The organism is Enterobacter cloacae complex sp. 2022EL-00981 (genome assembly GCF_028737495.1).
In the GTDB taxonomy this organism is placed as follows: Bacteria; Pseudomonadota; Gammaproteobacteria; order Enterobacterales; family Enterobacteriaceae; genus Enterobacter; species Enterobacter cloacae.
The window spans coordinates 1-171,218 of record NZ_JAQZRK010000008.1 but is presented as its reverse complement, the minus strand read 5'-3'; the positions used below and the strand labels follow the sequence as shown (position 1 = coordinate 171,218).

Below are 171,218 nucleotides of genomic sequence, written 5' to 3'. Positions count from 1 at the left end.
CAATAAAGTGAAGTTCCTGTTCCATAGTGAAACCAACCTTGTGAATGCGGGTTACCGGGAAAACCGGTCCATGATACTGTCCGGTTTGTCACTTGTGGAGAAGGGGCAGTCCACTGCAGGGATCTACGATACAGGTTCGTGGCCTAAGGCCGGGTACGGCATGTGGACTGCCTGACAGAAAGAACTGGCCGGTTCTTTCTGTACGGGAGGATAATACAAGGCCGGGTAAGCGCAGCGCCACCCGGCATAGTTTAGAGCTGTGTTGCGCTGAAATAGTGCTCCGGCTGCGCAATACGATCCTGTGCCGCCACTACCTGCAGTTCGTATTCCTGCGTCTCTTTCGTCGCAATCATAATTTCGTACACCGCTGCAGTCACATGCTCAAGCGCTTCGCGCAGCGTCGCACCCTGTAGCAGTTTCACCAGCAACAATCCGCTGGTCACATCTCCCACGCCCACTGGCTGACGCAGGCCAAAATCCACCAGCGGACGGCTGATGTGCCAGGCTTCGTCTTTAGTCACCAGCAGCATCTCAAAGCGGTCTCTGCTCAGCCCTGCACGGGCGAGATGTTTCACCAGCACAACCTCAGGCCCCTGGGCTATCAGTTCACGAGACGCGCTTACCGCCTCTGCGACGCTGTTAACCGGATGCTCGCAAAGGATCTCCAGCTCAATCAGGTTGGGCGCGATGATATCGCTGGCAGGTAACGCATGGCGAACATGGAATTCAGCCACGCCAGGCGCCACAATGCAGCCTTTTTCCGGATGACCCATCACCGGATCGCAGAAGTATTTTGCTGCGGGATTAGCTGCTTTCACCTGGCGAACGATGCCGAGGATATGCTCCCCCTGCTCTGCGGAACCCAGGTAACCGCTCAGAACCGCGTCACAGCGTTTGAGCTGGTCGATATCGGCAATGCCCTGCACGATCTCCGTGAGATGCGAAGGCGGCATCACGCAGCCGGTCCATTTGCCGTATTGTGTGTGGTTTGAGAACTGTACGGTATTGAGGGGCCAGACGTTAACCCCGAGGCGGCGCATCGGGAATTCCGCCGCGCTATTGCCAGCATGTCCAAAAACAACGTGGGACTGAATGGCGAGGATGTTCTTCATTTTATGCTTACCAAACCCTGAAAAAACAAAAAGGGCGTGGTTTCCCACGCCCCTGGAGATTTTTATTTATTTCCAGCAGACCAGACAGTAATTTTTCTTGCCGCGACGCAGCAGCGTGTAGCGGCCATACAGGCGATCGCTGTCGGCGAAGGTGTATTCCGGGTCAGCCTGTTTTTCACCGTTGATGGTGATGGCGTTAGACGCAATGGTTTTACGCGCCTGCCCGCGAGACGGCTGCAGCTCAGAGTCCACCAGCGCCTGCATCAGGTCAGCCCCTTTCTCCATCTCAACCATCGGTACGCCATCCTGCGCCAGCTGCTCGAAGTCAGCTTCGCTCAAATCGCTCAGCGTACCGTTGAACAGGCTTGCGGTAATGCGTTTCGCCGCAGCCAGACCTTCTTCACCGTGAACCAGTTTGGTCACTTCATCCGCCAGCACATACTGCGCGCGTGGTGCTTTACCGCTGTTTTTATCTTCTTCTTCCAGGGCGTTGATGGTTTCAATGTCCATGAAGGTGAAGAACTTCAGGAAGCGGTAAACATCGGCATCCGCGGTGTTGATCCAGAATTGATAGAATTTGTACGGGCTGGTTTTCTTCGGATCGAGCCATACCGCACCGCCTTCGGTTTTACCGAATTTAGTCCCGTCGGCTTTGGTGATCAGCGGAACGGTCAGACCAAACACCTGGTTTTGATGCAGGCGACGGGTCAGATCGATACCGGAAGTAATGTTACCCCACTGGTCAGAACCGCCAATCTGCAGGCAGACGCCGTGCAGTTTGTTCAGACAGGCGAAGTCGTAGCCCTGCAGCAGGTTATAAGAGAATTCAGTAAAGGAGATACCCTGATCGTCACGGTTCAGGCGCTGTTTTACCGCTTCTTTGTTAATCATCTGGTTAACAGAGAAGTGTTTGCCGATGTCACGCAGGAAGGTCAGCACGTTCATGCTGCCAAACCAGTCGTAGTTATTGGCGGCAATCGCGGCGTTATCACCACAGTTGAAGTCGAGGAACGGTGCAACCTGTTTGCGGATCTTATCCACCCACTCCTGCACGGTGTCTTCGGTGTTCAGTTTACGCTCAGCGGCTTTAAAGCTTGGGTCGCCGATCAGACCGGTCGCGCCGCCCACCAGGGCCACAGGCTTATGGCCTGCCATCTGGAAGCGTTTCAGGCATAACAATGGAACAAGATGCCCCAAATGCAAGCTGTCAGCGGTGGGATCAAAGCCGCAATAGAGCGCGATCGGGCCTTGCGCCAGTCGCTCTGCTAACGCTTCCTCGTCCGTCACCTGGGCCACGAGGCCCCGCTCTTGCAATTGTTTAATCAAGTTACTGCTTGCCATCAAATTCTCCATGTATAAACGACTGCACCTTTGCCGGTACACGACTTTTCGCCTGATGCGAAAGGACCATAGAATAAAGCGCAAGCGCGGCGTGCGCTAGCGCTTAAATCAACAAATTTCGGGGATTACGGTGCAAGCCTGTCGATTTTCCAGCCGCCGTTGTCGCGCTGGTATAAAAAGCGGTCGTGCAGGCGATGTTCGCCCCCCTGCCAGAACTCAATCTGCTCGATCGGGATGCGGAAACCGCCCCAGAAGCTGGGCAGTGGAATTTCGCCCTGCTGGAATTTCTGCTTGAGTTCAAGGAATTTGCTTTCCAGCACGCCGCGGGCAGAAATTCGGCTGGACTGTTTTGAGACCCAGGCGCCAATCTGGCTGTCACGCGGGCGGCTGTGGAAGTACTTCACCACTTCCAGTGTGGAAAGGCGCTCCGCTTTGCCTGTGACCATGACCTGGCGTTCCAGCATATGCCACGGGAACAGGAGACTGATTCGGGGATTGTTCTCTAAATGGTGCGCTTTGCGGCTGCCCAGGTTGGTGTAAAACACCAGCCCTTTCTCGTCATAATGCTTAAGCAGCACGATACGTTGATACGGTTGACCATTTTCGTCCACCGTGGCAACCACCATGGCCGTTGGGTCGGCCAGTTTTGCTTCGCAGGCCTGTTTTAGCCAGCGTTCAAAAAGCACCAGAGGTTCAGCGGGAAGATCCTGGCGACGCAGGCCGCCTTTGGTGTATTCACGGCGCAGATGCGCAATTTGCTGCAGTTCGTCGTTATCAGACATGGCATTAGGTGACGTTGAGATTGGGTGGCGCTATTGTGCGCCGCCCCTGTGAAAATCTCAACGCTTCGGATTTTCGAGCTGGCAATTGTTCAGCACGATGCGGTCGCGTTTGTAGACGGTGGCGCTGTCACCTTTCGACCAGAAGACGTAAATACCGTCGCTATAGCGCGCGCCGGAGGCTGAGATCCCCTGCTTGAGCGTCAGCAATTTATTGTCATAGACAAAGCTGGCTTCCTGGCGTGGATTATTAAGCTTGACGGTCAGCGGCTTTTCATCACAGCGATATTCCAGCGTGTCGGTCTGCATGCGCTCAACGAGCTGGTTATAGACGCTGCAGCCTGACAGCAAGACAGGTACAGCAATAAGAAGAAGTTTTTTCATGAGCGTATTCCGAAGACTATCCTGGTCCTGGAGGGCTAACAGGCCCTCCTGTTCCTTTTTATTTTACCGGCGACGCGCTGCGCTGAATTTCAGTTAACTCTGATTATGACGGGGATTGGCCGGGAAAATGGCACCGAGAACGCTGGCTTCGCGTGCGCCGGTGACTGAGGGCAAATTCCCCGGCAGCCCGGCAACGGTACGCCAGGCAAGCCAGGCGAAGGCCAGTGCTTCCATGTCGTCTCCGCTGATGCCGGCTTCATCGGTGGTTGTCACTTCGGTGCCCGGCAACAACCCGGCAAGGCGCGCCATCACCAGCGGGTTGCGGCTTCCGCCCCCGCAGACCAGCAGACGTTCGCAGCCACCGCTCAAAAGTACCTGTTCTGATATGGAGACCGCCGTGAGCTCGGCCAGCGTCGCCTGAACATCCTGCGGTGCCAGCGCCGGGAACCGAGCCAACTGACGTTCAAGCCAGCCATAGTTAAAGTACTCGCGTCCCGTGCTTTTTGGTGCCGGCAGGGCAAACCAGGGATCGCTAAGCATGGACTGCAGCAGCGGGATAATGACTTTGCCTTCGCTCGCCCACTCCGCGTCTTTATCATACGGTTTACCGCACTGACGCCAGATCCAGGCATCCATCAGCATGTTACCCGGGCCAGTATCATATCCCCGTACTGGCTGGCCCGGGATCAGCATCGACAGGTTGGCAATACCGCCAATGTTAAGCACCATACGGCGCTCTGACGGGTGCCCCAGCAACGCCTGGTGGAAGGCCGGCACCAGCGGCGCACCCTGCCCGCCCAGCGCGATGTCGCGACGCCGGAAATCGCCCACGACGGTGACGCCCGTTTTTGCCACAATCTGATTATTATCGCCAATTTGCATGGTATGCGGCGCATCGCCAGTGGGTTCGTGCCAGACGGTCTGCCCGTGACAGCCAATCGCGACCACATCCTGCGGCCGGAGATTCTCTTTATGCATCAGCGCCAGCACCGCATCGGCAAACAGCGCCCCCAGCCTGACATCAAGCTGTCCAAGCTGCGAAAGCGTCAGCTGTTGCCCCTGGCAGATGCTCAGGATCTCCTCTTTCAGCGAAACAGGGATAGGCCAGGTCAGACTTGCCTGTTGTGCCACCATGTTTTCGTCTATGGCGGCCAGAACGACATCTACCCCATCCAGACTGGTGCCTGACATCACACCAATATAGCGACCCGATTTCATGCGCTTTCCTTACGTTGCGTGGGCTAAGGATAACCACTCAACCATAAACAGCCCCGCTTTGCCATCAGGCGATAATATTTTTTAACACTCTCAGTGAGGTAACGCGTCGAAATTTTGTTTATCTCTCGTTAAGTCAAATTCAAGTACAATTTTCCGATTGTTAGTGCAAAGATATGAACGATGGCCCTTTATGCCATATAATTTAGCCATAACGGATGCCCGGATTGGGCGTTTTTGGTGAACAGGAGATTCAAATGATTTTACGTGTACTGGGCGTTTCGCTGATTGGTTTAACTCTGGCTGGCTGTGTGAATGACAGTTCACTTTCTGGCGACGTCTATAGCGCTTCTGAAGCGAAACAGGTTCAGAACGTGACTTACGGTACGATTGTTAACGCACGTCCTGTTCAAATTCAGGGTGGTGACGAGAACAACGTCATGGGTGCCATCGGCGGTGCGGTTCTGGGTGGCTTCCTGGGTAACACCGTAGGCGGTGGTACAGGCCGTTCTCTGGCGACTGCGGCAGGTGCCGTTGCGGGTGGCGTAGCAGGCCAGGGCGTTCAGGGTGCGATGAATAAAACCCAGGGCGTAGAGCTGGAAATCCGTAAAGACGACGGCAGCACCATTATGGTTGTGCAGAAACAGGGCAGCACCCGCTTCTCTGCCGGTCAGCGCGTCGTGCTGGCAAGCAACGGTAGCCAGGTTACCGTTTCTCCGCGTTAATTCATAAAAAGGATGTGGCTGCCAGGCCGCATCCTTTTACAAAGAGCATCATTATAATAAATAGTTTTACAAAATTTATTGAGGCAATGAATAATTAACCACGCCGTATCTTGTTCCTGCGCAAAGTATTCCCCTCTCTTTTGCATTAGGCTAATCTCAATTAACTTTTTTATTTATTATTTTCGTTGAAACATACTTATGCTTGCGATCTCCCGGTACGTGAAAAAGCCCTATATTCCATTCTGTTTAGGGTGCATTGTCGTCATTGGAATATTACAAATTTTATTTTTAAAACTGGTCGAATGGGTTCCCTCTTTCTCACCGCTTTTATTCCCTACACTCACCATTTTTTTACTGGTATTCCATCTGTTTATTGCCTGCTTTATGGCCATGAAATACTGGTGTGACAGAAGACGGTTGTACCTGATTGCTATCGCTTTTGCCTTTGCCGGTTCGGCCATACTGATGGTGGGTACGCTTACCGGTTTCCCGGCCTGGCTTGATCTCTACCAGCTCAACGTCGTGGACTATAACGATACGATGATCTTCTTTATGTACCGCCATCTGTTAATGGCGGTACTGATGATTGCGTCGGCCCTGCTGTATATCGTCAGGGATAATCCGCTTTCACGTGCGGCGCATATCGCCATTGTTGCCGGTACATTTCTGTTTATGGTGGGCATGGTGCTATTGGCCTGGCTTAGCTCCAGCCACTCATCATTAATGTCGTTAGACCTGGTGGATAATGAAACCCATCAATTTATGGTTCTCTGGAGCCATGCAATAAATATCGTCTTGATTATTCTTTGGGTGGTGACATTAGCAACGCTAATGGTTATTACCCGCGTACGCAATATTTTTTGGGTGGGCGGTAATTTTTTATGTGTCTGTTATATCGTGACGCTCGCGATGCTATTAGCAGGCGGACACGCCGAGGATATTTCATGGTATCGAGCGCGCTTATTTGAAACTGTTGCGACGTTATTGATTATTTTTGTTCTGCTTTATGATGTCTTTAGACTCTATCGCGACTCGCATTTGAAATATCAACAGTCGTATCAAAACTCGATTCGCGATCCTCTGACCCGCCTCTACAATCGCAGCTATTTTTACGACTCGCTAAACCAGGCACTCGGTGCCTGTAAAGCCAGCCGTCCGGTTTCGGTTATTGTCAGCGATCTCGACCGCTTCAAGCGCATCAACGACTGCTACGGCCATCTGCAGGGCGACAAAGTATTGCAGTTTGTGGCGCATCTGCTGATGGATTCCGTACGGCCTCAGGATATTGCCGCACGTATTGGCGGTGAGGAATTTGTGTTGATGTTAACCAACACCCCTTCAGCAGCCGCGTACCAGGTGGCGGAACGCATCCGCCTGAAACTGAGCAGCTTTGATAAGACCAGCAGCGGGGGACAGCTCCCGGAGCCCATTACCATCAGCATGGGCGTCTTTACGGCAACGTCCGTGGAGACGACAGCTGAAGAGTGTGTGGAAAAGGCTGATAAAGCGATGTATAAGGCGAAAGATACGGGTCGCAACCGGGTGATCGTCTTCAGATGATAAAAGGCCTTGCGAATGCAAGGCCTGATAAAGTCAGGCGTCGCGTGCCTGCAGGTCGTGAATGTTCTGCTCAAGGCGTCCAATCAGACTGATGAGCATTTCAAGCTCCGCAGGGGAAACCCCGGACAGGATCTCACCGCGCGTTTTGGTAATCACCGCTTCCATTTCAGTGATAATGGGAGCCGCTTTCTCTGTGAGTTTAATCCGCTTGGCGCGACGGTCGCTGGCACAGGTTTGTCGGGAGATCAGCCCCTTCTCTTCCAGTTGGTCAAGCGTACGCACCAGCGACGGCTGCTCAATACCAATCGCCTTTGCCAGTTGAATTTGTGACTGGTCGGGCGGCAGCTGATGAATGTTGTGCAGCGTGACCCAATGCGTCTGTGTCAATTCCAGAGGTTTCAGGCGATGGTCAATCAGAGCACGCCAGACGCGTACCAACCTTGCCAGATCAGAACCTAATGGCGATTCCAATTTCATCTCCTTATAATTAGCTTGCTAAGTTATTATACTGATTTTAGAATAGTGTGCAGCATTTGTATTGCCAAAACAAATGCATTACGACATTCATCAAATTTAAAAGTATGACTTACACTGAAAAGTGATGTTCCATCTCATTAAGACAAGCCATCCCGGCATTCTGTTCACTGCAAAGGATCTCTGCTCGTGACGTTTTTTCATCGCTCAGAGGGGCTGCCCCTTCAGGACCTGATCTTCGGTGCATCAGTCTACTTTCCTCCCCTGTTTAAAGCCGTTCTGGTGGGCTTTGTGATCTGGCTTGTCGCGCATCGTCTGCTCCGCGACTGGATGTATTCTGGCGAGATCTGGCACCCCATGCTGATGGATCTCTCCCTGTTCGCTCTCTCCGTGTCTCTTGGCCTTGCTGTGCTGATTGTGTGGTGATTATGCCCCTGAAAACGCTGAAGTACTTTTCCACCCTCTTTGTCCTGGCTCTGGCCCTGGTTGCCGGCTGGTGGCTGTGGAATTTTTATATGCAGTCACCCTGGACACGCGACGGTAAAATTCGCGCTGAACAGGTGAGTATCACCCCGCAGGTATCTGGCAGTATCACGGCGCTTCTGGTTAAGGATAACCAGTTTGTTAAAAAGGGAGATGTTTTATTCCGCATTGACGACACCCCGTACCATATTGCGATCCTTAACGCCCAGGCGCAGCTGGCTAAGGCCCAGACTGAACTGGCGAAAGCGAACAACGAAGCCACGCGTCGTCGGCATTTATGACAAAACTATATCTCTGCCGAAGACCTGGATACCGCCAACATCAACGTCAAGGCGATGCAGGCCAACGTCAATGTGGCAGAGGCAACGCTCAAACAGGCGCAATGGGAACTGACACAAACCGTGGTACAGGCCCCTGTCGATGGCTGGGTGACGAACCTCTCTGCCCGCGTGGGTAATTATGCCACCACCGGCCAACCGATTTTCGCGCTGGTCGACAGCCACTCGTTTTACGTCGTGGGCTATTTTGAAGAGACCAAACTTCGCCATATTCGGGAAGGTGCCCCTGCCACGATAACGCTTTATAGCGGCTCGCAAAGGTTACAGGGTCACGTTTCCAGCATTGGCCGTGCCATTTACGATCAGAGCGTTGAAACTGATTCAGGCCTGGTTCCCGACATCAAACCTAATGTCCCCTGGGTGCGACTGGCCCAGCGCGTGCCGGTTCGGGTTGAATTTGACCGCTTACCGCAGGGGTTAACGCTGGTCTCCGGCACAACCTGTACTGTCTCGATCGGAACACCCTGATGAATGCCTTATCCTGGCGAAATCTGCCGTGGATGAAAGCAACGCGCCCTCAGTGGCGCTACGCCCTGCGCAACGGCATTGCCATGTGCCTTGCGCTGACCGTCGCCTACTATCTGAACCTTGACGAGCCTTACTGGGCCATGACCTCCGCGGCGGTCGTGAGCTTCCCGACCGTTGGCGGAGTGATCAGTAAAAGCCTTGGGCGCATCGCGGGCAGCCTGCTCGGTGCCACTGCGGCGCTGATCATTGCAGGCCATACCCTGAACGATCCGTGGCTTTTTTTACTGAGCATGGCGGCATGGCTCGGATGCTGCACCTGGGCCTGCGCCCACTTTACCAACAACGTCGCCTACGCCTTCCAGCTGGCGGGCTATACCGCGGCAATTATTGCCTTTCCGGTAGTTAACGTTCTCGATACCACCGAGTTATGGGATATCGCCCAGGCGCGCGTCTGTGAAGTTATTGTCGGTATTCTGAGCGGCGGGTTTATGATGATGATCCTGCCCAGCACCTCCGACGGCACCGCGCTTATCACGGCGCTGAAGACCATGCATGCCCGCTTGCTGGAACATGCGAGCCTGCTCTGGCAGCCGGATACAAACGATGAGATTCGCCTGGCGCATGAAAAGGTGATTGGTCAGATCCTGACCATGAATCTGTTACGCATTCAGGCCTTCTGGAGCCACTATCGTTTTCGCCGCCAGAATACCCTGCTGAACTACCTGCTTCACCAGCAGCTACGGATGACCAGTGCGATCTCCAGCCTGCGCCGGATGTTACTCAACTGGTCAACGCCACCGGAAAACACCCGCGCCATCATTGAAACGCTGCTCGCAGCCCTTGCCCGCCCGGATGCCGACATCTACACGGTGGCCCGCATTATCGCCCCGCTTGCGCCGAAAGATGAGTACGATTATCGCCACCGCGCCTTCTGGCAGCGTCTGAACTACTTTTGCCGCCTGTATCTGCGCAGCAGTCGCTGGATCAAGGCCGTTGAAAATGCCACGCCGATAACGGAATTCGCCGTTCCCAGTAGCCCGGCACTGGCGCGGCACACCGACTATCTGGAAGCGCTGTGGAGCGGTTTTCGAACCTTTTGCGCCCTGACGCTGGTGGGGGCATGGAGCATCACCACGCAGTGGGAATCTGGCTCCGCCGCGCTCACGCTGGCCGCCATCAGTTGCGTGCTCTACTCCGTCGCCGCCTCGCCGTTCAACTCGCTTACGCTGCTGCTGCGCACGCTGGTGTTGTTATCGCTGTTCAGCTTTGTGGTCAAGTTCGGTCTGATGGTGCAGATAAGCGACCTGTGGCAGTTCCTGCTGTTTCTGTTTCCGCTGTTAACCACGATGCAGCTTCTGAAGCTGCAAATGCCAAAACTGGCGGGGCTCTGGGGACAGTTGATTGTCTTTATGGGCTCGTTTATCTCGGTCACAAACCCGCCGGTTTATGATTACGCCGATTTTCTCAATGATAATCTGGCAAAAATCCTGGGGGTGGGTCTGGCGTGGCTGGCTTTTGCCGTATTACGCCCCGGCTCAGACGCGCGTAAAAGCCGACGCCATATCCGCGAGCTTCGTCGGGGGTTTGTCGATCAGCTCAGCCGTAAACCGCATCTGCGTGAAAGTGAGTATGAATCCCTGGTGTACCACCATGTCAGCCAGCTCAATAACAGCCAGGACTCGCTTTCCCGCCGCTGGCTGCTGCGCTGGGGAGTGGTCCTGTTGAACTGTTCCCACGTGGTCTGGCAACTTCGCGCATGGGAGACGCGGTCCGATCCGCTGTCGCAGGTGCGCGACGTGTGCATCTCTCTGCTACGCGATGTGATGAGTGAACGCGGCGTTCAGCAACGCCCGCTGGAAGCGACGCTGACTGAACTGCAGCGGATCTGCGACAGTCTTGCTCACCACCATCAGCCCGCCGCGCGTGATTTAGCGTCGATAATCTGGCGGCTGCACTGTTCCCTCTCGCAGCTGGAACAAGCGCCACCGCCGGGGACGATTGGGGATCAGATCACCCCGCAGGCATAGCGTGCCCCACCACCACCAAGCGGTTTCGGCTGATCGGACATATTGTCGCCGCCGACGTGGATCATTAGCGCCTTGCCTTTCACCTCATCCAGCTTTTTGAGGCGTGGCGCAACAACCGGATCCGTGGCTTTGCCGTCATTATTTACCACCAGCACGGGCAGATCGCCCAGATGGCCCATTCCGTTCGGGCCCTCATGCTTACCGGAATGTTGTGGGTCAAGGTGGCCGCCTGCCGCCTCTGCTGCCGAGGGTTTACCCTCTTTTAACGCGGGCTGACAACTCCCCTTAGCATGAACATGAAAACCATGTTCGCCGGGAGGCAGGGCCTTGAGATCGGGCGCAAATTCCAGTCCTTTGTCGGTTTCAGTGATTTTCACTGTGCCGATGGACTGACCTACGCCCTGCGAGGTGACGAGATTCATTTCTACTTCATCGCTGGCTGCCTGCGCCCCTGCGCAAACAACCAGCGTGACCAGTGCCAGAGCAAAACGCTTCATATGACCTCCGCTGGTTATTTTTTGCCTCTTAAGTGTATACCAGAGGCAAAGATTTCACCGGAAAGTCACATTTTTACCGGTTTACGGTACGTCGTAACCGAGCGCAGCTTTGCGGATGCGGAACCACTGCTGACGGCTCATCTGCAGCTCTTCAGCCGCCAGGGCAGAACGCACGCGTTCAATTTTACCGGAACCAATGATTGGTAGCGGTTTCGACGGCAGACGCAGGATCCACGCGTAAACCACCTGTTCGATGTTCTCAGCGTTCAGTTCACGGGCAATGGTTTCCAGCTCATTGCGCAGCGGCTGGAATTCATCGTCATTGAACAGACGACCGCCCCCAAGGCAAGACCACGCCATAGGACGGATGCGCAGCTGTTGCAGCTGATCGAGCGTACCATCCAGCAACAATGGCTGATGCACCGGGGAGATTTCCACCTGGTTGGTGGCCAGGGTAAAGGGCAGACGAGACTGCAGCAGCGCAAACTGCGCCGGGGTAAAGTTTGAGACGCCAAAATGACGCACTTTGCCGCTTTGATGCAGCGCCAGGAAGGCTTCGGCGACCTCATCGGCATCCATTAACGGGTCGGGACGGTGGATCAGCAGCAGGTCGATATGATCCGTCGCCAGGTTCACCAGCGACTGCTCGGCGCTTTTAATGATATGTGCGCTATCGGTAATGTAATGACCAAGGGTATGTTCAGGTTTTGCCGTCGTGGCAATACCGCATTTGGTGACAATTTCCATCCGCTCACGCAGCGCCGGAACCAGCTTGAGGGCTTCTCCGAACGCCGCTTCACACGCATAGCCGCCATAAATGTCAGCATGATCGACGGTGGTGATCCCTAAATCGAGGTGCTCCTCAATGAAGCTCGCCAGTTGCAGGGGGGACATATTCCAGTCCATCAGGCGCCAGTAACCCATCACAAAGCGGGAGAATTCTGGCCCCTGGGGGGCAAGGGTAATACGCTGAACCATAACATTTTCCTCAAGGAAGTGATGTCATGAGTATACGCAATAAGCGTGTTAAAACAGTGAAGGTTGCTGGGGTTCTTCGGTTTCACCGGGCTTGTTTGCACGTATTTTGCGCAGAAACCGCTGGCGGCAGAGGCGAAGCACCTCCTGCTTTTGCGTGTCGCTGAAATTTTGCCAGTTAAACCGCTCGTCGCGGGTACGCATACAACCACGGCAATAACCGCGTTCATCCACCTGACAAATCCCCCGGCACGGGCTCTGGATGGGGAAAAACTCCAGCTGCTCTGCCACGCTCACCTCCGAATACCGACACTCACCTACAGTGAAGACGTTAAACGCTCCACGTGCAAGGGCTTTACCACAGTTTTGTGGCATTAAGGTTTCACTAATCTTCCCTCTCTATACTCGCCTCATCAATATGATGACAGGTTTCTTTTCGATGTGGTTAACGAAGAAGTTACAGTGTAACGATATAAAATTCACTCTGGGTTGTGCGCTTTTCTTTACGCTGATAAACGCACTGTTTATTCAACGTAGCTGGGCCATTATTGCCCCGGCAAGGCTTCACGATATCCTTTTTGCCGCGTCCGTGCCGCTGGTGCTGTTCTGCGGCTGGGTGATTGTCTTCAGCCTGCTCAATATCCCTTTTATCCGTAAACCGCTGCTGATCGTCTTAACCGTCGGCTGTGCCGCGGCAACGTACTTTATGTATACCTATGGCGCGGTTATCGATCAGAACATGATTGTTAACGTGTTCGAAACCAACTCCCAGGAAGCCACAGCGCTGGTCACGCCGCAGATGATTCTGTGGATTGTCATAGCAGGACTGGTTCCTTCCGTGGTGTTGGCGATGACGCGTATTCAGACCGGAAAATGGTGGTATGCGCTGCTGATGCGCGTTGCCGCCATGCTTGGCGCCCTGCTGGTGATCATCCTCGTCGCCGCCGTGTTTTATAAAGATTATGCGTCGCTGTTTCGCAACAATAAGAGCATCGTCAAGATGGTCACCCCTGCTAACTACGTCAGCGCCATGATGAAATACAGCAAAATGCGCTGGTTCGAAGGTGACCAAACGCTGGTGCGTATAGGTGAAGATGCGCATAAAGGCTCGCTGATTGCAGGTCAGAACAAGAAAACGGTTCTGGTGCTGGTTGTCGGTGAGGCCTCACGTGCCGCGAACTACTCGCTGAATGGTTATGGCCGTGAAACGAACCCGGAACTGAAAAAGCAGGATGTCATCAACTTCCCGCAGGCCACGTCATGCGGTACCGAAACGGCCGTTTCCGTTCCCTGCATGTTCTCCGGGATGACGCGCAGCAAATACGATGCCGACCTGGCGCATCACCAGGAAGGGTTGCTCGATGTGCTCAAACACGCGGGAATCAACCTGCTGTGGCGCGACAATGACGGCGGCTGTAAAGGTGCCTGCGACCGCGTACCCCATACCGATATGACCCAGTGGAACCTGGATCAGTTCTGCAAAGACAAGTCCTGTATTGATGATGTGAACTTCTACCGTCTCGACAACGTGCTGGACGGCCTGAAACAGGACACCGTACTGGTTATCCACCTGATGGGCAGCCACGGCCCGGCTTACTATCACCGTTACCCGGACAATTTCCGCAAATTCACCCCAACCTGCGAAACCAATGAGATTCAGGATTGCGATCACCAGGCGCTGATGAATACCTATGACAACACCATTCTGTATACCGACAGCGTGGTCAGCAAAACCATCAATGCGCTGAAGGCACGTCAGGCGAATATGAACACCGCACTGATTTACCTTTCCGACCACGGCGAATCGCTGGGCGAAAGCGGAATTTATCTGCACGGCACGCCGTACATGCTGGCGCCAGAGCAACAAACGCACATTCCGTTTATGTTCTGGTTATCACCGGACTACGCGAAAAACTTTGGTATCAACGCGCAGTGCCTGCGCGACTACGCCGCAAAAAATGCGGTTTCGCAGGATAATCTGTTCTCTACCGTACTGGGTATGATGGATGTGAAATCAACGGTTTATCAGCAGCAACTGGATATTCTGAACGCATGTCGTCAGTAAACGCCCTTGCAATAGACCGAACGGTCTATTAGAGTTTGGCCATGAGCAGAAATACTGAACACGATACACGCGAACATTTACTGGCGACCGGCGAGCGGCTTTGCATGCATCGCGGGTTTACCGGTATGGGGTTAAGCGAGTTACTTAAAACCGCTGAAGTGCCAAAGGGGTCGTTTTATCACTACTTCCGATCCAAAGAGGCGTTTGGCGTGGCGATGCTGGAGAGGCACTATGCCAGCTACCATCAACGCCTGGCCACCCAGTTCGCCAGTGGTGAAGGAAACTATCGGGATCGTGTTCTCAACTACTATCAGGAAACGCTGAACCAGTTCTGTCAGCAGGGCATTATCAGCGGATGCCTGACGGTAAAACTCTCTGCAGAAGTGTGCGATCTCTCCGAAGATATGCGTGCGGCAATGGATAAAGGAGCCAGCGGCGTGATCGCCCTGCTGGCGCAGGCGCTTGAGAATGGCCGCCGTGAAAAAACGCTGGCCTTCGCCGGTGAGGCGTTAACCCAGGCGCAGGTTTTATATTCGCTCTGGTTAGGGGCGAACCTGCAGGCCAAAATTTCCCGCAGTGCCGTGCCGCTGGAAAGCGCACTGGCACATGTTAATAGCAGCATTACTGCGCCTGGCGTGTAGCAGGCGTTTTTATTTACTTAATTACTAGTCGACTGGTCTACTCAGGAGTCGTTATGTCAGCTGAAAAACTTTTCACCCCACTGAAAGTGGGCGCCGTCACCGCACCAAACCGCGTGTTTATGGCCCCACTCACCCGTCTGCGCAGCATTGAGCCGGGTGATATCCCAACCCCACTGATGGGTGAATACTATCGTCAGCGCGCCAGCTCTGGCCTCATCATCACTGAAGCCACGCAGATTTCCGCACAGGCGAAGGGATATGCCGGCGCACCAGGCCTGCACAGCCCGGAGCAGATTGCCGCCTGGAAGAAAATCACCGCTGGCGTTCACGCCGAAGAGGGTCGCATTGCGGTTCAGCTGTGGCACACCGGTCGTATCTCTCACAGCAGCATTCAGCCTGGCGGTCAGGCGCCGGTTTCCGCGTCGGCCCTGAATGCGAATACCCGCACTTCCCTGCGCGATGAAAACGGTAACGCGATCCGCGTCGATACCTCAACGCCACGCGCCCTTGAGCTGGATGAGATCCCGGGTATCGTGAACGATTTCCGTCAGGCCGTAGCTAACGCCCGCGAAGCCGGTTTTGATCTGGTTGAACTGCATTCCGCGCACGGTTACCTCCTGCACCAGTTCCTTTCACCGTCGTCCAACCACCGCACTGACCAGTACGGCGGCAGCGTCGAAAACCGCGCCCGTCTGGTGCTGGAAGTGGTTGATGCCGTTTGTCAGGAGTGGAGCCCGGACCGTATTGGTATTCGCGTCTCCCCAATCGGTACGTTCCAGAACGTCGACAACGGTCCGAACGAAGAAGCGGACGCGCTGTATCTGATTGAAGAACTGGCGAAACGCGGTATCGCGTATCTGCACATGTCCGAGCCGGACTGGGCCGGTGGTCAGCCTTACTCTGAGGCTTTCCGCCAGAAAGTGCGCGAGCGTTTCCACGGGGTGATCATCGGTGCGGGGGCCTATACGCCTGAGAAAGCCGAAGATCTGATTAATAAAGGGTTGATCGACGCCGTGGCCTTTGGTCGTGATTACATTGCCAACCCGGACCTGGTTGCCCGTCTGCAGCAGAAAGCAGCGCTGAACCCACAGCGCCCGGAAAGCTTCTACGGCGGCGGCGCGGAAGGCTATACCGACTACCCTACGCTGTAATCTCTCCGTTGTGCATTGATAGCGGCGGCCTTTCGCCGCTATACTAAAACATCGTTTCTGTTCAAAAAGATACACTACTCCATTGGTTAATGAGGAAATTATGCGCCTACTTCACACCATGCTGCGCGTTGGCGATCTGCAACGTTCCATCGATTTCTACACTAACGTACTGGGTATGAAGCTGCTGCGCACCAGCGAAAACCCGGAATACAAATACTCGCTGGCATTCGTGGGTTACGGCCCGGAAACGGATGAAGCGGTTATCGAGCTGACCTATAACTGGGGCGTCGACAGCTATGAGCTGGGCACGGCCTATGGCCACATCGCGCTGGAAGTGGACAACGCGGCAGAAGCCTGTGAACGCATTCGCAGCAACGGTGGCAACGTCACGCGTGAAGCGGGCCCGGTAAAAGGCGGCACCACCGTGATTGCGTTTGTTGAAGATCCAGACGGTTATAAAATCGAGCTGATTGAAGCCAAAGACGCCGGTCGCGGTCTGGGCAACTGATCCCTCAGGGCGCACTATGCGCCCGTTGTTTTACTGCATCCCACGCCAAAATTTGCCATAATGCGCTCTGCTTTTTTCCCCTTGTAAGAGACCCTGATGTCCGATAACGCTCAACTTACCGGTCTGTGCGACCGTTTTCGTGGTTTTTATCCTGTTGTCATTGATGTCGAAACAGCCGGATTTAACGCTAAAACCGATGCGCTGCTTGAAATTGCCGCCATCACGCTGAAGATGGATGAAGAGGGCTGGCTTACACCGGACACCACGCTGCATTTCCACGTTGAGCCCTTTGAAGGCGCAAACCTGCAGCCAGAGGCGCTGGCGTTTAATGGCATCGATCCGCATAACCCGCTGCGCGGTGCGGTGAGCGAATATGACGCGCTGCACGCCATTTTCAAAATGGTGCGTAAAGGCATGAAAGAGAGCAACTGCAGCCGCGCCATTATGGTGGCGCATAACGCCACGTTCGATCACAGCTTTACGATGGCCGCCGCCGAGCGAGCCTCTCTTAAGCGTAACCCCTTCCACCCGTTTGTGACCTTTGACACCGCCGCACTGAGTGGCCTGGCGCTGGGACAAACGGTCTTGTCAAAAGCCTGTATTACGGCCGGGATTGAGTTTGACGGCACGCAGGCGCACTCCGCGCTGTATGATACGGAGCGCACCGCAGAGCTGTTCTGTGAAATAGTCAACCGCTGGAAGCGTCTGGGCGGCTGGCCGCTGGCGATGGGCGACAGCGAAGAATAAAAAAAAGCGACCTCTTAAGGTCGCTTTTTTATTTGCGCAGAAAATTACTCTGCGTCCGGCTCTTCGGTTTTGTACTTCGCAGCCGTCTCTTTGATCAGCTGCTGCAGTTCGCCGCGCTGATACATTTCAATCAGGATATCGCAACCGCCAACCAGTTCACCGTCGACCCACAGCTGCGGGAACGTCGGCCAGTTCGCGTATTTTGGCAGCTCAGCGCGGATGTCCGGGTTTTGCAGGATATCAACGTAAGCAAAACGTTCACCACAGGCAGACAGCGCCTGAACCGCTTGCGCGGAGAAGCCACAGCTTGGCAGCTTCGGAGAACCTTTCATATACAGCAGAATCGGGTTTTCAGCGATCTGGCGCTGGATTTTTTCAATAGTGGTGCTCATGTCTTGCTTCCTTTAACTTCTGTTACGGCATTAGTCTGACATTGTAGCGGTTCAGACTGGCATCGGAAAATAACATTTTTGTCACGTATAGCTATTTTATCGCGAGTGGCGAAAAGTTGCATTGTAAATGGTGCTTAACCCTGCGGCAGGCAGGGTTTTGCTTAGGGCGTGAACAATTGTGCGACAAATCGATGAATTTTTTTGCACTTACTAACGAAACAGGTTTTTAGATTGAAAAATGCTATTAACTTCTCGGGTTTTTATGGATTAGAATCGACGGGCTTTGTAAATCACACGCGGGTATTATTGATGACCTGCATTTATCAGGGGACTGCCCAGTGGCGCGGATAAATAAAATCTCGATCACGCTCTGTGCTTTACTGTTTACATCACTCTCTTTCACGCCAGCGGCAAACGCCTCTCAACAGGCGCGGCACTCTGCTGTGCAAAAAACGCATCTGGCAAAAACCACAGAACGTAAAAAAAAGACTACCAGTAAGAACGAAAAGAAAAAAACAACCGCTCAAACGAAAAAGACCGCCTCCAGCAAATCGAAATCAACATCTTCCCGCACTGCCCTCGCATCGAAACGTAAAGCCTCAAAAACTGCTGCCAACCTCGTAACGGAAAAATGCACCACGCGCAAAGGGCATAAAGCCAAATGCACGAAAGTGACAAAAATTGCCGACGCGCATAAGGTTCGGGTACAGAAAGCGCAAAAAACGGCGATGAATAAGCTGATGGGGCAAATTGGCAAACCGTATCGCTGGGGTGGCACCTCTCCCCGCACCGGTTTTGACTGCAGCGGGCTGGTGTATTACGCCTATAAAGATCTGGTGAAATTCCGCATTCCGCGCACCGCCAATGAAATGTACCACCTGCGCGACGCCGCCCCTGTTAACCGTGGCGAGCTGCAAAATGGCGATCTGGTCTTCTTCCGCACCCAGGGTCGCGGTACGGCTGATCACGTCGGCGTGTATGTGGGTAACGGGAAGTTTATTCAGTCCCCACGAAGCGGTCAGGACATTCAGATCACCTCGCTTAGCGAAGACTACTGGGTGCGTCACTACGTCGGCGCACGCCGCGTCATGACGCCGAAAACCATCCGCTAAACCCTGCCCTGCCGTCACCACGGCAGGGTAAGTTCCTCTTTTGCATACCCTTTCAATTTGCTATCCTGTCCTTGTTGTCTGTGTGGTTATTGGCAACGCAAAATACAATAAGGAGAGAAGCAATGTCGTTCGAATTACCTGCACTACCGTATGCAAAAGACGCCCTGGCACCGCACATTTCTGCGGAAACCCTGGAATATCATTACGGCAAACATCACCAGACCTATGTCACCAACCTGAACAACCTGATCAAGGGCACCGATTTTGAAGGCAAAACGCTGGAAGAGATCGTCCGCAGTTCAGACGGTGGCGTATTCAACAACGCTGCTCAGGTGTGGAACCACACCTTCTACTGGCACTGCCTGGCACCAAATGCTGGCGGCGAGCCGACCGGCGAACTGGCTGCTGCGATTAACGCCGCCTTTGGCAGCTTTGCGGAGTTCAAAGCGAAATTTACCGATGCCGCAATCAAAAACTTCGGTTCTGGCTGGACATGGCTGGTAAAAGAGGCCGATGGCAAACTGGCTATCGTCTCCACGTCTAACGCGGGTACACCACTGACCACCAGCGCGACACCGCTGATGACCGTGGATGTCTGGGAACACGCATACTACATTGATTACCGTAACGCGCGTCCTAACTACCTGGAGCACTTCTGGGCACTGGTTAACTGGGACTTTGTGGCGAAGAACTTCGCCGCGTAAGAGAGACGCAGAAGGGTTTCCCCTTCTGCGTTTTTTTATTCGGCAGCACAGGCCGCTTCAGGCTGTTTACGACCCGACATCATCACTAACAGCAGGCCAAGCGCGGCAATAATGGCCCCCATCACCGGCACAAAGCTGTATCCCAGACCACCCGAAATCACAGCACCGCCCGCTGCGGCACCGAGCGCATTGCCCAGATTGAACGCGCCAATATTCACCGACGATGAGAGGCCCGGCGCCTCATGCGCGACGCGCATTACGCGCATCTGCAGCGGTGGAACCACGGCAAAGGTGGCCGCACCCCAGACGACCATCGCAATGGCCGCGCCATACTCATTACGCGCCAGCCAGGGAATGGCAATCATGATGACAATCAGCAGGGTCAGAAAACCCTTCAGCGTTCCGCTCACGGAGCGGTCAGCAAATTTCCCGCCCAGATAGTTACCAATCGAGAAGCCCACGCCAATCAGCACCAGCATCGCGGTGATAAAGATCGGCGTCGCGTGAGTGATGTCATGCAGCACCGGCGAAATATAGGTGTAAAGGGTAAACATCGCCCCGGCACCCAGCACGGTGGTGAGCAGCGCAGAAAGGACCTGCGGACGCATCAGTACCGACAGCTCTTTACGTACCTCAGGACGCTCACCAGCGCTGCCTTTCGGCAGGGAGAAGAACAAGGCCACCATCGCGACAACGCCCAGTACGGCGGTTGCGAGGAACGACATACGCCAGCCAATGACCTCACCCAGCCAGGTGGCCGCAGGAACGCCGCCAATGTTGGCGATGGTCAGGCCCATAAACATGGTTGCCACGGCACTCGCCTGCTTGTGTTTGGGCACCACGCTTGCCGCCACCACCGACCCCAGCCCAAAGAAAGCGCCGTGGTTAAGGCTTGTCAGAATGCGTGACAGCATCAGCGTGGTGTAATCCGGCGAAATGGCGGAGAGCACGTTGCCAAGGGTAAAGATAGCCATCAGGAAAATCAGCGCATTGCGGCGCGCTCGGTGGGAAAGCAACAGCGTCATCAGCGGTGCCCCTACCATCACACCAATGGCATAGGCGCTGATTAACATCCCGGCTGCAGGGATAGAGACGTCCACACCGCGGGCGATAACCGGTAAGAGTCCCATAGGGGAAAATTCAGTGGTGCCAATCCCAAAAGCGCCAATCGCCAGGGCCAGCAGGGGAAAATTGATTTTCATGCGTCAACTCCGGATGCCGTGTCATGTGGTGACACAGAACAAAGAAGCCGAAAGCATGACATCAATCACAAAAAATGAGAAGTTAACAAATTGGCAAAAGATTTTTGCCGGAGATGTAACAATCAGGACGAGCGGGAGAGAGCGAACGCCCCCTCCGCGTAAATCAGTGCAGTGCAGCCGTCAGACCTGCAGCAACAATCAGCGCCAGCACAATAACGGTGGTGAACAGCGAAAACTTCAGATCGGAACTCATCAATTTTTCTCCTTTTAATCCCCCCACGAAAAGTGAGCTTGCTCATTTTTACACAATTTACGTCAAAAATCTTCCAGGATTTAAACGGATAACCACTTTAGCTCTTCCCCTTTTCATCAAGATAGGACAAAATTCCACGCTAAATTTATTAGCGTACCGGCCATTGACCCCCTCCTGACGTCCCGTGTCGTTTTCCTGGCGTGCCGCAATTCAAAATTGCGTGATAAGGGTGAGAGAAGGCAAACGTTTACCTTCAAGGTTTTCAGGAGTTTAGGATATGGTCTGGAGTGACATTTAATGGCAACAATTAAAGACGTAGCAAAACGCGCAAACGTTTCCACTACAACCGTATCACATGTAATTAACAAAACCCGCTTCGTGGCGGAAGAGACGCGCAACGCCGTCTGGGCGGCAATCAAAGAGCTGCACTACTCGCCGAGTGCCGTTGCGCGTAGCCTTAAAGTTAATCACACCAAATCCATTGGTTTGCTGGCGACCAGCAGTGAAGCGGCCTATTTTGCCGAAATCATCGAAGCGGTTGAGAAAAACTGCTTCCAGAAAGGCTATACCCTTATCCTCGGCAACGCGTGGAACAATATTGAAAAACAGCGCGCCTATCTGTCGATGATGGCGCAAAAACGCGTGGATGGCCTTCTGGTGATGTGTTCCGAATACCCGGAATCTGTCCTTTCCATGCTGGAAGAGTATCGTCATATCCCAATGGTGGTGATGGACTGGGGCGAAGCGCGCGCCGACTTTACCGACTCCGTCATCGATAACGCCTTCGAAGGCGGTTATATGGCGGGTCGCTATCTGATTGAACGCGGTCACCGTGAAATAGGCGTGATCCCGGGGCCGCTTGAGCGCAACACCGGTGCTGGCCGTCTGGCCGGGTTTATGAAGGCGATGGAAGAAGCGCTGATCACCGTGCCGGAAAACTGGATCGTGCAGGGCGACTTTGAGCCGGAGTCTGGCTACCGCGCCATGCAGCAGATCGTTTCTCAGCCGCATCGTCCAACGGCGGTGTTCTGCGGCGGGGACATCATGGCGATGGGGGCCCTGTGTGCAGCCGATGAGCTGGGCCTGCGCGTGCCGCAGGATATTTCCGTGATCGGCTATGACAACGTGCGCAACGCGCGCTTCTTCACGCCTGCGCTGACCACCATCCACCAGCCGAAGGACTCCCTCGGTGAAACGGCCTTCAATATGCTGATGGACAGGATCGTCAACAAACGTGAAGAGTCGCAGTCCATTGAAGTTCACCCGCGCCTTATCGAGCGCCGTTCCGTTGCGGATGGTCCATTCCGCGACTACCGTCGTTAATCTCGTGTGGAGCCAGCTAAGCTGGCTCCCGTAGCCATTCCCGGTTAAGCGTTTCGCTGTCTCCCAGATAATCCAGTAGCCATGCCATGGCGGGCGACACATCATTTTGTTGCCACGTCAGGCAGCAGGCCGCATCCGGGAACGGATTCTCCAGCGTCAGCTCGACCCATTCACCGGTATCGATTCTCGGCTTAGCGAAATGGACGGGAACCATCGCGACGCACAGCCCGGCGCTGAGGCAGGTCGCGGAGGATTCCCAGTCCGGCGCCACCACCCGCCGCTGGTTATCAAGAAGCCAGGTGATACGTTTTGGCAACGAGCGCGAGGTATCCTCCAGCACCAGCGACGGCCAGTTGCGCAGCGTGTCGTCACTCAGCGGTCCCTCCAGGGCAGCCAGCGGATGATCGTGTGCCACGACGCATTTCCAGCTCAACATGCCCATATCGCGAAACGCATAGCGCCCCCCGACGGGGATCGCCTGGGTTGCGCCAATCGCCATCTCTGCCCTGCCGTCCGCCAGCGCGTCCCAGACCCCGTTGAATACCTCCTGCGAGACGCGAAGTTCAACGTCTGAAAAATGACGATAGAAATCCACAATCATCTGCCGGGTGCGCTCGGGTTTGACGATGTTATCCACGGCGATGGAAAGATGTCCGCGCCAGCCGTTGGCGATCTGCTGGCACTGTTCGCGGGTGATCTGCATTTTTTTGATAACAGAACGCCCTTCTTTCAAAAACCACGCGCCAGCAGGCGTTAATTCCACATCGCGATGCCGCCGTTCGAACAGCGGAACCGCCAGCCACTCTTCAAGCTGCCGCACCGTGTAGCTGATAGCCGAAGGGACGCGGTGCAACTCCTGTGCCGCACCGCTAAAGCTGCCGTTACGCGCGACAGCATCCACCACTTCAAGAGAATAATCTGACCACATTTTCTGCCTGCAAAAAATTTGAATGCAACCGCCAAATATTAGCGTTTCACAACCCGCTTTGCACTCCCTACACTCTGCGCCAGTGTCTACCTGCCTCCTCAAGGAGAATAAAACAATGCAACCCAGGAATGGATTTTTAGTCTGGCTCGGCGGTTTGAGCGTGCTGGGCTTTTTGGCCACCGATATGTACCTGCCCGCGTTTGCGGCGATGCAGGAAGATCTGCAAACGCCAGCCGCGGCCATCAGCGCCAGCCTGAGTTTGTTCCTCGCCGGATTTGCCATCGCACAGCTGCTCTGGGGCCCGCTCTCCGATCGCTTCGGGCGTAAACCGGTGTTGTTGCTGGGCCTGGCCATTTTTGCCGCAGGCTGTCTGGGAATGTTGTGGGTACGCGATGCGACCTGGCTGCTGGTGCTGCGCTTTGTGCAGGCCGTCGGCGTCTGTGCCGCGGCGGTAACCTGGCAGGCTCTCGTGACCGACTACTACCCGGCCAACCGTACCAACCGCATTTTCGCCACCATTATGCCGCTGGTTGGCCTGTCACCCGCCCTCGCTCCCCTGCTGGGCAGCTGGATCCTCGCGCACTTTGACTGGCAGGCCATTTTTGCCACGTTGTTTGCCATCACACTGATACTGATGCTGCCGGCGTTTGCCCTCAAGCCCGCGCATAAAAAAGAGGCGCATGCTGACGCCAAACCGATCACGTTCCTCTCCCTGCTGAGCGCCAAAGCGTATCGTGGTAACGTCCTGGTCTATGCCGCCTGCTCGGCGAGCTTCTTCGCCTGGCTCACCGGCTCGCCGTTTATTCTGCACGATATGGGGTACAGCCCGGCCGCCATTGGCCTGAGCTATGTCCCACAGACCATCGCCTTCCTGCTGGGCGGATATGGCTGCCGTGCGGCGCTGCAGAAATGGGAAGGCCAGCAGATGCTGCCCTGGCTGCTGGCGTTGTTTGCGTTGAGCGTGGGCGCCACCTGGGCCGTTGGGTTTATCCCAGGCGTCGGTCTGGCGGAGATTTTGATTCCGTTCTGCGTGATGGCGGTGGCTAACGGTGCCATTTACCCTATCGTGGTCGCACAGGCGTTACGTCCTTTCCCGCAGGCGACAGGACGCGCCGCGGCGCTGCAAAATACCCTGCAACTCGGCCTGTGCTTCCTGGCAAGCCTGGTGGTGTCAGCGCTGATTGCCACCCCGCTGTTGACCACCACCAGCGTGATGCTGGTCACCGTTGCGCTGGCAGGCTTAGGCTATCGCATGCAGTCATCAGCGCATCGTGAGCAGAATGAAGAGGTTCAGAGAGAAACATCACATGCCTGATTACGCGGGGAATTATGCTTAAAGCAATTAATTAGCCAGCTAACAATTTTCTGTTGAATCACCAAATTTTGAAGCCTATACTAAATTTGGTTCGATTAATTACGATAAATATTAAGTGTTAACGGGAGCCGGAGTGCTCCCGTTTTACCATGGAAGGCATTTCGGCAAGGGATATCTCCCTTCCTCTGTTCTACGTCGGATACTAGCCTCGCGGTATTTACCGTGAGATTTCTCACAAACCATAAAAAGCGTCTACGCTGTTTGAAGGTTCTGATCACAGTAAGGTGATGGAGAAGCTATGAGTTCATCGTGTATAGAAGAAGTCAGCGTTCCGGACGATAACTGGTCCCGGATCGTCAGTGAACTGTTAGGTCGTGCAGGCATCACTATCAACGGATCTTCACCCTCCGATCCGCAGGTCAAACATCCCGATTTTTTTAAACGCGTGCTGCGCGAGGGATCGTTAGGGCTGGGCGAAAGCTATATGGATGGCTGGTGGGATTGCGAGCGGCTGGATATTTTCTTTGCCAGCGTTTTACGCGCCGGTCTGGAGAACCAGCTTCCCCGCAATATAAAAGATACGTTGCGCGTCGCCTCCGCCCGTTTGTTCAATCTGCAAAGCAAAAAGCGGGCGTGGATCGTGGGCAAAGAGCACTACGACCTCGGTAACGATTTGTTCAGCCGCATGCTGGATCCCTTCATGCAATACTCCTGCGCCTACTGGAAAAAGGCGACAACCCTCGAAGAAGCCCAGCAGGATAAACTGCGTCTGATTAGCGAGAAACTGCAGCTGCAGCCCGGCATGCGTGTGCTGGATATCGGCTGTGGCTGGGGCGGTCTGGCGTATTTTATGGCGAAGCACTACGGCGTCAGCGTGGTCGGCGTAACCATTTCAGCCGAACAGCAAAAAATGGCCCGGGAGCGCTGTCAGGGTCTCGACGTTGATATCCGTCTGCAGGATTACCGCGACCTCAACGAGCAGTTTGATCGCATTGTTTCCGTGGGCATGTTTGAGCACGTGGGGCCGAAAAATTACGACACCTATTTTGAGGTGGTGGATCGTAATTTAAAACCCGACGGCATCTTCCTGCTGCACACCATAGGCTCTAAGCGCACGGACAATAACGTTGACCCGTGGATCAATAAATACATCTTCCCGAATGGCTGTTTGCCTTCCGTTCGCCAGATTGCCAACGCCAGCGAAAGCCACTTCATTATGGAAGACTGGCATAACTTTGGCGCGGATTACGACACCACGCTTATGGCGTGGCATGAACGTTTCCAGCAAGCGTGGCCTGAGATTGCAGACAACTATTCTGAACGATTTAAACGGATGTTCAGCTATTATCTGAATGCCTGCGCAGGTGCGTTCCGCGCGCGTGATATTCAGCTCTGGCAGGTGGTCTTCAGTCGCGGGATTGAACACGGCTTACGTGTGCCGCGCTAAAAAATAACCCCGGGTATCCGGGGTTATTTTTTTATTCTTCTTCGGTGGCCTTTATTATGGCTGCCTCTTTCGCCGCCAGCACACGCTCGACGGTATCCACCACCGCCTGGGTTTGCGGATCGATTTCGATATTCACACGCTGCCCCAGTTTTTTCGCCCCCAGCGTCGTACGCTGCAGCGTTTCCGGAATTAAATGCACGCAAAAACGCGTCGGCGTCACTTCTCCGACTGTCAGGCTAATCCCATCAATACCAATAAATCCTTTATACAGGATGTATTTCATTAATGACGGATCCTGCACTTTAAACCAGATTTGACGGTTATTTTCAGAGGTGACAATTTTCGCCACTTCGGCGGTGGTCATGATATGGCCCGACATCAGGTGGCCGCCAATTTCATCGCTAAACTTCGCCGCACGCTCTACGTTTACGGTATCGCCCACCACCAGTGCGCCCAGGTTGGTGATACGCAGCGTTTCTTTCATTAAATCAAAGCTAATCTGGTTGCCGTTAATTTCGGTCACCGTCAGGCAGCAGCCGTTATGCGCAACCGATGCACCGGTTTCGATGCCATCCAGCATATATTCTGGCAGCTCAACGACGTGAGTACGGAAATTAGGTTTTTCATCAATGGACACCACTTTAGCGGTGCCCTGCACAATACCAGTAAACATGCTTACAACTCCTGTATTTTCCGGACGGTGGTGACACCGTTTAATCCCACCACAATAACAGTTGGAAATACAGGTTGCCAGAGCAGCGCATTTTCTGGCGATTTTTTCACTAGATTAATAGCTAAAGCCCGCTACAATAGCTGGCACCCCCTCTGCTTTTTCTTCTTGCTGCCAGTTACGGCGGCTTTTTTAGTCTCTCATATAACTACAAAATAAAGGTGTTCACGTGCAGAAGTACATGAATGAAGCGCGGCAGTTATTGGCACTGGCTATCCCGGTGATCATCGCGCAGGTGGCCCAGACCGCAATGGGATTTGTGGATACGGTGATGGCCGGTGGCTACAGCGCCACCGATATGGCCGCCGTGGCAATCGGAACCTCTATCTGGCTTCCGGCCATTCTCTTCGGTCACGGCCTGCTGCTGGCACTCACGCCGGTTATCGCCCAGCTGAATGGTTCCGGCCGACGTGAACGTATCGCCCATCAGGTGCGCCAGGGCTTTTGGCTGGCTGGTTTTGTCTCCGTACTGATTATGATCGTGCTCTGGAACGCCGGGCATATCATTCGCGCCATGCATAATATCGACCCGGCTCTGGCAGACAAAGCCGTGGGGTATCTGCGCGCCCTGCTCTGGGGTGTACCGGGTTATCTCTTCTTCCAGGTGGCGCGTAACCAGTGCGAAGGCCTGGCAAAAACCAAGCCGGGGATGGTCATGGGCTTTATCGGTTTACTGGTCAACATTCCGGTGAACTATATCTTTATTTACGGCCATTTTGGTATGCCGGAGCTTGGCGGCGTAGGCTGCGGCGTGGCAACAGCGGCGGTGTACTGGGTGATGTTCTTTAGCATACTCACCTTTGTTAAACACGCCCGCTCCCTGCGTGATATCCGTAATGAGCGTTCATTCAGCACGCCGGACTGGCACATTATGATGCGTCTGGTCCAGCTGGGGCTGCCCATTGCGCTGGCACTGTTCTTCGAAGTGACTCTGTTTGCCGTGGTCGCCCTGCTGGTCTCGCCGCTGGGCATTGTGAACGTGGCCGGACACCAGATTGCGCTGAACTTCAGCTCGCTGATGTTCGTCCTGCCGATGTCGCTGGCGGCCGCGGTCACCATCCGCGTCGGCTTTCGTCTGGGGCAAGGTTCAACCCTTGATGCACAAACGGCTGCACGCACCGGGCTCGGCGTGGGTGTCTGTATGGCGGTCTGCACCGCGCTTTTCACCGTCGCACTGCGGGAGCAAATTGCCCTGCTCTACAATGACAACCCGGAAGTGGTGATGCTGGCATCGCATCTGATGCTGCTGGCAGCGGTATACCAGATCTCTGACTCCATCCAGGTGATCGGCAGCGGCGTACTGCGTGGTTATAAAGATACCCGCTCCATCTTCTTTATTACCTTCATCGCCTACTGGGTGTTGGGTCTGCCGAGCGGTTACATTCTCGCGCTCACCGATCTGGTGGTGGATCGTATGGGGCCCGCGGGGTTCTGGATCGGCTTTATCATCGGTCTGACCTCTGCGGCTATCATGATGATGCTGCGTATGCGCTTCCTGCAGCGTCAGCCATCCACGGTAATTTTGCAACGCGCCGCACGTTAAATACACAGTAGCCGCCTGCTGGCGGCTACTTTCTCTTCACTTTGCGCGGTAATGAAGCAATCGCGTGAAATCAGAGAGAAAAATGCATTTTGCCTCTTGCCACTGCGGTGCTGTGCCGCTAATATTCGTCCCCGTTGTCACCGACAACACGTTGCGTTCATAGCTCAGTTGGTTAGAGCACCACCTTGACATGGTGGGGGTCGTTGGTTCGAGTCCAATTGAACGCACCATTCTGCGTCCGTAGCTCAGTTGGTTAGAGCACCACCTTGACATGGTGGGGGTCGGTGGTTCGAGTCCACTCGGACGCACCATTTCAGTCCTGAAATGGTGCAAATCCTCTTCTTGTAGTCTGAATAATCCCAATCGTCTGATTTTTTACGCTTTCTCCTGCTACGCTTTTCATATGACAAAAAAAAGCAGGAACAGTGTCGATGAAAAAAATCGCCATTATCGGCTCCGGCCCCACAGGGATTTACACCTTTTACGCGCTCCTGAAGCATAAAACGCCACTGGCCGTTTCCATTTTCGAAAAAGCCGAGGAAGCGGGCGTGGGCATGCCCTATCGAATTGATGAAAACTCGCGTCTGATGCTGGCGAATATTGCCAGCATTGAAATCCCGCCCGTTTTTATGACCTACCTCGACTGGTTAAAAGAGCAGAGTGCAGCCCATCTCGCCCGCTATCACGTCGATAAAGCTTCCCTGCATGATCGGCAGTTTCTGCCCCGTATTCTGCTGGGGGAGTATTTTCGCGACAGTTTTCTCACGGTGGTTAAAGAGGCCCGCAGGCTGGGATTTCAGGTCGATATCCATGAATCCGCCGAGGTGACGGATATCGCCACCGACAAAGACGGCGTTACGCTTTCGGTAAATGACAACCGCTTACCTGAACGCTTCAACCTTGCCGTCATCGCCACCGGCCACGTCTGGCCTGATGAGGATGAGGCCACGCGCACCTTCTTCCCAAGCCCCTGGTCCGGGTTGATGGACGCTGACATTCCAGCCTGTCGGGTGGGGATTATGGGGACCTCATTAAGCGGACTGGACGCCGCCATGGCGGTTGTTATGCAGCATGGCGCCTTTGTTGATGACAAATTCGTTCTGGATAAGGGCAGCGAGGCGTTAAAAATAGTCCTCATGTCCCGGACAGGCATTCTCCCTGAGGCCGATTTTTACTGCCCTATTCCTTACGAGCCGCTGTCGGTATTAACTGAATTTGTCATTGAGAATGAAATCGCCAAAGGGTCTGACGGCCTGCTGGATCGTATTTTTGCCCTGATGGTGAAAGAGCTGGAACTCGCCGACCCGGCATGGTGTGAGAAAATCGGGCTGCGCGCCCTGGATGCGGACACCCTTCGCGATGCCTGGTTTGAGGACCGCAAACAGCACGGTCCGTTTAGCTGGGCAGAAGCCAATCTGAATGAGGTCGAACGCAACAAACGTGAGCGGCGAACGGTGCCCTGGCGCTACACCGTGCTTCGGTTGCACGAGGTGGTTCAGGAGATCGTGCCGCATCTTAATGGGCAGGACCAGGAACGCTTCAAACAGGGACTGGCGCGGGTGTTTATCGACAACTACGCCGCCATTCCACCGCAGTCTATCCGTCGGCTGCTTGCGCTGCGCGAGGCCGGGATCATCAGCGTTGTCGCATTAGGTGATGATTACACGCTGGATGTCGGTCGCGCCCAAACGGCGATCGCGACTGAAGACAACACCTATCTCTTTGACGTGTTTATTGATGCCCGCGGGCAAAAACCGCTGAAAACAGAGGATCTGCCTTTCCCGACACTGCGCAAACAGCTGCAGGCGACAGGCGACGAGATCCCTGATATTGGCGAGGATTACACGCTTAAAGCACCAGAAACGGTGCGCGGGAGAATCGCGTTTGGCGCGATACCGTGGCTGATGCACGATCATCCCTTCGTTCAGGGACTGGCCGAGTGTGCGGAGATTGCCGGGTCGATGGCGAAAGCGGCGGAAAAACCCGCTTCTGGGTTACGCAGGAGATTGTCGTATTTCGATAGCTGACAGGGCTTCCATGCCCTGATCGTCATTATTCGAAGAACACTTCCGGGTTCTCAGACAGAGAAACGAAGGTTTTCGTCGCTTTATCCAGCGCACGAATTTCACCGCTCTCAATGTCATACACCCAGCCGTGCAGGCGAAGGGCGTTATTGCGCAGACCCACAGCAACGGATGGATGGGTCTTGATGTTGCTCAGCTGCGCAAACACGTTCTCCTGCACCATCGCATTCACTTTGTCGATCGGCTGATCCCAGCTTTTCTTCTCCACCACCGCTTTAGCGGCATCAGAATAACGCAACCAGTGAGAGACGGCAGGCATCGGCTCCAGATTGGCGTTATCCGCAATCGCCTTCATCGCCCCGCAGTTGGAGTGACCGCAAATCACAATATCCGTCACGCCCAGCGCCACAACGGCATATTCGATGGTTGCGGAGACACCGCCCGGCTCTGGCCCGAACGGCGGCACAATGTTGCCAGCATTTCGAATGACAAAGAGCTGTCCTGGCTCTTGCTGAGTGACCAGTTCTGGTACCAGACGGCTGTCGGAGCATGAGATGAACAGCGCTTTGGGATTCTGGCTGGACGCTAAACTGCGGAAGAGCTCTTTACGTTGCGGGAAAATCTCTTTTTGAAAGTTGAGGAAACCTTCAATGATATGTTGCATAGCAATTTCTCTTTTATCTGTTGTCGTTTAGGTATGATCGGGATCACACTCGTGAAGTTTACCCATCGTGCTTTACCTGAGACAAGCAATATATTTCTGGCCCGACCGCTGCACAATCTCGTCAGCTTTTGCCAGGATGTTTTGTCCCTCAAAGGCACCGTACAGGCGGGCAAATTTTTTGCCTTCCAGAAGACCGGTAATCCGCTCAACGGTGCGGGCAGGCAGCGGCAGCATATTCGGGTAGCTCCACATAAACGAAACGGCGTCTTTTCCGGGCGTGACCTGAAGAATATCCCCCGCCAGCAATACGCCTTCGCCCTCCTGCCAGTGCAGCACCGTGCCGCCTGCAAAATGTCCCCCCAGACGCAGCAAGGTGACCGACGGGAATAGTTCCAGCGCATCCCCTTCCCAGAACTGAATGGCAGGACTGCCGCGCATGACCCACTCTCTGTCGCTGGCGTGCAGGTACACCGGTGCATCAAATGCCGCAGCCCATGTCTGCATGGTGGTGTAATAGTGTGGGTGCGAAATCGCAATCGCGCTGATGCCGCCGAGCGCAGTAATGAGCGTTTTGGTTGCCGGGTCGAGGTTGGCAATACAGTCCCAGAGAATATTGCCGTGCGGGGTACGCAAAAGCAGCGCGCGCTGGTTAATCGCAAAGGCAGGCACCGTTTTGATACTGAACAGCTGTGGCTCCAGTTGCTGCCATTTGTTGCTGTGGGTGGAAGTCACGGTAGCAAAGTCAATCCACGCCTGGCCGCTGTGCGGAACATACTGGCGTTCATCCTCGCAAATCGGGCATGTTTCCGGCGTGGTGTCATACGCAGTACCGCAGGTTTTGCAGAGTGTCATCATATGCATTCCTCAGCCATAAAGCAGAGAGTATGGCAGGGATTGTCCATATGTGCTGCGAGGTACATTGCTGGCCTTTTTTGCCCTATACTGTGCCAGTATCAAAAACTGAATAAAGCAGGTGCCACATGGAAATTGATCTCGAAAACCTGGTCTTTAACGGGCTGGATGAAGCAGAAGAGCGTAATGCGGAACGTCTGGACGACGCAGATAAAAAAGCCCAGGCGATTGTTGCAGATGACGACTGCGGCGATGCCTGCAAGATCTGATGAAAAAGCACCGGTTAACCCGGTGCTTTTTTTTATGTTACTTTTTCAGCCCGTCAATGGCCGCCTGCGCGCAGGCTTCATCAAGATGACCACCCGGCGCACCGCCGATGCCAATCGCCCCGATCACCTCATCGCCCTCTTTCACCGGCAGGCCGCCCGCCAGCAGCAGGAAGCCCGGAATATCACGCATGTTTTGCGCGCCAGCGTTGCTCTGCGCCGCTTCCATCACTTTGCCTGAGGCATTCTTTGCGCTGAGCGCCGTCCAGGCTTTCATTTCGCTGGCTTTAACCGTATGAGGACCGGCATTGTCCGTACGCTGCACGGCTTTCACCACGCCCGCACGGTCAACCACGGTGACCGTCACCTGATAATTCTTTGCCGTACACGCCTGAATGGCGGACGTGGCCAGCGCATTCGCCTGCGCCAGCGAGAGACTCTTTTGGTTTAACGTATCGGCTTGTGCCGACAGACTTACGCTACCTGCGGCCAGTGCCGCAACCATCATTAATTTTTTCATCGCACTTCCTCGCGTGTTGGGATACGTAGCAGAGCGTACCCCGCCGGGCGATGAAACATAATTCGGTTGAATACGCACTCAACCTGGTAGTTATACGGATTGCAATTTATCGTATTCGCGTATTGCCTGAACCAGACTGCCGACCCCAAGCTTGGTAAACGCCGCCGCGCGGTGTGCTTCCACCGTCCGTGGCGAGAGATTCAGCCGGGCGGCCACCTCTTTGTTGCTGAGCCCTTTCATCAACTCCCCCAGCACCTCATGCTCCCGCGCGGTTAATTGTGCGAAGCGCGCTTTCACCCGGGAGGTTTCCTGCCAGCCGGCAAACCGGCGCTGACTCTCCTCAAAGGCTAACCCTACCGTTTCAATAAGCTTATCGGCATCCAGCGGTTTGGTGAAAAACTCAAACACGCCGTTACGAAATGCCCGACGACAGGCATCTACGGTCCCGTGCCCGGTCATGATAATTACCGGCAGCAGGGGCCAGGGCCATTTCCCCTCCTCAAGCCAGGTGAGCCCGCCTTTGCCCGGCATCCGCATATCCAGCAGCATGCAGCCTACCAGCTCTGTGTCCCGTGCATGGGCTGCGGTAAAGGCATCAACGCTTTCAAACGTCCTGACCGGCCACCCCATGCCCGAAAGCAAAAACGTCATCGATTCTCTGATGGATTCATCATCATCAATCAGCCAGATTGTGTTATCCAACCGTAGCCCCCTTTCCGTTTGCCAGTTGTAGCCGGATCTCTGCCCCGCCCTGCGGTGCATTGCCCAGCGTAATCGATCCATTCATACGCGTCATTAATGATTCCGTTAAGGTCATTCCCAGTCCAATGCCCTCTTCCCGGCCGCTGTAAAACGGCATAAAGGCATTTTGTAACGCCTCCTGGCTAAAGCCGGGCCCGCCGTCCGTCACGGTAATCTGAATGCCGCTCTCGGTTTTGTGGCTTTCAATCTTTACCCAGCCAGCAGGACTCGCCTGTTGGGCCTGAATCGCATTGCTGAGCAGATTATGCAGCACCTGCTCCAGCCAGAGCGGGTCGGCCAGCACGGTGGTGGCCCCGGGGGCAAACGCATGACTGACCGAGATATGTTCAGCCCTGCGCTCATGCTCAAGTAAGTTCACCACCTGTAGCCAGCATGCTGCCAGATCGGTTTCCCGCAGGGTGACTTTCTCCTTCACAACGTGCTCACGAAAACGGGTTAATAATGCGCTAATACGCTGCGTTTGCGTCAGCGCAGCCGACAGCGCCTGCGACACGGCCTGGCCGTTTTCCTGCTGTAACTGACGCTGCGCGCCCTGGATCCACGTCTGGACGGCGGTCAGCGGCTGGTTTATCTCATGCACAATACCGGCGGTGATCTCCCCCAGGGTATTGAGCCTGGCGTGCTGGTAATAGCGCGCCCTTTGCTCGGCGTCTTTACGTGCTTTACGCTGCCAGAGCACCACGCTTGCCAGCGCAATCACTATCCCCCAGCCGATAAACAGTAAAGGGTAAACAGACCAGGAGACGCCAAACCAGTCCGGCCGGGAATCCGCTTCAAGCGTAAAAGGTTGCGTATGTTGCGGGAAGGTGCGTTGCCAGTGCCAGAATGCGTCAGAGGGCCGTTCTTCTCCGGTCGGTATGAAGCGGATCCCCAGATGGGTAAACGGATGATGCGCATTCAGAATCGGGCCGAGATCCACCCGCACGCGGATCTGACGCCAGGGGTTATAAAGCCAGTACTGCATCTCGTGGGCAGGCTCCACCCGCGCCGCATCCAGTGGGCGTCCCGTCGTTTTTTCCAGGGCGAGCAGATGGGGGAATTTTTTGCGCAAGGCGGCAATGTCTTCATCGCCATTCAGAAGCGGTAAGACCGATTCATTTTGCGTCAGGACCGCGCTTAATTCGGAAAATAACGCCGAGAACTCACGGTCTCGTTCCCAGAACTGACGGCGAATTTGTTCGGCGTAGAGCAGTATGCCGCTGAGTGTGCACGCTATCGCCCAAAGAACGATAGCGCGTTTCATCATGCTGTTGGTGGTCATTGCGTTAACAGGGGCAGTGGCGAATGCCGAGACCTTACCAGCTAACCCTGTTAAGAACAAAAAAACGTGGGGTCAGACCTCCGGCGTATGTTTAAAGCCAGTCAGCATGAGCATTAACCCGTCTGGTGATGAGGCTGGTTCAAACTGATAATGATTCCCCTGGCGATCGCCACCGATATACCACGAGATCTCGGTTTTCCCTTCCGCCAGCGCCTTACGCACGGCTTTATCCACGTCGACCATCCGGTATTCACGAACATGGTTCAGATAAAGCACGGCATCGGAACGGTAATTACAGGCCGGACGCGACGACCACTTCACGGTCGCAGGATCCCAGTCATTACTGGCCGGATAAAAGAAAATCTGATCGTCCCCATTGTTTTCTACCTTCCCACCGAAAATACGGACGCGGTATTTAAACAAGGACGGATCCTGCCCGGCGGGCAGCGGTGGGATATGGAATTTTACCAGGCTCAGCGTCTCGCTGTTTTTTGTGCGTCCACCGTTCTGCCAGTTATCTTCTACCAGTAACACCTGCGGTGAAGGTTGAGTGATGTTCGGTTCAAGACTGCTGAGCCAGACATTGGCCTTCGCCATAGAATAACCATAGGGCACGGTTGAACCACAATCCATACCGCGGTTCATGCAGCGTTCGGTCATAAAGCGGGCGGCATCGTCCGTCCAGCCGTTCATGAAATCGGCATGCGCCGTGTAGAGGCTACCCCAGCGTTCTTCACGTTCAGCCCCCTGCATCACCGGATCGAGCGACAGTTGCGCCTGACGGGTGTCCAGGCGGGTAATACCATGCAGCACGTAAGCCACATTCATATTAACCGTTGGAATTTTTACCGGGAACGCGCTCGGGCACTGGCCGTTAACGTCATACGCCGCATTGGCCAGACCGTGGTCGGGCTTCAGATTCACACCGTCCCAGCAGTTCGGAAATTGAATGCCAATATTAAACTGGGCGGCATCGTTAGCTTTACGCAGCCCGCACACCTCCCCGATTTTGCTGCTATAGCCATTCCCGTTCGCGCATAAAAAGCTGATATGGGGGTTGGGCGTGCTGCCGTGATGATCCCCGGCGAGCAGCGACAGCCCGGCCGGGAACGGGTGCAAGGGATAGGCATCAACCTTCGAGGCCTGATAATAGGTTTTTTGATAGGCCGGTTTGACCACCGTTCCGTCGGGTAATCTCAGAGAAGGCGCCCAGTAGGCAGAGCCGTCGGCCTTGTTATCACAGGTCGTCTCTTCGTGCTGGCGCAAGGTTTCCCGGGTTGAAAAGGCATCGGTATGGGTATTGCCAAAGAAATCGTGCCACATGGCCTGGTTGGGCATACCAAACATCATGATGGCGTCATCGCCGAGGGTGTGGGAGTAACTGCAGACCACATGCGCCTGTGGCCCGCCATGGGCCGCCTGCATGGCAATCAGTGACGCGGTGGCTAAAAGGGCGGGCGTGAATACAGTCCGTTTCATCTTCATCTCCATCTGTGAAAGGAGATATTGGTAACAAAACGGTCTGCGTTAACCGAGGATTTCCCAGCGTATTTTTCCGCTCATCCACGCTTTACAGCGTCGAGGCACAGCTCATTCCAGTACATTTCGCGCGTGCGGCGCAGTTCAGCGTGGCGTTTTATCATGGAACCACTCCGGGTCAATGTTGGCCACGTCCACGCCATACAGACTGGCGACAGGCAGTATCGACTCAAGAACACGTTGCGCGCTGTTCTCCGCATTCGCGGGACGGGTCGCAAAAAACCGCCGTAACGTGCTTATCCACTTTTTCATCGTCTGTACCCCTCTCGCTTTACCTGCCTACAGTTAAACACCCAAATTCCACGCCGGTGAAATACCAATATCCACTGTTGATATGCAGATTCTGCAAATGCCATCACATTGCGTCACCTGCATGTAACACCCTGTGCACTAATGTTTTTTTGTTTAAAGCAAAGAACAATTTCTTATTTGGCGATAGCTTTCGCTTATGGGAGCGTAACGGAACAAAACAAACACGACGGGATGACGTATGACGATGGCAGCAAATAAAAAAGGGTTCATTGCGCTGGGTTTACTGGCAACAGGTAGCCTGCTTTCTACACAAGTTCAGGCCGATCGGCTGGCGGATATTAAAGCCGCAGGTGTGGTAAAAGTGGCGACCTTTGATGCCAACCCGCCGTTTGGTTCAGTTGATGCCAACACGCATGAGATTGTGGGCTACGACGTGGATTTTGCCAGAGCGCTGGCAAAATCGCTGGGCGTGAAGCTGGAGCTGGTCGCCACCAACCCGGCGAATCGCATTCCCCTGCTCCAGTCCGGGAAAGCGGATTTAATTGTAGCGGATATCACCATCACCCCGGAGCGGGCGCAGGTGATTGATTTCTCGACGCCGTATTTTGTCACTGGTCAGCAATTCCTGGTGCCGGCAAAATCCGCCGATAAGCTGGACGCTTACAGCCACGCACGCATTGGCGCGGTAAAAGGTACCACCGGCGAACAGGCGCTGCACCAGCGGTTCCCGCAAACCCGCGTGCTCTCCTACGACGATATTCCGCTGGCGCTGACGGCGCTTCGCAACGGTAACGTGCAAGCGATCACCCAGGACAGCACCATTTTGGCCGGTCTGCTGGCGCAGGCCCCGGATAAAGCGAACTTCAAAATTCTGCCCGACCTGCTCAGCAAAGAAGAGATTGGTGTGGGTGTCAAAAAGGGGGAACCGGCACTACTGAAAGCCGTCAATGATGAGCTGGTGAACCTGGAGAAAAACGGCCAGGCAGCAAAAATCTACGATCTCTGGTTTGGTCCAAACACCCCGTCTCCACAGCCACGCGCCTTTACCATAGAAGCGAAGTAAGATGCTCTCAGGTTTATTTTCCCACTCCGCGGCCGGTGCCGCGGATTTTTCACGTCTGAAACAGGCCAGCGTCGAGTTCCACAATGTCGGCAAACGTTACGGTGATCATCAGGTTTTAAACGGCATTAATCTCACCATTACGCCTGGCGAAGTGGTCGCCATCCTGGGACCTTCGGGTTCAGGTAAATCCACCCTGATCCGTCTAATCAACCAGCTTGAGACGCTAAGCGGCGGCGAGATCCTGATTGACAACAAACCCACCGGGCGACTTTCGCGCCTTGCGCTGCGCCAGTTACGCAGTCGCGTCGGATTTGTGTTCCAGCAGTTCAATCTCTACACCCATCTCACCGCCAGCCAAAACATCACCCTGGCGCTGGAGCATGTTCACGGCTGGAAGCCCCTGCCAGCTCAGGCGCGTGCGCTGACGCTGCTGGAGAACGTGGGCATGCTGGAGAAGGCAGACCATTTCCCAGCGGAACTCTCCGGTGGCCAACAGCAGCGAGTGGCGATTGCACGCGCGCTGGCCTCCTCGCCGCAAATTATTCTCTTCGACGAACCGACGTCTGCGCTCGACCCCGAAATGATTGGCGAAGTGTTACTGGTCATGAAAGCGCTGGCTCACAGCGGAATCACTATGATTGTGGTTACGCATGAGATGCAGTTTGCCCGGGAAATTGCCGACCGGATTGTTTTTATCGACGGCGGACAGATCCTGGAAACCGCCCCGCCGGAGCAATTTTTCCGCCACCCGTCGCACCCGCGCGCGCGGCGTTTTCTGCAAAAGGTTTTGAACCCGCTGCATCAGGAGCCGTTGTAATGCCCGCGCTCGACTGGCAGGGGGTGCTCACCGGACAGCCCCTGCAATGGATTGTATCCGGTTTTCTCACCACCCTATGGGTGACGCTCGCCGGGGCGATACTGGCAAGCCTGCTTGCGCTGCTTTTTCTGCTCCTGCGCCTCTCAGGCGGGCGCCTCGGCAACATGGTGGTCAGTTGCTGGGTGTCGCTGTTTCGCAATACCCCGCTGCTGGTACAGCTGCTGTTCTGGTATTTTGCCGCCTGGAACGGCCTGCCGCAGGCATTTCGCGATGCGGTGAATGCGGATCACCGCTGGTCGATTCTCCCCGGCGACGTCTGGTGGTTCACCCCCGAGTTTTTGTGCTCGGCCTGGGGGCTGGGCGTGTTTATCTCGGCTTTTCTCATTGAAGAAGTGGCGTCCGGGTTGCGCGCCGTTCCGGGCGGGCAACGGGAGGCGGCGCTCTCCCAGGGCTTCTCCGCGTGGCATCTGTTTCGTTACATCCTGCTGCCGCAGGGGCTGGCGAACGCCTGGCAGCCCATTGTGGGGCAGTACCTTAACCTGATGAAACTCTCCTCGCTTGCCAGCGGTATTGGCTTTGCCGAACTGACCTGTCAGGTCCGGCAGATTGAGAGCTTTAACGCTCACGCGCTGGAGGCGTTTACCGTCGGCACTCTGCTCTATCTGTTCACCGGCGTGATGATGGGCATGGCGCTGGTGCGCCTCGGACCCGCTCCAAAACGTCAACGCCAGAAGACGACACTCACAGGGAGTGAAAAACATGATTGCCGGACTTAACGTGATTATCGATAACCTGGACTATCTGCTGTGGGGACGCGCGGCTACGGGTGAACCCGGCGGAGTCTTGCTCTCATTACTGATGGCCGCAGGCGCGGCGCTCCTTGCGCTGCCGGGCGGCGTAGTCCTTGCCTGTCTGGCCTGGCGCTATTCCGGGAGGATACGTAAGACACTGTTTCTGTGGGCGGAGCTTATCCGGGGTATCCCGTTAATCTTTGTGATCTTCTGGATGTGGTATCTGCTGCCGCTTATTATCGGCGGCGATCTGCCAGGAGCGCTGACCGTGACGCTGGCGCTGGCGTGGTTTACGGCGGCATCGGTGATGCACTCAGTATTCGCGGGCATTCACGCGCTGCCGTCGGGTCAGTACGAGGCGGCCTTAACGCAAGGATTCAGCACACAACAAATCCTGTGGCGCATCCTGCTGCCGCAGGCGATGCGTAATATCCTGCCCTCTCTGGTGGGGATTTTTATCAGCCTGCTTAAAGACACGTCGCTGGCGTTCATTGTGAACGTGCCTGAACTGACCACGGTGGCGGGGCAAGTGAACAACCGGGTGCAAATTTACCCGGCGGCCATCTTTATTTTCACGGGTGTCGTTTATTACCTTCTCTGCTGTTCCCTGGAACAGCTTGCAAAGCGCTGGCGCATCAACCGGCCAGCGCTTTAACCACTGTTTCCATCGCCTGGGTGGTTAACTCGCTCCGTTTTACGCGCTGGTTCGCCAGCGCCGTACGCAGTACCCCGGCAATCACGATATGCTTGGGCTCCTGCCCTAAGTCACGCATCTCCAGAACGACTTTCCCTACCACCCGACACATCTCCTGGTACAGCTCTTCGTCTTTGGTCACATTGCCCATGGCGATCCACTCCGTTGCCCTAAACCGTCAGCTTAAATGATCCCTCGCCCGGATACAAAAAAGAAGCCCGGCGAGAAACTCACCGGGCTTCCTAAGCTAAATCAATTAATTAGTTATTTACCGGGATCACCGCGCCTTTGTACTTGGTGCGGATCCAGTCCTGAATCTCTTTGGAGTGCAGCACGTTCACCAGCGCAACGATATCTTTCTTCTTCTCGTCACCGCGATGTACGGTAATGATATTGGCATACGGGTTGTTTTCACCGCTCTCAACCGCAATCGGGTCGTGAACCGGATCCAGACCGGCGTCAATCGCGTAGTTGGCGTTGATCACGACCGCCGCACCTTCATCGTTGTTGTACATCTGCGGCAGCAGAGACGCTTCCACGTTAGGGGTGAACTGCAGCTTTTTCGGGTTCTCCACGATGTCGCTGATGCGCGCGGTCACTTTGTCGATGCCAGGCTTCAGCTTGATCACCCCCTCTTTTTCGAAGATAGAGAGAATACGCCCCTCTTCAGAAACGGCATCACGCATGATGATTTTGCCGCCTTCCGGCAGGTCTTTCAGCGACTTGTATTTTTTGGAGTAGATGCCGATGGGCTCGATGTGGATCGCGCCTGCGCTGACAAAATCATAATCCTTATCGCCTTCGTGATCTTTCAGCACGCTGTTCAGATAAGGGATGTGCTGGAAGTAGTTCGCGTCAATGTCGTGGCCCGCCAGGGCAGTGTTGGGCAGAATGTAGTCCTGGAACGGTTTGATCTCCAGGTCGATACCCTGCTTCGCCAGAATCGGCTTCGCCTGCTCAAGAATTTCAGCATGTGGCGTATTTGACGCGCCCACGGTGAGGGTGTCAGCCCAGGAGGCAAAGCTCAGGGCGCTGAGGGTTGCTGCGGCGATCAGTGTCAGTGTCTTTTTCATGATGATGGTTCCTGTGTGTATTTATTAGCGTTTATCTAACAGTGAGGTAATGATGTCGCCGCAGAACTGGATAACGAAAACGATGATCAAAATGGTCACCGTTGCCACCAGCGTGACGTCACCATGGTTGCGCTGGAATCCTTCCAGATAAGCCAGATTTCCCAACCCACCGGCGCCGATCACTCCGGCCATTGCGCTGTAGCTCACCAGCGCAATCAGCGTCACCGTAATACCTGAAACCAGTGCGGGTGATGATTCCGGCAGTAAAACCCGAAACACTAAGGTGCTCAGTCGTGCCCCCATTGAGCGCGTTGCTTCTATGACGCCTTTATCCACTTCACGCAGGGCGATCTCCACCAGGCGGGCGTAGAACGGTGCGGCACCCACAATCAGGGCAGGCAGTGCCGCGTTAGCCCCCAGGATGGTGCCAACAACGGTCTTGGTGAACGGGATCAGCAAAACAATCAGAATGATGAACGGGATAGAGCGGAACACGTTCACCACAATTGAAATGACGCTATAGACCGTGCGGTTGTAGAACAATCCGCCGCGGGCGGTTAAAAACAGCGCCAGACCCAGTACGATCCCCAGCACAAAGGTCGCCACACCGGAGAGCGCGGTCATGTACAGCGTCTCAAGCGTTGCCGCCCAGAGCTGATCCCACTTCAGATGCGGAAAGAGATTCTCAGCCATGTTTAATCACCTCGCCTTCAATATCGCTGTGCTTCAGGTCGGCGAGGATATTGTTCAGTTGTTCATCGGATGCCACCACGTGTACCCACAGTTGGCCAAACACGCCGTGCGCCGTCTGGGTCATTTTTCCGTGCAGAATGTTAAACGGCAGGCCGTAGCGCAGCGTCAATTCACCCACAATCGGTTTATGTGTGCTGTGCCCGGTGAAGGTCAGACGGATGACCGTCCCTTCCAGATCGTTTGCCAGCTCGGTATTAAAGGTCTCTTCCTCGGCGTACTGACTCACCTGGCGGACAAACTGCTGCGTAATCGGCTGCTGCGGATGGGTAAAAACGCTCAGCACGTCGCCCTCTTCCACCACTTTACCGTTCTCCATCACCGCCACCCGGTCACAGATTTTGCGCACCACGTGCATCTCGTGGGTAATGAGGACGATGGTCAGCCTGAACCGACGGTTTATGTCCAGCAGCAGATCGAGGATCTGATCGGTGGTCTGTGGGTCGAGCGCAGAGGTGGCTTCGTCACAGAGCAGCACGTCCGGGTTGTTCGCCAGCGCACGCGCAATGCCCACGCGCTGCTTTTGCCCGCCGCTCAGCTGCGACGGATACGCATTTTCGCGGCCTTTCAGCCCGACCAGTTCCACCAGCTCGGCCACGCGGGCCTGAATCCTGGCTTTTGGCACCCCGGCGATTTGCATCGAAAAGGCAATGTTTTCCGCTACCGTTCGCGACCACAGCAGGTTGAAGTGCTGGAACACCATGCTGATCTTCAGACGCGCCTGTCGCAGCGCTTCCCCCTTTGCGGCAGAAATGTCCTGACCGTTAATGGTCACGCTGCCGCTGCTCGGTTTTTCCAGGCCATTTAACAGGCGGATAAGCGTACTTTTCCCCGCGCCGCTGTAGCCAATAATGCCGTATATCTGCCCCTGCTCAATCGTCAGATTGACGTTATCAACGGCCGTGAGCGCCACCTTGCCGTTGTCAAAGACCTTCGAAATATTGCTGAGAACAATCATTCTTATTCGTTATCCGTCCGCCCTGGCGGTTTAGAAGTATGGATGTCCAAACGATAGTAATCAGCCGTTACTTGCTTTTAAATGAACAAATAAGCATGTGTTATAACCAGCGGGAATAAACACTACCTGTCGCGGGCGGAACCCGTTTAGACCAATTTCAGCAATGTTTATCTGCACGATGCATATGTCAGAGACGACCCACGCCAAAAACGCGTATTTTTTCAACATATTCTGCTGATATAGCCATCCTCACATCCGGAGCACTTTACGTCTTGCTATCCTGACATCCAAAAACACCATTTATATTCTTTTCTGTTCTAAAAAGCAGAGATTCGTTCTTTCTTGCGAAATTTTCACCGCCCTATCATCCCGTCATGACCTCCTGAAAGGAAAAAACCATGACGATTTACCACTCCGTCACTGAACTGATTGGCCATACACCGGTTATCCAGCTGCATAAACTGGACACCGGCCTCTGTTCGCTGTTTCTGAAACTGGAGAACCAGAACCCGGGTGGCTCTATAAAGGACCGCGTGGCGCTGTCGATGATTAATGAAGCGGAGCGCACCGGCCAGCTGCAGCCGGGCGGCACGATTATTGAGGCCACGGCGGGGAATACCGGCCTGGGGCTGGCCCTGATCGCCGCCCAGAAAGGCTATTCGCTGATCCTGGTGGTACCGGACAAAATGAGCCGCGAGAAAATCTTCCACCTTCGCGCGCTGGGTGCCCAGGTGGTACTGACGCGTTCGGACGTCAATAAGGGCCATCCCGCCTATTACCAGGATTATGCCCGGCGTCTGGCGAGTGAACTGCCCGGCGCGTTTTACATCGACCAGTTCAATAACGAAGCCAATCCGCTGGCGCACCGTACCACCACCGCGCCGGAGCTGTTTGAACAGCTTAACGGCAGGATCGACGCCATCGTGGTGGGCGTGGGGTCAGGCGGCACGCTGGGTGGCCTGCAGGCGTGGTTCGCCGAACACTCTCCGCACACGGAGTTTGTCCTCGCAGACCCGGCAGGATCGGTTCTGGCCGACCAGGTGGAAACCGGACGCTACCGCGATGCGGGCTCCTGGCTGGTTGAGGGAATTGGCGAAGACTTTATTCCGCCACTGGCCCACATTGACGGGGTGAATCGCGCCTGGCGCATCACCGACCGCGACGCGTTCGCCACCGCGCGCGAGCTGCTGAAAACGGAAGGCATTCTGGCTGGCTCCTCCAGCGGAACCCTGCTGGCAGCCGCGCTGAAGTATTGCCAGGCACAGACCACGCCGAAACGCGTGGTGACCTTCGCCTGCGACAGCGGCAACAAATACCTCTCAAAGATGTTCAACGATGACTGGATGCGCCAGCAGGGGCTGATGTCTCGCCCGCAGGCAGGCGATCTCTCTGACTACATTGCGCTGCGCCACGACGAGGGCGCCACCGTCACCGCCGCCCCGGACGACACGCTTTCCACCGTACAGGCACGCATGCGCCTGTATGACATCTCGCAGCTGCCAGTGCTGGAGAACGGCAAGGTGGTGGGTATTATCGATGAGTGGGATCTGCTGCGCCACATTGGCGGCGACGGGGCTCGCTTTGCCCTCCCCGTCACGGCGGCCATGACGCAACAGGTGGAGTTTCTCGATAAACATGCGCCGGAAAGTGCCCTGCACGCCATCTTCGACCGCGGTCTGGTGGCGGTGATTAATGACAATGATCGTTTTCTGGGTCTGATCACCCGCAGCGATCTCCTCACCGCCTGGCGCAACCGTCTACAGCAATAAGGAAACAAGAATGAAAAATCTCGCCACGCTCAGCGTACACAGCGGCCAGGTTAACGATCAACACGGCGCGGTCATGCCGCCCATTTACGCCACCTCGACGTTTGCGCAACCGTCGCCGGGGGAGCATACCGGCTACGAATATTCCCGTAGCGGCAATCCTACCCGCCATGCGCTGGAAACCGCCATCGCCGAGCTGGAAGGCGGTACGCGCGGCTATGCTTTTGCCTCCGGTCTGGCCGCCATTTCCACCGTACTGGAGCTGCTGGATAAAAACAGCCATATCGTCGCCATTGATGACGTGTATGGCGGCACCTACCGTCTGATTGAAAACGTGCGCAAGCGCAGCACCGGGCTGCGGGTCAGTTGGGTAAAGCCCGACGATCTGGCCGCGCTGGAAGCCGCCATTGGCCCCCAAACGCGCATGATCTGGGTGGAGACGCCGACTAACCCGCTGCTGAAACTGGCCGACCTGGCAGCCATCGGGGCCATTGCCCGCCGCCATAACGTGATAAGCGTGGCGGATAACACCTTCGCCTCCCCGGTCATTCACCGTCCGCTGGAGCTGGGTTTTGATATCGTGGTGCACTCCGCCACTAAATACCTGAACGGCCATTCCGACGTGGTAGCCGGGCTGGCGGTGGTGGGCGATAACCCGGCGCTGGCGGAACGGTTGGGGTATCTGCAAAACGCCATCGGCGGCGTGCTCGATCCCTTCAGCAGTTTTCTGACGCTGCGCGGAATGCGTACCCTGGCTCTGCGGATGGAAAAGCACAGCAGCAACGCGCTGGCGATTGCGCAATGGCTTGCGCAGCAGCCGCAGGTCGAAAAGGTGTTCTATCCGGGGCTGGATTCGCACCCGCACTATCAGCTCGCCCGCAGGCAAATGGCGCTGCCGGGCGGGATGATTTCCGTCGTGGTGAAAGGCGATGCGCAACGTGCGACGGAGGTGATCCGCAAGCTGAAGCTGTTCACCCTCGCAGAAAGTCTCGGCGGTGTGGAAAGCCTGGTGAGTCAGCCCTACAGCATGACCCACGCCTCTATTCCGCGCGAGCAGCGTCTGGCTAACGGCATTGTGCCGCAGCTAATCCGCCTGTCCGTGGGGATCGAAGAGGCAGACGATCTGATTGCCGATCTGAGTCAGGCGCTGGAAAAATAAGCAAAAGGCGGCAGGCCCCTCGCCTGTCGCCATAAGATGTCATTATGCCTTAACGCATTGATAACAATATTATGTGAAACTGCACAGATTATTTCTGAAACACCGTTTCCATTTTCCTTTTATCTTAAAATCAGCGTATAATGCGCGCCAAATCCCTGGTGAATGGTTTCAGCGCTTGGAATACAAAAAACAACGTACAACTTCTCCTCTCCTTCGTTGGGCTGTCACTCAGGCACACTTTCTTCTGCACGCTCATTTGATGTCTCCTATCCTTAGTGCGTGTCATATACTCTTTTGCAACACAGGTTTGACTCCGCGGCGGTGCGCCCCCGGAGCGAGATTTCCATATCCTTCCCAACTTAAAGACTAAGACTGTCATGAAAAAGACGAAAATTGTTTGTACCATCGGCCCGAAAACCGAATCTGAAGAGATGCTGACCAAAATGCTGGACGCCGGCATGAACGTTATGCGTCTGAACTTCTCTCACGGTGACTACGCTGAACATGGTCAGCGTATCCAGAACTTGCGCAACGTCATGAGCAAGACCGGTAAAAAAGCCGCCATCCTGCTGGATACCAAAGGTCCTGAAATCCGCACCATCAAACTGGAAGGCGGTAACGACGTCTCCCTGAAAGCGGGCCAGACCTTCACCTTCACCACTGACAAGTCTGTGGTCGGTAACAGCGAAATCGTTGCGGTAACCTATGAAGGCTTCACCAGCGATCTGTCTGTGGGTAACACCGTGCTGGTAGACGATGGTCTGATCGGAATGGAAGTCACCGCCATCGAAGGCAACAAAGTCATCTGTAAAGTGCTGAACAACGGCGACCTGGGCGAAAACAAAGGCGTTAACCTGCCAGGCGTTTCCATCGCGCTGCCAGCACTGGCTGAAAAAGACAAGCAAGACCTGATCTTCGGCTGCGAGCAAGGCGTTGATTTCGTTGCTGCCTCCTTCATCCGTAAACGTTCCGACGTGGTTGAAATCCGTGAGCACCTGAAAGCGCACGGCGGCGAGAAGATCCAGATCATCTCCAAAATCGAAAACCAGGAAGGCCTGAACAACTTCGACGAAATCCTCGAAGCGTCTGACGGTATCATGGTTGCGCGTGGCGACCTGGGTGTTGAAATCCCGGTAGAAGAGGTGATCTTCGCGCAGAAGATGATGATCGAGAAATGTGTCCGCGCACGTAAAGTGGTTATCACTGCCACCCAGATGCTGGACTCCATGATCAAAAACCCACGTCCAACCCGCGCTGAAGCAGGCGACGTGGCGAACGCCATCCTCGACGGTACTGATGCCGTCATGCTGTCTGGCGAATCCGCGAAAGGTAAATATCCGCTGGAAGCGGTGTCCATTATGGCCACCATCTGCGAGCGTACTGACCGCGTGATGACCAGCCGTCTGGACTTCAACAACGACAGCCGCAAACTGCGCATCACTGAAGCGGTCTGCCGCGGTGCGGTAGAAACGGCTGAGAAGCTGGAAGCGCCACTGATCGTGGTTGCAACCCAGGGCGGTAAATCTGCGCGTGCCGTACGTAAATACTTCCCGGATGCTACCATCCTGGCGCTGACCACCAATGAAACCACTGCGCGTCAGCTGGTGCTGAGCAAAGGTGTTGTTGCGCACCTGGTGAAAGAGATCGCCTCTACCGACGATTTCTACATTCAGGGTAAAGAACTGGCGCTGGAAAGCGGCCTGGCACAGAAAGGCGACGTGGTGGTAATGGTATCGGGTGCACTGGTACCGAGTGGTACAACCAATACCGCATCTGTTCACGTGCTGTAATAATGTTCAAACGAATTAGTTTTTGATAAAAAGCGTCCTTCGGGGCGCTTTTTTTATTCGTGGTATTAGCCAACTCTATTCAAAAAGCAAATCGGGTTTTTCTATTTAATCGCGATTTATGTAAGATGAATCCGATGAAAAATGCCTTTTTTAACATAGCTTTTTCGACAAAAATGCCGAATTCGTTGCTTCTTTGAGCGAACGATCAAAAATAGGCGTATTCCCATCAAAAAAATATTCTCAACCCAAAAAAGTTTGTGTAATACTTGTAACGCTACATGGAGATTAACTCAATCTAGAGGGTATTAATAATGAATCGTACTAAACTGGTACTGGGCGCGGTAATCCTGGGTTCTACTCTGCTGGCAGGTTGCTCCAGCAACGCTAAAATCGATCAGCTGTCTTCTGACGTTCAGACTCTGAACGCTAAAGTTGACCAGCTGAGCAACGACGTGAACGCAATGCGTTCCGACGTTCAGGCTGCTAAAGACGACGCAGCTCGCGCTAACCAGCGTCTGGACAACCAGGCTACTAAATACCGTAAGTAATAGTACCTGTTAATAAAATGGCGCACATTGTGCGCCATTTTTTTTGCCTGCGTCAAACTTCCTACTGCGTCACCTTCTCGCCATCCTCTTCCGTTACCGCAGCAGAGACACGGCTGTTCTGCACGGACTGCACGTTGTTGCTGGCCGACGGGCCGTTAGCCGCCGATACGGCGACCGGGATCCCCGCCCGGCGCGACAAGGCTTTATCAATAAGCGCTTTGTCACTTCCTGCCTGAGAAACAAACGAGGCAAAGTCAGCGGAATGGGTAATAGGTGTAATCTGCGGGTTTTCTCCCTCCACCTGCGCCAGCGGACGATGTACTTCAATATAGCGTTTGCCATCCGGCTCGACGGAGAACTTCACCGGCTCATTAATAATCTGCACCCGTGTGCCGACCCGCACCTGTTCGAACAGGGCTTTAATGTCCGGGGCATTCATGCGCATACAACCTGAACTCACCCGCAGACCAACGCTGTCCGGCGCACTGGTACCGTGGATGAGATATTCCCCATTGCCCACGCCTAAACGCAGTGCAAAGCGTCCCAGCGGGTTATTTGGCCCGGCGGGTACGACCGGCGGCAATTTAATGCCCTGCTCCAGAGAGCGCGCTCTGATGCCCGGCGTCGGAGTCCAGGTTGGATTAGGGATCTTCTGACTCACGCGGGTCGTCGTGACCGGCGTCTCCAGCCCCAGCTGTCCAATCCCCAGCGGGAAGACCTGAACAATATTTCCCCCCGGCGGATAGTAGTAAAGCCGTAACTCGGCCAGGTTCACCACAATACCTTCGCGTGGCGTGTCCGGAAGCAGCATCTGGGATGGAATGGTAATCACCGTTCCCGGCGCAGGGTTTACCGGCGCAATGGTATTATTGGTTTCAAGGATGAGCTGTGCCGCAGTATTAAACCGACGTGCGATGGTCTGAAGTTTGGTATCCCCTTCCTGTATTGTGTAGGTTTGATTTTGCCCAATCAGACGGCTGCCTGCGGGCGGTAACGGATAATCCATCGCACTGGCCGAATTAAGAGCGCCGAGCGAACCAAGGAGTAAGAGTGTTATTAGAGACGCGCGCTTCATGCTGAGATTCCTTATTCACTGACAGAACGCCAGAAAGCTGAAAAACCAGCGAGGCGGGAACCACCTCGCGAAACAGAATGAATGCTGTCCTGTAAGTCTAGCTAATGATTGCAGCTTTGGCGCGGATGGCGCGAATCATCGCTTCCAGCCCCTGGGAGCGGGACGGGGTGAGGTGTTGGGTCAGGGCCATTTTTTCAAACCACGGGCGCACATCAAAGGCGACAATATCCTGCGCGGACATCTGGTGGTAGAGAATAAAGACCACGGCGATAAGCCCTTTCACAATCGCGGCATCGCTGTCGCCGTGCAATTCAATCGTACCGTCGCCCTTTTGCTCCATCACAATCCACACCTGGCTCTGGCAGCCCTGAATAATATTATCCGGGTTATGCGCCGCTTCACTGAGCGGCGGCAAACGCTGCCCCAGCTCAATAATATAGAGATACTTTTCTTCCCAGTTTGCGCAACGTCCGAAGTTACGCAGTAATTTATCTTTGTCCGGCAACTCTGCCATTGTTCGCTTCTCCGTTAGCCCAGCAACTGGTGAATGCGTTTTAGCCCCGCCACCAGCCTGTCGACCTCTTCCGTTGTGTTGTACATTACCAGCGACGCGCGGCACATTGCCGGGACCTGATAAAATGCCATCAGCGGCATGGCACAGTGGTGCCCGGTACGAACGGCCACGCCATAGTTATCGAGGAAACTGCCCACATCATAGGCATGGTGTTTTCCCAGATTGAACGCAATCACGCCCTGCCGGTTGGCCGGGCCATACAGGGTCAACTCGGGCACGCTGGCAAGCTCCTGCAGCGCGTAGTGCATCAGCATCTGCTCATACTCCTGGATGGCCTCAAGGCCAATGGAGGAGACATAAGAGAGAGCAGCCCCAAGCCCGATAATCCCGCCGGTATTGGGCGTACCAGCCTCAAAACGCCACGGCGCGCGCGCGTAGGTGGTCCCTTCCGACAGGCTGACGGTGGCGATCATCGAGCCGCCCCCTTCCCACGGCGGCATGGCCTGCAAAATATCGTCTTTCACATACAACACGCCGATCCCGGTTGGGCCATAAAGCTTATGCCCGGAGAAGACGTAAAAATCGCAGTCCAGCGCCTGAACATCCACCGCGTGATGCATCACCGCCTGAGCGCCATCAATCAGGACCTTCGCGCCCGCCCGGTGGGCTTTTTCGACGATCTCTGCCACCGGGTTTTCGGTGCCCAGCACGTTAGAGACCTGGGTTATCGCCACCAGCCGCGTGCGGTCGTCCAGCAGGGCATCAAGGTGCTCAAGCTGAAGCGTGCCGTCCTGATTCAACGGGATCACCCGTAGCGCAGCACCCACACGCTCACAGAGCATCTGCCACGGCACGATATTGGCGTGGTGTTCCATCTCGGTGATGATGATGTTATCGCCCGCGTGGACCTGCGCACTGCCCCAGCTGTTGGCGACAAGGTTGATCCCTTCCGTCGTGCCGCGCACAAACACCAGTTCTTCCGGCGAGCGCGCATTCAGAAAAGCGGCCACCTGGGTGCGGACGTTCTCCATACGCTGGGTCGCCTCTGCGCTCAGCGTATGAATACCGCGATGCACGGCGGCGTAACCGTGGCGGTAGAATTCGGCTTCTGCATCCACCACCTGATTCGGTTTTTGCGCGCTGGCAGCGCTGTCGAGATAGGCCAGCGGCAGTCCATTCACTTCACGGGTCAGAACCGGGAAATCGGCCCGTACTTTCTCTACGGGAAAACTCATGCTTCGCCTCCAGGCAGACGCTGACCAATACGGGCCAGCACCTGCTGTTTTAACAGGCCATCGTCCAGCGCCTCCGTCAGCTCTGCGGCAAAGGCGTAGATAATCATTTTCTGCGCCGCCTGCTGGTCAATACCGCGCGAACGCAGATAAAACATCTGTTCATCGTCAATGCGCCCGACCGTGGCGCCGTGGCTGCATTTGACGTCGTCGGCATAGATCTCCAGCTGCGGCTTGGTGTCCACTTCTGCCAGGCGCCCCAGCAGCAGGTTGTTGTTGGTCATCTGCCCGTCGGTCTTAATGGCGTGTTGCGCCACATTGATCAGACCGTTAAACACCGCACGGCCTTTGTCGCTGACAATGGTTTTGTGCAGCTGGCGGCTGTTGCAGTAGCCTTTGTTGTGCTCAAGCCAGGTCCGCGTATCGCACACTTCCGATTTGACCGGCATCGCCAGGCTGTTGATGCGCAGGGTGGTGTTCTCGCCGTTAAGCTGCGTACTGGTATTGTGACGCAGTACCGCGCCCCCCAGCAGGAAGCTGTGGCTGTATGCCGCTGCATCTTGTCCAAGCAGGATATCGTTATGCGCAAAGTGGTGACTCTGCGGGTTCTCGAATGCCAGCTTGATATGGTGCAGCTGAGCGTTGGCGGCGACATTCATCGTCAGGCGCGCCCCGGTAAAGTGGCGGGTATCGTTGAGGCTGACGTAATGTTCAATAATCGTGGCCTCCGCCCCCTCCGCCAGCTCCAGATGGTGGCGATAGTGCGCAGTATTGATTTCATCGCCGTCCAGGCCCTGGGTGATGTGCATCAGCAGCAGCGGTTTCGCCGGGCGCTGGTTTCGCTTCACGTGAATCTGCGTCACACTCTGCGCCAGGCTCTCGGTAAGGTGCAGAAAGACCTCCGGCTGCACGGGTGCCGTCAGGCTCTGGCGCTCATCATTAATGGCGATTGTATAACCGCTCTCGTCGGTGCTGTCGCTCAGATCAGGACGGAACTGGCCGTCGACAAACACCAGGCGCAGGGCATCCACATTCAGCGCCAGTGCATCGCGCTGCGTCGGTGTGATATCCGCCCGTTGCGAGACAAATTCAGCGTTCAGCAGGCCCTCAAGCGGCGTGTACTTCCAGTTCTCATGTTTACGCGTGGGTAAACCGAGGCGCAGCATCTGTTGCAGGTGCTGTTGTGCCTGCTCAGAACGCCTTCCGCCCTGCGCTTCAAACAGGCGGTGCCACTGCTGGAGCGCATTACTGCTGTTCGGTAAGCCAGCCATAACCCTGCTCCTCGAGTTGTTTGACCAGCGTGAAATCACCGGATTTCACAATGCGCCCCTGGTAAAGCACGTGGACGTAATCCGGTTTGATGTAGTCAAGAATACGCTGATAGTGGGTAACGATAATGAATGACCGTTTGCCGTCGCGCAGAGAATTCACCCCGTCGGCGACAATCTTGAGGGCATCGATATCCAGACCGGAATCGGTCTCATCCAGAATGCACAGTTCAGGTTCAAGCACCGCCATCTGCAGAATGTCGTTGCGCTTCTTCTCGCCGCCGGAGAAGCCGACGTTCACCGAGCGGGTCAGCAGATCTTCCGGCATTTTCAGCAGCTTGATCTTCTCTTCCATCAGGTCCTGAAAATCAAAACGATCCAGCGCCTCCAGGCCACGGTATTTACGTACCGCGTTGAGCGCCGTTTGCAGGAAGAACTGATTACTGACGCCCGGAATTTCGACCGGATACTGGAAAGCCATAAAGATGCCCTCCCCCGCGCGCTCTTCCGGCGACATCTCCAGCAAATCTTTGCCGTTAAACTCCACCGAGCCGTTGGTCACTTCGTAATCTTCGCGTCCCGCCAGCGTCGCTGAAAGCGTACTTTTCCCGGAGCCATTCGGCCCCATAATGGCGTGGACTTCACCCGGCTTGACGTCAAAATTGAGGCCACGCAGGATGGCTTTGTCTTCCACGCTAACCTGTAAATCTTTAATACTTAACATGTGCTTTCCTTAACCGACGCTGTGTTCAAGACTAATGGCGAGGAGTTTCTGGGCTTCAACGGCAAATTCCAGCGGCAGTTCAGAGAACACGTCCTTACAGAAGCCGTTGACAATCATCGAGATGGCATCTTCTTCACTGATCCCGCGCTGCAGGCAGTAGAAAAGCTGATCTTCCCCGATACGCGACGTTGTCGCCTCATGCTCAAGCTGGGCGCTGTTGTTGCGACACTCCACGTACGGGAAGGTATGCGCGCCGCAGTCTGCGCCAATCAGCATGGAGTCACACTGGGTAAAGTTTCGCGCGTTGGTGGCCGTTGGCATGATTTTCACCAGCCCGCGATAGCTGTTCTGGCTGTGCCCGGCGGAGATACCTTTTGAGATGATGGTCGATTTGGTGTTTTTACCAATGTGGATCATCTTGGTGCCGGTATCCGCCTGCTGATGACCGCTGGTCAGCGCAACTGAATAAAACTCGCCGATGGAGTTATCCCCGCGCAAAATACAGCTCGGGTACTTCCAGGTAATGGCCGAGCCGGTTTCAGACTGGGTCCAGGACATCTTACTGTTTTCGCCTTCGCACAGCGCACGCTTGGTGACGAAGTTGAGGATACCGCCGGTATTACCGTCGCCCGGGAACCAGTTCTGCACCGTGGAGTATTTCACTTCAGCGTCTTTGTGGATGATGACTTCAACCACCGCGGCGTGGAGCTGGTAGCTGTCGCGCACCGGCGCGGAACACCCTTCGATGTAGCTGACGTAGCTGCCTTCGTCCGCCACCAGAATGGTGCGCTCGAACTGGCCGGTCTTTTCCGCGTTGATGCGGAAATAGGTCGACAGCTCCATTGGACAACGCACCCCTTTCGGCACGTAGATGAAGGTGCCGTCTGAGGCGACCGCTGCGTTAAGCGCCGCGAAGAAGTTGTCGTTAGACGGTACCACGGTGCCAATGTACTTTTTCACCAGTTCCGGGTGATCATGGATCGCTTCGCCGAAAGAGCAGAAAATGATCCCCTGTTCCGCCAGCTTCTCACGGTAGGTGGTTGCCACCGAGACAGAGTCAAAAATGGCGTCCACCGCCACCTCTTTCCCTTCGCGAACCGGCACGCCAAGCTGGTTAAACGCCTCTTCCACCTCTTTACTCAGGAAGCTGTTATCCGCCCCGGTTTGCTGTACCGCGCCGGGCTGCGAGGCGCAGGTGTCGTCACAGCTGCCGCAGGAAGGTGCAGAGTAGTAGCTGTAATCCTGATAATTCAGCTTATCGTAGTGGGCTTTCAGCCAGTGCGGCTCTTCCATCTCCAGCCAGGCCCGGTAAGCGCTCAGGCGGAATTCGAGCATCCACTCCGGCTCGTTACGTTTGGCTGAAATTGCGCGCACGACATCTTCGTTGATGCCCTTCGCCAGTTCATCAGTTTGCAGCTGGGTGAAGAACCCCTCTTTATAGTTGAGGTGTCCGCCGCTCCAGGTATTTACTTCACTCGTTGCTTCAGTATTACGAGACATAGTACCGCCTATACCCCAAAGCTTTCGCCGCAGCCACATTCGTTCTGGGCTTTCGGGTTATGAAATTTGAATAACTGGTTTAAACCTTCACGCACGTAGTCCACTTCGGTGCCGTCGATAAACGGCATCGCCTGAAGCGCGACATACAGTTTTGCGCCATCCGTTTCAAACACCAGATCATCTTTTTCGGGTTCGGTGACGGTGTCGAGCACATAACCAAACCCCGCGCAGCCGGTCTGCTTGACCCCTAAACGCACGCCGAGGATCTCTGGCTTTTTCGCCACCAGCTCATGAATATGTGCCGCCGCCGCTGGCGTGAGCGTTAAACCGCGCCAGGCGAAATCGGCAGGGTTAAAGGTTTCTGAATGCAGTTCCATAGGTCCACCTCATCTGATAAGCCATCAGGGCATAACACCATGTTAGTGATAACGATTATCACTTCAACCCTCTGACAGCAGGGGCATTAGGCTTAATCGCCCTTTTTGCCTGGTTTTATTAAGCATAGACCCTGTGAGAGGATGCTGGCGGGATGGATTTAATTGTTCAATGCATTGATTAATAATGCATTTCGCTGCGTCGTTCGTCTGATTAAAAGGAAAAGCAAAATATGCATCGGAAATGCCTATTTTTGAGATAGCTTTTGCGCAGGACAGGACAGAAAGAAAAAAAGGCCCTCAAGGCCTCTGATGATTAATGATGAAAGGCGACGGAAAAACCCTGTTCACGCCAGTGATCGAGCTGTTCCTGCTGACGGGGCGTGGGCGATTTTCCCGTCCAGACAAAGAGTTTCTGCCCGGGGAAGAGTTCGGGACGCGGTGAATCAATCGGCTCTGCCAGCACGTCGATATGCCAGCCCTTATTGGCTAAGCGCGCGGCTTCAAGCCACAGATGAGTGCGGTCGTCGCACTCCCAACCGATGAGCAACGCATCTTTACCGGCTTTTTTACGCGATTCTGCCAGGCTTGCCACGGCGAATTCGATCAGCACACCATCAAACAGGCTCGCCATGTGGCGCACCGTATTTTGATCCTGATTCATGCGCTGCCTTACAGGGGTAATAATGTTGTCGATCAGCGCATCCATGGTGTGATCGCGGCGAAACTCGCCAATTTTTGCGCGCAGTTTTGCCGGGCTGGCATAGCGCAAAACGGTCATCATCTCTTCCTGGAAAGCGGCCCAGTTACCCTGGGTCATCACTTCCTTGTTTTCCAGCAAGGCTTTTACTTTCCCCACCGAAACGCCTGATTTCATCAGACGTTTGATCTCTTCAATACGCAGGATATCCTCGTCGTCGAACTGACGATGACCCCCTTCGCTGCGCTGCGGCTTCAACAAACCATAACGGCGCTGCCAGGCACGCAGCGTAACGGGGTTGATACCGCATCGTTCGGCGACTTCGCCGATACTGTAATAGGCCATTAACTCCCTCACGCTCAATACTTCCATACCCAACCACAGCAACCTTATCAGATTGTACAAGCTATTTGTATAACTAAGACCTCAGTTTAAAACAGGTGAATGATGAGGCCACCATCCACGCCGTTAACTCTATTGTTGTCTAAATTCCGCCTTACGTACAGTTAACTCTGCCAAAGGTTGTACAGCTTTATCACAATCCAGACTTTTTCTCGGGCCACGAAATTGCCGGAATGCCGCCATGTCGGGGGCTGGCAAACAGATGCCCCTGGAACTGGGAAATTCCCGCAGATTCCAGCCACATCCACTCCTCAGCCTTCTCCACGCCAACGGCGCAGAACTGAATTTCCAGCGAGGAACAGCACTTGATAATCGCCTGAATGATGGCCTGACGCGGACCGCTTTTATGCACATCCAGCACCAGATCGCGATTAATCTTAATTCTGTCCGGCTGGAACTGGGCCAGCAACTGCAGCCCGGCAAAACCGGCCCCGAAGTGATCGATCGTCACGCTGATACCGGCACTTTTTAACTGCCGGACCGAATGGGTAAACTCATCGAAGCGCGAGATGGCTTCACTTTCGGTGAATTCCACCACAATTTGCTCCGGCACAAAGCCGTTCGCGTCGATAGCGGTGAGCAGGAAATCGACGGCATGCGGGACATTGACCAGCGTCATGGGCAACAGGTTAATCGACAGCGTCTGATTCTGTAGCCCCAGCGCACTGGCCATGGAGAGCGCAACCTGTTTGCTGTGCAAATCTGCTGCGTAGACCTCTTCGCGCGGAAGCGCCGCAAAATAGGCCCGTGGCGAGTCGCCGGATGGCGTGCGCAGCAGTGCCTCCCAGGAGACCACCTCCTGCATAAAGGGATCCACAATCGGCTGAAATGCAAAGCTGCAGTCCGCCCCTTTTGCTACCACCGGCGGTTGTGCGGATAACGGCGTCTCCTCGGGGATAAAATCCCAGGCATCGGCGGGCGGCAATTCAAAATAGTTGGCCTTCTCGGTTGCCTCAACGAACGTGCGGAAGAACTGCAGCGGACGATCGTTATAGGTCAGCTGATAGCGGGTCGTGCCCTTATTAAGCACCTGCTGAAGAACATCTTCCCGGTCGAAGTGACGCAAATCAAAGAGCTCCATCCCAACATTGCCAAAACGCCGGGTAGGTCCGTGATCGCGCATCAGTTCCACCACATTGTGGTGACGCGGATCGCGGCAGATCTGCTCATAAATGGCGGTCACGTTTTCGACTGGCCCTTCGAGCAACTGAAAAAAGTGCGTGCCGTTAAACAACAGGATCCCCGTGACGTCGGATTGTCGGTTTTTACTATCTGCAGCAGCGACCATGGTTTCCAGCGCTTTCACCGGAACGTCATCGCAGATATGGCTGCGGTATATGATGGTTGTCAGCATGCTTTTCCTGGAGGGGTTAGGGGTTTGGCCACGAAAACGCGTGGATAGAGTTCTGTTATAGCATATTAATTGTCAGGCAAATAATTTACGTCTCAATGATTTAGGACGTTTATGACCCGAGTTTTCGATGTTGTACAACTTAACCACGACGCTTCAAGTTGTACAATATATTCTGTTACGATACCGTTACAAACCCTATCAATAACCCCCTGAAATGTAAAAAGTTTATAAAATATATCATAAAATATTTAAAAACCTGTACATTTTTAATGTACAGATTTGGGATTTGTGTATACCTTAAATGTAACGTTAGTGATTACTAAATTTTACAGGAGCGAAACATGCAACAGAACGGTTACGTCGCAGATTCTGCCGCCGCTATTGCGCAGTACTTCGAAAAAGCCGCGCTTCCAACGCAACAGGAAACGCTGGGTGAAGTCGTGGTTGAAATTCTTAGCGACGGGCGAAACCTCAACCGCAAGTCGCTCTGCACCAAACTCTTAAGTCGCCTCGAAAAGGCCGAAGGGCCGGAAGAGGAACAGCATTACCACATGCTGCTTGGTTTGCTCTTCGAACGGTAACGTTATGAATCGCAGTGACGCTGAAAGACTCACAGACCAGCTTATCGGTGAAGCCGTGCTTTCCCTCCTGAAAGAACGGGGGCCACTGACGACCGATTCTCTGGTACAGCGTCTGCGTAAAATGCAAATACATGAAAAGGATCCCCGGCGGCGGGAGACACTGGCGAGGGTGATAGCCGACATCGGCTCAAAAAACAGCGCCTTTATACGTCGCAGAACCGCGCAAGGACGACCAGGCAGAGAGGGATCTCTCAAGGATAACAGAGACAATGTAGTGCCGTTATTTGGTGATGGAAAACCGTCCAATCCCAGGAAAATACATTGACTGCAATTTAACAGCTACGGTGAGAACAAATGAGACAGAATATTCAGCCACAACCCGAATACCATTCGGCTTTTCTGGACAGCGCTTTGTCGGAATATTTCCGCCACGCTGGCGATCGTTTTGCTGAAGAATCCGCGATTTTTTCTACTGCAGTACGTTGTGTCCTGGCCACGGAAGGTCACCTTACCAACAAAGCGATCATTCTCTGGCTGATCCAGACGCTGGAAGCGACGGATGACGTGGTTCAGGCCGACGTCATTCGTAAAACGCTGGAAATTGTTGTGGGTTACACAATGGACGACCTTTAAAATCAGCTAACGTGTCATCGTCATAACTGTCGACCAGCCTGACGATGACACCCCTCCCCCCTCATAACACCCTGTGAAACACGTATCGTAAAGATGGCACACTTCCTGCTTAATCCTCTTTACGGGATCGGGCTCTCCGGTCATCTTGCTTCATTTCTTAACAGGTCTGTTATTGATGAAAAAAATCGCCAGCGTCTGCCCTTACTGTGGTGCAGGCTGTAAATTAAACCTCGTTGTTGAAAATAATCGTATTATCCGTGCCGAAGCCGCAGACGGCGTAACCAATCAGGGCACCTTGTGCCTGAAAGGCTTTTACGGCTGGGACTTCCTTAACGATACCCGCTTGCTCACCCCTCGCCTGACGCAACCGATGATCCGCTACCACAAAGGCGAACCCTTTACCCCGGTCACCTGGGACGAGGCCATTCGTTATACCGCCAACAAGCTTAAAAACATTAAAGCACAGTTCGGGCCGCGGTCCATCATGACCACCGGCTCTTCCCGGGGGACGGGTAATGAAACCAACTATGTGATGCAGAAATTCGCCCGTGCGGTACTCCATACCAACAACGTGGACTGCTGCGCACGCGTCTGCCACGGGCCTTCCGTGGCGGGTTTGCAGGAAACGCTGGGCAACGGCGCGATGAGTAATTCCATTAACGACATTGAACACTCAAAATGCCTGCTGGTTTTCGGATACAACTGCGCCGATTCCCATCCAATTGTCGCCCGCCGCGTGCTGAAAGCCCGTGAGAACGGTGCGAAAATTATCGTCTGCGATCCGCGTCGGATTGAAACAGCCCGCATTGCCGACCAACATCTGCAACTGCAAAACGGCAGCAATATGGCACTGGTTAACGCCTTTGGCTATGTGCTGCTGGAAGAGGAGTTGTACGACAAAAACTACGTCGCACGCTTCACGGAGGGGCTTGAGGCCTACCGGCAGACGGTGAAAGAGTACGCGCCAGAGAAGGTCGAACATCTGACCGGCATACCCGCCCACGATGTCCGCCAGGCGATGCGCACTTTCGCAGCGGCCCCTTCAGCGACCGTGATGTGGGGAATGGGCGTCACACAGTTTGGTCAGGCCGTCGATGTGGTAAAAGGCCTTTCGAGTCTGGCGCTGTTAACCGGTAACCTTGGTCGCCCTGCCGTCGGCGTCGGTCCCGTTCGCGGACAAAATAACGTGCAGGGAGCCTGTGACATGGGCGTTTTGCCCAATATGTTCCCCGGCTATCAGGACGTGACGGACCCGGCTGTCAGGCAGAAGTTCGCCGATGCCTGGGGAATTGACGTTACGGTAATGGACGATCGCGTCGGCACGCGTATTACCGAGGTGCCGCATCTCGCCCTGGAAGGTAAAGTCAAAGCCTATTACATCATGGGGGAAGACCCGCTGCAGACCGAGGCCGACCTGGGCCTGGTACGCAGCGGCTTTGAGGCGCTCGACTTTGTGGTGGTTCAGGACATCTTCATGACCAAAACGGCGGAAGTGGCGGATGTTCTGTTACCCGCTACCTCCTGGGGCGAACACGGGGGCGTCTTTACCTGTGCCGATCGTGGCTTCCAGCGTTTCGGCAAGGCCATTGAGGCCAGCGGCAACGTAAAACGCGACTGGGAGATCATCAGCCTGCTGGCGACAGAAATGGGCTATCCGATGCACTACACCTCAAACCAGCAGATCTGGGATGAGATGCGCGCGCTGTGTCCGCTGTTCTACGGCGTAACATACGAAAAAATGGGCGAAATGGGCCATGTCCAGTGGCCATGCCCAACGCTCGATCACCCCGGCACACCGTACCTGTACAAAGATAATCACTTCGACACGCCAACCGGCAAAGGGCAACTGTTTGCCGCGCCCTGGCGAGCGCCCGCTGAAACACCTGACGAAGACTATCCTCTGGTGCTCTGCACGGTGCGCGAAGTGGGACATTACTCCTGTCGTTCCATGACCGGAAACTGCGCTGCGCTGCAAAGCCTGGCCGACGAACCGGGTCGGGTACAACTGAACCCGGCGGATGCGGAAAAACGCGGTATTACTGACGGGCAACTGGTCTGGGTGCGTTCGCGCCGCGGTAAAGTGATTACCCGCGCCAGCCTCAGCGAACGCATCAACCCCGGGGCTGTATATATGACCTATCAGTGGTGGATTGGTGCCTGCAACGAACTGACGCAGGATAACCTCGATCCCATCTCCAAAACGCCGGAAACGAAGTATTGTGCGGTTGAGCTGGACGCCATTGAGGATCAACGCTGGGCTGAGGACTTTGCGGCATCGGCGTACCAGTCCATGAAGTCTCGGCTGATCAGTGCGGTGAATGTCTGAGAAAATGCCGGGTGGCGCTGCGCTTACCCGGCCTACGTCACGGGCGTTTATCCAATCAACAGCAGGCAGGATAAATCATCGCCGCCATTGATTTTATCAATCGCAGCGTCCATGCGGGCATCAATGGTGGTATTGTGCATGGTCTTTTCGGAGAGGCTGGCGATGGTTTTCATTACCACCTGTTGGTCGAGTTCGCCCTGCATCGATCCCACGCTGAGGATGAATTTGATATAGAAAAAGTCCAGCACGATACGATAAAACTGACGCATCATCGTCGCCATGTTTTTGCCGGGGAAATAGCTGCTGTAGAGTTTGTACAGCAGATAATTGCGTAACACGTAATGTTCTGACAAACAGGAATCCTCACATAATTTGTGCCACTGCTGATTAATCGCGTCGAATTTCGTCTCCAGTTCCGCCGCGTCGCTAATACCGGCAACATCCAGGTATGCGGCAATTTGCTGATGCCCTTCAAGAATAAAACCATCCCGGGCTGAATCTTTTGCAACATGCGTTCCCATGACGGACAACGCCAGATATTTCATTGCGTTTGACTTCGCCAGATGACCGGAATCCATCAGCGATTTTCCGCTTTGCAACTCATTGAGAAGCGCTTCGTAGAAATTTTCCACTTCAGCAAATTTATTATGTAGATCGACGTTAACGTGCTGGAGACAAAGAATAAACTGCGCCAGCGCCATCAAATTTTCTTCTATATTACGGGATGGCGACTGGATTAAATTCCAGGCGAAAAGATGGATCACCTGTTGAGTCTGCGAGACAGACTGGCGCTGCCCAATCAAATTGGTTTTATAGCCCGCCACCAGCTCATCCTGCTCCTGAAGCAGCATCGCATCCGGGTCAAACAGCACCCGCCGCACCACTTCCGGGCAGGAAAGCGTCATCGTGTGCCGTGTCTCATCCTGGTAGCGAGTTGAACTCCGGGGGTAAGTGCTGCAGGTATGCGAAAGCGCCTCTTCCCCCAGATCGCGATGAACCATACAGAGCTTGTTTTCATCGATAAAAGGACAGTCCCCTTTTTCGTTTAACTTCACTCTGGAGTAGCTGTTCTTACCCTTTCTCTGAAGGATAAGGTTCTTTTTGGCAATGGCGGCAATCTCTGTGTGCGAGGAGAGAACGTATTTCTGATGAGTTTTCTTGTCGATAGCGATTGCCCAGCCACGACAACATGACATTAAGCATTCTGGCCCAACACACTTAAATTTACAGACAAAAATCGGCTTGATGGTTTTATGAATTTGCATAGCGAAGGCGTCATTATATAAAGCATAAAAAGTACCATGACGCGCGCGCTATGCTAAAGGCGCATAACGGCGCACAAATTCAGGTAATTTACAGTATCAAAGAGAATGCGAGATAGTCACCGAGCCGGTTAGGATAACTGTTCCTCTGCACCATTCGGCGAATAAGGGCAATCAGTTCAAAATCGGTTCGCAGATTAAACTTTTGCATCATTACATACTTTTGCGTGAAAACGGTTTTATCGCTGATCTTCAGCGCATGCGCGATCTGCACTACCGATAATCCCCGGTAAAAATTGGCCATAATGCGTTTTTGCTGGGGTGATAATATTTTATGCTGACACTCTGCGCAGCTTTTTTGCTTCCAGCTGTTCCCCGCCAACTCTGCGCGGTACCAGGCAATGAACAGCACCTGGCTTATCCGATCAAGCGAAGCACGACGCGAAATAAAAATAATATCGTTAAAGCAGGAGGGTAAGGCAGAAAAATGATATTCATCTTCTACCAATCCGATCACAATCCCTTTCTGGCGCGCCTGTAATTCGGGAAAACAGACCAGCGCCTCCCCCATACAAAATGAGAGAACGATAATATCGGCGGCACTGACGTTATCACGGCTAAGCTCCGCCTCGAAATGAATCTGCTGCTTAAAATTACGCAAAAAGAATTCCACAAAGAAACACTGCAGCCCATGGTGAAAAAATTGGTCTGTCTCTTGAATCAGAATATTCAACATAGCAAATACCGATGTGGGTCAGTCAATAAGCGTTATTAACGCGCGGGATTGTTAATTGTATTGCATGGTCATCACAACAACTGCGCTGACACTGCCCGGCGTCGCGCCACCGGTTACAGATTTTACCGAAGCCTGCATGGCCATGGTCGCCGTTCTGTCCGGCGCAATATTTTGCGTTATGCTGGACCCGGTCCCCTTCAGCGTACCCGTTGCGGCCTCACGCATGGCTATCGCCACGTTTGTCGCCGAGCCGCTGTTCATGTAGTAGTCCGTACCGGCCGCCGGATCGGGGGTGCCGGTGAACGAGACCGTGACGCTTCGGGTCCCCGCCGGGCACTGGGTAAATTGCAAATTAAACGGCACCGGATCGGATGTCGATCCCGGCGTCGCCATATTAGTCGCCTGTATATTTCCAAGATTAATATCCAGGTTTGCGCTCCCGCCATTAAATACGCAGGGCGAGGCGATGATATTTCCCGTCACGCCCAGATTAACGCTATCAGCTGCAATGACGTTCCAGCTGAATGCAAGGAGGAGCATCCCTCTCCTGAAGGGTAATTTCATCATTTTACCTGTTACTGGTAGGTCAAATTAAGGGTGGCGGAGGCATTTGCCGAGCCGGACTCAACGGATGTTAATGTCTGGAAATAGCGTGCCGTTAACGGGAGCGTCTCCTGCCCGCCTGCAGACTGTTTTAATAAAAGACGGCTGTTTAACGTCAGCGGAGAGCCGTTATAGAGAAGCTGCACGCCAACGCCTTTTGCGGTGCCGCTGTTTCCCTGCCCTGTTAATGCCATTACGCTGGTATTCGCACTGTCCGGGTTCTGTATTCCGCTCAGGGAAACCGAAATATTGGTGCCGGCGCTGCAGTTCAACCCGAGGTTTTGCGTATTCTGCGCAACCGCAGGCGTGGTCCCCACCACTGAGCCAAATGCTGCGGCTGAAATATCACCAATCGGGAACGTCAGCTGCGGCGTGGTGATGGTGCAGGCCAGCGCGTTGATTGTGCCGCCGGTCAGCTGCACGGTTAACCCGTCGCGGTAGATACCGTCGCTGCCCTGCAGCGTCACCGCCCCTATGGGGCCAGGCGTTAAGGCGCCGGACGATACCGGGCCGGTCACCACCAGCTCGACCCAGCCCCCGTACCAGACCACATACGAGGTCTGCGCACTATACGAGAACGTATTGCTCGGGTTCTCAAAATAGGCATTTGATGAAAGCCGAATGCCAATCCCGCTAACGTTGGTGTTGTACACATGATTGCCGTAGCTGCTCAGCGCGGCATTGTTGTATCGCATGCTAAAACCCAGCATAAGCGGATTGGTACACCCGCTAAGGTAGGTGCCGGTATTGCTCGCCGCGCCGGAAAAAATCACCGTGCCGACAGGCGCATCGCGCTGAACATTGATTGTGCCCACCGACAGCGTAGAGAGCTGAGGCGTAATGGTGGTGCAGGTCCCTGCCCGGGCGATATGCCATGCGCAAAGACAGCACAGCAGTAATAACATGTTGATCCGTTTCATCTTAATGCTCCCGGCGACACGAGACGCTGATGTCCGTGATGCCGCCGTATTGCGCTCCATTCGGCAAGCTAAAATCTGCCCGACACTGCTGGTGAGGTTGATGTCCCCATGTTGCCAGGACCGTGCCCTGGTCGCGCAGGCCGGTTAAATAGAACTGGCCGCGATCGCCCACGATAAAGCTGCTCTTGTCATCATCCGCCAGGGTAACAACCGCGCCAAACGGCACGTATTGATCAGGCGTCGTCAACGTCATCAGCACCCGACGTCCGACTTTGGACAAATAATCGGCTTTTACCACCGCGCCGCGCGTAGGCGTGACCGTGCGGGTGTTGATCTCCAGCTCCACATCGTCAGGCATATTTTCCGGATCGAGAGTGAGATCGTTTTTGCGGTATACGGAGAGGTTATTCACCACCGTATAGCCCCGGAAATCCGTTCGCACGCCTGACTGATTGCGAATATTCACGCCGTGCGCGCCCGGGGCTTTGATTAACGCGTTGGTTTCCCCCAGCGGCTGAGACAGCGTCACGCCATCAGCATGCGCGAGGATCCCTCCCTGCAAACCATAGCTAAGGCGCTCGCTATGTTTGTCGTACCCATAACCCGCCGTAACTTCCCCGTACGTGCCTTTATAGTCACCGTTGAGCGTACCGGTATAGCCCACGCCGTCAGTACCGTAACCCTGCTGGATATTCCAGCTCAGGGCGCTATTGTCGAGGGCCACCCCGTTCATGCCGATACTGTGCGTCGTGCCACTGTTCTTGCTGGCGTTCAGGCCATAGTTAGCCCACGTCTGCGGCAGAAATTTATCCAGCGGTACGCTAACGGTCAGCGCCAGAAGCTGGTCGTTAGCGTAGGTCTTTGTACTTCCACTGCCAGACGACGGGCTGCCATTTTTGCTGTATGTCCAGCTCACGCCATAGCTGATGTTGTGCCAGTCATTGTTGTAGCCGACACTCCACGACGCCATGGGTCTGTCAGCGTTCCAGTAATCTTCCCGCGCGGTGCTGAGCGTCAGCGCCCCCCGGTCACCGCCCAGCGTCTGGCTCATGGTGAGCTCCAGGCGGTTACGCCGTCTGTCCTGAAGTGCGCCGCTGTTCCCCCAGGAGTCCAGCACGTCCTGGAGTCCGTAATAGCCGCGCGTTGAATAACGGTACCCCGCAATCGAAAAGTTGGTGCCGGTATTAATGACGTTCTTGCTGTAACGCGCTCGCCAGGACTGCCCCTGCGTTTTTGCAGTATTGGCCGGCGTTGACCATGCCTGGGTGACATCGACGGAAAGCGCGCCAAAGTCCCCCATGTTTTTACCGGCGCCGACCGCAAATGACTGGTATTTGCTGGCACCCTGCACTCCGCCATAGATCGTGATGCCCTTCTGAAGCCCATAAATCGCGGCGATCTGCCCGAACGGGGTTTTCTCCACGCTGCTGTTGTAGGCGCGATACTGTCCACCGGTGAGGGCATATTTCAGTCGCCCTTCGCGCTGCAATACCGGTACCGAGGCATACGGCAGCGTGAAATGCTGCTCGCTGCCATCGGCCTCTTTGATGGTCACGTCTAAATCGCCCGCGCCGCCGGTGGGATACATATCGGTAATTTCAAACGCGCCCGGCGCCACGTAGCTTTGGTAGATCTGATAGCCATTCTGGCGAATCACCACCTGAGCATTGGTGCGCGCGATCCCGCGGACCACTGGGGCATAGCCTTTCAGGGAGTCCGGTAACATGTCATCATCCGAGGCCAGCTGAACCCCGCGAAAAGGCACGCTGTCAAAGACATCCGCCGGGGCGGAACTGTCCCCAAGGGTAAGCTGCGCTTTCAGGGGAATAACGGCACGTTGCAGATAGCTGTAGACCGTGTCCCATCGATCTTTCCCCGCGCCATCCCGTGACCAGGTGGTGTAGTTGCGTAGACGCCACGGGCCAATATTTATCCCCGGACGCAGGTTCGCATACTGGCTGTTGCTGCTGGCCCCCTCACCCGCTTTCGCCCGGCTGTTCGCGCCGCTGAGGCTGTAATTGAGCATGGCTGCCGTTATCCCCTCATCCCACATCTCCGGCGGCACATAGCCTCTTGCCGGCAGATCGATTGCGGCCTGCGGAATACTCAACACCAGACGCTGGGCACCAAACTGGAAATCGGCACTGGCCTGGTGAATCGCCTGAAGATTGACGCATTCACCGTGTCCTGCACTGAGCGCAGGAAATAATGCCGTTTTCACCCCCCAGCGTTTTAATTGTGCAAGACTCAGACAAGGCTGCAATGACGCATCGCCGTTGTCGGCTTTGCTCGCGGTAAACTGAATATCCCCCGTCTCCAGAAACGCGTCGTCGACAATAATATCGACATGGTAGATCCCCGGTGCCTGCGAGCCTGATTCAAAGGCCGACAAATCGGCTTTATCCATGCCTGGATTATCCAGCTCAATTAATTCGGTGTTAAAGGCAACACTGGCGTAGAGCGAGGTTGAGGATCCGCCAAACGCTAAGGCGATAAACATCGCCAGGCGTGCGGGTTTCATCGTGTTATTTACCGTCATTGCGAATTACCGGGTTAATGCAGGCGTTGCCGTTTGTGAAAGGATCACAAACTGGCTTTATGTAATACGCCGGGACTGCCATAGTCGTTAATAATTTTAAACGTGAGTGAATTTCCCCTTGCCTCATTGGGTAATACAAACCGGGCTGAGGCGCCGGGTAACACGTAGGTCACATCGTCCAGCTTTTTCCCCCCCAGCGTAATTTCATTAAAATTGACGACATATTGCGTGGGGTTGTTGACCTGAATTTCATTCCCGGCTCGTTGCCAGGTTAATTTATTAGCCTGTTCTTCTGGCGTAGACGCCCGCAAACTTTCTGGCCGGTAGATCAGTTTGATGCGCGTTTTCACTGCTATTTGCAGGGCGTTCGTCTGTTTTGATGCCGAAGGGATCGCTTTAATATTCAGCCAAAATAAACTTTCCTGCTGCTGAGGCAGTGCCCCCGCCATCACAATTCGCTCGACGTTTTTTTGCCCGCCATCCAGTCGGTATAACGGTGGGGTAATAATAAAAGGCGCTTTACCTGAATTACCTTCCGGCACATCTATCCATGACTGAATTAAATAAGGCGTCGCGTCAGGATTATTAATGCTTATTGACGCCTCTTTTTTTGTCCCATCGAAAATGATACGGGTGCCGCCAATAATCACTCCGGCCTGCGCTGTGCTCAGCGTCAGTGCTGACAGCGCTACGGCCAGTCCGGTTGTGTTGATAAAACGCATTGTAAACCTCATACCACAAAGGGGCCGGGCTGGCCCCCTGCACATTGCTGCAAACGATTAGTTGTAAACCACGGAGAAGTTAGCGACAGAATTCGCCGGACCGGCGGTGACAGTCGCTGCGGTGGAAATATACTGAGCGTAGAAACTCAGGGTATTATCCGCGGTGCTGCTCAGCACATAGCTATAGCTGTTGCTGCCGTGAAGCGGCAGATCCGCCTTATCCGCACTCATCAGGTTGATTGCCACTCCGGTCGCCGCTCCCGCCGCGGACGAATCAATCGCCAGCAGGCTGGAATTGGTGGCATCTGGCGTACCATCAAAGCGAACCTTCGCGTTAGTCACCGTCACCGGGCAATTTTTCAACACGATATTAAATTGCGTGGCTGCGGTTCTGGCCCCGGTGGTTGGAAACTCGGTCTTATAATAATCACCTAATACCACCACCTGGTTCTGCGAAGCCACATCAACGTCACAGGCGGAATCCAGAATATTTCCGTTAAAATTAACGGTACCTGCTGCGGCGAAAGCGTGGGTTGCTGTCAGGGCGGAACCCACTGCCAGCAGGGTTATCATCATTTTATTTTTCATCATCAAATCCTGTATCACTTTATTTATTACTGAAATCCAGATTACATAATTCGGGCTTCATCAGCCGATGACCGAAATTTATACAACTCTTTTTCGGCACACAATCTATTTTGAGGTCTAGCTGTAGACTTCTCTTTAACAAAATAAATACATTTCAGTTTTGAAATTTCTTAAGCCTTTCTATTTTCAGTCTACTTTTAGACCCCTAATTTACGTCCTTAGAATTCATATAATTAGGCTCGTCATTTACTGTGGTCTATTTTTAGACCCGTCTTAAATATTCCACGACTCGCTGTTTTTTAAGATAATTCTCTATATCGATCAAATAATGATCGCGTCCGTGAGTGAGGTATCTGATGAACACCCGAATGGCTCCCAGTCTCGATAATGAAAAAGCCACCGTGCTTACGGCTAAACCCTATAAGCACATCGAGAAATTAATTGATCATCTTCTTCCGTTGGCAGAGAGGCGCATACTGTCCCGGGGGGAAGTGCTCCACTATTATGCAAACGACGTGCGTCAGTGTTTTTTATTGCTCCAGGGCAGCGTGGCGTTGCACCGTCGGGGAGATGGCATCGTCTTAAATTCTGAATCCGCGCCGTTTATTCTTGGCGTGAGTAGCCAGTTCTCCTCAGAGCACCTGTATGTCAGGGCGCTGGAGACCTCCGAACTCGCCGGGGTTTCGCTGGAGCGTTTTAACGGCGTGATTGCGCAACACAATTTGTGGGAGCCGTTTTCGCATCTGCTGATCTATACCGCCTCCCGGGTCTATGAGCACTGCTCGCGGATCTCGCAGATGTCGGCCTATGACATCATCCGTTTCCAGCTGGTTGAATTGATGCAGGAGCCCGAAGCAATACGGCTGAACACCACGGCGGCCGCCTATATACAAAGTCGCACCTGGCTTTCGCGTAGCGGGATAATGCGGATCCTGGCCGAACTGCGCACCGGGAAGTACATTACGATGGAGCGCGGCGTGCTGCTTGATGTCCACCATCTGCCGCGGAAATACTGATTCAGGTGATGTCGGTAATAAGGAGTAACGCTATAATCAGAAAGACGATTCTTTCAGGTTCAGGTTATGTCCTCCACAGAAAAACCCCATCGTGGTTCTCCCTATGCGCAAGCGCTGATTACGCACTTACAACCTTACTCTACTGTCCGTCATCTCGATCGCGGGGAGCAGCTGGATCTGGTGGTTAATGGCCGGGGAATGAGTTATTTGATTCTGGAAGGGACCGTTGCCATTTACCGACGCAGCGACAATCTGATGCTGTCGACCGCGAAAAGCCCGGCGTTATTTGGAGTGGCCAATATTAATGACATCTTTTTTGACGACTGCCTGAAAACGGTGACCCCCTGCAAGATTGGAATGCTGACCGCAGAGCAGCTCAACGTCATTATTCAGGAGAAGGCGCTGTGGGGGCTGATATCAAACCACCTGATGTTTATGTATAACCGGCTTTATAACACCGTCATGCCAAAGGGTGCTCCGACGGCCTATGAGATGATCCGCCAGCAGCTGATGTTATTAATGAATGAAGATGAATCTTATCGCCGGGAGATAACCGCAGAACGCTACATTCGCGATAAAACCCAGCTTTCCCGTAGCGGCGTGATGCGTATCCTGGCCGATCTCAAAACGGGGGGCTTTATTGAAATGGAAGATGGCAGGCTGATTAAAATCAATAAACTTCCCGCCCGGTACTGAATTGCAGACACAAAAAAGGCCGCGCTCGCGGCCTTTTCATTCTCTCAATGGACGTGAACGCCCAAGCGCCAGGCAAAATAGATCTCTTCTTTCAGTTCATTCGAAGAGAGCGCCAGCAAATCTGTAAACTCCAGTTCAAGCTGTTTCAGCTTTTTCAGGTACTGCGCCGGAGACAGGTTGCTGTTATCGCGACGTAAATATTCAATTGCCAGTTGCGTTGGGGTTATTTCAGTATCCATGATGTCCTCACTTGTGTACAAATCCTGACCAGTATATCACAACACCCTGGCGAGATTTTGACCAAATGCAAAAACATCAGGAAATTTACACCACCGCCGTCGTCAGCCTGGATGAGCAGCACAGCCGATCCTGCTCATCGAGAATATCAATCTGCCACACCTGATGACGGCTACCGGCGTGCAGCGCGCGGCAAATACCGCGCACGCGCCCGCTGCGCACCGAGCGAATATGGTTGGCGTTCACCTCAAGCCCGACGACCTTCTGCTCCCCTTCGGTGCAGAGATACCCCGCCACCGAGCCCAGGGTTTCGGCCAGCACCACGGACGCACCGCCGTGCAGTAAACCAAACGGCTGGTGCGTACGATGATCGACAGGCATGGTGGCCTCCAGATCGTCTTCGCCAATGCGGATAAACTGGATATCCAGCAACCCGACCATATTCCCCTCGCCCATGGCGTTTAACGCCTGTAGCGTGACGGCACGTTTCCAGATCATCCGATAATCTCCAGTAAAGCCTGTAACGGATGGCGTACCCCGTTACCTTCAACACGTTTCACCTGGCTACGACAGGAGTAGCCCGTTGCCAGGCAGCGGTTTCGCGGCAAGCGCTGCATCGCCTGATGCCATGACAGCTCGTAGATACCGAGCGAGTTGGCGTGATTCTTCACTTCATGCCCGTAAGTGCCTGCCATGCCGCAGCAACCGACGCTGACGCTCTCCAGCTTCGCGCCAAAGCGGGCAAAAATAGAGGCCCATTGCGCAGGTGCGCCCGGCAGCGCGGTGACTTCGGTACAGTGGCCAAACAGGTACCACGGCTCACCGCTGACCTCCATGGCGCTGGTCTGCTCGAGAGCCGCCGGCAGCCATTCGTGCACCAGCATAACGTGGAACGCCCCGCGTTTATCGCCCAGCGTCTGCTTATATTCATCGCGATAGCAGAGCACCAGCGCCGGATCGACACCCACCATCGGCATGCCCAGCCCGGCGACCCGGTTAAGGAAATCAGACGTTTTTTGCGCCGTTTTCGCGAAGCGGTTGAGGAAGCCTTTAATGTGTTGCGCCTTACCGTTAGGTGAGAACGGCAGAACCACCGGCTGATACCCCAGTTTTTCCGCCAGACGGACAAAATCGGCCACCACCTGCGCGTCGTAATAGCTGGTAAACGGATCCTGCACCACCAGCACCACCTTCGCTTTTTGCTCAGGGCTTAACGCCTCAAGCTGCTCCAGGGTCATGTTTGCCGAGCGGTGCCCCACCAGCTGACGCTGCAGCGACGGCACCGAAAGCAGCGGCAGATCCACCATCCCGATATGCTTTTCGGAAAGCTTGCGCACCAGCGGCTGATTGATAAAGAAGTTGAACGTCTTTGGCGCCCGGGCCATCAGCGGGGCATAGCTCTCCACCGTTGCCACCAGATGGTCGCGCATCGGGCGCAGATAGCGCGTGTGGTAGAGCTGCAGGAAGCGCGAGCGGAACTCCGGTACGTCGATCTTAATCGGGCACTGGGTCGAACAGGCTTTACAGGCCAGGCAGCCGGACATGGCCTCTTTCACCTCATGGGAGAAATCATACTCGCCCTTATTCGCATGCCAGCTGTTGCGGGTGCGCTCAATCAGGGAACGCAGGCTGGCCCGTTTTTCCGGCAACTCCTGCTCCAGCTTGAGCGGGTCGATACCGCGATCGGCCAGCAAACGCAGCCATTCGCGTACCAGCGTCGCCCGCCCTTTTGGCGAATGAATGCGGTTGCTGGTGATTTTCATCGACGGGCACATCGGGCTTTTCACGTCGAAGTTAAAGCACAGGCCGTTGCCGTTACACTCCAGCGCTCCGCGCCAGGACGCGCGCACGGCAATCGGGATTTGTCTGTCGTACGTGCCGCGCTTGACGGCATCCACCTGCAGCATGGGCGCGTCCACCCCCTCCGGCGGACAAATTTTCCCCGGATTGAGACGGTTATTGGGATCGAACGCCGCTTTGACCTTGCGCAGCTCGCCGAAGAGCTGTTCACCGAAGAACGCCGGGCTGTACTCGGCGCGGAACCCTTTTCCGTGTTCCCCCCACAGCAGGCCGCCATATTTCGCGGTTAAGGCCACCACCTCATCGGAGATCTGTTTCATCAGGATCTCCTGCTGCGGATCGCACATGTCCAGGGCCGGACGCACATGCAGCACCCCGGCATCAACGTGGCCGAACATGCCATAGCTCAGGCCGTGGCTGTCCAGCAGCGCACGGAATTCAACGATATAATCCGCCAGATGCTCAGGAGGAACGCAGGTATCTTCGGCAAACGGAATCGGCTTCGCGGCGCCTTTGGCATTGCCGAGCAGCCCCACCGCTTTTTTACGCATCGCGTAGATACGCTCAATGCCGGCCAGGTCGTTACAGAGCTGCCAGCCAATGACCCCACCTTCGCCGTGGGCGATCAGTTCATCAAGCCGCTGACAGAGCGTGGTCACCTGGCTATCGATAAGTTCTGCATCGTCTCCGGCAAATTCAACGATGTTAAGCCCAAGCATCTCTTTGTCCGGCACATCGGTAATCAGCTCCCGCACCGAGTGCCAGACGATATCTTCCCGCGCCAGATTAAGCACCTTCGAGTCAACGGTTTCCACCGACAGCGCCTGCGCCTCCACCATAAACGGGGCATTACGCAGCGCGGAATCAAAGGAGTCATATTTGACGTTCACCAGGCGGCGCACTTTGGGCAGCCGGGTGATATCCAGCCGTGCCTCGGTAATAAACGCCAGCGTTCCTTCGGAGCCGGTCAGCACGCGGGTCAAATCAAACTGGGTCAGTTCGTCGTTAAAGACATGACGCAGGTCGTAACCGGTCAGGAAACGGTTCAGTTTGGGGAATTTGTCGAGGATCAACTGGCGGTTATCGCGACAGCGCTCCAGCACGGTGCGATAGATGCGCCCGCTTGCGGTGTTCTCTTTACCCAGCGTTTCAGCCAGCTCAACCGGCACAGGCTGGGTATCCAGGATATCGCCGCCCAGCAGCACCGCCCGTACGCCCAGAACATGATCGGAGGTTTTTCCGTAGACCAGCGAACCCTGCCCGGAGGCATCGGTGTTGATCATCCCGCCGATGGTTGCCCGGTTGCTGGTAGAAAGCTCCGGCGCAAAAAAGTAGCCGTAGGGCTTCAGATACTGGTTGAGCTGATCCTTAATCACGCCCGCTTCTACGCGAACCCATCCCTCTTCAGGATTGATCTCGATGATGCGGTTCATATAGCGCGACATATCAATGATGATGCCCTGGTTCAGGGCCTGGCCATTTGTTCCGGTGCCGCCGCCGCGCGGGGTGAACACCAGAGCGCTAAAACGCTCTTGTGTCGCCAGCCGGGCAATCAGCGCCACATCGGCCGTTGAACGTGGAAAGACGACTGCATCGGGAAGAAGCTGGTAAATACTGTTATCGGTCGCCATCGTCAGCCTGTCGGCATAGTTCGTGGCGGTATCACCTGTAAAACCCTGTTGCTCCAGTGCCTGCAAAAAATTAAGCACCAGCTGAACGACGCCAGGTGCTTGAGAAATCTGTGGGATCATGACTGTCGACCCTAATTAGAGTAGTGTGAAATCGTTTGCGTTGTGTCTGGAAAGTTTTATCACATTTTTTTCTTATGTGCTTCGCTGAATTACGGGCAAAATCCGCCTGTCAAAAATCGCTGATATCATTAATGATTAGAGTGACGCAGTTATCCGTTCCCGCCAGCCTCGCTGGTGTTTATTAAGGAAAGTTTCATTTATGGTCAATCTTCGCCAGCCCAGGGATGTTGCGCAAATTTTGCTGTCGGTGCTGTTTCTGGCCCTCATGATTATTGCGTGTCTGTGGATTGTTCAACCTTTCATACTTGGCTTCGCCTGGGCCGCAACGGTGGTCGTGGCGACCTGGCCGGTGCTGTTACGTTTGCAGAAACTGCTGTTTGGCCGCCGCGGTCTGGCGGTACTGGTCATGACGCTGCTGCTGTTCCTGCTGTTTATTATTCCGATTGCGCTGCTGGTGAACAGCCTTGTCGATTCCAGTGGCCCGGTTATTCGCGCCGTCACCAGCGGTGATTTGACGCTGCCGGATCTCGCCTGGCTGAACAGCATTCCGGTGGTAGGCGCCAAACTTTACAGCGGCTGGCACAGCCTGCTGGAGATGGGCGGCAGCGCGTTGATGGCGAAAGTGCGTCCGTATATTGGCACCACCACCACCTGGTTTGTGGGTCAGGCGGCACATATTGGCCGCTTTATGATGCACTGTGCGCTGATGCTGGTCTTCAGCGCCCTGCTCTACTGGCGCGGTGAGCAGGTAGCGTTGGGCGTACGCCATTTCGCTACCCGACTGGCCGGTAAACGCGGCGATGCCGCAGTTCTGCTGGCGGCGCAGGCCGTGCGGGCGGTTGCGCTTGGGGTGGTCGTCACGGCCCTGGTGCAGGCGGTGCTGGGCGGTATCGGCCTGGCCATTTCTGGCGTGCCGTACGCTACCGTCTTTACGGTGGTGATGCTGATGACCTGTCTTGCACAACTGGGGCCGTTGCTGGTGCTGGTCCCCAGCATCATCTGGCTTTACTGGACGGGGGATACCACGTGGGGAACCGTTCTGCTGGTCTGGAGCTGCGTGGTTGGCACCATGGATAACGTGATTCGTCCCATCCTCATCCGCATGGGCGCGGACCTGCCGCTGATCCTGATCCTCTCCGGCGTCATTGGCGGGTTAATCGCCTTTGGGATGATCGGTCTGTTTATTGGACCGGTGCTGCTTGCCGTCACCTGGCGTCTCTTCTCCGCCTGGGTACACGAAGTGCCGCCGCCGGGCACCGACCCGGATGTGATTTTGAGCGAACTCGAAGAGCTGGAAGAGAAGAATACGCAGTAAAAGGGGTTGCCGGGTGGCGTGGACGCTTACCCGGCCTACATTCTCCCCGGCAATACTTAAACATTGCTAAACTATTTATTCGTTGCGCACTGGTCCGACCCGCCTTTTTTGCTCTAAGTCCGCTATTCACCTCAAGAAATCTTTACTTCTCTTTAACTATTGAGACGAATCTGATCGACGCTCAAGGTTGGCATGCCTACTATTAGCTCACGGTTATAAATCAACACCTTGATTTATAAGCATGGAAATCCCCTGAGTGAAACAACGAATTGCTGTGTGTAGTCTTTGCCCATCTCCCACGATGGGCTTTTTTTTATCCTGGCTACGCGTGCTGAACCTGACAGGTGCTTAGCATGCGCCATTCAGCAGGCAGCACCCGCGTCTCTCCCGTCACATTGACCGTCACCACGTCGCGAATATCCGCCGACGATGCTCCCACCTGTAGCTCAAACTCGCCCGGCTCGACAATGCGTTTGCCGTCCCGACGGGTAAAGTTGAACATCTCCACGGGCAGCGTAAAGGTGAGCGTGGCCGTTTCGCCCGGCGCGAGCGCCACGCGCTGGAACGCTTTCAGCTCCTGAAGCGGCCGCACCTGCGTGGCAACCTTATCCCGGACATACACCTGCACCACCTCGCTGCCGCTGCGTTCACCGCGGTTGGTGACGTCAATACTCAACACAACTTCGCCGTCCACCGGTACGCTGTTTTGCGCGAGGCGTGCTGCGCCCCAGTTAAATTGCGTCCAGCCAAGGCCGAAACCAAAGGGATAGCGGGAGCCAAAGTGGAACGCGAATGGCGTGCCGCCGCTTTTCAGCTTGTGGTTGTAGTAGTACGGCATGGCGCCCGCACTTTTCGGCACGCTCACCACCAGACGTCCCTGCGGCTCCGCGCGGCCGGTTAACACATCGGCAATTGCCCAGCCCCCTTCCTGCCCAGGTGCCCAGGCCATCATCAGCGCCGCGACCTTATCTTCCAGCCCCTGAAGATTGTACGGCCGCCCACCGGTCATCACGACAATCACCGGTTTGCCCGTGGCGACCAGGGCTTCCAGCAGTTGTTGCTGAACGCCAGGCAGATGCAGGGAATCGGTATCGGATCCTTCCCCTACCGTGCCGCTCTGGAACAAACCGGCGAGGTCGCCGACACAGGCCACCACCACGTCGCTCTCCTGCGCGGCGTTCACGGCTTCGGGGATCAGCGCGGTACTTTGCGACACCGGCGACTGCTGCATCGGTTTGCCCCCGCTGTCACCCGGGAAGACCGGCGCGCCCGCCATTCGTTTTTCGATGATGTGACACCCTTTGGCATAACGCACGTTCGACGCGCCCAGATAGTGCTCCAGCGCCGCGCGCGGAGTCGTCACCTGTGACGTTTCGTCAACCATATCGCTGATAATCAAATGCACCGGGAAGCTGTAGCCGCTGAGCAACGCCAGCGGATCGTCCGCCGTGGGGCCCACCACCGCCACGCGGGGTTTGCCGCCGAGAGGCAAAATGCCGTTATTCTCCAGCAGCGTCAGCGAACGGGTCGCCACCTCACGTGCAACCTGCCGGGTGGTCTCATTTTGCAAATCAATGCCGCTTTCATCGGCATACGGGTTTTCAAACAGGCCGAGACGGAATTTTTCGGTCAGCACGCGTCCTACAATCTCGTCCACTTTCGCCATGGAGATCAGACCACGCTCAACGGCCTCGGCCAGATGGCGGGCGCAGTCATCTTTCGGCAGCTCAACATCAAGCCCGGCGTTAAAGGCCAGCGCGGCGGATTCGGTCGCATCATGCGAGACCCCGTGATGCTGATGCAGCAGGCTGACGCCGCCATAGTCCGCCACAACGATCCCGTCAAAGCCCCACTGTTCGCGCAGGACGGTGGTCAGCAGGAAGTGGTCACTGTGCCCCGGCTGATTGTCGATATCGTGGTAGGCAGGCATCACCGACCCGGCATTGGCCAGCTTCACCGCCATTTCAAACGGCAGCAGGAAGGTATCATTCAGTTCGCTAAAGCCCAGATGAACCGGGGCATGGTTGCGCGCCCCCTCGCTGAAAGAGTGGCCCACATAGTGCTTAAGTGTGGCCAGCAGATCGCGTTTATCGCCCTGCAGCCCTTTAACGTAGGCCGTGGCCATCACACCCACCAGCCAGGGATCTTCGCCAAAGGTCTCTTCCGTGCGCCCCCAGCGCACATCGCGGGAGACATCCAGCACCGGGGCCAGCCCCTGCTGGCAGCCCACGGACCGCGCCTCTTTGCCTATCTGCTCGGCTGCCCGCTGCACCAGCGCCGGCTCCCAGGTTGAACCGTAGTTGAGCGATGACGGGAACAGCGTGGCCGCTTTGCACAACAACCCCACCAGACACTCCTCATGGAACAGCGCCGGAATGCCGAGCCGCGTCTCTTCCATCATCATTCGCTGCAGACGGTTGGCGGCGCGCACGCCGGTTTGCGCATCAACGATATGGGTACCCAGCGGACGGGTAATCTGCCCGACGCCCAGCTTAAGCCGTTCGCTGAGCGAGGCCTGTTCACTCACCCCCGCGAATTCGTCACTCAAGTCGCTGCGTTCACGGTGGTTGCCGTTTTCATCGAGGATCAACCAGTACGCGTGCATCTGGGCGAACTTCTCTTCCGGGGTCATGCGTGCCAGCAAGTCGGCGACGCGCTCGTGCACGGGACGTCCCGCGTCCTTATAGATTGCAGTCATGTTTTACTCCTGTAGGGCGGAAGGGGCAGCCGGGCTGAGTTGCCCTGCTTCTGGCCGCACGTCGCGCTTGCTGGCCAGTTCGCGGGCGATGGAATCCACCAGCCGACTGTTGAGTTTGTAGATGGCAAGCAGCGCGACCATGCAGAGGAACAGCACGCACGGAATGAGGGTAAACAGTGCGTTAATGGTCGTGAGTACGTGCGGCGTCTGGGTTGCCTGGCCTGGCGCGTAATCCACCATCCCGAGCACCCAACCCACCACTGCCCCACCCAACGCCAGACCAAATTTGATGGCGAACAGCGCGGTGGAGAAGACCAGACCATCGAGCCGGCGACCGCTGCGGTGCTCTTCATAGTCGACCACATCGGAGAACATGGTCCACTGCAGCGGCGTGGTCAGGTTCTGGATGAAGCTAAAGACAATATTGAGGCCGAAAATCAGCCAGACCTGTGAAGGCGGAAGGAAGAAGATCAGCGCCCCAAAAATCACGAAGGAAATAATGGTCCACTGATAAGCACGTACGCGGTCAAATTTCCCCAGCAGCCGTTCGGATAATAATGCGCCACTTAAGGAGGCCACCATCCCGGAGACGATAAAGGCAAACACCAGTTCCGGACGCAACAGCACATAATTCACGTAATACATCGTGGCAGAGCCGCGCGTCACGACCGCCGTTAACAGCAAAATATTAAACAGGAACACAATTCGCCACTGGCTGTTCCCGGCCAGCAGTTTTAAATCGGTGAGCATGGAGCCAGAAGTATCATTCCGCGGAGAATAGCGCTCGCGGGTCATCAGGAAGCAGCAGAAGAATAAAATAATCCCCAGTAATCCCATCAGGCTCATGGCATAGAAATAGCCTTTCTGTACGTTGCCCTGTCCAAGATGCGAAACCAACGGCAAAGCGATAACCGTCACAATCAACCCGCCGATAAACGACAGGCCAAAGCGCCACGACTGCAGCGAATGGCGCTCGCGCGGATCCAGCGTCAGCGCGCCCGGCATGGCGCAGTAGGGGACGTTAATGGCGGAATAGATGAGGCTTAAAATCCCGTAGGTCACACAGGCATAGACAATTTTCGCCGTGGGCCCGACGTCGGGAACGTAGAACGTAATGAGGCAGCTCACACCAAACGGAATGGCAAACCACAGCAGCCATGGACGGAAACGACCGTGACGCGTTTGGGTGCGATCCACCAGCGCGCCGATACAGGGATCAATAAAGGCATCGACCACGCGTACCACTAAAAACATGGTGCCCATAATGGCCGCGGGTAAACCGAAAACGTCTGTATAGAAATAAGCAAGAAATAACGTCGCTGTTTGCCAGACCAGCGCACTGGCCATATCACCTAAGCCATAACCTATTTTATCTTTGGTACGCAGTACAGAGGAGATTGTCATTTGTTATTTGCCTTTTTATCAGGTTAAAACGTATTTCAACCAGTTGCGCAAAATCGTGTTGATTTGCGCGGTAAGGCTCAAGTATTAGCAACCCTTTGTGTGCTAACAATTGTCTAAATTAACAGACAAATTATGATATTTGGTTTTTTACTTTATTTGTGATGGGGAGCAAATATAAGCGGAAATAAAAAAGGCGAGGATTATTTCCCTCGCCTTTTCAGATACGGAAGACGTTACTTGTTCAGTTCAGCCAGGCTCAGCCAGGTTTGCACCACGGTGTCCGGGTTGAGGGAAAGACTGTCGATCCCCTCTTCCATCAGCCAGGCCGCGAAGTCTTCATGGTCAGAAGGGCCCTGGCCACAAATCCCGACGTATTTACCCTGTTTCTTCGCCGCACGGATGGACATCGACAGCAGGGCTTTCACCGCCTCGTTGCGTTCGTCGAACAGCTCAGAGACCACGCCGGAGTCACGGTCCAGACCCAGCGTCAGCTGCGTCATGTCGTTCGAACCGATAGAGAAGCCGTCGAAGTGCTCCAGGAACTGCTCTGCCAGCAGGGCGTTGGACGGGATCTCACACATCATGATGATCTTCAGCCCATTTTCGCCGCGCTTCAGCCCCTGACGCGCCAGCTCGTCCACCACCGCTTTCGCCTGGTCCACGGTACGTACGAACGGGATCATGATCTCAACGTTAGTCAGCCCCATGTCGTTGCGCACGCGTTTTACCGCTTCACATTCCAGCGCGAAGCAGTCGCGGAAGCTGTCGGAGACATAACGTCCGGCCCCACGGAAGCCCAGCATCGGGTTCTCTTCTTCCGGCTCGTAACGCTCGCCGCCCACCAGGTTGGCGTATTCGTTAGACTTAAAGTCCGACAGACGCACGATCACGCGCTTCGGATAAAACGCCGCCCCGAGCGTCGCGATCCCTTCGGTCAGACGGCCAACATAAAACTCTTTCGGCGAGTCGTAGCCTTTCATCATCTCGCGGATTTCGTTCTGCAGCTTTGCGTCCTGGTCGTCAAACTCCAGCAGCGCGCGCGGGTGAACGCCAATCATACGGTTGATGATGAATTCCAGACGCGCCAGGCCCACGCCTTCGTTCGGCAGGCAGGCGAAGTCAAACGCGCGGTCCGGGTTACCGACGTTCATCATGATCTTCAGCGGCAGGTCCGGCATGGTATCGACGCTGGAGCTTTTCACGCTGAAGTCGAGGATGTCGGCATACACGTAGCCGGTATCCCCTTCGGCACAGGAGACGGTCACGTTCTGTCCGTCCTTCATGCGTTCGGTTGCGTCACCGCAGCCGACAACCGCCGGGATCCCCAGCTCGCGGGCGATGATCGCCGCGTGACAGGTACGCCCGCCACGGTTGGTGACGATAGCCGCGGCTTTCTTCATGATCGGTTCCCAGTCCGGGTCGGTCATGTCGGTTACCAGCACGTCGCCCGGTTCAATGCGGTTCATCTCGCTGATATCGTGGATCACTTTCACCGGACCGGCACCAATGCGGTGACCAATCGCGCGACCTTCCGCCACGATTTTGCCCTGCGCGTGGAGGGTATAACGCTCCATCACCTGGCCGCGGGAGCGAACCGTTTCCGGGCGCGCCTGGACGATGAACAGCTTGCCGGTGTGACCATCTTTGGCCCATTCGATGTCCATCGGACGGCCGTAGTGTTTTTCAATCTGCACCGCCTGCTTCGCCAGCTCCTGCACTTCGGCGTCGGTCAGGGAGAAGCGGTCGCGCAGCTCCTGCGGTACATCTTCAATCTTCACCTGCTTGCCATGCTCCTGGGTCGGGGCATAGATCATGCGGATTTTTTTCGAGCCCATGGTGCGACGAACCACCGCCGGACGGTTGGCGGCAAGCGTCGGTTTGTGGACGTAGAATTCGTCAGGGTTCACGGCCCCCTGCACCACCATCTCACCCAGGCCCCACGCGGAGGTGATGAATACCACCTGGTCGAAGCCGGACTCGGTATCAATGGAGAACATCACGCCGGAAGAGCCCACGTCGGAACGCACCATACGCTGTACGCCCGCAGAGAGCGCGACGCCGCGATGGTCATAGCCCTGATGCACGCGATAGGAGATAGCGCGATCGTTAAACAGGGAGGCGAACACGTGTTTCACCGCCACCAGTACCGCGTCATACCCCTGAACGTTCAGGAAGGTTTCCTGTTGCCCGGCGAACGAGGCATCCGGCATGTCTTCTGCGGTTGCAGAGGAGCGCACGGCGAAAGAGGCCTGCGCATCATCAGCGGAGAGCTGGTTGTACGCATCGTGAATGGCTTTTTCCAGTTCCGGCTGGAAAGGTGTGTCGATAATCCACTGGCGGATCTGCGCCCCGGCTTTAGCAAGCGCGGTAACGTCATCAATATCCGTTTTATCCAGCAGGTCGTAAATGCGCTGGTTTACACCGCTCTGGTCTAAAAACAGGTTAAACGCATCGGCGGTCGTGGCAAACCCGTTTGGTACGGAGACACCCATACCGGACAGATTTGTAATCATTTCACCCAGGGAGGCATTTTTGCCCCCAACTCTGTCTACATCATTCATGCCGAGTTGGTTATACCAAAGCACCAGCGGTGACGAGCCATTGTTGGACATCGAAACAATCCTTTTGTGATATTTGATCGGAGTAAGAAACACCTGACTACGTATTTATACTGGCATATTTATTTACGCTAAAAAAACGGTGAATCGTGTAAGCAATTTAAATTTTCAACTTTTCGGATACTTTCCCTCCACCGGATAAGCCGATGATTCCTATATATTCAGCCAAAAACCACAAAAATGACGTCGCTATTTGAAAAATGAAATCCACTTTTCAGGAAAATCAAAAACACCATTTCATTTTAAATTCAGATAACTTCTTTGCTGTGCAATTAACTTTTTTAATTTATGCTTTCAGACAATTAGGTCCGATATTCAGGGTGGATAAAATGGATAATGCTGTCGATCGCCACGTTTTTTATATTTCTGATGGTACGGCGATTACCGCCGAGGTGCTGGGGCATGCGGTGATGTCACAGTTCCCCGTTTCGATTAACAGCATCACGCTGCCGTTTGTGGAAAATGAGAGCCGCGCGCGGGCGGTCAAGGATCAGATTGATGCCATTTACCAGCAGACGGGCGTACGGCCGCTGGTGTTCTACTCCATCGTGATCCCGGAAATTCGCAACATCATTCTGCAAAGCGAAGGCTTTTGTCAGGATATCGTGCAGGCGCTGGTGGCCCCGCTGCAGAGCGAGCTGAAGCTCGACCCGACCCCCATCGCACACCGAACCCACGGGCTGAACCCCGGCAACCTGACCAAATACGATGCGCGTATCGCCGCCATTGACTACACCCTGGCGCATGACGACGGCATCTCGCTGCGAAACCTCGACCAGGCGCAGGTCATTTTGCTGGGCGTCTCGCGCTGCGGCAAAACCCCTACCAGCCTCTACCTGGCGATGCAGTTTGGTATTCGTGCCGCCAACTACCCGTTCATTGCCGATGATATGGACAATCTGGTGCTGCCTGCCGCCCTGAAGCCACTGCAGCACAAGCTGTTCGGGCTGACCATTAATCCGGAGCGCCTTGCCGCCATCCGCGAAGAGCGCCGCGAGAACAGCCGCTACGCCTCCATGCGCCAGTGTCGAATGGAGGTCTCCGAAGTGGAAGCGCTGTACCGCAAAAACCAGATCCCGTGGCTGAACAGCACCAACTATTCGGTCGAAGAGATCGCCACCAAAATTCTCGACATCATGGGTCTTAATCGTCGTATGTACTAATATGCTAGTACATTAGCTCAGATTCAGGTATCATCCACCACATCCTCGGGGCGGAGCCGCCCCGAACTTGAAATCAGCAGGGATTGGTTTAAGGTGATGCCCATCACTTCCCGGTAGTCTGCCGATGAAGCAAAAAATTTCTGAGACATTCCATGAATAAAACCGACGAACTCCGCACAGCGCGCATTGACAGCCTGGTTACACCGGCTGAACTGGCACAGCGGCATCCACTTTCCGCAGGCGTTGCGGAGCATGTTACGGCCTCGCGCCGACGCATTGAAAAAATTCTTAATGGTGAAGACAAACGTCTTCTGGTGGTAATTGGCCCCTGCTCGATCCATGACCTGGACGCGGCGATGGATTATGCAAAACGGCTACAGGGACTGCGGGAAAAACACCAGCATCGCCTTGAGATCGTGATGCGGACCTACTTTGAAAAACCCCGTACCGTGGTGGGCTGGAAAGGATTAATTTCAGACCCCGACCTCAACGGCAGCTATCGCGTTAACCATGGGATTGAGCTGGCACGTAAGCTGCTTTTGCAGGTGAACGAGCTGGGCGTTCCCACGGCCACCGAGTTTCTCGATATGGTGACCGGCCAGTTTATCGCCGATCTGATCAGCTGGGGCGCGATTGGCGCGCGGACCACCGAGAGCCAGATCCATCGTGAAATGGCCTCTGCCCTCTCCTGCCCGGTCGGGTTTAAAAACGGAACCGATGGCAACACCCGGATTGCGGTCGATGCGATCCGCGCTGCGCGTGCCAGCCACATGTTCCTCTCGCCGGATAAGAGCGGCCAGATGACCATCTACCAGACCAGCGGTAACCCGTACGGGCATATCATTATGCGCGGCGGCAAGAAACCGAACTATCACGCCGGGGATATCGCCGCGGCCTGTGAAACGCTGGCCGAGTTCGATCTGCCGGAACATCTGGTGGTGGACTTCAGCCACGGTAACTGTCAGAAACAGCACCGTCGCCAGCTGGATGTCTGCGATGAGATCTGCCAGCAGATCCGCAGCGGTTCAAGCGCCATTGCGGGTATTATGGCCGAAAGCTTTATCCGCGAAGGCACGCAGAAAATCGTGTCGGGTCAGCCGCTGGTTTACGGCCAGTCGATCACCGACCCATGCCTGAGCTGGGAAGACAGCGAACTGCTGCTGGAGAAGCTGGCGTCGGCGGTAGATTCGCGCTTCTGATCTTATTGTCGGGTGGCGCTGCGCTTACCCGACCTGCGATACGTGCCCTTCTCCCTCTCCCTGTGGGAGAGGGCCGGGGTGAGGGCATCAGACCGCACCTCCCCCAAATTTGATCCTCTCACCCTTTTTTCACAAAAACGCTTGCCGCGAATTTGCAGTTTATTGATAATGATTATCATTGTTACATTGATTGTTATTTATAAACATTATGTCACGTACGGATAACACTGCGGCAACGCCGCCAAAAACAGACACAGCATCCGCCCCCGCCGAGCGTCGCATTGACAGCAAAACCCTGCTGGGCGATGAGGGACGGGTCATTATCGAGCATGACGGTCAACGCTACCTGCTGCGCCAGACCCATGCCGGAAAATTGATCCTCACAAAATAAACAACACAAAAACTCCGCCAGCCACCCAGGTGAACCCCAGGCAGCCAGCGCTTTCAATTCTTAATGGAGAGTTGCTATGCCACACCTGCCTTCCGCGCCTTTACGTCCGTCACTTCTGGCGCTGGCGATTGTCAGCACCCTGCCGGGCGTCGCGTTTGCTACCACAGATGAAATGACCGTGACCGCCACGGGTAACGCCCGTAGCGCTTTCGAAGCCCCCATGATGGTAAGCGTGATTGACGCCAGCACACCGGATAAACAGACTGCCAGCTCGGCAGCCGACCTGCTGCGTAACGTCCCCGGCCTGACGCTCGATGGCACCGGACGCACCAACGGCCAGGACGTTAACCTGCGCGGTTATGACCGTCGCGGCGTGTTGGTACTGGTTGACGGCGTGCGCCAGGGAACCGACACCGGCCACCTGAACAGCACGTTCCTCGATCCGGCGCTGATTAAACGTATCGAAGTGGTGCGCGGTCCGTCGGCCCTGCTGTACGGCAGCGGTGCGCTGGGCGGTGTGATTGCCTATGACACCGTCGATGCCAAAGATCTGCTGGAGCCGGGTAAAAACAGCGGCTACCGGGTGTTCGCTACCGGTGCGACGGGCGATCACAGCATCGGCATGGGGGCCAGCGCCTATGGCCGCACCGATACCCTGGACGGGCTGGTCTCCTGGTCTAGCCGGGATCGTGGCGATCTGCGCCAGAGTGACGGCACCACCGCCCCGAACGACGAATCCATTCAGAACATGCTGGCGAAGGGCAGCTGGAAAATCGACGCGGCCCAGAGCCTGAGCGGCTCCCTGCGCTATTACAATAACGCTGCACAGGAGCCGAAAAACCCGCAAACCAGTACAGCAGACAGCAGCAGTAACCCGCTGACCGACCGCTCCACCATCCAGCGTGACGCGCAGCTCGGCTATCACCTTGCTCCACAGGGTAACGACTGGCTGAACGCCGACGCGAAAATTTACTGGTCCGAAGCACGTATCAACGCCCAGAACATCGACGGCAGCGGTGAGTTTCGCAAACAGACCACCAAAGGCGGCAAAGTGGAGAACCGCACCCGCCTGTTCAGCGATTCTTTTGCGTCGCACCTGCTGACCTACGGCGGTGAGTATTATCGTCAGGAGCAACGCCCGGGCGGGGCAACAACGGGCTTCCCGCAGGCACAAATCGATTTCAGCTCCGGCTGGCTGCAGGATGAAATTACCCTGCGCGACCTCCCCGTGACCCTTCTTGGCGGCACGCGCTACGACAATTACCGCGGCAGCAGCGACGGCTACAAGGATGTGGATGCCGATAAGTGGTCCTCCCGCGCCGGGTTAACCGTCAGCCCGACCGACTGGCTGATGCTGTTCGGCTCTTACGCGCAGGCGTTCCGCGCGCCAACCATGGGCGAAATGTATAACGACGCCAAACACTTCTCCATTGGCCGCTTCTATACCAACTACTGGGTGCCCAACCCCAATCTGCGCCCGGAAACCAACGAAACGCAGGAGTATGGTTTTGGTCTGCGCTTTGATGATCTGATGCTGGCCAACGATGCGCTGGAGTTTAAAGCCAGCTATTTCGATACCAACGCCAAAGACTACATCTCCACCACCGTCGATTTTGCGGCGGCGACCACCATGTCATATAACGTCCCGAACGCCAAAATCTGGGGCTGGGACGTGATGGCGAAATACTCCGCCGACCTGTTCAACCTCGACCTCGCCTATAACCGCACGCGCGGAAAAGATACCGACACGGGCGAGTATATTTCCAGCATCAACCCGGATACCGTCACCAGCAAGCTGGATATTCCGCTGGCACAAAGCGGCTTCTCCGTCGGCTGGATCGGCACCTTTGTCGATCGCTCAACGCACATCAGCAGCAGCTACAGCGAGCAACCCGGCTACGCGGTTAACGATTTCTACGTGAGCTACACCGGCCAGGCGCAGCTTAAAGGCGTCACCACGACGCTGGTGCTGGGCAACGCCTTCGACAAACAATACTGGTCGCCACAGGGCATTCCGCAGGATGGCCGAAACGGGAAGATTTTCGTCAGTTATCAATGGTAATCCCCGCCCCGGCTGGCCGGGGCAATGCTTTGAGAGGAAAAGACAATGAATCACTACACACGCTGGCTTGAGCTAAAAGACAAAAATCCGGGTAAGTACGCGCGCGACATTGCAGGTTTAATGAACATCAGCGAAGCCGAGCTGACCTTCGCCCGTGTGGGCCATGACGCCTGGCGCCTGCGCGGTGATGCCCGCGAGATCCTGGCCGCGCTGGAAGCGGTGGGCGAAACCAAATGCATCTGCCGCAACGACTACGCCGTTCACGAGCAGGTCGGCGCCTTTACCCATCAACACCTGAGCGGCCACGCCGGGCTGATCCTCAACCCGCGCGCGCTGGATCTGCGCCTGTTCCTTAACCAGTGGGCGAGCGTATTTCATATCAGCGAGGCCACCGCCCACGGCGAGCGGCAGAGCATTCAGTTCTTCGACCACCAGGGAGACGCCCTGCTGAAGGTTTACGCCACGGATAACACCGACCTCACCGCCTGGGGCGATCTGCTCACCCGCTTTATCTTTGCCGGGAATCCGCCGCTGGCGTTGAAAACGGCCGATGTCCCGGCTCACGCTGAAAACCCGGACGCCTCGCGCGTGGACACAGAGTGGCGTGCCATGACCGACGTGCATCAGTTCTTCAGCCTGCTCAAGCGTCACAACCTCAGCCGCCAGCAGGCGTTTCGCCTGGTGGGCGACGATCTGGCCTGCAGGGTCGACAACACCGCGCTGGCCCAGTTGCTGGAAACGGCGCGCCAGGACGGGAACGAAATCATGATTTTCGTCGGCAACCGCGGCTGCGTGCAGATCTTCACCGGCGTGGTGGAAAAACTGATGCCGATGAAGGGCTGGCTGAACATCTTCAACCCGGCCTTTACCCTGCATCTGCTGGAAGGCGCCATCGCCGAATCCTGGGTCACGCGCAAACCGACGGCTGACGGACATGTCACCAGCCTGGAGCTGTTTGCCGCCGACGGCACGCAGATTGCCCAGCTGTACGGCCAGCGGAGCGAAGGCGAACCCGAGCAGAGCCAGTGGCGCAGCCAGATCGACGCCTTAACGGCAAAAGGGCTGGCCGCATGAAAAAATGGCTTGCCCTGATCAGCGCCCTGCCGCTGCTGGCATTTGCTGCGCCGCAGGAGAAAATCGTCGCGCTCGGCGGCGACGTCACCGAGATTGTCTATGCGCTCAACGCGGCATCTTCGCTGGTGGCACGCGACAGCACCAGCCAGTGGCCACAGGCGGCGAACACGCTGCCGGACGTGGGCTATCTGCGCCAGCTAAATGCCGAAGGCATTTTGTCCATGCGCCCCACGCTGGTGCTGGCCAGTGCACAGGCACAGCCGTCTCTGGCGTTAAAACAGGTAGAGCAGAGTCACGTCAGGGTGATCACCGTTCCGGCAGGCAATGACCTCAGTGTTATCGATGAAAAGGTTCGGGTTATCGCTGAGGCGACACACCGCGAGGCAGAAGGGAAAACCCTGCGCAACTCGCTGCGTCAGGCGCTGTCGGCGCTTCCCGTGTCACCGCTCAATAAACGGGTGCTGTTTATTCTCAACCACGGCGGGATGACCGCGATGGCCGCCGGGCAACAAACCGCAGCGGATGCTGCCATTCGTGCGGCAGGGCTGCAGAACGCGATGCAGGGCTTCACTCGCTATCAGCCGCTGTCTCAGGAAGGCGTTATCGCCAGTCAGCCCGACCTGGTGGTGATCTCGCAGGATGGCGTGAACGCTCTGGGTGGGGCGGATGCGGTGTGGCAACTGCCCGGTCTGGCGCAAACTCCAGCGGGACGTCACCGGCAGATGCTGGCCATCGACGATATGGCGCTGTTGGGCTTTAGCGTGCGAACGCCACAGGCCATCCAGCAGTTACGCCGTAAAGCGGAGCAATTGCCCTGATGTCCCGACGCGCCGTACTGGCATTGTGGTTGCTGGCCGCGCTGCTGGCCGTCATGACGCTGGCGGCCAGCGGTGTGGGCGCGTTGCGCCTGCCGGTCAGCCTGCTGTGGAGCGGCAGCGACAACGCACTGCGTCAGATCTGGCTGACAATCCGCCTGCCCCGCGTGCTGCTGGCGCTGGCGATCGGCGGTTCGCTGGCGCTGGCGGGCTGCGTGATGCAGGGACTGTTTCGTAACCCGCTGGCCGATCCGGGCCTGCTGGGGATCAGCAGCGGCGCAGCACTCGCCGTCGCGCTGTGGGTGGTTCTTCCGCTCTCGCTGCCCGCGCTGGTGATGCTGTACGCCCCGATGCTGGCGGCGTTTCTCGGGGCGCTGGCCGCGACATTCGTGATTTTCCTGCTCAGCCGGCAGCGTGACAGTTCCCTGTCGCGACTGCTGCTGGTGGGGATTGCCATCAATGCCCTGTGCGGGGCGGCCGTCGGCGTGCTGTCATGGCTCAGTAATGATGCCCAGCTTCGCCAGCTCTCACTCTGGGGCATGGGCAGCCTCGGTCAGGCCCAGTGGTCAACGCTGCTGGCCGTCTGCTCGCTGATGGTTCCCACCGTGCTGGTTATCTGGCGCCTGGCTGGCGCGCTTAATTTGCTGCAGCTTGGCGAAGAAGAGGCGCACTACCTCGGGGTGGAGGTAGCCGTTGTGCAGCGGCTCTTGCTGCTGTGCAGCGCCCTGCTGGTGGCCGCCGCGGTGGCCGTCAGCGGTGTCATCGGCTTTGTTGGCCTTGTGGTGCCACACCTGGTGCGCATGTGGCTGGGGGCCGACCACCGGGCGGTGATCCCCGGCTCGGTGCTGGCCGGTGCGTTACTGCTGCTGGCTGCCGATACGCTGGCGCGTACCCTGGTCGCCCCGGCGGAAATGCCGGTCGGTTTATTGACCAGTCTTCTCGGTGCGCCGTGGTTCCTGTGGCTTATCTTTCGTCGCGGAGGTGCGCATGGCTGAACGCTACTGTGCGGAAAATATTGTCTTTCACGCCGGACAACGGACGCTGATCGACGACGTGTCGCTGACCCTCTCTCAGGGCGAACTGGTGGCGTTGATTGGCCCCAACGGTGCCGGGAAATCGACCTTGTTACGCCTGCTTACCGGCTATCTCAAACCCGCGAGCGGACGGTGCAGTCTTGCAGGAACGCCGCTTGCGGCCTGGCCGCCGGACAGACTCTCCCGCTACCGGGCGGTCATGCGCCAGAATACCCAGCTCGGATTCGACTGGCCGGTAGAAGCGGTGATCGGGATGGGGCGTGCGCCATGGACGCGCCGCCCTGAGGCGTCGGTGATTGAGGAGGTGATGGCCATCTCCGGCTGTTTACCGCTGGCGGGCAGGCAGTTTGCGGCGCTCTCCGGCGGGGAGCAGCAACGCGTTCAACTCGCCCGCGCGCTGGCACAGCTCTGGTGCGACGGTGCGCCGCGCGGCTGGCTGTTTCTGGATGAACCCACGTCCGCGCTGGATCTTTACCACCAGCAGCATCTGCTGCGCCTGCTCTCTTCCCTGACCCGTCGGGGGCATTTGCATGTCTGTGTTGTGCTGCACGATCTCAATCTGGCGGCGCTGTGGGCGGATCGGATCCTGCTGTTACATAACGGCAAAATGGTCGCTCAGGGGGCCCCGGAGGCGGTTCTGCAGGCCGATACGCTGACGCGCTGGTACGGCGCGCAGGTGCAGGTTGGCCGACACCCGGCTCATGCTGCACCTCAGGTATTTCTCGCCCCCTGATCGGGCTGATAAAAATCTTTCAGGGTTTCCAGCAAGGCATGCGCCGCTTTTGAGAGCTGCGTGTGCCCTGGATGGATCACCCCGATACATTTTTCTATCGGCGGGCTGTCCAGCGGAATACAGACCGCACCCAGCGATGTCATCTGCGCCTCGCACAGCGCCGGTACGGCACTGCCGCCCAGCCCGCTGGCGACCATCCTTCCTACCGTCACCAGCTGATGGCTCTCCAGCGCCACCTCCAGCTTGCGGCCGCTACGGGCCAGCTCCTCTTCCATCATCAGGCGCACCGCCGAGGGGCGCTGCAGGGTAATGAAATCCAGCGTCAGCAGTTCATTCCAGGAGAGGCGTTTTTTCATCGCAAGGGGGGACGCTTTCGGCACAATGGCGACAAACCGGTCGAGGCCCAGCGGCGTAAACAGCAGGTTATGCGTCGGCGCCGGTTCAAAGGCGATCCCCATCTCGACCCGCCCTTCCCGCACCATCTCAATCACCTGTTCGTTGATGACATCATGCACGGTGACGTTGATCCCGGCATGGCGATCGCGAAACGCTTTCAGCACCTCCGGCAGGACGTTAGCCGCAAACGACGGCATGGCCGCGACCGAGATTTTGCCGCGCTGCAGCGTAAAGCACTGGTGCATTGCCTCTTCCACGTTATCCCAGTCAGCCAGCAGCTGCCGCGCCATCGGTAAAAAGGTTTCGCCCTCCTGCGTCAGGGTGACCTTACGCGTGCTTCGCTGCAGCAGCGGGCCTCCCAGCGCATCCTCCAGCCCTTTAATCGTCAGGCTGAGGGCAGGCTGAGAAAGATTTAACCGTTCGCTGGCGTGCGCAAAATTGAGAGTGTGAGCTACCGCTAAAAACGCGCGTAACTGTTTTACTCTCATTCTCATTTTTCATCCTGTTAACTAATTGAAAAAATTTAGTTAACAGGAAATTAATAAAAAAACCAAATGAGTGGGTCACAAATTCAAAATTAACAAAAGAGTCGTCGCCCCCAATGATACCGCCACGGACAACAGGAGGGATGGCTATGGCAGGACTGGATAAACGCGTCGGCAGCTATGCGCAGGCGCTGGAGGGGCTGACGGACGGGATGACATTGCTGGCGGGCGGCTTTGGCCTGTGCGGTATTCCTGAAAATCTGATTGCGGAAGTCAAACGCCGTCAGGTGCAGGGCCTGACGGTGGTATCGAACAACTGCGGCGTGGATGGTTTCGGGCTCGGGCTGCTGCTGGAGACGCGCCAGGTGCGGAAGGTGGTGGCGTCTTACGTCGGCGAGAACGCGCTGTTCGAACAGCAGGTGCTGAGCGGCGAGCTGGAGGTTGAGCTGACGCCCCAGGGCACGCTGGCCGAAAAGGTGCGCGCGGGCGGGGCCGGTATTCCGGCATTTTACACGGCCACCGGCTATGGCACGCCCGTGGCCGCCGGGAAAGAGGTACGTCAGTTTGCCGGTAAGCATTACATCCTTGAAGAGGCCATTACCGGCGATTTTGCGCTGATCAAAGGCTGGAAAGCGGACTGGTACGGCAACGTCATCTACCGCCACACCGCGCAAAATTTCAACCCGCTAATGGCCACCGCAGGACGGATAACCGTGGTGGAGGTGGAAGAGATTGTCCCGCCGGGTGAGCTGCCGCCGTCCGCCATTCACACCCCGGGAATTTACGTCGACAGGCTGATTGTCGGCCAGTTTGAGAAACGCATTGAACAGCGCACGCTGCGCGCAGAGGGAGTCTGACCATGTTAACCCGCGAACAGATGGCCATGCGCGTCGCCCGTGAGCTGCGCGACGGTTACTACGTCAACCTGGGGATCGGCATCCCGACGCTGGTGGCGAACTACATCCCCGCCGGCATGGACGTGATGCTCCAGTCAGAAAACGGACTGCTGGGGATGGGGGAATTTCCCGATGCGCAGAGCCTTGATGCCGACATGATTAACGCCGGTAAGCAGACCGTTACCGCGCGAACCGGTGCCGCCATTTTCGACTCGGCCCAGTCCTTCGCCATGATCCGGGGGGGTCACGTCGACCTCACGGTGCTCGGGGCGTTTGAGGTGGACGTGGAAGGCAACATCGCCTCGTGGATGATCCCCGGAAAGATGGTGAAAGGCATGGGCGGCGCCATGGATCTTGTCGCCGGGGCGCAGAACATCATTGTCGTGATGACCCACGCGTCGAAGAGCGGTGAGTCCAAACTGCTGTCGCGCTGCACGCTACCGCTCACCGGCGTGGGCTGCATCCGCCGGGTGTTAACCGACCTGGCCCTGCTGGAAATTAAAGACGGTGCGTTCATTCTGCGTGAATACGCCCCCGGCGTCGGCATTGACGAGATCGTCAGCAAAACTGCCGGAAAAATCATCGTGGCGGACGACGTTCGCGAAATGCGCTTTAGCTGAGAACTCAACATGAAAAACGTCATGATAGTCGGGGCAACGCGAACGCCGATTGGCAGTTTTCGCGGTTCGCTCTCTCCCCTTTCCGCCGTTGAACTTGGTGCTGTCGCGGTGCGCCGCCTGCTTGAGGAGAGCTCGCTTTCGGCAGGTGACACAGACGAACTGATTTTTGGGCAGGTGCTGACGGCAGGCTGCGGACAAAACCCGGCACGTCAGACGGCTATCGCCGCCGGGCTGCCCGTCAGTACCCCTGCCACCACGGTCAATCTGGTCTGCGGCGCGGGGCTGAAGGCGGTACAGCTTGCGGCACAGGCTATCCGCTGTGGAGACGCAGAGGTGGTGATCGCGGGCGGTCAGGAGAGCATGAGCAATGCCCCTTACCTGCTGGATGGCGCCCGTTCCGGGCTGCGTTTTGGCCACACAGGCCTGCAGGACAGCATGATCGTCGACGGCCTGTGGGATGCGTTTAACGATTACCACATGGGGATCACCGCGGAAAACGTCGCCCGGCAGCACGGCATTTCACGCGAGCAGCAGGATGCCTTCGCCGCCGGGTCACAGCAAAAGGCGGCGTCTGCCATCGAATCTGCTCGCTTTGAGGCCGAGATTACCCCGGTAACGGTGAAACAGGGCAAGAAGCCGCCATTGGTGATTCGTCATGACGAACAACCCCGACCAGGAACCACCGCAGAGCAGCTTGCGCAACTGCGCCCCGCGTTTCGCCAGGAGGACGGTACGGTCACGGCGGGGAATGCCTCCACCCTGAACGATGGCGCCGCCGCGGTGTTGCTGATGAGCGAAGAAAAAGCGCGGGCGAGCGGACTACCGGTGCTGGGCCGGATCGTGAGCTACGCCGTTACCGGGGTCGACCCGTCCGTAATGGGCATCGGCCCCGTCAGCGCCTGCCAGACCGCGCTGGCGCGGGCAGGCTGGACGCTGGATGAGGTGGATCTCATCGAAGCCAACGAAGCTTTTGCCGCGCAGGCGCTGGCGGTTGGTAACCTGCTCGGCTGGGATGCGCGCAAGGTGAACGTTAACGGTGGCGCTATCGCGCTGGGCCATCCGATTGGTGCATCCGGCTGTCGGATCCTTGTGACGCTGCTGCATGAGATGCAGCGCCGTGACGCCAAAAAAGGGCTGGTCACTCTGTGCATAGGCGGCGGGCAAGGCATTGCGCTGACCGTCGAGCGTTAAACCTCTCGTGAGTACCCGAATATAACAACAGTAAGGAGTCGCAATGAGTGTGTTAATTGCCCTGGCGGCGCTGGCGCTGCTGATGCTGGCGGCCTATCGCGGATATAGCGTTATTCTTTTTGCGCCCATTGCGGCGCTGGGTGCCGTGCTGTTAACCGACCCGGGCGCTGTCGGCCCGACGTTTACCGGCCTGTTTATGGAAAAGATGGTGGGCTTCGTCAAGCTCTACTTCCCGGTGTTCCTGCTGGGCGCCGTGTTTGGCAAGCTGATTGAACTCTCCGGCTTCTCACGCTCCATTGTTGCCGCAGCGATTCAAATCCTTGGCCGCCGCCACGCCATTCCGGTGATTGTGCTGGTCTGCGCACTGTTAACCTACGGCGGCGTGTCGCTCTTTGTGGTGGCGTTTGCCGTTTATCCTTTCGCCGCCGAACTGTTTCGCCAGAGCGGGATCCCCAAACGGCTGATCCCGGCGACCGTGGCGCTGGGGGCGTTCTCGTTCACCATGGACGCCCTGCCCGGCACGCCGCAGATCCAGAATATTATCCCCACCAGCTTCTTCGGCACTAATGCCTGGGCTGCCCCCTGGCTGGGGCTGATTGGCTCGCTTTTTATTATCTGCTTTGGCCTGCTCTGGCTGGAGCGCCAGCGGCGGAAAGCGCTCAATAACAATGAAGGTTACGGCACGGATCTGAAAAACGAACCGGAAACGCCGGAAAACATTAACCTTCCCCATCCGCTGATTGCGATTTCCCCCCTGCTGGTGGTGGGGATCCTCAACCTGCTGTTTACCCGCTGGATCCCCGGCTGGTATGGCACCAGCCACGAGCTGACCCTGCCCGGGCTGGCAAAGCCGATTGTGACCGAGGTCAGCAAGATCACCGCCATCTGGGCCGTGGAAGCCGCGCTGATTTCCGGTATCATGCTGGTGCTGATCTTTGGTTTTCGCAACATCCGGGGACGTCTGGCGGAAGGCAGCCGGACGGCAGTGAGCGGCGCGATCCTGGCGGCGATGAATACCGCCTCGGAATATGGTTTCGGTGCAGTTATCGCCGCCCTGCCCGGCTTTCTGGTCTTATCCCACGCGCTGGCGGCTATTCCGAACCCGTTACTGAATGAAGCGATCAGCGTAACCGTTCTCGCCGGGATCACCGGTTCGGCTTCAGGCGGGATGAGCATTGCGCTGGCGGCCATGGCAGATAGCTTTGTCGCCGCCGCCCATGCCGCGAATATTCCGCTGGAGGTCCTGCACCGGGTGGCTTCTATGGCCAGCGGTGGCATGGATACACTGCCCCATAACGGCGCGGTGATTACGCTGCTTGCCATCACCGGTCTTAGCCATCGTCAGGCCTATGGCGGTATTTTCGCCATCACGATCATCAAAAGTCTGGCGGTGCTTTTTGTCATTGCCGTGTTCTATCTCACCGGCATTGTGTAAGGAGAATAAAATGAATCTGAACGGTAAAACGGCGCTGGTGACCGGCTCGACCAGCGGGATTGGTCTGGGCATCGCCCGCGTACTGGCAAAGGCCGGAGCACAGCTGATCCTCAACGGTTTTGGCGACAGTGACGCAGCAAGAGAAGAGATCGCCCGGCTGGGGAAAAAACCGGGTTATCACGATGCAGATCTGCGTGACGCCCTGCAAATCGATGCGATGATGCGCTACGCCGACACGCAGTTCGGCGGGGTGGATATTCTTATCAATAATGCCGGGATACAGCATGTCGCCCCGGTTGAGGCGTTCCCGGTGGAGAAATGGAACGACATTATTGCCATTAACCTGTCGTCGGTGTTTCACACCAGCCGACTGGCGCTGCCTGCAATGCGCGAGAAAAACTGGGGACGCATCATTAATATCGCCTCCGTGCATGGGCTGGTGGCGTCAAAAGAGAAGTCAGCCTATGTCGCCGCCAAGCACGGGGTGGTCGGTTTTACAAAATCCCTGGCGCTGGAGACTGCCCGCACCGGTATTACTGCTAACGCCATCTGCCCGGGATGGGTGCTTACGCCGCTGGTTCAGCAGCAGATCGACAAACGTATCGCAGAAGGTGTGCCTGCGGATCGGGCTCGCGAGCAGTTGCTTGCGGAGAAACAGCCATCAGGAGAGTTTGTTACGCCAGAACAGCTGGGTGAACTGGCGCTGTTTTTATGTAGTGACAGCGCCGTGCACGTGCGGGGCGCGGCGTGGAATATGGACGGCGGGTGGGTCGCCCAGTGACGTATCGGCCGGGCAAGCCTGTGCTTCCCGGCCATAACATTAGCTTGAGCAGCTGACCTCCAGCCGCTTGCCCCAGTCAGGCGGGCGGCTGACATAATCGTCGTCCCGGTCGGCAAACGGCGTGCGCAACGCTACGTGCAGCCGGTGTAATTCCGCATACTCACCTTGCTCCGCCTGCTCAATCGCCCGCTGCGCCAGCCAGTTGCGCAAGACCATCGCCGGGTTCGCCGCGTTCATCTGCGCCTGCCGGGTCGCGTCATCCACCTGTTCTTGTTGCAGGCGCGCGCGGTAAGTGGCAAACCAGTCGTCAAACGCCTGTCGGTCGATAAACTCATCGCGCAGCGGTGAGGCGGGGCTATGCTGCTCTGTCTGGCCGAGCATACGGAAGGTACGGGTATAGTCGCTGCCCTCACGCGCCATGAGCGCAAACAAGCCATTCAGAATAGCGTTATCGCCCTTCTCCTGCGTCAGCAGCCCCAGCTTGTTGCGCATCAGCGTGCCGTATTCGCGCAGCAATGTCTCCTGATAGCCGTCGAGCGCATCATTCAGGGCATCAACGTCGATAAACGGCGACAGGGATTGCGCCAGACGCTGCAGATTCCACAGCCCTACCGCCGGCTGATTGTCAAAGCTATAGCGCCCCTGATAGTCCGAGTGGTTGCAGATATACCCCGGCTGGTAGTCATCGAGAAAACCAAACGGACCGTAATCAAAGGTCAGCCCCAGAATTGACATGTTGTCGGTGTTCATCACGCCATGAGCAAAGCCTACGGACTGCCAGCGGGCAATCATGATTGCCGTGCGGGCAACCACATCCTGGAACCAGAGGTGGTATTTGTCGGCCTCGTCCTGTAACTGCGGCCAGTGCCGTCGGATGGCGTAATCGGCAAGCTGGCGTACTTTTTCCGGCTCGCGGCGATAATAAAAGTGTTCAAAATGGCCGAAACGCAGATGGCTTTGCGCAATGCGCATCAGCATCGCGCCTTTTTCTACCGTTTCGCGGACCACCGGGGTGTCACTGGTCACTATCGTCAGCGCGCGCGTGGTGGGAATACCCAGCGCATGCATCGCTTCCGACGCCAGACTTTCACGGATGGTTGAGCGCAGTACCGCGCGCCCGTCGCCCATGCGTGAATAGGGTGTGAGACCCGCCCCTTTCAGGTGCCAGTCGACCGTCTCTCCGCCGGGGAGCTGTTGTTCGCCGAGCAGGATCCCACGGCCGTCCCCCAGCTGTCCCGCCCAGACGCCAAACTGGTGTCCGCTATAGACCTGAGCGAGGGGCTGCATGCCATCGAGCAGCGTTTCCCCTCCCCAGACGCCCGTGCCGTCTGAAGGCTGGAACATTTCCGGTGGGATAGCCAGGTCGTTCGCCAGCGAATCGTTATGCCAGACAAGACGGGAATGATGTAATGGTGTTGGTTTGAGTGCGGTATAAAAACCCGGCAACTCGTCATGCCAGTGCGCAGTAAAAGACAGGGTCATAAGTCCTCCTGCTTTTAGTGTAGAGGGTTTACCCGGACTTAAACACGGGCGAAAGAAAGGGTTATCACTGAACCAGCGTGGTGACGCGCTCTGCAGTTACGGCAGGCCACAGCGCCCCCTGCATGGCACCAAAGTTGAAGGATAAAACGCGCTGCAACAGGGCATGATCGTCAATACCGGCGACGAGCACAGACTGACAATGTGACGTTATTTGCCACAGAATAGCGCGCATAAAGGGCTCAAAAGAAAGCGCTGCCGCGTGCTGCTGGATAAACCCTTTGTCCAGAATGACACGTTTAAACAAACCATCATAAACGGCTTTAAGCGAGGCTTCACCGGCACCAAAGTTTGCCAGCACCAGCGGAAAATGAATCGCCATTCTCGCCAGTTCGGGATCGTCTTTTCCGTTATTTAAACCTGGATAATTCTCATTAACAGTAAACTCAAGAAACGGATAACGCTCAAGTATTGAAACAGCGTTCCCATTACTTAATAAAAACTCAACTATTACAGGTGTAATATTGATCCATGCAATTAACTGATGCTGAATAAAAAACAGTTTGCAGGTATCAAGCAATTGCAGTTTTTCTTGAAACAGCGCTAACTCTTCTGCCGGTGTCAGACGCGGGATAACGAGTTCAGTGGGGATCCGTACATCGCTGCCGACGCCAGTAAAGTTAACCGTCACCTCTAATCCTTTAAGCTCACCGGCATTATTGCGGGCAGGCTGGAGCAACAGCTCAGACTGGTAGGCATTATCTAACGTAATAATCATTGCACTCGCCCCGCATTAAAGATGAGAGAGGACATCCTGGAGCAATTGCTGACACAATTCCACTGTCTTGATTTTAATAAGTTTAATTTCATTAGATCCGTATTAATTTTCAGATTTATCCCTGAATCTAAAATAATCTTATCCTGGTTGCTGCGTAATAGCCAGTTTTAGATAAAACAGACACATAAGGACATAAGTAATTTGTTGTAAATTTAACTTTAATCATCTTATTTGCAAAAAAACGGCATGGTTTAATTGTGCCATGCCGTCAGAAATGCGTGGTCGGTGGCGGACTAAATACGTCGTGCCTGCCAGAAATTTTTACGCCAGTAAACATTATCGAGGGAAGAACGCATCACCCCACGACTGGTCGAGGCATGAATAAACTGGTTATCCGTATCATAAATGCCAACATGCAGACCACTTTCACCCGAGCCGGTTTTGAAAAAAACCAGGTCGCCGGGTAACAACTCATCTTTATCAATTTCGGTACCGATTTCAGCCTGTTTGCGCGTTTCGCGCGGAAGCTGCAAATCAAACTTATCCCGGAACGTCATCAGCACAAAGCCGGAGCAATCCACCCCACCGCGACTCATGCCACCGTAGCGATACGGTGTCCCGCGCCAGTTGCTCAGCTGATCGTTCAGGCTGGCAATCACGGTGATTGAATCTGAAAGTCGTGGGTTAGGCGGCGGTGCGCGATGGCTACTGCATCCCGCAAGAAATAACGCTGCCACCATGAGAAACCAGAATCGCATGTCCAGACGAATCCTCTGCTTTTTTTATTCTTTTCGTAATTTAGCGTGCAATGGCGCTAACAGGCAAGAAACGGTTACTCGTGTGCGGTAGAAATCAGCATCTTATGCCCTTCGATATCCAGCCTGCGGAACGGCATATGGTAAGCACGAGCGAGATTTGGCGGCGTAAGGACGCTATCGCGCGTGCCGCTGGCAATCATCTTCCCGCGCGCCAGAAGCCAGACGCTGTGCGCATGGCGCAGCGTATGGTTCAGGTCATGGCTGCTCATCACCACGGCAATGCCTTGTCGACACAGCGCGCTGAGGAGCGTGTCCAGCGCCGCCTGTTGCGCCACGTCCAGACCGCTCATCGGCTCGTCCAGCAACAACAGTCGCCCGTGAGGGTTGCCCGCCGGATGGATCTGAAGGATCACCGCCGCCAGACGGACGCGCTGCCACTCGCCACCGGAAAGCTGGCTGGCATGCCGGGAAAGTTTGTCCTCTAACCCCAACGCTGCCGCCACTTTGGTGAGCAGCGCGGTCTGCTGTTTATCGTGCAGATGCAGCATCAGATAGTGCCAGACCGGCATCGCAAACGGCGGGACCTGCTGCTGAACAAGGTAGCTCCGCCGGTGCGCCAGCGCGACCGCCGACCAGTCACCAAGGGGGCTATCGAGCAAGGTGATCGAGCCTGGCCCGACGGTCAGCCCCGCCATGCGCGCCAGCAGCGTACTCTTCCCTGCCCCGTTCGGCCCCACCAGATGCAGGATTTCACCTGCACGGATGGCAGCCATCACCGGCTCCAGACGCCCCGTCTCGGCAACGTCCGTGAGCTGCATCAGCTGCGTCATTATTTCGCCAGCGCCAGCTTGATTGACTCCATGACGATAGGATCTTCAGGCGTCATATCCGGAGAAAAACGCTGAACGACCTGGCCGTCACGACCAATCAGGAATTTTTCGAAATTCCACAGGATGTCGTCCGGATAGAGCGGTGCTCGCCCTTTGCTGGCCATACGCTCGTAAAAGCCACTGCCTTCCGGTGCCACGGCGGTCGGCGCGGCGGCCACCAGTTTGGCATACAGCGGGTGACGAGTTTCGCCATTCACATCAATTTTGCTGAACATCGGGAACGTCACGCCATAGGTGGTGCTGCAAAACGTTTTGATCTCCTCTTCGCTGCCCGGCTCCTGACCCAGGAACTGATTGCACGGGAAGCCCAGTACGGTAAAGCCGTCTTTCTCCCAGGCTTTCTGAATGTTCTCCAGCTGCTCGTACTGCGGCGTCAGACCACATTTGGAGGCCACGTTCACAATGAGCAACACGTTGCCTTTGTAGCGTTCCAGGGTGGTTTTGTCCCCGTCGATGGTGGTCACTTCGGTATTCAGAATATCAGACTGCATAGCATTTCCTCAGGTTATCGATTTAACGTCCAGCTTTTAATAGTAGCCAGATAAACACCGGCGCGCCCAGCGTGGCGGTGACCACACCGATGGGCAACTCAGCGGCGTTCAGGGCGAGCCTGGCGATGATATCCGCCACCAGCAGCGTTGCCGCACCGGCCACTGCCGAGGCGGGAAGTAAGATTCGATGGTCGGTGATGCCACACAGACGCAGCATGTGCGGGATAACCAGCCCGATAAAGCCAATCGCCCCCGCCAGCGCCACGCTCACTCCCACCAGCCAGCCGATTGCAATCACCAGCGCATTGCGCCAGACGCCAATCGGCATCCCGAGCTGGCGGGCTGAGGTTTCACCAAGAGCGAGAATATTCAGCGGCTGCGACTGCACGCCCGCCCACAGTATGACCGGGACCAGCAGCACCATCAGCCAGCCCTGCCGCCAGTCTACGCCGCCAAACCCGCCCATCATCCAGTACATCAGCTGACGCAGATCGAACGAGGTGGAGAAGTAGACCGCCCAGGTCATCAACGCGCTGCAGATGATCCCCAACGCAACCCCGGCAAGCAGCAGCCGACTGGTTGATAAATGGCGTCGTGCGAAGCGCAGGAGAATAAGAGTGATCAGCAATGCCCCGAGAATGGCGCTGAGGCTAACGCCCCAGGGGGAAAGCGCCCCACCGCCGAGCATCACCGCGGCAATCAGCCCTACACCGGCGCCATTTGAGACACCGAGCAGCCCCGGCTCTGCCAGAGGGTTTTCAAACAACGCCTGCATAATGGTGCCTGAGAGCGCCAGCGCGGCACCGACCAGGATCACCGCCAGCGTGCGCGGCAGACGAATTTGCCAGACGAAAAGCTGCCCTTCAGGACCAAACCAGCGTGCCGGGCTTAGCCACTGGTCGCCGGCACACAGGCTAAAACTGGCGGCAACAAAAAGCAGCAGTACCAGCAAAAGCAGGTGGCGTCGATCGGAACGCTGTTGGCGATGGGCAAAATCAAGCATGTGTACGGTTTTATTAGCGTGAGATGTAATTGATTTTACGGCGGGTTTGCCAGCGAGAGCAAAGAAAAAAGGCCGCGAGAGCGGCCTTTTTAGTTAGTTCATATTACTCTGTTTTGGGCGTTGCGTTTTCGACACGGCTTTTTAACTTCTGTCCGGGTCTGAAGGTCACCACGCGGCGGGCTGTAATGGGAATATCTTCCCCCGTCTTCGGGTTACGGCCCGGACGTTGGTTTTTGTCTCGCAAATCAAAATTGCCAAAGCCGGAGAGTTTTACCTGCTCACCATTTTCCAGAGCACGACGGATCTCTTCGAAAAACAGCTCTACCAGCTCTTTGGCATCCCGTTTGCTAAGCCCAAGCTTATCAAACAGATATTCTGACATTTCAGCTTTTGTAAGCGCCATAGGTTCAATCCCTCAATGATGCCTGGAATCGCTCTTTTAATGCCTCTACACATTTGGCGACGGTAGCGGCAATCTCCTCTTCTTCGAGTGTACGGCTGGTATCCTGAAGGATAAGGCTGATAGCGAGGCTCTTGAAACCTTCTGCTACGCCCTTGCCGCGGTACACGTCAAATAAGTTTACGCCAACTACCTGATTTACGCCAACTTTCTTACACTCGGCCAAAATATCTGCTGCAGGCACGTTTTCAGCGACCACAACCGCGATATCACGGCGGTTTGCCGGGAAGCGAGAGACGTCCTGCGCCTGTGGAATCACGCGGTCTGCAACCGGACTCCATTCCAGCTCAAACACGATGGTACGGCCGTTCAGGTCCAGTTTACGTTCCAGCTCAGGATGAACAACACCAATAAAACCAATGCGTTTGCCCGCTAAATAGATAGCCGCACTTTGGCCCGGATGGAGTGCCGGAATGGCTTCTGCACGGAATTCAATTTCAGATAATTTACCGGTCAGATCGAGAATTGCTTCCAGATCGCCCTTCATATCGTAGAAATCAACCGTGCCTTTTGCCAGGTCCCAGTGCTCTTCATAGCGATTACCGCTGATGGCGCCAGCCAGCATGAGATCCTGACGGATGCCTAAATTTGCCTGATTATCCGGCACAAAGCGCAAACCGCTTTCAAAAATTCGCACACGGTTTTGCTGACGATTCTGGTTGTAGACAATCGTGCCCAGCAGGCCGGTCCACAGAGACAGGCGCATTGCCGACATCTCGCTGGAGATCGGGCTTGGCAGGATCAGCGCTTCCTGGCCTGGATGGATCAGCTGCTGCAGCTTAGGATCGACAAAGCTGTAGGTGATCACTTCCTGATAACCTTTGTCGTTCAGCATGGTTTTCACACGCTTCAGGGAGAGATCGGCTTCACGGTGGGAGCCCATCACCAGACCGGCCTGTACCGGCTCGTCAGGGATGTTGTTGTAGCCGTAGACGCGGGCCACTTCTTCCACCAGATCTTCTTCAATCTCCATGTCGAAACGCCATGACGGCGCAACGGCTTTCCACTCGTCCTGCCCTTCCGTCACGTCGCAACCCAGACGCTTCAGAATATCGGTGACCTGTGCATCGGCAACGTGGTGGCCAATCAGGCGATCCAATTTGCTGCGACGCAGGGTAATGGTCGCGCGCTTCGGCAGGGTGTTTTCGTTGGTCACATCAATAACCGGGCCCGCTTCGCCGCCGCAGATGTCGATCAGCAGACGGGTCGCACGTTCCATCGCTTTGTACTGCAGCGCCGGGTCAACGCCGCGCTCGTAGCGGTGAGAGGCATCGGTGTGCAGACCATGACGACGTGCGCGACCGGTAATAGAGAGCGGGCTGAAGAAGGCACATTCCAGCAGAACGTTTTGCGTTTCATCGTTCACGCCAGAGTGTTCGCCACCGAAGATCCCGCCCATCGCCAGCGCCTTACCGTGATCGGCAATCACCAGCGTGTCGGCATTCAGTTTTGCTTCGCTGCCGTCCAGCAGAACCAGGGTTTCACCCTCTTTCGCCATACGCACGATAATCCCGCCGTCGATACGATCTTTATCGAATGCGTGCATTGGCTGGCCCAGTTCCAGCAGAACATAGTTGGTCACGTCAACAACCGCATCAATAGAACGGATACCGCAGCGACGCAGTTTTTCTTTCATCCACAGCGGGGTCGGCGCTTTGACGTTGATACCTTTCACCACACGACCGAGGTAGCGTGGGCAGGCTTCAGGCGCGTCTACCTGAATAGGCAGGACGTCGCTGATGGTAGCAGCAACCGGGACAATCTCCGGCGCGTTCAGTTCGGTCTGGTTCAGCACCGCAACATCGCGAGCCACGCCGATAATCCCTAAGCAGTCCGCACGGTTTGGCGTCACGCTGATTTCGATGGTGTTGTCATCGAGCTTCAGGTATTCGCGGATATCGGTGCCGATTGGCGCATCCAGCGGCAGTTCAATAATGCCGTTGTGATCGTCGGAAATACCCAGCTCGGAGAACGAGCACAGCATGCCTTCAGACGGCTCGCCGCGCAGTTTGGCCGCTTTAATTTTGAAATCGCCCGGCAGCACCGCGCCGACAGTCGCCACGGCCACTTTCAGACCCTGACGGCAGTTTGGCGCGCCGCAGACGATATCCAGCAGACGATCGCCACCCACATTAACTTTGGTGACGCGCAATTTGTCAGCGTTAGGATGCTGACCGCATTCAACCACTTCGCCCACGACCACGCCGGTGAAGGCGCCAGAAACCGGCTCTACACCGTCAACTTCCAGACCCGCCATGGTGATCTGGTTGGAAAGCGCTTCGCTGTCCAGCGTGGTGTTCACCCATTCGCGTAACCACAGTTCACTGAATTTCATTGTTCTGTCCTGCCCTTATTTAAACTGTTTGAGGAAACGCAGATCGTTTTCGAAGAATGCACGCAAATCGGTCACGCCATAACGCAGCATGGTCAGACGCTCCATGCCCATCCCAAACGCAAAGCCGGAGTAAACTTCCGGGTCGATACCCACGTTGCGCAGTACGTTAGGATGCACCATGCCGCAGCCCAGCACTTCCAGCCATTTGCCGTTTTTGCCCATCACGTCCACTTCCGCAGACGGTTCGGTGAACGGGAAATAGGACGGACGGAAACGAACCTGCAGATCTTCCTCAAAGAAGTTGTTCAGGAAGTCGTGCAGCGTGCCTTTCAGGTTGGTGAAGCTGATGTTTTTATCAACGATCAGCCCTTCCATCTGGTGGAACATTGGGGTGTGGGTCTGATCGTAATCGTTACGGTAGACGCGGCCCGGTGCAATGATACGGATCGGGGGTTCCTGCTCCTTCATGGTACGGATCTGTACGCCGGAGGTCTGAGTACGCAGCAGACGGGTGGCGTCGAACCAGAAAGTGTCGTGGTCAGCACGTGCCGGATGATGGCCTGGAATGTTCAGAGCGTCGAAGTTATGGTAATCATCTTCGATTTCCGGGCCAGTCGCCACGGTAAAGCCGAGCTCACCGAAGAAACTTTCAATACGATCGATGGTGCGGGTCACCGGATGCAGGCCACCGTTTTCGATACGGCGCCCAGGCAGAGAAACATCGATCGTCTCTGCCGCCAGACGCGCATTCAGCACGGCACTTTCCAGCGCCGCTTTACGCGCATTCAGAGCCTGTTGCACCTGCTCTTTGGCTTCGTTTATCACCGCACCGGCTGCCGGGCGCTCTTCCGGCGGCAACTCACGCAGGGTAGTCATTTGAAGGGTCAGATGCCCTTTCTTACCCAGATATTCGACGCGGACATTGTCTAACGCGGCAACATCTGAGGCCTGATTAATGGCGGCTGTTGCACTGGCAACCAGCTCTGCGAGATGTGACATGATTTTCCTCATTATGTCGGTACAGACACCGATTTGGTGGACGTATTCTCTCAAATTCAGGCACAAAAAAAGCCTCCATCGGGAGGCTTATCTGGCGCTGTTTTTCGTTTCATCTTTCACGCGCTAGCCTCCTGAAGTCAGGTGCTAAAGTAAAAGAAGAAGCGGAAAATAGCAGCATTCATGCTTGCGTTACCTTGTGTGGTAAAAACCGTTAAGACCTTATTGAAAAGCCTGCACGGATAAAAGTCAATCTTCTGATAAGGTTATACCCTAAATAATTCGGAACGAACGCAGCCAACGCAGGTACAGCTTGAAGTATGACGGGTATATGAAAAGAGGGAGCCAGGCCCCCTCTCTCAACTGGCTTATGCCAGTGCTGCTTTCGCTTTTTCGACCAGCGCGGTGAACGCGACTTTGTCGAATACTGCGATGTCAGCCAGGATCTTACGGTCGATTTCAACAGAGGCTTTTTTCAGGCCGTTGATGAATTTGCTGTAAGAAATACCGTTCTGACGTGCTGCTGCGTTGATACGCGCAATCCACAGTTGACGGAACTGACGCTTACGCTGACGACGGTCACGGTAAGCGTACTGACCTGCTTTGATAACAGCCTGGAAGGCAACGCGGTATACGCGTGAACGCGCACCGTAGTAGCCTTTAGCTTGTTTCAAAATTTTCTTGTGACGTGCACGTGCAATTACACCACGTTTTACGCGAGCCATGTGTGCTCTCCTGTATCTATTCTAAGTTAAAAAAGTTAAACGTTAACGACTTATGCGTACGGCAGGCACGCGATAACCAGGCCCAGATCGCCTTTAGAAACCATGGCTTTTGGACGCAGGTGACGTTTACGCTTGGTAGCTTTCTTAGTCAGAATGTGACGCAGGTTAGCGTGCTTGTGCTTAAAACCACCTTTACCGGTTTTTTTGAAGCGCTTAGCAGCACCGCGTACGGTCTTAATTTTTGGCATTTTAATAACTTCCACTTCGCATTGTTAAATAAACGAAACATAGGCGAGCAAAACCTATGAGGCCCGAAGGCTCCACAGATTTTGCTGCTTGAAGGCCTTACTGTTTCTTCTTAGGAGCGAGCACCATGATCATCTGGCGGCCTTCGATCTTCGTAGGGAAGGATTCGACTACTGCCAGTTCACTCAGATCGTCACGGACGCGGTTAAGCACTTCCATACCAATCTGTTGGTGGGCCATTTCACGACCGCGGAAACGCAGTGTGATCTTGGCCTTATCGCCATCTTCCAGAAAGCGAATCAGGCTGCGGAGTTTTACCTGATAATCGCCATCGTCGGTACCAGGACGGAATTTAATTTCCTTAACCTGGATAACTTTTTGCTTCTTCTTCTGTTCCTTAGAAGACTTACTTTTTTCATAAAGGAACTTGCCGTAGTCCATGATACGACAAACTGGCGGTTCGGCGTTAGGGCTGATTTCAACTAAATCTACTCCAGCTTCTTCAGCTTTTTCGATTGCTTCTCTCAGACTCACAATCCCCAGCTGCTCACCTTCCAGACCTGTTAAGCGAACTTCCTGGGCGCGAATCTCGCCATTGATACGATTCGGACGTGCCGTTTGAACTCGTTTTCCGCCTTTAATACCTTATTCCTCCAGTTGTTGAAGACTGCGGCTGCGAATCTCTTGTTGCAGCTTCTCAATCACTTCACTTACGTCCAGGCTGCCCAGGTCTTTACCACGGCGGGTGCGAACGGCAACTTTGCCTGCTTCCACCTCTTTATCACCACAGACCAACATATACGGGACACGACGTAAAGTGTGCTCGCGGATTTTAAAGCCAATCTTCTCATTTCTCAAGTCTGCTTTTACGCGAATGCCCGCATTTTGTAGTTTCTGCGTCAATTCTTTAACGTAATCCGCCTGAGAATCGGTAATGTTCATGACCACTACCTGCACCGGCGCAAGCCAGGTTGGGAAGAAGCCCGCGAACTCTTCGGTCAGGATGCCAATGAAGCGCTCCAGAGAACCGAGAATAGCACGGTGAATCATTACAGGGACCTGACGCTCGTTGTCTTCGCCAACATAAGAGGCGCTTAAACGCTGAGGCAGGGAGAAGTCCAGCTGTACTGTGCCGCACTGCCAAGCTCTGTCGAGACAGTCATACAGGGTAAATTCAATTTTCGGACCGTAGAAGGCGCCCTCACCCAGCTGGTATTCAAACGGAATTCCGTTCTCTTCCAGCGCCACGGCGAGATCCGCTTCTGCGCGGTCCCAGGTCTCATCGCTACCGATACGTTTTTCCGGACGCGTTGAGAGTTTGACCACGATCTTCTCGAAGCCAAAGGTACTGTACATATCGTAGACCATACGAATACAGGCGTTAACTTCATCACGTACCTGATCTTCAGTACAGAAGATATGCGCATCATCCTGCGTAAAGCCACGAACACGCATCAGACCGTGCAGCGCACCTGATGGCTCGTTACGGTGGCAGCTACCGAACTCTGCCATACGCAGCGGCAGATCGCGGTAAGATTTCAGACCCTGGTTAAAGATCTGAACGTGGCCCGGGCAGTTCATTGGCTTGATGCAGTATTCACGGTTCTCAGAAGAGGTGGTGAACATCGCATCTTTGTAGTTGTCCCAGTGGCCGGTTTTTTCCCACAGCACACGGTCCATCATGAACGGACCTTTCACTTCCTGATACTGGTACTCTTTCAGCTTGGAACGCACGAAGGTTTCCAGTTCACGGAAAATAGTCCAGCCGTCGTTATGCCAGAAGACCATACCCGGTGCTTCTTCCTGCATATGGTACAGGTCAAGCTGTTTACCGATTTTACGGTGGTCACGCTTCGCCGCCTCTTCCAGGCGCTGCAGGTAGGCGTTCAGGGCTTTTTTATCTGCCCACGCGGTACCATAAATACGCTGCAACATCTTGTTGTTGCTATCGCCACGCCAGTAGGCGCCAGCAATTTTCATCAGTTTGAAGTGATGGCAGAAGCGCATGTTCGGCACGTGCGGCCCGCGGCACATGTCGATGTATTCCTGGTGATGATACAAGCCAGGCTTGTCATCATGAGCAATGTTCTCATCAAGAATAGAGACTTTATAGCTCTCGCCACGCTTCACGAAGGTTTCACGCGCTTCGTGCCAGCTGACTTTCTTCTTAATGACGTCATAGTTGGTTTCGGCGAGCTCGTGCATACGTTTCTCGAGCGCGTCGATATCTTCCTGGGTCAGGGTGTGGTCAAGGTCAACATCGTAGTAGAAGCCGTTGTCGATAACCGGGCCGATCGCCATTTTGGTGTTTGGCCACAGCTGTTTGATGGCATGACCTAACAGATGCGCACAGGAGTGACGAATGATCTCCAGACCTTCTTCATCTTTTGCGGTGATGATAGAGAGTTGCGCGTCGTTTTCGATCAGATCGGATGCATCAACCAGCTCACCGTTCACACGGCCCGCGATGGTCGCTTTCGCGAGTCCAGGACCGATGTCCAGGGCAACATCCATTGGGCTAACGGCGTGGTCGAAATGGCGTTGGCTGCCATCAGGAAGAGTAATTACAGGCATTTTATATCCTTATTTGCAGTGATGCCCCACACATAAGAGCATATACAAAGAAAATAATCATAGTTTAACAAGAGATTACGACACCATCTGACCAACAATCGTCAAATTGGCTCGTCATCCTGCACCTGCCAAAATCAGAATAATGCCGGTTTACGGCAGGCTTTCTAATGGTAACACTAATGACAGGGCGTATGCACCCTCTGCGACCAGTTTGAACGTATGAGGGCACGATCGCCTGCCAGAGCTCGCAATACCCGATTGTTGAGCTATTCTTGAACAGGTCCTGACACAGCCATGAGGCATCACATGAATGTATCCAGTAGAACCGTAGTGATATTGAATATACTTTCTGCTGCCGGTTTAGCGTTGATCCTTGCCGAGAGATTTCATTGGTTCTAGCCCAACCGGTGATGTGGCATAACCTTCTGTCCCCGACAGCGCGTATTTTGATAGACTGAAGGCATCAACAGACAAGGATTAGGTTATGCCAACAAAACGATTTGCCGTCAAACACTGGAAAATGGTGCTGGTCTTAATTGCCATCTGCGGTGCAATGCTGCTATTGCGTTGGGCGGCGATGATTTGGGGCTAAGCGGGAATTTGACGCAACGGCGTACAGAATAAAAAACGTTATCGATATTCCACCTGTTTTTCGTCAAGGCGAAATACAGGTGGAATAATGGCGTACACAATTACCTGTCAGGACCATTCACCTGCTACCAGTTTATGTACATCAAACGCGTCATTCATTGATTGACCGGTAGACGGCGCGCCCGGCGCGATGTTTGACCCGGCTTCAACGTCAGAAGCGCGAGTCATTCCAACCTGACTGGCATCATCTGCAGCGAATACACCAAACGAAAGTGCAGAAAGCACCATGGCTGCAGCAGTATTTTTGATTTTTTTCATACTATTATTCTCTTTCTGAAGACATGCAATACTTCTCAAGGCAAATAAATGCCTGTGTATTGAGTATAACGCTGGTTCATCCTTTTGCCTCGCCTGGTTATTATCAATTTGTGTCAAATAAACAGAATACGGTCTGGCCAGGATGAATTATGAAGAAAATAAGAAGATTTTTGAGGACCAATTATTTTAAAACGGCGTTTAATATAAAACAGCACAGTTTCAGAAAATAAAAAAACGGGCCGAAATAATCGGCCCGTCTGCATTACATCTTATAGCCCAGTGAAACGGTGGTTCTGCGGTCGGTATGATCCGGCGCAGTCTCTGGAGGCGAAGAGTTCCAGGTCACGTTATAGGCCACTTTCAGGCCAAAGTGTTCGTTGATGTCCACATTCAGCGCTGTCTCAGAATTCAGCGTTGTGTCCTCGGCGCCAAACACAGAAACACCCTGGGTGAACTTCGTGTTGTCGGTCATCTGCCAGGCGTAGGTGCCAGACGCATAGCCGAGCGGTTGCGTTTTGGTATCGCCGTCGGTGAACTCGTCATAACGGACACCCGGACCGAATTCGAAGCGGAAGCTATGAACCGGACCGTTCAGGAACTGCCGACCATAACCTGCGGTGAACACATCGCGTTGACGATAGCCGTTGTAGCGGTCAGTCAGCCAGCTTGCCTGGCCAAACAGGTAGTCATAGTCAGTCATGTTGTAACGGCTACGTCCACCTACCGCGTATTTCTCGGAGGAGCGTTCATCGTTAGCGGAGGTGTTGCTGGCGTTTCCCCACAGAGACCAGGCGGTGGTGTTACCGTACCAGGTCAACGTGCTATCCGCCGTCAGAGAGGAGCTTTTCGTGTTACCGGATTGCGCCAGGTACCCGGCGTTCAAATTACCTTCAAAAGGTTTTTTCGCCGCGGTGGGATCGTCCATGACAGTAAAAACGGAATCATCAGCGGTTGCGCTCATAGCCGCAAACACGCCACCCGCCAGCATCAGTGCAGCGGGCACTGTCTTCAAAAGCTTCATTTTATTAAGGAGTCCGTACAACAAAAAAAGAGACCACACGGTCCCGGAAACTTTCTTGAGGATCAATGACAAGGCGTCCAGAGAAAGGTAACAAATTATAAAAAGCCGCAAATAACATAGCAATGTTTTCTTATTTCATTTTTTGAATAAGAACGATCCCAAAATGCGTTTTATTTTATATATCGCTTAGCCTTCGCTTTGTCATTATTCATATTGAAAATCATACTGTTATTTACATTGCCTTCCTGCCAAATGGTGCCAGACTAAAAGGAACCCACGCTAAAAGGAGGTAATGATGGTTTCTATCTACACTCTGACGCTCTCCCCTTCCCTCGATTCCGCCACCCTTACGCCGCAGATTTACCCGGAAGGTAAACTTCGCTGCAGTGCCCCGGTGTTTGAGCCCGGCGGCGGGGGGATCAACGTGGCACGCGCCATCACCCATCTCGGTGGGAAAGCCACGGCGATATTCCCCGCAGGCGGAGCCACCGGCGAACATCTCGTCTCTCTGCTGGCTGATGAACAGGTCGCCGTGGAGACGGTCGAGGCCAAAGACTGGACACGTCAAAATCTGCACGTGCACGTGGAGTCCAGCGGAGAGCAATATCGCTTTGTGATGCCAGGCGCCAGACTGAGCGACGACGAGTTCCGTCAGCTTGAAGAGAAAGTGCTGACGATTGAAAGCGGTTCACTGCTGGTCATCAGCGGCAGTCTGCCACCCGGTGTCAGTACGGAAAAGCTGACGGCGCTCATTCGGGCCGCACAGCAGCGCGGCATCCGCTGTATTGTAGACAGCAGCGGCGAGGCGTTGCAGGCAGCGTTAGAGCCGGGCAATCTTGAGCTGGTAAAACCAAACCAGAAAGAGCTGAGCGCGCTGGTTAACCGCGAACTCACTCAGCCGGATGATGTGCGCAGCGCGGCCCAGGAGCTGGTGCGCACGGGTAAAGCGCGGCGCGTGGTGGTCTCTCTTGGCCCGCAGGGGGCGCTGGCCGTGGATGAAACGGGGTCAGTGCAGGTTGTCCCGCCTCCGATGAAAAGCCAGAGCACCGTAGGCGCAGGCGACAGCATGGTTGGGGCAATGACGCTAAAACTGGCGCAGGGCGCGACGCTGCTGGAGATGACACGCTACGGCGTGGCGGCAGGTAGCGCGGCAACCATCAACCAGGGAACGCGGCTGTGTTCGCTGGCCGATACGCAAAAAATTGTCGATTACCTGTCCCGAAATTAACCCGCTTTCCCCTTCGCGCTGAAGGGGAAATGCAGTGCAAAGTCGCCAAACACACACTATCGACTATGCTAAGAAAACTTTCATGATAACAATGAGGTGAATTATGAGCAGTGGTGACATCACCCGCTACGTCGTTACCGTCAACATTCATGAAGCGTCGCTGACCGAGCTGAATGAGCTTAACAACGCCTTTACCCGGGCCAATTTCCTGCTCACGCTGACGGATGAAGAAGGCAATATTCATGATTTAGGCACGCTGGCATTCGGCCTGATAAGCGCCCTCAGCGAAGAGGAGGTTCGCGCGCTGGCGGAAAGCCTGGCTGAGAGCGTGACCGATAAACCTGCCGAAATTGATGTGGATACCTGGGAAACCTGGCAGAAAAAAGAACAATAAGTGCCCTGCATGAAGGTAAACCGCTCAGGTGTGCGTTAGTTCGTATTTTTTTACCGCAGTTATGCGCTAACTTTATGATCTGGCAGACAACATGGGAGAGAGATCATGTGGCAGGCTATCAGTCATCTTTTACGTGAACAACTGGGCGAAGGTGAAATTGAACTGCGTAACGAACTGCCAGGCGGAGAGATCCACGCCGCATGGCATATACGCTACTCAGGGCGCGATCTCTTCGTAAAATGCGACGAGCGAGAGTTGCTCCCGATTTTCACCGCCGAAGCCGATCAGCTGGAACTGTTGTCGCGCAGCAAAACGGTCACCGTCCCGGAGGTGCTGGCCGTGGGCAGCGACCGCGACTACAGCTTTCTGGTGATGGAATATCTCCCTGCCCGTCCGCTGGATGCCCACAATGCGTTTATTCTGGGACAGCAGATAGCGCGCCTGCATCAATGGAGCGACCAGCCGCAGTTTGGTCTCGACTTTGATAACGATCTCTCCACCACACCACAACCGAATGCCTGGCAACGTCGCTGGTCGACCTTTTTTGCCGAGCAGCGTATCGGCTGGCAGCTTGAGCTCGCCGCCGAGAAAGGCCTCGAATTTGGCAACATTGATGCCATCGTCGAGCATATACAGCAGCGCCTGGCCTCTCATCAGCCTCAGCCTTCTTTGCTGCATGGCGATTTGTGGTCCGATAACTGCGCGCTGGGCCCCAATGGGCCGTATATATACGATCCGGCCTGCTACTGGGGCGACAGAGAGTGCGATCTCGCCATGCTGCCCCTGCACCCCGAGCAGCCGCCACAAATTTATGACGGCTATCAGTCAATCTCCCCCTTACCGCAGGGCTTCCTCGACCGTCAGCCGGTGTATCAGCTTTATACCCTGATGAACCGCGCAATCCTGTTCGGGGGTGAGCATCTGGTGAACGCACAGCGGGCGCTTGAGCGCGTACTGGCCGCGTGAAGGCAGGACGGGTGGCCTCAGGCCACCCTGTGATTATAAAAAGCCGAGCAGTGAGAAAAAGAAGTAGCCCGCCACAATAATGATCACCGGCAGGACATAGAGCGGAAAGATTTGCAGGAAGATAGAGTGACGTGGCACCACGATGCGGGACTCGATCTGTTCACGCGTCATCCCTTCCGGGCCTTTGGCCTGTTCCAGAATCATCTGGTCTTCCACCCCTTCACGTAAAAAACGGGTCTGACGGCTCATGCGTGCCCCTGACGCCTGTAACGCCATGGCGATAAAGATCAGCGCATAAATCACCCAAAACCCGATATTCAGCTGCTGGTGAAAGTCCGGCGTGGGCGAGTTGAACCAGAAGATATTCAAAAATGGCGTGTTAAAACGCATCATCTCAATCATGACATGCGCAAAATCAAGCATGACCGCATTGATACCCGGCTGTTTTTCGCTGTGATCGTACATAAACTTGAGCACAGAAATCAGCGTAGAAATAACGGCAGGAATAAAAATCACCCAGCCAGCAACCCGTTTTAAGACAGCAATGCGTCCAGCTTGTTGATACGTCATCAGTTCCTCTTCATAAAGACGCGTTATTTGTGGCTAAGTCTACCTCCTGACCGTCATTTTCGCCCGATCTTTAAAGGCAATATGCTAAATTGCAGATTGTACTTAGCACGTATCGTCTGTCGTACACCCTTAATAAGGAGACGTTGTGATGTCGACACCGCGCCAAATTCTTGCCGCTATTTTTGACATGGATGGATTACTGATCGATTCCGAACCGCTCTGGGATCGTGCTGAACTGGACGTCATGGCCAGCCTCGGCGTCGATATCAGCCGCCGCCATGAACTTCCGGATACGCTGGGATTGCGTATCGATATGGTGGTTGACCTGTGGTATTCCCATCAGCCATGGGTGGGCCCGGATCGCAATGAGGTCACCGCCCGCATTATCAGCCGCGCCATTGCGCTGGTGGAAGAGTCCAGGCCGCTGCTGCCGGGCGTCCGTGAAGCTGTCGCCCTGTGCAAAGCGCAGGGGCTGAAAGTGGGACTGGCCTCCGCCTCCCCGCTGCACATGCTGGAAAAAGTGCTCACCATGTTCGAGCTGCGTGACAGTTTCGATGCGCTGGCCTCTGCGGAAAAGCTCCCCTACAGTAAGCCCCATCCCCAGGTGTATATGGATTGTGCCGCTAAGCTCGGTCTTGATCCGCTAACCTGCGTGGCGCTGGAAGATTCCGTTAACGGCATGGTGGCCTCTAAAGCTGCGCGGATGCGTTCCATTGTCGTTCCTGCTGAAGAGGGCCGACACGATCCCCGTTTTGCGCTTGCCGACGTGAAGCTAAACTCCCTGGCTGACCTGACGGTGCAACACCTGCGAGGCGAATAAACGCTCTGTTTCAGGCAGCCTCGTGCTGCCTGAAAATAAAATAAAACACCGTTCCATTTCTGTTGCATTTCTCACGCCCGACTCCTATTCTAAGTTTCAGAACGACAATCACCTGCTTCTGAGGCGCGAATGATACTGGATACCTTTACTCTTTCAGGAAAAGTGGCCATCGTCACCGGATGCGATACCGGTCTGGGGCAAGGCATGGCCATCGCGCTGGCACAGGCGGGCTGCGATATCGTGGGCGTAAACCGTAAAGCGCCTGAGCAAACAGCGGCCATCGTGACGGCGCTCGGCAGACGGTTTACGGCCATTCGGGCCGACCTCGGCCAGCAGGCGAGTCTTCAGGGCGTTGTGGAGCGTGCCGTCGCTGAGATGGGGCGCGTCGATATTCTGGTGAATAACGCCGGGACGATTCGCCGGGAAGATGCGCTGGCGTTCACGGAAAAGGACTGGGATGAGGTGATCGACCTCAATCTGAAATCCGTCTTTTTCCTCTCACAGGCCGTGGCAAAGCAGTTTATCGCCCAGGGTCAGGGTGGGAAAATCATCAACATCGCCTCAATGCTCTCCTTCCAGGGCGGCATCCGCGTGCCCTCTTATACCGCCTCAAAAAGTGGCGTGCTGGGGATCACCCGTCTGCTGGCGAACGAGTGGGCGGCGCATGGCATTAACGTCAACGCTATCGCACCGGGTTACATGGCGACCAATAATACGCAGCAGCTGCGTGATGACGAGCAGCGTAGCCAGGAAATCCTTGACCGCATTCCTGCAGGGCGTTGGGGCATACCGGAAGATCTGCAGGGCCCGGTGGTGTTTTTGGCCTCCGCCGCCTCAGACTACGTGAACGGCCATACCCTGGCCGTCGACGGGGGCTGGCTGGCACGTTGACCCGCTTTGTGACAAAGAGTTACACCGTCACCTCTTTCGCCTACTGTATAAAAACCCTATACTGTATGAATTGACAGTTTCCTGGGTTTTATCATGACGGCGGAAGGCCACCTGCTTTTTTCCATTGCGTGCGCAGTATTTGCCAAAAACGCTGAGCTTACCCCCGTGCTTGCACAGGGGGACTGGTGGCATATTGTTCCTTCTGCCGTGCTGACCTGCCTGTTACCCGACATCGACCATCCTAAATCTTTTCTTGGGCAACGCCTGAAGTGGATCTCAAAACCAATCGCCCGTGCGTTTGGCCATCGCGGGTTTACGCACAGCCTGCTGGCCGTGTTTGCCCTGCTGACGCTGTTCTATTTAAAAGTACCTGAAAGCTGGATAGTGCCCGCCGATGCCATTCAGGGCATGGTGCTGGGCTATTTGAGTCATATTCTCGCCGATATGCTGACGCCTGCTGGCGTGCCGCTGCTGTGGCCCTGCCGCTGGCGTTTCCGCCTGCCTGTTCTCGTTCCCCAGAAAGGGAATCAGCTTGAGCGCGTGTTGTGCATGGCTCTGTTCGCCTATGCCGTCTGGATGCCGCAGACATTGCCCGAAAACAGTGCAGTGCGCTGGTCTTCTCAGATGATCAATTCGCTGCAATTTCAGTTCAATCGCTTTATTCATCACCAGATTGAACAGTAAACCAGCAAAATTATCGCATTTGTCATAACCCATTCCATTTGGATATAAGCGCGACATCACACTTCTGCTAACCTTGCGCCAACAGGACCGGTAAAAACCGGCCACATAATAAATCAGGAGAACGGGGATGAATTTTCCACTCATCGCGAATATTGTCGTGTTCGTTATATTGCTATTGCTTCTCGCCCAGGCGCGTCACAAACAGTGGAGCCTGGCGAAGAAAGTGCTGGTGGGTCTGGTCATGGGTGTCGTGTTTGGCCTGGCCTTACATGCCGTCTACGGCTCCGATAGCCCGATACTGAAAGACTCCATTCAGTGGTTCAATATTGTCGGTAACGGTTATGTCCAGTTGCTGCAGATGATCGTCATGCCGCTGGTATTTGCCTCTATTCTGAGCGCTGTTGCTCGTCTGCATAACGCTACGCAGTTGGGTAAAATCAGTTTCCTGACCATCGGTACGCTGCTGTTTACCACGCTGATTGCTGCGCTGGTGGGGGTGCTGGTGACCAACCTGTTCGGCCTGACCGCCGAGGGTCTGGTTCAGGGTACCGCTGAAACCGCGCGTCTGACCGCAATTCAGACCAACTACGTGGGTAAAGTCGCTGACCTGACGGTGCCGCAGATGGTGCTCTCCTTCATTCCGAAGAACCCGTTTGCTGACCTGACAGGCGCCAGCCCAACTTCCATTATCAGCGTGGTGATTTTCGCCGCCTTCCTGGGCGTGGCGGCACTGAAACTGCTGAAAGACGATGCGCCGAAAGGCGAGCGCGTGCTGACCGCTATCGATACCCTGCAAAGCTGGGTGATGAAGCTGGTTCGTCTGGTGATGCAGCTGACCCCTTACGGTGTTCTGGCGCTGATGACCAAAGTGGTTGCTGGCTCTAACCTGCAGGACATCATTAAGCTGGGCAGCTTCGTCGTCGCCTCTTATCTGGGTCTGGGCATTATGTTTGTCGTACACGGCATCCTGCTGGGTGTGAACGGCGTAAGCCCGCTGAAATACTTCCGTAAAGTCTGGCCGGTGCTGACCTTTGCCTTCACCAGCCGTTCCAGCGCCGCATCTATTCCGCTGAACGTCGAAGCGCAGACTCGTCGCCTGGGTGTACCTGAGTCTATTGCCAGCTTCTCGGCCTCCTTTGGTGCCACGATTGGTCAGAACGGGTGTGCGGGTCTCTACCCGGCGATGCTGGCCGTGATGGTTGCGCCAACGGTTGGGATCAATCCGCTGGATCCGGTCTGGATTGCTACGCTGGTCGGTATTGTCACCATTAGCTCCGCAGGCGTTGCGGGCGTGGGCGGCGGTGCTACCTTCGCCGCGCTGATTGTTCTGCCTGCGCTGGGCCTGCCGGTAACGCTGGTGGCCCTGCTGATCTCCGTTGAACCGCTGATCGACATGGGGCGTACCGCACTGAACGTGAGCGGCTCAATGACGGCCGGTACGCTGACCAGCCAGTGGCTGAAGCAGACCGACAAAGCCATTCTGGATAGTGAAGACGACGCCGAGCTGGCGCACCGTTAATCACGTTCCTGTGAGAATAAAAAAAGCCCATCCGCGACGTGATGGGCTTTTTTATGTCCGCTATTTTTACCAGGTGTATTTCACCCCGAGACCGCCCTCCACGTTACGGTACTCGCTGGCGCCCTGCTGGGTACCGATGTTGCCCCACAGGCTCCACTGATTACTCAGTTTCGCTTCTACCCCAGCTTTTACCTCATAGCGATGCTTCGGCGTATCGGATTCCAGACGCGTGCTGTCCATTTTCACGGCGTCGGTATAGCCGTTATAGAGCCAGTTCGCCTCGATAAACGGCTGCCACTGACGTCCCTTCTTGTCTGCGGAATAGCCGTAGATCCTTACGCCCAGACGGTTGCTGAAACCACCGTCGTTCATCTTCACTTTTGTACCGTTGTCCTCTTTCACATCGTCCGCATCGTAATGCGTGTAGATAACCTGCTCCTGAGGCTGCACGAAGAAGCTCATCAGCGAGGTGTTATAGACGTTGAAGGCCCAGCCCCCCTCCACCGAAACGGCCTGGGTCGTGCTGTCGTATTTCTGTTCCGGCAGATCGTCCCCGTGCACCTTGTTGTTGTACCAGCCATACTGCGTCCAGGTATCAATGTACGGTCCCGTCCCTTCCGGGCGCCCATCCGCAAACCAGGTCCCATACAGGCCGACGCTGTAGCCATCCACTTTGCTGCGGGCGACGGTGCTCTGGCCGTCGCTCTGGTTACGGGTCCGCGCGGAGCCGTAGCCCGCCATGACACCCATCTGCCAGCGGTTCTGGACCTGCAGGTTACTGGCAAGATCGAAACCAAGCTGCAGGCCATTACTCCAGGTATCCTGCCCAATCTGTCCCGCGCTTCGGCTGTCGGTACGGCTGCCGAAGGTGCGGATCCAGGCGGACGGTGCGTTCAGCTGCTGACCGTTGCCGGTGACAAACAGGCTTTCCCCCAGACGGTCGTGCAGGCTGTGGGTGAACATGTCCATCGCCGCGCTCTGGTTACCCAGATAGGCCCCCGCTTCCGGGCGAATCGGCACGACCGGTTGCTCAACGGGAACCCGCAGATACCAGTCGCCGTCATTGCTGGTTGGCGTGCCTTTTAACAGCTGATAATCATAAGCACCGGCGACCACGCGGTTCGCAAGGGTAAAGTCCCCGTTTGACGCCCCATCCACCTCAATGACGCGAATACCATTGACGGTCTGCGCGCCGGTTCCGCCTTTGTTATTGACATAAACGTCGGTATGACCGCTGGTATCGCCTTGTACCACCAGCTTATCGGTTTTCGAATTATCCCCGCCCAGCACCGTATTGAGCACCAGCGTACTGTGGGCGGTATAGTTCCCGGTGACGGTGAGCGTGTTGCCCACGCTATTCCCCGCCAGGTTAACGGTATTGTAGTTATCGAGATCCCCCTGGATGGTCAGATTCCCTGCACCACCGGTCAGCGAGGTAATGGCATCACCGGCGGAAACCGTCCCTCTGCTGGTGACATTCCCGACGATCTTACCGTAGCCGCCGAGCGTGGCCCCCTCATCCACCGTGACGGCCCCACCGCCGGAGAGAGCCGCCGCGCGGTTATCCAGCGCCAGCGTACCTGATTCAACGTGCGTGCCCCCCGTATGGGCATAGTCACTGGCGAGCGTAACCCTCCCGGCGCCCGCTTTGGTCAACAGGCCGCTGCCGCTCATCGTGTTGGCAAACGCCCAGTTGTCGCTGGCGTTCAGCACCAGTTCGCCGTTATTGATGAGAGTGGACGTACCGAGGCTGGCAGGCTGCTGCGCCGTCAGGCGATTCGCAGTACTAATGTTGATGTCGCCGCTAAAGTCCGCGTTATTGCCGGTGAGGATCACGTCGCTGCTGTTGACCAGGTTCATGGCCCCTGCCCCCTGGACGGCATTAGCCAGGGATCCTTTTACGGTATCCAGCACCAGCGTGCCGTCCAGCGTGACCGCGCCGCTGCCCAGCCCGGCCGCGTTTTTGAGGCGCGCCGTTGCCCCGCTGTCGATATCCACGGTCGCAGTCAGCGCATCGTTAGCGTTTGTAACGATCAACTCGCCACCGGTCAGGTTGAGGTTACCGCTCCCGGTTAATGCCCCGTCGCTCTGCCCGCCATTGGTTACGGTCAGCGCGCCGCCGTTCAGCGCGAGCGTACTCCCCGCCGCGCCGTTGAGCGCGCCAATACTCTGGCTGAATCCGTTGAGGTTGGTCGTCGCACCGTCAGCTATGTTCAGGGCGCGGGTCTGGCCGAGGGTGTTATTCCCACCGAGCAGCAAGGTGCCGCTGGTTACCTGCGTATTCCCCTGATAATCATTCGCGGTATTCGCCAGCGTGAGGGTGCCGTCGTTGGCGCGGAATTCGAAATCCCCAACGCCGGTCAACTGTGCACCCAGCGTACTGTCGGTGGCTCCGGTGGTATCGATCACCGCCGTTGACTGGCTGTTCAGCACCTTAAGCATATACCCCGCGTACAACCCCGGACCGCCAGGGGCATTCGCACCCGCGGTCATGACGGCGGTATAGCCGTAGGTGGCCAGCACGTCGTCATGACCAAAGCCGTCAGAGACCTCATCCGTCTCGTCAGCCGGGGCTGCGCCATCCAGCAGCAGGGTCAGATGCGTTCCTTCCGAACTGACGGTTGTCGCTTTCATCAACTGAATACCGTTATCCACCTCGTTATCCTGATCGAGGAAGTTGCCGTCTGGTTTAGTCCCCGGTGGCAGGGAGGTAGTCTGCAGATTAACGACGCCCACGTCTGGCGGCGTAACGGCAGAATCGACGTTCAGGTTATTCACCGTCAGGATATTTGCCGAGGAAGGCGTGCTCATCGCCACGTCCAGCAGCCCGCCGTTGAACGTCAGGTTTCCGATAGTCTGGTCGCTGTTGAGCGTGGCGATTGCACCGATCCCCAGCGACAGCGTGGCGTTGGCTAACGCGCTGGTGTTATCACCTTCCAGCGCCATCGTACCGCGACGCAGTGCCACAATGCCGTTAAACGCGTTCCCCGCCGTGGCCGCAAAGTTAAAGGCATCGCTGATACTTCCCATTGTCGCGGCCAGCAGGCCGCTGCCGGTCAGCGCGTTGATAAACGTAAAGCCGCCGCTGGCCGGGCTGACGTTGAGAATGCCGTTCAACTGCACCGGTGAGCCGCCGAGGTTTTCCTGAGCGGTAACGGTCGCCCCACCGCTGCCGGTAATATCCCAGCTGCCGTTAAAGCCGCTGTTATCCCCTGCTATTGTGGTTTGCAGGGCGCTGATGCGGTTGGTTCCCGTACCGGTGATGTCGGTGGTGAGGGTGTTTCCGGCACCGCTGATGTTCAGCACGCCGTTATTGTCCACCGCGTTGCCAAAGGTGCCGTTCGCGAACGAGAGCGCCAGCGTTGCGCCGCTGTTAACCGTCGCGGCGCTGCTTCCCAGGGCGGCAACGTTCGCCGCGTTTAACGTTCCTGCGCTTACGGTAGTGGCGCCGCTGTAGGTATTGGCTGCGGTCAGTGTCGTCTGACTGCCGCTGACCTGTTCCACCGTCCCCGCCCCGCTAATCACGCCGCCGTAGCGCCAGTCGCTGCGGTTGAACTGCAGGGCGCTGTTGTTGACGATATTTCCGGCCACGCTGCCGTCCGTGGTGCCATCGCCGATGCTCACGGTTCCGCTATTGATGACCACCGGCCCGGTCACTCCGACGCTGCTGTTGATAAACAACGTACCGGCGCCGTCCTGGTGCAGTTCACCGCTACCGGACACCGCCCCCGTCAGGGCCACGTTATCGCTGCGATTAAAGCTCAGGGTGCCATTATCCGCGATCGGCCCGGCAACGCTTCCGGTTGTCCCGCCCGCGCCAACCTGCATGACAGCGCCGCTGTTAATCGTGGTGAGGCCGGTAAAGGTATTTGCCCCCGTCAGGGTCAGCGTGCCGCCGGTAAGCGTCAGATTACCGAGCGCGCCGCTGGTCACTCCGCCAAACGTTCCTCCGTTGCTGATGGTCAGGTTACCGCCGTTAATCGCCAGACCGCCATCGCCCGCCAGCGCGCCAATGGTCTGGGTCATGCCGTTAATATTGGCGTTTGCGCCGGTGTTGATGGTAAGCAGGCTGGTGTTACCGAGCGCCTGATTGCTGCCCAGACGCAGCGTTCCGCCGGATACGCTGGTGGTCCCGGTGTAGTTGTTGCTGCTGTTATTGAGGGTAACGGTCTGGCCGCCAGCCGCACTGGCATCAACGTCAAGATTACCGATGCCGGTCACCTGCGCCGACAGCGTTGCCGCGGCCCCAGTTGCTCCGGCATCCGACGTCAGGTGTAACGTCTGCGCACTCAGCAGATCGAGCGTGGTTAAACCGTACTGGATATACAGGCCGTCGTTACTGGTGCCGGTACTGAGGGCATAGTTGTAGGTGGCATTGGCTACCGCCGTTCCGCCTTCCGTTATCGCAAACTGCTGCGGATCGCTGATGGCGTTGCCATCATGGTCAGTCAGGGTCAGGTTATTCGCCGTACCGGTCACCGTGCCGGAAGCGGAGACCAGCCGGGACAGGATCGCCCGATCGTCCTCTTCCATCAGGTTCTGCCCCGTTGGCGCCGGGTTAGGAATACCGGCGGTCGGCGCTTCGGTGCGAATTTCACCGCTGTTTAGCGTCAGGTCGCCCACCGCCACCGCGCCATCCGGCTGTCCGGGCGGAACCTCGCCGTTAAAGACCAGTGCCCCGCCGTTCATCGTCAGGTTGCCGATGGTTTGCGTTCCCGCGCCTACCGTGGTTTCGCTGTTGTTATCCAGCTGCAAGGTCGCGTTGGTCAGCGCCGCGGTATTGTCACCCGCCAGGTTGAAAAGGCTCTGCCCCAGGCGGAGCGTGCCGGTATAGGCGCTGCCGACGGTATTATCAAAGGCAAAGCTACTGCCGCTGGCAAGCGCGGCGGTCATCAGCCCTGAGCCGGTCAGGATATTGGTGAAGGTATAATTCCCGCTGGCCGGGGCAATGTTCAGGGTACCGTCCAGATTAACGGCGGCGTCCCCGAGGTTTTGTCCGCCCGCCACGTTCGCCTCACCGCCGCTGATAATGTTCCAGTTGCCGGTAAAGAGGGTGTTATCCCCGCCAAGCGTGGTATTGAGCGCACTGATGCGGTTCTCGCCCGTCCCGGTGAAGGTGCTGTTGAGCGTATTCCCCGCGCCTGTAACGTTCAGTAATCCGCCATTGGCAACAGCATTGGCAAACGTACCGTTACTGAAAGAGAGCAGCAGGCTGGCACCGCTGTCAACGGTTGCCGCCCCGCTACCCAGAGCGCTGCTGTTCGCGGCGTTTAACGTTCCTGCCGCCACCGTGGTCCCGCCGGTATAGGCACTGGTGCCGCTCATCACGGTCGTTCCGCTGCCGACCTGCGTGACCCGACCATCGCCGGTAATCGCGTTGGCGACCGTCATGGCGTTGCTGCGGTTAAAGGTCAGCGCCGCCCCGCTGTCGAGCGTAATCGCGCTGGTGCCGGCAAGCGAGCCGGTGGTCCCGCCGTTGCCCAACTGCAGGGTGCCCTGCTGCACGGTGGTCGCCCCGGTGTAGCTATTCGTTCCGGTTAACGTCGTCGTCCCGGTCGCAGAACTGTTCTGGGTCAGTGTCCCTGAACCGCTTATTGCCCCCGCCAGGGTGACATCATCTGAACGGTTAATAACCAGTCCTGCATTGTTCACCACGTTGCCGACAATCGACCCGCTGGTGCCGCCCGCGCCCAGCTGTAATACCCCACCGCCCAGCGTCGTACCGCCGGTCCAGGCGTTATTCCCGGTGAGGATCCACGTCCCGGTGCCTGCGGTGGTGACCGAGCCGGTGCCGCCGATCGCGCCCCCGTAGGTGACGCTGCCGGTGGTGTTCTCCGTCAGGGTGCTGGCACCCAGCGTGACGTTGCCCGTGCCGGTCAGATTATTCACGCTCTGATTGAAGCCGTTCAGATCGAAAGTGGTGCCGTTGTTCAGCGTGACCTGACTGCTGTCATCAATCACATTAAGCGCGCCTGCGCGCAGCGTACCGCCCGTTACCGTGGTGGTACCGGTATAGGTGTTACCGGCATTGGTGAGGGTGAGCGCGTTGGTCGCGTCGATCGCCAGATTGCCACTGCCGCTGATTAACGCCTTCATGTCCGACGCGCCGGCTGGGGTGGCGGTGTCACCAGAAAGCGTAAGCGTCTGGCCGGACTGCAGATCGAGCTGGTTAAGGGTGTAACCGACGCCCAGCCCATTGGTATTGTTCAGGCTGTAGCCGTAGGTGCCGATGGCGACCGTCGCGCCGTTCTGGTCAATATTAACCAGCGAATTGCTCAGCGCGGCCCCGGAGAGATCTGTCAGGGTCAGGTTCGATGCGGCACCGCTGGTGCTGGTGGCGGTAATCAACTGCAGCCCGGAACCATCATCCTCGGTTAACAGCGAGCCCCCGCTGCTGGCGACCTGAGTGGGATCGATTTGCACCGTCCCGGACGACAGCCCCAGTTGGCCAGTAGCGATCACCCCGGAGGCGAGATTCGCAAAGCGCAGGGTTCCGCCGTTCAGCGTCAGGTTGCCGGGTGTTTGCGTGCCGCTCCCCACCGTTGTGGTGTTGCCGCCATCAAGCTGAAGAGTGGCGTTGGTCAGAGTGGTGGTGTTTACGCCCGAGAGAGCAAACGTGCCTTGCCCGAGCTGCAGCGTACCGGTAAAGGCGCTGCCGACGGTGCCATCAAAGGCAAAGGCGTTGCCGCCTGTCACGGTGGCGGTCATCAGGCCCCCGCCGGTCAGGGTGTTGGTAAAGGTATCTCCCCCGCTAGCCGGGGCAATATTCAGCGTGCCGTCCAGATTAACGGCGGCATCCCCCAGGTTTTGCCCGCCGGTCACGTTTGCCGAAGCGCCGTTAGTGATATTCCAGTTGCCGGTAAAGAGGGTGTTATCGCCGCTCAGCGTGGTGTTCAGGGCGCTGATGCGGTTCTCACCCGCCCCGGTGATGCTGCCGCTAAGCGTCGCATTCGCGCCGGTGACCGCCAGCAGACCTTCGTTGGCGATGTTGTTCGTCAGTGTTCCACCGGTGAAGGAGAGATCCAGCGTCGCACCGCTGCTGACCGTCGCGTCGCCTGTGCCCAGCGCTGTCGCACTGGCGGCATTCAGGGTGCCTGCGCTGACCGTTGTTCCGCCGCTGTAGCTGTTTGCCCCGCTCAGCGTGGTCTCTCCCGTTCCGCTTTGGGTTAGCGTCCCCGTCCCGTCAATGGCTCCGCCCAGCGTCAGGGCACTGGAACGGTTGACCACCAGCGCACCGTTGTTGGTGATATCGCCGGTAATCCCCCCCGTGGTACCGCCGCTCCCCAGCTGTAATACGCCAGAATCAATGGTTGTGCCACCGGTCCAGTTATTATCCCCCGTCAGGATCCAGGTTCCTGTTCCGGCGGCCGTCACTGCCCCGGTGCCGCTGATTACGCCGCCATAGGTCACGGTGCCTGCGGTATTCTCCGTCAGGGTATTTGCCCCCAGGGTCACGTTTCCGGCACCGCTGAGGTTATTAACGCTCTGATCGAAACCGTTCAGATCGAACGCAGTTCCGCTGTTTAAGGTGACCTGGCTGCTGTCGTCAATCACGTTTAACGCACCCGCGCGCAGGGTGCCACCGGTCACGGTCGTGGTGCCGGTATAGGTATTGCCCGCGTTTGTCAGGGTAATGGCGTCGGTCGCATTGACCGCCAGATTACCGCTGCCGCTCAGCAACGCTTTCATATCTGCCGCGCCGGAAGGGGTGGCCGCGTCGCCAGAGAGGGTTAAGGTTTGCCCTGCCTGGATATCCAGCTGGCTTAAGGTGTACCCGACGGCCAGCCCACCGCTCTCGGTCAGGCCGAAATCACTATAGGTCGCCACCGCCACGGTATTGCCCCCCTGCGTGACGTTCGCCTGAGAGGTGGTTAAGGTATTTCCGGTTAAATCCTGAAGCGACAGCGCTGACGCCGCACCGGTGTTGCTGGTTGAGGTAACCAGCTGCACGCCCGCGCCATCGTCTGCCTTCAACAAATTGCTGGTATCGACAATGGCGTCAGGATCAACCCTGATGGTGCCGGAAAGCATGTTCAGCTGTCCGGTATTGATTGTGCCCGCTGGCAGGTCCGGGAAGCGTAAAATGCCGCCGTTTAGCGTCAGGTTACCTACATTTTGCTGGGCTGCCCCCACGGTGGTGGTCCCGCCCAAATCAAGCTGCAGCGTGGCGTTGGTTAGCGCCAGGGTGTTATCGCCATCAAGGCTGAAGGTGCCGGAGCCCATTTCCAGCGTGCCTGTAAAAAGGTTTCCCACGCTGCTGGCAAAATTAAAGGCGTTGCCGCTCGTCAATTCGACTTTGAGTATCCCGGCTCCGGTAAGGGCATTGCTAAAAAGAAAACCACCTGTCACCGGGACCACGTTCAATATCCCGGCCAGTTGAACCGCACCCTCACCCAGATTTTGCGTCGTTTTGGCAAACATCGAGCCACTGCTGAGGATATTCCAGAGACCGGAGAAGCCGCTGTTATCGCCATTGAAGGTCGTATTAAGTGCGCTGACGCGGTTCTCCCCCGTCCCGGAGATGTTTCCGTCGAGTGAGTTATCCGCGGCAATCACATCCAGCACACCGTTATTGGTGATGGTGTTGGTGAAAACATCACCGGTGAAAGAAAGGTCCAGCGTTCCTGCATTATTGATGGTGACATTTCCGGTTCCGAGAGCGTCGACATCAGATGCGTTCAGGGTTCCCGCATCTACAACGGTGCCGCCGGTGTAGGTATTGGCGCTGGTCAGCGTGGTCTGGCCGCTTCCGGCCTGGTTGACGCGCCCGCTGCCGCTGATGAGCCAGGTAAAGCTAATGTCATCGGTACGGGAGAAGCGTAGCGTGCCGTTATCAACAATATTCCCCGTTACGCTACCGCTGGCGGAATTATTACCAAGCTGGAGGACCGCATCGCCGTTGATGGTGGTTCCCCCGCCGGTACCACCGTTGTCCAGTGCGCCATTAAGGATCAGAGTGCCGCTTTGCACATACAGCGCCTGGTTCGTGATTCCCGTCGTAGTCGAGGAGCCGCTAAGGATCCAGCTTTGGCCGACATCTGCCGCGACAGTAATGCTTTGTACACCCGTGACGTTACTGCTAAGCGTTCCCTGTCCGTTCAACGTCAGGGTATTACCGGTTCCGGTTGCCGTGATATTGCCGGTGATATTACTCCCTGTGTCGAGGGTGACGGCATTATTATTCCCCGTCAGCGAAATAGCGGTTCCCCCGGAACCGATAATAATGCCACTGTTTGTCAGAGTATGCCCGCTGGTCCCTAACAGGATCCCGGTATTACCAGTAATAGAACCTTCGTTGGAAATAGTCACCGTTCCTGATGCGCTTATATCAATCCCATAATTACTGGTGCTGGTTGAATTAATTATGCCACCCGCCTGGTTATCGACAGAGCCAGAGGAACTACCCCGGAACCAAACGCCATTATGCAGTAAGTCAATTTTACCGGCGTTGCTAATTGTTGAGGTGCCCGAGTCGACAATAATACCGTACCCGCCGCCAATGGACGAAGTACTGTCCCCCACATAGCTACCAGTACCATTACTGAAATAGACTGACGTTCCGCCATCGGCACCGCTCACTACACCACTGTTATTAACCGTACCGCCCGATGTCAAAAATATCCCGTCGCTGTTGCTGTCGATAGAACCGGTAGACAAAATATTCAGCGTACCGCCATTATTCAACTTAACCCCGGCGGCATTCCCGCCGGAACCACCGCCGGTTGTGGTGACATCACCACTGAGATTCAGCACCGTACCTTGCGATGCGGACCCCAGATTCAGGCCATATGAGCCACCGTTGACCGTCGCCCCATCATCAATGGTTACCAGCCAGTTTTGTGAATTATCGCCGCTGATTGCGCTACCCGAGCTAACAGTAATATCGTTAGGGGCAGGCATTACAAACGGACCTGGGCCAGACAATATATAGGGCGAGGTTTGACTATCAATAATGGTATCGGCGTAAACCGGCATTGAAGCCAGGACTAAAACAGGGATTGCATTTCGAATGGCGATAGCCAGACGAGAAAAGTGAAAACCATCACTTTGCAACGCACAGGATTTATTCATTTTTCTGACCCATAGGTGTTTAACAGACGCAACACTTAAAGGATAGAATTAATGAATTAAAATATTACATTATTTTTTCAGCATCAAATCATAGCGTTAAGATGTGTCAAAAAATATTAGTGACCCGGATCATAAAAAACAGATAATCCTGAAGTGTTATTTTTTCAAAATATACATTCCAGACAGGAATGCACATTTATTTTCCGATGAATAATAGCCATATATTCATCGGAGCAATATATCCCGTTTTACAAACGGGAGGTTCTGTATAAAAAAACTATTCCTGAATTTCTTCATCCTGACGGACCTGCATGGCCCACCGCTGGGCCGCTTCCGGCACAGTAAACACCGGAGAACGACGGAAATGCTCGCCAATCAGCACAAAGGCCACATATTTGCCACGTAACTGCCAGACATCGCGATAGCCATCCACCTTCAGCGCATGTTCAGGGGGAGCGGGTTCGACACGGGGCACGTAGCTAATAACCTGGCGATTTTGTTGACGAAGAGGTTTCATAAGCGACTGGTTCATTAAAGCACATTCTGAAAGCAGGAAATTTCTATGATAGCCGATCCTGCCCCCACGCGTCGCGCCTTGCGTGTGGTGGACCGCCTCTTTTACTAAGGCGGTGTCTGAAAAAGCTGAGTTCGCCTGCCCTTTCCGTACATTGTTCTATAGTTAACAGGGTTTTTTAGGAATGAATAAAGGAGAAGCGTGCAATGTCGAACAAAGATAACACACATCAATCACCCATTCATGGCACTGAAGAATCACAGCCGGGTATGGACTCCCTTGCACCTGAAGATGGATCTCATCGCCCTTCACCGGGTCCCTCAGCCCCTGGCGAGCAGCCGACCGCGCCCGGTAGTATGAAATCGCCGGACACCGGCAATGAGAAGCTAAAATCACTCGAGCCACACCGCAAAGGCGGAGAAGGCTATGCGTTGACCACCAATCAGGGGGTGCGCATCGCTGACGATCAGAATTCCCTGCGCGCGGGATCCCGCGGACCGACTCTGCTGGAAGACTTCATCCTGCGGGAAAAAATCACCCACTTTGACCATGAGCGTATCCCGGAGCGTATCGTGCACGCCCGCGGTTCCGCCGCTCACGGCTATTTCCAGCCTTACAAGAGCCTGAAGGAAATCACCAAAGCAGACTTCCTTTCAGACCCGGATAAGATCACCCCCGTATTTGTGCGCTTTTCCACCGTGCAGGGTGGCGCAGGTTCGGCTGATACCGTGCGAGATATTCGCGGCTTTGCCACCAAGTTTTATACCGAAGAGGGTATTTTCGACCTGGTCGGCAATAACACCCCGGTCTTTTTCATTCAGGATGCGCATAAATTTCCTGACTTTGTCCATGCGGTAAAACCGGAGCCCCACTGGGCGATACCGCAGGGACAAAGTGCGCATGACACCTTCTGGGACTATGTCTCCCTGCAACCCGAGACGTTACACAACGTGATGTGGGCGATGTCTGACCGCGGGATCCCGCGCAGCTATCGCACCATGGAAGGGTTTGGCATTCATACCTTCCGGATGATCAACGCCGAGGGCAAAGCGACGTTTGTCCGTTTCCACTGGAAACCGGTCGCCGGGAAAGCCTCGCTGGTGTGGGATGAAGCCCAAAAGCTGACCGGGCGCGATCCGGACTTCCATCGCCGCGAGCTGTGGGAATCCATTGAAGCGGGCGACTTCCCGGAATATGAGTTGGGGTTACAGCTGATCCCGGAAGAGGACGAATTCAAATTCGATTTTGACCTGCTGGATCCGACCAAACTGATCCCCGAGGAGCTGGTACCGGTTCAGCTGGTGGGCAAAATGGTGCTTAACCGCAACCCGGATAACTTCTTTGCCGAGAACGAACAGGCGGCTTTCCACCCCGGTCATATCGTCCCGGGCCTGGATTTCACCAACGATCCGCTGCTGCAGGGGCGACTGTTCTCCTACACCGATACGCAGATCAGCCGACTCGGCGGGCCGAACTTCCATGAAATTCCGATTAACCGCCCCACCTGTCCGTACCACAATTTCCAGCGAGACGGGATGCATCGTCAGGATATCGATACCAACCCGGCCAACTATGAGCCCAACTCCATCAACGATAACTGGCCGCGTGAAACGCCTCCTGGCCCGAAACGGGGTGGATTTGAGTCGTATCAGGAACGTGTGGACGGCAACAAAATCCGCGAGCGCAGCCCGTCATTTGGAGAGTATTACGCCCACCCTCGCCTGTTCTGGAACAGCCAGACACCGATTGAGCAGCAGCATATTATCGGCGGCTTCAGCTTCGAACTGAGCAAGGTTGTGCGGACCTACATCCGCGAGCGCGTTGTCGATCAGCTGGCGCACATTGATATTCAACTCGCCCAGAGCGTGGCCGATAACCTCGGCATTACGCTGACGGATGAGCAACGCAATCTTGCCCCGCCGAAAGAGGTCAATGGGGTGAAAAAAGATCCGTCGCTCAGCCTGTACGCGGTGCCGGGAGGCTCGATTAAAGGCCGGGTGGTGGCGATCCTGCTTAACGACAAAACCCGCGCCAGCGACGTGCTGGGGATCATGCAGGCGCTGAAAACCAAAGGCGTACACGCCAAACTGCTCTACTCCCGAATGGGTGAAGTAACTGCCGATGACGGGTCAGTGCTGCCGGTTGCCGCCACCTTTGCCGGTGCGCCATCCCTGACGGTGGACGCGGTGATTGTGCCATGCGGCGATATTGCCAGCCTGCTGAGCAACGGTGACGCGGTCTATTATCTGCTTGAAGCCTATAAGCATCTGAAACCGATCGCCCTTTCCGGTGATGCGCGACAGTTTAAAGCGCGCCTGAACGTGGCCGATCAGGGTGAAGACGGGATTGTGGAAGGCGATAACGTCGACGACGCGTTTATGACCAGGTTGTTTGACCTGCTAGCCGCGCACCGCGTCTGGTCGCGTAGCAGCAAGATTGACCAGATACCGGCGTAAAAAAAGCCGGGTGGCGCTTGCGCTTACCCGGCCTACATTTCGACTGGTTTTGTAGGCCCGGTAAGGCGAAGCCGCCACCGGGCTTTGTCTTAAAGATCCCCGAAAGTCCCCAACCGATACCCGCGCTCGGCAATCGCGTATTTCAGCGACGGTGACGTCAGCACCTCCAGCTCCGCCAGGCGCGGCCAGCAGTAGGCGCTCTTACGGACGGTGTTATCGACAAACGCGGGATGCGCCATCACCTCCAGCGACCGTTCCCCCCGGGCTGCGGAATCATCCAGCACCTTCAGGAACAGCGCTTCGTCGATCTCCTCACCGTAAAACGCGCTGCTGAACCCCTCCGTTGTTGTCACGGCAAAGTCCGGCAACCCGCGCACGTCACGATCCACACGCATCGCCACGCCTTTACGCTGAGCAAAATCCGCAACGAGCGGAAAAATCGCCGGGATCATATGCACATGATGATGGCTGTCGATATGGGTTGGTTCGCGACCAAAGAGGTCAACAAAACGGTTGTACTGACAGTCCAGCTCGCGGGCAATCTCTTCGAGCGGCAGCGCGTCCTGCTCCGCCAGTTCCCAAATCCATTTCCCGAGTTGCCCGTCACGCGTCAGCCCCGGCATCGCTGAAAGCGGCCTCCCCAGCGTCAACACAAAGTGCATGCCCACGCCCAGCTCAGGCGCTTCACGGCTCAACTGCGCCGCGTGCTCTATCGCCTCTCCATTCACCAGCGCGGTGGTCGAGGTCACCACACCCCGTCGGCAGGCTTCAACAATGCCGTAGTTCTGCCCTTTTGACAGGCCAAAATCATCAGCATTGACGATCAGCAGGTTTTCCATCGCACATCCTCTTAACGGTGTTGGAATTTGAGCTTCTCAATCGTGGCAGCAAAATTTGGCAGCCATTTTTCATGCGCCAGTATCATCTCACTGGCCAGCACTTCCGCATCGCGGTCGGAATGGACCAGCGGGCTGAGGTTCAACGCCAGCAGCACGTCATTCAACTCACCGCTCAGCGCGGCGTTGCTGGCCGCCACTTCAAACCCTTTGATGGTGTGAATAAGTCCCATCACGTTGTCATCAAAGTGGGTAATACGCGGATGCGGTTTTGCCCCCTCACGGCCCAGGATACAGGTCATCTCTACGGCCCAGTCGGCCGGGATATTGTCGATATGGCCGTGGTGCGGCACATTGACGTAGTGCTCAGCCTGCTTGTCATTGTAAATGGCGTTAATCACTTCGCACGCCGCGTCGGAATAGTACGCCCCACCGCGCTGTTCAAGCTCTTTCGGCTTCACGTTCAGATTCGGATCTTTATACAAATCAAACAGCTGCTTCTCAACTTTCTGCACTATCTGTGCACGTGCGCCGCCTTTATAGTACTCACCCATTTCGATAGCCAGCATCTCTTTCTGCTTGAAGTAGTAGAGCAGATAGGAGCATGGCAGCAGGTTCAGGGAACGGATGAGCCCTTCGCTGAACGGCAGGTCGAAGATATTTTTCACCGATGCAGCGGTCAGGCGACCGGAGGCCACGCCGTCCAGTAGTTCAGCAAAGCGAGACTGGCCGTTGACTATCACATCTTTGATGAACACCATGTGGTTGAGACCGAACAGATCGATAGAGAGATCGTCGTTGTCGGTCAGCTCCAGCACGTCGCGGATGAACATCTTCATGCCAATCGGAATATTGCAGACGCCGATAAAACGCTTGAAGCTGGTATGGCGATAGACCGCCTCGGTGACCATCCCGGCCGGGTTGGTAAAGTTAATCACCCATGCGTTCGGGCAGATCTCCTGCACATCTTTGATGATGTCGAAAATGACCGGGATGGTGCGCAGACCTTTAAAGAGGCCGCCCGCGCCGTTGGTTTCCTGTCCCAGATAGCCGTGGCTCAGCGGAATGCGTTCGTCCAGTTCACGCGCTTTGAGCTGGCCCACGCGCAGCTGAGTGGTAACGAAGTCAGCGTCCTGCAACGCCAGGCGACGATCGAGGGTTTTATGCACGGTTAAGGGCACACCGGCTTTTTCAACCATTCGTTTGCACAGGTCGAAAATAATATTCAGCTTTTCCTGACCTTCCTCAACATCCACCAGCCATAATTCGCTGACCGGTAATTCATGATAACGTTTCAGGAAACCTTCCAGTAATTCCGGGGTATAGCTGCTGCCGCCGCCAATGGTCACGACTTTTAATTTCTTTTGCATAACATCTCCCTTAGCGTATCAGGTTAATCGCCTGCAAGGTATAGCGGACTCTTCCCGCTATTTGGGCAAGCAATCAAGTCAATATTCGTGGCGAATACACTCGCCAGGCACTAATTAATTACCGTCAAATTCTTCCGGTAACTGTTTGGTGTGAATGAGGTAAATTTCTTAAAGGTTTTAATAAACAGGCTGGGGCTACTGTAACCGGACTCATAAGCAATATCGGTGACAGAGTAGTTGGTAATTTCCAGCTGTTTTTTGGCAAAATTAATGCGGATTTCATTAATAATTTGCACGGGCGTTTTACGATAATAACGCTGTGTCGCCCGGGTCAGGTATTCCTGGGATTTTCCGGACAGTGACACCATATTTTCCAGAGCATTCTCGCTGAACTGCCCTTTGTCGTGCATCAACTCGACGGTACTGCGAAGCCATTGCGGGACATCATCGGTCACCTGCTGCTCTTCACGGTGGTGGCGAAGACGGTTCATCACATAGAACGTCACGGTTTCAATAAATTCATCGAACTCATTGTCGCGGAAGTTGAGCGAGGCGATCACCGTTTCGATCCAGGTCATAAATTCGTTTTTTACGCGATAGACCTGGGACGCCACAAAGCAGAACGGCACCAGCGGCAGATAGTGTTTCTCAAAGAAACGTCTGCTGACGCCAACATTCAGAATACGGGTGGCACCAAATTCGTAAAAGCTCTGGTGATAAGATCCCATCGGCAGGAAAACAAAGTCACCGCGCTCCAGCAGGACACGCTTGCCGTTAATCTCCTGATAGTAGCGGCCGGTCAGAACAATCGTGAACTCGTAGTAGTCATGCTGGTGCAGACCACTGACGCTCTCCGTCTTGTTGTAAATAACCACGTGAAAATTCTTGCCATTAAACAGCTGCTGTTCAAGTGCGGTTTTAATTTCCATCGTGCTGACCTCCTGCTACTCAGTCTGACTTACTGCAGCTTCTCGTGAAGCTCAATTAACTCTGCCACCAGCTCGCGTGCCAGCATCGAGGTCATCAGGTGATCCTGTGCATGCACCAGCACCAGGCTGACTTTCATCTTCCCTTCCCCCTGGTCGCCTTCGATAAGCTTAGTCTGCACCAGGTGCGCTTCATTCAGCGCGATACGGGATTGATCCATCATGGTCTTAGCGGCGGCAAAATCGCCCTGCTTGGCCTGCTTCAGGGCGGCATACGCCAGGCTACGTGCTTGCCCGGAGTTGATGATAAGCCCCATCACCACTTCTTCCAGATCGTTCTCTACGGCGTCTTCGGCTACGATACTATCCAAATCTAACATCTTTAAGCTCCTTTTCGCTGGCGCGGGTTACCCCGCGCCGGGCAATATTTAGAATTTCAGTGCGAGGGCGATATCCTCTTCGCTCTCTTCTTCATCAATCACGGTCGCGGCTTTGTTGGCTATCGCCACGAATGGCATATAGAGCAGTGTTGCAATCCCGAGGTTGAATATCGCCAGCAGGAAGGCCGCGACGCTACCGTTGGTGTTGAAGAACGCCCCCAGCCCCGCCGGCATGGTCCACGGCGCAATGTTGGTAACAGGCGGGATAATGCCCAGGTAATAGGCCGTCAGGGTGATCCCCGCCAGCAGCGGCTGAATCAGGACGAATGGAATGAACATCACCGGGTTCATGATGATAGGCAGACCAAACAGAATCGGCTCGTTAATCTGGAAGATACCTGACGGCAGCGCCAGCTTCGCAACCTGACGATGGTCAGCGCGACGAGAGACAATAAAGACCGCGATGATCAGACCCAGCGTCGCCCCGGTACCCCCCAGGAAGATATAAGAGTCCAGCATCGGCTTCGCCCACACATGGAAGGTTTTACCGGCTGCCAGCGCCGCATCAACGGAGCCGTACTGCTGATAAAGTGCAACGTTTTCCAGTGCCCATGGGGTCATGATACCGCTGTCCAGCGCGGCCAGTGCCAGTGAACCATGTACGCCGAAGAACCACAGCAGGGAGGTGAAAATCACGTACGCCCAACCGACCACGCCCCCCATCGACGCCAGCGGCGTTGAGATAGAGTCCATGATGATCTGGTGGAAGTTTGTGCCCCAGTGAGAGAGCGCCCAGGCAATAATCCCCATGATGGAGAGAATAATGAAGCCTGGAATCAACGCGGAAAATGAACGGGAAACGGAGGCCGGTACGCTATCCGGCAGGCGAATTACCCAGTTGCGACGGATAATAAAGGTGAACATCTCGGCAACCACCAGACCGATAACGATACCGGAAATAATGTTTGCCCCACCCAGCCAGTTGGCACCCACAGCATAAGCTTCACCCACGCTGTATGGGGTGACGGTCATAAAGGCGGCAACGGACAATAACCCCGCGGCCAGCGGATCCACCTTACGTTCTTCGGCTAATGCCATCCCAATAAAGAAAGGCGCCATCAGCGACATAATACCCAACGTACCGTTATATACGTTGCCGCCGATGGCTTTAAAACCGTTAAGGGTTTCAATGGTTGAAGCGTCTAACCGAATTCCTAATGAATAAAAAAAGGAACCTTCACCAAAGCTCAGAAAAACGTTGTTAATTAAAACGAACATTGCCCCGGCCAGCGTCAACGGCATTAATTTAATAAAGCCGTTTTTGATGGCGTTAACATGAGGCTGCTTTCCTATTTTAACAGCAAAAGGAAGGAGTACCTTTTCAAGTGAAGCGATGACTTTACTCATAGGAAAATACCCTTAAATGCCGCAACGTATGTCGCGGCATATTGTGTGTGAAATAACTCTTTGACGGGAAAAAATAAAAATTAATTAGCAGATTTTTTAATTGCTGCCACAGCAGCTTTCAGTACACCTAAACCATCAATCTTACCGTACAGCCCTGAATCGATTACCTCGACCGGTTTATTCGGTAACAGACGTTGAATTTCTGGCAACATGTAAGCGATCTGCGGCCCCAGTAAAATAACATCTGCGGTCTGGCCTTTTTCACCCGCCAGCGTTTCCGGGAACGCTTCGATCACCACCGGCACTTCATACTTTTCGGCCTGTGCACGCATCTTCGACACCAGCAGTGACGTTGACATGCCTGCAGAGCAGAACAGGTAGATATGTTTCTTTTCCATCATGATTTCCCTCTTTTATGACTACCTGCCGTCTCGCTATCACTCGACTCGCTCTCCTGGCTGACAGGTAATGTGCTGACTGTTGTTTATCGTTGGAGTGAGTATACGTAATGGTACAGAGGGGGGATAATTCTGCACAGGCCTAAATTGTCTCTCATTGACCTGGCTTGTTGACTACCTTCACATTTCAGGCAAATAATTCGCGCAAAGAAATAAGATTTACGTATGCATAAAAAAACCGGCCCAAAGGCCGGCTTGTTAACATCCTCAGGCAAGCAGGGTTACTGCGCCTTAGGTGCCTGCGGATCGGTATCGTATTCAGCACAGGTCTGGTAACCGGAATTGATGACGTGACCGGTGTCATCCAGAGCAACAAAGTAGGTTTCTGCCTTACCATCACGTTGACCCAGGATATAGGTCTGGCAGGTACCACGCGCGTGGATCATGGTCACTTCTGACGAAGGCTTACCGGCAATCGCAGCCACCTGCGAACGGGTCATGCCTTTTTTGACATCTTTCACTACCGGCTGTGTAAACTGATCTTTGGTGCGATCGTAAGCCGTACACCCTGCCAGCATAGTCAGTACCGCCGCTGCGCTAAGAATTCCTGCTACGTTCTTGTTCATATTCCGTCCTCTTGTTTATCAGCGTGTTATCTAAGCATGGGATAAAAAGTACTATTGTTCAACTTTGCGAGTTACGCCAGACGAATTTCGGAAAATTCCAATAAAACAACGATAAGCTGCTAAAACGCCGCAAAATAGCGCACTCGAAACTGTGATCCTTGTCGTTTTACGCCTGAAGGGTTAGTTTTAACAGTTAACACATTCTGTTTATGGTCTGCATATGGAGGGCGTGATGGCTCTGCAACACGAGATTATTCAGGCGCTGGGCGCGAAGCCTGCGGTAGATGCAAATGAAGAGATCCGCCGAAGCGTTGATTTTTTAAAATCCTATTTAAAAACGAACTCGTTTCTGAAAACGCTGGTACTGGGCATCAGCGGCGGACAGGACTCGACGCTGACCGGCAAACTCTGCCAGATGGCCATTTCAGAGCTGCGCGAAGAGACGGGAGATGAAGCGCTGCAGTTTATCGCCGTGCGTCTTCCGTATGGCGTGCAGGCAGACGAACAGGATTGTCAGGATGCCATCGCCTTTATCCAGCCAGACCGCGTACTGACGGTCAATATCAAAGGATCGGTGCTGGCGAGTGAACAGGCGCTGCGCGAAGCGGGCATTGAGCTGAGCGATTTTGTGCGCGGCAATGAAAAAGCGCGCGAACGTATGAAAGCGCAGTACAGCATTGCAGGCATGACCAAAGGCGTGGTTGTCGGGACCGATCACGCGGCAGAAGCCATCACCGGTTTCTTCACCAAATATGGCGACGGGGGCACCGACATTAACCCTATCTTCCGTTTGAACAAGCGTCAGGGTAAACAACTGCTGGCTGCGCTGGGCTGCCCGGAGCATTTATACAAGAAAGCGCCAACGGCGGATCTGGAAGACGATCGCCCTTCCCTGCCGGATGAAGCGGCGCTCGGTGTGACCTATGACAACATCGATGATTATCTGGAAGGCAAGAAACTGGACGAGAGTATCGCGAAGATTATCGAAGGCTGGTATCTGAAAACCGAGCACAAACGCCGCCCACCCATTACCGTGTTTGACGATTTCTGGAAGAAATAAAAGCAAAACGGTAACCCAGGTTACCGTTTTTAGTGTTTGCGCCCTCTCCCGTGGGAGAGGGTTGGGGTGAGGGCATCAGGGCGCACGTCCTGGCCGGGGTGAGGGCATCAGGCCACCCGGCTCTTTTTTAACCACCCCACACCTGCTACACTGTATACCTGAACAGTATATGGAGTGGTATGTGAGCAGGCGTCAATCTGCCCCGCGTCTTGAGTTTGAAGCGGCGGCTATCTATGAATATCCCGAACATCTCCGCCCCTGGCTTGAGGAATTGCCTAAACAGCCAGGCGTGTACATCTTTCATGGCGAAAGCGACACCCTGCCCCTCTATATCGGCAAGAGCGTGAATATTCGCAGCCGGGTGCTGTCCCATCTGCGCACGCCGGAGGAAGCCGCCATGCTCCGTCAGTCGCGACGCATCAGCTGGTATCCGACCGCGGGAGAGATGGGGGCGCTCTTACTGGAAGCCCGGTTAATTAAAGAGCAACAGCCGCTGTTTAATAAGCGTCTGCGCCGCAATCGTCAGCTCTGCTCGCTGCAGATAACCGCGGGCAAACCGCAGGTTGTCTATGCGCGCGACGTCGATTTTTCCCATGCACCGAATCTGTACGGCCTGTTCGCCAACAAACGTGCTGCGCTACAGGCGCTGCAAACGCTGGCGGACGAGCAACAGCTTTGCTATAGCCTGCTGGGGCTGGAGGCCACCACCCGTGGACGCGCCTGTTTCCGCTCTGCGCTCAAACGCTGTGCGGGTGCCTGCTGCGGCAAAGAGAGCGTCGAGGATCATCACGCCCGGCTTCTTGGCGGGCTGGCGGCCATCAGCGTGAAGTGCTGGCCGTGGGAAGGGGCCGTTGCGCTAAAAGAGGTGGGAGAGACGATGACGCAGTACCACATCGTTCATAACTGGTTCTGGCTGGGGGCGGTCGATAATCTGCAGGAGGCCGCCACCCTGTTACGCACACCCGCCGGCTTCGACCATGATGGCTACAAAATTCTCTGTAAGCCCGTGCTGACCGGCGAGTTTGACGTTATTGTGCTTAATGACCAGGCAGCCAGTTGATTTCGCTGAATAATAACCTGCCGTGCGATTCCAGCAAACGCAGGGTGTGGGTTCCCTCCTCCCAGCTCGCGCCCTGATCGGCTGTCAGCAATTTATCCCCCAACTGCCACGCACCGCTTAAGACGAAGACTACACCCCCGCGTGAGCCAAAGGTAGTGAAGGTGCGGTCTGCCACCCGCACTTTCGCCTGGCAGCAATCCCGCCGGGTCATGATGTTGAAGTCCATCGACATCTGCCCGTCGCTTAACAGCGCTTTTACCGGCTGGTCGCCGGAAAAACAAAAGGGCTGATGGTGCTTCAGGGTATGGCAAAACGCCTGACCGGCATCCAGCGTCACTTCCCCCCCTTCCAGCAGGGTGATAACCCGGTCAACACCGGGAAAGGAGGAGAATTCGCCATTGCTGGCGATGGTCGCAATGCTGGCACGCCAGAAAAAATCGCGCGTCGCGGGAGGAAAACAACAAATTTCGCGCGTCTCACCAGCACCATTGCGCCAGAGACTGACCGGCATTTTACGGATATCAAAGAACTCCATCACCACTCCTGAATGGCGCAACGAGCGCCAGGGCAAGGATATCGCTATCGTTGCTGTCTTGTTTGTTATGATTGAATAGTTACAGACGTAGTATCGGCAGCAGAGCGGGCAAGCCTTAGCGGGACGCTGATAAAAAATCTAACGTCATGAATTCTCTGAAGCGATGACAGGAGAATACCGCGCCTGTTGCGGCAGACAAGAGGGTAAGAAAGAAAAAACCGCCGGTCCTGTCCACAGCATTTGCGCTTTTGTAGACAGGATCCCGGCGGTCTTAAGAAGTGAACCGTTTATTCGGTTGGTGCTGGCATTTTACCTTCCATTGCCGGACGTTCTGTCAGACGCTTCTCAAAATTGGCATTAAATTGTTTTTTCTGTTCCGGCGTCAGAATGTTGTAGATCTTGTTCTGGGTTTCCATATGAGCCAGCATGCGGGCTTTATGCTGCTCAGCCATTTTGTCGATCTGCGCTTCGGCTTTTGCCTTATCGAAGCTGTCGCTGGCGATAATGTCATGCATCGCGCGGCGCTCTTCCAGCGGAGGACGTTTCATCTGATCACGCTGGCTTTTCATGATGTCGCGGATCTGCTGTTTCTGCGCATCCGTCAGGTTCAGATCTTTGAACATCATCATCTCGTGCATACCCGGCTTGCCTTTGTGATGCATCATCATTTTGCCTTCAGCAGGCGCGGCAGTGGTGGTTGCGGTATCTGCGGCGAACGCCATGCTGGTAGCGCCCAGAGCCAGGGTAGAAGCAACAAACAGTGCAGTAAACTTACGCATAATTTATTTCCTTACTTTCAGTTATTCTTCGGCGCTATGCCGTGTTGACGAGATTAACTTTACGGGGTTTAACGTCAATTAGTCAGAGCAACGGTAAAACAATGAAAGTGTAAAAAACAAATTTTCGCCAAATATGGAGGAAATAAGGATAAAGCGTGGAGAGTTGCAACTAAAATATGCAATAAGCTGATTATTAAGAGATTGTGCAGAAGTATAACCAACTGCCGTTTAATAATAAAGCAATTATCCAGGAATATTCTGCAAAGAAAATGCGATCGCCTTAATCGCTAAGAATATAGTTTTAATATTCCCCTCCCGCAGACAGGAGGGGAAACGATCAGGACACTTTTTCCAGCATCAACCCGGCCCGCAGACCAAAGTCCACAGACGGGTTGGGGAACAGCACATATTCGGTTGTTTTCTGCACCTCATAGCGCTCGTCGCCGTCCTCCGCCAGTAATGCCCCCTTGCGAAACGGCGTAAAATTGAGCGTGTGGGCCGCCATATGTAGCTGGAAAGCCTCGCTACGGCGGGTGATCTGCTGCACAACCCGATAACGCTCGACGGGCTGGCTGGTATGCTCCGGCTCCGTCCCCCCCAGCAGCGCCCGCAGCGCAAAATGCGTCGGGGCAAAGCGCGTAAGATCGTTTTGCCCAAACGGCAGCGCTTTTCCCAGCTCCAGCGTGCAGGCCAGCGCGCCGAAGCGTTCGCAGGTAAAGTGCGTGAAGGTCCCCCCCGGCGACTGATGGAAGACCAGCGCTTCCAGTCCCGCATCCCCCAGCCAGCGCAGAAAATCTTCCTCCCAGGGCTGATTACGCTGCGGCAGTACGCCAAAACGCACGTGATACGAGGCGCGGATCGCCGTATGCAGATCGAGATGCCAGCGCGATGGCCCCGCGTCGGTGAAAAAGGAGGTGACGATCTGCTCCAGCCACTGCGCCCGTGCCGTTTCATCACTTTGTGGGAATTGCGACCAGCGGCCACCGAACATGCGGTTGATGTCGCTCACCAGATAGCGTTTATTTTGCGCCAGCGCAGGCGGGTTTCCCAGAACCACCAGCAGACGGCAGTGCAGCGCGATCTCACCGCAATACAACGCGCGCAGCAGCAGGTCGACAATCTCGACGGGCGCCGTTTCATTGCCGTGAATGCCGGTTGAGAGCAGAAGCGACAGTTCACTCCTGGCGGTCGGTGTCAGTTCAAGCACGCCGCGCCCCAGCCACCGCCAGTGGAATGAGGGCCCCTCTCCCTCACGTTGTGAGGGCGTTTCGTCGGCCAGCGTCAGCGCCAGTAAATTTTCCATAGCGCCTCCTTTAGCGCTGGAACGGGTAAACCGAACCCAGTTGCAGGATTGAGGTTAACGCGTCCAGCGCCTCGCGGCCTTCGCGCAGCAGCTGCGGGTCAACCAGATCGGCCTGCGTTAACCGGTCGCGATAGTAGCGGTCCACCCAGTCGTTCAGGGTGTTAAACAGCGTCTCATTCATCATCACTGCCGGGTTAACGGCCTGCATTTCGGCAGGCGTCAGCACCACGCGCAGGCGTAAACAGGCCGGACCGCCCCCGTTTGCCATGCTCTCGCGCAGATCAAAGACGCGCAGTTCCGCAATCGGGTTATCGGCTTTCACCAGTTCAGTCAGATAACGCCACACGCCCGGGTGATCGCTGGACTCCTGCGGCAGCACCAGCATCATGCTGCCATCGTCCCGGCTCAACAGCTGGCTGTTGAAGAGGTAGGTCTCAACCGCATCCTGCACGCTCACCGCCTGCGTCGGCACCTGAATCGGCGTAAACCCGGGCACGCGTTCATGCAGCGTGGTGAGGAGTTTCTCCTGATGGGCAAACGCCTGCTCGTGGCAGAACAGAACCTGGCGGTTAGAGACGGCAATCACGTCGTTATGGAACACGCCCTGGTCGATCACATGCGGGTTCTGCTGGGCAAAAATCACCTGCGACGGATTGACCTGATTCAGACGCGCCACGGCCTGGCTTGCCGCCAGCGTCTGGCGGGCCGGGTAGCGGGTTGGCGCAGAGTGGCCACCCTCTTCCCGCCCGTAAATAAACAGCTGTAACCCCGGTTCGCCGTAATCGCCGCCCAGACGGTTATGGTTGGCAGCGCCTTCATCACCAAACATCGCCACCTGCGGCAGAGCCGGATGGACAGCAAAATGGGCGTCATTATGGAAAATGGCGCGCAGCACGCGCTCCGTGGTCTCCGCTTCGGTGGCGCGGTGGAATTTGTTGTTCAGGTTCGCCACCGTCAAATGGACCTTGCCATCCAGCGTATCGGCAGAGGGCGCAACGGTCGCCGCATTGGCCACCCACATTGAGGAGGCAGAACTCGCCGCCGAGAGCAGGTGTGGCGTCTGCGTTCCCGCTTTCTCCACCACCTGTTCATCAGTACCGCTAAAACCAAGCTGACGTAACACCGCCACGTTTGGACGCTCCTGCGGCGGGATCACCGCCTGCGGAAAACCCGCGTCCGATAGCGCCTTCATTTTCAGCAGCCCCTGCTTTGCCGCCAGTTTCGGGTTGGAGACCTGAAAACGGTGTTTCGTCGAGGCTTCATTACCAAAGGAGAGCCCGGCATAGTGGTGCGTCAGCCCCACCAGGCCGTCAAAATTGACTTCACGCGCTTTCATGGCGATCTCCCTGACTAAAATCCAGCCCCGGACTCAGCGTTTCCGGCAGCGTCAGCGCAGGTGTTTCCAGGCTCGCCATCGGCCACGCGCAGTAATCTGCGGCATACCACGCGCTGGCGCGATGGTTCCCTGAAGCTCCTACGCCGCCAAACGGGGCGGTACTCGCGGCACCGGTCAGCGGTTTGTTCCAGTTAACAATCCCGGCGCGCGCTTCGAGCAGCAGCTGATCAAACTTCTCGCGCTGCGGTGAAATCAGACCGCTCGACAGGCCGTAGCGGGTGTTGTTGGCCATCGCAATGGCACTGTCAAAATCGTCATAGCGCCAGACGCACAGCAGTGGTCCAAAGACCTCTTCATCCGGCACGTTGCTTGCGCCGCTCATCTCAACAATACCCGGCGTCAGCAGCGACGTGCCCGGCTGAACCTGCTTCGGCTCCAGCAAGGTTTTCGCGCCGCGTGAGACATGGTCCTGCCAGGCTTTCAGAACGTTCAGCGCCGCCTGTTCGGAGATGAGCCCGCCGATAAACGGCTGCGGGTCGGCATCCCACGTCGCAGGCACCAGACGCGCGCTCACCTCAACCAGACGCCTGAGGAACGCATCGCCCTGCGCCCCGCGCTTCACCAGCAGACGACGCGCACAGGTGCAGCGCTGGCCGGCAGTAATAAAGGCCGACTGGATGGTCAGGTGGACTGCTGCGTCAATATCATCAGGATCTTCCACAATGAGCGGGTTGTTCCCCCCCATCTCCAGCGCCAGAATTTTTTCCGGCTGCCCGGCCAGCTGGCGATGCAGCTGATAGCCCGTCCCGGCGCTGCCGGTAAACAGCAGGCCATCAATATCACTTAACGCGCTCAGCGCCTGGCCGGTTTCACGCCCGCCCTGCACCAGGTTCAGCACGCCCGGCGGCAAACCCGCCTGCTCCCAGAGCTTCACCACCACCTCACCGGTCAGCGGCGTTAATTCACTCGGTTTGAAAATGACGCTATTTCCCGCCAGCAGTGCGGGCACAATATGCCCGTTTGGCAGATGCCCCGGGAAGTTGTAGGGGCCAAACACCGCCAGTACGCCGTGGGGGCGATGGCGCAGCGTGGCCGCGCCGTCAGCCATTTCGGTATGCTGCTCGCCGGTGCGGGTATGGTACGCCTTTACCGAGATGGCGATTTTGTTGATCATCGCCGTCACTTCAGTCGCCGCTTCCCAGCGTGGCTTGCTGGTCTCCAGGGCGATCGTGCGGGTCAGCTCGGTTTTATTCGCTTCCAGCAGAGAGGCAAACTTTTCGACAATCCCCTGGCGCACAGTGAACGGCTGTTTCGCCCACGCCGGAAACGCGCGGCGCGCGGCGTGGCAGGCCTGTTCAACCTGCCCGGCGCTGGCATCATTACCTTTCCAGAGCACCTCGTTGCCGACCGGATTGGTCTTCACTCGCTGTTCGCCTTCGCCCGTTACCCAGTCTCCGTTGATCCATAAAGTCATGCTGTTTTCTCCTCAGGGCAGAGTCGCACCAGGCGAACCGTATCGCCGGCATTACATTTCAGGGCATCCAGTTCTGCAGCCGTCAGCACCAGACGTTCACATTTCGGGTTGGTACGCACCAGCATGGCGCGGAAGTTGGTGTAATTTTCGTTCGCCACCAGGCACGCCGGCCAGTCACCCGGCGCGGGCTGACCTTCAGAGACGTTAACCAGTCGGCTTTTACGGATCGCGCGCACGCGGTCGATGTCGCACTCCAGCGTTGGCCCGCCGTCAAAGATGTCGACATAGTTACGGTAGCGGAAACCTTCTTTCTCCAGCACCGCGCGGGCAGGCGCAGTTTGCGGATGGACTTCGCCAATCACCGCCTGCGCTTCCGGGGTTAAGAAATGGGTATAGATAGGGTGTTTCGGCATCAGCTCAGCGATAAACGCTTTCTGCCCGGTGCCGCACAGATAGTCTGCCCGGCTGAACTCCATCGAGAAGAAACGCTCGCCCAGGCTCTCCCAGAATGGCGAATAGCCTTTGTCATCGATCACACCGCGCATTTCGGCCACCACCTTTTCGTTAAAACGATCGCGGAAAGCGGCCATAAACATAAAGCGCGATTTGGAGAGCAGATACCCGTTGCCCTCTTTACGCCACGCCGGGTCAAGGAACAGCGTGCAAAGCTCGCTGGCACCGGTGTGGTCATTACAGAGAAACAGCGTCGGCAGCGCGTTGTAGACGTTCAGCTCTTTCGAGGCATGCACCATAGTGCCCACGCGGTAGTTGTACCACGGGTCGTTAAGGCCGACGGCCACTTCGATGGCGCAGATCCCGGCCACGGTCCCCGTGTCGGTATCTTCCAGCACGAACACATAGCCCTGTTCGCTTTTTGGCAACGTCCCCTGCCAGGTTTGCAGGGCGCGCTCAATGCGCGCCGACAGCGTTTTTTCATCGGCAGGAAGCGAGGTCAGCCCGCCCCCCGTCTTACCGGCAAGCTGCATGAGCCCGGCGAGATCACCGCGCTCAACGGGACGGATGACCATCATGATGACACCCCGGATTTCACACGTTCACAGGCCAGCGCAAAACGGTCTAAACCGGTGCTCACCTCTTCCTCGCTGACAATCAGCGCAGGGGCAAAACGCACCACGTTGGCACCGGCAATCAGCACCATCACGCCCTGTTTCGCCGCTTCCTGTGAAATAAGTTTAGCTTTTCCGGCAAACTCCGGCGTCAGTTCGCAGCCAATTAACAGCCCCAGGCCGCGAATCTCTTTAAACAGACCGGTCTTGCTGTTAATGGCGTTCAGACGCTCCACAAACCAGTCGTGACGCTGTTTAACCCCCTTCAACACTTCCGGGGTATTGATGATATCCAGAACCTGTCCGGCCACGGCCGTTGCCAGCGGGTTACCGCCATAGGTGGTGCCATGCGTGCCCACGACCATTACGCTGGCGAATTTATCGGTGGTCAGCATCGCGCCAATCGGGAAGCCGCCGCCCAGCGCTTTCGCCGTTGAGAGAACGTCCGGCGTTACGCCGTAGTGCATATACGCATACAGCTCACCGGTACGGCCTACGCCGGTCTGCACTTCATCGAAAATCAGTACCGCGTTGTGACGGTCGCACAGTTCGCGCAACCCCTGCAGGAACGCTTTTTGTGCGGGCAGCACACCGCCTTCTCCCTGCATTGGCTCAACGATCACCGCGCAGGTGGTGTCGTCGATCAGCTCGCGGGCTGACTGCAGATCGTTATACACCCCGTGGCGGATATCCGGCGGCAGCGGCGCAAAGTCCTGCGAGTAGGACGGCTGCCCCCCTGCGCTGACGGTAAAGAGCGTGCGGCCATGGAACGCGTTCTTAAAGGCCACAATCCCGCTCTTGTGCACACCGAATTTATCGTGCGCATATTTGCGTGCCAGCTTCAGCGCCGCTTCGTTCGCCTCCGCGCCCGAATTGCAGAAAAAGACTTTCTCCGCAAACGTCGCGTCGATCAGTTTTTTCGCCAGACGCAGCGCCGGTTCGTTGGTATAGCCGTTCCCGGTATGCCAGAACTTCGCCGCCTGGTCGTTTAACGCCTGGCGCAGCGCCGGGTGTGCATGGCCCAGCGCGTTAACCGCAATCCCGCCCGCAAAGTCGATATACTCTTTACCCTGCTGATCCCACAGGCGCGAGCCTTCCCCACGAACCGGAATAAAAGCCGCCGGAGCGTAAACCGGCATCATCCATTCATCGAAATTTTCACGCGTAATTGACAGAGACATAGCGACCTCATCCGGTAAATAAAAGGTTATTTGAATGTTAAATAATTGAGTGTTTGCACTGTGAATGTAGATTGCAGCCTTCGTGCCAGCCAGCGATAAAAATGCATAAACGGGTGGAGGTAACAGAATATCAATAAGTTACAATATGGAGTTATTCACTGTTAGTGCATAAAAAGTGAATATTTTTACGACAAGCGGCGCTTTGCCGCATGAAAATCAGAAAGAGTATGCAGAGGCCAAATATAATTCTGGAATTGTGATCGCTCGCGAAATTTATCGGCCATTTACGCCCCTTTTAAGGGCGAAGCGCGTCAGAATGGTGCAAATATTGCACCGTTGGCATTATCTGTCGCAGTTATTGGTCAATCCCCGTAACAGACGACGCAAATTCTGCTACCATCCATGCACTATTCACCTTGCACTGGCAGCGACTATGAAATTTGTCTCTTTTAATATCAACGGCCTGCGTGCCCGCCCTCACCAGCTTGAAGCGATTGTTGAACAACATCAGCCTGATGTGATCGGCCTGCAGGAGACAAAAGTTCACGACGATATGTTTCCCCTCGAAGAGGTGGTGAAACTGGGTTACAACGTCTTTTATCACGGGCAGAAAGGGCATTACGGCGTTGCCCTGCTGACCAAAGAGACGCCGGTTTCCGTCCGCCGCGGCTTCCCGGGTGATGGCGAAGAAGCGCAGCGCCGGATCATCATGGCGGAAATTCCTTCAGCGCTCGGCAATATCACCGTGATCAACGGCTATTTCCCGCAGGGTGAGAGCCGTGACCATGAGACCAAATTCCCGGCGAAAGCGAAGTTTTATCAGGATCTGCAGGATTACCTGACCACCGAACTGAAAAAAGAGAATCCGGTGCTGATCATGGGCGACATGAATATTAGCCCGACCGATCTGGATATCGGCATTGGTGAAGAGAACCGCAAACGCTGGTTGCGCACCGGCAAGTGTTCATTCCTGCCGGAAGAGCGCGAGTGGATGGATCGCCTGCTGAGCTGGGGTCTGGTGGATACCTTCCGCACGGCTAACCCGGACACCCAGGATCGCTTCTCATGGTTCGATTACCGCTCAAAAGGCTTTGATGACAACCGCGGGCTGCGCATAGACCTGCTGCTGGCAAGCTCCCCGCTGGCGGAACGCTGCATTGAAACCGGGATCGACTACGATATCCGCAGCATGGAAAAACCGTCGGACCACGCGCCGGTGTGGGCGAAATTCAAGCTGTAACCCCGTGTGAACATTCGAAAAATTGTCGTACTGTGCGCCCTGCTGGGCGCCTTTATGCTGACGTGGCTCACTCTTCCTCCGGGCACGCTCTCTCTTGAAACCGTCAAAACGCATCAGCAGACCTTGCTCGCCTGCGTCGAACACGCCCCGCAGCAAAGTGCGCTGATCTTTTTTGCGCTCTATGTGGTGGTTTCCGCCCTCTCTATCCCCGGTGCCGCGATACTGACCCTGCTGGGCGGCGCGCTATTTACGCTGTGGAAGGGGACGCTGCTGGTGTCGTTTGCCTCCACGCTCGGCGCCACGCTCGCGATGCTTGCCAGCCGTTATCTGCTGCGCGACTGGGTTCAGCGACGGTTTGCCCAACAGATGAAAACGGTGAATGCCGGGATGGCGCGTGACGGCGCAGGGTATCTTTTCGCCCTGCGCATGATGCCGTTGTTCCCGTTTTTTCTGGTCAATCTGCTGATGGGGCTGACCCGCATTGGGGTGCGTCGGTACTGGTGGGTCAGCCAGCTCGCCATGCTGCCCGCAACGGTTATCTTCCTCAACGCCGGCCGCGAGCTGGGAAAAATCACCTCGCTGCGCGATATTCTGTCGCCGGGCATGCTGTTAGCCTTTACACTACTGGGGTTATTACCGCTGATGAGCCGATGGCTGTTTTCCCGACTCCCCTCTTCGTTTAAAAAGTGAGGCATTATGCGCCGTGTGCGTTTTTGCGCGTTTCTGACCGGTCTGCTGCTGACCGCCCCTCTGTGTGCCGCCGACAGCTGGCACGTTATCCAACAACAGGCCAAAGGCCAGACCGTCTGGTTTAACGCCTGGGGAGGCGATCAGGCGGTGAACCGCTACCTCGACTGGGTCAGCGGCGAGATGAAAACGCACTACGCGATCAACCTCAACATTGTCCACCTGGCCGATGCGGCGGATGCGGTAAAACGGATCCAGACAGAAGCTGCCGCCGGGCGTAAGACCCATGGCTCGGTGGATCTTTTGTGGGTTAACGGTGAGAATTTCCGCACGCTGAAAGAGGCTAACCTGCTGCAAACCGGATGGGCACAGACGCTGCCTAACTGGCGTTATGTCGACACGGGCAAACCGGTCACGGAAGATTTCGCCCTGCCAACCGAGGGTGCAGAATCTCCGTGGGGTGGCGCGCAGTTTACCTTTATCGCCCGCAAAGCGAGCATGCCGACTCCACCGTCAGACCCGCAGGGATTACTGGCCTGGGCCCAGCAGCATCCGGGTAAAATCAGCTATCCTCGTCCGCCTGATTTTACCGGCACCGCGTTTCTGGAACAGTTACTTCTCACGCTCACCTCCCGACCCGATGCGCTGAAACGCGCGCCCGATGACACCTTTGCACAGGTTACCGCGCCGCTCTGGGACTACCTCGACAAACTCCACCCGCTGCTGTGGCGAGAAGGAAAAGATTTCCCGCCTTCACCTGCGCGGATGGATACCCTGCTCGCCCGCGGCAGTCTGAGCCTGTCGCTGACCTTTAACCCGGCACATGCGCTGCAAAAAGTGGCCAGCGGTGAACTGCCTGCCGACAGCTACAGCTTTGGTTTTCACAACGGGATGATCGGTAACGTTCATTTTGTTGCCATCCCGGCGAACGCCAGCGCCAGTGCGGGGGCCAGGGTGGTTGCCAATTTCCTGCTCTCACCTCAGGCGCAGATCCGCAAAGCCGACCCGGCTATCTGGGGCGATCCGAGCGTACTGCAGGCGAACACGCTGCCAGCAGATGAAGCAAAACAGCTTCAGGCCCACACGCCACAAGGGCTTCCGCGGATGCTTGCGGAGCCACACGCAGCCTGGGTTAACGCGCTGGAGCAGGAATGGCTGCGTCGTTACGGCACCCGCTGAGCGCACTCATCTGGCTGGCGATGGCGGCAGTGTATCTGCCGCTTGTTCCCGCCGCCGCCATGCTGTTGACTCCGGCGCTGTCGGCAGAAAACTGGCAACGCCTGTTTGACGACCCGCAGATCCCGCAGGCGCTCGCCGCCACCCTGGTATCCACGCTGATTGCCACTCTCGGCGCCCTGTTTATCGCCCTGATTTTCGTCACCACGCTCTGGCCCGGTGAGCGCTGGCGTCGTCTGTGTACCCGTTTGCCGTGGCTGCTGGCCGTTCCCCACGTTGCTTTCGCCACCAGCGTGTTGCTGACTTTTGCCGAAGGCGGTCTGTTTTATCAGCTCTGTACACGCTGCTCCCCGATGTTGGATCGCTACGGGATTGGGCTGGGGCTGACTCTCGCCGTCAAGGAGAGCGCCTTCGTGCTGTGGGCGATATATGCGGTGTTACCTGAAACCAGACTGGCCCGCCAGAATGTCGTGTTGCAGACCCTGGGATACGGGCGGCTCCAGCGGCTGTGCTGGCTGGTGATCCCGGAGATCGCCCCGGCGCTGGGTGCCACAATGCTGGCGGTGCTCGCCTGGTCCCTCTCTGTTGTGGATGTCGCCATCATCCTGGGGCCGGGGAATCCGCCTACCCTGGCGGTACTGGCCTGGCAGTGGCTGACCCAGGGCGACGTGCAGCAGCAAACGAAAGGAATGCTGCTCTGCCTGCTGATGCTCGCGCTGCTGGCCGTGCTTTCGGCGCTGGGGTTCGGTATCTGGAAGGCGTGGCGTCGCACGTTGCCTGCGCTGACAGGGGTGCGACGCACGTTCCCCCTCGCGCCGCCCGCCCGTATGCTCAGCGGAATCCTCCCCGCATGCGGCATGCTTTGCGCCGGAGTGCTGCTGATGTTGGCCCAGTGGGATGATGTTAGCGCCGTGCGTGCCAGTTTATCGTTCGGCCTGCTTGCCAGCCTGATAGGCCTGATCATAATACTGCTTTGGCTGGAATGGGGGCCGCGGCGTGGTGCGCTGTGGGTCTGGCTCCCTCTCGCTCTTCCTGCGCTGCCGTTGGTTTCCGGGCAATACAGGGTGGCGTTATGGCTGGGTATTGACGGGCAGTACGCGGCCGTGCTCTGGAGCCATCTGCTGTGGGTGTTGCCGTGGATGCTGCTGATAATGCAACCCGCCTGGCGGCGCATCGATCCGCGGCTTCTCCTCACGGCCAGAACGCTTGGCTGGCGGCGGACAAAAGTCTTCTGCCTGATCAAATGTCCCCTGCTGTTGCGCCCCGCGCTGCTGGCGTTTGCAACCGGATTTTCGGTCAGTATGGCGCAATACATGCCAACACTCTGGCTCGGCGCGGGGCGTTTCAGCACCCTTACCACCGAAACCGTGGCGCTCAGCAGCGGCGGCAGCATCCCGATTCTGGCTAACCGGGCGCTGTGGCTTCTGCTGGTGACAGGGGCCGTCTTCGGCGTTGCCGCACTGTTATCCCGGCTCGCAGGCCATTATCGACGAGGATTACGTTAATGCTGAAGGTCAACAATCTCACCATTGCGCCGCTGTTCCGTGAAGTTAACTTTTATGTCCCTCGCGGTGAAATTGTCACCCTGATGGGGCCGTCCGGCAGCGGGAAATCGACCCTGTTCTCATGGATGGTTGGGGCACTGTCTGACGACTTTCAGGCGCAGGGCGAGCTGTGGCTTGACGATCGCCGCTGTGACGGGCTGCCTGTCGAGCAACGCGGGATCGGTATTCTCTTTCAGGACGCACTGCTGTTTGACCAGTACAGCGTCGGGCAAAATCTGCTGCTGGCGTTACCGGCGCGAATAACCGGACGCGCACGCCGGGAAAAGGTGCAACAGGCTCTGGATTCAGCCGGGCTAAATCGCCACTATGCCAGCGATCCGGCCACGCTGTCCGGCGGGGAGCGTGCCAGGGTGAGCCTGCTAAGGGCTCTGCTTGCCGAGCCGCAGGCGTTGTTGCTGGACGAACCGTTTAGCCGCCTTGATAAATCACTGCGGTCCTCCTTTCGGACATGGGTGTTTGATGCCCTGCGCGCACGCAATATCCCGGTGGTGCTGGTCACGCATGACGATGAAGATATTCCGCCGGGTGGCGAGGTGATTGAGATTTCTCGCTGGCAATAATGTGCTAACGCAATGTTTTACCTTTCAGGAGAGACGACAATGCCCCCCTCTTTTACTGACGTCAGGTTATTCGATGAAACGTGTTTCTCAACTGACCGCGCTGGCCCTGCTTTGCGGCCTCGCCTCACTCTCTTGCATGGCCGCTGATATGCCCCATTCGCTCACACTGGCTCAGCTTCAGGAACAGCACGGCGCGGCGATCGATACCCGTGCCAGTGCGTTTTATAACGGCTGGCCGCAAACGCTGAGCGCCCCCTCCGGGCACGAGCCCGCTGCGCTTAACCTCTCTGCCACCTGGCTGAGCGCGATGAGCGACGACCAGATTGGCCGCTGGGCAAAACAGCATCAGCTTACCCCAACAACGACTATTGCCCTCTATGGCAGTGACGCTGACAACCAGGCGGTGAGCGCCCGCCTGAAGAAAGCCGGTTATCCCTGGGTTTCCGTTCTCAGTGATGCCCTGCAGTCCCCTGAGCGTCTGCAGCGCCTGCCGCACTTTGAACAGCTCGTTTACCCGCAGTGGATTTATCAGCTTTCTCAGGGCAAACCGGTGGCAGCCGCCCCGGCCGGTGACTGGAAAGTGATTGAAGCCGCCTGGGGTGCGCCGAAGTTCTATCTGCTGAACCACATTCCCGGCGCGGATTATATTGATACCAACGAAGTGGAAAGCGAGCCGCTGTGGAATAAGGTTTCTGACGACAAACTGAAAGCGATGCTGGCAAAACACGGGATCCGTCACGATACCACCGTCATTCTGTATGGTCGCGATGTCTATGCCGCCGCCCGCGTGGCGCAAATTATGCTCTACGCGGGCGTGAAGGACGTGCGTATTCTTGATGGTGGCTGGAAAGCGTGGTCAGAGGCCAACCTGCCGGTGGAAAGAGGGATGCCTGCTGATGTCAAACCCGCTCCCGATTTCGGCGCGCCGATCCCCGGTCAGCCACAGCTGATGATCGATATGGCGCAGGCGCGCGGGATGCTGCATCGCCAGGATGCTTCGCTGGTCAGCATTCGCTCGTGGCCGGAGTTTACTGGCGAAACCAGCGGCTACAGCTACATCAAACCCAAAGGTGAAATTGCCGGTGCCCGCTGGGGTCATGCCGGAAGCGATGCCACCCATATGGAAGATTTCCATAACCCGGACGGCACCATGCGCAGCGCCGATGACATCGCCGCCATATGGAAAAGCTGGAACATCCTGCCGGAACAGCACGTGGCCTTTTATTGCGGTACCGGCTGGCGAGCCTCTGAGGGCTTTATGTATGCCCGGGCGATGGGCTGGAAAAACATCTCCGTCTATGACGGTGGCTGGTACGAATGGAGCAGCCACCCGCAAAACCCGGTGTCGTCTGGCGAGCGCGGACCCGACAGTTCGCGCTAGGGCGTGAGTGAACGCAGTGTCAGATACCCGCTCCAGATGCGCGTTGTGGTGGTCAGCCAGCACAACGCGCCAAATACCCACGCGAGAAGCGTGAAGTGCGCCGGAAACAGGCAGCACAACACAAACAGCACGATGGTTTCCGTCCCTTCCGTTAATCCGCCGATATAGTAAAACGACTTGTGCGCATAGCCGGGGTTATCGATATTGTGTTTCGCCGCCAGAGCGGCAAAGGCCAGAAAGCTGCTGCCGGTTCCGATAAAGGCGAACAGTAGCCAGGCCGCGGCCAGCGCATTCTCAGCGGGAGCCGCGAGGGCAAAACCAAACGGCACCAGCGCGTAGAACAGAAAATCGAGCGCGATATCCAGAAACCCGCCCGCATCCGTCAGCCCTCTGCGGCGTGCCAGCGCGCCGTCCAGGCCATCCAGCAGGCGATTAACCACAATGGCGACCAGGGCCGCCGGATACCAGCCAAGCGCCAGAAACGGTAGCGTCAGCACGCCTGCGGCAAATCCGGTCAACGTTAAGCCATCGGGCGTGATGCCGGGTTTATCCAGCCAGGAGGCCAGCCGGTTAAGGGCGGGCTTTACCCGGGGGTGAAGATGTCGATCAAGCATGCGGCTTTCCTTTAAACGTGTCGCACAATCCCTGCGCCGGGATATCAAGGGCGGCATTAAAGCGGGCCGAAAGGTTTTGAAACGCAATCAGCGCCGTCATTTCACTCATCGTCTCATCGTTAAAAAGGCGTTTGAGCTCGCGTTTGAGCGCCTCATCCACCTGCGGCGGCGTGGCGGTGACGGCCTCCGCGTAGGCCAGCGCCGCGCGCTCCTGCTCATTGAAAAGCGCGGCGTCACGCCACTGGCTTACGGCCTGCACTTTATCCAGCGCGCCCGCGCGTTCGGCAAGACGCAGGCTATTGGCATCAATGCAAAATGCACAGTGACAGAGCTGGGATACCCGCGTCATCAGCAGCGAGCGCAGCACCGGCGTCAGACGAGCGTTGCGTCGCTCCAGAAACCCGACAAACAGCGCCACCAGCCAGAACAGGCGCGGCATACGTCCCCACCAGCGCGTGGGGTTAAGCACTGCGCCAAAGTGTTTTTTCTGCAGGGCGGCAATGGGTTTGAGGCTGGCGGGAAGGGATTCAACCGGGGCAACCCAGGTGGATGTCTCTTTCACGTGATTCTCCTGATGACTGGACTCCTGGAAAGGGCACGATAATATGGTGTTTTTCGCTATCAAGTATTGACGACCATGCTGAAAACACTCGATGTCGTTGCGGCAATCATCGAAAAAGACAATAAAATTTTACTGGCGCAGCGCCCCATGCATGCCGATCAGCCGGGCCTGTGGGAGTTTGCCGGTGGAAAGGTGGAAGCCGGAGAAACGCAGCCCGAGGCGCTGATCCGCGAGTTGCAGGAGGAGTTGGGGATCCACGCGCAACCGTCGCACTACGTGGCAAGCCACCAGCGGGAAGTGTCGCAGCGGCTTATCAATTTGCACGCCTGGCACGTTCCCCACTTCAGCGGTGAGCTAACGGCGCACTACCACAGCGCCCTGGTGTGGTGTACGCCTGAAGAGGCGTTTGACTACCCCTTAGCCCCGGCGGATATTCCGCTGCTGGAAGCCTTTATTCTTTTACGCGACGCCAGACCAGCGGGTTCGTGCTGATGGTGCGTTCATCGCGCTGGCACTGCAGCAGGATGCCGTCCGCTTTCACTACCGCCCCTTCTGAGTAGTTCTGATCCTGATAGATGCAGCACTGGTTACAGGGCTGCGCTCTCTGGCCGCTGGAGCTAAAGACCTCCGGCGGGACGTTCACTTCCACATCCGGACGCATGCGGTCAGCCTGCGCGCCTGCGCTCAGCATCAAACATAACGCGGTCATCACGTAACGGTTCATAGACTTCTCTTCCTGTTGTGTCCTGATAATGACTATAACGGTTAATCATCGCGGAACCTTTAATTTATCTCGTCATCGCTTTTGGTTATGACGCCGCACAGGTCATTAATTTCCCTTTCGACATGAATTTCTGCTTGCTTCGCAAAGCGGTACGGGTGGTATAGTCAAAAAAACAACACAAATCGTATAAGACACATACGGAAATTATCATAAGAGGTTCTTATATCTATGGATCAGACACGCACTCTGGAAAGTTTTCTCACCCATGTTCAGCAGCGCGACCCGCATCAGAGCGAGTTTGCGCAGGCCGTACGTGAAGTAATGACCACCCTGTGGCCCTTCCTGGAACAAAACCCACGTTATCGTCAGATGTCTTTGCTTGAGCGCCTCGTCGAACCTGAGCGCGTGATCCAGTTCCGCGTGGCGTGGGTGGACGACCGCAATCAGGTGCAGGTCAACCGCGCGTGGCGCGTGCAGTTTAACTCGGCTATCGGGCCGTTTAAGGGCGGGATGCGCTTCCACCCTTCAGTGAACCTGTCGATTTTGAAATTCCTTGGCTTTGAGCAGACCTTTAAAAACGCGCTCACTACCCTGCCGATGGGCGGCGGTAAAGGCGGCAGTGATTTTGACCCGAAAGGCAAAAGCGAAGGCGAAGTGATGCGTTTCTGCCAGGCGCTGATCACCGAGCTTTATCGCCACCTTGGCCCGGACACCGACGTCCCTGCCGGTGATATCGGCGTGGGCGGGCGTGAAGTGGGCTTTATGGCCGGAATGATGAAAAAGCTCTCAAACAACAGCGCCTGCGTCTTTACCGGCAAAGGACTCTCCTTTGGCGGCAGCCTGATCCGCCCGGAAGCGACCGGCTACGGTCTGGTCTATTTCACCGAAGCGATGCTGAAACGCCACGGCTTAGGCTTTGAAGGCATGCGCGTGGCGGTCTCCGGCTCCGGCAACGTGGCGCAATATGCCATCGAAAAAGCAATGCAGTTTGGTGCCCGCGTGGTCACCGCGTCTGATTCCAGCGGTACCGTCGTGGATGAAGCCGGCTTCACGGCTGAGAAACTGGCGCGTCTGTGTGAAATTAAAGCCAGCCGCGATGGCCGCGTGGCCGATTATGCCCGCGAGTTTGGTCTGACCTATCTTGAGGGTAAACAACCGTGGGGCGTGCCGGTGGATATCGCCCTGCCGTGTGCAACCCAGAACGAACTGGACGTTGAAGCCGCCCGCACCTTAATCAGCAATGGCGTAAAAGCGGTAGCCGAAGGGGCGAATATGCCAACCACCATCGAGGCGACCGATCTGTTCCTGGAAGCGGGCGTACTGTTTGCACCGGGCAAAGCCGCCAACGCCGGCGGCGTGGCAACGTCCGGTCTGGAGATGGCGCAAAACGCCGCGCGTCTGGGCTGGAAAGCGGAGAAAGTGGATGCCCGTCTGCACCACATCATGCTGGATATTCACCACGCCTGCGTAGAGTACGGAGGTGAGGCCTCGCAAACCAACTACGTGCGTGGTGCGAATATCGCCGGGTTCGTGAAGGTGGCGGACGCGATGATTGGGCAGGGTGTGATTTAAAGTTTATCGTGCGGCCGGGTGCCCTCTCCCACAGGGAGAGGGAGAAAAACGAGGGTATCAGGCCGCGCTCTTTTTCTTTTTAAACGGTTTCTTCGCACCACCACCCGGTGCCACCATTCCTCTGAACCGCTTCACCGGCGTGCTGCGCGCCTGATCGATCAGCTGGTACAGCGTCCCCACCAGCGGCTGCATAAAGTCCTGATAACGGCACTGTTTCTCGCTGATTTGCGTCAGCACCGATTCCCAGTGCGCCGTCATATCCGGCCGGGCGGCCAGCTCCGGCAGGGAGTGGATTAATGCCCTGCCCGGCTCGGTGGAGTGAATATAGCGCCCTTTTTTCTCCAGGAAGCCGCGTTTGAACAGTAGCTCGATGATCCCCGCGCGGGTCGCTTCGGTTCCCAGCCCGTCAGTGGCGCGCAGGATCTTTTTCAGCTCTTTGTCCTGCACAAAACGGGCAATCCCGGTCATGGCGGAGAGCAGCGTCGCATCGGTGAAATGGCGTGGTGGCTGCGTCTGGCGCTCTACCACTTCCCCTTTCTCACACAGCAGCTCGTCGTCTTTAGCCACTACCGGCAGCGGAGTGCCGTCGTTCTCTTCGTCACGCTCTTTGTTGCCAAGCAGCGTACGCCAGCCCGCTTCCGCCAGAAAACGCGCTTTGGCAATAAATTTGCCTTTGGCGATCTCCAGCTCAATGACGCACTTGCGGAACACCGCGTCCGGGCAGAACTGCATCAGATACTGACGCGCGATCAGGTTATAGACCTTCGCTTCGTTCTCCGTCAGGTTGACGTTGCTGGCCCGCGCCGTCGGGATGATCGCATGGTGGGCATCGACTTTTTTATCGTCCCAGCAGCGGTTATGGGTATCCGGGTTGACGACCGGCTGCGGCAGCAGATCCGGCGCATGCACGCCGATGGCGTTCATCACCGCGTGGCGTCCGGCAAAGTGCTCTTCAGGCAGGTAGCGGCTGTCTGAACGCGGATAGGTGATGAGCTTGTGGGTTTCGTAGAGCTTCTGGCAGATATCCAGCACGTTCTGCGCGCTCAGGCCAAAGCGCTTCGCGGCCTCAATCTGCAGGGCAGAAAGTGAAAACGGCAGCGGTGCGGGTTCGGATTCCCGTTTATCGTTATAGCTGGTGACGATGGCAGGTTGACCGGTGATCCGGTTGACCACGTGCTCCGCCAGCGGACGGTGCAGCAGACGGCCCTCTTCATCCTGATACGATTCGCAGGCATCGCTCGGCTGCCAGACGGCGGTAAAACGCTCCTCTTTCGGGGTGACGATGTGCGCTTTCACTTCGAAGAAATCTTTGGCGACGAAGTTTTCAATTTCTTCATCACGGCGCACCACCAGCCCCAGCACCGGCGTTTGCACGCGGCCAACGGAGAGTACCCCCTGATAGCCGGCATTCCGCCCAAGGATCGTGTAGGCGCGGGTCATGTTGATCCCGTACAGCCAGTCTGCGCGCGCACGGGCCAGCGCGGACACGCACAGCGGGATAAACTCGCTGTTGGCGCGCAGGCGCGAAATCGCCCGCTCCACCGCCTGCGGGTTGAGGTCGTTAATCAGGCAGCGCTGCACCTGCTGGCGTTTTTCCGGCGCCAGCTCCAGATAGTCCAGCACTTCATCCACCAGCAGTTGTCCTTCCCTGTCCGGGTCACCGGCGTGGACAACTTCAGACGCTTCATGCAGAAAGCGCTTAATGACGTTGAGCTGTTTGGTGACGGAGGGGCGCGGTTGCAGGCGCCATTTTTCCGGCACGATAGGCAGATCGTTGAGGTTCCAGCGGGCATAGCGGCTGTCGTAGACGTCTGGCTGTGCCTGCTCAAGCAGGTGACCAATGCACCAGGTGACCACCTGCCCGTTACCGCATTCAATAAAGCCGTCGCCTTTGCGGTGCGGCTTCGGCAGCACATCGGCGATGGCACGAGCCAGACTCGGCTTTTCGGCAATAAACAACCGCATCGAATTAACGGATCTCAATCATCGGTCGGCCACCGCGCGCGGTCACCAGCTCGCCGATCGCCGTCAGGGTAATACCAAACTCGGCGGCCGTTGCCTGCACCTCGGCTTCTGACTCCGGCGTGACTGCCAGCAGCAGACCACCCGAGGTTTGCGGATCGCACAGCAGGTTACGCCACTCTTCAGGCATTTCGCCCATCAGATGACCATAGCTGGCAAAGTTACGCTGAGTACCGCCCGGCACGGCGCCCTGGGCGATATACGCTTCCACGCCTGGCAGCTTCGGCACGTCCTGATACCAGACCTGCGCCTGCACACCCGCGCCCTGACACACTTCAGAGAGATGCCCCAACAGGCCAAAACCGGTGACGTCTGTCATCGCCTTCACGCCGTCGATATTGGCGAAAGCGGCACCGGCCAGGTTCATCTGGCACATCACTTCCGTTGCCAGACCTTTGTGTTCCGGTTTCAGCAGGGATTTTTTCTCGGCAGTGGTCAGTACGCCAATGCCCAGCGGCTTGGTGAGGAACAGCTTGCAACCCGCCTGCGCGGTGCTGTTGCGTTTGACGCGCTCGGTAGGCACCACGCCCGTGACCGCCAGACCGAAGATCGGCTCCGGCGCATCAATAGAGTGACCACCGGCCAGGGCAATCCCCGCCTGCTGGCAGGCAAAGCGTCCGCCCTCAATCACCTGGCGGGCTATTTCTGGCGCAAGGGTGTTGATCGGCCAGCCCAGAATCGCAATCGCCATAATCGGTTTACCGCCCATCGCGAAGATATCGCTGATGGCGTTGGTCGCCGCGATGCGCCCGAAATCGAACGGGTTATCGACAATCGGCATAAAGAAGTCAGTGGTACTGATAATGCTGGTGCCGTTACCCAAGTCATAAACCGCTGCATCGTCACGCGTTTCGTTGCCAACAAGCAGGTTCGGGTCGACAAACTTCGCCTGTTCGCTGTGCAGGATGGTTTCCAGCACTTTGGGGGAAATTTTACAACCGCAACCGGCTCCGTGGCTGTATTGCGTTAAACGAATGGTTTGCTCGCTCATGGACATCTCCTGTCAATGCAATCGCGCTATGGTAGCGCTCATTCCTTAAAGAGGTAAGTATGACTGTCTGAATTCTGCGGCAGATGCTCAGAATCCAGACAGTTTAGCGCGCGTTATCAGAAACGGCTGACGAAAGGCGTAGTGTCCGGCACGCTAATGGTGCTGGAGGCTTTAAGCTGAGGGGTGCCGAGATAGAGGAAACCGACGATTTTGTCATGCTCGCCGCAGTTGAGTCCGTCGCGCACCGCCGGGCTTTCAGTCAGTGGCCCGGTACGCCAGATACCGTTGAAGCCTTGTGCAACAGCGGCCATCTGCATCGCCATCACCGCGCATCCCGCCGACATCTCCTGCTCCCAGACAGGCACTTTATGCTCCGCCTGACACTTCGCCACAACGGCGATAATCATCGGTGCACGGAACGGCGCGTTACGGGCTTTATCGATCCCTTTCTCATCCTGAGCGGCGGCAACCGCCCCCTGCTCCAGCAGCTGGCTGAAGCGCTCGCGGCCTTCACCTTCAATAATAAAGAAGTGCCACGGCTGAAGTGTGCCGTGATCCGGCGCACGCATACCGGCACGCAGAATGTTCTCCAGCTGCTCACCCGCTGGCGCAGGTTCCGCCAGACGTGACGCGCTACGGCGGTTAACAAGCAGTTCAAGTGCGTCCATTGGTTAACTCCTTTCTTGAAATTTACTCACAAAATTAACACGACGGCAGATTTTGTTACAGCCTGGCAGGCGATTCCTGCTGACAAGTGGCGGTTGGGTCATTACGATAACCCAACATTACCGTCCAGTGGCGACGGAAACAGTCATTTTCTGGTTAGGGAGAATACATGCGAACCCTTTGGCGAATCTTTGCCGGTTTCTTTAAATGGACGTGGCGACTGCTCAATTTCGTCCGCAACCTGGTGATGAACCTCGTTTTCATCCTCCTGGTGCTGGTTTGCGCGGGCATCTGGATGCACATCAGTAACGCAAACCAGTCACAGCATTCGACGCGCGGCGCGCTGCTGCTCGACATCACCGGCGTGATTGTCGATAAGCCTTCCACCAGCAATCGTCTGGGAGTGATTGGTCGTCAGCTGTTCGGCGCTACCTCGGACCGTCTGCAGGAAAACTCCCTGTTCGATATTGTCGATACCATTCGTCAGGCAAAAGATGATCGCAACATTACGGGTATCGTGCTGGATCTGAAAGATTTTGCCGGGGCCGACCAGCCTTCCATGCAGTACATCGGCAAAGCCCTGCGGGAATTCCGTGACAGCGGTAAACCGGTGATCGCAATAGGCGACAGCTACAGCCAAGGGCAATATTATCTGGCGAGCTTTGCCAATAAAATCTGGCTTTCACCTCAGGGTACGGTCGACCTGCACGGCTTTGCCACGAACGGGCTTTACTACAAATCTCTGCTCGACAAGCTGAAGGTCACCACCCACGTGTTCCGCGTCGGTACGTATAAATCTGCCGTTGAGCCATTCATCCGTGATGACATGTCCCCTGCCGCCCGTGAAGCGGACAGCCGCTGGATTGGTGAGCTGTGGCAGAACTATCTGACCACGGTTGCCAGTAACCGCCAGATTACCCCTGCACAGGTCTTCCCTGGTGCTCAGGGCGTGCTGGACGGCTTGCGCAAGGTTGACGGCGATACCGCGAAATATGCGCTTGATAACAAGCTGGTCGATGCCCTGGGAACCAGCGCGGAGATCGAAAAGTCCCTGAGCAAACAGTTCGGCTGGAGCAAAGAGGATAAAAATTACAGCGCGATCAGCATGTACGATTACGCGGCGAAAAAACCGGATGAGAGCGGTGACAGCGTTGCGGTTGTCTTCGCCAATGGCGCAATCATGGACGGTCAGGAGACTCCGGGGAACGTCGGGGGTGATACCACCGCGTCGCAGATCCGTGACGCGCGTCTTGACCCGAAAGTGAAAGCGATTGTGCTGCGTGTGAACAGCCCGGGGGGCAGCGTCAGCGCCTCTGAAGTGATCCGCGCCGAGCTGGCCGCAGCGCGTGCAGCAGGTAAACCGGTGGTGGTTTCCATGGGCGGCATGGCGGCTTCCGGCGGTTACTGGATCTCAACCCCGGCTAACTACATCGTCGCTAACCCAAGCACCCTGACCGGATCAATTGGCATCTTCGGGGTGATCAACACGGTAGAGAACAGCCTGGATTACCTGGGTGTGCATACGGATGGTGTGGCCACATCACCGCTGGCGGATGTGTCGGTAACCAAATCCCTGCCACCTGAAGTGTCCGAGATGATGCAGCTCAGCATTGAGAATGGCTACAAGCGCTTTATCACGCTGGTCGCTGACTCGCGTAAAAAGACGCCGCAGCAGATCGACGAAATTGCTCAGGGCCACGTCTGGACAGGACAGGATGCGAAGAGCAACGGCCTGGTCGACAGCCTGGGTGACTTTGATGACGCGGTGAAGAAAGCCGCCGAACTGGCGAAGCTCAAACAGTGGCATGTTGAATACTATCAGGATGAGCCGTCGTTCTTCGATATGGTGATGGACAGCATGTCCGTCTCCGTGCGCGCCATGTTGCCGGAAGCGCTGCAGGCTTATCTGCCAGCGCCTGTCGCCACGGCCGCTAAAGCGATGAAAGCGGAAAGCGATAAGCTCGCGGCGTTTAATGATCCACAAAGTCGTTACGCGTTTTGCCTGACCTGCGCAAACGTACGTTAAACCCCGTCCCCTCTTCCGGTGAAGAGGGGATTTTTTTCTTTTGAAGAACAAGAAATCACTACCATGCAGAAGAAATCGATTTATGTAGCCTACACTGGCGGTACCATCGGGATGCAGCGCTCTGAAAACGGCTATATTCCTGTGTCCGGTCATCTTCAACGTCAGCTTGCCCTGATGCCGGAATTCCACCGCCCGGAAATGCCTGACTTTACCATCCACGAGTACGAGCCGCTGATGGACTCCTCCGACATGACGCCGGAAGACTGGCAGCATATCGCGGATGACATCAAAGCCCATTACGACCAGTACGACGGCTTTGTGATCCTGCATGGTACCGACACCATGGCCTTTACCGCCTCGGCGCTCTCCTTCATGCTGGAAAACCTGAGCAAACCGGTGATTGTCACCGGCTCGCAAATTCCGCTGGCGGAACTGCGCTCGGATGGACAGATTAACCTGCTTAACTCCCTCTATGTGGCGGCGAACTACCCGATTAACGAGGTCTCGCTGTTCTTCAACAACCGTCTGTATCGTGGCAACCGTACCACCAAAGCGCACGCCGATGGGTTTGACGCCTTCGCCTCTCCAAACCTGCAACCGCTGCTGGAAGCGGGTATTCATATTCGTCGTCTGGGCACGCCGCCTGCGCCGACCACCTCAGGCGAGCTGATCGTTCACCCGATCACCCCGCAGCCGATCGGTGTGGTAACCATTTATCCGGGCATCTCTGCTGATGTGGTGCGTAACTTCCTGCGCCAGCCGGTAAAAGCGCTGATTTTGCGCTCCTACGGTGTGGGTAACGCGCCGCAGAACAGTGAATTCCTGAAAGAGCTGCAGGAAGCGAGCGAGCGCGGGATTGTGGTGGTTAACCTGACGCAATGTATGTCCGGCAAGGTCAATATGGGCGGCTATGCCACCGGTAACGCTCTGGCGCATGCGGGGGTGATCAGCGGATTCGATATGACCGTCGAGGCCACACTGACTAAACTTCATTATTTACTGAGTCAGGATCTGGACATCCAGTCCATTCGCAGCGCCATGATGCAAAACCTGCGCGGCGAACTGACCCCGGACGAATAAGGAGGCCTCATGAAGCAACGCGCCCTGTTACTGGTCGATTTGCAAAATGATTTCTGCGCAGGCGGCGCACTGGCCGTCGCAGAAGGTGACAGCACGGTCGACGTGGCCAATACCCTGATTGACTGGTGTAAATTGCGCGGTGAAGCCGTTGTCGCAAGCCAGGACTGGCATCCGGCCAACCATGGCAGTTTTGCCAGCCAGCACGGCGTTGAACCCTTCAGCCAGGGTGAGCTCGACGGTCTGGCGCAAACCTTCTGGCCCGATCACTGCGTGCAGCAAACGGAAGGCGCCGCGCTACATCCGCTGCTGAATCAGAAAGCCATCGACGCGGTGTTTCATAAAGGCGAAAACCCGGCTATTGACAGCTACAGCGCCTTTTTCGATAACGGACATCGTCAGAAAACGGCGCTGGACGCGTGGTTACGTCACCACGAAATCACCGAGCTGATTGTGCTGGGGCTGGCAACGGACTACTGCGTGAAGTTTACCGTGCTGGACGCGCTCCAGTTGGGTTATACGGTCAGCGTCATCACCGACGGCTGTCGCGGGGTGAACATTCAACCGCAGGACAGCGCGCAGGCGTTTATGGATATGGCCGCTGAAGGCGCGACGCTGTATACGCTGGCAGACTGGCTGGAGACGCAGGCGTAGTCTTTTATGCCGGGGGGCGGCTTCGCCTTTCCCGGCATTTCCACTCCGATCCCCATAAAGTGAACTCCCTCGCATCACCAGCGAAGCGGCAATGCTATGCTTTTCAGGCTGTTTTTTCGCCACGCTTTTTCTGTGGCGTGGTTATTTTTATTCTGTCAAAGAGGAACACCTATGAAACGTTTGCCATTGCTGGCAGCTTTACCCTTGCTTTGCGCGTCAGTTGCTTACGCCGCTCCCCTGATGTCCGTGGGCTACTTCAACGGCGGTGGTGATGTCACTGCCGGACCCGGCGGCGATATCAATACGCTTGATGTCCGCCAGATCACCCACCTGAACTATTCGTTTGGCCTTATCTACAATAACGAAAAAGACGAAACCAACGCCGCACTGAAAGATCCGGCGAAGCTGCATCAGATCTGGTTATCTCCGAAAGTGGCGTCCGATCTGGCGCTTATCCCACAGCTTCGTAAACAAAACCCGAATTTAAACGTTCTGCTTTCCGTCGGTGGCTGGGGTGCCCGCGGTTTCTCGGGCGCAGCAGCCACCAAAGAGAGCCGCGCGGTGTTTATCCGCTCGGCGCAGGAGATTGTTGAGAAATACGGTCTGGACGGGATCGACCTTGACTGGGAGTACCCGGTAAACGGCGCATGGGGGCTGGTCGCAAGCACGCCTGCTGACCGGGATAACTTCACCTTCCTACTGAAAGAGCTGCGTGCCGCCTTCGGGCAGAAAAAACTGGTCACGATTGCGGTTGGGGCCAATGCGGAAAGTCCGAAAAGCTGGGTCGATGTGAAAGCCATTGCTCCCCTTCTCGACTATATCAACCTGATGACCTACGACATGGCGTACGGCACTCAGTATTTTAACGCGAACCTGTATGACTCCAGCGCCTGGCCGACCGTGGCGGCAGCAGATAAATACAGCGTTGATTTTGTGGTGAACAATTATCTGGCCGCGGGGCTGAAGCCACAGCAGATGAACCTTGGGATTGGTTTCTATGGGCGCGTGCCAAAACGCGCTGTGGAACCGGGCATTGACTGGAGCAAGCCCGATGCGCAAAACAATCCGGTGACACAGCCTTACTTCGGCCCACAGGAGATCGGGTTGTTCAGATCACTCGGTTATGACCTGACCAAAGATACCTACGTGAAGTACAACGATATCGTGAAGAAACTGCTAAACGACCCGCAAAAGCGCTTTACTGAACACTGGGACGACCAGGCGAAAGTGCCGTGGCTTTCCGTGAAGGGCGCCGACGGGAAGGATCTGTTTGCCCTCTCATATGAGAATCCACGTTCCGTCGCTATCAAAGCGGACTATATCAAAGAGAAAGGTCTGGCAGGCGCAATGTTCTGGGAGTATGGGGCGGATGATAATAACCAGTTAGCGAAGCAGCTGGCAGAGTCGCTCGGGATCTCGCACAAGTAGTGAGGCAATCAAACCCTCTCCCACAAGGAGAGGGTTGAGTGAGGGCATCAACCCACACCGTTATTGTATTTTCATCGTCGCAATCGGCTTTGGCGTGATACCAAACTCTTCCTTCAGTTCACGCTTGCTCTTCATCACCATCTGGCCGTTGGTATCGATTGTCATGTGCTGCGCATCGGTGTTGTTGCGCGCCTGCCACAGCATGACCAGCTGCAGACTGTTCTCTTTTTGCTCCGGGGTTAAGGCAACGCCATCAGGCCATTTCCCCAGCTCAACGGCGGTGACCAGACGCTGATAAACCTCCGGCGTCATACCGTTAATCATGTCATCAATATTCACGATCTCTCCCTTTCAAAGGAATAATTTGCTGAATCGTTTTTTCAACCTTTAATCTGGTCGCCGTTTTCATCGTCGCTAAAGCTCAGAGAAGCTGAGTTAACGCAGAAACGCTCGCCCGTTGGCTGAGGGCCATCCGGGAAGACATGCCCCAGGTGCGCATCGCAGTTGCCGCAGCGAATTTCGGTACGCACCATCCCGTGCGACGAGTCAGTTAAGTAGCGGATCGCGTCATCGCTCACCGGCTCGTAAAAGCTCGGCCAGCCGCAGCCAGAATCGTATTTCGTTTGTGAATTGAACAGCGGGGCGTCGCAGACCAGGCAATGGTATACGCCATCGCGTTTGTTATGCAGTAAACGCCCGGTAAATGGCGGCTCCGTGCCGTGATTCTGCGTCACGTAAAACTGCATTTCTGTGAGGTTTTTTTTCAAATCGTCAGGGTTACGTTGGTTCGACATATGCTTACATCTCGCTGTAGAAACAGACACCTTTTAACCCGGATTCTAACAAAACATTAACACCCTTGCGTGCACTTTTGATCTAAACTTATGTGTCGCGAAAAAGCGGTCAGGCAATTGTGATCATGCTCACATATTTATCCTGCGAGGCCTTTAAAATTCCGGGCGCAACCCCCATGTGGTTGCTAGCTCAAAGGGAAAGTGAGGCGAGTCAGTCGCACAAACGTTAGTCACAGGATTGATTTGTCGCAATGATTGACACGATTCCGCTTGACGCTGCGTAAGGTTTTTGTAATTTTACAGGCAACCTTTTATTCACTAACAAATAGCTGGTGGAATATATGACTATCAAAGTAGGTATCAACGGTTTTGGCCGTATCGGCCGTATTGTTTTCCGTGCTGCTCAGAAACGTTCTGACATCGAAATCGTTGGTATCAACGATCTCCTGGACGCTGAATACATGGCGTACATGCTGAAGTACGACTCAACTCACGGTCGTTTCGACGGCACCGTTGAAGTGAAAGACGGCCACCTGGTTGTTAATGGCAAAACCATCCGCGTTACTGCTGAGAAAGACCCAGCTAACCTGAAATGGAACGAAATCGGTGTTGACGTTGTTGCTGAAGCAACCGGTATCTTCCTGACCGACGAAACTGCGCGTAAACACATCACCGCGGGTGCGAAAAAAGTTGTTCTGACTGGTCCTTCCAAAGACAATACCCCAATGTTCGTTCGTGGTGCTAACTTCGAAACTTACGCTGGCCAGGATATCGTTTCTAACGCATCCTGCACCACCAACTGCCTGGCACCGCTGGCAAAAGTTATCAACGACAACTTCGGCATCATCGAAGGTCTGATGACTACCGTTCACGCGACCACCGCTACTCAGAAAACCGTTGACGGCCCGTCTCACAAAGACTGGCGTGGCGGCCGTGGCGCGGCTCAGAACATCATCCCATCCTCTACCGGTGCTGCTAAAGCGGTAGGTAAAGTACTGCCAGAACTGAATGGCAAACTGACTGGTATGGCGTTCCGCGTTCCAACTCCTAACGTATCCGTTGTTGACCTGACCGTTCGTCTGGAAAAAGCTGCTTCTTACGAAGACATTAAGAAAGCAATCAAAGCTGCTTCCGAAGGCCCAATGAAAGGCGTTCTGGGTTACACCGAAGACGACGTTGTATCTACCGATTTCAACGGCGAAGTATGCACTTCCGTGTTCGATGCTAAAGCAGGTATCGCACTGAACGACAACTTCGTTAAACTGGTATCCTGGTACGACAACGAAACCGGCTACTCTAACAAAGTACTGGACCTGATCGCTCACATCTCCAAATAAACTGGAATGAGTGCTTGATCCAAAAAGGCGACTTCGGTCGCCTTTTTTATTGTTTTTAGACAGAGGATTGCGTAATGATTAATAAAATTTTTGCACTTCCGGTAGTCGAACAACTTACCCCTGTGCTCTCCCGTCGCCAGATTGATGGCGCTGATGTTATCGTCGTTGACCACCCGCGTGTGAAAGCCTCCGTTGCGCTGAACGGCGCCCACCTGCTCTCCTGGAAACCGGAAGGTGAAACGGAAGTGCTGTGGCTGAGCGATGCGACCTCTTTCAAAAAAGGAGCGGCGATCCGCGGCGGCGTGCCTGTCTGCTGGCCATGGTTTGGCCCGTCAGCGCAGCAGGGACTGCCTTCTCATGGTTTTGCCCGCAACCAGCAGTGGACCCTGAAAGCGCATAACGAAGATGATAACGGTGCCGTGCTGACCTTTGAGCTTCAGGCCAATGACGAGACCCGTGCGCTGTGGCCGCACGAGTTTACCCTGTACGCCCGCTTCAAGCTGGGTAAAACCTGCGAGATTGAGCTGGAAGCGCACGGCGAGTTTGAAACGACCTCTGCCCTGCACACCTACTTCAACGTGGGTGATATCAGCGCGGTAAAAGTGAGCGGCCTTGGCGATACCTATATCGACAAAGTGGACAATGCAAAAGAAGGGAAACTCAGCGACGGCGTACAGACCTTCCCTGACCGTACCGACCGCGTTTACCTGCATCCGGAAGCGTGCAACGTGATCCACGACACTGCCCTCAACCGTGGCATCGAAGTGATTCACCATCATCACAGCAACGTGGTGGGCTGGAACCCAGGTCCGGCGCTCTCAGTGAGCATGGCCGACGTGCCCGATGACGGTTACAAAACGTTTGTCTGCGTCGAAACGGCCTGCGTCACTACGGCGCAAAAAGCCAGCGAAGAAAAACCGTCTCGCTTAGGGCAGACTATTCGCATTGTGAAGCGCTAAGACGCGGTATTATTTTGACCGCACCAGCACAATGCAAACGGGGCGCAAGCGCCCCGTTATAATGCAAAAAATGCACTGTTTTGATGCACAATCAGAACTTATAGGTCACACCGACAGAGAAAATACCCGCCCAGGACTTGTCGACCATTGGGCTGTCTTTCACTTCGTCGCTCAGACGCTCGTAACGGCCTGTACCGTATACGTTCCAGTCACCCAGGAAGTTGTAGCTCGCGGTCAGCTCCAGGTACGGATCCCAGCCATCATCTGCGCTGTAGCTCTTCAGACCGCTACGACGGGACTCATTCTTAGAGACGCCATAGTAGTAGTCGTTGTAGTTCTCACTGTTGTACTGCACACCAATACCTGGCGTCAGTGTTAACGCACCGTTCGTGTAGCGATAGAGCCAGGCCAGATCCCAGATAAAGCCGTTGCTGTTATCCAGCGTGTCTCCCGCCAGCGCGGTACGCAGGAAGCCATACTCGGTGTTATGCACATAAGAGAGACCCGCCATCATGGTGCTCTTACGCTTGTCGAGTCGACGCAGAGCGTGGCTGTCGCTGTCACCCGGTTTGAAGTGCGTCGGATCGTAGTAGGCCATAATGGAGAGCTTATCGGCCGTATCGTTCCACAGATAGTAGCCGCCGCCCAGTCCACGGAACCAGAAGTTATCGCCTTCATAGGTGACAACCGGAACGGGATAAACATCACGATCATACTGTTTATACGGGCTGTTAATGACGCCAACGCCCGCACCTACCGTCCACTGGCTTTCCGCCTGTGCGGTGCTAACTGCGGTCGCGGCGAGTACGCCCAATGCCAGAAGTTTGAGTTTGGTCACAATCCATTCTTTCCTGTAGTCAAATAATCAGCGGGAGAAGTGTAACCGCCAGACCCGTACTTCCCCAAATTTTTTGCCTGCTAATCAGTTTGATTAACCCGTTATTTTTCATTTTTCAGATGACAGGCCGTTTTCACTTCTGTGACCGCAGGGTGAAAAATGCCCGTATGACATATAACGGCAATGGATATTTTTGGATGAGTTATTGATATGTCATTGAAATTAGATTTTATCAGCATGCAAGTTTTGCAAATGCCATCTACGCTTTAATTTAAGAAGAGTTTTCCTGCACGCCCCGCGGTTCTTAGCGTCTGACCTGGCACACAGGTTGCTGCTCTGGCAGTGAGGGGCGAGAGATTCTCTTCCGGGAGCCTCCACTACTCATACGAACGGCTCTTATCCTGTGCTAAAAAACGAAAGGACGCATACGATCATCAATAGGAACATTTGTAAATCTCAAAAAAAAGAGGCTTTTGGCCTCTTTTGTCATAATGAGCTTTAACCTTTCGGTGGGTATGGATCCTTCCCATGTGAGTCGCTATCTCGAATCTGTCCGTTAGGGCGATGTATGACTAATTCGCTCCCCTGATTACGAGAAATAACTCGCCCAGCATCTATAGCTTCTTGCTGAGTACGGTGAGTTGAAGTTACTTTTCCGTTGCCTGCACCTCTGACAGCCCATTGTCCGTTGTGAGGCACTACATGTTGGTTTTTACCCATAATGTCACTCGCTACATGAAGTACACCATATGGTGTAAACTATAAGTATAGACACAATATGTTGCGTTTGGCTTGCTCAAAATCATATTTTTAGTACTCAACCGTTACAACCTCACAAATGACCGTTGTACCGTTCCACTCATCTTTGTAGATACTGGTATCAATCCCTACCCCAGGTTGAAATGAGTACCCCGTATCATTAACAAACTTCTGGTACTTAGCTGTTTGTACTGAAGCGTCATAGTACCTATGTCCAGAGTACTTAAACCCTGCTGAACCCTGCGGTACTATCCATACACCATATGAGGATAAGGTACTTGCATGTTCAATCACCTTGTATTCAAACTCTGAGCCTGTATAACGGCCTGTATACGCTTCTGATGTGTTGATCTTACCGAAAGGTGGATTGCCATAGGCAACATCATAGAAACGGTCTGATGAGTACTGTAGAGCGTCACCAATGATCCATTCAGCTTCAGGTAGTAGCCTCTTCCCGATCATTACGTACTCAGGATTGAGTTCAACACAGGTAATGTGTGTTGGGTTGTTTCTTAAGTACTGGTAGTAGCTGAGACGACCGATACCTGCACATAGTTCGATACACTGACCAGTACAGCCAGCATCAAGGATGAAATCCCATGCGAGCATTTCAGGGGTGAAGAAAGCACCAGTAGCCCCTATCCCATCGCCTTTGTAGTTGTTAAAGATAAACTCTTTATCGTCTTGAGTTAGTTGCTTATCTGAGTGGATGAGATCCATAACCTGAATGTGTAATGCAGATTCCTTTTTAGTAATTCTTGCCATAAGATACCCTTGTACAGTTGTTGTACGGGTATTTAGGAAATAATAATGAAATCCCTAATAATGATTCTTATCCCGTTAACATTAGCGGGATGTGCAGCAGTACAATATAATGATGGAAAGACTGTTAGTATTCAGTCTGACGGTTGGTATGGTTTAGATAGTTTACAAAAAACAGCAAATGAAGCATGTCAGCAGTATGGAAAGGAAAAGGCAACATACGTTCATAGTGCCAATATGAACCCACATCTACCTAAAGGTAGTGGTGTACAGAATACGATCTGGAAGTGTGAATAGTTCATCAAATATATTTCACTGAGGAATGAAACATGAATCGCCACGGGTTTAACAGACACCTCAGAGTCATTTAAGATGGCTTAAAGAGAGGTGCCCATGAGCGGTAAGCGTTATCCCGAAGAGTTTAAAACTGAAGCAGTCAAACAGGTTGTTGATCGCG

General features: G+C 55.6%; 164 protein-coding genes, 2 tRNA genes, 1 other RNA gene, 1 pseudogene and 1 other annotated feature. Of the genes and pseudogenes, 76 read left to right on the top strand and 92 right to left on the bottom strand.

Annotated elements, in window-relative coordinates; all coding sequences use genetic code 11:
• Positions 1 to 251 precede the first annotated feature (251 nt).
• The 5 genes from pdxY to anmK all read right to left on the bottom strand — a co-directional run bounded on the left by pdxY (position 252) and on the right by anmK (position 4,834).
• A complete protein-coding gene (pdxY, locus tag PUZ33_RS10150; RefSeq protein ID WP_062676719.1) occupies positions 252 to 1,112 on the bottom strand; it encodes a pyridoxal kinase PdxY in 861 nt (286 codons plus the stop codon).
• Between the two features lie 66 nt (positions 1,113 to 1,178).
• Positions 1,179 to 2,453, bottom strand: a complete 1,275-nt coding sequence (tyrS, locus tag PUZ33_RS10145; RefSeq protein WP_014831636.1) for a tyrosine--tRNA ligase — start codon at positions 2,451 to 2,453, stop codon at positions 1,179 to 1,181.
• A gap of 125 nt (positions 2,454 to 2,578) precedes the next feature.
• Complete coding sequence (pdxH, locus tag PUZ33_RS10140; RefSeq protein ID WP_013096909.1) at positions 2,579 to 3,235, bottom strand: pyridoxamine 5'-phosphate oxidase; 657 nt, start codon at positions 3,233 to 3,235, stop codon at positions 2,579 to 2,581.
• A gap of 57 nt (positions 3,236 to 3,292) precedes the next feature.
• A complete protein-coding gene (gene mliC, locus PUZ33_RS10135; protein ID WP_013096910.1) occupies positions 3,293 to 3,616 on the bottom strand; it encodes a C-type lysozyme inhibitor in 324 nt (107 codons plus the stop codon).
• 93 nt (positions 3,617 to 3,709) lie between these two features.
• Positions 3,710 to 4,834 carry an anhydro-N-acetylmuramic acid kinase gene (anmK, locus tag PUZ33_RS10130; protein WP_038980382.1) on the bottom strand — a complete coding sequence of 375 codons (1,125 nt, stop codon included), beginning with the start codon at positions 4,832 to 4,834 and terminating at the stop codon, positions 3,710 to 3,712.
• Between the two features lie 254 nt (positions 4,835 to 5,088).
• Here anmK and slyB point away from each other — a divergent pair, with 254 nt between their 5' ends.
• Entirely contained in the window at positions 5,089 to 5,556 is a 468-nt protein-coding gene (slyB, locus tag PUZ33_RS10125) for an outer membrane lipoprotein SlyB (RefSeq protein WP_013096912.1), read from the top strand.
• 198 nt (positions 5,557 to 5,754) lie between these two features.
• The gene (locus PUZ33_RS10120) at positions 5,755 to 7,116 is read left to right on the top strand and encodes a sensor domain-containing diguanylate cyclase (protein WP_058681484.1); all 1,362 of its coding nucleotides are present in this window, start codon (positions 5,755 to 5,757) and stop codon (positions 7,114 to 7,116) included.
• 33 nt (positions 7,117 to 7,149) lie between these two features.
• On the opposite strand, the gene slyA is transcribed toward PUZ33_RS10120, so the two are convergent.
• A complete protein-coding gene (slyA, locus tag PUZ33_RS10115) occupies positions 7,150 to 7,593 on the bottom strand; it encodes a transcriptional regulator SlyA (RefSeq protein ID WP_020688303.1) in 444 nt (147 codons plus the stop codon).
• A gap of 186 nt (positions 7,594 to 7,779) precedes the next feature.
• Here slyA and PUZ33_RS10110 point away from each other — a divergent pair, with 186 nt between their 5' ends.
• The 3 genes and pseudogenes from PUZ33_RS10110 (at position 7,780) to PUZ33_RS10100 (ending at position 10,906) form a co-directional block, all read left to right on the top strand.
• Positions 7,780 to 8,016 (top strand): DUF1656 domain-containing protein, encoded by a 237-nt coding sequence (locus tag PUZ33_RS10110; protein ID WP_013096914.1) that lies wholly within the window; start codon positions 7,780 to 7,782, stop codon positions 8,014 to 8,016.
• Positions 8,017 to 8,018: 2 nt separating this feature from the next.
• Positions 8,019 to 8,879, top strand: a pseudogene (locus PUZ33_RS10105) (efflux RND transporter periplasmic adaptor subunit).
• Positions 8,879 to 10,906: an FUSC family protein gene (locus tag PUZ33_RS10100; RefSeq protein WP_058681483.1), complete on the top strand. Its 2,028-nt coding sequence runs from the start codon at positions 8,879 to 8,881 to the stop codon at positions 10,904 to 10,906. Before PUZ33_RS10105 ends, PUZ33_RS10100 begins: the two are co-directional and overlap by 1 nt.
• Here the strand turns inward: PUZ33_RS10100 and sodC are convergent.
• From sodC to PUZ33_RS10085, 3 genes are all read right to left on the bottom strand, one after another.
• Positions 10,885 to 11,403: a superoxide dismutase [Cu-Zn] SodC gene (gene sodC / locus PUZ33_RS10095; RefSeq protein WP_013096917.1), complete on the bottom strand. Its 519-nt coding sequence runs from the start codon at positions 11,401 to 11,403 to the stop codon at positions 10,885 to 10,887. The genes PUZ33_RS10100 and sodC overlap by 22 nt on opposite strands.
• A gap of 81 nt (positions 11,404 to 11,484) precedes the next feature.
• On the bottom strand, positions 11,485 to 12,381 hold the full coding sequence (locus PUZ33_RS10090; RefSeq protein ID WP_013096918.1) for an aldo/keto reductase: 897 nt from the start codon (positions 12,379 to 12,381) through the stop codon (positions 11,485 to 11,487).
• Between the two features lie 48 nt (positions 12,382 to 12,429).
• Entirely contained in the window at positions 12,430 to 12,669 is a 240-nt protein-coding gene (locus PUZ33_RS10085; protein ID WP_013096919.1) for a DUF1289 domain-containing protein, read from the bottom strand.
• A gap of 148 nt (positions 12,670 to 12,817) precedes the next feature.
• On the opposite strand from PUZ33_RS10085, the gene eptA reads away from it, so the two are divergent.
• From eptA to rnt, 5 genes are all read left to right on the top strand, one after another.
• Positions 12,818 to 14,443 carry a phosphoethanolamine transferase EptA gene (eptA, locus tag PUZ33_RS10080; protein ID WP_058681482.1) on the top strand — a complete coding sequence of 542 codons (1,626 nt, stop codon included), beginning with the start codon at positions 12,818 to 12,820 and terminating at the stop codon, positions 14,441 to 14,443.
• Between the two features lie 41 nt (positions 14,444 to 14,484).
• The gene (locus PUZ33_RS10075) at positions 14,485 to 15,084 is read left to right on the top strand and encodes a TetR/AcrR family transcriptional regulator (protein ID WP_058681481.1); all 600 of its coding nucleotides are present in this window, start codon (positions 14,485 to 14,487) and stop codon (positions 15,082 to 15,084) included.
• A 53-nt stretch (positions 15,085 to 15,137) separates the two neighbouring features.
• Positions 15,138 to 16,235 carry an alkene reductase gene (locus PUZ33_RS10070; RefSeq protein ID WP_029882773.1) on the top strand — a complete coding sequence of 366 codons (1,098 nt, stop codon included), beginning with the start codon at positions 15,138 to 15,140 and terminating at the stop codon, positions 16,233 to 16,235.
• A 100-nt stretch (positions 16,236 to 16,335) separates the two neighbouring features.
• Entirely contained in the window at positions 16,336 to 16,743 is a 408-nt protein-coding gene (gene gloA, locus PUZ33_RS10065) for a lactoylglutathione lyase (RefSeq protein ID WP_013096923.1), read from the top strand.
• A gap of 96 nt (positions 16,744 to 16,839) precedes the next feature.
• On the top strand, positions 16,840 to 17,490 hold the full coding sequence (rnt, locus tag PUZ33_RS10060; RefSeq protein WP_013096924.1) for a ribonuclease T: 651 nt from the start codon (positions 16,840 to 16,842) through the stop codon (positions 17,488 to 17,490).
• Positions 17,491 to 17,534: 44 nt separating this feature from the next.
• Here rnt and grxD read toward each other — a convergent pair whose 3' ends face one another.
• The gene (gene grxD / locus PUZ33_RS10055; protein ID WP_003832760.1) at positions 17,535 to 17,882 is read right to left on the bottom strand and encodes a monothiol glutaredoxin 4; all 348 of its coding nucleotides are present in this window, start codon (positions 17,880 to 17,882) and stop codon (positions 17,535 to 17,537) included.
• A 338-nt stretch (positions 17,883 to 18,220) separates the two neighbouring features.
• Between grxD and PUZ33_RS10050 the strand changes: the two genes are divergently transcribed.
• On the top strand, positions 18,221 to 18,994 hold the full coding sequence (locus PUZ33_RS10050) for a C40 family peptidase (RefSeq protein ID WP_029882772.1): 774 nt from the start codon (positions 18,221 to 18,223) through the stop codon (positions 18,992 to 18,994).
• A gap of 122 nt (positions 18,995 to 19,116) precedes the next feature.
• On the top strand, positions 19,117 to 19,698 hold the full coding sequence (gene sodB, locus PUZ33_RS10045) for a superoxide dismutase [Fe] (protein ID WP_029882771.1): 582 nt from the start codon (positions 19,117 to 19,119) through the stop codon (positions 19,696 to 19,698).
• 35 nt (positions 19,699 to 19,733) lie between these two features.
• Here sodB and PUZ33_RS10040 read toward each other — a convergent pair whose 3' ends face one another.
• A complete protein-coding gene (locus tag PUZ33_RS10040) occupies positions 19,734 to 20,900 on the bottom strand; it encodes an MFS transporter (RefSeq protein WP_038419208.1) in 1,167 nt (388 codons plus the stop codon).
• A gap of 163 nt (positions 20,901 to 21,063) precedes the next feature.
• Entirely contained in the window at positions 21,064 to 21,153 is a 90-nt protein-coding gene (gene cydH, locus PUZ33_RS10035) for a cytochrome bd-I oxidase subunit CydH (RefSeq protein WP_020688313.1), read from the bottom strand.
• Positions 21,154 to 21,450: 297 nt separating this feature from the next.
• Between cydH and purR the strand changes: the two genes are divergently transcribed.
• Positions 21,451 to 22,476, top strand: a complete 1,026-nt coding sequence (purR, locus tag PUZ33_RS10030) for an HTH-type transcriptional repressor PurR (protein WP_013096929.1) — start codon at positions 21,451 to 21,453, stop codon at positions 22,474 to 22,476.
• Between the two features lie 16 nt (positions 22,477 to 22,492).
• On the opposite strand, the gene punR is transcribed toward purR, so the two are convergent.
• The gene (gene punR, locus PUZ33_RS10025; protein ID WP_013096930.1) at positions 22,493 to 23,404 is read right to left on the bottom strand and encodes a DNA-binding transcriptional activator PunR; all 912 of its coding nucleotides are present in this window, start codon (positions 23,402 to 23,404) and stop codon (positions 22,493 to 22,495) included.
• Positions 23,405 to 23,519: 115 nt separating this feature from the next.
• Between punR and punC the strand changes: the two genes are divergently transcribed.
• On the top strand, positions 23,520 to 24,719 hold the full coding sequence (gene punC, locus PUZ33_RS10020) for a purine nucleoside transporter PunC (RefSeq protein WP_058681480.1): 1,200 nt from the start codon (positions 23,520 to 23,522) through the stop codon (positions 24,717 to 24,719).
• A gap of 298 nt (positions 24,720 to 25,017) precedes the next feature.
• Positions 25,018 to 26,166, top strand: a complete 1,149-nt coding sequence (cfa, locus tag PUZ33_RS10015) for a cyclopropane fatty acyl phospholipid synthase (protein ID WP_013096932.1) — start codon at positions 25,018 to 25,020, stop codon at positions 26,164 to 26,166.
• 31 nt (positions 26,167 to 26,197) lie between these two features.
• Here the strand turns inward: cfa and PUZ33_RS10010 are convergent, their stop codons facing one another.
• Positions 26,198 to 26,839: a riboflavin synthase gene (locus tag PUZ33_RS10010; protein WP_058681479.1), complete on the bottom strand. Its 642-nt coding sequence runs from the start codon at positions 26,837 to 26,839 to the stop codon at positions 26,198 to 26,200.
• Between the two features lie 226 nt (positions 26,840 to 27,065).
• Here PUZ33_RS10010 and mdtK point away from each other — a divergent pair, with 226 nt between their 5' ends.
• The 4 genes from mdtK (at position 27,066) to PUZ33_RS09990 (ending at position 30,466) form a co-directional block, all read left to right on the top strand.
• Complete coding sequence (gene mdtK / locus PUZ33_RS10005; RefSeq protein ID WP_013096934.1) at positions 27,066 to 28,439, top strand: MdtK family multidrug efflux MATE transporter; 1,374 nt, start codon at positions 27,066 to 27,068, stop codon at positions 28,437 to 28,439.
• A gap of 153 nt (positions 28,440 to 28,592) precedes the next feature.
• Positions 28,593 to 28,669, top strand: a tRNA-Val gene (locus tag PUZ33_RS10000).
• A 4-nt stretch (positions 28,670 to 28,673) separates the two neighbouring features.
• Positions 28,674 to 28,750 (top strand) — tRNA-Val (locus PUZ33_RS09995).
• A gap of 120 nt (positions 28,751 to 28,870) precedes the next feature.
• Positions 28,871 to 30,466 carry an FAD-NAD(P)-binding protein gene (locus PUZ33_RS09990; RefSeq protein ID WP_058681478.1) on the top strand — a complete coding sequence of 532 codons (1,596 nt, stop codon included), beginning with the start codon at positions 28,871 to 28,873 and terminating at the stop codon, positions 30,464 to 30,466.
• Between the two features lie 25 nt (positions 30,467 to 30,491).
• Here the strand turns inward: PUZ33_RS09990 and PUZ33_RS09985 are convergent, their stop codons facing one another.
• Complete coding sequence (locus PUZ33_RS09985) at positions 30,492 to 31,127, bottom strand: carbonic anhydrase (RefSeq protein WP_013096936.1); 636 nt, start codon at positions 31,125 to 31,127, stop codon at positions 30,492 to 30,494.
• Between the two features lie 72 nt (positions 31,128 to 31,199).
• On the bottom strand, positions 31,200 to 31,982 hold the full coding sequence (locus tag PUZ33_RS09980; RefSeq protein WP_058681477.1) for a hypothetical protein: 783 nt from the start codon (positions 31,980 to 31,982) through the stop codon (positions 31,200 to 31,202).
• Positions 31,983 to 32,107: 125 nt separating this feature from the next.
• On the opposite strand from PUZ33_RS09980, the gene PUZ33_RS09975 reads away from it, so the two are divergent.
• Entirely contained in the window at positions 32,108 to 32,248 is a 141-nt protein-coding gene (locus PUZ33_RS09975; protein WP_013096938.1) for a hypothetical protein, read from the top strand.
• Between the two features lie 37 nt (positions 32,249 to 32,285).
• Here PUZ33_RS09975 and PUZ33_RS09970 read toward each other — a convergent pair whose 3' ends face one another.
• The 5 genes from PUZ33_RS09970 to PUZ33_RS09950 all read right to left on the bottom strand — a co-directional run bounded on the left by PUZ33_RS09970 (position 32,286) and on the right by PUZ33_RS09950 (position 36,579).
• The gene (locus PUZ33_RS09970; protein WP_020688318.1) at positions 32,286 to 32,765 is read right to left on the bottom strand and encodes a GlcG/HbpS family heme-binding protein; all 480 of its coding nucleotides are present in this window, start codon (positions 32,763 to 32,765) and stop codon (positions 32,286 to 32,288) included.
• A 90-nt stretch (positions 32,766 to 32,855) separates the two neighbouring features.
• A complete protein-coding gene (locus tag PUZ33_RS09965) occupies positions 32,856 to 33,467 on the bottom strand; it encodes a response regulator transcription factor (protein ID WP_058681476.1) in 612 nt (203 codons plus the stop codon).
• Positions 33,460 to 34,788, bottom strand: a complete 1,329-nt coding sequence (locus PUZ33_RS09960) for a sensor histidine kinase (protein WP_058681475.1) — start codon at positions 34,786 to 34,788, stop codon at positions 33,460 to 33,462. Before PUZ33_RS09960 ends, PUZ33_RS09965 begins: the two co-directional genes overlap by 8 nt.
• Before the next feature lie 72 nt (positions 34,789 to 34,860).
• Positions 34,861 to 36,267, bottom strand: a complete 1,407-nt coding sequence (locus PUZ33_RS09955; RefSeq protein WP_062676716.1) for a DUF1996 domain-containing protein — start codon at positions 36,265 to 36,267, stop codon at positions 34,861 to 34,863.
• Positions 36,268 to 36,411: 144 nt separating this feature from the next.
• On the bottom strand, positions 36,412 to 36,579 hold the full coding sequence (locus PUZ33_RS09950) for a hypothetical protein (RefSeq protein WP_008500610.1): 168 nt from the start codon (positions 36,577 to 36,579) through the stop codon (positions 36,412 to 36,414).
• 244 nt (positions 36,580 to 36,823) lie between these two features.
• On the opposite strand from PUZ33_RS09950, the gene PUZ33_RS09945 reads away from it, so the two are divergent.
• The 4 genes from PUZ33_RS09945 to PUZ33_RS09930 are packed head-to-tail and all read left to right on the top strand — an operon-like array spanning position 36,824 to position 39,905.
• Entirely contained in the window at positions 36,824 to 37,642 is an 819-nt protein-coding gene (locus tag PUZ33_RS09945) for an ABC transporter substrate-binding protein (RefSeq protein WP_058681487.1), read from the top strand.
• A gap of 1 nt (position 37,643) precedes the next feature.
• A complete protein-coding gene (locus PUZ33_RS09940; RefSeq protein WP_062676715.1) occupies positions 37,644 to 38,459 on the top strand; it encodes an amino acid ABC transporter ATP-binding protein in 816 nt (271 codons plus the stop codon).
• On the top strand, positions 38,459 to 39,235 hold the full coding sequence (locus PUZ33_RS09935) for an amino acid ABC transporter permease (RefSeq protein WP_058681473.1): 777 nt from the start codon (positions 38,459 to 38,461) through the stop codon (positions 39,233 to 39,235). Before PUZ33_RS09940 ends, PUZ33_RS09935 begins: the two co-directional genes overlap by 1 nt.
• The gene (locus PUZ33_RS09930; protein WP_058681472.1) at positions 39,219 to 39,905 is read left to right on the top strand and encodes an amino acid ABC transporter permease; all 687 of its coding nucleotides are present in this window, start codon (positions 39,219 to 39,221) and stop codon (positions 39,903 to 39,905) included. Before PUZ33_RS09935 ends, PUZ33_RS09930 begins: the two co-directional genes overlap by 17 nt.
• On the opposite strand, the gene fumD is transcribed toward PUZ33_RS09930, so the two are convergent.
• From fumD to PUZ33_RS09910, 4 genes are all read right to left on the bottom strand, one after another.
• Entirely contained in the window at positions 39,886 to 40,095 is a 210-nt protein-coding gene (gene fumD / locus PUZ33_RS09925) for a fumarate hydratase FumD (RefSeq protein WP_013096944.1), read from the bottom strand. The genes PUZ33_RS09930 and fumD overlap by 20 nt on opposite strands.
• A gap of 109 nt (positions 40,096 to 40,204) precedes the next feature.
• Positions 40,205 to 41,017: a MetQ/NlpA family ABC transporter substrate-binding protein gene (locus PUZ33_RS09920; protein WP_013096945.1), complete on the bottom strand. Its 813-nt coding sequence runs from the start codon at positions 41,015 to 41,017 to the stop codon at positions 40,205 to 40,207.
• A gap of 24 nt (positions 41,018 to 41,041) precedes the next feature.
• On the bottom strand, positions 41,042 to 41,710 hold the full coding sequence (locus PUZ33_RS09915; RefSeq protein WP_047023693.1) for a methionine ABC transporter permease: 669 nt from the start codon (positions 41,708 to 41,710) through the stop codon (positions 41,042 to 41,044).
• The gene (locus PUZ33_RS09910; RefSeq protein WP_020688322.1) at positions 41,703 to 42,725 is read right to left on the bottom strand and encodes a methionine ABC transporter ATP-binding protein; all 1,023 of its coding nucleotides are present in this window, start codon (positions 42,723 to 42,725) and stop codon (positions 41,703 to 41,705) included. The genes PUZ33_RS09915 and PUZ33_RS09910 overlap by 8 nt, the downstream gene beginning before the upstream one ends.
• A 398-nt stretch (positions 42,726 to 43,123) precedes the next feature.
• On the opposite strand from PUZ33_RS09910, the gene PUZ33_RS09905 reads away from it, so the two are divergent.
• The 5 genes from PUZ33_RS09905 to lpp all read left to right on the top strand — a co-directional run bounded on the left by PUZ33_RS09905 (position 43,124) and on the right by lpp (position 47,988).
• Positions 43,124 to 44,494 (top strand): pyridoxal-phosphate dependent enzyme, encoded by a 1,371-nt coding sequence (locus tag PUZ33_RS09905; protein WP_058681471.1) that lies wholly within the window; start codon positions 43,124 to 43,126, stop codon positions 44,492 to 44,494.
• A gap of 10 nt (positions 44,495 to 44,504) precedes the next feature.
• Positions 44,505 to 45,650 carry a trans-sulfuration enzyme family protein gene (locus PUZ33_RS09900; protein ID WP_058681470.1) on the top strand — a complete coding sequence of 382 codons (1,146 nt, stop codon included), beginning with the start codon at positions 44,505 to 44,507 and terminating at the stop codon, positions 45,648 to 45,650.
• A 73-nt stretch (positions 45,651 to 45,723) separates the two neighbouring features.
• Positions 45,724 to 46,020 carry a protein YnhH gene (ynhH, locus tag PUZ33_RS25210; protein ID WP_418250441.1) on the top strand — a complete coding sequence of 99 codons (297 nt, stop codon included), beginning with the start codon at positions 45,724 to 45,726 and terminating at the stop codon, positions 46,018 to 46,020.
• A 7-nt stretch (positions 46,021 to 46,027) separates the two neighbouring features.
• Positions 46,028 to 47,440, top strand: coding sequence for a pyruvate kinase PykF (pykF, locus tag PUZ33_RS09895; protein ID WP_013096950.1), 1,413 nt, complete (start codon positions 46,028 to 46,030; stop codon positions 47,438 to 47,440).
• 311 nt (positions 47,441 to 47,751) lie between these two features.
• Entirely contained in the window at positions 47,752 to 47,988 is a 237-nt protein-coding gene (gene lpp / locus PUZ33_RS09890; RefSeq protein WP_001082307.1) for a murein lipoprotein Lpp, read from the top strand.
• 61 nt (positions 47,989 to 48,049) lie between these two features.
• On the opposite strand, the gene ldtE is transcribed toward lpp, so the two are convergent.
• The 9 genes from ldtE to PUZ33_RS09845 form a co-directional block, all read right to left on the bottom strand.
• Positions 48,050 to 49,063: a L,D-transpeptidase LdtE gene (gene ldtE / locus PUZ33_RS09885; RefSeq protein WP_023620680.1), complete on the bottom strand. Its 1,014-nt coding sequence runs from the start codon at positions 49,061 to 49,063 to the stop codon at positions 48,050 to 48,052.
• A gap of 97 nt (positions 49,064 to 49,160) precedes the next feature.
• The gene (gene sufE, locus PUZ33_RS09880; protein ID WP_013096952.1) at positions 49,161 to 49,577 is read right to left on the bottom strand and encodes a cysteine desulfuration protein SufE; all 417 of its coding nucleotides are present in this window, start codon (positions 49,575 to 49,577) and stop codon (positions 49,161 to 49,163) included.
• Positions 49,578 to 49,591: 14 nt separating this feature from the next.
• Positions 49,592 to 50,812, bottom strand: a complete 1,221-nt coding sequence (gene sufS, locus PUZ33_RS09875) for a cysteine desulfurase SufS (RefSeq protein ID WP_038419195.1) — start codon at positions 50,810 to 50,812, stop codon at positions 49,592 to 49,594.
• Positions 50,809 to 52,080 carry a Fe-S cluster assembly protein SufD gene (sufD, locus tag PUZ33_RS09870; RefSeq protein ID WP_020688327.1) on the bottom strand — a complete coding sequence of 424 codons (1,272 nt, stop codon included), beginning with the start codon at positions 52,078 to 52,080 and terminating at the stop codon, positions 50,809 to 50,811. Before sufD ends, sufS begins: the two co-directional genes overlap by 4 nt.
• Positions 52,055 to 52,801 (bottom strand): Fe-S cluster assembly ATPase SufC, encoded by a 747-nt coding sequence (sufC, locus tag PUZ33_RS09865; protein WP_013096955.1) that lies wholly within the window; start codon positions 52,799 to 52,801, stop codon positions 52,055 to 52,057. Before sufC ends, sufD begins: the two co-directional genes overlap by 26 nt.
• Positions 52,802 to 52,810: 9 nt before the next feature.
• Complete coding sequence (sufB, locus tag PUZ33_RS09860; RefSeq protein WP_013096956.1) at positions 52,811 to 54,301, bottom strand: Fe-S cluster assembly protein SufB; 1,491 nt, start codon at positions 54,299 to 54,301, stop codon at positions 52,811 to 52,813.
• An 8-nt stretch (positions 54,302 to 54,309) separates the two neighbouring features.
• The gene (sufA, locus tag PUZ33_RS09855; protein ID WP_008500631.1) at positions 54,310 to 54,678 is read right to left on the bottom strand and encodes a Fe-S cluster assembly scaffold SufA; all 369 of its coding nucleotides are present in this window, start codon (positions 54,676 to 54,678) and stop codon (positions 54,310 to 54,312) included.
• Positions 54,679 to 54,991: 313 nt separating this feature from the next.
• A complete protein-coding gene (locus PUZ33_RS09850; protein WP_058681469.1) occupies positions 54,992 to 55,720 on the bottom strand; it encodes a MerR family transcriptional regulator in 729 nt (242 codons plus the stop codon).
• 190 nt (positions 55,721 to 55,910) lie between these two features.
• Positions 55,911 to 57,131, bottom strand: coding sequence for a diguanylate phosphodiesterase (locus PUZ33_RS09845; RefSeq protein WP_058681468.1), 1,221 nt, complete (start codon positions 57,129 to 57,131; stop codon positions 55,911 to 55,913).
• Positions 57,132 to 57,472: 341 nt separating this feature from the next.
• Here PUZ33_RS09845 and ycgZ point away from each other — a divergent pair, with 341 nt between their 5' ends.
• The 4 genes from ycgZ (at position 57,473) to fdhF (ending at position 60,671) form a co-directional block, all read left to right on the top strand.
• A complete protein-coding gene (gene ycgZ / locus PUZ33_RS09840) occupies positions 57,473 to 57,712 on the top strand; it encodes a regulatory protein YcgZ (protein ID WP_013096960.1) in 240 nt (79 codons plus the stop codon).
• Between the two features lie 4 nt (positions 57,713 to 57,716).
• Positions 57,717 to 58,037: a hypothetical protein gene (locus PUZ33_RS09835; RefSeq protein ID WP_047023701.1), complete on the top strand. Its 321-nt coding sequence runs from the start codon at positions 57,717 to 57,719 to the stop codon at positions 58,035 to 58,037.
• Between the two features lie 29 nt (positions 58,038 to 58,066).
• Positions 58,067 to 58,345: a biofilm development regulator YmgB/AriR family protein gene (locus PUZ33_RS09830; RefSeq protein ID WP_013096961.1), complete on the top strand. Its 279-nt coding sequence runs from the start codon at positions 58,067 to 58,069 to the stop codon at positions 58,343 to 58,345.
• A 175-nt stretch (positions 58,346 to 58,520) separates the two neighbouring features.
• A complete protein-coding gene (fdhF, locus tag PUZ33_RS09825) occupies positions 58,521 to 60,671 on the top strand; it encodes a formate dehydrogenase subunit alpha (RefSeq protein ID WP_058681466.1) in 2,151 nt (716 codons plus the stop codon).
• Between the two features lie 47 nt (positions 60,672 to 60,718).
• Here fdhF and fliB read toward each other — a convergent pair whose 3' ends face one another.
• From fliB to PUZ33_RS09790, 7 genes are all read right to left on the bottom strand, one after another.
• Positions 60,719 to 61,936: a flagellin lysine-N-methylase gene (fliB, locus tag PUZ33_RS09820; protein WP_062676714.1), complete on the bottom strand. Its 1,218-nt coding sequence runs from the start codon at positions 61,934 to 61,936 to the stop codon at positions 60,719 to 60,721.
• An 88-nt stretch (positions 61,937 to 62,024) separates the two neighbouring features.
• Positions 62,025 to 62,669, bottom strand: a complete 645-nt coding sequence (locus tag PUZ33_RS09815) for a helix-turn-helix transcriptional regulator (protein WP_013096964.1) — start codon at positions 62,667 to 62,669, stop codon at positions 62,025 to 62,027.
• A 51-nt stretch (positions 62,670 to 62,720) separates the two neighbouring features.
• Positions 62,721 to 63,209 carry a fimbrial protein gene (locus PUZ33_RS09810; protein ID WP_072203700.1) on the bottom strand — a complete coding sequence of 163 codons (489 nt, stop codon included), beginning with the start codon at positions 63,207 to 63,209 and terminating at the stop codon, positions 62,721 to 62,723.
• A 35-nt stretch (positions 63,210 to 63,244) separates the two neighbouring features.
• A complete protein-coding gene (locus PUZ33_RS09805) occupies positions 63,245 to 64,192 on the bottom strand; it encodes a fimbrial protein (protein ID WP_013096966.1) in 948 nt (315 codons plus the stop codon).
• Position 64,193: 1 nt separating this feature from the next.
• Positions 64,194 to 66,731 (bottom strand): fimbria/pilus outer membrane usher protein, encoded by a 2,538-nt coding sequence (locus tag PUZ33_RS09800; RefSeq protein ID WP_252107661.1) that lies wholly within the window; start codon positions 66,729 to 66,731, stop codon positions 64,194 to 64,196.
• A 44-nt stretch (positions 66,732 to 66,775) separates the two neighbouring features.
• Positions 66,776 to 67,453 (bottom strand): fimbrial biogenesis chaperone, encoded by a 678-nt coding sequence (locus tag PUZ33_RS09795; RefSeq protein WP_020688337.1) that lies wholly within the window; start codon positions 67,451 to 67,453, stop codon positions 66,776 to 66,778.
• Between the two features lie 57 nt (positions 67,454 to 67,510).
• Positions 67,511 to 68,041, bottom strand: coding sequence for a fimbrial protein (locus PUZ33_RS09790; protein ID WP_029882031.1), 531 nt, complete (start codon positions 68,039 to 68,041; stop codon positions 67,511 to 67,513).
• A 356-nt stretch (positions 68,042 to 68,397) separates the two neighbouring features.
• On the opposite strand from PUZ33_RS09790, the gene PUZ33_RS09785 reads away from it, so the two are divergent.
• Positions 68,398 to 69,057 (top strand): helix-turn-helix domain-containing protein, encoded by a 660-nt coding sequence (locus PUZ33_RS09785; RefSeq protein ID WP_013096970.1) that lies wholly within the window; start codon positions 68,398 to 68,400, stop codon positions 69,055 to 69,057.
• 66 nt (positions 69,058 to 69,123) lie between these two features.
• Entirely contained in the window at positions 69,124 to 69,753 is a 630-nt protein-coding gene (locus PUZ33_RS09780) for a helix-turn-helix domain-containing protein (protein WP_062676629.1), read from the top strand.
• Positions 69,754 to 69,797: 44 nt separating this feature from the next.
• Here PUZ33_RS09780 and PUZ33_RS09775 read toward each other — a convergent pair whose 3' ends face one another.
• The 3 genes from PUZ33_RS09775 to ydiJ form a co-directional block, all read right to left on the bottom strand.
• On the bottom strand, positions 69,798 to 69,992 hold the full coding sequence (locus PUZ33_RS09775) for a YdiH family protein (RefSeq protein WP_013096972.1): 195 nt from the start codon (positions 69,990 to 69,992) through the stop codon (positions 69,798 to 69,800).
• 85 nt (positions 69,993 to 70,077) lie between these two features.
• Positions 70,078 to 70,488 (bottom strand): 1,4-dihydroxy-2-naphthoyl-CoA hydrolase, encoded by a 411-nt coding sequence (menI, locus tag PUZ33_RS09770; protein WP_023620692.1) that lies wholly within the window; start codon positions 70,486 to 70,488, stop codon positions 70,078 to 70,080.
• Positions 70,485 to 73,541, bottom strand: a complete 3,057-nt coding sequence (gene ydiJ / locus PUZ33_RS09765; RefSeq protein ID WP_020688342.1) for a D-2-hydroxyglutarate dehydrogenase YdiJ — start codon at positions 73,539 to 73,541, stop codon at positions 70,485 to 70,487. The genes menI and ydiJ overlap by 4 nt, the downstream gene beginning before the upstream one ends.
• Positions 73,542 to 73,740: 199 nt before the next feature.
• Between ydiJ and ydiK the strand changes: the two genes are divergently transcribed.
• Together ydiK and rprA are read left to right on the top strand one after the other, a co-directional pair.
• Positions 73,741 to 74,856, top strand: a complete 1,116-nt coding sequence (ydiK, locus tag PUZ33_RS09760; protein WP_013096976.1) for an AI-2E family transporter YdiK — start codon at positions 73,741 to 73,743, stop codon at positions 74,854 to 74,856.
• A gap of 209 nt (positions 74,857 to 75,065) precedes the next feature.
• Positions 75,066 to 75,173: antisense sRNA RprA (rprA, locus tag PUZ33_RS09755), an RNA gene on the top strand.
• Positions 75,174 to 75,178: 5 nt separating this feature from the next.
• Here the strand turns inward: rprA and PUZ33_RS09750 are convergent.
• The 3 genes from PUZ33_RS09750 to ppsA all read right to left on the bottom strand — a co-directional run bounded on the left by PUZ33_RS09750 (position 75,179) and on the right by ppsA (position 81,570).
• Positions 75,179 to 77,554, bottom strand: coding sequence for a glycoside hydrolase family 3 N-terminal domain-containing protein (locus PUZ33_RS09750; RefSeq protein WP_058681462.1), 2,376 nt, complete (start codon positions 77,552 to 77,554; stop codon positions 75,179 to 75,181).
• A gap of 3 nt (positions 77,555 to 77,557) precedes the next feature.
• Positions 77,558 to 78,958: an MFS transporter gene (locus tag PUZ33_RS09745; protein WP_013096978.1), complete on the bottom strand. Its 1,401-nt coding sequence runs from the start codon at positions 78,956 to 78,958 to the stop codon at positions 77,558 to 77,560.
• Between the two features lie 233 nt (positions 78,959 to 79,191).
• Entirely contained in the window at positions 79,192 to 81,570 is a 2,379-nt protein-coding gene (ppsA, locus tag PUZ33_RS09740) for a phosphoenolpyruvate synthase (RefSeq protein ID WP_020688345.1), read from the bottom strand.
• Positions 81,571 to 81,905: 335 nt separating this feature from the next.
• Between ppsA and ppsR the strand changes: the two genes are divergently transcribed.
• From ppsR to PUZ33_RS09700, 8 genes are all read left to right on the top strand, one after another.
• On the top strand, positions 81,906 to 82,739 hold the full coding sequence (gene ppsR / locus PUZ33_RS09735; RefSeq protein WP_023620693.1) for a posphoenolpyruvate synthetase regulatory kinase/phosphorylase PpsR: 834 nt from the start codon (positions 81,906 to 81,908) through the stop codon (positions 82,737 to 82,739).
• A gap of 152 nt (positions 82,740 to 82,891) precedes the next feature.
• On the top strand, positions 82,892 to 83,938 hold the full coding sequence (aroH, locus tag PUZ33_RS09730) for a 3-deoxy-7-phosphoheptulonate synthase AroH (protein WP_058681460.1): 1,047 nt from the start codon (positions 82,892 to 82,894) through the stop codon (positions 83,936 to 83,938).
• A 208-nt stretch (positions 83,939 to 84,146) separates the two neighbouring features.
• On the top strand, positions 84,147 to 84,329 hold the full coding sequence (hemP, locus tag PUZ33_RS09725; protein WP_020688348.1) for a hemin uptake protein HemP: 183 nt from the start codon (positions 84,147 to 84,149) through the stop codon (positions 84,327 to 84,329).
• Between the two features lie 76 nt (positions 84,330 to 84,405).
• On the top strand, positions 84,406 to 86,391 hold the full coding sequence (locus PUZ33_RS09720) for a TonB-dependent hemoglobin/transferrin/lactoferrin family receptor (protein WP_058681459.1): 1,986 nt from the start codon (positions 84,406 to 84,408) through the stop codon (positions 86,389 to 86,391).
• 45 nt (positions 86,392 to 86,436) lie between these two features.
• A complete protein-coding gene (locus PUZ33_RS09715) occupies positions 86,437 to 87,465 on the top strand; it encodes a hemin-degrading factor (RefSeq protein WP_058681458.1) in 1,029 nt (342 codons plus the stop codon).
• Positions 87,462 to 88,283, top strand: a complete 822-nt coding sequence (locus PUZ33_RS09710; RefSeq protein WP_058681457.1) for a heme/hemin ABC transporter substrate-binding protein — start codon at positions 87,462 to 87,464, stop codon at positions 88,281 to 88,283. Before PUZ33_RS09715 ends, PUZ33_RS09710 begins: the two co-directional genes overlap by 4 nt.
• On the top strand, positions 88,283 to 89,275 hold the full coding sequence (locus PUZ33_RS09705; protein ID WP_058681456.1) for a FecCD family ABC transporter permease: 993 nt from the start codon (positions 88,283 to 88,285) through the stop codon (positions 89,273 to 89,275). The genes PUZ33_RS09710 and PUZ33_RS09705 overlap by 1 nt, the downstream gene beginning before the upstream one ends.
• The gene (locus PUZ33_RS09700) at positions 89,268 to 90,047 is read left to right on the top strand and encodes a heme ABC transporter ATP-binding protein (protein ID WP_038419173.1); all 780 of its coding nucleotides are present in this window, start codon (positions 89,268 to 89,270) and stop codon (positions 90,045 to 90,047) included. Before PUZ33_RS09705 ends, PUZ33_RS09700 begins: the two co-directional genes overlap by 8 nt.
• Here PUZ33_RS09700 and PUZ33_RS09695 read toward each other — a convergent pair.
• Positions 90,026 to 90,937 carry a LysR family transcriptional regulator gene (locus PUZ33_RS09695; RefSeq protein ID WP_252107659.1) on the bottom strand — a complete coding sequence of 304 codons (912 nt, stop codon included), beginning with the start codon at positions 90,935 to 90,937 and terminating at the stop codon, positions 90,026 to 90,028. The genes PUZ33_RS09700 and PUZ33_RS09695 overlap by 22 nt on opposite strands.
• Positions 90,938 to 91,077: 140 nt before the next feature.
• Here PUZ33_RS09695 and PUZ33_RS09690 point away from each other — a divergent pair, with 140 nt between their 5' ends.
• The 5 genes from PUZ33_RS09690 to PUZ33_RS09670 are packed head-to-tail and all read left to right on the top strand — an operon-like array spanning position 91,078 to position 95,851.
• Positions 91,078 to 91,785, top strand: a complete 708-nt coding sequence (locus tag PUZ33_RS09690; RefSeq protein WP_020688355.1) for a CoA transferase subunit A — start codon at positions 91,078 to 91,080, stop codon at positions 91,783 to 91,785.
• Between the two features lie 2 nt (positions 91,786 to 91,787).
• Positions 91,788 to 92,444, top strand: a complete 657-nt coding sequence (locus PUZ33_RS09685) for a CoA transferase subunit B (protein WP_020688356.1) — start codon at positions 91,788 to 91,790, stop codon at positions 92,442 to 92,444.
• A 9-nt stretch (positions 92,445 to 92,453) separates the two neighbouring features.
• The gene (locus PUZ33_RS09680) at positions 92,454 to 93,635 is read left to right on the top strand and encodes an acetyl-CoA C-acetyltransferase (RefSeq protein WP_023620699.1); all 1,182 of its coding nucleotides are present in this window, start codon (positions 92,454 to 92,456) and stop codon (positions 93,633 to 93,635) included.
• Between the two features lie 43 nt (positions 93,636 to 93,678).
• Positions 93,679 to 95,070, top strand: a complete 1,392-nt coding sequence (locus PUZ33_RS09675; protein ID WP_058681455.1) for a GntP family permease — start codon at positions 93,679 to 93,681, stop codon at positions 95,068 to 95,070.
• Positions 95,071 to 95,080: 10 nt separating this feature from the next.
• On the top strand, positions 95,081 to 95,851 hold the full coding sequence (locus PUZ33_RS09670; RefSeq protein ID WP_013096993.1) for a 3-hydroxybutyrate dehydrogenase: 771 nt from the start codon (positions 95,081 to 95,083) through the stop codon (positions 95,849 to 95,851).
• A 39-nt stretch (positions 95,852 to 95,890) separates the two neighbouring features.
• On the opposite strand, the gene selO is transcribed toward PUZ33_RS09670, so the two are convergent.
• From selO to thrS, 14 genes are all read right to left on the bottom strand, one after another.
• On the bottom strand, positions 95,891 to 97,333 hold the full coding sequence (gene selO, locus PUZ33_RS09665) for a protein adenylyltransferase SelO (protein WP_058681454.1): 1,443 nt from the start codon (positions 97,331 to 97,333) through the stop codon (positions 95,891 to 95,893).
• A gap of 64 nt (positions 97,334 to 97,397) precedes the next feature.
• Positions 97,398 to 98,108, bottom strand: a complete 711-nt coding sequence (locus tag PUZ33_RS09660; RefSeq protein ID WP_020688361.1) for an EAL domain-containing protein — start codon at positions 98,106 to 98,108, stop codon at positions 97,398 to 97,400.
• 293 nt (positions 98,109 to 98,401) lie between these two features.
• Positions 98,402 to 98,866, bottom strand: a complete 465-nt coding sequence (locus tag PUZ33_RS09655) for a C40 family peptidase (RefSeq protein ID WP_023620702.1) — start codon at positions 98,864 to 98,866, stop codon at positions 98,402 to 98,404.
• 74 nt (positions 98,867 to 98,940) lie between these two features.
• The gene (gene btuD / locus PUZ33_RS09650; RefSeq protein ID WP_058681453.1) at positions 98,941 to 99,696 is read right to left on the bottom strand and encodes a vitamin B12 ABC transporter ATP-binding protein BtuD; all 756 of its coding nucleotides are present in this window, start codon (positions 99,694 to 99,696) and stop codon (positions 98,941 to 98,943) included.
• Positions 99,696 to 100,247, bottom strand: a complete 552-nt coding sequence (locus PUZ33_RS09645) for a glutathione peroxidase (RefSeq protein WP_058681452.1) — start codon at positions 100,245 to 100,247, stop codon at positions 99,696 to 99,698. The genes btuD and PUZ33_RS09645 overlap by 1 nt, the downstream gene beginning before the upstream one ends.
• Positions 100,248 to 100,269: 22 nt before the next feature.
• Positions 100,270 to 101,250 carry a vitamin B12 ABC transporter permease BtuC gene (gene btuC, locus PUZ33_RS09640; protein ID WP_058681451.1) on the bottom strand — a complete coding sequence of 327 codons (981 nt, stop codon included), beginning with the start codon at positions 101,248 to 101,250 and terminating at the stop codon, positions 100,270 to 100,272.
• Positions 101,251 to 101,353: 103 nt separating this feature from the next.
• On the bottom strand, positions 101,354 to 101,653 hold the full coding sequence (gene ihfA / locus PUZ33_RS09635; protein ID WP_013097001.1) for an integration host factor subunit alpha: 300 nt from the start codon (positions 101,651 to 101,653) through the stop codon (positions 101,354 to 101,356).
• Positions 101,654 to 101,657: 4 nt separating this feature from the next.
• Positions 101,658 to 104,045: a phenylalanine--tRNA ligase subunit beta gene (pheT, locus tag PUZ33_RS09630; protein ID WP_058681450.1), complete on the bottom strand. Its 2,388-nt coding sequence runs from the start codon at positions 104,043 to 104,045 to the stop codon at positions 101,658 to 101,660.
• Positions 104,046 to 104,060: 15 nt separating this feature from the next.
• Positions 104,061 to 105,044 carry a phenylalanine--tRNA ligase subunit alpha gene (gene pheS, locus PUZ33_RS09625; protein WP_013097003.1) on the bottom strand — a complete coding sequence of 328 codons (984 nt, stop codon included), beginning with the start codon at positions 105,042 to 105,044 and terminating at the stop codon, positions 104,061 to 104,063.
• A 62-nt stretch (positions 105,045 to 105,106) separates the two neighbouring features.
• Positions 105,107 to 105,231, bottom strand: a sequence feature (Phe leader region).
• Positions 105,182 to 105,226 carry a pheST operon leader peptide PheM gene (gene pheM, locus PUZ33_RS09620; RefSeq protein ID WP_001386830.1) on the bottom strand — a complete coding sequence of 15 codons (45 nt, stop codon included), beginning with the start codon at positions 105,224 to 105,226 and terminating at the stop codon, positions 105,182 to 105,184. (Overlaps the previous feature by 45 nt.)
• A 178-nt stretch (positions 105,232 to 105,409) precedes the next feature.
• Positions 105,410 to 105,766 carry a 50S ribosomal protein L20 gene (rplT, locus tag PUZ33_RS09615; RefSeq protein ID WP_000124850.1) on the bottom strand — a complete coding sequence of 119 codons (357 nt, stop codon included), beginning with the start codon at positions 105,764 to 105,766 and terminating at the stop codon, positions 105,410 to 105,412.
• A gap of 50 nt (positions 105,767 to 105,816) precedes the next feature.
• On the bottom strand, positions 105,817 to 106,014 hold the full coding sequence (gene rpmI / locus PUZ33_RS09610; protein WP_001124225.1) for a 50S ribosomal protein L35: 198 nt from the start codon (positions 106,012 to 106,014) through the stop codon (positions 105,817 to 105,819).
• 97 nt (positions 106,015 to 106,111) lie between these two features.
• Positions 106,112 to 106,654, bottom strand: a complete 543-nt coding sequence (gene infC, locus PUZ33_RS09605; protein ID WP_023616141.1) for a translation initiation factor IF-3 — start codon at positions 106,652 to 106,654, stop codon at positions 106,112 to 106,114.
• A gap of 3 nt (positions 106,655 to 106,657) precedes the next feature.
• On the bottom strand, positions 106,658 to 108,586 hold the full coding sequence (gene thrS / locus PUZ33_RS09600) for a threonine--tRNA ligase (protein WP_013097005.1): 1,929 nt from the start codon (positions 108,584 to 108,586) through the stop codon (positions 106,658 to 106,660).
• Between the two features lie 294 nt (positions 108,587 to 108,880).
• Between thrS and yncL the strand changes: the two genes are divergently transcribed.
• Positions 108,881 to 108,985 carry a stress response membrane protein YncL gene (yncL, locus tag PUZ33_RS09595; RefSeq protein ID WP_071829997.1) on the top strand — a complete coding sequence of 35 codons (105 nt, stop codon included), beginning with the start codon at positions 108,881 to 108,883 and terminating at the stop codon, positions 108,983 to 108,985.
• 85 nt (positions 108,986 to 109,070) lie between these two features.
• Positions 109,071 to 109,178, top strand: coding sequence for a small membrane protein YniD (gene yniD / locus PUZ33_RS09590; protein ID WP_008500658.1), 108 nt, complete (start codon positions 109,071 to 109,073; stop codon positions 109,176 to 109,178).
• Positions 109,179 to 109,285: 107 nt separating this feature from the next.
• Here the strand turns inward: yniD and PUZ33_RS09585 are convergent, their stop codons facing one another.
• Together PUZ33_RS09585 and PUZ33_RS09580 are read right to left on the bottom strand one after the other, a co-directional pair.
• Positions 109,286 to 109,495 (bottom strand): hypothetical protein, encoded by a 210-nt coding sequence (locus PUZ33_RS09585; protein WP_013097006.1) that lies wholly within the window; start codon positions 109,493 to 109,495, stop codon positions 109,286 to 109,288.
• 262 nt (positions 109,496 to 109,757) lie between these two features.
• Positions 109,758 to 110,516 (bottom strand): DUF481 domain-containing protein, encoded by a 759-nt coding sequence (locus tag PUZ33_RS09580; protein WP_013097007.1) that lies wholly within the window; start codon positions 110,514 to 110,516, stop codon positions 109,758 to 109,760.
• Positions 110,517 to 110,811: 295 nt separating this feature from the next.
• Here PUZ33_RS09580 and pfkB point away from each other — a divergent pair, with 295 nt between their 5' ends.
• The 3 genes from pfkB (at position 110,812) to PUZ33_RS09565 (ending at position 113,104) form a co-directional block, all read left to right on the top strand.
• A complete protein-coding gene (pfkB, locus tag PUZ33_RS09575; RefSeq protein WP_020688369.1) occupies positions 110,812 to 111,744 on the top strand; it encodes a 6-phosphofructokinase II in 933 nt (310 codons plus the stop codon).
• Between the two features lie 103 nt (positions 111,745 to 111,847).
• The gene (ghoS, locus tag PUZ33_RS09570) at positions 111,848 to 112,138 is read left to right on the top strand and encodes a type V toxin-antitoxin system endoribonuclease antitoxin GhoS (RefSeq protein WP_013097009.1); all 291 of its coding nucleotides are present in this window, start codon (positions 111,848 to 111,850) and stop codon (positions 112,136 to 112,138) included.
• A 105-nt stretch (positions 112,139 to 112,243) separates the two neighbouring features.
• Positions 112,244 to 113,104: a fructosamine kinase family protein gene (locus PUZ33_RS09565; protein WP_013097010.1), complete on the top strand. Its 861-nt coding sequence runs from the start codon at positions 112,244 to 112,246 to the stop codon at positions 113,102 to 113,104.
• Positions 113,105 to 113,137: 33 nt separating this feature from the next.
• Here PUZ33_RS09565 and PUZ33_RS09560 read toward each other — a convergent pair whose 3' ends face one another.
• The gene (locus PUZ33_RS09560) at positions 113,138 to 113,674 is read right to left on the bottom strand and encodes a YniB family protein (RefSeq protein ID WP_013097011.1); all 537 of its coding nucleotides are present in this window, start codon (positions 113,672 to 113,674) and stop codon (positions 113,138 to 113,140) included.
• Between the two features lie 148 nt (positions 113,675 to 113,822).
• On the opposite strand from PUZ33_RS09560, the gene hxpB reads away from it, so the two are divergent.
• The 4 genes from hxpB to tcyP all read left to right on the top strand — a co-directional run bounded on the left by hxpB (position 113,823) and on the right by tcyP (position 117,588).
• Complete coding sequence (gene hxpB, locus PUZ33_RS09555) at positions 113,823 to 114,494, top strand: hexitol phosphatase HxpB (protein ID WP_058681449.1); 672 nt, start codon at positions 113,823 to 113,825, stop codon at positions 114,492 to 114,494.
• 129 nt (positions 114,495 to 114,623) lie between these two features.
• Positions 114,624 to 115,385: a 2-dehydro-3-deoxy-D-gluconate 5-dehydrogenase KduD gene (gene kduD / locus PUZ33_RS09550; protein ID WP_062676628.1), complete on the top strand. Its 762-nt coding sequence runs from the start codon at positions 114,624 to 114,626 to the stop codon at positions 115,383 to 115,385.
• A gap of 93 nt (positions 115,386 to 115,478) precedes the next feature.
• A complete protein-coding gene (locus PUZ33_RS09545) occupies positions 115,479 to 116,069 on the top strand; it encodes a metal-dependent hydrolase (RefSeq protein WP_013097014.1) in 591 nt (196 codons plus the stop codon).
• Positions 116,070 to 116,196: 127 nt separating this feature from the next.
• Positions 116,197 to 117,588, top strand: a complete 1,392-nt coding sequence (gene tcyP / locus PUZ33_RS09540; protein WP_038419159.1) for a cystine/sulfocysteine:cation symporter — start codon at positions 116,197 to 116,199, stop codon at positions 117,586 to 117,588.
• A gap of 66 nt (positions 117,589 to 117,654) precedes the next feature.
• Here the strand turns inward: tcyP and PUZ33_RS09535 are convergent, their stop codons facing one another.
• Both PUZ33_RS09535 and cedA read right to left on the bottom strand, forming a co-directional pair.
• Positions 117,655 to 127,659: an autotransporter outer membrane beta-barrel domain-containing protein gene (locus PUZ33_RS09535; RefSeq protein ID WP_080398907.1), complete on the bottom strand. Its 10,005-nt coding sequence runs from the start codon at positions 127,657 to 127,659 to the stop codon at positions 117,655 to 117,657.
• Positions 127,660 to 127,936: 277 nt separating this feature from the next.
• The gene (gene cedA / locus PUZ33_RS09530) at positions 127,937 to 128,191 is read right to left on the bottom strand and encodes a cell division activator CedA (RefSeq protein WP_072203699.1); all 255 of its coding nucleotides are present in this window, start codon (positions 128,189 to 128,191) and stop codon (positions 127,937 to 127,939) included.
• Positions 128,192 to 128,379: 188 nt separating this feature from the next.
• Between cedA and katE the strand changes: the two genes are divergently transcribed.
• Positions 128,380 to 130,629 (top strand): catalase HPII, encoded by a 2,250-nt coding sequence (gene katE, locus PUZ33_RS09525; protein WP_045295825.1) that lies wholly within the window; start codon positions 128,380 to 128,382, stop codon positions 130,627 to 130,629.
• 89 nt (positions 130,630 to 130,718) lie between these two features.
• Here the strand turns inward: katE and chbG are convergent, their stop codons facing one another.
• The 7 genes from chbG to osmE all read right to left on the bottom strand — a co-directional run bounded on the left by chbG (position 130,719) and on the right by osmE (position 136,572).
• Positions 130,719 to 131,468, bottom strand: a complete 750-nt coding sequence (gene chbG, locus PUZ33_RS09520; protein ID WP_038979913.1) for a chitin disaccharide deacetylase — start codon at positions 131,466 to 131,468, stop codon at positions 130,719 to 130,721.
• An 11-nt stretch (positions 131,469 to 131,479) separates the two neighbouring features.
• Positions 131,480 to 132,835, bottom strand: coding sequence for a 6-phospho-beta-glucosidase (locus PUZ33_RS09515; protein ID WP_058681446.1), 1,356 nt, complete (start codon positions 132,833 to 132,835; stop codon positions 131,480 to 131,482).
• Between the two features lie 110 nt (positions 132,836 to 132,945).
• Positions 132,946 to 133,764, bottom strand: coding sequence for a transcriptional regulator ChbR (gene chbR / locus PUZ33_RS09510; protein ID WP_058681445.1), 819 nt, complete (start codon positions 133,762 to 133,764; stop codon positions 132,946 to 132,948).
• A 29-nt stretch (positions 133,765 to 133,793) separates the two neighbouring features.
• Positions 133,794 to 134,141, bottom strand: coding sequence for a PTS N,N'-diacetylchitobiose transporter subunit IIA (gene chbA / locus PUZ33_RS09505; RefSeq protein ID WP_013097021.1), 348 nt, complete (start codon positions 134,139 to 134,141; stop codon positions 133,794 to 133,796).
• A 48-nt stretch (positions 134,142 to 134,189) separates the two neighbouring features.
• Positions 134,190 to 135,548 carry a PTS N,N'-diacetylchitobiose transporter subunit IIC gene (gene chbC, locus PUZ33_RS09500; RefSeq protein WP_014831533.1) on the bottom strand — a complete coding sequence of 453 codons (1,359 nt, stop codon included), beginning with the start codon at positions 135,546 to 135,548 and terminating at the stop codon, positions 134,190 to 134,192.
• A gap of 80 nt (positions 135,549 to 135,628) precedes the next feature.
• The gene (gene chbB / locus PUZ33_RS09495) at positions 135,629 to 135,946 is read right to left on the bottom strand and encodes a PTS N,N'-diacetylchitobiose transporter subunit IIB (protein ID WP_058681444.1); all 318 of its coding nucleotides are present in this window, start codon (positions 135,944 to 135,946) and stop codon (positions 135,629 to 135,631) included.
• Between the two features lie 281 nt (positions 135,947 to 136,227).
• On the bottom strand, positions 136,228 to 136,572 hold the full coding sequence (gene osmE, locus PUZ33_RS09490; protein WP_003857836.1) for an osmotically-inducible lipoprotein OsmE: 345 nt from the start codon (positions 136,570 to 136,572) through the stop codon (positions 136,228 to 136,230).
• 232 nt (positions 136,573 to 136,804) lie between these two features.
• Between osmE and nadE the strand changes: the two genes are divergently transcribed.
• Together nadE and cho are read left to right on the top strand one after the other, a co-directional pair.
• Positions 136,805 to 137,632 carry an ammonia-dependent NAD(+) synthetase gene (gene nadE, locus PUZ33_RS09485; RefSeq protein WP_013097024.1) on the top strand — a complete coding sequence of 276 codons (828 nt, stop codon included), beginning with the start codon at positions 136,805 to 136,807 and terminating at the stop codon, positions 137,630 to 137,632.
• A 181-nt stretch (positions 137,633 to 137,813) separates the two neighbouring features.
• Positions 137,814 to 138,692 (top strand): excinuclease Cho, encoded by an 879-nt coding sequence (gene cho / locus PUZ33_RS09480; RefSeq protein WP_058681443.1) that lies wholly within the window; start codon positions 137,814 to 137,816, stop codon positions 138,690 to 138,692.
• Here the strand turns inward: cho and ves are convergent.
• The 7 genes from ves to astC all read right to left on the bottom strand — a co-directional run bounded on the left by ves (position 138,670) and on the right by astC (position 146,367).
• Complete coding sequence (gene ves, locus PUZ33_RS09475; RefSeq protein WP_013097026.1) at positions 138,670 to 139,227, bottom strand: environmental stress-induced protein Ves; 558 nt, start codon at positions 139,225 to 139,227, stop codon at positions 138,670 to 138,672. The genes cho and ves overlap by 23 nt on opposite strands.
• Positions 139,228 to 139,514: 287 nt before the next feature.
• Positions 139,515 to 140,006, bottom strand: a complete 492-nt coding sequence (spy, locus tag PUZ33_RS09470) for an ATP-independent periplasmic protein-refolding chaperone Spy (RefSeq protein ID WP_014831529.1) — start codon at positions 140,004 to 140,006, stop codon at positions 139,515 to 139,517.
• A gap of 337 nt (positions 140,007 to 140,343) precedes the next feature.
• Positions 140,344 to 141,309 (bottom strand): succinylglutamate desuccinylase, encoded by a 966-nt coding sequence (astE, locus tag PUZ33_RS09465; RefSeq protein WP_058681442.1) that lies wholly within the window; start codon positions 141,307 to 141,309, stop codon positions 140,344 to 140,346.
• A 10-nt stretch (positions 141,310 to 141,319) separates the two neighbouring features.
• On the bottom strand, positions 141,320 to 142,645 hold the full coding sequence (gene astB, locus PUZ33_RS09460; RefSeq protein WP_058681441.1) for an N-succinylarginine dihydrolase: 1,326 nt from the start codon (positions 142,643 to 142,645) through the stop codon (positions 141,320 to 141,322).
• Positions 142,632 to 144,119, bottom strand: coding sequence for a succinylglutamate-semialdehyde dehydrogenase (gene astD / locus PUZ33_RS09455; protein WP_013097030.1), 1,488 nt, complete (start codon positions 144,117 to 144,119; stop codon positions 142,632 to 142,634). Before astD ends, astB begins: the two co-directional genes overlap by 14 nt.
• Positions 144,116 to 145,150, bottom strand: coding sequence for an arginine N-succinyltransferase (gene astA, locus PUZ33_RS09450; protein ID WP_058681440.1), 1,035 nt, complete (start codon positions 145,148 to 145,150; stop codon positions 144,116 to 144,118). Before astA ends, astD begins: the two co-directional genes overlap by 4 nt.
• Positions 145,147 to 146,367 (bottom strand): succinylornithine/acetylornithine transaminase, encoded by a 1,221-nt coding sequence (gene astC / locus PUZ33_RS09445; protein WP_029882003.1) that lies wholly within the window; start codon positions 146,365 to 146,367, stop codon positions 145,147 to 145,149. The genes astA and astC overlap by 4 nt, the downstream gene beginning before the upstream one ends.
• A 433-nt stretch (positions 146,368 to 146,800) precedes the next feature.
• Between astC and xthA the strand changes: the two genes are divergently transcribed.
• From xthA to PUZ33_RS09415, 6 genes are all read left to right on the top strand, one after another.
• Complete coding sequence (gene xthA / locus PUZ33_RS09440; RefSeq protein ID WP_013097033.1) at positions 146,801 to 147,607, top strand: exodeoxyribonuclease III; 807 nt, start codon at positions 146,801 to 146,803, stop codon at positions 147,605 to 147,607.
• Between the two features lie 6 nt (positions 147,608 to 147,613).
• The gene (locus tag PUZ33_RS09435; protein ID WP_013097034.1) at positions 147,614 to 148,297 is read left to right on the top strand and encodes a TVP38/TMEM64 family protein; all 684 of its coding nucleotides are present in this window, start codon (positions 147,614 to 147,616) and stop codon (positions 148,295 to 148,297) included.
• A gap of 15 nt (positions 148,298 to 148,312) precedes the next feature.
• Positions 148,313 to 149,473, top strand: a complete 1,161-nt coding sequence (locus PUZ33_RS09430) for an ABC transporter substrate-binding protein (protein ID WP_376739884.1) — start codon at positions 148,313 to 148,315, stop codon at positions 149,471 to 149,473.
• Positions 149,446 to 150,975, top strand: a complete 1,530-nt coding sequence (locus PUZ33_RS09425) for a hypothetical protein (RefSeq protein ID WP_058681437.1) — start codon at positions 149,446 to 149,448, stop codon at positions 150,973 to 150,975. The genes PUZ33_RS09430 and PUZ33_RS09425 overlap by 28 nt, the downstream gene beginning before the upstream one ends.
• Positions 150,975 to 151,595 (top strand): ATP-binding cassette domain-containing protein, encoded by a 621-nt coding sequence (locus PUZ33_RS09420; RefSeq protein ID WP_013097037.1) that lies wholly within the window; start codon positions 150,975 to 150,977, stop codon positions 151,593 to 151,595. The genes PUZ33_RS09425 and PUZ33_RS09420 overlap by 1 nt, the downstream gene beginning before the upstream one ends.
• A 73-nt stretch (positions 151,596 to 151,668) precedes the next feature.
• On the top strand, positions 151,669 to 152,976 hold the full coding sequence (locus PUZ33_RS09415; protein WP_274205314.1) for a sulfurtransferase: 1,308 nt from the start codon (positions 151,669 to 151,671) through the stop codon (positions 152,974 to 152,976).
• On the opposite strand, the gene PUZ33_RS09410 is transcribed toward PUZ33_RS09415, so the two are convergent.
• Complete coding sequence (locus tag PUZ33_RS09410) at positions 152,973 to 153,590, bottom strand: CDP-alcohol phosphatidyltransferase family protein (RefSeq protein WP_038419143.1); 618 nt, start codon at positions 153,588 to 153,590, stop codon at positions 152,973 to 152,975. The two genes, PUZ33_RS09415 and PUZ33_RS09410, sit on opposite strands and share 4 nt — an antisense overlap.
• Complete coding sequence (locus PUZ33_RS09405) at positions 153,583 to 154,152, bottom strand: carboxymuconolactone decarboxylase family protein (RefSeq protein ID WP_058681435.1); 570 nt, start codon at positions 154,150 to 154,152, stop codon at positions 153,583 to 153,585. Before PUZ33_RS09405 ends, PUZ33_RS09410 begins: the two co-directional genes overlap by 8 nt.
• Before the next feature lie 75 nt (positions 154,153 to 154,227).
• Between PUZ33_RS09405 and PUZ33_RS09400 the strand changes: the two genes are divergently transcribed.
• Positions 154,228 to 154,644, top strand: a complete 417-nt coding sequence (locus PUZ33_RS09400) for a pyrimidine (deoxy)nucleoside triphosphate diphosphatase (protein WP_058681434.1) — start codon at positions 154,228 to 154,230, stop codon at positions 154,642 to 154,644.
• Here the strand turns inward: PUZ33_RS09400 and PUZ33_RS09395 are convergent.
• A complete protein-coding gene (locus tag PUZ33_RS09395; protein WP_047362183.1) occupies positions 154,604 to 154,876 on the bottom strand; it encodes a YnjH family protein in 273 nt (90 codons plus the stop codon). The genes PUZ33_RS09400 and PUZ33_RS09395 overlap by 41 nt on opposite strands.
• Positions 154,877 to 155,104: 228 nt before the next feature.
• Between PUZ33_RS09395 and gdhA the strand changes: the two genes are divergently transcribed.
• The gene (gene gdhA / locus PUZ33_RS09390; protein WP_020688396.1) at positions 155,105 to 156,448 is read left to right on the top strand and encodes an NADP-specific glutamate dehydrogenase; all 1,344 of its coding nucleotides are present in this window, start codon (positions 155,105 to 155,107) and stop codon (positions 156,446 to 156,448) included.
• A 57-nt stretch (positions 156,449 to 156,505) separates the two neighbouring features.
• Here the strand turns inward: gdhA and PUZ33_RS09385 are convergent, their stop codons facing one another.
• The 3 genes from PUZ33_RS09385 to PUZ33_RS09375 all read right to left on the bottom strand — a co-directional run bounded on the left by PUZ33_RS09385 (position 156,506) and on the right by PUZ33_RS09375 (position 160,129).
• Positions 156,506 to 158,413, bottom strand: coding sequence for a DNA topoisomerase III (locus PUZ33_RS09385; protein ID WP_038979877.1), 1,908 nt, complete (start codon positions 158,411 to 158,413; stop codon positions 156,506 to 156,508).
• A gap of 4 nt (positions 158,414 to 158,417) precedes the next feature.
• A complete protein-coding gene (gene selD, locus PUZ33_RS09380) occupies positions 158,418 to 159,461 on the bottom strand; it encodes a selenide, water dikinase SelD (protein ID WP_014831513.1) in 1,044 nt (347 codons plus the stop codon).
• Between the two features lie 116 nt (positions 159,462 to 159,577).
• Positions 159,578 to 160,129, bottom strand: a complete 552-nt coding sequence (locus tag PUZ33_RS09375; protein ID WP_048971532.1) for an NAD(P)H nitroreductase — start codon at positions 160,127 to 160,129, stop codon at positions 159,578 to 159,580.
• Between the two features lie 167 nt (positions 160,130 to 160,296).
• On the opposite strand from PUZ33_RS09375, the gene sppA reads away from it, so the two are divergent.
• The 4 genes from sppA to PUZ33_RS09355 all read left to right on the top strand — a co-directional run bounded on the left by sppA (position 160,297) and on the right by PUZ33_RS09355 (position 165,312).
• Entirely contained in the window at positions 160,297 to 162,153 is a 1,857-nt protein-coding gene (gene sppA / locus PUZ33_RS09370; protein ID WP_020690337.1) for a signal peptide peptidase SppA, read from the top strand.
• Positions 162,154 to 162,216: 63 nt separating this feature from the next.
• Complete coding sequence (gene ansA / locus PUZ33_RS09365) at positions 162,217 to 163,233, top strand: asparaginase (RefSeq protein WP_013097048.1); 1,017 nt, start codon at positions 162,217 to 162,219, stop codon at positions 163,231 to 163,233.
• Positions 163,234 to 163,242: 9 nt separating this feature from the next.
• Positions 163,243 to 163,884 carry a bifunctional nicotinamidase/pyrazinamidase gene (gene pncA / locus PUZ33_RS09360; RefSeq protein ID WP_029881996.1) on the top strand — a complete coding sequence of 214 codons (642 nt, stop codon included), beginning with the start codon at positions 163,243 to 163,245 and terminating at the stop codon, positions 163,882 to 163,884.
• Positions 163,885 to 164,055: 171 nt separating this feature from the next.
• Positions 164,056 to 165,312: a glycoside hydrolase family 18 protein gene (locus PUZ33_RS09355; protein ID WP_013097050.1), complete on the top strand. Its 1,257-nt coding sequence runs from the start codon at positions 164,056 to 164,058 to the stop codon at positions 165,310 to 165,312.
• Between the two features lie 60 nt (positions 165,313 to 165,372).
• Here PUZ33_RS09355 and PUZ33_RS09350 read toward each other — a convergent pair whose 3' ends face one another.
• Together PUZ33_RS09350 and msrB are read right to left on the bottom strand one after the other, a co-directional pair.
• Positions 165,373 to 165,651 (bottom strand): YeaC family protein, encoded by a 279-nt coding sequence (locus PUZ33_RS09350; RefSeq protein ID WP_013097051.1) that lies wholly within the window; start codon positions 165,649 to 165,651, stop codon positions 165,373 to 165,375.
• Between the two features lie 41 nt (positions 165,652 to 165,692).
• Positions 165,693 to 166,106, bottom strand: coding sequence for a peptide-methionine (R)-S-oxide reductase MsrB (gene msrB / locus PUZ33_RS09345; RefSeq protein ID WP_013097052.1), 414 nt, complete (start codon positions 166,104 to 166,106; stop codon positions 165,693 to 165,695).
• A 341-nt stretch (positions 166,107 to 166,447) separates the two neighbouring features.
• Here msrB and gapA point away from each other — a divergent pair, with 341 nt between their 5' ends.
• The gene (gapA, locus tag PUZ33_RS09340) at positions 166,448 to 167,443 is read left to right on the top strand and encodes a glyceraldehyde-3-phosphate dehydrogenase (protein ID WP_013097053.1); all 996 of its coding nucleotides are present in this window, start codon (positions 166,448 to 166,450) and stop codon (positions 167,441 to 167,443) included.
• 74 nt (positions 167,444 to 167,517) lie between these two features.
• Entirely contained in the window at positions 167,518 to 168,402 is an 885-nt protein-coding gene (locus tag PUZ33_RS09335) for a D-hexose-6-phosphate mutarotase (RefSeq protein WP_047024082.1), read from the top strand.
• Between the two features lie 91 nt (positions 168,403 to 168,493).
• On the opposite strand, the gene PUZ33_RS09330 is transcribed toward PUZ33_RS09335, so the two are convergent.
• The 3 genes from PUZ33_RS09330 to PUZ33_RS09320 form a co-directional block, all read right to left on the bottom strand.
• Positions 168,494 to 169,240 (bottom strand): MipA/OmpV family protein, encoded by a 747-nt coding sequence (locus tag PUZ33_RS09330; protein WP_013097055.1) that lies wholly within the window; start codon positions 169,238 to 169,240, stop codon positions 168,494 to 168,496.
• A 498-nt stretch (positions 169,241 to 169,738) separates the two neighbouring features.
• Positions 169,739 to 169,960: a DUF2188 domain-containing protein gene (locus tag PUZ33_RS09325; protein WP_129327987.1), complete on the bottom strand. Its 222-nt coding sequence runs from the start codon at positions 169,958 to 169,960 to the stop codon at positions 169,739 to 169,741.
• A gap of 90 nt (positions 169,961 to 170,050) precedes the next feature.
• Positions 170,051 to 170,764, bottom strand: a complete 714-nt coding sequence (locus PUZ33_RS09320; RefSeq protein WP_252107653.1) for a methyltransferase — start codon at positions 170,762 to 170,764, stop codon at positions 170,051 to 170,053.
• Between the last annotated feature and the right edge of the window lie 454 nt (positions 170,765 to 171,218).

Excerpts from the sequence above, each read along its gene's own strand:
- pdxY (WP_062676719.1), bottom strand. The coding sequence starts at position 1,112 with ATGAAGAACATCCTCGCCATTCAGTCCCACGTTGTTTTTGGACATGCT.
- tyrS (WP_014831636.1), bottom strand. The coding sequence starts at position 2,453 with ATGGCAAGCAGTAACTTGATTAAACAATTGCAAGAGCGGGGCCTCGTG.
- pdxH (WP_013096909.1), bottom strand. The coding sequence starts at position 3,235 with ATGTCTGATAACGACGAACTGCAGCAAATTGCGCATCTGCGCCGTGAA.
- mliC (WP_013096910.1), bottom strand. The coding sequence starts at position 3,616 with ATGAAAAAACTTCTTCTTATTGCTGTACCTGTCTTGCTGTCAGGCTGC.
- anmK (WP_038980382.1), bottom strand. The coding sequence starts at position 4,834 with ATGAAATCGGGTCGCTATATTGGTGTGATGTCAGGCACCAGTCTGGAT.
- slyB (WP_013096912.1), top strand. The coding sequence starts at position 5,089 with ATGATTTTACGTGTACTGGGCGTTTCGCTGATTGGTTTAACTCTGGCT.
- PUZ33_RS10120 (WP_058681484.1), top strand. The coding sequence starts at position 5,755 with ATGCTTGCGATCTCCCGGTACGTGAAAAAGCCCTATATTCCATTCTGT.
- slyA (WP_020688303.1), bottom strand. The coding sequence starts at position 7,593 with ATGAAATTGGAATCGCCATTAGGTTCTGATCTGGCAAGGTTGGTACGC.
- PUZ33_RS10100 (WP_058681483.1), top strand. The coding sequence starts at position 8,879 with ATGAATGCCTTATCCTGGCGAAATCTGCCGTGGATGAAAGCAACGCGC.
- sodC (WP_013096917.1), bottom strand. The coding sequence starts at position 11,403 with ATGAAGCGTTTTGCTCTGGCACTGGTCACGCTGGTTGTTTGCGCAGGG.
- PUZ33_RS10090 (WP_013096918.1), bottom strand. The coding sequence starts at position 12,381 with ATGGTTCAGCGTATTACCCTTGCCCCCCAGGGGCCAGAATTCTCCCGC.
- eptA (WP_058681482.1), top strand. The coding sequence starts at position 12,818 with ATGTGGTTAACGAAGAAGTTACAGTGTAACGATATAAAATTCACTCTG.
- PUZ33_RS10075 (WP_058681481.1), top strand. The coding sequence starts at position 14,485 with ATGAGCAGAAATACTGAACACGATACACGCGAACATTTACTGGCGACC.
- PUZ33_RS10070 (WP_029882773.1), top strand. The coding sequence starts at position 15,138 with ATGTCAGCTGAAAAACTTTTCACCCCACTGAAAGTGGGCGCCGTCACC.
- gloA (WP_013096923.1), top strand. The coding sequence starts at position 16,336 with ATGCGCCTACTTCACACCATGCTGCGCGTTGGCGATCTGCAACGTTCC.
- rnt (WP_013096924.1), top strand. The coding sequence starts at position 16,840 with ATGTCCGATAACGCTCAACTTACCGGTCTGTGCGACCGTTTTCGTGGT.
- grxD (WP_003832760.1), bottom strand. The coding sequence starts at position 17,882 with ATGAGCACCACTATTGAAAAAATCCAGCGCCAGATCGCTGAAAACCCG.
- sodB (WP_029882771.1), top strand. The coding sequence starts at position 19,117 with ATGTCGTTCGAATTACCTGCACTACCGTATGCAAAAGACGCCCTGGCA.
- PUZ33_RS10040 (WP_038419208.1), bottom strand. The coding sequence starts at position 20,900 with ATGAAAATCAATTTTCCCCTGCTGGCCCTGGCGATTGGCGCTTTTGGG.
- cydH (WP_020688313.1), bottom strand. The coding sequence starts at position 21,153 with ATGAGTTCCGATCTGAAGTTTTCGCTGTTCACCACCGTTATTGTGCTG.
- purR (WP_013096929.1), top strand. The coding sequence starts at position 21,451 with ATGGCAACAATTAAAGACGTAGCAAAACGCGCAAACGTTTCCACTACA.
- punR (WP_013096930.1), bottom strand. The coding sequence starts at position 23,404 with ATGTGGTCAGATTATTCTCTTGAAGTGGTGGATGCTGTCGCGCGTAAC.
- punC (WP_058681480.1), top strand. The coding sequence starts at position 23,520 with ATGCAACCCAGGAATGGATTTTTAGTCTGGCTCGGCGGTTTGAGCGTG.
- cfa (WP_013096932.1), top strand. The coding sequence starts at position 25,018 with ATGAGTTCATCGTGTATAGAAGAAGTCAGCGTTCCGGACGATAACTGG.
- PUZ33_RS10010 (WP_058681479.1), bottom strand. The coding sequence starts at position 26,839 with ATGTTTACTGGTATTGTGCAGGGCACCGCTAAAGTGGTGTCCATTGAT.
- PUZ33_RS09990 (WP_058681478.1), top strand. The coding sequence starts at position 28,871 with ATGAAAAAAATCGCCATTATCGGCTCCGGCCCCACAGGGATTTACACC.
- PUZ33_RS09985 (WP_013096936.1), bottom strand. The coding sequence starts at position 31,127 with ATGCAACATATCATTGAAGGTTTCCTCAACTTTCAAAAAGAGATTTTC.
- PUZ33_RS09980 (WP_058681477.1), bottom strand. The coding sequence starts at position 31,982 with ATGATGACACTCTGCAAAACCTGCGGTACTGCGTATGACACCACGCCG.
- PUZ33_RS09975 (WP_013096938.1), top strand. The coding sequence starts at position 32,108 with ATGGAAATTGATCTCGAAAACCTGGTCTTTAACGGGCTGGATGAAGCA.
- PUZ33_RS09970 (WP_020688318.1), bottom strand. The coding sequence starts at position 32,765 with ATGAAAAAATTAATGATGGTTGCGGCACTGGCCGCAGGTAGCGTAAGT.
- PUZ33_RS09960 (WP_058681475.1), bottom strand. The coding sequence starts at position 34,788 with ATGACCACCAACAGCATGATGAAACGCGCTATCGTTCTTTGGGCGATA.
- PUZ33_RS09955 (WP_062676716.1), bottom strand. The coding sequence starts at position 36,267 with ATGAAACGGACTGTATTCACGCCCGCCCTTTTAGCCACCGCGTCACTG.
- PUZ33_RS09950 (WP_008500610.1), bottom strand. The coding sequence starts at position 36,579 with ATGAAAAAGTGGATAAGCACGTTACGGCGGTTTTTTGCGACCCGTCCC.
- PUZ33_RS09945 (WP_058681487.1), top strand. The coding sequence starts at position 36,824 with ATGGCAGCAAATAAAAAAGGGTTCATTGCGCTGGGTTTACTGGCAACA.
- PUZ33_RS09940 (WP_062676715.1), top strand. The coding sequence starts at position 37,644 with ATGCTCTCAGGTTTATTTTCCCACTCCGCGGCCGGTGCCGCGGATTTT.
- PUZ33_RS09935 (WP_058681473.1), top strand. The coding sequence starts at position 38,459 with ATGCCCGCGCTCGACTGGCAGGGGGTGCTCACCGGACAGCCCCTGCAA.
- PUZ33_RS09930 (WP_058681472.1), top strand. The coding sequence starts at position 39,219 with ATGATTGCCGGACTTAACGTGATTATCGATAACCTGGACTATCTGCTG.
- fumD (WP_013096944.1), bottom strand. The coding sequence starts at position 40,095 with ATGGGCAATGTGACCAAAGACGAAGAGCTGTACCAGGAGATGTGTCGG.
- PUZ33_RS09920 (WP_013096945.1), bottom strand. The coding sequence starts at position 41,017 with ATGAAAAAGACACTGACACTGATCGCCGCAGCAACCCTCAGCGCCCTG.
- PUZ33_RS09915 (WP_047023693.1), bottom strand. The coding sequence starts at position 41,710 with ATGGCTGAGAATCTCTTTCCGCATCTGAAGTGGGATCAGCTCTGGGCG.
- PUZ33_RS09910 (WP_020688322.1), bottom strand. The coding sequence starts at position 42,725 with ATGATTGTTCTCAGCAATATTTCGAAGGTCTTTGACAACGGCAAGGTG.
- PUZ33_RS09905 (WP_058681471.1), top strand. The coding sequence starts at position 43,124 with ATGACGATTTACCACTCCGTCACTGAACTGATTGGCCATACACCGGTT.
- PUZ33_RS09900 (WP_058681470.1), top strand. The coding sequence starts at position 44,505 with ATGAAAAATCTCGCCACGCTCAGCGTACACAGCGGCCAGGTTAACGAT.
- pykF (WP_013096950.1), top strand. The coding sequence starts at position 46,028 with ATGAAAAAGACGAAAATTGTTTGTACCATCGGCCCGAAAACCGAATCT.
- lpp (WP_001082307.1), top strand. The coding sequence starts at position 47,752 with ATGAATCGTACTAAACTGGTACTGGGCGCGGTAATCCTGGGTTCTACT.
- ldtE (WP_023620680.1), bottom strand. The coding sequence starts at position 49,063 with ATGAAGCGCGCGTCTCTAATAACACTCTTACTCCTTGGTTCGCTCGGC.
- sufE (WP_013096952.1), bottom strand. The coding sequence starts at position 49,577 with ATGGCAGAGTTGCCGGACAAAGATAAATTACTGCGTAACTTCGGACGT.
- sufS (WP_038419195.1), bottom strand. The coding sequence starts at position 50,812 with ATGAGTTTTCCCGTAGAGAAAGTACGGGCCGATTTCCCGGTTCTGACC.
- sufD (WP_020688327.1), bottom strand. The coding sequence starts at position 52,080 with ATGGCTGGCTTACCGAACAGCAGTAATGCGCTCCAGCAGTGGCACCGC.
- sufC (WP_013096955.1), bottom strand. The coding sequence starts at position 52,801 with ATGTTAAGTATTAAAGATTTACAGGTTAGCGTGGAAGACAAAGCCATC.
- sufB (WP_013096956.1), bottom strand. The coding sequence starts at position 54,301 with ATGTCTCGTAATACTGAAGCAACGAGTGAAGTAAATACCTGGAGCGGC.
- sufA (WP_008500631.1), bottom strand. The coding sequence starts at position 54,678 with ATGGAACTGCATTCAGAAACCTTTAACCCTGCCGATTTCGCCTGGCGC.
- PUZ33_RS09850 (WP_058681469.1), bottom strand. The coding sequence starts at position 55,720 with ATGGCCTATTACAGTATCGGCGAAGTCGCCGAACGATGCGGTATCAAC.
- PUZ33_RS09845 (WP_058681468.1), bottom strand. The coding sequence starts at position 57,131 with ATGCTGACAACCATCATATACCGCAGCCATATCTGCGATGACGTTCCG.
- ycgZ (WP_013096960.1), top strand. The coding sequence starts at position 57,473 with ATGCAACAGAACGGTTACGTCGCAGATTCTGCCGCCGCTATTGCGCAG.
- PUZ33_RS09835 (WP_047023701.1), top strand. The coding sequence starts at position 57,717 with ATGAATCGCAGTGACGCTGAAAGACTCACAGACCAGCTTATCGGTGAA.
- PUZ33_RS09830 (WP_013096961.1), top strand. The coding sequence starts at position 58,067 with ATGAGACAGAATATTCAGCCACAACCCGAATACCATTCGGCTTTTCTG.
- fdhF (WP_058681466.1), top strand. The coding sequence starts at position 58,521 with ATGAAAAAAATCGCCAGCGTCTGCCCTTACTGTGGTGCAGGCTGTAAA.
- fliB (WP_062676714.1), bottom strand. The coding sequence starts at position 61,936 with ATGCAAATTCATAAAACCATCAAGCCGATTTTTGTCTGTAAATTTAAG.
- PUZ33_RS09815 (WP_013096964.1), bottom strand. The coding sequence starts at position 62,669 with ATGTTGAATATTCTGATTCAAGAGACAGACCAATTTTTTCACCATGGG.
- PUZ33_RS09810 (WP_072203700.1), bottom strand. The coding sequence starts at position 63,209 with ATGCTCCTCCTTGCATTCAGCTGGAACGTCATTGCAGCTGATAGCGTT.
- PUZ33_RS09805 (WP_013096966.1), bottom strand. The coding sequence starts at position 64,192 with ATGAAACGGATCAACATGTTATTACTGCTGTGCTGTCTTTGCGCATGG.
- PUZ33_RS09800 (WP_252107661.1), bottom strand. The coding sequence starts at position 66,731 with ATGACGGTAAATAACACGATGAAACCCGCACGCCTGGCGATGTTTATC.
- PUZ33_RS09795 (WP_020688337.1), bottom strand. The coding sequence starts at position 67,453 with ATGCGTTTTATCAACACAACCGGACTGGCCGTAGCGCTGTCAGCACTG.
- PUZ33_RS09790 (WP_029882031.1), bottom strand. The coding sequence starts at position 68,041 with ATGAAAAATAAAATGATGATAACCCTGCTGGCAGTGGGTTCCGCCCTG.
- PUZ33_RS09785 (WP_013096970.1), top strand. The coding sequence starts at position 68,398 with ATGAACACCCGAATGGCTCCCAGTCTCGATAATGAAAAAGCCACCGTG.
- PUZ33_RS09780 (WP_062676629.1), top strand. The coding sequence starts at position 69,124 with ATGTCCTCCACAGAAAAACCCCATCGTGGTTCTCCCTATGCGCAAGCG.
- PUZ33_RS09775 (WP_013096972.1), bottom strand. The coding sequence starts at position 69,992 with ATGGATACTGAAATAACCCCAACGCAACTGGCAATTGAATATTTACGT.
- menI (WP_023620692.1), bottom strand. The coding sequence starts at position 70,488 with ATGATCTGGAAACGTGCCGTCACGCTACAGGCGTTAAACGCCATGGGC.
- ydiJ (WP_020688342.1), bottom strand. The coding sequence starts at position 73,541 with ATGATCCCACAGATTTCTCAAGCACCTGGCGTCGTTCAGCTGGTGCTT.
- ydiK (WP_013096976.1), top strand. The coding sequence starts at position 73,741 with ATGGTCAATCTTCGCCAGCCCAGGGATGTTGCGCAAATTTTGCTGTCG.
- PUZ33_RS09750 (WP_058681462.1), bottom strand. The coding sequence starts at position 77,554 with ATGACTGCAATCTATAAGGACGCGGGACGTCCCGTGCACGAGCGCGTC.
- PUZ33_RS09745 (WP_013096978.1), bottom strand. The coding sequence starts at position 78,958 with ATGACAATCTCCTCTGTACTGCGTACCAAAGATAAAATAGGTTATGGC.
- ppsA (WP_020688345.1), bottom strand. The coding sequence starts at position 81,570 with ATGTCCAACAATGGCTCGTCACCGCTGGTGCTTTGGTATAACCAACTC.
- ppsR (WP_023620693.1), top strand. The coding sequence starts at position 81,906 with ATGGATAATGCTGTCGATCGCCACGTTTTTTATATTTCTGATGGTACG.
- aroH (WP_058681460.1), top strand. The coding sequence starts at position 82,892 with ATGAATAAAACCGACGAACTCCGCACAGCGCGCATTGACAGCCTGGTT.
- hemP (WP_020688348.1), top strand. The coding sequence starts at position 84,147 with ATGTCACGTACGGATAACACTGCGGCAACGCCGCCAAAAACAGACACA.
- PUZ33_RS09720 (WP_058681459.1), top strand. The coding sequence starts at position 84,406 with ATGCCACACCTGCCTTCCGCGCCTTTACGTCCGTCACTTCTGGCGCTG.
- PUZ33_RS09715 (WP_058681458.1), top strand. The coding sequence starts at position 86,437 with ATGAATCACTACACACGCTGGCTTGAGCTAAAAGACAAAAATCCGGGT.
- PUZ33_RS09710 (WP_058681457.1), top strand. The coding sequence starts at position 87,462 with ATGAAAAAATGGCTTGCCCTGATCAGCGCCCTGCCGCTGCTGGCATTT.
- PUZ33_RS09705 (WP_058681456.1), top strand. The coding sequence starts at position 88,283 with ATGTCCCGACGCGCCGTACTGGCATTGTGGTTGCTGGCCGCGCTGCTG.
- PUZ33_RS09700 (WP_038419173.1), top strand. The coding sequence starts at position 89,268 with ATGGCTGAACGCTACTGTGCGGAAAATATTGTCTTTCACGCCGGACAA.
- PUZ33_RS09695 (WP_252107659.1), bottom strand. The coding sequence starts at position 90,937 with ATGAGAATGAGAGTAAAACAGTTACGCGCGTTTTTAGCGGTAGCTCAC.
- PUZ33_RS09690 (WP_020688355.1), top strand. The coding sequence starts at position 91,078 with ATGGCAGGACTGGATAAACGCGTCGGCAGCTATGCGCAGGCGCTGGAG.
- PUZ33_RS09685 (WP_020688356.1), top strand. The coding sequence starts at position 91,788 with ATGTTAACCCGCGAACAGATGGCCATGCGCGTCGCCCGTGAGCTGCGC.
- PUZ33_RS09680 (WP_023620699.1), top strand. The coding sequence starts at position 92,454 with ATGAAAAACGTCATGATAGTCGGGGCAACGCGAACGCCGATTGGCAGT.
- PUZ33_RS09675 (WP_058681455.1), top strand. The coding sequence starts at position 93,679 with ATGAGTGTGTTAATTGCCCTGGCGGCGCTGGCGCTGCTGATGCTGGCG.
- PUZ33_RS09670 (WP_013096993.1), top strand. The coding sequence starts at position 95,081 with ATGAATCTGAACGGTAAAACGGCGCTGGTGACCGGCTCGACCAGCGGG.
- selO (WP_058681454.1), bottom strand. The coding sequence starts at position 97,333 with ATGACCCTGTCTTTTACTGCGCACTGGCATGACGAGTTGCCGGGTTTT.
- PUZ33_RS09660 (WP_020688361.1), bottom strand. The coding sequence starts at position 98,108 with ATGATTATTACGTTAGATAATGCCTACCAGTCTGAGCTGTTGCTCCAG.
- PUZ33_RS09655 (WP_023620702.1), bottom strand. The coding sequence starts at position 98,866 with ATGCGATTCTGGTTTCTCATGGTGGCAGCGTTATTTCTTGCGGGATGC.
- btuD (WP_058681453.1), bottom strand. The coding sequence starts at position 99,696 with ATGACGCAGCTGATGCAGCTCACGGACGTTGCCGAGACGGGGCGTCTG.
- PUZ33_RS09645 (WP_058681452.1), bottom strand. The coding sequence starts at position 100,247 with ATGCAGTCTGATATTCTGAATACCGAAGTGACCACCATCGACGGGGAC.
- btuC (WP_058681451.1), bottom strand. The coding sequence starts at position 101,250 with ATGCTTGATTTTGCCCATCGCCAACAGCGTTCCGATCGACGCCACCTG.
- ihfA (WP_013097001.1), bottom strand. The coding sequence starts at position 101,653 with ATGGCGCTTACAAAAGCTGAAATGTCAGAATATCTGTTTGATAAGCTT.
- pheT (WP_058681450.1), bottom strand. The coding sequence starts at position 104,045 with ATGAAATTCAGTGAACTGTGGTTACGCGAATGGGTGAACACCACGCTG.
- pheS (WP_013097003.1), bottom strand. The coding sequence starts at position 105,044 with ATGTCACATCTCGCAGAGCTGGTTGCCAGTGCAACAGCCGCCATTAAT.
- rplT (WP_000124850.1), bottom strand. The coding sequence starts at position 105,766 with ATGGCTCGCGTAAAACGTGGTGTAATTGCACGTGCACGTCACAAGAAA.
- rpmI (WP_001124225.1), bottom strand. The coding sequence starts at position 106,014 with ATGCCAAAAATTAAGACCGTACGCGGTGCTGCTAAGCGCTTCAAAAAA.
- thrS (WP_013097005.1), bottom strand. The coding sequence starts at position 108,586 with ATGCCTGTAATTACTCTTCCTGATGGCAGCCAACGCCATTTCGACCAC.
- yncL (WP_071829997.1), top strand. The coding sequence starts at position 108,881 with ATGAGGCATCACATGAATGTATCCAGTAGAACCGTAGTGATATTGAAT.
- yniD (WP_008500658.1), top strand. The coding sequence starts at position 109,071 with ATGCCAACAAAACGATTTGCCGTCAAACACTGGAAAATGGTGCTGGTC.
- PUZ33_RS09585 (WP_013097006.1), bottom strand. The coding sequence starts at position 109,495 with ATGAAAAAAATCAAAAATACTGCTGCAGCCATGGTGCTTTCTGCACTT.
- PUZ33_RS09580 (WP_013097007.1), bottom strand. The coding sequence starts at position 110,516 with ATGAAGCTTTTGAAGACAGTGCCCGCTGCACTGATGCTGGCGGGTGGC.
- pfkB (WP_020688369.1), top strand. The coding sequence starts at position 110,812 with ATGGTTTCTATCTACACTCTGACGCTCTCCCCTTCCCTCGATTCCGCC.
- ghoS (WP_013097009.1), top strand. The coding sequence starts at position 111,848 with ATGAGCAGTGGTGACATCACCCGCTACGTCGTTACCGTCAACATTCAT.
- PUZ33_RS09565 (WP_013097010.1), top strand. The coding sequence starts at position 112,244 with ATGTGGCAGGCTATCAGTCATCTTTTACGTGAACAACTGGGCGAAGGT.
- PUZ33_RS09560 (WP_013097011.1), bottom strand. The coding sequence starts at position 113,674 with ATGACGTATCAACAAGCTGGACGCATTGCTGTCTTAAAACGGGTTGCT.
- hxpB (WP_058681449.1), top strand. The coding sequence starts at position 113,823 with ATGTCGACACCGCGCCAAATTCTTGCCGCTATTTTTGACATGGATGGA.
- kduD (WP_062676628.1), top strand. The coding sequence starts at position 114,624 with ATGATACTGGATACCTTTACTCTTTCAGGAAAAGTGGCCATCGTCACC.
- PUZ33_RS09545 (WP_013097014.1), top strand. The coding sequence starts at position 115,479 with ATGACGGCGGAAGGCCACCTGCTTTTTTCCATTGCGTGCGCAGTATTT.
- tcyP (WP_038419159.1), top strand. The coding sequence starts at position 116,197 with ATGAATTTTCCACTCATCGCGAATATTGTCGTGTTCGTTATATTGCTA.
- PUZ33_RS09535 (WP_080398907.1), bottom strand. The coding sequence starts at position 127,659 with ATGAATAAATCCTGTGCGTTGCAAAGTGATGGTTTTCACTTTTCTCGT.
- cedA (WP_072203699.1), bottom strand. The coding sequence starts at position 128,191 with ATGAACCAGTCGCTTATGAAACCTCTTCGTCAACAAAATCGCCAGGTT.
- katE (WP_045295825.1), top strand. The coding sequence starts at position 128,380 with ATGTCGAACAAAGATAACACACATCAATCACCCATTCATGGCACTGAA.
- chbG (WP_038979913.1), bottom strand. The coding sequence starts at position 131,468 with ATGGAAAACCTGCTGATCGTCAATGCTGATGATTTTGGCCTGTCAAAA.
- PUZ33_RS09515 (WP_058681446.1), bottom strand. The coding sequence starts at position 132,835 with ATGCAAAAGAAATTAAAAGTCGTGACCATTGGCGGCGGCAGCAGCTAT.
- chbR (WP_058681445.1), bottom strand. The coding sequence starts at position 133,764 with ATGGAAATTAAAACCGCACTTGAACAGCAGCTGTTTAATGGCAAGAAT.
- chbA (WP_013097021.1), bottom strand. The coding sequence starts at position 134,141 with ATGTTAGATTTGGATAGTATCGTAGCCGAAGACGCCGTAGAGAACGAT.
- chbC (WP_014831533.1), bottom strand. The coding sequence starts at position 135,548 with ATGAGTAAAGTCATCGCTTCACTTGAAAAGGTACTCCTTCCTTTTGCT.
- chbB (WP_058681444.1), bottom strand. The coding sequence starts at position 135,946 with ATGGAAAAGAAACATATCTACCTGTTCTGCTCTGCAGGCATGTCAACG.
- osmE (WP_003857836.1), bottom strand. The coding sequence starts at position 136,572 with ATGAACAAGAACGTAGCAGGAATTCTTAGCGCAGCGGCGGTACTGACT.
- nadE (WP_013097024.1), top strand. The coding sequence starts at position 136,805 with ATGGCTCTGCAACACGAGATTATTCAGGCGCTGGGCGCGAAGCCTGCG.
- ves (WP_013097026.1), bottom strand. The coding sequence starts at position 139,227 with ATGGAGTTCTTTGATATCCGTAAAATGCCGGTCAGTCTCTGGCGCAAT.
- spy (WP_014831529.1), bottom strand. The coding sequence starts at position 140,006 with ATGCGTAAGTTTACTGCACTGTTTGTTGCTTCTACCCTGGCTCTGGGC.
- astE (WP_058681442.1), bottom strand. The coding sequence starts at position 141,309 with ATGGAAAATTTACTGGCGCTGACGCTGGCCGACGAAACGCCCTCACAA.
- astB (WP_058681441.1), bottom strand. The coding sequence starts at position 142,645 with ATGAAAGCGCGTGAAGTCAATTTTGACGGCCTGGTGGGGCTGACGCAC.
- astD (WP_013097030.1), bottom strand. The coding sequence starts at position 144,119 with ATGACTTTATGGATCAACGGAGACTGGGTAACGGGCGAAGGCGAACAG.
- astA (WP_058681440.1), bottom strand. The coding sequence starts at position 145,150 with ATGATGGTCATCCGTCCCGTTGAGCGCGGTGATCTCGCCGGGCTCATG.
- astC (WP_029882003.1), bottom strand. The coding sequence starts at position 146,367 with ATGTCTCTGTCAATTACGCGTGAAAATTTCGATGAATGGATGATGCCG.
- xthA (WP_013097033.1), top strand. The coding sequence starts at position 146,801 with ATGAAATTTGTCTCTTTTAATATCAACGGCCTGCGTGCCCGCCCTCAC.
- PUZ33_RS09425 (WP_058681437.1), top strand. The coding sequence starts at position 149,446 with ATGGCTGCGTCGTTACGGCACCCGCTGAGCGCACTCATCTGGCTGGCG.
- PUZ33_RS09420 (WP_013097037.1), top strand. The coding sequence starts at position 150,975 with ATGCTGAAGGTCAACAATCTCACCATTGCGCCGCTGTTCCGTGAAGTT.
- PUZ33_RS09415 (WP_274205314.1), top strand. The coding sequence starts at position 151,669 with ATGAAACGTGTTTCTCAACTGACCGCGCTGGCCCTGCTTTGCGGCCTC.
- PUZ33_RS09410 (WP_038419143.1), bottom strand. The coding sequence starts at position 153,590 with ATGCTTGATCGACATCTTCACCCCCGGGTAAAGCCCGCCCTTAACCGG.
- PUZ33_RS09400 (WP_058681434.1), top strand. The coding sequence starts at position 154,228 with ATGCTGAAAACACTCGATGTCGTTGCGGCAATCATCGAAAAAGACAAT.
- PUZ33_RS09395 (WP_047362183.1), bottom strand. The coding sequence starts at position 154,876 with ATGAACCGTTACGTGATGACCGCGTTATGTTTGATGCTGAGCGCAGGC.
- gdhA (WP_020688396.1), top strand. The coding sequence starts at position 155,105 with ATGGATCAGACACGCACTCTGGAAAGTTTTCTCACCCATGTTCAGCAG.
- PUZ33_RS09385 (WP_038979877.1), bottom strand. The coding sequence starts at position 158,413 with ATGCGGTTGTTTATTGCCGAAAAGCCGAGTCTGGCTCGTGCCATCGCC.
- selD (WP_014831513.1), bottom strand. The coding sequence starts at position 159,461 with ATGAGCGAGCAAACCATTCGTTTAACGCAATACAGCCACGGAGCCGGT.
- PUZ33_RS09375 (WP_048971532.1), bottom strand. The coding sequence starts at position 160,129 with ATGGACGCACTTGAACTGCTTGTTAACCGCCGTAGCGCGTCACGTCTG.
- sppA (WP_020690337.1), top strand. The coding sequence starts at position 160,297 with ATGCGAACCCTTTGGCGAATCTTTGCCGGTTTCTTTAAATGGACGTGG.
- ansA (WP_013097048.1), top strand. The coding sequence starts at position 162,217 with ATGCAGAAGAAATCGATTTATGTAGCCTACACTGGCGGTACCATCGGG.
- pncA (WP_029881996.1), top strand. The coding sequence starts at position 163,243 with ATGAAGCAACGCGCCCTGTTACTGGTCGATTTGCAAAATGATTTCTGC.
- PUZ33_RS09355 (WP_013097050.1), top strand. The coding sequence starts at position 164,056 with ATGAAACGTTTGCCATTGCTGGCAGCTTTACCCTTGCTTTGCGCGTCA.
- msrB (WP_013097052.1), bottom strand. The coding sequence starts at position 166,106 with ATGTCGAACCAACGTAACCCTGACGATTTGAAAAAAAACCTCACAGAA.
- gapA (WP_013097053.1), top strand. The coding sequence starts at position 166,448 with ATGACTATCAAAGTAGGTATCAACGGTTTTGGCCGTATCGGCCGTATT.
- PUZ33_RS09335 (WP_047024082.1), top strand. The coding sequence starts at position 167,518 with ATGATTAATAAAATTTTTGCACTTCCGGTAGTCGAACAACTTACCCCT.
- PUZ33_RS09325 (WP_129327987.1), bottom strand. The coding sequence starts at position 169,960 with ATGGGTAAAAACCAACATGTAGTGCCTCACAACGGACAATGGGCTGTC.
- PUZ33_RS09320 (WP_252107653.1), bottom strand. The coding sequence starts at position 170,764 with ATGGCAAGAATTACTAAAAAGGAATCTGCATTACACATTCAGGTTATG.